Annotated in this window: 155 protein-coding genes (1 of these 155 only partly in view); 84 read left to right on the plus strand and 71 right to left on the minus strand. The window is 66.0% G+C overall.

The window, feature by feature from the left end; all coding sequences use genetic code 11:
* Positions 1–867, plus strand: the 3' portion of a protein-coding gene (locus ACQR1H_RS27485; protein ID WP_315803527.1) for a tetratricopeptide repeat protein. The gene continues 3 nt to the left of window position 1, outside the view; the window shows 867 of its 870 coding nt (coding positions 4–870); the start codon falls outside the window, past its left edge; the stop codon is at positions 865–867.
* A 115-nt stretch (positions 868–982) separates the two neighbouring features.
* Here the strand turns inward: ACQR1H_RS27485 and ACQR1H_RS27490 are convergent, their stop codons facing one another.
* Genes ACQR1H_RS27490 through cpaB form a run of 4 tightly spaced genes read right to left on the minus strand, consistent with a single transcriptional unit; the run spans position 983 to position 5,321 of the window.
* Positions 983–2,251, minus strand: a complete 1,269-nt coding sequence (locus ACQR1H_RS27490) for an AAA family ATPase (RefSeq protein ID WP_316238906.1) — start codon at positions 2,249–2,251, stop codon at positions 983–985.
* On the minus strand, positions 2,248–2,985 hold the full coding sequence (locus ACQR1H_RS27495; RefSeq protein WP_434895901.1) for a CpaD family pilus assembly protein: 738 nt from the start codon (positions 2,983–2,985) through the stop codon (positions 2,248–2,250). Before ACQR1H_RS27495 ends, ACQR1H_RS27490 begins: the two co-directional genes overlap by 4 nt.
* Positions 2,986–3,018: 33 nt before the next feature.
* Complete coding sequence (locus tag ACQR1H_RS27500) at positions 3,019–4,488, minus strand: type II and III secretion system protein family protein (RefSeq protein ID WP_315803524.1); 1,470 nt, start codon at positions 4,486–4,488, stop codon at positions 3,019–3,021.
* 17 nt (positions 4,489–4,505) lie between these two features.
* Positions 4,506–5,321: a Flp pilus assembly protein CpaB gene (gene cpaB, locus ACQR1H_RS27505; RefSeq protein ID WP_315712864.1), complete on the minus strand. Its 816-nt coding sequence runs from the start codon at positions 5,319–5,321 to the stop codon at positions 4,506–4,508.
* A 721-nt stretch (positions 5,322–6,042) separates the two neighbouring features.
* Here cpaB and ACQR1H_RS27510 point away from each other — a divergent pair.
* The 4 genes from ACQR1H_RS27510 (at position 6,043) to ACQR1H_RS27525 (ending at position 9,022) form a co-directional block, all read left to right on the plus strand.
* Positions 6,043–6,735, plus strand: coding sequence for a PilZ domain-containing protein (locus ACQR1H_RS27510; protein ID WP_434895900.1), 693 nt, complete (start codon positions 6,043–6,045; stop codon positions 6,733–6,735).
* Positions 6,736–6,911: 176 nt separating this feature from the next.
* The gene (locus ACQR1H_RS27515; protein ID WP_434847301.1) at positions 6,912–7,067 is read left to right on the plus strand and encodes a hypothetical protein; all 156 of its coding nucleotides are present in this window, start codon (positions 6,912–6,914) and stop codon (positions 7,065–7,067) included.
* A 219-nt stretch (positions 7,068–7,286) separates the two neighbouring features.
* Positions 7,287–8,216 carry an aspartyl/asparaginyl beta-hydroxylase domain-containing protein gene (locus ACQR1H_RS27520; RefSeq protein ID WP_434895899.1) on the plus strand — a complete coding sequence of 310 codons (930 nt, stop codon included), beginning with the start codon at positions 7,287–7,289 and terminating at the stop codon, positions 8,214–8,216.
* 203 nt (positions 8,217–8,419) lie between these two features.
* Complete coding sequence (locus tag ACQR1H_RS27525) at positions 8,420–9,022, plus strand: hypothetical protein (protein WP_434895898.1); 603 nt, start codon at positions 8,420–8,422, stop codon at positions 9,020–9,022.
* Between the two features lie 933 nt (positions 9,023–9,955).
* On the opposite strand, the gene ACQR1H_RS27530 is transcribed toward ACQR1H_RS27525, so the two are convergent.
* The 3 genes from ACQR1H_RS27530 to galE all read right to left on the minus strand — a co-directional run bounded on the left by ACQR1H_RS27530 (position 9,956) and on the right by galE (position 13,623).
* The gene (locus tag ACQR1H_RS27530) at positions 9,956–10,657 is read right to left on the minus strand and encodes a fumarylacetoacetate hydrolase family protein (RefSeq protein WP_434908473.1); all 702 of its coding nucleotides are present in this window, start codon (positions 10,655–10,657) and stop codon (positions 9,956–9,958) included.
* A 44-nt stretch (positions 10,658–10,701) separates the two neighbouring features.
* Entirely contained in the window at positions 10,702–12,507 is a 1,806-nt protein-coding gene (locus tag ACQR1H_RS27535) for an ABC transporter ATP-binding protein (RefSeq protein WP_434847298.1), read from the minus strand.
* Positions 12,508–12,609: 102 nt separating this feature from the next.
* Positions 12,610–13,623 (minus strand): UDP-glucose 4-epimerase GalE, encoded by a 1,014-nt coding sequence (galE, locus tag ACQR1H_RS27540; RefSeq protein ID WP_434908474.1) that lies wholly within the window; start codon positions 13,621–13,623, stop codon positions 12,610–12,612.
* Positions 13,624–13,753: 130 nt separating this feature from the next.
* On the opposite strand from galE, the gene ACQR1H_RS27545 reads away from it, so the two are divergent.
* Positions 13,754–14,800 carry a glycosyltransferase family 4 protein gene (locus ACQR1H_RS27545; RefSeq protein ID WP_434908475.1) on the plus strand — a complete coding sequence of 349 codons (1,047 nt, stop codon included), beginning with the start codon at positions 13,754–13,756 and terminating at the stop codon, positions 14,798–14,800.
* Here ACQR1H_RS27545 and ACQR1H_RS27550 read toward each other — a convergent pair.
* Genes ACQR1H_RS27550 through waaF form a run of 3 tightly spaced genes read right to left on the minus strand, consistent with a single transcriptional unit; the run spans position 14,782 to position 17,025 of the window.
* Entirely contained in the window at positions 14,782–15,309 is a 528-nt protein-coding gene (locus ACQR1H_RS27550) for a D-glycero-alpha-D-manno-heptose-1,7-bisphosphate 7-phosphatase (RefSeq protein WP_434908476.1), read from the minus strand. The two genes, ACQR1H_RS27545 and ACQR1H_RS27550, sit on opposite strands and share 19 nt — an antisense overlap.
* Positions 15,310–15,903, minus strand: a complete 594-nt coding sequence (locus ACQR1H_RS27555) for a D-sedoheptulose 7-phosphate isomerase (RefSeq protein ID WP_434908477.1) — start codon at positions 15,901–15,903, stop codon at positions 15,310–15,312.
* Between the two features lie 57 nt (positions 15,904–15,960).
* A complete protein-coding gene (waaF, locus tag ACQR1H_RS27560; RefSeq protein ID WP_434908478.1) occupies positions 15,961–17,025 on the minus strand; it encodes a lipopolysaccharide heptosyltransferase II in 1,065 nt (354 codons plus the stop codon).
* Positions 17,026–17,173: 148 nt separating this feature from the next.
* Here waaF and rfaD point away from each other — a divergent pair, with 148 nt between their 5' ends.
* The 4 genes from rfaD to ACQR1H_RS27580 are packed head-to-tail and all read left to right on the plus strand — an operon-like array spanning position 17,174 to position 22,855.
* Positions 17,174–18,154: an ADP-glyceromanno-heptose 6-epimerase gene (rfaD, locus tag ACQR1H_RS27565; RefSeq protein WP_434872570.1), complete on the plus strand. Its 981-nt coding sequence runs from the start codon at positions 17,174–17,176 to the stop codon at positions 18,152–18,154.
* 38 nt (positions 18,155–18,192) lie between these two features.
* Positions 18,193–19,665, plus strand: a complete 1,473-nt coding sequence (gene rfaE1 / locus ACQR1H_RS27570) for a D-glycero-beta-D-manno-heptose-7-phosphate kinase (protein WP_434872569.1) — start codon at positions 18,193–18,195, stop codon at positions 19,663–19,665.
* Complete coding sequence (locus tag ACQR1H_RS27575; RefSeq protein ID WP_434872568.1) at positions 19,662–20,945, plus strand: O-antigen ligase family protein; 1,284 nt, start codon at positions 19,662–19,664, stop codon at positions 20,943–20,945. The genes rfaE1 and ACQR1H_RS27575 overlap by 4 nt, the downstream gene beginning before the upstream one ends.
* Positions 20,942–22,855: a polysaccharide biosynthesis protein gene (locus tag ACQR1H_RS27580; protein WP_434872567.1), complete on the plus strand. Its 1,914-nt coding sequence runs from the start codon at positions 20,942–20,944 to the stop codon at positions 22,853–22,855. Before ACQR1H_RS27575 ends, ACQR1H_RS27580 begins: the two co-directional genes overlap by 4 nt.
* A 4-nt stretch (positions 22,856–22,859) precedes the next feature.
* Here the strand turns inward: ACQR1H_RS27580 and ACQR1H_RS27585 are convergent, their stop codons facing one another.
* From ACQR1H_RS27585 to ACQR1H_RS27640, 12 genes are all read right to left on the minus strand, one after another.
* Positions 22,860–23,861 (minus strand): glycosyl transferase, encoded by a 1,002-nt coding sequence (locus ACQR1H_RS27585; protein WP_434872566.1) that lies wholly within the window; start codon positions 23,859–23,861, stop codon positions 22,860–22,862.
* The gene (locus tag ACQR1H_RS27590; protein WP_434872565.1) at positions 23,858–25,015 is read right to left on the minus strand and encodes a glycosyltransferase family 4 protein; all 1,158 of its coding nucleotides are present in this window, start codon (positions 25,013–25,015) and stop codon (positions 23,858–23,860) included. The genes ACQR1H_RS27585 and ACQR1H_RS27590 overlap by 4 nt, the downstream gene beginning before the upstream one ends.
* A gap of 144 nt (positions 25,016–25,159) precedes the next feature.
* Positions 25,160–28,939 (minus strand): S8 family serine peptidase, encoded by a 3,780-nt coding sequence (locus ACQR1H_RS27595; RefSeq protein WP_434908479.1) that lies wholly within the window; start codon positions 28,937–28,939, stop codon positions 25,160–25,162.
* 401 nt (positions 28,940–29,340) lie between these two features.
* Entirely contained in the window at positions 29,341–32,232 is a 2,892-nt protein-coding gene (locus tag ACQR1H_RS27600) for an NF038122 family metalloprotease (protein WP_434908480.1), read from the minus strand.
* Positions 32,233–32,423: 191 nt separating this feature from the next.
* Positions 32,424–34,526 carry a TIGR04372 family glycosyltransferase gene (locus tag ACQR1H_RS27605; protein WP_434872562.1) on the minus strand — a complete coding sequence of 701 codons (2,103 nt, stop codon included), beginning with the start codon at positions 34,524–34,526 and terminating at the stop codon, positions 32,424–32,426.
* Positions 34,523–35,590 carry a glycosyltransferase family 2 protein gene (locus ACQR1H_RS27610; protein WP_434872561.1) on the minus strand — a complete coding sequence of 356 codons (1,068 nt, stop codon included), beginning with the start codon at positions 35,588–35,590 and terminating at the stop codon, positions 34,523–34,525. Before ACQR1H_RS27610 ends, ACQR1H_RS27605 begins: the two co-directional genes overlap by 4 nt.
* Positions 35,591–35,633: 43 nt before the next feature.
* Positions 35,634–36,383: an ABC transporter ATP-binding protein gene (locus tag ACQR1H_RS27615; RefSeq protein WP_315805277.1), complete on the minus strand. Its 750-nt coding sequence runs from the start codon at positions 36,381–36,383 to the stop codon at positions 35,634–35,636.
* Positions 36,384–36,416: 33 nt separating this feature from the next.
* Positions 36,417–37,259 (minus strand): ABC transporter permease, encoded by an 843-nt coding sequence (locus ACQR1H_RS27620; protein WP_315805278.1) that lies wholly within the window; start codon positions 37,257–37,259, stop codon positions 36,417–36,419.
* A 148-nt stretch (positions 37,260–37,407) separates the two neighbouring features.
* Complete coding sequence (locus tag ACQR1H_RS27625; protein WP_315805279.1) at positions 37,408–38,673, minus strand: class I SAM-dependent methyltransferase; 1,266 nt, start codon at positions 38,671–38,673, stop codon at positions 37,408–37,410.
* 69 nt (positions 38,674–38,742) lie between these two features.
* Positions 38,743–39,483, minus strand: coding sequence for an SDR family NAD(P)-dependent oxidoreductase (locus tag ACQR1H_RS27630; protein WP_316183373.1), 741 nt, complete (start codon positions 39,481–39,483; stop codon positions 38,743–38,745).
* Positions 39,480–40,016, minus strand: coding sequence for a WbuC family cupin fold metalloprotein (locus tag ACQR1H_RS27635; protein ID WP_315805281.1), 537 nt, complete (start codon positions 40,014–40,016; stop codon positions 39,480–39,482). Before ACQR1H_RS27635 ends, ACQR1H_RS27630 begins: the two co-directional genes overlap by 4 nt.
* Positions 40,013–41,218 carry a class I SAM-dependent methyltransferase gene (locus ACQR1H_RS27640; RefSeq protein ID WP_315805282.1) on the minus strand — a complete coding sequence of 402 codons (1,206 nt, stop codon included), beginning with the start codon at positions 41,216–41,218 and terminating at the stop codon, positions 40,013–40,015. The genes ACQR1H_RS27635 and ACQR1H_RS27640 overlap by 4 nt, the downstream gene beginning before the upstream one ends.
* Before the next feature lie 397 nt (positions 41,219–41,615).
* Between ACQR1H_RS27640 and ACQR1H_RS27645 the strand changes: the two genes are divergently transcribed.
* Positions 41,616–41,885: a hypothetical protein gene (locus ACQR1H_RS27645; RefSeq protein WP_315805361.1), complete on the plus strand. Its 270-nt coding sequence runs from the start codon at positions 41,616–41,618 to the stop codon at positions 41,883–41,885.
* A 147-nt stretch (positions 41,886–42,032) separates the two neighbouring features.
* Complete coding sequence (locus ACQR1H_RS27650) at positions 42,033–44,123, plus strand: TIGR04372 family glycosyltransferase (RefSeq protein ID WP_434872558.1); 2,091 nt, start codon at positions 42,033–42,035, stop codon at positions 44,121–44,123.
* Positions 44,124–44,210: 87 nt separating this feature from the next.
* On the opposite strand, the gene ACQR1H_RS27655 is transcribed toward ACQR1H_RS27650, so the two are convergent.
* Positions 44,211–46,199, minus strand: a complete 1,989-nt coding sequence (locus tag ACQR1H_RS27655; RefSeq protein ID WP_434908481.1) for a TIGR04372 family glycosyltransferase — start codon at positions 46,197–46,199, stop codon at positions 44,211–44,213.
* Between the two features lie 484 nt (positions 46,200–46,683).
* On the opposite strand from ACQR1H_RS27655, the gene ACQR1H_RS27660 reads away from it, so the two are divergent.
* From ACQR1H_RS27660 to ACQR1H_RS27675, 4 genes are read left to right on the plus strand one after another with little or no spacing between them, the layout of a single operon-like run.
* Positions 46,684–48,876, plus strand: coding sequence for a TIGR04372 family glycosyltransferase (locus ACQR1H_RS27660; RefSeq protein ID WP_434908482.1), 2,193 nt, complete (start codon positions 46,684–46,686; stop codon positions 48,874–48,876).
* Positions 48,877–48,890: 14 nt separating this feature from the next.
* Positions 48,891–50,855, plus strand: a complete 1,965-nt coding sequence (locus ACQR1H_RS27665) for an acyltransferase family protein (RefSeq protein WP_434908483.1) — start codon at positions 48,891–48,893, stop codon at positions 50,853–50,855.
* A gap of 24 nt (positions 50,856–50,879) precedes the next feature.
* Positions 50,880–51,962, plus strand: a complete 1,083-nt coding sequence (locus tag ACQR1H_RS27670) for a hypothetical protein (RefSeq protein WP_434908484.1) — start codon at positions 50,880–50,882, stop codon at positions 51,960–51,962.
* Positions 51,940–53,919 carry an acyltransferase family protein gene (locus tag ACQR1H_RS27675; RefSeq protein ID WP_434899556.1) on the plus strand — a complete coding sequence of 660 codons (1,980 nt, stop codon included), beginning with the start codon at positions 51,940–51,942 and terminating at the stop codon, positions 53,917–53,919. Before ACQR1H_RS27670 ends, ACQR1H_RS27675 begins: the two co-directional genes overlap by 23 nt.
* A gap of 6 nt (positions 53,920–53,925) precedes the next feature.
* Here the strand turns inward: ACQR1H_RS27675 and ACQR1H_RS27680 are convergent, their stop codons facing one another.
* The 18 genes from ACQR1H_RS27680 to ACQR1H_RS27765 all read right to left on the minus strand — a co-directional run bounded on the left by ACQR1H_RS27680 (position 53,926) and on the right by ACQR1H_RS27765 (position 73,394).
* The gene (locus ACQR1H_RS27680; protein ID WP_434908485.1) at positions 53,926–54,906 is read right to left on the minus strand and encodes a TylF/MycF/NovP-related O-methyltransferase; all 981 of its coding nucleotides are present in this window, start codon (positions 54,904–54,906) and stop codon (positions 53,926–53,928) included.
* 327 nt (positions 54,907–55,233) lie between these two features.
* Positions 55,234–56,208 carry a hypothetical protein gene (locus ACQR1H_RS27685; protein WP_315805290.1) on the minus strand — a complete coding sequence of 325 codons (975 nt, stop codon included), beginning with the start codon at positions 56,206–56,208 and terminating at the stop codon, positions 55,234–55,236.
* A 7-nt stretch (positions 56,209–56,215) separates the two neighbouring features.
* Positions 56,216–57,109, minus strand: coding sequence for a hypothetical protein (locus tag ACQR1H_RS27690; RefSeq protein WP_315805291.1), 894 nt, complete (start codon positions 57,107–57,109; stop codon positions 56,216–56,218).
* A 44-nt stretch (positions 57,110–57,153) separates the two neighbouring features.
* Positions 57,154–58,242 carry a GSCFA domain-containing protein gene (locus ACQR1H_RS27695; protein WP_315805292.1) on the minus strand — a complete coding sequence of 363 codons (1,089 nt, stop codon included), beginning with the start codon at positions 58,240–58,242 and terminating at the stop codon, positions 57,154–57,156.
* A gap of 57 nt (positions 58,243–58,299) precedes the next feature.
* A complete protein-coding gene (locus tag ACQR1H_RS27700) occupies positions 58,300–59,244 on the minus strand; it encodes a TylF/MycF/NovP-related O-methyltransferase (protein ID WP_316183384.1) in 945 nt (314 codons plus the stop codon).
* A 681-nt stretch (positions 59,245–59,925) separates the two neighbouring features.
* Positions 59,926–60,588 (minus strand): class I SAM-dependent methyltransferase, encoded by a 663-nt coding sequence (locus ACQR1H_RS27705; RefSeq protein WP_315805294.1) that lies wholly within the window; start codon positions 60,586–60,588, stop codon positions 59,926–59,928.
* Between the two features lie 27 nt (positions 60,589–60,615).
* Entirely contained in the window at positions 60,616–61,659 is a 1,044-nt protein-coding gene (locus ACQR1H_RS27710) for a phosphotransferase (protein WP_434872549.1), read from the minus strand.
* Positions 61,646–62,263, minus strand: a complete 618-nt coding sequence (locus ACQR1H_RS27715; RefSeq protein WP_315805296.1) for a hypothetical protein — start codon at positions 62,261–62,263, stop codon at positions 61,646–61,648. The genes ACQR1H_RS27710 and ACQR1H_RS27715 overlap by 14 nt, the downstream gene beginning before the upstream one ends.
* Before the next feature lie 24 nt (positions 62,264–62,287).
* Positions 62,288–63,325, minus strand: coding sequence for a zinc-binding dehydrogenase (locus tag ACQR1H_RS27720; RefSeq protein ID WP_316238881.1), 1,038 nt, complete (start codon positions 63,323–63,325; stop codon positions 62,288–62,290).
* A gap of 8 nt (positions 63,326–63,333) precedes the next feature.
* The gene (locus ACQR1H_RS27725) at positions 63,334–64,257 is read right to left on the minus strand and encodes a transketolase family protein (RefSeq protein WP_316238880.1); all 924 of its coding nucleotides are present in this window, start codon (positions 64,255–64,257) and stop codon (positions 63,334–63,336) included.
* On the minus strand, positions 64,254–65,102 hold the full coding sequence (locus ACQR1H_RS27730; RefSeq protein WP_316183388.1) for a transketolase: 849 nt from the start codon (positions 65,100–65,102) through the stop codon (positions 64,254–64,256). The genes ACQR1H_RS27725 and ACQR1H_RS27730 overlap by 4 nt, the downstream gene beginning before the upstream one ends.
* Before the next feature lie 66 nt (positions 65,103–65,168).
* Positions 65,169–66,167 carry an NAD-dependent epimerase/dehydratase family protein gene (locus ACQR1H_RS27735; RefSeq protein WP_316238879.1) on the minus strand — a complete coding sequence of 333 codons (999 nt, stop codon included), beginning with the start codon at positions 66,165–66,167 and terminating at the stop codon, positions 65,169–65,171.
* A 12-nt stretch (positions 66,168–66,179) separates the two neighbouring features.
* Positions 66,180–66,788, minus strand: coding sequence for an SIS domain-containing protein (locus ACQR1H_RS27740; RefSeq protein ID WP_316183390.1), 609 nt, complete (start codon positions 66,786–66,788; stop codon positions 66,180–66,182).
* Complete coding sequence (locus tag ACQR1H_RS27745; RefSeq protein ID WP_257170486.1) at positions 66,785–67,723, minus strand: NAD-dependent epimerase/dehydratase family protein; 939 nt, start codon at positions 67,721–67,723, stop codon at positions 66,785–66,787. Before ACQR1H_RS27745 ends, ACQR1H_RS27740 begins: the two co-directional genes overlap by 4 nt.
* A gap of 108 nt (positions 67,724–67,831) precedes the next feature.
* Positions 67,832–68,554, minus strand: coding sequence for a nucleotidyltransferase family protein (locus ACQR1H_RS27750; RefSeq protein ID WP_316238878.1), 723 nt, complete (start codon positions 68,552–68,554; stop codon positions 67,832–67,834).
* A 9-nt stretch (positions 68,555–68,563) separates the two neighbouring features.
* Positions 68,564–70,051: a PfkB family carbohydrate kinase gene (locus ACQR1H_RS27755; RefSeq protein ID WP_410051472.1), complete on the minus strand. Its 1,488-nt coding sequence runs from the start codon at positions 70,049–70,051 to the stop codon at positions 68,564–68,566.
* A 484-nt stretch (positions 70,052–70,535) separates the two neighbouring features.
* On the minus strand, positions 70,536–71,672 hold the full coding sequence (locus tag ACQR1H_RS27760; RefSeq protein WP_434883409.1) for a hypothetical protein: 1,137 nt from the start codon (positions 71,670–71,672) through the stop codon (positions 70,536–70,538).
* A gap of 219 nt (positions 71,673–71,891) precedes the next feature.
* Positions 71,892–73,394, minus strand: coding sequence for an MBOAT family O-acyltransferase (locus ACQR1H_RS27765; RefSeq protein ID WP_434908486.1), 1,503 nt, complete (start codon positions 73,392–73,394; stop codon positions 71,892–71,894).
* 452 nt (positions 73,395–73,846) lie between these two features.
* Here ACQR1H_RS27765 and ACQR1H_RS27770 point away from each other — a divergent pair, with 452 nt between their 5' ends.
* From ACQR1H_RS27770 to asnB, 3 genes are all read left to right on the plus strand, one after another.
* A complete protein-coding gene (locus ACQR1H_RS27770; protein WP_434908487.1) occupies positions 73,847–74,908 on the plus strand; it encodes a hypothetical protein in 1,062 nt (353 codons plus the stop codon).
* Positions 74,909–75,331: 423 nt separating this feature from the next.
* Positions 75,332–77,290, plus strand: a complete 1,959-nt coding sequence (locus ACQR1H_RS27775; RefSeq protein ID WP_434908488.1) for a TIGR04372 family glycosyltransferase — start codon at positions 75,332–75,334, stop codon at positions 77,288–77,290.
* A 38-nt stretch (positions 77,291–77,328) separates the two neighbouring features.
* Positions 77,329–79,299 (plus strand): asparagine synthase (glutamine-hydrolyzing), encoded by a 1,971-nt coding sequence (gene asnB / locus ACQR1H_RS27780; RefSeq protein WP_434908489.1) that lies wholly within the window; start codon positions 77,329–77,331, stop codon positions 79,297–79,299.
* A 102-nt stretch (positions 79,300–79,401) separates the two neighbouring features.
* Here the strand turns inward: asnB and ACQR1H_RS27785 are convergent, their stop codons facing one another.
* Positions 79,402–80,364, minus strand: coding sequence for a lysylphosphatidylglycerol synthase transmembrane domain-containing protein (locus ACQR1H_RS27785; protein ID WP_434908490.1), 963 nt, complete (start codon positions 80,362–80,364; stop codon positions 79,402–79,404).
* Between the two features lie 188 nt (positions 80,365–80,552).
* On the opposite strand from ACQR1H_RS27785, the gene ACQR1H_RS27790 reads away from it, so the two are divergent.
* The 5 genes from ACQR1H_RS27790 to ACQR1H_RS27810 all read left to right on the plus strand — a co-directional run bounded on the left by ACQR1H_RS27790 (position 80,553) and on the right by ACQR1H_RS27810 (position 88,857).
* Entirely contained in the window at positions 80,553–81,836 is a 1,284-nt protein-coding gene (locus ACQR1H_RS27790) for a nucleotide sugar dehydrogenase (RefSeq protein ID WP_434891981.1), read from the plus strand.
* A gap of 10 nt (positions 81,837–81,846) precedes the next feature.
* Positions 81,847–82,863, plus strand: coding sequence for an NAD-dependent epimerase (locus tag ACQR1H_RS27795; protein WP_434908491.1), 1,017 nt, complete (start codon positions 81,847–81,849; stop codon positions 82,861–82,863).
* Positions 82,864–82,875: 12 nt separating this feature from the next.
* Complete coding sequence (locus ACQR1H_RS27800) at positions 82,876–84,288, plus strand: mannose-1-phosphate guanylyltransferase/mannose-6-phosphate isomerase (RefSeq protein ID WP_316218705.1); 1,413 nt, start codon at positions 82,876–82,878, stop codon at positions 84,286–84,288.
* Between the two features lie 69 nt (positions 84,289–84,357).
* Positions 84,358–86,580, plus strand: coding sequence for a tetratricopeptide repeat protein (locus ACQR1H_RS27805; RefSeq protein WP_434889112.1), 2,223 nt, complete (start codon positions 84,358–84,360; stop codon positions 86,578–86,580).
* 57 nt (positions 86,581–86,637) lie between these two features.
* Positions 86,638–88,857 carry a tetratricopeptide repeat protein gene (locus tag ACQR1H_RS27810; protein WP_434908492.1) on the plus strand — a complete coding sequence of 740 codons (2,220 nt, stop codon included), beginning with the start codon at positions 86,638–86,640 and terminating at the stop codon, positions 88,855–88,857.
* 9 nt (positions 88,858–88,866) lie between these two features.
* Here the strand turns inward: ACQR1H_RS27810 and ACQR1H_RS27815 are convergent, their stop codons facing one another.
* A complete protein-coding gene (locus ACQR1H_RS27815; protein ID WP_434908493.1) occupies positions 88,867–89,577 on the minus strand; it encodes a DUF1223 domain-containing protein in 711 nt (236 codons plus the stop codon).
* 360 nt (positions 89,578–89,937) lie between these two features.
* Between ACQR1H_RS27815 and ACQR1H_RS27820 the strand changes: the two genes are divergently transcribed.
* From ACQR1H_RS27820 to ACQR1H_RS27845, 6 genes are all read left to right on the plus strand, one after another.
* Complete coding sequence (locus tag ACQR1H_RS27820) at positions 89,938–90,948, plus strand: Gfo/Idh/MocA family protein (RefSeq protein ID WP_316183697.1); 1,011 nt, start codon at positions 89,938–89,940, stop codon at positions 90,946–90,948.
* A gap of 55 nt (positions 90,949–91,003) precedes the next feature.
* The gene (locus tag ACQR1H_RS27825; protein ID WP_434908494.1) at positions 91,004–92,152 is read left to right on the plus strand and encodes a DegT/DnrJ/EryC1/StrS family aminotransferase; all 1,149 of its coding nucleotides are present in this window, start codon (positions 91,004–91,006) and stop codon (positions 92,150–92,152) included.
* A gap of 1,717 nt (positions 92,153–93,869) precedes the next feature.
* Entirely contained in the window at positions 93,870–95,399 is a 1,530-nt protein-coding gene (gene murJ, locus ACQR1H_RS27830) for a murein biosynthesis integral membrane protein MurJ (RefSeq protein ID WP_434908495.1), read from the plus strand.
* 149 nt (positions 95,400–95,548) lie between these two features.
* Complete coding sequence (locus ACQR1H_RS27835) at positions 95,549–97,858, plus strand: xanthine dehydrogenase family protein molybdopterin-binding subunit (RefSeq protein WP_434908496.1); 2,310 nt, start codon at positions 95,549–95,551, stop codon at positions 97,856–97,858.
* A 130-nt stretch (positions 97,859–97,988) separates the two neighbouring features.
* Positions 97,989–98,438 (plus strand): c-type cytochrome, encoded by a 450-nt coding sequence (locus ACQR1H_RS27840; RefSeq protein ID WP_315805319.1) that lies wholly within the window; start codon positions 97,989–97,991, stop codon positions 98,436–98,438.
* Positions 98,439–98,586: 148 nt separating this feature from the next.
* Positions 98,587–99,507, plus strand: coding sequence for a c-type cytochrome (locus ACQR1H_RS27845; protein WP_434908497.1), 921 nt, complete (start codon positions 98,587–98,589; stop codon positions 99,505–99,507).
* Positions 99,508–99,534: 27 nt separating this feature from the next.
* Here the strand turns inward: ACQR1H_RS27845 and ACQR1H_RS27850 are convergent, their stop codons facing one another.
* Positions 99,535–100,695, minus strand: coding sequence for an ABC transporter substrate-binding protein (locus ACQR1H_RS27850; RefSeq protein WP_315805321.1), 1,161 nt, complete (start codon positions 100,693–100,695; stop codon positions 99,535–99,537).
* Between the two features lie 238 nt (positions 100,696–100,933).
* Here ACQR1H_RS27850 and ACQR1H_RS27855 point away from each other — a divergent pair, with 238 nt between their 5' ends.
* The gene (locus tag ACQR1H_RS27855) at positions 100,934–103,456 is read left to right on the plus strand and encodes a bifunctional diguanylate cyclase/phosphodiesterase (RefSeq protein WP_315805322.1); all 2,523 of its coding nucleotides are present in this window, start codon (positions 100,934–100,936) and stop codon (positions 103,454–103,456) included.
* Here ACQR1H_RS27855 and ACQR1H_RS27860 read toward each other — a convergent pair.
* Both ACQR1H_RS27860 and ACQR1H_RS27865 read right to left on the minus strand, forming a co-directional pair.
* A complete protein-coding gene (locus ACQR1H_RS27860; RefSeq protein ID WP_434908527.1) occupies positions 103,410–104,474 on the minus strand; it encodes a helix-turn-helix domain-containing protein in 1,065 nt (354 codons plus the stop codon). The genes ACQR1H_RS27855 and ACQR1H_RS27860 overlap by 47 nt on opposite strands.
* A gap of 368 nt (positions 104,475–104,842) precedes the next feature.
* A complete protein-coding gene (locus ACQR1H_RS27865) occupies positions 104,843–105,088 on the minus strand; it encodes an Lrp/AsnC ligand binding domain-containing protein (protein WP_315805323.1) in 246 nt (81 codons plus the stop codon).
* Positions 105,089–105,209: 121 nt separating this feature from the next.
* On the opposite strand from ACQR1H_RS27865, the gene thiD reads away from it, so the two are divergent.
* Positions 105,210–106,010, plus strand: coding sequence for a bifunctional hydroxymethylpyrimidine kinase/phosphomethylpyrimidine kinase (gene thiD, locus ACQR1H_RS27870; RefSeq protein WP_434908498.1), 801 nt, complete (start codon positions 105,210–105,212; stop codon positions 106,008–106,010).
* 114 nt (positions 106,011–106,124) lie between these two features.
* Positions 106,125–106,580 (plus strand): nuclear transport factor 2 family protein, encoded by a 456-nt coding sequence (locus tag ACQR1H_RS27875; RefSeq protein ID WP_410053194.1) that lies wholly within the window; start codon positions 106,125–106,127, stop codon positions 106,578–106,580.
* Positions 106,581–106,613: 33 nt separating this feature from the next.
* Here ACQR1H_RS27875 and ACQR1H_RS27880 read toward each other — a convergent pair whose 3' ends face one another.
* A complete protein-coding gene (locus ACQR1H_RS27880; RefSeq protein ID WP_434908499.1) occupies positions 106,614–107,663 on the minus strand; it encodes an AraC family transcriptional regulator in 1,050 nt (349 codons plus the stop codon).
* A gap of 139 nt (positions 107,664–107,802) precedes the next feature.
* On the opposite strand from ACQR1H_RS27880, the gene ACQR1H_RS27885 reads away from it, so the two are divergent.
* The 9 genes from ACQR1H_RS27885 to ACQR1H_RS27925 are packed head-to-tail and all read left to right on the plus strand — an operon-like array spanning position 107,803 to position 115,479.
* The gene (locus ACQR1H_RS27885) at positions 107,803–108,627 is read left to right on the plus strand and encodes an alpha/beta fold hydrolase (protein ID WP_315805327.1); all 825 of its coding nucleotides are present in this window, start codon (positions 107,803–107,805) and stop codon (positions 108,625–108,627) included.
* A 15-nt stretch (positions 108,628–108,642) separates the two neighbouring features.
* Positions 108,643–109,155 carry a hypothetical protein gene (locus ACQR1H_RS27890; RefSeq protein WP_315805328.1) on the plus strand — a complete coding sequence of 171 codons (513 nt, stop codon included), beginning with the start codon at positions 108,643–108,645 and terminating at the stop codon, positions 109,153–109,155.
* Between the two features lie 27 nt (positions 109,156–109,182).
* Complete coding sequence (locus ACQR1H_RS27895) at positions 109,183–109,827, plus strand: hydrolase (protein ID WP_315712755.1); 645 nt, start codon at positions 109,183–109,185, stop codon at positions 109,825–109,827.
* A gap of 14 nt (positions 109,828–109,841) precedes the next feature.
* Complete coding sequence (locus tag ACQR1H_RS27900; protein WP_315805329.1) at positions 109,842–110,129, plus strand: XapX domain-containing protein; 288 nt, start codon at positions 109,842–109,844, stop codon at positions 110,127–110,129.
* Positions 110,126–112,003, plus strand: a complete 1,878-nt coding sequence (locus ACQR1H_RS27905) for an amidohydrolase (protein ID WP_315805330.1) — start codon at positions 110,126–110,128, stop codon at positions 112,001–112,003. Before ACQR1H_RS27900 ends, ACQR1H_RS27905 begins: the two co-directional genes overlap by 4 nt.
* Entirely contained in the window at positions 112,003–112,428 is a 426-nt protein-coding gene (locus tag ACQR1H_RS27910; RefSeq protein WP_315805331.1) for a DoxX family protein, read from the plus strand. Before ACQR1H_RS27905 ends, ACQR1H_RS27910 begins: the two co-directional genes overlap by 1 nt.
* Positions 112,429–112,455: 27 nt before the next feature.
* Positions 112,456–113,346, plus strand: a complete 891-nt coding sequence (locus ACQR1H_RS27915) for a glyoxalase (protein ID WP_316239298.1) — start codon at positions 112,456–112,458, stop codon at positions 113,344–113,346.
* A 41-nt stretch (positions 113,347–113,387) separates the two neighbouring features.
* A complete protein-coding gene (locus ACQR1H_RS27920) occupies positions 113,388–114,767 on the plus strand; it encodes an alginate export family protein (RefSeq protein ID WP_434908528.1) in 1,380 nt (459 codons plus the stop codon).
* 19 nt (positions 114,768–114,786) lie between these two features.
* Positions 114,787–115,479: a YoaK family protein gene (locus tag ACQR1H_RS27925; protein ID WP_434908500.1), complete on the plus strand. Its 693-nt coding sequence runs from the start codon at positions 114,787–114,789 to the stop codon at positions 115,477–115,479.
* A gap of 8 nt (positions 115,480–115,487) precedes the next feature.
* Here the strand turns inward: ACQR1H_RS27925 and ACQR1H_RS27930 are convergent, their stop codons facing one another.
* Positions 115,488–118,829: a CHAT domain-containing protein gene (locus ACQR1H_RS27930; protein ID WP_434908501.1), complete on the minus strand. Its 3,342-nt coding sequence runs from the start codon at positions 118,827–118,829 to the stop codon at positions 115,488–115,490.
* Between the two features lie 314 nt (positions 118,830–119,143).
* Between ACQR1H_RS27930 and ACQR1H_RS27935 the strand changes: the two genes are divergently transcribed.
* Both ACQR1H_RS27935 and ACQR1H_RS27940 read left to right on the plus strand, forming a co-directional pair.
* Positions 119,144–120,409 (plus strand): HlyD family secretion protein, encoded by a 1,266-nt coding sequence (locus ACQR1H_RS27935; protein ID WP_434908502.1) that lies wholly within the window; start codon positions 119,144–119,146, stop codon positions 120,407–120,409.
* A 12-nt stretch (positions 120,410–120,421) separates the two neighbouring features.
* Positions 120,422–122,002, plus strand: coding sequence for a DHA2 family efflux MFS transporter permease subunit (locus ACQR1H_RS27940; protein WP_434908503.1), 1,581 nt, complete (start codon positions 120,422–120,424; stop codon positions 122,000–122,002).
* Between the two features lie 144 nt (positions 122,003–122,146).
* Here the strand turns inward: ACQR1H_RS27940 and ACQR1H_RS27945 are convergent, their stop codons facing one another.
* Genes ACQR1H_RS27945 through ACQR1H_RS27960 form a run of 4 tightly spaced genes read right to left on the minus strand, consistent with a single transcriptional unit; the run spans position 122,147 to position 126,836 of the window.
* A complete protein-coding gene (locus ACQR1H_RS27945; RefSeq protein WP_316182953.1) occupies positions 122,147–122,998 on the minus strand; it encodes a fumarylacetoacetate hydrolase family protein in 852 nt (283 codons plus the stop codon).
* 9 nt (positions 122,999–123,007) lie between these two features.
* Entirely contained in the window at positions 123,008–124,330 is a 1,323-nt protein-coding gene (locus tag ACQR1H_RS27950) for an MFS transporter (protein WP_434908504.1), read from the minus strand.
* Between the two features lie 33 nt (positions 124,331–124,363).
* Positions 124,364–125,917, minus strand: a complete 1,554-nt coding sequence (locus tag ACQR1H_RS27955; RefSeq protein WP_434908505.1) for a bifunctional 3-(3-hydroxy-phenyl)propionate/3-hydroxycinnamic acid hydroxylase — start codon at positions 125,915–125,917, stop codon at positions 124,364–124,366.
* 25 nt (positions 125,918–125,942) lie between these two features.
* The gene (locus ACQR1H_RS27960) at positions 125,943–126,836 is read right to left on the minus strand and encodes a VOC family protein (RefSeq protein ID WP_434908506.1); all 894 of its coding nucleotides are present in this window, start codon (positions 126,834–126,836) and stop codon (positions 125,943–125,945) included.
* A gap of 174 nt (positions 126,837–127,010) precedes the next feature.
* Here ACQR1H_RS27960 and ACQR1H_RS27965 point away from each other — a divergent pair, with 174 nt between their 5' ends.
* On the plus strand, positions 127,011–127,727 hold the full coding sequence (locus ACQR1H_RS27965; protein ID WP_315805341.1) for a GntR family transcriptional regulator: 717 nt from the start codon (positions 127,011–127,013) through the stop codon (positions 127,725–127,727).
* 2 nt (positions 127,728–127,729) lie between these two features.
* Here the strand turns inward: ACQR1H_RS27965 and ACQR1H_RS27970 are convergent, their stop codons facing one another.
* Positions 127,730–128,386 carry a TetR/AcrR family transcriptional regulator gene (locus ACQR1H_RS27970; RefSeq protein WP_315805365.1) on the minus strand — a complete coding sequence of 219 codons (657 nt, stop codon included), beginning with the start codon at positions 128,384–128,386 and terminating at the stop codon, positions 127,730–127,732.
* A 207-nt stretch (positions 128,387–128,593) separates the two neighbouring features.
* Here ACQR1H_RS27970 and ACQR1H_RS27975 point away from each other — a divergent pair, with 207 nt between their 5' ends.
* Positions 128,594–129,022, plus strand: coding sequence for a CHRD domain-containing protein (locus ACQR1H_RS27975; protein ID WP_434908507.1), 429 nt, complete (start codon positions 128,594–128,596; stop codon positions 129,020–129,022).
* A 30-nt stretch (positions 129,023–129,052) separates the two neighbouring features.
* Here ACQR1H_RS27975 and ACQR1H_RS27980 read toward each other — a convergent pair whose 3' ends face one another.
* The 5 genes from ACQR1H_RS27980 to ACQR1H_RS28000 all read right to left on the minus strand — a co-directional run bounded on the left by ACQR1H_RS27980 (position 129,053) and on the right by ACQR1H_RS28000 (position 134,334).
* Positions 129,053–130,627, minus strand: a complete 1,575-nt coding sequence (locus tag ACQR1H_RS27980) for an EAL domain-containing protein (RefSeq protein WP_434908508.1) — start codon at positions 130,625–130,627, stop codon at positions 129,053–129,055.
* Positions 130,628–130,788: 161 nt separating this feature from the next.
* Entirely contained in the window at positions 130,789–131,976 is a 1,188-nt protein-coding gene (locus ACQR1H_RS27985) for an MFS transporter (RefSeq protein ID WP_434887745.1), read from the minus strand.
* Positions 131,977–132,019: 43 nt separating this feature from the next.
* Complete coding sequence (locus ACQR1H_RS27990) at positions 132,020–133,384, minus strand: NAD(P)-binding domain-containing protein (RefSeq protein WP_434908509.1); 1,365 nt, start codon at positions 133,382–133,384, stop codon at positions 132,020–132,022.
* A gap of 47 nt (positions 133,385–133,431) precedes the next feature.
* Positions 133,432–133,749 (minus strand): ArsR/SmtB family transcription factor, encoded by a 318-nt coding sequence (locus tag ACQR1H_RS27995; RefSeq protein WP_315805346.1) that lies wholly within the window; start codon positions 133,747–133,749, stop codon positions 133,432–133,434.
* A gap of 105 nt (positions 133,750–133,854) precedes the next feature.
* Positions 133,855–134,334: a hypothetical protein gene (locus ACQR1H_RS28000; protein ID WP_434908510.1), complete on the minus strand. Its 480-nt coding sequence runs from the start codon at positions 134,332–134,334 to the stop codon at positions 133,855–133,857.
* 77 nt (positions 134,335–134,411) lie between these two features.
* On the opposite strand from ACQR1H_RS28000, the gene ACQR1H_RS28005 reads away from it, so the two are divergent.
* The 4 genes from ACQR1H_RS28005 to arsB all read left to right on the plus strand — a co-directional run bounded on the left by ACQR1H_RS28005 (position 134,412) and on the right by arsB (position 137,066).
* Positions 134,412–135,059, plus strand: coding sequence for a Crp/Fnr family transcriptional regulator (locus tag ACQR1H_RS28005; RefSeq protein ID WP_434908511.1), 648 nt, complete (start codon positions 134,412–134,414; stop codon positions 135,057–135,059).
* 91 nt (positions 135,060–135,150) lie between these two features.
* Positions 135,151–135,513: an ArsR/SmtB family transcription factor gene (locus tag ACQR1H_RS28010; protein ID WP_316182963.1), complete on the plus strand. Its 363-nt coding sequence runs from the start codon at positions 135,151–135,153 to the stop codon at positions 135,511–135,513.
* Positions 135,506–136,033 carry an arsenate reductase ArsC gene (locus tag ACQR1H_RS28015; RefSeq protein ID WP_434908512.1) on the plus strand — a complete coding sequence of 176 codons (528 nt, stop codon included), beginning with the start codon at positions 135,506–135,508 and terminating at the stop codon, positions 136,031–136,033. The genes ACQR1H_RS28010 and ACQR1H_RS28015 overlap by 8 nt, the downstream gene beginning before the upstream one ends.
* A 4-nt stretch (positions 136,034–136,037) precedes the next feature.
* Positions 136,038–137,066 carry an ACR3 family arsenite efflux transporter gene (gene arsB / locus ACQR1H_RS28020; RefSeq protein ID WP_315805351.1) on the plus strand — a complete coding sequence of 343 codons (1,029 nt, stop codon included), beginning with the start codon at positions 136,038–136,040 and terminating at the stop codon, positions 137,064–137,066.
* 35 nt (positions 137,067–137,101) lie between these two features.
* On the opposite strand, the gene ACQR1H_RS28025 is transcribed toward arsB, so the two are convergent.
* Positions 137,102–137,347: a hypothetical protein gene (locus tag ACQR1H_RS28025; protein WP_434908513.1), complete on the minus strand. Its 246-nt coding sequence runs from the start codon at positions 137,345–137,347 to the stop codon at positions 137,102–137,104.
* A 346-nt stretch (positions 137,348–137,693) separates the two neighbouring features.
* On the opposite strand from ACQR1H_RS28025, the gene ACQR1H_RS28030 reads away from it, so the two are divergent.
* From ACQR1H_RS28030 to ACQR1H_RS28090, 13 genes are all read left to right on the plus strand, one after another.
* Positions 137,694–137,999, plus strand: a complete 306-nt coding sequence (locus ACQR1H_RS28030) for a PepSY domain-containing protein (protein WP_315805353.1) — start codon at positions 137,694–137,696, stop codon at positions 137,997–137,999.
* Positions 138,000–138,665 (plus strand): response regulator transcription factor, encoded by a 666-nt coding sequence (locus ACQR1H_RS28035; protein ID WP_315805354.1) that lies wholly within the window; start codon positions 138,000–138,002, stop codon positions 138,663–138,665.
* Positions 138,662–140,080 (plus strand): sensor histidine kinase, encoded by a 1,419-nt coding sequence (locus ACQR1H_RS28040; RefSeq protein WP_434908514.1) that lies wholly within the window; start codon positions 138,662–138,664, stop codon positions 140,078–140,080. The genes ACQR1H_RS28035 and ACQR1H_RS28040 overlap by 4 nt, the downstream gene beginning before the upstream one ends.
* A 109-nt stretch (positions 140,081–140,189) precedes the next feature.
* Positions 140,190–140,738, plus strand: a complete 549-nt coding sequence (locus tag ACQR1H_RS28045) for a cytochrome b (protein WP_316182968.1) — start codon at positions 140,190–140,192, stop codon at positions 140,736–140,738.
* 60 nt (positions 140,739–140,798) lie between these two features.
* Complete coding sequence (locus ACQR1H_RS28050) at positions 140,799–141,494, plus strand: VIT1/CCC1 transporter family protein (RefSeq protein ID WP_315805357.1); 696 nt, start codon at positions 140,799–140,801, stop codon at positions 141,492–141,494.
* 385 nt (positions 141,495–141,879) lie between these two features.
* Positions 141,880–142,491 carry a hypothetical protein gene (locus ACQR1H_RS28055; protein WP_434908515.1) on the plus strand — a complete coding sequence of 204 codons (612 nt, stop codon included), beginning with the start codon at positions 141,880–141,882 and terminating at the stop codon, positions 142,489–142,491.
* 171 nt (positions 142,492–142,662) lie between these two features.
* Positions 142,663–142,911, plus strand: coding sequence for a DUF3551 domain-containing protein (locus ACQR1H_RS28060; protein ID WP_434908516.1), 249 nt, complete (start codon positions 142,663–142,665; stop codon positions 142,909–142,911).
* Between the two features lie 2,532 nt (positions 142,912–145,443).
* On the plus strand, positions 145,444–145,719 hold the full coding sequence (locus tag ACQR1H_RS28065; RefSeq protein ID WP_316182970.1) for a DUF3606 domain-containing protein: 276 nt from the start codon (positions 145,444–145,446) through the stop codon (positions 145,717–145,719).
* Between the two features lie 67 nt (positions 145,720–145,786).
* Entirely contained in the window at positions 145,787–148,021 is a 2,235-nt protein-coding gene (gene glgX / locus ACQR1H_RS28070) for a glycogen debranching protein GlgX (protein ID WP_434908517.1), read from the plus strand.
* A 96-nt stretch (positions 148,022–148,117) separates the two neighbouring features.
* Positions 148,118–149,191: a tartrate dehydrogenase gene (locus tag ACQR1H_RS28075; RefSeq protein ID WP_434908518.1), complete on the plus strand. Its 1,074-nt coding sequence runs from the start codon at positions 148,118–148,120 to the stop codon at positions 149,189–149,191.
* 171 nt (positions 149,192–149,362) lie between these two features.
* Entirely contained in the window at positions 149,363–150,781 is a 1,419-nt protein-coding gene (pyk, locus tag ACQR1H_RS28080) for a pyruvate kinase (protein ID WP_316239278.1), read from the plus strand.
* 192 nt (positions 150,782–150,973) lie between these two features.
* On the plus strand, positions 150,974–151,786 hold the full coding sequence (locus ACQR1H_RS28085) for a UDP-2,3-diacylglucosamine diphosphatase (RefSeq protein ID WP_315804339.1): 813 nt from the start codon (positions 150,974–150,976) through the stop codon (positions 151,784–151,786).
* Positions 151,787–151,833: 47 nt separating this feature from the next.
* The gene (locus ACQR1H_RS28090) at positions 151,834–152,823 is read left to right on the plus strand and encodes a threonine ammonia-lyase (protein WP_316216873.1); all 990 of its coding nucleotides are present in this window, start codon (positions 151,834–151,836) and stop codon (positions 152,821–152,823) included.
* 10 nt (positions 152,824–152,833) lie between these two features.
* On the opposite strand, the gene ACQR1H_RS28095 is transcribed toward ACQR1H_RS28090, so the two are convergent.
* Both ACQR1H_RS28095 and ACQR1H_RS28100 read right to left on the minus strand, forming a co-directional pair.
* Positions 152,834–154,552, minus strand: a complete 1,719-nt coding sequence (locus ACQR1H_RS28095; RefSeq protein WP_434908519.1) for a caspase family protein — start codon at positions 154,550–154,552, stop codon at positions 152,834–152,836.
* A 153-nt stretch (positions 154,553–154,705) separates the two neighbouring features.
* Positions 154,706–156,325 (minus strand): hypothetical protein, encoded by a 1,620-nt coding sequence (locus ACQR1H_RS28100; RefSeq protein WP_316182976.1) that lies wholly within the window; start codon positions 156,323–156,325, stop codon positions 154,706–154,708.
* A 75-nt stretch (positions 156,326–156,400) separates the two neighbouring features.
* Here ACQR1H_RS28100 and ACQR1H_RS28105 point away from each other — a divergent pair, with 75 nt between their 5' ends.
* Entirely contained in the window at positions 156,401–157,588 is a 1,188-nt protein-coding gene (locus ACQR1H_RS28105) for an MFS transporter (RefSeq protein WP_315804335.1), read from the plus strand.
* Here ACQR1H_RS28105 and dgcA read toward each other — a convergent pair.
* The gene (gene dgcA / locus ACQR1H_RS28110; protein ID WP_316239272.1) at positions 157,570–158,565 is read right to left on the minus strand and encodes an N-acetyl-D-Glu racemase DgcA; all 996 of its coding nucleotides are present in this window, start codon (positions 158,563–158,565) and stop codon (positions 157,570–157,572) included. The two genes, ACQR1H_RS28105 and dgcA, sit on opposite strands and share 19 nt — an antisense overlap.
* Positions 158,566–158,723: 158 nt before the next feature.
* On the opposite strand from dgcA, the gene ACQR1H_RS28115 reads away from it, so the two are divergent.
* From ACQR1H_RS28115 to ACQR1H_RS28125, 3 genes are all read left to right on the plus strand, one after another.
* Positions 158,724–159,857: an ABC transporter permease gene (locus ACQR1H_RS28115; protein WP_316216886.1), complete on the plus strand. Its 1,134-nt coding sequence runs from the start codon at positions 158,724–158,726 to the stop codon at positions 159,855–159,857.
* 6 nt (positions 159,858–159,863) lie between these two features.
* Positions 159,864–160,634, plus strand: a complete 771-nt coding sequence (locus tag ACQR1H_RS28120) for an ABC transporter ATP-binding protein (RefSeq protein ID WP_315804333.1) — start codon at positions 159,864–159,866, stop codon at positions 160,632–160,634.
* A 151-nt stretch (positions 160,635–160,785) separates the two neighbouring features.
* Positions 160,786–161,658, plus strand: a complete 873-nt coding sequence (locus ACQR1H_RS28125) for an MlaD family protein (RefSeq protein ID WP_315804332.1) — start codon at positions 160,786–160,788, stop codon at positions 161,656–161,658.
* 309 nt (positions 161,659–161,967) lie between these two features.
* Here ACQR1H_RS28125 and ACQR1H_RS28130 read toward each other — a convergent pair whose 3' ends face one another.
* A complete protein-coding gene (locus ACQR1H_RS28130; RefSeq protein WP_434908520.1) occupies positions 161,968–167,580 on the minus strand; it encodes a methyl-accepting chemotaxis protein in 5,613 nt (1,870 codons plus the stop codon).
* 414 nt (positions 167,581–167,994) lie between these two features.
* Here ACQR1H_RS28130 and ACQR1H_RS28135 point away from each other — a divergent pair, with 414 nt between their 5' ends.
* Together ACQR1H_RS28135 and ACQR1H_RS28140 are read left to right on the plus strand one after the other, a co-directional pair.
* A complete protein-coding gene (locus ACQR1H_RS28135) occupies positions 167,995–168,339 on the plus strand; it encodes an Hpt domain-containing protein (RefSeq protein ID WP_315804330.1) in 345 nt (114 codons plus the stop codon).
* Between the two features lie 83 nt (positions 168,340–168,422).
* Positions 168,423–168,743, plus strand: a complete 321-nt coding sequence (locus ACQR1H_RS28140) for a 2Fe-2S iron-sulfur cluster-binding protein (protein WP_315707114.1) — start codon at positions 168,423–168,425, stop codon at positions 168,741–168,743.
* 50 nt (positions 168,744–168,793) lie between these two features.
* Here the strand turns inward: ACQR1H_RS28140 and ACQR1H_RS28145 are convergent, their stop codons facing one another.
* Positions 168,794–169,258, minus strand: a complete 465-nt coding sequence (locus ACQR1H_RS28145) for an acyl-CoA thioesterase (RefSeq protein WP_434883449.1) — start codon at positions 169,256–169,258, stop codon at positions 168,794–168,796.
* Between the two features lie 172 nt (positions 169,259–169,430).
* Here ACQR1H_RS28145 and ACQR1H_RS28150 point away from each other — a divergent pair, with 172 nt between their 5' ends.
* From ACQR1H_RS28150 to ACQR1H_RS28160, 3 genes are all read left to right on the plus strand, one after another.
* The gene (locus ACQR1H_RS28150; protein ID WP_315804328.1) at positions 169,431–170,459 is read left to right on the plus strand and encodes an NAD(P)/FAD-dependent oxidoreductase; all 1,029 of its coding nucleotides are present in this window, start codon (positions 169,431–169,433) and stop codon (positions 170,457–170,459) included.
* Between the two features lie 171 nt (positions 170,460–170,630).
* A complete protein-coding gene (locus ACQR1H_RS28155) occupies positions 170,631–171,239 on the plus strand; it encodes a DUF2147 domain-containing protein (protein ID WP_315804353.1) in 609 nt (202 codons plus the stop codon).
* A gap of 74 nt (positions 171,240–171,313) precedes the next feature.
* Complete coding sequence (locus ACQR1H_RS28160) at positions 171,314–171,694, plus strand: DUF3551 domain-containing protein (protein WP_434848205.1); 381 nt, start codon at positions 171,314–171,316, stop codon at positions 171,692–171,694.
* A 188-nt stretch (positions 171,695–171,882) separates the two neighbouring features.
* On the opposite strand, the gene ACQR1H_RS28165 is transcribed toward ACQR1H_RS28160, so the two are convergent.
* Together ACQR1H_RS28165 and ACQR1H_RS28170 are read right to left on the minus strand one after the other, a co-directional pair.
* Entirely contained in the window at positions 171,883–173,832 is a 1,950-nt protein-coding gene (locus tag ACQR1H_RS28165; RefSeq protein ID WP_434896312.1) for a hypothetical protein, read from the minus strand.
* Positions 173,833–173,935: 103 nt separating this feature from the next.
* Positions 173,936–175,027 (minus strand): lysylphosphatidylglycerol synthase transmembrane domain-containing protein, encoded by a 1,092-nt coding sequence (locus tag ACQR1H_RS28170; protein WP_315804325.1) that lies wholly within the window; start codon positions 175,025–175,027, stop codon positions 173,936–173,938.
* A gap of 388 nt (positions 175,028–175,415) precedes the next feature.
* Between ACQR1H_RS28170 and ACQR1H_RS28175 the strand changes: the two genes are divergently transcribed.
* Entirely contained in the window at positions 175,416–175,922 is a 507-nt protein-coding gene (locus ACQR1H_RS28175) for a ferritin-like domain-containing protein (RefSeq protein WP_434908521.1), read from the plus strand.
* Positions 175,923–175,994: 72 nt separating this feature from the next.
* On the opposite strand, the gene ACQR1H_RS28180 is transcribed toward ACQR1H_RS28175, so the two are convergent.
* On the minus strand, positions 175,995–176,429 hold the full coding sequence (locus ACQR1H_RS28180; RefSeq protein ID WP_315712681.1) for a hypothetical protein: 435 nt from the start codon (positions 176,427–176,429) through the stop codon (positions 175,995–175,997).
* 48 nt (positions 176,430–176,477) lie between these two features.
* On the opposite strand from ACQR1H_RS28180, the gene ACQR1H_RS28185 reads away from it, so the two are divergent.
* Together ACQR1H_RS28185 and ACQR1H_RS28190 are read left to right on the plus strand one after the other, a co-directional pair.
* Positions 176,478–177,068 (plus strand): hypothetical protein, encoded by a 591-nt coding sequence (locus ACQR1H_RS28185; RefSeq protein ID WP_315804352.1) that lies wholly within the window; start codon positions 176,478–176,480, stop codon positions 177,066–177,068.
* Between the two features lie 89 nt (positions 177,069–177,157).
* On the plus strand, positions 177,158–177,745 hold the full coding sequence (locus ACQR1H_RS28190) for a YdcF family protein (protein WP_315804323.1): 588 nt from the start codon (positions 177,158–177,160) through the stop codon (positions 177,743–177,745).
* Positions 177,746–177,886: 141 nt separating this feature from the next.
* Here ACQR1H_RS28190 and ACQR1H_RS28195 read toward each other — a convergent pair whose 3' ends face one another.
* From ACQR1H_RS28195 to ACQR1H_RS28210, 4 genes are all read right to left on the minus strand, one after another.
* Positions 177,887–179,122, minus strand: a complete 1,236-nt coding sequence (locus tag ACQR1H_RS28195) for a radical SAM protein (protein WP_315804322.1) — start codon at positions 179,120–179,122, stop codon at positions 177,887–177,889.
* Positions 179,123–179,196: 74 nt separating this feature from the next.
* Complete coding sequence (locus ACQR1H_RS28200; protein WP_434908522.1) at positions 179,197–179,334, minus strand: hypothetical protein; 138 nt, start codon at positions 179,332–179,334, stop codon at positions 179,197–179,199.
* Positions 179,335–179,820: 486 nt separating this feature from the next.
* A complete protein-coding gene (locus tag ACQR1H_RS28205; RefSeq protein WP_284420907.1) occupies positions 179,821–180,246 on the minus strand; it encodes a universal stress protein in 426 nt (141 codons plus the stop codon).
* A gap of 51 nt (positions 180,247–180,297) precedes the next feature.
* Positions 180,298–180,840, minus strand: a complete 543-nt coding sequence (locus tag ACQR1H_RS28210) for a SixA phosphatase family protein (protein ID WP_315804320.1) — start codon at positions 180,838–180,840, stop codon at positions 180,298–180,300.
* A 105-nt stretch (positions 180,841–180,945) separates the two neighbouring features.
* Here ACQR1H_RS28210 and ACQR1H_RS28215 point away from each other — a divergent pair, with 105 nt between their 5' ends.
* From ACQR1H_RS28215 to ACQR1H_RS28255, 9 genes are all read left to right on the plus strand, one after another.
* Positions 180,946–182,376 (plus strand): NAD(P)/FAD-dependent oxidoreductase, encoded by a 1,431-nt coding sequence (locus ACQR1H_RS28215; RefSeq protein ID WP_315804319.1) that lies wholly within the window; start codon positions 180,946–180,948, stop codon positions 182,374–182,376.
* A 97-nt stretch (positions 182,377–182,473) separates the two neighbouring features.
* Entirely contained in the window at positions 182,474–182,977 is a 504-nt protein-coding gene (msrB, locus tag ACQR1H_RS28220) for a peptide-methionine (R)-S-oxide reductase MsrB (protein ID WP_434908523.1), read from the plus strand.
* Between the two features lie 296 nt (positions 182,978–183,273).
* On the plus strand, positions 183,274–185,079 hold the full coding sequence (locus ACQR1H_RS28225) for a flagellar hook-basal body complex protein (RefSeq protein WP_316182988.1): 1,806 nt from the start codon (positions 183,274–183,276) through the stop codon (positions 185,077–185,079).
* A 44-nt stretch (positions 185,080–185,123) separates the two neighbouring features.
* On the plus strand, positions 185,124–186,986 hold the full coding sequence (gene flgK / locus ACQR1H_RS28230; protein WP_316182989.1) for a flagellar hook-associated protein FlgK: 1,863 nt from the start codon (positions 185,124–185,126) through the stop codon (positions 186,984–186,986).
* Positions 186,987–187,001: 15 nt separating this feature from the next.
* The gene (locus tag ACQR1H_RS28235) at positions 187,002–188,873 is read left to right on the plus strand and encodes a flagellar protein (RefSeq protein WP_434881033.1); all 1,872 of its coding nucleotides are present in this window, start codon (positions 187,002–187,004) and stop codon (positions 188,871–188,873) included.
* 94 nt (positions 188,874–188,967) lie between these two features.
* On the plus strand, positions 188,968–189,774 hold the full coding sequence (locus ACQR1H_RS28240; protein ID WP_315804314.1) for a hypothetical protein: 807 nt from the start codon (positions 188,968–188,970) through the stop codon (positions 189,772–189,774).
* A gap of 11 nt (positions 189,775–189,785) precedes the next feature.
* Entirely contained in the window at positions 189,786–191,414 is a 1,629-nt protein-coding gene (locus ACQR1H_RS28245; protein WP_434908524.1) for a hypothetical protein, read from the plus strand.
* Between the two features lie 52 nt (positions 191,415–191,466).
* Entirely contained in the window at positions 191,467–192,657 is a 1,191-nt protein-coding gene (locus ACQR1H_RS28250) for an ATP-grasp domain-containing protein (RefSeq protein ID WP_315804351.1), read from the plus strand.
* 68 nt (positions 192,658–192,725) lie between these two features.
* Positions 192,726–194,162: a pyridoxal phosphate-dependent decarboxylase family protein gene (locus ACQR1H_RS28255; RefSeq protein WP_316239310.1), complete on the plus strand. Its 1,437-nt coding sequence runs from the start codon at positions 192,726–192,728 to the stop codon at positions 194,160–194,162.
* Positions 194,163–194,645 lie beyond the last annotated feature (483 nt).

Here is a 194,645-nt window from a genome sequence, read left to right on the forward strand (position 1 = left end):
CGTACGCGGCCCCTCCGCTCTCTCCCTCTGCTCCGGCCGGCCGCGTTCGCGCTGTCGTTCACGGCCGTGCTGCTCGGTCTCGGCGCCTGCCAGACCACCGATCTCAGCGAGGTCACGGGGGCCCTGGGCGGCAATCCCGAAAAGAGCCGCGCTGCCGCCGCCGACCCGCGCGCCGAGATCGACCAGCTTCGCGAGCGCTTCCGCGCCAGTCCCGACGATCCCGAGGTGGCGCTGCGCTATGGCAGCGCCCTGCGCGCCACCGGCCAGCGCTCGCAGGCCGTCGCCGTGCTGGAGCAGGCGAGCATCGCAAGCCCCGGCAACAGGACGCTGCTTGCGGCCTATGGCCGTGCGCTCGCCGACAACGGCAATTTCCAGCAGGCGTTCGACGTGCTCAGCCGCGCGCATTCGCCCGAGGATCCCGACTGGCGCATCCTGTCGGCGCAGGGCGCCACGCTCGACCAGATGGGGCGCAACGAGGAGGCCCGGCAATACTACATGACGGCGCTGAAGATCGCCCCTGACGACCCGTCCGTGCTGTCCAATCTCGGTCTCTCCTACGCGCTCACGAACGAGCTGCCGAAGGCCGAGGAGCAGTTGCGCAAGGCGAGCGCGCATCCCGATGCCAGCCCGCGGGTCAGGACCAACCTCGCCGTCATCGTCGGGCTGGAGGGCCGGATGAGCGAGGCCGAGAGCATCGCGCGATCAGGACTGCCGCCGGAGCAGGCCAGCGCCAGCGTCGCCTATGTCAAGCGCATCCTGGAGCGCCGCAAGATCGCGCAGCGCGAGCTGTCGCCGCGCCGTGACCGTCCGGTGGCCGGCGAGCCCGACAAGGCGCTGGCGCGGGCGCTCAGCCGGTCCGACGACTAAGGAAAGCCGGTTTTCCCTCGCGACAAACGCCGAAGGCGTTTGCGCGGAGATCATGCTCAAATAGAGAGATGAGATCATGATGCGATTCCGTGGCATCGCATCATGATCTCAGGCGCTATTTCGCGCCGAGCAGCTTTGCGATCGGCGCCAGCAGCGAGCTGCGCTGCGGCTTGTGGTCGATCCGCCCGGTCAGCCGGTTGGCGATGTCCTGGAACAGTTTTGGCGTGCGGCTCAGCGCCGCGATCTCCGCGATCATCTGGCCGTTGTTGGCGGCGGTGCCGAACAGCTTGCAGTCGAACGGGATGATCGCGACCGGCTCGGCCTCGACGGTCTTGGCGAAGCGCTTCAGGTCGATCTCCGGCCGCTTGGGCATGCCGACCTGGTTCAGGCAGTACAGCGGCGGCCGGTCGTTGGGACGCGAGGCCTTGAGCACGCCGAGCAGGTTCTTGGCGTTGCGCAGGTTCGCCAGATCGGGCTCGGCGACCACGAGGATGTCGTCGGCATTGATCAGCGCGTGCCGCGTCCAGGCCGACCATTGGTGCGGCACGTCGAGCACGATGCATTGCTGGGTCATGCGCAGGGTGTCGAAGATGGCGTCGAACGCGTCGGCGCCGAAATCATAGACGCGGTCGAGGGTCGCGGGGGCGGCGAGCAGGTTGAGATTTTCGGTGCATTTGGCGAGCAGGCGCTCCATCAGCGCCGTATCCGGCCTGTCGGGCTGGAACACGGCGTTGGCGATGCCCTGCAGCGGATCCTGGTTGTAGTCCAGTCCCGCGGTGCCGAACGCCATGTCGAGATCGATGACGACGGAATCCAGCGTCAGGTCGCGCGCCATGCTCCAGGCGACGTTGTGGGCGACGGTGGAGGCGCCGACGCCGCCCTTGGCGCCGACCACGGCGATGATGCGGCCGGTGATCACGGCCTCCGAGGCCGAGAACAGGCTGCAGACCGAGCGGATGACGTCGATGGTCTCGACCGGGCCGATCACGTAGTCGTTGACGCCGCGCCGGACCAGCTCGCGATAGGCGACGCCGTCGGCCGGGCTGCCGATCAGCACCACGCGGGTGCCCGGATCGCAGACGCTGGCGAGATCGTCGAGGCCGCCGAGAATGTCGCCGCCGGGCCTGGTCTCGATCACGATGACGTTCGGCGTCGGCTGCGAATGATAGGTCTCGATGGCGCGCGCCATGCCGCCCGCCTTGATCGTGATGTGCGCCTTGCCGAGCCGGCGGTCCTGGCTGGCGGCGAGGATCGCGGACGAGGTCTGGTCGGTTTCGCAGAACGCCTGCACCGAGACGCGCGGCACCGGCGCGATGTGGTCGTCGAGCACGGGGCCGCTGGGGGCGGCCGGCTCGTCCTGGCTTTGACGGGACGCGTTGATCATTTGCCTGTATCGCTGAGCTTGGCCTTCTCGGACTCCGGATACGCCACCGCGGTCGACTCGCCCTTGCGGTACTTCTCGAACAAAGCGGAGCGGCGCGGCGTATAGGCGGCCATCTCCGAGCGTGGCTGCTCGAGATCGGCCGGGTTGTCGATCATCGCGGCGAGGTTGCGCTGCGTGGCGCAGCCGAAATTCTGATAGTGCTGGTTGCTGCTGTAGCCGCGATTGTCGAGGTTCGGCCCGAGGTCGTCCGGCCACAGCCCGCAGGGGCCGGCGACGGCGGCGATCTTCGGATAGCTCAGCCGGATGACGGCGAGCTGCCGCGGATCATCGGGCATGGTGTTGCGCAGGGTGATCGCGTGCCCGGGAACGCCGCCGGCGGTCAGCACGGCGCGGATCTCGCGATAGGCGTCGGCCGCGGCGCGCGCGTTCGACGTGCCCGTCGGCACCTCCGCCATGATTCCGCCTGTGCCTTCGCGCAGCCATGAGCGCGCAAGCCCCGCGACGTCGACGCGCTGCTGGTAGGTCAGGCCGCCGCGGCCGCTGCCGACGAAGACGACGGTCGACTGCCGGCCTTCCTCGATCGCGATCGGATGGCGAATCCTGTAGTCGTCCGGGATCGTCGCGACGACCTCACCGGTGGTGGCGTTGCAGGCGCCGAGCGTGAGCGCCAGCCCCGCGATGGCGCCGATCCGGCGCAGCGTGCGTCCGCCGTCTCGTGTGGATGTTGCCGACATGATCGTTCCCCCGTGCCCCGTCGTCCCGCAACCTCAGTCGATGATGAAGCCGAAGCCGGCCGGCTGCCCCGTGGCCGCGTCGACCTTGGCGGCGATGCCGTACAGCCGGTTCATGCGGCCGAGCAGCGCCGACTCCGAGTCGGTGGCCGGCGCAAAGCCGTCGTCCGGACGCGACAGCTCCTTCTGGGCGACGGCGCGCACCACATAGGGCGTCACCATCACCATCAGCTCGGTCTCGTTGTTGACGTAGTCCTGGCTGCGGAATAGCTGGCCGAGCACCGGCAGCTGATTGAGCCCGGGCAGGCCGTTGATCGCCTGCTTGGTCTGGTTCTGGATCAGGCCGGCCATCGCCATCGATCCGCCGGAAGGAATCTCGACCGTGGTCTCGGCGCGGCGGGTGCGGATGGCGGGGATCGTCACCGACGAGGTCGAGGCCGAGGTCAGCGCGTAGGACACCGTGATCGCATTGTCGTTCGACAGCTCCGACACCTCCGTCATCACCCGCAGGCTGATGCGGCCTTCGCCGAGCACGACGGGCGTGAAGTTGAGCGAGATGCCGAACTTCTTGTAGGTGATCGACGTGCTGCACACCCGCGTGGTCGGGTCGCAGGAATAGCCGCCGGGAATCGGGAATTCACCGCCCGCGATGAAGGTCGCGGATTCGCCGGAGATCGCGGTCAGGTTGGGCTCGGCCAGCGTCTTGACGACACCGGCCGTCTCCATCGCGCGCAGCGTCGCCGACACCGACGACAAGCCGCCGCCGGTGGCGGACAGGCCGTTGGTCCCAACCAGCGACTTGCCATAGGCGGTGAACGGGTTGGTGTTGTTGAAGTTCACCACCGCGGTGCCGTAGTTCAGGCTGGCGCTCAGATCGATGCCGAGCTGCTTGACGATCTCGCGCCGGACCTCCGACACGTTGACCTTCAGCATCACCTGGTCGCGGCCGCGCACGACGATCGAGTTGACCACCTTGTCGGCGCCGCCGACCAGCCGTGCGGCGATTTCGCCGGCCTGCTGCGCCTCGACTGGGCTCGACACCGATCCGGTCAAGATCACGCCCTCGCCGACGCCGTCGATCTTCACGCCGGGAATGCTCTGGCTCAGCGCTTGGCGCACGCCGTTGAGGTCGCGCTTGATCGCGATGTCGTAGGCCGCGACCTGCTGTCCCTCGCCGTCGAAGAACACCACGTTGGTCTGGCCGACCGCCGCGCCGATGATGTAGGCGCGCCGGGCCGAACGGACGACGGCGTTGGCGACCTTGGGATCGGCGACCAGCACGTCCTTGACGTCCTGCGGGAAGTCGACGACGACGGACTTGCCGATGCCGAGCGAAAGAAAGCGCATCTTCGACGAGCCGACCGACACCACGGGTGTCTCCAGCCTGTCGTCAGCCGCCTTCACCGGCGTCAGCGCCGGATTGAGCGCAAGCCCGATCACGGCCGATGTCGATAGCGCGCGGACGACCCACGTCCCGAACGTTGCGCGTTGATGCCCACCCATCATCTTCCACGTCCTTTCGATCACTTCTGCGCCGTGAGCGAGCTCGTGATCCCATAGCGAATGATCTCGATGGCGCTGCCCCGTCGCGCCATCTGCTGCTGCTGTTGCTGTGCCTCGGTCTTGTTGCCGTCGGCTGCGTTCACGTCAGCGATGCTGCGCAGCGCCAGCGCCAGCGAGCCGGCTTGGCGCGCGCGCGCCAGGGTCTCGGCCTGCTCGGGCCTGAGCTCGAGCGTCACCGTCTTGCCGACGACGGTGTTCTGGCCTTCCTTCTCCTTCGGCGCCTGGTCGATCGCGAGCACGCGGACGTTGGAGAGAATGATCTCGGAGCTGACGAAGTCGGCGGCGCCGGGCTTGTCAGGATTCTTGTCGCGCTTCGACAGGATGACGTCGACGCGGTCGTTCGGCAGGATGAAGCCGCCGGCGCCGGTCTCGGGCGAGATCTCGGTGGAGATCGCGCGCATGCCCGCGGGCAGGATCGCCGCCATGAAGCCGGAGCCGTCCGCCTTCACCAGCTTCTGCTCGCGGATCGGCTCGCCGATCACGAACGGCGAGCGGGCGATGGTGCCGACCAGCTGATTGGCCGCCTCGGGACGGTCGCCGCGCCGGATGAAGATGTTGCTCGCGGCCTCCGGCCATGTCTGCCAGATCAGGTCGCCGGGCTTGATCGCCTGTCCGAGTCCGATGTCGGTCTTGGCGACCAGCACCTCGACCGTCGGCAACTGCACGACCGGCGCCACCGGCGCCTGCCGCTGGCCGTCGGAATTGCTGACCAGATAGGCCGCAACGCCGCCCGCGCCGAGAGCGATGGTTAACACCACGATGCGTGCGGTCATCATACGCGTGACTACTCTGTTACTCATACACCGGGAGCAAACACGCTGACGACTGACAGCCGTTCTCCCTCACTAACGACTAAGCGCCAATGGTATAAGCAGACTTGAACGCGGCGGGCCGCGGCACCCGCATCAAGCAACGATTGCGCAAGTGGTGAACAGGTTGTTAGCGTGCAAATAGTGAAACGCCGCGAATGTGTTAGCTATTTGCGCACGGCGCGCCTGCACGCATCCGTCGGCTCGCGCGCGACAGAATGAGATCATGAGTTGCAGCCGCGCCTCAGTGCGAATCTCGTTAAGCTGAATCGTTTGCTAACAACACGAGCTTAGGAACGTCGACCCCGCCGACGAGGTTGTGCCGTCGCGCGAGGCAGCGCGGATCGGCCGATCACGACTTGCCCCTGCGCCACGCGAAACATCCGCGCTGAACTCTCCATGGGGGCGACGATGCCGACACTGCATGCCATGCTGCACCGTAATCAGACGGGGTCGCATCTTCAGAAAGCCGAAACGGGTTGGACATACGATTCCGTTGAGCGGGATTTCCGTCTCGACATTCAGATTTCCTCAACAATTTGCGCGCACGGTCCGGGCACGGCGGTCATGCCCAATTCGATTTAGTACGACCTAAAATGCACGCAGAAATTGTAACCAGCGCATCGTGCCGCGGCGGGGGCCGCGCCGTCATCGTCGGGGATATCCTGGGTTGGAGGGGAGACGCGCAATGTCGGTTGCTCGATTCCTGAAGCAGCGCGCGGTCAGGATTCAGACGGTCGGGTCCTACACGCTGCCGAACTGGTATTCCCCGGAAGGACGGCTGCGCTCCTTCGCCTGCCGCACCACGCGGGTGTCGCCGTTTCGCGCGCTGCTCGAGGTGCCCGTCGTCGGCAAGGTCGGCGATCGCCTGACCTCGTATTTCCGTGACTTCGGCAAGTTCGAAGGCGAGATCAGCGACACCGTGCATGGCGGCTTCCTGCTCGAGCTGGAGATGACGCGGGCCGAGCGCGCCAAGCTCGCCGAGAAGCTGGTTTGGCTGGAGAAGAAGCAGAAGGATCCGTCGATCCGCGATTCCCGCCGCGACGCGCGCTTCGTGCCGAACTCGCCGCATTCGGCGCTGACGCTCGCCGACGGCAGCATCATCCCGTGCTTCGTGATCGATGCCTCGATGTCGGGCGCCGCAGTCTCCGCGGAGATCCAGCCGGAGATCGGCACGCCGCTGGCGGTGGGCAGTTGCATCGGCCGCGTCATCCGTCATTTCCCCGACGGCTTCGCCGTCCGCTTCGTCGACCAGTTGCCGGGCGCCAACGAGCTCGAGCGGCGGGTCATCACGCCGCCGGTGCGCCCGATGCGGCGGACGCTCGTGGCCCACGGCGATGACCGCCTGATCGGGGCGCCCGAGGACTTCTTCCTGGTGTGACGGCGGCGCTCCTGCGGTGCCCGATGGCGGCCGCTCCGGCCTGCGCGGTTTCGCGTATGGAGCGGCGGCAGGAATCGCGGCATGGGAACGGGTCGGCGTCTGCACGGTTAACGCGATGTTAATCGGCATCGTGACAGCCTGCGCGTGCCGGGTGCATTGCCAGGAGGACCAGTCCCATGGAGGCCCAGAAGACCGCGGTGGATGCCATCGTCGTCCTGACCGGCTGCGACCGCGACGCGGTCGCCGCCTTTGTCCGGCGCATCTATCTCGCCGGCGTCCGCGATCCCAAGCGGCTGACCTTCAAGGGCCTGCAGGAGCTGACGCGGGTCTAGCGCGATCGCGAGCCGGGGCCGGCGGCTGTTGCAACGGGGCCACGGCGCAGAACTTTCAACCCGGATGTCCGCCTGCAACCGACGTGCGAATGATGCGGCGCGCCGCACTTGCGGCTAAATTGGGGCTCTAGCGGCTGGCATCAGAGCACCATTTCGATCGCCAAAAAGGCGACATATCTGCGCAACACGCTCAGAGCGGCCGGATCATGGGTACCGGACATGCTCAGACAGCTCTTCGCGCCTCAGCTCATCGGCCTCTACATCCTGATCGGGGCCACCATCTACGTCCACTTCCGCGGCAAGCAGCGGCTGCGCTTCGCCCGGCAGCTCGGCGACCACTCGACCTATCTCGCCCCTTACAATGTGCTGATGTATGCCGGCTCGGCCGTGCCGAACACGCCGGTCATCCCGGTGGAGCAGTTTCCAGAGCTCGCGAGGCTCACCGACAACTGGCAGGAGATCCGCGAGGAGGCCGTGCGCCTGTTCGACGAGGGCTTCATCCGCGCCGCCGCCGCCAACAACGACTGGGGCTTCTACTCGTTCTTTAAGAGCGGCTGGAAGCGCTTCTATCTGAAATGGTACGACGACTTCCTGCCGTCGGCGCGCACGCTGTGCCCGAAGACGGTGGAGCTGCTCGACTCCATCCCGAACGTCCACGGCGCGATGTTCGCGATGCTGCCGCCCGGCGGCAAGCTCGGCGCCCACCGTGATCCCTTCGCCGGCTCGCTGCGCTATCATCTGGGGCTCGTCACGCCGAACTCCGACAAGTGCCGCATCCTGGTCGACGGCGTGCCCTGCGTCTGGCGCGACGGCGAGGCCTTCATGTTCGACGAGACCTTCATCCACAGCGCCGAGAATGCCACCGACGTCAACCGCATCATCCTGTTCTGCGACGTCGAGCGCCCGATGAAATACGACGCCATGACCGCCATCAACCGCTGGGTCAGCCACCACATCGTCAAGGCCTCCGCCACCCAGAACGTCGAGGGCGAGCATGTCGGCGTGCTCAACAAGGTGTTCGGCAAGCTGTATGAGTTTCACCTGGCGACGCGCAAGGTGAAGGCGTGGAACCGGACGGTGTACTACGCGGCGAAGTACACGCTGACGGTGGCCATCGTCGGCGCGATCGTGGTGTCGGCGTTTCGGTGAGGGGGGAAGGTAGGGCGGATTAGCGAAGCGTAATCCGTCGTTCTACGCCATGAAACGCGGCGGATTACGCCTTCGGCTAATCCGCCCTACGCTTGCTGCGGGAGGCGTCTATTCGTAGATTTTGGCCTGCAGGCCTCCAGCGGAGGAAATTCTGAGCAGCCGGCTCAAGCCGGCCATCGGACAGCAAGGCGGGGGGAATTCTCTTGAAGGACAAACCCATCACTGCCGACGAACTGTTGAAACGGTTGCACGCGGACTCCGTTTGGCTGGCCGAAGAGCGGGAGCGCGAGCGCGCTTTTGCCCAAAGACAGGCAGAGCATTCGCTGGTGGAAGCGCCGCTGGTCGCAGACCTGAGATCAGCCGGCATCCCTGTGTCGTCGGTCTGGGATCTCGTCAACGATCGACGGCGTTGGCCGCAGTCCTTTCCGATCCTGCTCGCGCATCTGGACCGTCCTTATCCCGATGCGATCTGCGACGGTATTGCCCGCGCGCTGGCCGATCCGGAGCTGCGCTTCGCTTGGCATATCCTTGCTGATCACTACGCGAAGGCCGCTAGGGGAAGTCGGACCGAGCAGGGGCTTGCTGTCGCGTTGGCCAACAGCGCCGATGATGAGGTGATGCCGGAGCTGATCGCCCTCGTCCGCAATGCGAGCTTCGGCGGTAGCAGAGGCCTTTTGCTGGATGCGTTGACGCGCTCACGGCTGTCGCTAGTTGACGAAGCCCTGCACGAGTTTCTGCAGGTTCCAACCCTGGCGAAAGAGGCGCGGCGGATAATTAAGGTCAGACGGAGCCGTCGACAGCGATAGCAATCTTCGTTTCGCTTGGGAGCGGCGCGCAAGAGGCGATTGTCCGTTGTCCATGCCGTTTATTCCGCAATCTTGGCGTGCTTCTTTTCGACCCGTCGGGCAAATCACCTGTCAATCCCAGAACGCTGTCAAGATATTCGGAAAAACATAAATCGCTTGGCCGTGCCCCCAAATCAGCATTATGGTCCGCCCCATCCCGCTGCACGGTATGGGGACGGTTCGCGGTCGTCACGGACGTTGGCAGCGGGGAGCGGTGGACGCGGGGCGGCGGCGTGCGATGAGCACGGACGAACGTTTTCCTCGCGGACGGTGAAGGCGTGTGGTTCTGACACTCCGACGCTAGTGTCCAGCGTAATGCGCGAAAGCGCATTGCGCGACATGGTGGCCAGAAAGCCCGGTGCACCAGGAAGAGCGCGCTATAGCCTGTTAAAACCATCGCGCGGGGAGGGCCGGGTGTGTTCGGCCAGACCTGTGGTACCTGCCGCCTGCATTTTTTTCGCAGGCGGGCCACGGGCGCGGCCAGCGCCCGGCCTTCCCTGCGCCCTCCATCTGGAGAGGGCGGGAGTTGGAGCATCACTCGGGCGCGGGATGCGTCGCGAGGCCGTCGATGCTCGCCCCGGATCGACGCGATGCTGTTTGAGAATGTGGAGATGATAATGCTTGCGCGGCGTGGTGCGCCGCTACGAGTACGTGGGGCTGCCGCGACGATGGACCGGGGCAGTTTGTGACTCCGTCATGGCCGGGCTTGTCCCGGCCATGACGATGTGGAAAGAGGCGAGCGCAGCACGCCGATCGTCAGTTCGGATTGCCCGCCGCGAGGGGACTGGGCCGCCAGAGCGGCGGGCGTGTTCGTGCTCTCGGCGACTTGCCCCATGAAAAAGGCCGCGTCTGGCGCGGCCTTCTTGGAGCTCGAAGCTTGGAGGCGTTGGCGGCTTACTTGGCCGCCGGCCCGATGCTCACCTTCAGCGTGCCGACGCCGTCGACGCCGCATTCGATCTTATCGCCCGGGACGATTGCCGCGACGCCGGCGGGGGTGCCGGTCATGATGATGTCGCCGGCGGCGAGTTCGACCTGCTGGGACAGCTTCCAGATGATCTCCGGCACGTTCCAGATCAGCTCGGAGAGGTCGCCGGTCTGCCGCTCGGTGCCGTTGACCGACAGCCAGATCTTGCCCTTGGCGGGGTGGCCGATCTTGGCCGCGGGCACCACGGCGGAGCAAGGCGCGGAATGGTCGAAGGATTTGCCGACCTCCCAGGGGCGCTGCATCTTGCGCGAGGCGAGCTGCAGGTCGCGGCGGGTGAGGTCGATGCCGACGGCGTAGCCGTAGACGTGGTCGAGCGCCTTGTCGGTCGAAATGTTCAGGCCGCCGCTCTTCATCGCGACCACCAGTTCGACCTCGTGATGCATGTCCTGGGTCAGCGGCGGATAGGGGATGACGGCGCCTTCGGGCGCCAGCATGTCGGCGTGCTTGGCGAAGAAGAACGGCGGGTCGCGCTCATCATTGCCCATCTCGCGGATGTGCTCGAGATAGTTGCGGCCGACGCACCAGATGCGGCGGACCGGGAAGACACCGGCTTCGCCGACGACAGGAAGAGAAGGCTGCGGAAAGGCCGGGATGACGGTGGAGGCGCTCATGAAAGGTCTCGATGCGGTGAAATGGGCTTTTCAGGATGTCGCGGTCACGAAGTCGCGGTCATGGGGATGACGTTCGGCCCCATGTCGCGCTGTTGCAGGCGGAAGAACGAAGCATAGCGGCCGCCACGGCGCAACAGATCGTCATGCCGGCCGCGCTCGACGATTTCGCCGGCCTCGACGACGAGGATGGCGTCGGCGTTCATGATGGTGTGCAGCCGATGCGCGATGACGATGGTGGTGCGGTTCTGGCAGAGATGCTCGATCGCCTCCTGCACCTGGCGCTCGGATTCGGAATCCAGCGCCGCGGTGGCCTCGTCGAGCAGGATGATCGGCGCGTTGCGGATCAGCGCGCGGGCGACCGCGATGCGCTGGCGCTGGCCGCCGGACAGCTGCGTGCCGTGCTCGCCGACCGGCGTGTCGTAGCCGAGCGGGAAGCCCATGATGAAATCGTGCGCGCAGGCCGCCTTCGCCGCCTCGATGATCTCGGCCTCGGTGGCGCCGGGCTTGCCGAAGGCGATGTTGGCGCGGATCGAGTCGCGGAACAGATAGACGTCCTGGCCGACATAGGCGGCCTGCGCGCGCAGGGAGCGCCGCGACACCTGCGCGATCGACTGGCCGTCGATCAGGATGTCGCCCGCGGTCGCCTCGTAGAACCGCAGCAGCAGCGCCAGCACCGTCGACTTGCCGCCGCCGGACGGGCCGACCAGCGCGGTGACCTTGCCGGGCTCGGCGACAAAACTCATGCGGTTGAGCACCGTCTCGTTGCCGCGATAGGCGAAGGAGACGTCGCGCAGCTCGATCTTGGCGTCGCTGAGCTTCAGCGCCGGCTTGTCGTCGTCGGGCCGCTCGCTGGCCGGGCTGTCGACCACCTCGAGCAGCATGCGAGCGCCGACGAGCTGGCTGTTGAGGTCGATGTTCAGCCGCGCCAGCCGCTTCGCCGGCTCGGTCGCCATCAGGAAGGCGATCATGAACGAGAAGAACTGGCCCGGCGTGGCGTTGAGCGCGACCACCGAGTAGCCGGCATACATCAGGCAGCCGGCGACGGCGAAGCCGCCGAGCATCTCCATCAGCGGGTTGGAGCGGTTGGAGACGCGAGCCATCTTGTTGGCGTTGCGCTCGACCACGGCGATGTTCTCGTCGATCCGCGCGCGCATCGTGTCCTCGAGCGTGAACGCCTTGACGGTGCGGATGCCCTGCAGCGATTCCTGCATCGTCTCGAGGATGTCGGCGGTGCCGGTGAACTGGTTGTAGGCGAGGCCCTTGATGCGCTTGACCAGCTTGCGCAGCACCAGCATCGCCGGCGGCACCACGAGCAGGCCGAGCAGCGACATCCAGGGATCCTGCATGACCATCACGCCGATCATGGCGATCAGGGTCACGAGATCGCGCCCGATGGCGTTGATCAGCATGTTGAGGATGTCGGTGATCGACTTGGCGCCGGACGTGAGCCGCGCCAGGAACTCCGACGAATGGCGCTCGGAGAAGAAGCCGACACTCTCGTTCATCAGCTTGGCGAACAGCTGCCGCTGATTGTTGGCGAGGATGGCGTTGGAGATCTTCGACAGGATGACGGCGTAGCCGTAGGTGGTCACGCCCTTGACGAACAGCAGCAGCACCGTGACGCCGGAGAGCACGACGATGCCCGGGATGCTCTTCTCGACATAGGCCTTGTTGATGACCTGGCCGAGAACGTAGGTCGCCGCGGCGCTCGCTCCGGCCGCCACCGCCATCAGCGCGAAGGCGGTGAGATAGCGCCGCCAGTAGACGATGCCCTGTTCCATCACCAGGCGGCGGATCAGGATCGCGGCGCCATAGGGATCGTCAGTGATCTTCTTCGGAAATTCGGCCATTCTGGTCCCTGGCCGCCGAGGCAAATCGCTGGGCGGCCAAGTGTGCTTGCCCGCTCGGGGCGGCTTTTTCAAGCCCCCCGGCCTCCGGCTAAGTGCTTGATTCTAGGCCGAGGCCCGCTGCAGCGCGCCGCTGTGGCGTTCCAGGAACAGTTTCTCCTCCCAGGCCAGCGCGTGGGCGGCGATCGTCTCCAGATCGTCATAGGTCGGGGTCCAGTCGAGCAGCGCCTTCAAACGGCTGGTGTCGGCGACCATGCTCATGATGTCGCCGGGGCGGCGGGGCGCGTATTGGACGGGAATGGCGCGGCCGGAAACGCGCCGGACGGCCTCGATGGTCTCGAGCACGGAATAGCCGCGGCCGTACCCGCAATTCAGCGTGACCGAGCCGCCGCCGGTGCGCAGATAGGCCAGCGCGGAGCGGTGCACCTGGGCGAGATCGCAGACATGGATGAAATCGCGGATGCAGGTGCCGTCGGGGGTCGGATAGTCGGTGCCGAAGACGTCGATCTTGGCGCGCTGTCCGGTGGCGACCTCCATCGCGATCTTCATCAGATGCGTCGCGCCGACGGTCGCAAGCCCGCTGCGTCCGAACGGATCGGCGCCGGCGACGTTGAAGTAGCGCAGCACCACGTAGTTGAGGTCATGCGCCGACGCCACGTCGTGCAGGATGATCTCGGCCATCAGCTTCGAGGTGCCGTAGGGCGAGGTCGGGCGGGTCGGCGCGCTCTCGGGCACCGGAACCTCGTCCGGATTGCCGTAGACCGCGGCGGTCGAGGAGAACACGAAGCGGCTGACGCCGCGCGCGACTGCCGCATTCAACAGGCTGCGCGTGGTCATGGTGTTGTTGCGGTAGTAGAGCAGCGGATCGCGCACCGATTCCGGCACCACGACCGAGCCCGCCAGATGGATGATGCTGTCGACGCCGTGCTGGCTGATGACGCCGTCCACGAGATTTTCGTCGCCGGCATCGCCGATGAACAGCGGCACGCCGTCGGGCACGAAGGCGGAAAAGCCGGTCGAGAGGTTGTCGATCACCACGACGCTTTCGCCGGCTTCCGCCAGCGCGAGCACCATGTGGCTGCCGATATAGCCGGCACCGCCGGTCACGAGCACGGTCATTGTTTGACGCGATCCCTGTTTGTTTTGCGGCAGACTAACGCCCGCGAAATGAAGGACCTGTTGCGTGCATAGCGAACTGGCGGCGATGCTTAATGTTGCGTATAGGGAACCGCTGCAATTGGAGTGAGTAGTGCAAGCCGAGCCTGTTTCTGCCGCCGATCTCGACGTCATCGTGCCCAACCTGCACCGGCGCTATTCCGGCGTGACCGCGACCAACCGGATGGTGGCGCCGAAGCTGGCGCAGCGCGTGCGCGCGGCATGGCTCGGCTCCTACGCGCCGGAGGGGATTGCGCGGATCGGAGCGGCCGATCTGTTCAAGCTGTGGGGCCGGCGGCGGCCGCTGATCTGGCACGCGCGCCGCAACGACGAGATGATCGTCGGCGTGTTGTTGCGGGCGCTGGGCTGGCCGTTGAAGCTGGTGTTCACCTCGGCCGCGCAGCGCCATCACAGCTGGATCACGCGCTGGCTGATCCGCCGCATGGACGCGATCATCGCCACCAGCGACATCTCGGCGTCCTATCTGAAGCGCGAGGCGACGGTGGTGACGCATGGCGTCGACACGGAGATCTACGCGCCGCCGGCGGATCGCGCGGCGGCCTTCGCCGAGAGCGGCTTGCCGGGCAGATACGCCATCGGCTGCTTCGGCCGCGTCCGCGCACAGAAGGGCAGCGACGTGTTCGTCGCCGCGATGTGTCGGCTGCTGCCGCGTTTTCCGGATTTTTCCGCGGTGCTGGTCGGCGCCGTGACGCCCGAGCAGATGCCGTTCGCGAGCGAGTTGAAGAAGCAGATCGCCGCCGCCGGCCTGGAGCAGCGCATCGTCATCACCGGCGAGCTCGACATCGCCGACGTGCAGCGCTGGTACCAGCGCCTGACGATCTACGCCTTCACCTCGCGCAACGAAGGTTTTGGCCTGACCTTGATCGAGGCGATGGCGGCAGGCGCAGCGCTGGTCGCAGCGCGCGCCGGCGCGGCGGAGATCGTGGTGGAGGAGGGCGTCACCGGCGTGCTGGTGCCGCCGGGCGATGTCGATGCGCTGGTCGCGGCGCTGGAGCCGCTCATGCAGGATCCGGCGGCGGCGCGGGAGATGGGCGAGCGGGCGCGGCAGCGCGTAGTGGAGAGGTTCAGCCTCGAGGCCGAGGCCGAGAAGATCGCTGCAGTCTATCGCGGACTGGTCTGAGCGATGATGTCGGCGACGAACGCATCGAGGTCGCCGCCGGCGAACAGGAAGCCGGGCAGGCCCGCGGCTTCCGCTGCCGCGATATCGGAGGCACGGTCGCCGATCACGAAGCTGCCCTCGCGCCGGATCGGCCAATGCTGCATCAGGTCGAGGATCATGCCCGGCGCTGGCTTGCGCCAGGGATGCTCGCGCAGATATTGCTCGACGGACCCTTCGGTATGGTAGGGGCAGTAGCGGATGTCGTCGATGACAGCCCCCTGCGCCGCGAGCTCGGCCCGCATCCAGTCGTGCAGGCTGAGCACGTCGTCCTCCGAGAACAGCCCGCGCGCCACGCCGGACTGGTTGGTGAACAGGAAGACGTGATAGCCGGAGTCGTTGAGCCGCCGGATCGCATTGGCCACATTCGGCATCCAGCGGATCCGATCGGGCGAGCCGATGTAATTGTCGTCGTGATTGATGACGCCGTCGCGGTCGAGAAACGCCGCCGGCTTGAGCTGATCGGTCGTCATCTAGCCCTCGTCCTGCATCAGCGCCGCTTCGATCACCTCGCAGATGCCATGCGCGGTGGCGAGGTGGATCTGCTGGATCAGGGGCGTGTCGTCGCTCGGCGCCACCAGCAGCTCGTCACACAGTTCGCCCATCGCCAGCCCCTTGGCGCCGGTGAAGCCGATCGTGCCCAGCCCGCGCTCGCGCGCCTTGCGCAGCGCGTTGAGGATGCTCGGCGACCGCCCGGAGGTCGAGATCGCCAGCAGCACGTCGCCCGGTATACCGAGCCCTTCGACCTGGCGGGCGAAGACTTGGTCGAAGCCGTAGTCGTTGCCGATCGCGGTCAGCGCCGAGGTGTCGGTGGTCAGCGCGATCGCGGCATAAGCCGGCCGCTCCTGCTTGTAGCGGCCGACGATCTCGGCGGCGATGTGCTGCGCATCCGCCGCGCTGCCGCCGTTGCCGACGATAAGCAGCTTGTGGCCGCCGCGCAGCGCAGCGATGATCGTCGCAGCGATCCGCCCGGCGCAGGCGAGCATCGCGGCATCGTCGGCCGCGCTCTCCATGGCGGCGCGGGAGCGGGCGAGATGGCTGGCAATCGGGTCGGGGGCGCGGGTCACGGTGGCGGCTCGGATTACGTCAGGGCCGGTGTATGGGGCGCGGTGCCGCTTCGCAAGCTAGGGCGCGACCGGTATCGCCGCGTCGGCAAGGACCCGCTGGGCAATGGCGGCGACCTCGGTCGCCGGAATGTCGCGCATGCAGCGGTGGTCGTTCATCCTGCAGACTGGCCGGTGGCAGGGCTGGCATGGGAGCTGGGTCCTGGTCTGGACCGTCGCCGCGAGGCCGTTCAGCGGCGCCCAATGGTACGGGCTGGTCGGGCCGAAGATGCCCATCGTCGGCGTCCCCAGCGCCGCGGCGATGTGCATGAGCCCCGAATCATTGGAGATGGCGACGCCGGCCGCGGCCATGGCCAGGATGCCGTTGCGTAGGTCGGTTCCGGTCAGGTCCCGGACGGCAGGGCCGCCGGTGGCGACGATCTCGGCGGCCAGCGCCTTCTCGCCTGGGCCGCCGACCACCCAGACGTCGAGGCCGGCCTCGCGCAGCAGCCGGGCCGCCTCGCCGTAAAAAGGCCAGCGCTTGGCGGCACCCACCGACCCCGGGGCCAGTGCTACGGCCGGGCGGTTCCCCAGGCCATGGGCCTCGCGCCAGCGTGCGACGTCGTCCCGAGGCACCCGCAGCTGCGGGACGGGCCATTCCGGCGGCAGCGGCGCCCGGTCGGGCAGCGCCAGCGCGGCATTCTTGTCGATGAAGCGGGGGAGCGCTTTCTCGCCCCAGCGCCAGCGGTTGAGAAGGCCGAAGCGGACCTCGCCGACGAAGCCCACGCGCTCGGGGATGCCGGCGAGCGCGGGCGCCAGCGCCGATTTCCAGGTCCGCGGCATCACCAGGGCGGTCCGATAGTGGCGTTCGCGCAACATCGCAGCGAGCTGCCATTGCCGGCCGAGCGCCAACCGGCTGCGCGGCAGGTCCCAGACGATGCCGGAGCGGACGCCGGGCATGTAATCCACCAGCGGGGCGCAGAGCGAGGTCACCAGCAGGTCGACCGGCCGGTTCGGCCAGCGCTCCTTGAGCACCCGCACCACGGTATGGCCGCGCACGAAATCGCCGATCCACATATAGGGAATGATCAGGATCGGGCTGGTGTCCGCGGTGTCCACCTCGACCTTGGTCGAATTCGAATTCATTCTTTGTCTGCCTGGCTCAGGCGCGCTGGTAGCCGCTCGGCCGCCGCACGTAAAGTGGGCCGAGCGGGCCGTCACCAAAGCGCTTACACTTTGCCGTCGCATGCGCTACGCGAGGGCCGGGGTTTTCGGGATCAGGACGGGTTGCTGAATGTTGCTGGTGACCGGCGGCGCCGGGTTTATCGGATCGAATCTGGTTGCGGCGCTGAACGATGCGGGCCGCACCGATGTCGTCGTCTGCGACACGCTCGGCAGCGAGGGCAAGTGGCGCAACCTCGCCAAGCGGCAACTGGCGGACGTCGTGCCGCCATCCGATCTGGACGCCTGGCTGAAGGGTCGCAGGCTCGAGGCCGTCCTGCACATGGGCGCGATCTCCGCGACCACGGTGGTCGACGGCGACCTGGTGATGGAGCGCAACTTCCGCAGTTCGCTGCGGCTGCTCGATTGGTGTACGGCGAACACCACGCCGTTCATCTACGCCTCGTCGGCGGCGACCTATGGCGACGGCGCGCAGGGCTTCGTCGATGATCCGTCGCTCACCGCGCTGAGGACGCTGCGGCCGATGAATCTCTACGGCTGGAGCAAGCATCTGTTCGACATGGCGGTCGCTGCGCGCGCCGAGCGCGGCGAGCGGCTGCCGCCGCAATATGCCGGGTTGAAGTTCTTCAACGTGTTCGGTCCCAACGAGTACCACAAGGGATCGATGATGAGCGTGCTGACCCGACGCTTCGACGACATCAAGGCCGGGCACACCTTGCAGCTGTTCAAGTCGCACCGCGAAGGCATCGCCGATGGCGACCAGCGCCGCGACTTCATCCATGTCGACGACGTCGTTCGCGTGATGCTGTGGCTGTTGGCTTCTCCCTCCGTGTCGGGCCTGTTCAACGTCGGCACGGGCCGGGCGCGCAGCTTCAAGGACATGATGCTCGCGGCCTATGCCACGCTCGGTGCGACGCCGCGGATCGAGTACATCGACATGCCCGAAGCGATTCGCGGCAGCTACCAGTACTTCACCCAGAGCAACGTCGACCGGCTGGTGGCCGCCGGCTACAACGGCGGCTTCACGTCGCTCGAGGATGCGGTCGCCGGTTATGTCCGAGATTATCTCGATTCCTCCGACCGCTTCCGCTAGACGATCTGGTTCCGACCATTGCACCGAGACTGCCGCTGATGTTCGACTTTGACGATCTCTCGCAAGCGATCGCCCGCCAGACGGTGCTGTGCATCGGCGACCTCATGCTGGACGAGTTCGTCTATGGCGAGGTGTCGCGCATATCCCCCGAGGCGCCTGCGCCGGTGATCGCGGTCCAGCGCAGCGAGATCAATATCGGCGGCGCCGGCAACGTCGCGCGCAACATCGCCGCGCTCGGTGCCCGCTGCATCTTCGTCGGCCTTGTCGGGCAGGATGCGGCTGGCGACCAGCTCGAGGCCGAGCTCGCCAGGGAGGCTGGCATCGAGAGCGTGCTGGTGCGCGATCCTTCGCGCCCGACGACGCGCAAGGTGCGCTTCGTCTCCGAACATTTCTCCACCCACATGCTCCGTGCCGACTGGGAGCGCGCCGCACCGGCGGCCGGCGAGATCGAGCAGAAGCTGATCGAGGCCATCCTGCCGCTGATCGCGCGGGCCGACATCGTGCTGCTGTCGGACTACGCCAAGGGCGTGCTGACGGCGCGCGTGCTGCGCAACGTCATCGACGCGACGCGCAAGGCCGGCAAGCGCGTCATCGTCGATCCCAAGAGCGCCAATCTCGCGATCTATCGCGGCGCGAGCGTGCTGACGCCGAACCGCAAGGAGTTTTCGGAAGCGACCCGCAGCCGGGCCGAGACCGATCACGAGATCGCCGCGGCCGCGCAGGATGCGATCTATCTCGCCGACTGCGAGGCGATCCTGGTGACGCAGAGCGAGCGCGGCATGACGCTGGTCCCGCGCGAGGGCGATCCGATTCACGTGCCGGCCTATCCCGTGAAGGTGCGCGACGTCTCCGGCGCCGGCGACACGGTCGTCGCCGTGCTTGCCGCGACGCTCGCGGCGGGCGCCGCCTGGGAGGATTCGTTGCGGATGGCGAGCGCCGCGGCGGCTGTGGCCGTCAGCAAGCAGGGCACCGCCAGCGTGACGTCGGCCGAACTGCGCCGAAAGATCCTGCCGCATGCCTATCGCGCGGCCGAGGAGAAGATCATCGAGAGCGACGACGAACTCGCCGCCCGTGTCGAGGGATGGCGGGGAGAGGGCCTGCGCGTCGGCTTCACCAACGGCTGCTTCGACATTCTGCATCCCGGCCACGTCAAGGTGCTGACCGCGGCGCGCGCCGCCTGCGACCGTCTCGTGGTCGGTCTGAACAGCGATGCTTCCGTCAAGCGGCTGAAGGGCGAGAGCCGTCCCGTGCAGGACGAGCGCGCGCGCGCCGAGGTGCTGGCCGCGCTCGAGGCGGTGGATCTCGTCGCCATCTTCGCGGAGGACACGCCGCTGCGCCTGATCGAGCTGGTCCGGCCGAGCGTCCTGGTCAAGGGCGGCGACTACACGCGCGAGCAGGTGGTGGGGCACGAGGTCGTCGAGGCCGGCGGCGGTGAGGTGATCCTGATCGACATCCTGAAAGGGCACAGCACGACCGCACTCGTCGATCGCGCCCGGAGCGAGGCGCGATGACGACGCTGGCAGGTCATCCCGGCCCGGCGCTGCTGGCGCGCCGCTGGCGCGATCCGGCGGCGTGGCGGACGACGGTCGATGTCGTGGCGATTCTGCTGGCCGCCTCGCTGCCGTGGTCGACCTCGCTGGTGTCGATCCTGGGCGTCGTCATGCTGATCACGATGCTGCCGTTTCTCGACGTCGAACGTCTGCTGCAGGTCCTGAAGCGGCCGATCGCGCTGGCGCCGATCGCGCTGTTCCTGCTGGCGCTGGTCGGAACGCTGTGGTCGGACGTGGCGTGGGGCGCGCGGTTCTACGCGGTGGGACCCGCGGCGAAGCTCCTGGTGCTGCCGGCGCTGCTCTATCATTTCCAGCGGTCGGAGCGCGGGCTGTGGGTTTTCACCGCGTTTCTCGCCTCCTGCGTGCTGATGGTCGCGATGTCGACCGCGGTCGCGTTCAATCCGGCGCTTGCGCTCAAGGCCAACGCCGATCGCGGCATCTTCGTGAAGAACTACATCGACCAGGGCCAGGAGTTCTCGCTCTGCGCCGTGGCGCTGGCCTATCCGATCGCCCAATTGCTGCGTGCTCGCCGCTTCGTGCCGGCGGGCCTGCTCACCGCGATCATGGTCGCGTTCCTCGCCAACATGATCTTCATCGTGGTGTCGCGCACCGCGCTGGTGACGATCCCGATCCTGCTCGCGGTGTTCGGGCTGATCCACTTGAAATGGCGCGCCAACCTGCTGATCGCGGCCGTTACCCTTGCGCTGGGCCTCGCGGCATGGACCGTGTCCCCGCAATTGCAGGGCAAGGTGGCGACGTTCACGAGCCAATATCAGGACTACAGGAACGATCGCGCCGTGACGTCGATCGGCGAGCGGCTCGAATTCTGGCGCAAGTCGTTGCGGTTCCTGGCCGACGCGCCGCTGATCGGACACGGCTCGGGCTCGACGCGTCACCTGTTCGAGCTGGCCGCGAGCGGGTCGCGCGACCTCTCATCGAGCCAGGTGGTCGGCAACCCGCACAACCAGACGCTCTACGTCGCGGTCCAATGGGGCGCGCTGGGGATCGTGATTCTCTACGCGATGTGGGCGGCGCATCTCCTGCTGTTCCGCGGTGACGGGCTCGTGGCCTGGATCGGGCTGCTCGTGGTCGTGCAGAACATCTTCACCTCGCTGTTCAACTCCCACATCTTCGATTTCCATGAGGGTTGGATGTATGTCATCGGCGTCGGCGTGGCCGGCGGAATGGTGCTGCAATCGCGGACGTCTGCTGACACGGTGCAAGGGACGCTCGAACCATGACGCGTCCGTCTCAACTGACCTATCGGAATATGCTGATTGCCGCGCATGACCTCCTGGTCAGCGTCGTCGCGCTGTTCGCCGCGTTCTACATCCGCTTCGAGGGCGCCAGCACCTTCTGGGAGCGGGTGCCGCTGCTCTTTCAGATCCTGCCATATTTCATCGCCTTCAGCTTCGTCGTCTTCTACTTCTCGAACCTGCTGACGACGAAATGGCGGTTCATCTCGTTGCCGGACGCGCTGAACATCGTCCGCGTCGCGACGGTGTTGACGCTGGCGCTGCTGGTGCTCGACTACATCATCGTTGCGCCCAACGTCCGCGGCACGTTCTTCTTCGGCAAGCTCACGATCATTCTCTATTGGTTCCTTGAGATCTTTGCGCTGAGCGCGCTGCGGTTCGCCTATCGCTATTTCCGCTACACGCGGGTCCGGCGGCACGCGCGGTCCGAGGACGCGGCGCCCGCGCTCCTGATCGGCCGTGCGGCCGACGCCGAGGTCGTCCTGCGCGGCATCGAGAGCGGCGCGGTCAAGCGGATCTGGCCGATCGGCATTCTCTCGCCGTCGGCCGCCGACCGCGGCCAATTGATCCGCGGCGTGCCGGTGCTGGGTGGCATCGACGACGTCGAGGATGTCGCGGCCGACTTTGCCCGGCGGGACCGGCCGATCGCGCGCGCCCTGATGATGCCGACGGCGTTCGATCCGGACTGCCATCCGGAGACCTTCCTGATGCGGGCGCGCCGGTTGCGCTTGATCGTGAGCCGCCTGCCGTCGCTGGAGAGCGGCGATGCGCCACGGCTCGCGCCGGTCGCGGTCGAGGACCTCCTGCTGCGGCCGAGTGAGAAGATCGATTACGGCCGGCTGGAAGCGCTGGTGCGTGGCAAAGCCGTCGTGGTGACCGGCGGCGGAGGCTCGATCGGCGCCGAGATCTGCCAGCGCGTCGTGGCATTCGGCGCGGCGCGGCTGCTCATTCTGGAGAATTCCGAGCCGGCGCTCTACGCGATCACCGAGGTGCTCGCGGCCGATCCCGAGGCTGCCGTCGCCGTCGAGGGGCGCATCGCCGACATCCGCGATCGCGACCGGGTGTTCGCGCTGATCGGCGATTTCAAGCCGGATCTGGTCTTCCATGCCGCCGCCTTGAAGCACGTGCCGATCCTCGAGCGCGACTGGAGCGAGGGCGTCAAGACCAACATCTTCGGCTCGATCAACGTCGCCGATGCCGCGGTGGCCTCGGGCGCCGAGGCGATGGTGATGATCTCGACCGACAAGGCGATCGAGCCGGTGTCGATGCTCGGTCTCACCAAGCGTTTCGCCGAAATGTACTGCCAGGCGCTGGACCGCCAGCTCGCCGACCGGCCGGCGGGACGGCCGCCGATGCGGCTGATCTCGGTGCGGTTCGGCAACGTGCTGGCGTCGAACGGCTCGGTGGTGCCGAAGTTCAAGGCGCAGATCGAGGCGGGCGGTCCCGTCACGGTGACCCACCCGGACATGGTGCGCTACTTCATGACCATTCGCGAGGCCTGCGATCTGGTGATCACAGCAGCCTCGCATGCGCTGGCGCCGCAGCGTCCGGATGTCTCGGTCTACGTGCTCAACATGGGCCAGCCGGTTCGCATCGTCGAGCTCGCCGAGCGCATGATCCGCCTGTCGGGCCTGCAGCCAGGGTACGACGTCGAGATCGTGTTCACGGGCATCCGGCCGGGCGAGCGCCTGAACGAAATCCTGTTTGCGAGCGAGGAGCCGCCGGTCGAGATCGGCGTCGCCGGCATCATGGCCGCCAACCCGAACGAGCCGCCGATGCCGACGCTGAAGGCCTGGATCGCGGCGCTCGATCAGGCGATCGCGCGCAATGATCCGGTGACGATCAAATCGGTGCTGAAGGATGCGGTGCCGGAATTCGGCTCGAGCGCGGCCTGAGTCTTCAATGGCGCCGCCGCGAGAAGCGGCTCAGCACCCAGGTGACGGCGCCGAGCCCGAAGACGAGCAGGATGGCGTCGACCGTCATGGAACGCTGCGCGACCGAGATGGCTGCGAGGGTCGCAAGCACGACATTGAGGATGAACACCTCGCTGACGACGCGCGAGACGGTGAAGCCGTTATCGGTGGCCTGTTGATAGAAATGCGTGCGGTGCGCCGCCCAGAACGGCTCGCGCCGCGCCATCCGCCGCAACAGGGTGAAGGTGGCGTCGATCAGATAATACAGCGGCAGCAGCAGCGCCGCGGCGATGGAGCCCTGCCAGGCCAGATGGAGCAGGCCCCAGCCGAGCAGCAGCCCGATCGGCAGGCTGCCGACATCGCCGAGAAAGACCTTTGCGACGGGACGGTTGAAGGGCGCAAAGCCGAGCATGGCGCCACCCAGCGCCGCAGCAATGGCGGTCGCCGGCCAGGGCAGTTCACCGGAGAGGCCGAACAGGACGAGCGTCGCCGTGATCGGCACCGCCTCAGCCACGGTCATCAAATCGAGCCCGTCCATGAAGTTGACGAGGTTGACGAACCACAGGCCCGCGATCAGCAGCAGCGTGCGCTCGATCGCCAGCGGGATCGGAAACAGCCTGAGATCGTCAGGCGCGGTGAATACGACGAGGCCAACGGCCAATCCCTGCAGGATCAAGCGCGGCAGCACCGGGATCGGCCTGATGTCGTCGACCAGGCCGACCAGCGCCAGCATCGGCACCGCGATGAACAGCATCAGCAGCGGTGCAAAGCCCATCGCGGAGGCAAAGGCGCCGCCGACCACGAGCGTTGCGCCGACCACGGCTATGCCGGCGCCCTGCGGCGTGGGGATATTGTGCGACGAGCGCGCGTTGGGCCGCGCCAGTGCGTAGCGCTGCAGCACCGGGCGCAGCAGCACGATCAGCACACCGCACATCGCGGCCGCGAGCACGGCGATGGCGGCGAGGACTCCGGTGGGATGGGCGATCATCCGCGCGCGTCCGGCGCCGCGGTGAGGCGGTCATAGAGCGCCACCACCGAGCGGCCGATGGTCCTGGCCGAGAGCTTGTCCTCGACCAGTTGACGGGCCGCCGTGCCGTAGCGCGCGCGCAACTCCGGCGATGTCGCCAGTTGCGCCATGGCCTGCGCCAGCGCGGCCGCGTCCTCGACCGGCACCGAGAGCCCGGTCTGGCCATGGATCGCGATCTCGCGGCAGCCCGGCGCATCGGTGGAGATCAGCGGCCGGCCACAGGCGGCAGCCTCCAGCAGGCTCACCGGAAGACCTTCGCGATGCGATGGCAGCACGGCGATGTGGCAGCGCCGCCAGAGCTCGGTGATGTCCTTGATCTGGCCGAGCAGGGTGATGCCGGGTTCGTTCCGCCAGGCCTCGACCTCCTCGGCCGAGACTGAGGCGGGATTGGCCGGATCGGGGGAGCCGGCGATCAGCAACTGGTCGCTGCGGCCCTGCTGGCGCAGCATGCGATGGGCAGTGATCAGGGCGCGCACGCCCTTGTCGGTGAGCAGCCGTCCTGCAAAACCGAAGGTGATCGGCCCGTCCGGTTCCGGCAGCGGCTGGAAGCGGTCGGTGTCGACGCCTGACCCCGGGATCAGCGTGATCTTGTCGCCGCGGACGCCCATGGCTTGAAGTGCTTCGCGATCGTCCGGATTCTGCACCAGCACGCAGCTCGGTGTCCGGTTCATGAGCCGCGGCAGCAGCCACAGCAGGCTCTGCTTGAGCAGGCGCGAGCGCCAGCTCGCCGAGGTGAAGACATAGCCGAGCCCGGTCATGGCGTTGACGACGGGCGTGGTGCGTCCGAGCGTGGCGAGCGAGCCGAGCACGCTCGATTGCAGCCCGGAATGATGCACCACGTCAGGCCTGATCGCAGCCTCGACGGCGCGGATCGCGCGGATCGTGGGCAGGGCTGATGACGGCGACAGCCCGCCGCGCCGGAACGGGATTGGATGCACCACGAAGCGCTCGGCGGTGATCGCGGCGGCGCCGGCGTTGACGTTGGTCGCGACATGCACCTCGTAGCCGGCCTCGCGCGCCGCGCGCGCCATCGGCAGGCGATGCATCAGGAAGGCGTAGTCCTCGTTGGCCACGTACAGCAGGCGGCGCGGCGAAGCGGAGCGGGGCAGGGACATCGAACTCACGGTCTTGGGCGGTCGAAGCGCCGTATAGGCCAAGAGCGGCCCTCGCGCGAGCCGTTATCTGTCCTGCGACGGGCGGAAAACCGCCCGTCGGTGCTGACGACGATGAGGGGCGGCCCTCTGAATGCCGCCCCGGTCTCAGACCAGATGAAAGCTCGACAGGTGGGACAGCAGCTCGGCCGCCGAAACGTGCTGGATGGTGATGGTGTCGAGTGCCGCATCGGTGATGACGGCGTTGCCCGCCGCGTCGTCATGGATGGCGGCCTGCAGTGCGGACTGCTCCGCGAAGATGCTCTGGCTGAACACGATCTGGTCGGTGCCGGGATTGAAGTCAGAGACCGTCACCTGACCGAAATGCTCGGCGAACACGAAGGTCTCATGTCCCTGCAGCGACACCGATGAGGACGCCGCGCCGGAGATCGAGGTCCCGGAGATCAGCGTGCCGCCCTGGCCGTCGGCTGCGAAGTGAAAGCTGTCCTGCGACAATGGGCCGACGAAGTGCAGCGACGCGCTGTTGGACCCGTCGCTCAGCGACAGCAGCCCGCTGGTCTCGTCGAAATGCATCTGAAGCGACGTGAAGGCGATGCTCTTGAGATCGATCTGAGCGGCCGTGCCGCCGAATCCGATGAGATTGCCGCTGAAGGAAGGCGCGGCGAGGACAAGGTCGGCCGCGCTCGACGTCGTGGCCGCCTCTGTGCTCGCCGTCACCGAGCCGATGGTCGGGATCCCGATCGTGCCGTCGCCATTCAGGTCCTGATGGAAGCTGGTCTCGAGGGCTTCAAGGGACGACGAGCTGCCGGAAACGGCGCCGATCGCGTTGCCGGTATAGTTGCCGCTGCTATCGGTGTTCCAGACCGTGTAGAGGTCGGTGCCGGCCATCTTCCAGGCAACCTGATAGCCGCTGCCAGAGGCTTCCGCAGCGATCGCCGCCCAGCCGCTGAGCTGGCCGGCAACGACGACGTTGCCGCCGAACATCACCTGCGTTGCGGTCCCCCCCGACACCGGCGCCATCAGATAGGTCGTGCCCGACAGCGACAGGCTGGTCGACCCGAGCGCTTCGATCACGCTGCCGCTGGGTGTCACGCTTGGGGCGCCGATGGTGCCGTCGCCGTTCAGATCCTGGTGGAAGCTGGGCTCCAGCGCTTCCAGGGATGCGGAGCTTCCCGCAACCGCGCCGATCACGTTGCCGGTATAGTTGCCGCTGCTGTCCACGTTCCAGACGGTGTAGAGATCGGCGCCGGCCATCTTCCAGGCGATCTCATAGCCGCTGCCGGACGTCTCCGCGGCGATGGGCGCCCAGCCGTCGAACTGACCGACGGTCACGATGCTGCCGCCGAACATGATCTGCGGACCGGTGCCGCCGGCGACAGGATTGAGGAAATAGCTCGACCCGGCCAGCACCAGGCTGGTCGAACCCGCGGCCTCGATGACCGTGCTCGGAATGCCGATCGTGCCGTCGCCGTTCAGGTCCTGGTGGAAGTTCGGCTCCAGCGCCTCGAGCGCGCTGCTGGCCCCATTGACTGCGCCGATGGCGTTGCCCGTGTAGTTGCCGCTGCTGTCGACGTTCCAGACGGTGTAGAGATCGCTGCCCGCCATCTTCCAGGCGATCTGATAGCCGCTGCCGACGGCTTCGGCCGCGATCGGTGCCCATCCGCCGAGCTGCCCGGGGCTGACGGTGCTGCCGTTGAAGCTGACCTGCGGGCCCGTCCCGCCTGCGACCGGATTGAGGAAATAGCCGTTGCCGGATTGGACCAGGCTCGTGGCCCCCGCGGCCTCGATGACGGTGCTGACGACGCCGATCGTGCCGTCGCCGTTCAGGTCCTGATGGAACGACGTCTCAAATGTCTCGAAAGCGGACGAGCTTCCGGAGACGGCGCCGATCGCGTTGCCGGTGTAGTTGCCGCTGCTGTCGACGTTCCAGACGGTGTAGAGATCCTGCCCCTGAAACTTCCAGGCGACTTCGTAGCTGCCGCCTCCGTTGGCCTCGACGCCGATCGGCATCCAGTTGCTCAGCTGGTGAACGACGACGTTGGCGCCGTTGAACCGCAGCGCCACCGATGTGCTGGCACCGATGGTGTTGAGATCGTAGATGACACCGACCTGGGCGAGGCTGATCGATCCGAGCGCCTCGACGATGGTGTTGGCGAAATAGGGGGCCGATCCGACCGCGGGATTGATCTGGGCGAGACCCGCGCCGGCGACCGCCGGATTGGCCATCGGCACCGCGGTCTGCTGCAGGATCTCCGAGACGTCGGCGTAGCTCAGCGTCGAATTGGCCGTCAGGATCAAGGCCGCGATCGCGGCAACGCTGGGGGCGGCTGCGGAGGTGCCGTAGAAGTCGGTCATTCCCGTGACGGTCGTCGAGATGTTGTCGATGCCGGAGACCACGACCGGGCTGAGCTGGAGCGGCGTCGCAAGGCGCGTGCCGTCGTTGGCGAACAGGATCTCGGTCCCGGCGCCGGACGATGAAAAGCTTTCCGAGACCGGTGTCGCGCCAAAGGCCGGCGTGTTGGCGGCATTGACGGCTCCGACGGTGATCACCCCCGGCGTCATCGCGTGACCGAAGACCGTCCCGACATTGGCGCCGCTGATGGAGACCGGGAGGCCGTTGCCTGCCAAAATCTCCTTGATCGTGGAAGGAGGAGTAAATCCCGTGTTGGCGATCACGATCTGGTAGGTGCCCGAGACCGAGAAATGCAAACCAACCCACGGATTCAGCGAATTGTTCGCAACGTATCCGAGGAACTGTCCATTCTGAAACACGTCGACCGCGAGATGTGACGTGTCTTGACCCCAAGCCTGGTCCCATTGCACGAGCAGGTTCGCGCCCGCGGTCACGGTGATCGTCTGCGCGATGCTGCCGCCGAAGCTCAGTGCATTGCCATCGAAATACTTTCCGCCGATGCTGCCCGAGGTCGAGGTCCAGGACGTCTGATAGGCCGAGCTGCCGTTGTTGCCGGCCGACGTCACATAGGTCACGCCCATGGCCTGAACGGTCTGAATGGCCTGGGCGACAATGCCGTTCTGGAAGAATGGCTCGTCCGAATAGCTCACATCGTCGACGATGACCTTGCAGCCGGCATTGGCGAGCGCGATGATGCCGTCGGCAAAATCCTGCTCGCTCTGGAACGCGGTGTAGAAGGCGAGACTGGCGTCAGGCGCGATATCGTGGATGACCTGCATCATCGCACGGCCTTCGTCCGTCCCGCCCGATGGCATGTCCTTGAGGATCTGAATCTTGGAGGCCGAGGGCAAGGCTCCGCTGGCTTCGTCCGCTGCGGCGCCGCCGAGATTGTTGAAGCTGCTGGAGAGGACGCCGATCTTGATGCCGGCTCCCGTCACGCCCGTGGAGTTGCCGCCGAGCGCCTGAACGACCTGGGCGCTGGTCGCGCCTTGTGCACTGACCGCCGAGGCGATGGCTTCCGTCACCGCGTCCTGAAGCGAGGGCGCGGGCTCTCCGCTCGGTCCGGCGTGCGCCGTCGCTGGCTTTCCGAGGCTGCCGAACGACCATGTCTGCAGCGATGCGCCGGCGCCTGACCACATCTCGACGCTGATCGAGAGGACGAATCCGCTCGCGCTGGCACTCTGCCCGGCATGCGCTGGTTCGACGGAGCTGTCCGCAATCGGTGTGGCCGGATGGAGGGACGTCTCCTGGGTGACTTGCCAGGTCGAGCCGGCCACCACCGTCCGAGCCGTTGGCTCGGCCGCCCCCTGGGCCTGCGCGCTCACGTCGAAGAGTTGTGTGACCACCGTTGCCTCGGCGTCGCCATGCGCGAGGAGGCTGGGCGTCTCGCTCGGAGCATCAGCGCTTGGCGCCGGGGCTGCAGGATCGATCAGCTCGGCCGGGCCATGCTGGACCTGCGCGATGGTGGGGGCCGGCTTGGCTTCGTCTGCGGCGTCCGCAGCAGGCTGCTGCACATGCAACTCGTGACGTTGGCCAGCAGCAGGATCGAAAATGAGGGACTGGGCGGCTTCACGCCAGCGGTCAGGAATGTCTTCGGTACGGCCGGATTCGTCGAGCATGCATGCAACGATGGTGATCCTGTCCTCGAGGCCGACAGGCGGGATGGAATTGAAGCATCGGGCAGTGATGCCCCCCGATCTTGTATAAAATGGTACCGAAGAATGGCGGCTCCGGCCATACGTCATTGTTCGATCTGTTCGATCGAATTCAACTATTGATTGTGTCCGGGGAGGCGGCTATTGCCGCGGGCCCAAGTCAGCCTTCGCAGGGGCAACTCCGGACGGGGGCAGAGATCGGAGCGGGCACAGCAGGGATTTGCTCCCCGCGAGCCCGCCCCGAAGATTAAGGGCGCCGATCAGACCAGGTGGAAACTGGACAAATGGGTCAGCAGGTCCGCCGTCGTGACGTGCTCGACGGTGATGGTGTCGTGCGCGGCATCGGTGATCACGGCGTTGCCGGCCGCATCGTCGTGAATCGACGCCAACAGCGCCGCCTGATTCGCGAAAAGCTCGTGGCTGATGACGATCGTGTCGCTGCCCAGATGGAAGTCGGCGACGCTGACCTGGCCGAAATGCTCGGCGAAGACGAAGGTGTCGTGTCCTGCCAGGGAGACGGCTTGCGGAGCGGGGCCGCTCGCCGGACCCGCGGCCGCCGAGATCATCGTGCCGCCCTGGCCGTCATCGGTGAAACGGAAGCTGTCCTGCGACAGCGGTCCGAGGAAATGCAACGAGGTGCTGCTCGCGCCGTCGCTGAGCGACAGCAGCCCGCTGCTGTCGTCGAAATGCGCCTGCAGCGAATGAAAGGCGATGCTGCTGAGGTCGATCTGATCGCCGTTGCCGCCGAACCCGATCAGGGAGCCGCCGAAGCTGCCGGACACCGTCAGGACCACGTCCGGGCCACCGGCCAGCGTCAGGGCTTGCGTGCCCGCTGCGACGTGAGCGGGCACACCGATGGTGCCGTCGCCGTTCAGATCCTGATGAAAGCTTGTCTCCAGCGTCTCCAGCACTGCCGAGCCGCCCGGAACGGCGCCGATTGCATTGCTGACGTAAGCACCGCTGCTGTCGGTATTCCAGACCGTGTAGAGGTCGACGCCAGCCATTTTCCAGGCGACCAGGTAGCCGCCGCCGGAGCTCTCCGCGCCGATCGGGTTCCAGCCGCCGAGCTGGCCCACGGTGACGACGCTGCCGCCGAACGCGATCTGCGGCCCGGTGCCGCCGCCGACCGGATTGAGGAAGTAGGTCGAACCGGATTGCACCAGGCTCGTCGATCCCAGCGCTTCGATCACGGCCGAGGGGATGCCGATCGTGCCGTCGCCGTTCAGATCCTGATGGAGGTTGGTCTCCAGCGCTTCCAGACCGCTGTTGGTGCCGTTGACGGCGCCGATCGCGTTGCTTGTATAGGCGCCGCTGCTGTCGGTATTCCAGACCGTGTAGAGGTCCGCGCCCGTCATCTTCCAGGCGATCTGATAGCCGCCACCGACGGTGTCCGCCGCAATCGGCATCCAGCCGCCGAGCTGACCGACGACGAGGACAGAGCCGCCGAACTTGACCTGGGGACCTGTGCCGCCGCCGACCGGGTTCAGGTAGTAGCTGGATCCGGACTGGACGAGGCTGGTCGATCCCAGGGCTTCGATGACCGTGGTCGGAATGCCGATCGTGCCGTCGCCGTTCAGGTCCTGGTGGAGGTTGGTCTCGAGCGCTTCGAGTCCGCTGTCCGTCCCGCTGACCGCGCCGATCGCGTTGCCCGTATAGGCGCCGCTGCCGTCGGTGTTCCAGACCGTGTAGAGATTGGCGCCGGCCATCTTCCAGGCGATCTGATAGCCGCTGCCGACGACGTCGGCCGCGATCGGAGTCCAGCCGCCGAGCTGGCCGACCACCAGGTTGGCGCCGCCGAACTTGACTTGCGGGCCCGTGCCGCCGCCTACGGGATTGAGGAAATAGCCGTTGCCGGCCTGGACGAGACTGGTCGATCCCACGGCCTCGATGACCGTTGTCGGGATGCCGATCATGCCGTCGCCGTTCAAGTCCTCGTGGAAGGACGTCTCGAACGCCTCGAATGCGGCCGTGCCTCCCGAGACGCCGCCGATGGCGTTGCCGGTGTAGTTGCCGCTGCTGTCGACGTTCCACACCGTGTAGAGGTCCGCGCCCGTCATCTTCCAGGCGACCTGATAGCCGCCGCCGTTGGCCTCGCCCGCGATCGGGGTCCAGCCGCCCAATTGTCCGGGCTGGACGACGCTGCCGCCGAACTTGATCTGCGGCCCCGTGCCGCCGCCGACCGGATTGAGGAAATAGCTTAGTCCGAGCTGGACCAGGCTGGTCGATCCCAGCGCCTCGATCGTCACCGGCGTTGCGGAAACGAGATGGAAGCCGAGCGCGTCCATCTGCTTGAGGTCCACGGCCGTCAGCGTCTGCAGCGTGCTGTAGGTGTAGAACTCGTTGAACGGATCGTTGCCGCCCTGCACGCCGCTGTTCAGGAAGTCGCTGGGGTCCGAGGATTGGCCGTAATCGGCGAGCTTGGTATAGCCGCCATCGAGGGAGAAATAGGCGGTCCCCGCCGTAGCGCCGCCGGTCATCAGCCGCACGCCGGGGCTGGAGAAGCGGAACAGATCGAAGACGTCGGGCTGCGGTCCGTAGGGCACGCGGCCGAAGGCGTGCGTCAGCTCGTGCAGCGCCACGCCGACCAGCAGGTTCGAATTGATGTCGGTGGCGAAGGTCGCGCTGCCGTCGTCGGTGGTCGCATCGTTGGCGCCGAGCCCGCCCCACAGCTTGAGCTGCGAATTCCACACCGCGACGTAGGACTGTCCCTGGATGCTGGATCCCGCCGGCAGGGCATTGAAGGTGGTGTCGCCTGGGCTGGCATAGTTGATCAGGTTGGACCTGACGCTCGAATAGCCCATCCACTGGCCGCCGTCAGGACCGGCTGCCGCGCCGCCGCCGACGCCGCTATAGTCGATCTTGATGTTGACGGTGATGCGGTCCGAGATCATCGAGGTGAGGATCGCGGCGGCCTGCTGAATGCCGGCGCGAAAGCTCGCCGGTGCATTCATCGCCGCCGTGTCGAACAGCAGATTGATCGTCAGTCCGCCGGCGCTCACCGAGGTGACCGCGCCAATCCCGCCGAAGTCGCCCTGCGCAAGCTGCGCCTCGACCGCCTCGTCGGGCAGCTCCACGGGATTCGACGGCGGGGGTACCCCCGCGTCGTATGGAGGTGAAGTCGTGACCGACTGTAAGTTGGATGCTCCAGGCATTGCCTCAGTTCCGGCTCATCGCGTGAGGGCGCATGGCTCGACCGTATCGACACGCTGCCGAGTCGAATCGTGACCGTCCCAAGTTACAGGGCAACGATCTTGCTCGGAGGTTAATGGGCGTTCCGAAGCCCCGGAAAACGACCGGCGATGGCTGTCGCGGGCGTTCATCGAACCGAGGTTCGCTTACGCGTTCAATCCAGCAGCTCAGGCAGGCGGTCCAGGAACGCAGGGACCGGTAGCGCAGCACCAAAATTGTAGGGGTTGCCGCTGAGCGCGGCGCGATAGCGATCGAGCTGCGGCCCGCCCTCACGCAGGGGCCGGCCGATCCCGTCCAGGCAATCGAGCTTGTAGCGGACGGCTGCCGTGATGTCCTGCGCGGTATTCGGGTGAATTTCGAGCCCGTGGCGCGCCAGCACGGCGGTGTCGATCAGCAGTGCCTGCAGCGGCTGGCGATAGGTCTCGCGCAGCGAGAGGTAGCGCCGCGCGCGCCGGTCATAGACCGGGCGCACGGTGAAGTCGGTGCGCTCATGCCAGAACTGGCAGTCGTTGGAGATGCAGTTGACGAGCAGCATCGGCGTTCCCAGCGCCTGCACGGCGGTGGTCAGGCCCGATGTCGTGCCGACGAACAGGCGGGCGGCAGCGCAAAGATAGAGGTCCATCTCCGCCGACTTGATGTCGCTGTGGGCGTAGTCGAAGACGCCTGCCATGCCGCGCAGCGGCGTCATGCTGCGATCGCCGAGCCTGACCACGGCGCCGCCGCGTGCGGTGATCGCGGCGATGGCGTCGAGGTAGTCGCCGACATTGGCGGAGCGATGCTGGCGCGTGGTGCCGGGTCCGTCGCCGTGATAGCCGCCTTCGCGGATGTGCATCGCGACGAACCAGTCGGCGGTGACACCGGCGGCACGCAGCCTGGCAGCCCCGGCTTCCATCAGCTCCGGCGGGATCTTCACGATCGGCTGCCGCTGCTGTTCGGCCCATGCGACCTGCGCGCGCGACGCCGCGTGAGCCCATGGCTCGGCGATGCCGTCCTTGCCCCGGACGGCGATGAACTGGTCGCCGACCAGCCGCTGATAGGGCAGCAGATCGTCGACGAGAGCGGGGTCTTCGATGATCGTGACGTGCTGATCGAACAGCCTGAGGAACGGCTGGTTGACCACCTTGCTCGCCGGGGCAAGCAGCACGTAGTTGGCGCGCGGCAGCATGCCGAGCGCGGCCATGCGCAAATGGCAGTCGATGAAGCCGACGTGGCCGATCAGCGTCACCCATTCGTAGCCGAGCAGCCGGACCGGGAGCGCGGGATCGAAGATGCTGCTGACGCCGGCAATGCGCGCGATCAGCGCGTCGGGAATCGACCATTTCGCCGCCAAGGAATCCTGGTGGTCGAGCGCGGCCTGATAGCTGCGGAACGTGTCGTCGTAGCGGCCCTGGTGATAGAAGTTCTCGCCGAGCTGGATCAGATTGTCGTAGATCAGCAGCTCGCCGGCATGCTCCAGCTCCCAGGCGCTCGGCGTATAGGTCGATGGATCGTAGCCGCCGGCATAGTTCTGGTGCGCCATCACCGAGCGGGGATCGCGCGCGACCGACGCCTTGAAGCACGCGGCGGCCTGGACGTGGTCGCCGGCCAGGGCATGGACGGCGCCGAGCTTGCGCAGCGCGTTGCCGTCGCCCGAGGCCGCGGCCGCCGTCAGGAAATGCGCCGCGACCGGAAGATTGCCGCGATACATGTGGGCGACGCCGACCGCGAAATTGATCGCGAAGCTGTCGATCGTTTCCGGCCGCGGCACCTCGCGCACGATCCGGTCATAGGCGCTGCACAGCGCCAGCGTCGTGAAATAGGCCTGCGCGCCCACACCGGCTCTCGCGCGTACATTGCCGCGGAAGATCAGGTTCAAGAGCCGCACCGCACGCAACGCACTCGGCTTGCGGCTTGCAGCGAGGTGAACCTGCGCTGCCGCGGCCAGCGTGGTCGAGGCCGTCAGCGCCAGCAAACGGCCGAGCCGCGATCCCTTTGCCAATTGCCGGTCCATCAGCAGGAGCAGCGCCGCACCGGCCGGCGCGACGATGAGCCTGCTGTCGACGATGTTCGCGGCGCGGGTGGTCAGCGGCAGCAATTGCCGGCGCCGCGCACTCAGGAACGCATAGAGGCGAAACGCGGATGCCGTCAGCCACGTCCGCGGCGACCAGCGCGGCGTCTGCGGCGACGGTTGCTCGGCCGGCACGGCGCGAGTCGGCGCAGGAACAGCCTTGGCGCCGAGGCGGCGACGGAGAGAGCCGAAGGGGGCGCGGGCCGTCATGCCGCGCGATAGCCGGAGGTGGCGGACAAGATCGCGCGCCGGGCGGCGGTCTGGGCAAGCAGGCGCGTCAGCGACATCGGCCGAGTCCGGAGCGTGACCCAGGCCAGCGCGGCCAGGCGGCCGACGGCCCCGAAGCTCAGCATCACCCGAAGCAGGTGCGTGTCGAGCGCGTTGCCATCCAGCAAGGCGGATACGCGCGCAGCCTTGGCCGACGGCATCGTTTCACCGCCGAGCACCATCCGCGCCGCGCCGAAGCGATTGCGCCGGGCGAATAGATCGCCATAGCCTTCGGGGAACAACTTGCTCTGCGCAATCAGCGCGCCGATGTCGGCGAGCTTGGCGTTGAGCGAAGCCGGATCGGTCGCCGTCGCCGTCGAATAGTTCTGGCCGTGGATGCGCCAGTAGCCGAGCGCCTCGGCGATGAAGCAGCAGCCATAGGTCAAGGCCAGCCGCCGGGCGAGAAAGGCATCGGAGAACGAGCCGAGCTTGACGTCGAATCCGCCGAGCGCCTGCAAGGCGGTCAGGCGATAGAGCGAGGTGGTGCCGGAAAAGTAGTTGTCGCCAAAGCGCAGCGCCTCGCGAAGGTCGGCCGGCGCCAGCATCGCCGAGGTCGACGCGGGCAGCATTGCCGGCCGCAGCATCCGTCTTGCGGACGGCCCCCGAGGGCCGATGATCTCGCAGCAGGCGAAGACCAGACCGGCTTCGGGGTGGCTGGCCGCCTGTGCCATCGCCTTTTCGAGATAGGTCGGATGCAGCGCGTCGTCGGCCCCGAGAAAGCCGATCCATTCGGTGTCCGCGATCGCCAGCGCCTCGTTCTGACCGCGCACGACGCCCTGGTTGGTCTCGTGGCGGATCAGGCGCCAGTTCGGCCGGTCCGCCACGAAGCGCGAAATGACCGCGATGCTGTCATCGGTCGAGCAGTCGTCGATGATGAGGACGCGGTCTGGGGCGCGGGTCTGGCTGGCGATGCTGCCGAGCGACTCGGGCAGGTAGCGGGCATGGTTGAAGTTCGGGACGACCAGCGTGACGGTCGGCAAGGTTGCTGGGCGGGTCGTCGTAGTCATGGCTCAGCGAACGTCATGGCACATCATCCCCGATGCCTGTCTCTCACGGCTTCGGGAGTTCCTTGACAACGTCGTCCAGGGCGCCGAAGGCCCTCACGCGGCCGCCATCAAGATAGAGCCCGAGATTGCAGGTGTCGCGCAGCAGGCCGTGATCATGCGAGGCGAGCACGACGATTCCCGAGCGGTTCGTGATCTCCTGCAGCCGGCCGTGGGTCTTCTTGCGGAACTGCGCGTCACCGACCGCGATCCACTCGTCCATCAGGATGATGTCGCCGTGAATCGAGGCGGCGATCGAGAACACCAGGCGCAGCAGCATGCCGGAGGAATAGGTCCGGATCGGCAGCTCCAGATAGTCGCCGAGCTCGGCGAATTCGGCGATCTCCGGCACGCGCTGCTCGATCTCCTCGGGCGAGAGCCCGAGGATGAGGCCGCGGGTGCGGATGTTCTCGTAGCCCGAAGCCTCTTCGTCCATGCCGAGACCGATGTCGAACATCGGAACGTTCCGCCCCACGGTCCGCAGCGATCCGCTCGTCGGCTCGTAGATGCCGGCGAGCACGCGGATCAGCGTGGTCTTGCCGGCGCCGTTGTGGCCGAGCAGGCCGAGCCGGTCGCCCTGCTTCAGGGTGAAGCTGATGTCATCGAGCGCCTGGACGAACTGGAACGAGCCGTCGCTCTTCGAGACCCGGCCGCCGACGCGTGAGGCCGCCTTGATCGCCAGATGCCGGAATGATCGTGCGTTCGGGGGTGCGACGGGAAATTCGATACCGATTTGCTTGGCTTCAATGAGAGTCATTCGAGGCGGATCCAGAGGTCTCCGGCCATGATGTCAGGCCCAATACACGACGCGCGACCGATAGCGCGTGTAGATATAGATCATGGCCGCGGTCAGGACCGCGACCGATCCAATGGCGCCGGCCCAGGTCGCAAGGCCGGGAACGTCGCCCATCAGCGGACCACGCGTGACCGCCAGCAGATAGGCGATCGGATTGAGCGTGACGATCAACTCGCCGCCGCGGATGCTCGACGGCTCCCAGATGATCGGAGAGATGAAGAACAGGAGCTGCAGCACCGCCGCCATGACGGGCGGCACGTCGCGATAGCGCACGCAGATCATCGAGACGATCACCGAGGCGCTGACGACGAAGACGTAGACGATCATCAGGCCGAGGATGGCGAGCACCATTCCGAATCCGACCGACCATGGATAGACGAGCCAGATGAACGGGATCACCGCGATGTTGTGCAGGAAGATGATCAGGTTGCGCTGAACCATGCGCATGACATGGATCAGGATCGGCATGTCGACGGCCTTGATCATGCCGCCTGCATTGATCATCGTGTAGCAGGCTTCGCTGAGCGAGGACGAGATGAAGCTCCAGATGGTCATGCTGACCATGAAGTGGGGCAGGTAGGTCTTCATGTCGGCGCCGAGGAAGCGGCCGGCCACCGTGCCCATGATCAGTGCGGTGATCGCATTGGTGGCCGTGATCCACCACGGGCCCAGCATGGTGCGGCGGTATTTCGATCGGATGTCACCGGCCGCGAGCGCACGCCAGGTGACGTGACGGGTGATGAACGGCGCGATGTCCTCGCGGCAGCGCGCCCAGGAGATGCGGCGCCGATCCGCAACCACGAACCGCTCGACCTGTCCATCGGTCAGGGTGGTCATCCTTCTACCTCGCGAGAGCCGTAAGTATTTGGCTTACCAGCCGAAAGCGGCTGGACGTCCGTCACGCCCGGGGGCCAATCGCCGGGGCTTGCTGGACCATGTTACGCGGGCACTGTCAACCGGTCAGCTTGAGGCCGCCGCCGCGGGCTCAGATCGCGACCGAGCCCGAGGCGTCGACGATCCGCGGCTCCGGCAGCGGCACCAGGAAGCGGCCGCCGGCGTCCAGGTAAGCCTGGTTGCGCTTCAGGATCGGCTCCGCATAGATCCAGGCGAGAATCACGACGATGTCGGGCTTGCGCGTCGCGAGCTCGCTGGACGGCAGCACAGGGATGTGGGCGCCCGGGCTGAAGCGGCCGTGCTTGAGCTGGTTGTCGTCGACGATGAACTTGATCCGGCTCTCCAGCTCGAAATGGTAGAGCAGGGTGGTGGTGGTGGTCGAGGCGCCGTAGGCCGCGACCAGCTTGCCCGCGGCGATGGCCTGGTCGAGCGTGGCGAGCACCCGGCGCTTGCAGTTTTCGATGGCGACGAACCAGTCGCGGTAGATCTGCGGCTTGGTCACCCCGCGCCGCTCCTCCTCGGCGATCAGTTTCGACAGCTCCGCCGAGCGCGGCCGCTTGCCGGTCGATTTCGGCTGCGCAAAAGCTCGGATCGAGCCGCCCTTGGTGCCGGTGCGTTCGACGTGGAACAGCGTCATGTCGTGCCGGTTCAGGAAGGTCTCGAGCGGGATCAGCGCGTGATGCGAGACGTGCTCATGGTAGATCGTGTCGAACACCATGTTGTCGATCATGTCGACGATGTAGGAGACCTCGAACACAAAGGCGCCGTCGTCGGCGAGCAGCAGACGGATGCCCTTCACGACGTCGGACATGTTGTCGATATGCGCGAACACGTTGTTGGCGCAGAACAGCTTGGCCTCGCCCTGTTCAGCCTTGATGCGGGCCGCCAGCGCGCTGGTGAAGAAATCCGGGATCGTCGGCACGCCTTCCTTGGTGGCGGTCGCCGCGATGTCGCGGGCTGGGTCGATGCCCTGCACGCGCATGCCCTCGTTCTTGAATGCCTTGAGCAGCGAGCCGTCGTTGCTGCCCATCTCGGCGACCAGACTGCCCTTGGGGATGCCGAGCGAGGACACCACCGATTGCGCATAGCGCTTGAAGTGCTCGACGAGGCCGAGCGAGACCGAGGTGCGATAGGTGTAGTCGCGAAACAGGATGTCGGGATCGACGACGTCGAGATTCTGCAGATGGCCGCAGTCGAGGCAGAGATAGCAGTCGAGCGGGTAGAGATCCTGCTTCTCGCTCAGCCGGTCGGCCGTCACGAATGCGTCGCCGATCGCCGAAGGCCTGATCGGCAGCACGTGATCGAGCGAGGTCGAGCCGCACAGGCGGCAATCGGTCTTGTGCTTGACGTGCTGCATGAGGTGTCGATCCTGGGTTGGCGATCCCGCAGGCGGGATGGTCGGCCGAAGAGGAATTTGCGGCGGGTTTTACAGGCCGGCGAAGCTCTTGGCGACCTCTTCTTGCCAGACTGTGGACACTCCGCCATCCAGGAACAGGCTCTGCCCGTTGATGAACGACGCGCGCGGGCTGCAGAGGAAGTCGAGGGCGTCGGCGCATTCCTCGGCCGTCCCGAGCCGGCCCAGCGGGACCAGCTTCCGGTAGGTCTCCATCAGCTTCTCGTTCTGTTCATAGAAGATGCGCGATTCGCGCTTCAGGTAGGTCAGCGGCATGATCGCGTTCACGCGGATGCCGCGCCGGCCGAGCGTTGCGGCGTAATGCCGGACCATCGCATTGAGGCCGCCCTTCACGGCGTGGTAGCCGACCGGCTGCGAACTGCCGACGAATTCGGCGTAGACCGAGCTGACCACGCCGATGGCGCGGTCGCCATCGCCAGCAAAATGGCCGGAAAAGCCCTCGATCAGGTCGCGCGAGGCGGTCAGGCCGACCTGGATCTCGCCGGCCCAGGGATCGCCCTGGCCGCGAAAGCGCTGGCTCAGGACGAGGTAGCGGACCGGGCCGGAGGCCTCGGCGATCTCGCGCCAGAGCCCGGCAAAGCTCTCGCTGCGCTCGAGATCGGCGGAAAAATGCTTCAGGCCGGGCTGATCGGGAAAATCGGCCGGGCGCTGCCGTGACACGACGCTGACGGCGCAGCCGCGCGCCAGGAAGCGTTCGACGACCACGCGGCCGAGGCCGCGGGTGCCGCCGACCACGACCGCATGGTCGGTCATGCCGCGACGCCTTGCCGTGCGGCGACACGCCGGACGAGATCAGCCTGGTAGGCTGCGGCCTTGGCGGTGTCGCTGTCCTCGGGCGCGAAGTCGGCGAACACGCTGGCGCCGGGGCGGAACGGGCCGTTGGTGATCTCGTGCACGATCAGGAGGTCGCTGCGGATGATCAGGGTGTGGAAGAACGCGTTCGACATCCGGTAGTAGAACGGCCGCGCACCGCCCGGCGGCCCCAGTTCGACGACACGCTCGATCTGGCCGTCGTCGTCGAACACCACGATATCGACCTCGCCCTCGATGATGTGGAAGGCCTCGCTCTTGCCCGGGTGCTTGTGCGGACGGATGTAGGAGCTGGAATCGATCGCGATGATCATTTCATGCAGGCTGTCATCGCCGTCCGGATGGGCGTTGATGCGGGCCCGCCGCTTCGGGCTGGCCTTCACCGCGGCTTTCAGGGTGTTGATCTCGGCAGCGCCCACCGATGAAATGGGGCCCTCGGCCAGGAAGACCTCGGGGGATTTCTGGACGAGCGTCATGCGTGATCCCTCATGATCGAATTGTCGAGCGCGGCGTAGATCGAGCGGAATTCCACGCCCCTGGCGGCGAGCGGCGCGAGCTTTTCACGCACCTTGCCCTCGATATGCGGCGCGATCGCAAACAGGCACAGCCTGATCCGTTCGTCATCCAGCAGCCGCTCGGAGCCTACCACAGGTGTACGGAAGCCGGGCGGCAAAAAGCCGGCCTTGTCGGCATCATCGTCGACGGCCACCGCGATCAGGTCGGCCAGGCCGAAGGCGTTGACGAACATGATGGCGTGATGGCCGATGCCGAACAGCGCGATCCGGTCGCGGTCGGGACCGGCCAGGGCCGTCAGCCTGCTGCGCAGTCGCGCGCGGGCGGGGGCGAAATTGTCACGATAGGCCTGGAACAGGCTGGAAGGTCCGCGGGGATCCACCGGAGGGGCGGGAATATCGGCCGGGGTGAGGACGGCGACCAGGGCATCTTCCAGGGCGCCCGGATAGCGAAGCAGGGTCAGAACGCGATAGCCGCTCACTTCAGCGAGACGCCGCAGCGTGTCCTCGACGAAATAGCAGCTGTGCTCCTCCCACAGGAAGCAGTAGTCGCGCGCCGCGAGGAACTTGCTGCTGTCGGGGACCTCGATCAGCAGCAGGCCATCGGGAGAAAGCAGAACCTTGAGCGCTTGCAGCGCCTGCACGGGCTCCGGCGTGTGCTCGAGGATGTAGCGGCACGATACAATATCGAACGTGCCAAGCTGCGCCGCTTCGGCGGCCAGCCGTTCGGCGTGGAGGCTGGCCTGCCAGGTTTCCAGATAAGGATAGCGCCCCGGAGCGCTGGCGACGCCAAGCGCGAGGGCGCTCGCGGTGAGCCCGCGGGCCTGCAACCTGCCCAGCAGAGGACCCTCGAACGGACCGGTGCCGAGGGCGGTGCCGGCCCGCGGCTTCAACGACAGCAGCTCTCCGACCAGGGCGTCGAGATGGCCTTCCGGCTCCCGGTAGCGGATCCATGGCACCTCGGGAACAAGCGCCTCGGCCGGTGGAAGCTCGCGGAGCTGGACGAGCTGACAAGTGTCGCACGCGACGACGTCGAGGGTTACCCGAAGCTGGACACGGGTCTCGCGCGCGAACCGGTTGCAGACCGGGAGCTCACCAAGCGGGAGCGCCTGCGTGGAGATCGGCTGACCGCACAATCGGCAGCCGGATAGTGGTCCGGTGGACATGGCTCGGCTGGATCGCTCGATCAATGGGCACGCTCGGGCTCGCCGCTGTGTCCAGCGCGCCGGCCGCTATGGATGTTGCCATCTGGAGGCAACCTCAATAGCAGTGTAATCGGGAACATGACAACGTAAAATGTTCGTCCGGCACGGACCCTGGAACTCGCGTCCATTGTGATGTTTCGCGCTGCTGTTGTTCTTTGAGCGCTCGCATCTCCCTGTCGGTTCAACGGGCGAATCAGTGTCAAGAACGTCAGCAGATTTTTGTTCTGCCGCAACGGGGATTGCGCGACTGGGCAGTCTTCCAGCGGAGATGCTACAGACGATGATCAGGGGCTTTGGCTGCTATTGTTCGGCCATATGAGATCTAACGTTGGTAAGAGGGGGCGCCTGCGTGAAGGATATGGTTCTCGTTTTAAGATCGATCTTGCGCACCGTCTGCGTGAGCACGGTCCTCTTCTGTGTTCTTCTTGCGGTCGGCGCAGGGTTCCTCAACGCCTTGCTTGCGGGATTTGTGGCTTTCGTATTCATCTCGCTGGGAATCGGCCGGCTCGCGCTCGAGCGGCTGGCTCTGTGGTCGACAATTCTGCTGATTGTCGACAGGGCAGGGCTGCTGCCGATCGCCGAGTGGGTTCATGGGATCATCATACTCATTGGTCGTGGGTTGGCTTGACAGCCCGATCGGCATGCGGCGTGTATTGCTGAAGCCAATTCGAGACAGGCGACAATCGGCATAGCCTTCTCCTGGTCTGCCGCAGGGCGGTCTGGATGTTCGAGAACGGGGGCTGGCCGTGAGCCGGAGATGGAGTTGGGGTAGCCGATGCAGCGCTTCAAGGAGCCGCTAGTTCTGCAGAGCCCTGTGCGCAGACGCGGACTCCTTGAGCTGTTCGACGCACTGGAGACTCTGCCGGCCGAAACGGCGCGTTGGAGAGAGCGGTCTCTGCTGGCGCCGCAGCGATGGGCGCGCATCCTGATTGTCGGCACTGCCAGGCTGCTGAGCCTGCTGCCGCCGCGGCTGGCGTTCCTGATCCTCGCCTTCTTCGAGATCGGAGAACTTCGCGACCGCCGCCTGCTGCAAAGGGCCTATCAGGCCCACTGCGCGTCTCTGCTGGCGAAGGACCCTGACCTGCGGTTTTCGGGATTGCTCAGACGAAGCTTTCCGATGCTGTCAGCGGAACTGCTGCTTCGGATCGGGGCCGATTGGGAAGCCTATGATCTGGTCCTCCAGCATCAGCTCGCAGCCCGCTCGCCGGAACTGGCACACATGATGGTTCGCGCGCTCTTCGAGCTCGGGGAGTTCGACAAGGCCTATCGGCTGGCCTCGCAGCTGGATCTGAGGGCAAGGTCGGAATCGGAGATACATCTCACCTTTCTCAAGAGCATGCTCGAGATCATGGTCGACAACGAGGCCCGCGCGGTCGAATGCATGTCGGAGGCATGCCGTGGTATTCCCGACTACATGCGTCCTCACCAGAACATGGCGTCGCGGCCGGCGCGGAACTATCATCCCAACCCTCTTGATTTCGCCTGCGGCGCCGCGGGCAGGCTGTTCGATCTCTGCAACTTCACCGGCCAGCGCGTGACTCATGTCGGCTCTGGCGACATCGGCATCGGTCTGTTCACGAGAGCGCTCGCGGCGCAGTCGGAGCTGCTCGGCAGGGCGGCGCCGGCCATATCGGCGGAGGCCAGCCACCTGTTGCGCAGGTTGGGAATTCCCCTGGAGCAATTGCGGGTCCTTCCCGAGGAATGGACGACCCAGATTGGTCACCTCGGCATGCTGGACATCCTGTTCCGAATGCGCGACCTGGGGTGGTGGTCGGGAAGACCGCTGATCGTCGTCCGACCGAATTGCGTGGCCAACAAGGCGTTTCTTCGGCTGTTCGAAAGGTTCGCCGATATCGTCGTGATCGGCGAGACCGTCTCTCACGCGCTCGGCGAAGAGCTGCTGTCGCTGCAGCGCTGGTACGGCATGAACTTCAATGTGTTTCGGCTGCCGAACGGTGACGTCGTGCCGTGGCAGGAAGCCGGGGCGCTTGCCATGCTGCAGTGGGAGCGGGATGGCCGCGGGCATCCCTTGCGCGACCAGTATGACCGGATCTACGAGGCGGCGCCGAAGGTGCAGGACGACTATCGGCGGATGCGCGAATCCTGGGGCATGAAGCCGGACGACTGGTACGTGTGCCTGCACACCCGCGACGGTTCTCACTATTCCGAGGTCGACGGGACCGGCCAGACCCATCGCAATGCGCCGATCGAGACCTACCTCGATGCCATCCACGCGATCACCCGCAGGGGAGGCTGGGTGATCAAGCTCGGTGGCCCGAATTCACCCGGACTTCCACCGCTCGACCGTGCAATCGATTATGCGCAGAGCAAGTTCAGATCCGAACTGATGGATATCTGCCTCATCCGGAATGCCAGAGCCTTCATCGGCACGACGTCAGGGTTGACGAATGTCGCGATCAGCTTCGGCATTCCGTGCGCTCTCGTGAACTGCATCACCACGGATCCGCAATTGTGGAACAGCGCTGTCCGGTTTGCGCTGAAGCCGGTGCGTCTCGCCGACGGCAGGATGCTGACCCAGACGCAGCTCACCTCGTCCCCCTGGCGCTGGCGCCTGTTCGACGCCTGCGTTCTCAGCCGCAACGGAGCGCAGCCGTCGAACAACACGTCAGACGAAATTCTCGCGGTCGTCGAAGAGGTCGTCGATCTCGCTTGCGGACGTGCGGCCAACACCGCCTCGCAGCAACTCCTGTCGCTCTGGAGGGAGCAGCTTGTGCTGCCTCACTATTACGGCGGCGGCACGATCAGTGCCCACTATCTCGCGAAGTACGAAAGCGCATTCCTGGTGCCTGGAGCGGCCCCGGCGGCGAGGAGCCTTCCCGAGGTCGCTGTGGCGCGACAACGTTAGTCTGGCAGCGCGGCCAAACTGTTCGCGGCCTGCGTCGTCAGGCGCGCGCCTGGTCCGGGCGGCATCGCTTGATGCATCGCGCTGTCCTCACGGTTCTCTCAGCAGGTCTTGAGCGTATTTCTCGAGGAAATATTTGCTCGGCCGCGAACTGCCGAAGAAGCCCGGCACCTGGACGTGACGCTCCCATTTGCCGTCCACGCCGGGGGCGGGGCCTTTCCGCCGGGGATCGGAGATTTCGAGCACCTCGCGCACGGTTTCCAGGATTTCGTCCGAGCTGCTCTCGCTCACGACGAGTTTGGCACGCGCCATGGATTCATGGGTCGGGTAAGCCCAGCGATACTCCTCCGAGGTCCATTCGCTCAGCGAAAGCATCTGGCCGTCCGCCCTGTGCACCGGCTTGAGCGCAAAGCGGGTGTCCGTCGACCACAGCAGGCCGATCGAACTCAATGCATTTACCATCGCAGTCGGGATGCCGAAGCTGCTTGCCACATAGGCGAAGCCGGAGGTCGTGCCGATGAACATGCGGGCACGGCGCATCAAGTGAATGTCCATCTCCGGAAACGCATCGTCGCTGCGGGCGTAGTCCACCACGCGTTCCATTTGCGGGAACGGCGGCACTTTGCGACCGCCCATCCGGACAACCCATCCGCCGCATTCGGTGATGTGGCGGACCGCATCGAGATAGCTCGCGAGCGACGCGTTGCGGATGGATTCGCCGACGCCTTCGGTATCATTCCGGGTCTGGGCATCCCGCACGTGCAGGCAGACGAACCAGTCGCCGTCCGCCATCCCCCACCTGCGCCGGTAGTCCTGGTGCGTCTGCTCGACGCGGTTGTCGGCAAGCAGGCGGCGGTCGTAGATGTCGCGCAGCGGAAAGCTTCGCTGCCGGCTTTCCCACTGCTTGAGCGCGAGTGAGCCCGCATCGTTCCAGTACACCGCACGTCCGTCCTCGAAGCGGAAGGCCTGGTGGGAGTCGCCAATGAACGGGGTGAGGCTGGCGAGTTCGTGCCAGACTCCGGCGGTGACGTTCTCGCCCAGGGTGAGCGTCGGACAGATCTCGGAGAACAGCGACAGGAACGGCTTGTTGGCGATCCGGTCCTTGTAGGCCAGGAGCACCGGCTGGCCCTGCCACCACCCCATTTCGCGCATCATCAGATGAACGTTGAGATGGCCGTTATGGCCGATCAACGCGCTCCAGTCCGGAGAAAGCAGCCTGACGTCCGACAGATCCGTGTCGAGCTTCTTGAGAAGGGCCTTGAGCTCGGCGCTGGGCGCGGGAAGATGACGGCGCAACCGCTTCTGTGTCTCCGTCAGCTTGGTGTAGACCTGCGGGACATGGAAGCCCTCGCCGCTGTGATATGTCGTCAGCAGGAGGTGGCGATAGGCGTAGAACAGGTTGATCTCCGACAGCACCTTGCGCTGCGGATGGTCGGCGGGGAAGCGCTCCCAGTATTGGCCGCGCTCCTCGCGTGCGACGAGGATATCGTCGTGCCGCGGGAGACCGAGCTGAGTGACGAGGGTCTCGATCAGCTCCTTGTCGCAGAAGAAGTCGGGAACGTAGCGGTCGAGCGGTGCTTCGAACAGCTCGGGTTCGCCATCCCTGCGCGCATCGTATTGCCGTCCTTCGAAGGACGTCTGCTCGAAGCGGAAGTTCCGGTGCTCCAGCATGATCTTGATCAGCTCGGCAAACCGGCGCAGGTCCTGCGGGCGAAGCGCGGTCCAATTGATGGTGTGAGCCTGCGCCAGCAGCTCCATGAAGTAGCCGGACGTCAGCTTTTTCGTCAGCTTGCCGAGCGCCTCCATGAACTCGTCATCGACCCGCTCCCAGTCGATTTTGGGAAACAGCTCCAGAACGCGCTTCTCCTTCTCGCACATGAGAAGGAACAGGATCAGCTCGTTGCAGTACTGACCCGAGTGGCCGCGGGTCAGCACCCATTGCATCTCCTTTTCGATGTCGGGACCGCAGAAATAGCGAAATTGCCGGTCAAACTCGTTCCGATGTGCATAGCGGTGAAAGACGAGCGCCACCATGAAGGCCTGTTTGAAGGTCAACAGGGCGAAGATCAGGTCTTTCAACGATTCCGCCCGTTCCTGCCCGGCTGCATTCAGAAACCAGCCGATCGCCCTCGCAGCGCGGCCGGCGAGGTTCGACTTCAACGATTGTACCAGACTGCGTTGACGTGGCGCGGAATGCCCGGCTGGATTTGAGTGGACGGACTCGAAGAGCATTTCCAAGGCCCCGTAAAGATATCGAAGATTTCACCGGCGCAGCACTTCTGCGGCCCGACTGTCCGGCATTGAACCGGGCCTGCCAGCGTTCCAGACCAGACAGGGATTGCGCCCAGGCGTGGCAGGAGCATAGAGCGCGAGTCGGTCGGCCGCCAGTCCAAGCGTTCGCGGCCTGTCAGGGGGAGGAGACTTGAACGGACCGCTGCCCTCAGGGATGGCAGGCAGCTCTCGGACGGGGCGTCCAGGCGGCTGTTGGGCTCGCGAGAGCGGGGCAGGGCTCCTGGGGTGTCGGCAAGTCCGGCGGCAGTGCTTCGCTCGATTGAACCAAGGCGTGCCGGCCTGTTCCGCCCGATTCGGGTTGATCGGGTCGGGCCTTCACAGTAATCGTTGCGGGCTGTTTCCGAGGTTGCGCCGGAGGTGCCGTTTGCCGCTCGACACCATTTCGACCGAGGGCGGGCCCGTCGGCAGCGCTCCGGTCCGCGACCTGACTCGCGCGGAACGTAAATTCGGCCGATATTATCCTCTGTTGCGCCTTCTCGCGCGGCTCCCGGGCCGGCATTTTCTGCGCAATCTGGCATTCACGGTGCTGCCCTTCAGGGCGAGATTTTTGCTGACGGTACAATTCCGCCATTTCTTCCAGCATCCGGGCCTGGACCGCCACTTCGTCTTTTTCTGCGGTCCCTTCCTGGGCAGGCACCTGCCCTGGATCTTCAACAGCTCCGTTTGGCAGCGCTACCCGAGCGAGGTTGCATTTTATCTTCTACTCGCGGGGCACCGGAAGGAAGCGCTCCCGCTGTTTCGCCGGTTGACGTGGGACGGGGAGCGCCCGATCGCCGAGCTCGCCTTGCAAGGAACGGGCGTCGTCGGTGACGGCTACTCGATGGATATGCTGACGCAGATCCATTTTCTTGACTGGCAGCATGTTGCCGAGGGGTCGAAGGCGATGCGGACCTTCGTCCGGATGATGTTGGAGCATCGCAACTTTCAATATGAGGAACGGGCTTTTCGCGGGCGTGTCGAGTTCGATCACGTGCCGAGGGACGTTTCGGCCGAACAATTCATTCCTTATTTCTTCCGCGACCGCGAGGTGATCGTCCGCCTGATGCAGGAACTTGGTCTCGTCGATTCGACGGGCGTCCTTCGTAAGCTGGACGAGTCCGGGCAGTACTGGGAAAGCCTTCCAAGCTATCTGCCTGATCGCACGGTCTGTCTCGACATCTACCTGTTCTATGCCTATCGCGAACTCCTGCTCAGGACTTACCACAACGGGGAAGGAGACAAGGTCCCTGTCGTGTACAGCCGCGGTCTGGACACGCAGCGTCGCCTTCGCCGTCAGCTTCCGAGGCCGTCCGCCGAGCTGAAGCGCGTGCTCGACGGGGTCGGTATCGAGCTCGGCGATGTCAGATTGCTGTCACCCGATTGGAGCGCGCTGATCGGCCACAATGGGCATCTGAACGTGCACCTGATGATGCGGAGCATGGGCTGGTGGAAGGGACAGCCGGTCCTGCTCGCCTACAAGGACCGGATCGCCAACAAGCCGTTCCTGTCGCTGTTCTCGGACATCTGTCCGACGCTCACCCTGGGCGAGAACGTCAGCGCCGGCGTCTGGCACGAGCTTGCCAGCCTGACGCCTTTCCTCGGTGACTCGCATCAGGCCTTCCAGTTCGAGGACGGCCGGACGATGTATTGGAACGATGCCGGCGCGATGGCTCTCCAGCAGTGGGAGCGCGACGGCAGGGGTTTTCCGTTGCGCGACATCTATGACGCGCGCATTCAGGCGGACGACAGGACCGAGCTGCTGTACCAGTCGCTGCGCCGGAAATGGGGGCTTGCGCCCGGCGATTGGTTCGTCTGCCTGCACATGCGCGACGCCGAGGCGCGCGGCGAGACTCTCGGCACGGGCGAGTCGATCCGCAGTGCCACGATCGGCAACTATCTCGACACCGTTCGTTACGTCACCCAGCAGGGCGGCTGGGTGATCCGGATGGGCGGACGCAAGGCGCCGCCGCTGCCGGACATGCCGCGCGTGATCGACTACGCACGAAGCGAGGATCAGGTGGCGGAGATGGACATCCACCTGATGCGCCGCGCGCGCATGTTCATCGGCACGACGTCGGGCTTCGCCTATGTCGCCACCAGCTTCGGCATTCCGACCGCCATGGTCAATGCCCTGAGCTCGGTCGGCCTGTTATGGTCGAAGGATACGCGCTTCTCGCTCAAGCCCGTGCATACGCGCGAGGGGCGCATGCTGTCGTTGAGCGATGTCACCTCCGAGACGTGGCGCTGGACGTTCCCGACCTATGAGACCGTCAAGGCCGCCGGCCTCACGGTCGGCGAGAGCTCCGCCGACGAGATCCTGGAGACCACCCGGGAGGTGCTGGATCTGTCGTCCGGGGCGCCCGTCATTCCCCCGGTCGACGATGCCTGGGAAAAATGTGTGAACATCCAGGGATTCTTCGGCAATTCACGGCCGTCCCGCTATTTCCTGGACAAATATGCGGCGTCTCTGCTCGATCGCTCCTGAAACGAAACGGTCCGATGAACTTCGCCCAACCGAACATGTCCCTGGAAGAAGCCCGCGCCACGCCGCTCGGCTACCGTGCCGACATCGACGGCCTGCGCGCCGTCGCCGTGCTGCCGGTTCTCTTCTACCACGCGTTTCCCGCGGCCGTCCCCGGCGGCTTCTACGGCGTCGACATCTTCTTCGTCATTTCCGGTTATCTGATCACCGGGATCATCCACAAGCAGATGCTGTCGAACAGGTTCAGCATCGCCGATTTCTACGCCCGCCGGATCCGCCGCATCTTTCCGGCGCTGATCACGGTGGTGCTGGTCACCTTCCTGATCGCCTGGTTCTTCCTGCCGCCGCGCGAGCTGAAATCGCTCGGCACCAACATCGCCGGCGGTGCGGTCTTCATCCAGAACTTCGTCCTGCTCGGGCAGGTCGGCTACTTCGACCTCGCCGCCGACAAGAAGCCGCTGCTGCATCTGTGGTCGCTGGCGATCGAGGAGCAATACTACATCGTCTGGCCGCTGCTGCTGATGCTGATCGGCTCATGGCGGCGCAGGAGCCTCGCGATCACGGTCGCGCTGGCGGCGGCGTCGTTCGTTGCCTGCCTCATCGTGCAGCCGCGCGCGCCGGAGTATGCGTTCTATCTGCCGGTGACACGGGCATGGGAATTGCTGGTCGGCTCGGGACTGGCGCTCTGGGTCAATGGGCGCAGCGCGGAGGCCGGTCCGCGGCCGCTGATCGATGTCCCGCTCGTCCGCGAGCTCGTCGCGCTGGCCGCGATGCTCGCGATCGTGTTCGCCTTCTGGCGCTACGGCCGGCTCACGCCGCATCCGGGCGTTCACACGTTGCTGCCGGTGCTGGGCGCGGCCGCCCTGATCGCGACCAGCGGCACGCTGGTGCATCGTTATGTGCTGTCGTCGACACCGGCCGTCTTCGTCGGCCTGATCAGCTATCCGCTCTATCTCTGGCACTACCCGCTGATGGCCTATGCGCGCATCCAGTTCATCGATGCGGTGCCGGTGTGGGTCATGCTCGCGATCATCGTGGCCAGCATGGTGCTGGCCTGGGCCACCTACCGCTTCATCGAGCGGCCGATCCGTTTCGGCCGGCGCCTGGTGCCGCTCAAGGTCGGCGGACTCGTCGGCGGCATGGTCGCGCTCGGCATCGTCGGCGTGGTGGCCGACCGCACCAATGGCATGCCGGCGCGCATTCCCGCCGAGCTTCGCGGCTTCATGCTGGACGGGAGCGAGACGGCCCGCTTCTGGCGGTCCGACAAATGCCTGCTGAAGCCCGATCAGAGCGCGTCCGAATTCTCACCAGACTGCGCGGGCACCGGCCGCCATCCGCTCATCCTGGTCTGGGGCGATTCCTATGCGGCCTCGCTCTATCCGGGACTTGCTCATTTCGGTGCCGAGCGGGGATTCGAGGTCGCGGAATACACCGCCTCGGCCTGTCCGCCGCTGCTCGGTTTCGTCCATCCGGAACGGCGGTTCTGCAAGGGCGCGAACGACTTCGTCATCCAGAAGGTCGCCGAGCTGAAGCCGGATCTGGTCCTGCTCTATTCGACCTGGAGCTATGGTCCGGACGACCTGCGCAACGGGCTGGACAGAACGGTCGCCGCATTGAAGGAGCTCAACGTCCCGAAGATCGTCTTGCTCGGGCCGCCGGCGACCTGGCTTGGCGAAAGCCTGCCGGCGAATGTGCTCGATTATTATTTCCGGACGCATTCGCTGCTGCCGGCGCGCACCAAATTCCGCTCAAACGACAACTGGACGCGGGCGCTCGATGAGTTCCTTGAGGCGCAGGCGCAGCGCGTAGGGATCCAGTACATCTCGGCGCGCCGCATGATGTGCAATGATGACGGCTGTCTCGCCCGGATCGGCGCAGACGGATCGAACCTGACCGCGTATGACAGCGGCCATTTGACCTATCCCGGCTCCCTCTTCATTGCCAAACAGGCGCTTGAGGTGTTGCCTGGCTTCGACAAATAGTCGCGTCGTTCGCCCGTGGTCGCCATGGATCGTCGGACAGAGCAGACCGGTTGGGCCGGGCATGAGGCCGGGGACGGCCTCGGCCGGGCAGGACGCCGCTATCTCGGCTGCCTGCTCGGACTGACGGCGGCGATGCTGGGTGGCCTCGGCGTCTGGCTCGCCGCGCAGGGAGGCGACCATTTCAGCGCGATCAGCAGGCCGGGTGATCGGTCATGGTACCGCAATTTCGGTGGCGACAGGGTCACCGAGATCCAGGACCAGGATCTGTTCTACCATGGCATCGGCCGGTCGATCGACAATGCCCGCCAGGCCGACGTCATCATCCTCGGCTCATCCCTGGTGTCGTTTGCGCTCGACGAGACCGTCATGCGCGAGCGCCTCGAGCAGCCCTACGGCCTGAAGTTCTACAACATGGCGTTCGTCGGCGTTGCCAGCGGCGAGTTCGCACGGCAGATCGCGCTGAAGTATCACCTCCATCCGCGCCTGTGGATCTTGAACGCCGACGATGGCGGCGGCGGCGGCAACTTCTTCCACCGCAATTTGACTCGTGCGTTCGGCGCCGACGTCCGTCCGATCCCGAGCACGAAGCTCAGCCGCTACGGCGCGACCTACGAGATCATCCGGCGCAATCTGCGCTGGCGCTTCGAGGACGTGACCCGGCCATGGCGCCAGGCGATCACCGGCCCGCGATCCGGACCGCTGCCGCGCTTCGACCGCGATGACCGCACCGGCGCCGCCGACATGAGCACGTTTCCGCGCTTTCTCGCCGACGGCAATCCGGGCGTGAAGATGACGCGCGATCCCGACTGTCACACCACCCCCGACGTGATCGCCAATGCGCGTGACTTCGTGCAGTCGCTCGGCGCGCCCGTGGTTCTGACCTTCGTTCCGAATTTTCACGGCTGCCTGACCCAGGTTCGTGAGATTGCGGATGCGATCGGCGTCGAGACGGCGACGCCGGCGCGGACCGACTATTCGAGCTGGGATGGCGGGGGTCATCTCGACGCCAGGGGCGCGGCCGATTTCACCCGCGACCTCGTTGGCGCTCTGGAAAGGACGCGAGCGTTTCAGGGAATGCGTGAGAATGGCGATCATCGAAAGCCTTGACCCTGCGGCCGCAGCGGATCGCCACGAGCGGCCGATCAGCCGGGCGCACGCGCTGCTCTATCGTCCCGACATCGACGGCCTGCGCGCGGTCGCCGTCATCGCCGTGCTCGTCTTTCACGCCTTCCCGCGGCTGCTGCCCGGCGGTTTCGCGGGCGTCGACGTGTTCTTCGTGATCTCGGGCTATCTGATCACGGGCATCATCGACCGGCAGTGCGCGGACAAGAGCTTCAGCTTCGCGACTTTCTACGCCCGCCGCATCCTCCGGATCTTCCCGGCTCTCATCACCGTCGTGCTGGCGACGTTCGCGATCGCCTGGTTCATATTCCCGGTCGCCGAGATGGAAGCGCTCGGATCCAACATCAAGGGCGCCGCCGCCTTCATCGAGAACTTCATGCTGCACGAGCAGATCGTGGGCTATTTCGATCCCGGCGCGGAGCGTCTCCCGCTGCTGCACCTGTGGTCGCTCGGCATCGAGGAGCAGTACTACATCGTCTGGCCCGCAATGTTCGTGCTGATTGCCCGATGGCCATCGCAGAAGGCGGCCATCGTGGCCGCGCTCGGGCTCGGATCCCTCGCGGTCTGTCTGTCGACCCCCGCAAGGGAGGCTGCGTGGGCCTTCTATTCGCCGACCACGCGCGGCTGGGAGCTGCTGGCAGGCTCGCTCCTGGCGGTGTGGCTGCGCCGGCGGGCCGATCGTCCGATCGGTGCGGCGACCAGCAACATTCTCGCGGCTGTCGGCGTGGCGGGCCTCGCCGTCGCCTTCTTCGCGTTCGGCGCCACCTCGCCCTGGCCCGGCATTCGCGCCACCATCCCCGTCCTGGCGACCATGGCCCTGATTGCGGCCGGCGACACGCCGGTTCAGCGGGTGTTGGCGTGGCCCGCGCTGGTGTTCGTCGGCCTGATCAGCTACCCGCTCTATCTCTGGCACTTCCCGCTGATCGCCTTCACCAAGCTGCAGTTCGGCGGAGCGGTTCCGGCGTGGATCCTGCTCGCGGTGCTCGGGCTGAGCACCGTGCTGGCCTTCCTCACCTATCGCTTCATCGAGCTGCCGATCAGGTTCGGAGCCGCGCCCGTCGCGTGGCGGGTGGGGCCGTTGCTGGCGGCGATGGCAGCCCTGGTCCCGATCGGTGTCGCGGCGACAAGCACGCGCGGCCTGCCGGTCCGGTTCGCGCCGGAGATCAGGGGCTTCATGCTCTCGGGCTCCGAGACCTCCTCGCACTGGCGCCGTGGCCGCTGCCTGCTGCTACTGCAGCCGGCCTCCGCGTTCGGCGCCGACTGCGCCGGGCAGGGGCGCCGGCCGCTGCTGCTGATCTGGGGCGATTCCTACGGCGCGGCGCTGTATCCGGGGCTGCTGCATCTCTCGACAGAGCGCGGCTATGACGTCGCGCAATATACGGCCTCCGCCTGTCCGCCGCTGATCGGCTATACCTTGGAGGCCCGCCCGTTCTGCAAGAGCATCAACGACGACGTCGTGCTGCGGATCGGCCGTCTCCGGCCCGACGTCGTCATCCTCGACGCGACCTGGGGCCACGCCGAGGCCGTGCTGCGCGAGGATCTGCCGCGCACGGTCGCGCAGCTCAGGGCCAACGGCATTGCGAAGATCGTGCTGATGGGACCGCCGCCGAGCTGGCAGGGCGTCGGCCTGTCGCACAACGTGCTCGACTACTACCGGCAGACCGGAACCGTGTTGCCGGAGCGGACGCTGTTCCGCTCCAATGACGAATGGACGCGCGGCCGCGACGCGCTGTTTCGCGAGCTGACGCGTCAGCTCGATATCGAATTCATCTCCGTCCGCGACGTGTTCTGCAACGACGAAGGCTGTCTCAGCCGCATCGGCCCCGGCGGCTCGCAACTGACGGCTTTCGATCCCGGGCACCTCACGGTGCCCGCCTCGATCTTCTTGGCGCGCCACGCCATCGACGACCTCCTGGGGCCTGCCCGGCAGCCGCCGCGGTAAGCAGGATCAAACCGGATCGGCCGGGATGCCGCGATAGGCGTGGATGATGAAGCGGGTGCCGCCGACCGAATAGTCGCCGCCGTTGGACGCCTCGATCGCGAACATCTCGACCAGCTCCTTCCAGGCCTGCCGTTCGCCCGTGGTCGGAATGGCGCGATTGGCATTCCAGTCGTCGAAGCAGATGACGGCGCCGGTCGAGATCATGCCGCGCTCGAACAGCGGGACGAGCGCATCCATGGTCGACTGGTAGAGGTCGCCGTCGAAATGGATCATCGCGAACCGCGTCTCGGGCGGCAGCGTCTTCACGGTGTCGGCGAACCAGCCTTCGTAGAGTTGAAAGCGGTGCGGCGGAATGATCTTGCCGATCAGCGCGCTCAGCTGTGGCGCGGCCAGCACCTTGCAGCCGCCCTTGGCCCACGCGCCGGAGATGACGTGCGGCGCGCCCTGGTCGACCGGCGAGGTGATCTCGGGAAGGCCCTCGAAGCTGTCGAACAGGCGCAGGATGCGGAACGGGTTTTCCCCGGACGCGCTCTTGCCGAGCGGCTGGCGCTGCAGGTCGAACACCATCGAGGTGGCGATCGCGCGGGCGCTGAAGCCGCCCATCGTGCCGAATTCGGCGATGTCGCCGTTCACATGGGCGCTGTTGATGTACTGGACGCACAGCGTGAGCGTCTTGGCGATCTCCTGTGCCGGCAGGATCAGCACGTCGGCATAGCTGTAATAGGCGCCGGGCGAGGGAAGCTGCCGCGCGCTGTATTTCTCCAGCGCGATGTCCTGGATGATGCGTCCGTCATCGACCGTGTCGACGGACGGGGCTGCGATCGCCACGGCCGGAAGCCTGTCCTGCACGCTGGCGATGCTGCTGCCGTTTCCATAGGGCCAGGGCAGCGGCGGCTGGAACAGGATCGCTCGTTTGACCGAGCGCATCCAGTACAGCACGTCCGGCGGCAGCGAGGTGGCGAGCGCATTCTTCAACGGTTGCAGCATTCAAATCTCCAACGCGGCGCTGTTCGATGACCGCAAAACGACCTTGAGGGATGGCGCAGACATGGCGCTGCGCCGAAGAGAAGAGAGGTGTTCGCCTGGCAACGCCAGGCAAGCGGCGTCATGCCGGGACGGGATTGCGCGCTCGGTGACGGCGGCGTCTCCGCATGCACCGGCCGCAACGGGATGAACATCCGAAATCTCCGAGCGATCCCGCGCATGGCCATCCAGAGGTCGACATCGGCGGTGAGCGCGCCGTCGCGCGCAAGCCCACCTGCTGCCTCCTGGCTTAGCCGTCCTCCATCCCTGGTGCAAGCGGGCGGCCATGCGTCAATAGAGGTTGGCAGCGCGGCGTCCATCGGCCAGCGCGTCGTGGACGTCCGCGGGCCGCTCCTTCGGCGGCTTGACGAAGAACGGGTCCGCCGGCCAGTGGTTCATGCCGGCGACCATGATCGTCATCTCCTCGTCGGGCATGCGCGGCATGAAGACCAGATCGATCGCGGAGCGCGTCTTGTGCGACGGCGGGCTGCCGCGATGCATGAGGCGGGTTGCATCGAACACCAGCAGATCGCCGGTCTTGCCCAGAACCGTGTGCTCCCGGTAATTGGCGTCGCGATACTGGAACGGACCGGTCTGCTCGTCGACATCGCAGAGATAGAGCACGCCGCGAATGACGCCGGCGGGACAGTGGTCGCTGTGCCATTCCTGGGGGCCGACGCCCTCGGTCACATGCGGCTTCGAGCGCACCAGCCGGACGTTGGCGACCTTGGCAGGACAGCCGAGCACGCCGCGGAAGAACGAGTCGAAATCGCCGCCGCTGAACAGCTGATGCAGATAGTCGACGAGGGCGGCCGACGGCATCCCGGTCTGCAGATCCTGCGTGTAGGAAGCGACACTGTTGCCGGCCCAGTCCCACGCCGAGTGGCGATTGCTGACGTCGCGGTCGAAGCTCTCGGTTTCCCGGAACATGGCCGCCTTTTCCGGATTCGTGCCGATCACCGTGACGCCGTTCTGCTGGAAGGCGACGATCTTGTCGGCGAGCTGGCTCGGCGTCTTGTGCGGATCGAACTTCGGCGCATGGGCCGTGCACAGCGGTGGAGCGCTGTTCGCGGCCGGCACGAGCGTCAGCCGGCGCGGCTGCGCCGTGCCGTTCTTGTCTGCTGGGGCTGCGTCAGGACTGAGATGCCCGTTCAGGCGGTCGAACGTGTCGGCCCGGACCAGGCGGTAGCCGAGAGCGCTGAGCGCCTGGTTGACGCCGCCCTTGAGCCGCTGCTTGGCAGTGCTGATCATCGGTCCCAAGGCCATGCTGTCCTCATGCTGCGTTCGGCTTGGTGGGCTGGAACGGATCCAGCCCGCACGCCATTCGATAATACAGTTCGTAACGCGGATGATTGGCCACGAGGCCGCGGCTGTCGATCGCGTGATCGATCAGCGACTCCAGCAGGAGGCGGGCGCCCTTGGGCGGCAGATGCACCCCGTCGAAATCGAACTCCGGACGCAACAGATCGCCGTCCGTCAGGTCTGACCAGCGGTCGACCATGAACAGGTTCACCGAGCGCACCTTCTGCGCCAGCTTCCAGTTGAACGCCTGGACCAGCTTGGTGCGCACCGACACCGGGCAATCGTAGCTCTGCAGCTCGCGGATGCGCGCCTCCTGCCGGGTTGGAGGAACCACGCTCTGGACGTAGACGCGCTTGAAGCCGGCCTTGGCCAGTTGATCGAGCCCGGCGACGAACGGTCCGAGCCGCGCCTCGATCGCTTCGTCGATGAGATCCCAAGGCACCAGCGGCTTGTCGAGCAGCGGCAACGTCGTCGCGAACGGCGGAACGAAGTCGTAGGTGTCCTTGAGCAGTTGCAGGAGCGGACCGCGAACGTCGATCTCGCCGACGGTGATCATGATCAGCGGCGGCCGCACGGCCTGGCCGACCGCCTTGGCAATGGCGAAGTCGGTCTCGTCCATCGACAGGTGCGTCGCGCGGCCGTTGCGCACCAGGCCTTCGTATTCGAGGAAGGCGATGAAGTCGGGATGAAACTCGCCGGTGGCCGGATCGTAGAACTCCCGCGCCGTGGCGCCGGGGATGTACTTGGTGCGGGCCATCACCCAGGCGCCGGTCCATCGTTCCCGGAACACCATGTTCCGGTACGGCAGCGAATGGCTGTCTCCGACGATATAGACCGGCAGAACCGTCTCGAGTTCGGTGTCCACGCTGATACGTCCCCTTACATCACAGCCTCGGCTGCCGCTCGTCCTCAGTTGCTCCGGCGCGCGGCCAGTGCGCGGTAGAACTCGTCCTCGTCGCAGATGATTTGCGGCGCCGCGGCCGGAGCAGTCGGCCGCCTCGCTGTGCCGTCGCCGGCGGATCGCACCTCTGAGCCGGCGTCCTCTGCGGTGAACTGCGCGAAGAACAGCTTCATCGCGCGCGCGACGCCGTCGGCCGTGACCGAGCGCGCATCGTCGGCGAAATACCTCCCCGCGTTCTTCGGATTGGTGATGATCTCGTAGGACGCGTAGTAATGCACGTTGTCGTAGCGCCGGACCATCTCCTCCGCGGCGACGCGCAGCACGCTCTTGGAATAGGTCGTGGCCTGCAACACGTGGCGCGGCTCCATGGTGGCCGCGAGCGGGACCGGCGAAACCGTCAGGATGATCTGCAGGCGCGGATTGGCGGCCGACATCAGGTTGATCGCCTCGGCAAGATAGCCGGTGGTCTCGATGACAGAGAGATTGTGGAACGCGTATTTGGCGTCGTCGAAGTCGCCGGCGCTGCCGCAGCCCGGACAGGTCGGATACACCGTGCCGTCCAGCTTCGAGACCCAGCACTCGGTGAGGCCAAGCGTGAAGATGAAGACGTCGGTGGTTTCGATGAGCTTCCGGACCGCCTGCAAATGCCGCTTCAGATCGGCCTCGGCCTCGACCATCGAGACGTAGCCGCGCGGCGTGATGCGGGGGCGCAGCAGATCGAACACCCAGCCGTCGCGGTCGGTCCAGAACTGATCCGCTGGCCGGAAAGCGCCGAAGGCGCGCTGCACCAGTTGCAGCAGTTGCAGGGTGCTGTAGACGTTGCCGTAACGCGCGGAGAACAGGCCGTAGCCGAAGCGCTCCTCCTGCTCGGGCGTCAGATGCGGCGGTGCCGGCTCGGTGACGTAGTAATTGTAGCCGCGCTCCTTCAGGGCGCGCGAGATGTGCTGTGCGAAACAGCTGCCAGCCGAGGCGACGCGCTGATCTGGACCGAAGCGGAGCCGCGCGGTCAGATGCGGATCGAGATCGGATGGGCTGCGCTCGGCGACGGCCTGGCGCCAGAAGCTGCTCGCGGGCAGCGTGGTGTAGGGACAATTCATGCACTCACCCTCTGACCGCATGGGGCCGCGACGCAACGAAAGCGAAGCGCATGCTGCTCAGGCCCTCGGCTTCATTCCGAGATAGGAATGAATGATGAACTTGGTGCCCTGGATCGAGTAGTCGCCGGAATGGCTGGCGACGATGTTGAAGCGGCTGACGAGGTCGGCCCAGGCCTTGCGCTCGCCGGCCTCGGGGTCGGCCTCGTTGCAGTTCCAGTCGTCGAAGCAGAGCACGGCGCCCTTCGAGATCAGGCCGCGTTCGAAGCACGGCACCAGCGCGTCCATGGTCGACGAATACAGGTCGCCGTCGAAATGGATCAGCGCAAAGCGCGTATCGTCCGGGAGCAGCTTCACCGTGTCGGCGAACCAGCCCTCATAGATCTCGACCCGGCTCGGCGGAATGATCGCCTCGACCATGGTCCGAAGATCCGCGGCGCTGAGAATCCGGCAGCCGCCCTTCGACCAGGTGCCCGATTTCACGTGCTGCGACTCGAGGTCGACCTGCGCGGTGATCTCCGGCAGGCCCTCGAAGCTGTCGAACAGGCGCAGCTTGCGCAGCGGCTGGTTCGGCTGATAGCGCGGGTCGAACACCATCGCGTTCGCCAGGGTGCGCGCGGTGAAGCCGCCCATGGTGCCGAATTCGGCGATGTCGCCTTTGACGTCGGCGCTGTTGATGTACATCGTGCTCAAGGTCAGCGTCCGCGCGATCTCCTTGGCGGGCAGGATCAGGACGTCGTCGACGTCGAAGAACAAATACGGCGCGCTGATCTTGTGGGCGTCGAGCCGCTCCAGGGCTTCGGTCTGCCGCGTCCGCGGCTCCGACGGTGCTTCGACGACCGGCGCGGGGGCCGGTTGAGGCGCCGGTTCGGGCTGCGGCTCCGCAGCGGCCTGCGGCCGTTCGGGGGGCGGCTGCCCCATCAGCGCGCGCTTGATCGATCGCAGCTTGAACAGCGTCTGGGGGGGCAGGCCTTCGGCAATCGCCACCTTCAATGACTTCGTCATGACAGCCCCGTTCCCCGCCGCTCGCGATGTTCGCCGCCAATTTATAAATACATTTTGCAAAGATCGCAAAAGCGGCATGCGGGCTCTGCACTCGTTTTGCGTGGGTGTCGGCCGGCGAGGCGGCGCTGGTGGCCGAACTGGTCCTGCGTGCGCGTACACGACGAATTGGCCCGCATCTTCAGGTGCATCACCCCTGTCCAGTCCCGCCAGGAAAAATATTCTTCTTTCGTTTTATCGGAAAATATGGTTCTCTCTCGTCATCCCGCCTCATGCAGAGGGACGTACGCGTCGTCACGATACGTGGAGGTGGGCTGCGATGGACGTGAGGGCTGCGCCAGACGAGCGCTGGCCGGCGCGGACGGCGAAGTCGTGTGGTCCTGGCCTCTCGACGCTGAGGTCTGCGCAACGTGCCTTAAGGCGCGTTGTCGCAAATGGGGGCAAGAAAGCCGATCCCCAGGGAGAGCACGAAGGACACCGTTAAAACCAGTCGCGCGGGGAAGGCCGGGATGTCCCAGCCGAACCTGTGGTACCTGCCGCCTGCATTTTCTTTCGCAGGCGGGCCATGGGGGCGGCAGGCTCCCGGCCTTCCTCGCGCCCTCTCATGTCGAAAGGGCGACGATCAGATCACAGCTCGGGCGCCGATGCGTCGCGAGAGCGCCTGTCGACGCTCTCAGCTCACACTCATTCGAAGAAGATGAATTCGTGGTCGCCGGTGTAGCCGGAGCGCTTGAATTCGAAGGCCCATTCCTCAGGAGTGTGGAAGATGCGGCAGGTGAGCTGCCAGTACATCAGGTTCACCTTCTCGCGCTCGTTGCGGTAGCCCTCGACGCAGAGATATTTGGCGCCGCGGCTGACGCGCTCCATCTCGCGGAGCGCCGCATCGAGATCGTAGTTGTAGAGGTTGTGCAGCGTGTTGATCGAGATGACGAGATCGAAATACTTGTCCGGGTAGGGCAGCTTGGCGGCAGAGCCGACCTGGCAGAACTGCTTGACGCTCTCCATCGTGTGCTCGACGCCGTAGGATGAGATGTCGATGCCGGCGACCTCGAGATCCGGGATGGCCTCGCGGAAATCGTGCAGGATGAAACCCTTGCCGGAGCCGACGTCGAGCACGCGCATGCCCGGCTTGATGCCGTACGTCTCGATCATGGCGTCGGCGACCTTGCGCCAGCGGCCGTCATATTTGTAGCCGCCATAGCCGGTCTCGCGGCTGCCGTCCCAGTAGTCGTAGTCGAACTTGATCGCCATCTCCGCGACATCGGCCTTGTCGCGCTGGGTGACGCGCGCGAGATAGTCGCGCTTGGTCGATTTGTGGACGAGACTGACGAACTCGCGATAGGCCATGAATATCTCCGGGCGTGTGAGTGTCGGTTAATCGGATGTGGCGCCGATCAGGCTGAGCTGTGCCTCGGCCTTGGCGAGCTGCGCAGCGCAGCGCTGCGCCCAGGCGCCGGTGTCGGCGAAGGCGCGACGCGTGGCGCCGAGCGGCAAGAAGTCGTTCAGGATGATGCAGGTCCATTTGACCTGGTAGGCGTCGATCAGCAACCGGCAGCGCGCCACGCTGGCGGCGTCGAGCCCGAGGCCGTCCGTCAGCCGGTCGATGAAATGCTCGTGCACCGGCAGCGGCACCGGCACTTCAGGCTGGCAGAAGAAATCGGAGACCAGCTTGGCCGGGTCGTCGCGGCCGGCATATTCGAAGTCGAGGAAGGTGAGCTTGTCCTGGTCGTCGATCAGCGCGTTGTGGAAGCCGAAATCGGAGGGCGACAGGCAGACCTGATCGGCGGGGATGGCGGCCTCGAAGGCGAGCCCTTCGGCCGCCGCTCCGCGCAGAATGGTTGCCTTCACCTCGGCCCAGGCCGGCTGCAGCCGCGCCGCCACGAATGCCCGGGCGTCGGCGACATGCGGCACCTCGGCATCGAGCGTGGCCAGTCGCGCCACCCGGCGCTCGACGGTGGCGAGGTGCTCGGCGAGGGAGAAGCAGGCTTCCGATCCTGGCGCCAGCGCGGGGCGGGGCGGGGCGTTCACCGCGAGCACGAAGTCGATCGCGGCATCGACATGGGCGGGCGCGAGCTCTGCCGCGGTCAGCTTGCGGCCTGCGACGAAGCTGTAGAGGCCCGCCTGCTCGGCGCGGTCGCAGGCCAAGGGCTCCGGCACGACGCGGACGCCGTGGGACCAGGCATGGCTGATGAAGCTCCACTCGGCGCCCAGCCGGTCGCGGGTGTCGCGGGCGTCGGTGAAGTAGCGCTTGAGGACCAGCGGGCCCTCGGCGGTGTCCAGACGATAGACCTGGTTGTTGCGGCCGCCGGCGAGCCGGGTCAGCGCCGTCGGGCTCGCTCTGCCGGCCTGCGCGGTGAGGCGCTGCGCCAGCGCCAGCAGGGCGGCATCACGATCCGCGCCGGCGTCAGTGGGGGTCACGGACGACATCCGCCGCGATCTCGGCCCAGGAGACTCGGCGCTCGTACGGCACGGCCTTGGCCGCGAACTGGTTCTCCGGATCGAACAGCACCTTGCGCATGCCCTCGGGAAATCCGGTCATGGCCAGGATCTCCGGCAGGTCGTCGACGAACAGCTCGCAGGCCAGCGCATGGGCCCGGGCGACCTTCTCGTCCTTGGTCAGCTCGAAGAACACCCGGTCAGGCGCGATCTGTCCGGGCGCTTCGCCCATCAGGCCGCGATCGGTCAGGAAGCCGCGCGCGGCGGCATGCATGTCGTGCTTGGGCCCGAGAATGGGGTGCTTCGTCTTATGACTGACGATGAACAGGTCATGGCCGGCGGCGCGGGCCGCCGTGACAAACGCGGCGAAGCCGGGGTAGGGCGACACCAGGTCCATGCGGGCGCCGTAGACATAGCCCTGCAGCTCGGTGAAGTCGTCCTTGCGCCCGCTGCCGTTGAGATGGTCGCGGACGCTGTTCTTGTCGCGGCCGAGATCGGCCGGGATCAGGCCGCGCTCGAGGGCCGCCGCATGAAACACGCCGTCATAGCAGGCGATCGTGTTGTCGAAGTCGATCCCGATCCGCATGGCTTGGACTTAAATGGCCTGGACTTAACGCAAGGACATGTCGATCAGCGGACGGCCGACCTTGCCGGCGGCGAGATCGGCCAGCGCCTGGTCGGCCTGGGCGAGGCTGTAGGGCTTCGACAATAGGTCCCGCACCGGGAAGCGGCCGGAGCTCAGCAGCCGCCCATAGCGTCCGTAATCGCGATCGGGCACGCTGTCGCCGCCCCAGGTGCCGAGCAGGCTCTTACCCTGGTTGAACACGCCCGGATTCAGCGTCAGCGCCGCGCCATGCTTGGCATTGCCGATCACGACCGCGCGGCCGCCCTGCTGGCGGGTGGCGTTGACGGCCTGATCCATGACGCCCGGAATGCCGGAGGATTCGACCGCGAGATCAACGCCCTGCGGCACGATCTTCTTGATCTCGGCCAGCACGTCGGAAGCCGCGTCGATCACATGCGTGGCGCCGTAGATCTGGGCGAGCGCGCGGCGGGTCGGGTTGGGGTCGATGCCGATCACCGGCATCGCTCCGGCGAGGGCGGCGGCCATCAGCGCGTTCAGGCCGATGCCGCCGGTGCCGAACACGGCGACCGCATCGCCCGGCTGCACCTTCAGCACGTTGTAGACCGCGCCCATGCCGGTCGGCGCGGCGCAGCCGAGCAGCACCGCGACATCCATCGGCAGGTCCGGCGGCAGCAGGGTCAGGCGGTTCTCGCTCACGACCGAGTGGCGTTGGAAGGTGGTGACGCCGCCGGCGTTGACCTTCTTGCCGTCCCAGTCATAGACGGCGCCGCCGGCCTCGATGCCGCTGCCCTTGATCCAGGACAGCACGACCTTGTCGCCGACCTTGACCTTGGTGACGGCGCTGCCGGCCTCGATCACGGTGCCGGTGCCCTCATGGCCGAGGCAATGCGGCACCCATTTGTCCTCGCCCTTGTCGCCGCGCCACTCCATCACCTGCGTGCCGCAGGCGCCGGAATAGGCGATCTCGACCAGCACCTGGCCCGGCTTGAGGGCGGGGGTCTCGATCTCGGCCAGCACGAGCGGTTGGCCGGTCTGGACCAGCAGGGCAGCTTGGGTCTTCATGTGATGTCTCAGCTCAAGGCGTGGATGATTTTGTCCGCGATCTGGTGGCCGGTCAGGCCGAGCACCTCGCGGGCATATTCCTGTTCACCGGATTTCTTGAAGAACGCATCCGGCGTCCCGAAGCGCAGGAACTTCTTCGCCTGCGTCTCGCTGTCGACGAGCCACTCAGAGACGGCGGCGCCGAAGCCGCCGATCAGCGAATGCTCCTCGATGGTCGCGACCAGCTTGAAGCGGCTGAAGGCCTGCTTGAGCTTGTCCTCATCCAGCGGCTTCACGGTGTGGAAGCTGACGACCTCGGCGGAGATGCCCTTCTCCTTCAACTTGTGTGCGGCTTCAACGGCTTCCGGAAGCATGTTGCCGGTCGAGAGCAGGCAGACATCGCTGCCTTCCTCGATCGTGATCGCCTTGCCGATCTTGAAGTCAGCGATGGGGCCCTTGTGAACGACCGGCTCACCCTTCTTGCCCATGCGGATGTAGACCGGGCGGTCCTGCTGCATCGCCGCGCGCAAGGCGCCGCGCACCTCGAAGGCATCGCCCGGGCAGATCACGACCATGTTCGGGATCGAGCGCAGGAACGAGATGTCCTCGCAGGCATGGTGGGTCGGACCGAGGCCGGAATAGGCGAGGCCGGCGCCGACCGCGACGATCGTCACCGGAGCCTCGTGATAGCAGACGTCCGTGCGGATCTGCTCCAGGCAGCGCGTCGTCACGAACGGGGTGATGGTGTAGGCGACCGGGCGCAGGCCGTTCATCGCCATGCCGGCGGCGACGCCCATCATGTTGGCCTCGGCCACGCCGCAGTTGAAGAAGCGGCTCGGATGCTTGTCCTTGAACTTGTCGAACAGGCGGTTGCCGATGTCGCCCGACAGCATGACGACGCGGCTGTCCTCGTTGCCGAGCTTGGTCAGTTCGTCCGCGAACGCGTTTCTCATGACAGGCCGAGCTCCTTGAACGACTTGACGACTTCCTCAGCGGTGGGGGCGCGGTAATGCCAGTTGTTGTCGTCCTCCATGAACGACACGCCCTTGCCCTTCACGGTGTGGGCGATCAGCGCCACCGGCTTGCCCGAGCCGTTCGGGATGTTCTGCATGGCTTCCGCCAGCGCGCCGACGTCATGGCCGTCGATCTCGTGCGCGTCCCAGCCGAACGCGGCCCATTTGTCGCGCAGCGGCGCCAGCATCAGCGTCTCGTTGGAGCGCGCGGTCGCCTGCCACTTGTTGTAGTCGACGACGACGCAGACGTTCTCCAGCTTCTGGGCGGCGGCGAACATCGCGGCCTCCCACACCGAGCCCTCGTTGTTCTCGCCGTCGGAGAGCAGGGCGAACACGCGGTAGGTCTCACCCTTGATGCGGCCGGCCAGCGCCATGCCGCAGCCGAGCGGCAGGCCGTGGCCGAGCGAGCCGGTGGCGGCCTCGACGCCGGGCAGCAGGTTCGCCGGCGGATGCTCGGCGAGCCGGCCGCCGTCCTGACAATAGGTGTCCAGTTCCTCGATCGGGAAGTAGCCCTTCATGGCGAGCGTCGCGAACAGCGCCGCGGCGGCGTGGCCCTTCGACAGGATAAAGCGATCGCGCAGCGGATCGGTCGGGTTCTTGGGGTCGATGTTCAGGACGTGCCAATAGGCCGCCGTCATCGCATCGGCGCAGGACAACGACGAGGCGAGATGCGCGGCCTGCGCCTTGTGCGACATCTCGATGATCTTGCCGCGCAGCTTCGCCGCCTGCGCCTTCAGGGCGGCCACGTCGGGCTTGGCCGCGGTGTTCCGGACTGCCACGTTCATCGTGCTCTCCAGTCGCGCCTCCCGGGGAGACGCAGGGCGCGCTTCCCTAGGGAAGCGCTGGGTCGATCAGGGTTTATGCTCATACTTGGTCGGCAGCTTGGCCATGACATCCTCGAAGCGTCGCGCCCAGGCGATGACGTCGTCGATGCCCTGCTCCAGCGAGTAGGTGTCGCGCCAGCCGAGCTCGGTGCGCAGCTTGAAGCTGTCGAGCGTGTAGGCGGTATCCTTGCCGGGCCGCTCGGGGCCGATCTCGACGCAGTCCTCGAAGTTCTTGCCAAGCCGGGCGAGGATCATCTCGACCAGCGTGCGGATCGACACCAGCTCGTAGCCGGAGATGTGATAGGTCTCGCCAAGCTTGCCGCTGCGGCCGATCTTGACCGTCGCGTCCGACACGTCGGTCATGTGGATGAAGACGCGGACCGACTTTCCGCCGCCGTCGAGCCGCAGCTTCTGCCCGGTCATCGCGGCGACGATGGTGCGCGGCACGATGCGGTAGAGCTGCTGGCCCGGGCCGTAGACATTGGCCGCGCGGGTGAAGACCACGGGGAACTGGTAGTTGGCGAAATAGGTCCGCAGGCTCATGTCGCCGGCGGCGCGCGACACCGCATAGGGCGTCGACGGGTTGAACGGCGCGTCCTCTCGCACCCAGCCCTCGGTCGAGCCATAGACCTCCGGCGTCGTGACATGAACGTAGCGATCGAGGCCGTCATAGTTGCGCAGGATGTCGTGCAGGCGGACGGCGGAGACGACGTTGGTCATCATCCAGTGGTCCGGGTACAGCCAGCTCTCGCCGACCATGCTCTGCGCCGCGAAGTTCACGACATGGGTCGGCCGCTCGGCCACCAGCAGCGCCTTCAGCGCATCGAGATCGTGGTTGAGGTCGACGCGCTTGAACCGCACGTTGCCTGGGCGCTTCTGCCATTTGTAGGGCAAAAACGCATCATGCGGCTCGTCCGAGCGGCTGGTCGCGATCACGTCGTGACCGGCGGCAGCCAGGAAGTCGACGAAGGTTGCGCCCGAAAAGGAGTTCGAGCCGAGGATCAGGTACTTTTCGTTCGCAGCCATCGTCCTTGCCCGTCAGACCTCGCGCGTCGTGATGATGTCGCCGCGCTGGGCGTACAGCCACTGCATGATCATGTGGCCGATCACCATCTGCGCGTCCTCGGCGATCTGCATGTCGTCGACCGCGAAATGGATCGGCACGTCGGCCAGCGCCTTGGCCTTGCCGCCGGTGAAGCCGAGTACGGCATAGCTGGTCATGCCGAGCTTCTTGCCCTCTTCGAGCGCCTTCAGGATGTTCGGCGAGTTGCCGGAGCCGGAGAAGGTGATCAGCACGTCGCCCTTGCGTGCGAGCACCGCGAGCTGCAGCGAGAACACCTGGTCATAGCCTTCGTCGTTGGCGAGGCAGGTGATCACCGACGGGTTCGACGACAGCGAGTGCACGCGCAGGCCGGAGCCGGGCGTCTTCGACAGCGCGTAGAGGAAGTCGTTGGCGAGATGGTTGGCGTTGCCGCCGCTGCCGCCATTGCCGCAGAAGAACACCTGGCGGCCGGTCTGCCAGCAGTCGCGCAGATCGTAGGCGAGCTTCTCGACGGGGGACCAGTCGAAATCCTTCAGCACGGTGCTGAAGCGGCTGGTGTAGTCGGCGAACAGGCTGCCGGGGGTCTTGAAGGCCAGGACGTTCATTTCACGACCTCCTTCTCCATCCATTTCAGATTGTACCAGCGGTCCTCGTTCTTGAGCTGGCCTTGCGAGTACATGCCGATGATTTCCTTGATCGCGTCCTCCACCGTCTTCTTCGGGCGGAAGCCGGTCGCCAGCAGGCGATCGGAGTTGACGCGATAGCTGCGCGGATCGTTCGAGGGCGTCACGATGACCTCGGCCGGCACGTGCTTGGTGACCAGATTGGCGATGTCGAGGATCGAGATGTTCTCGAAGCCGGCATTGTAGACACCGGTGTGCTCAGGATGATCGAGCAGGAACAGATAAAGATCGGTGATGTCGTCGATATGAATGTTCGGGCGGGTCTGGTCGCCGCCGAACACCGTGATGCGGCCGTTCATCAGCGCCTGCATCGTCAGCATGTTGACGGAAACGTCGAGCCGCTGGCGCGGGGAGTAGCCGCACACGGTGGCGGGACGCACGATCTGCACCACCATGTCGTCCTTGTAGGACAGCACGATGCGCTCGCCGCACATCTTGGTCTTGTTGTACTCCGAGATCGGCAGCAGCTCGAGATCCTCGGTGACCTGCTCCTCTTCCTTGACGCCGTAGACGCTGCCGGAGGACGCGTAGATGAAGCGCTTGATGCCGTGGCGGTAGGCGCGATCGGCGAGCTGCATCGTGGCGAGGCAGGAGATCTCCCAGGTCAGCTTGGGATCGAGATCACCGCAGGGATCATTGGCGACGCTGGAGAGATGAATGATGGCATCGACGCCGGTGAGGTCGATGGCGTCGGGATTGCGCACGTCGCCCTGGACGACGGTGAGATCCGGATGCGGATCGAGGAAGTTGCCGAACCACATGATGTCGAATGCGACGACCTTGTGGCCGGCCTTCAGGAGCTTCGGCACGAGCACGCTGCCCTTGTAGCCGCACGCTCCGGTCACGAATATCTTCATCTGAGCAATCCCCGTGGCTCGCCTGTCGTGTCGCCGGCTGGCGCGTCGCGCGCACCTTTATACAAATTGGCGGGGGAAGGCGACCAGCCCAGCAGCGAAAATCGCCCGTCAAGCGTCCCCGCCACGGCGCGGTTCGTGATTAAACTCCAAATGGGCCCGGCGCAAGCTTTCCGGGTTACCGATATCCCGATGATAACCGCTGGTTTCCACGCACAAAATGCGTCCCAAATAGTTGGGGATGATTTCGGTGGAGAGATCGACGATCGGCTTTCCCAGCGCGGCGATGTCGGCGATGACGGCGGGATCGAAGACGTAGACCGCGCCATTGGCGAGGTTCCCAGGCGGATTTTTGACCTTCTCGTGGAAGGCGATCACCCTGTGCTGAGCATCCAGCTCGAGAATCCCGCACGAGCTCGGATCGTCGGTCCGGAACGCGAGCATCGTCATGATGCAGCCGTCAGGGCGGTTGCGATGGGCGGCGAGCAGCCCTGCGACGTCGAAATCGGTCAGATTGTCGGCGTGGGCCACGAGGAACGGCTGGTCGCCGAACCAGGTGCGGTTCGCAAGCACGGTGCCGCCGGTCCCGAGCAGTTCATCTTCGTGAACGAGATCGATCCGGTCGCGCCAGCGCGACTGCGCCACGTGCGCGCGGACCTGCTCGGCGAGCCAGTGCGTGTTCAGCAACGCCCGCTCGATGCCGCCTTCGAAGACGAGGTCGAGCCAATAGTCCAGCAGGGGTCGGTCGTGCACACGCACCAGGCATTTCGGCGTCGTATTGGTCAGCGGGCGCAGCCGGCTTCCGATCCCCGCCGCGAGCAGGAGGGCACGCATGTCGACATCCTACTCCTGGCTGAATCCGGTCTCGTCGATTTCCCGCACCAGCTCCGCCGTCGTCAACGGCAGGTTGCCGACGCGGGAAACCTGGAGCGCGGCCGCCAGCGATCCGAGATAGGAGGCCTGCCAGATATCGGCGCCCGCGCGCAGGCCCATCGAGCAGGCCATGAAGAAGCTGTCGCCGGCGCCGGAGACGTCCTTCGGCGACGGATTGAACGCCGGCAGGCGGTCGGAGGTGAAGATGCCCTCGGCCATCGTATTGATCAGCGCGCCCTCAGCGCCGAGCGTGATCACGAGGTTCTTGGTGCGGGCCCGTTCGACCAGGCGCTCGCTGATGACGGCGAGACCGGAAATGAAGTCGTTCAGCGCGACGCGGGCCTCGCGCTCGGTCGGCGTCAGCAGGGTCATGCCCTTGAAGCGCGAGACGTCGCCGGTCTGCGAGGACACCTGGCTGTCGGCCGCCATCATCACGCCCTGGGCGCGGGCGCGATCGGCGATCGCGTCGACCAGATCCTGCGGCAGGCAGCCGTAGTTGAAGCAGGAGAACAGCAGCAGATCGCAGGTCTTCAAGGCGCGCTCGACCGAGGTCAGCATCTGCCGCTGCAGGTCGGCGTCGGAAGCGTGCTGGCGCAGATGGTTGACGCGCAACAGCGTCTTGTTGAGCGCGCGAAAACGCTGCTTGCGCGTGGTCGGCCGGCTCTGGTCGGTGAAGGCGTTGAAGTTCACGCCATGCTGTTCCAGCGTGTTGCGGGCGAACCGCGCCGCTTCATCGTCGCCGACAAGGGTGAAGAACTTCACGTCTGCGCCGAGGCCATGCGCATGGGCCGCAACCGCGCCAGCGCCGCCGACGAAGGTACGGGTCATCAGCGGCGTCACGACGATGGTCGGATCTTCCTGGGACATGCCGACCGCATCGCAAGTGACATATTCGTCGACGATCAGGTCGCCGATAACGGCGACTCGCATGCCGGAGAGCTTGCGGAGCAGGTCCTTCAGATTCCCGATCTCGAAGCCGTGGCGCCTTGGAAATTCCTGCGGCTTGCGGACCGTGGAGATGTCGATGTTGGCGTCGCGTTCCAGCAGCGACAGCGACGCAAAGCGCAATTCACCGGACGAGAAGATCAGCCGTCCGCCATAGGCGTCCACGGCCTCCTGCTCTGGATTGGCGCGATCCTCGAACTCCTTGCCCTTGACGACAACGGTCGGCTTCAGATGCGCGATGAAGTCGGACGCCGACGTTTCCAAGCGCACGACATGGTGCACAAAGGCGATGGAACGCACATTTTCGAGGCGCATGTCCTGCGCCAGGGTCACGCCTGGCGTCGAATCGGGATTGACGCCCACGACCAGCACGTCGGCCTGCTCGGCGGCGAACTTCAAAAGCCGTAAATGTCCGGGGTGCACGACGTTGAAATTGCCGGACACGAACGCAATCGTCTGCCCGGAGTCACAGGAGGCGCGAACCGTCTGACAGGCCAGATCCATCTCACTCATATCGATCACCTGATCCAAGGAATTCGCCTCCGGCTCGATCGGGCTGAGGTCGGACAATCGGCCACCGTGTCATTCGCCGGCCGAGCGACTCCGATGCAAAGCGTCGCTGTCGCCCGGCACATCTGCACCGCGAATCCCGTTCCGATCTGCATCTTTCATGCTCGACATTGATTTCGTTGCGAAAAAAACAAGCGCGGTCCCGCGATCGGAGCGATGGAGGGGCCGGCGGCCGATCATTTCCGGTGGTCTCTTTATCAGGTGTGCGCAGCAGCACAAACAGTCCTGTTAGCTTACGGTTGTGTGGTCGCGTCGGAACGCGGCTTCCGGAGAGCTCATCGTCCTTTCACGGCGATGCTCAGCGCCTGTGCTGGCGAATCAGGCGGAGGATGGATCCGAGGACGCTCCAACGAGAGACGGGCAGCGGCGCGCTGGTGGGCGGGCTCCGCGGAAAAGCCTCGGAGACGCAAGTCTCTCGCAGCATGCCTCAGTGATAGAGATCGAACTGTTCGCCCTGTCCCTTTTCGAGATCGGCTGCCAAGGCGCTGCGGTCGATCCGCGGAAACAGCTTGCTGAACTCGGGCCGGTTCAGCAGGGCGAGGTAGGTCTTGAGCATGCCCCTTTCCGAGGGATGCGCAGGATCGAAGAAGTTGCCGGAATCGCGCGATATCTCGGTGCGGCTCATATCGAAGAACTGGATCCCAAGCTGCGCAAATCTTTCGGCGGTCTGTGGACTCCTGATCTCGCGCCAGAGTCCGGAATAGGGCCAATAGGCCTCATCGGTGTCGAGAAAGGCGCCAGCGCTTTCCAGGAACGGATATTGGATCGCAACCACCGAGAACCCGCGCTCGCGGGAAAGCCTGGACAGTCGTTCGATCTCGCCAAATTCGCGTTCGCTGAGATGAGGGGCGCCCGGAAACGAGGAGGTGACGTATTGAGCGCCGCGCGCCAAGGTTTCGGCCGCTGCATTTCGATAGGGCGGTGCGACCATGACGGAACCATCCTTGCGGAAGCCGAACTTGCCGCGGATTGCCTCCGTGCCGACGAGCCTGTTGTTGTCAACGGGCTCGAGTTGCGGCGTCATCATGGCCGAACGGATCGCATCGAGATCGCCGTGATTCCGCATGACGAAGTCCGCGACGTCGTGCAGCTTCCGCCGATGCGAATCGATGCCTTGGGCGAAGTCCATCGTGCGCTCTTTCCGCCAGACGTCAGCGAGGAAGTCGCCAAACAGGAAGTAGTCCAGCGCCACGACGACCACGCGCGGCTTCGCCACCGTGGTCGCTCGATCGACGAAATCCACAACGTGCGTGAGAGGCCAGGCCGTCAGGCACGCATTGTAGGCCACGTAGGGACGGAACATCTGCTCACGCGCCTGACCGCAGCGCGAGCTTCCCACCAGCAGAACCTCGGGTTGGACCTGTTTGATTCGTTCGAGCTTGTAGGGAGCGTAGTCCTTGAAGGTGCCGAGCCAGACCATCCGTTCGGTGCGCGATTGCTCGGCTGCGAGCACCGAGAGCGGGACGGTCGCGCCCAATCGCCAGCCGACCCATTCGAATACAGCCAGCAGCGGCAGGAAGACGATGGCGAACAGCGCCACTATGATCGCAAGATACCGCGCCAAAGTTCGAGCCCGCCTTGGTGATTGTGCTTCGGGATTAAGCGAGTAATCCGCGTCGTGCTGGAAGTTGATTGCGCCAGAATCAGGCTAATGGCTGGGCGTGACCGCTGCAAGCGGATGATGCGCCGCCGGCACGCCGCCCGCCCGGACAGCCTCGGCGAGAACATATCCGCCTGTCGGTGGGGAGGGTCCGAGGCCCGTCGCTTGCCATCTGCTGCGCATTCAGAATTGGAAGTAGAGGAACTGGGAGGTGTCTCCGGCAATGATGTTCATCAGAACCGCCGCCACGAGCGCAATCGAAGTTCCGATGGCCCACGGCAGGGACGGCCGCCACTTCAGGTTCAGAATGCTCCAGGGACGAGGGTTGTGGTAGGTTTCCAGCCCGACTTTCCAGCGCTCGAACATCGTGTTCACGTTGGGCAGCGTGAAACAGGCGACATAGCCTGCCAGGATCGCGATCATGAGGCGCGGATCGACGAGGTTCGTTGCCGTGATCTTCTCCGGGTTGGACAGGGCGAGCATTCCCTTGATGAGCCTGACCGCGGCATTCGGATTGTCGGCCCGGAAGAAAACCCATGCCAGAACCACGACGAACTGTGTCAACAATAGCGCCGCCACCGTATACCAGGCGGTCGCCGACAGGCGGGTGAGGCCCGGTCGCTGCGCGACGAATTTGCTCCAGCGATGATTGACGATCAGAAACAGCCCGTGCAGCGCGCCCCAGATGATGAAGGTGAAACCCGCGCCATGCCAGAGACCGCCGAGCAGCATGGTGGCGAAGAGGTTGGCGTTTCTCCGGTGCTCGCCGTAGCGGTTGCCGCCAAGCGGGATGTAGAGATAGTCGCGCAGGAAGCGCGACAGTGAGATATGCCAACGGCGCCAGAATTCGACGATGCTCAGCGACTTGTAGGGGGAATCGAAGTTGAAAGGCAGCCGGATCCCGAACATGATCGAAATGCCGATCGCCATGTCGGAGTAGCCCGAGAAATCGAAATAGATCTGCAGCGAGTAGGCGAGCGCGCCGCCCCAGGCGTCCATCAGGTGAAGGTGGCTCGAATTGGCGGCCTGGAACACGGGATTCGCGATCAGGCCGAACCCGTCCGCGATGAACGACTTCTTGAAAAGTCCAATGGTCAGAATCGTGAGGCCGACCGCGACCTTCTCGATGGAAATCCGTCGGCTCTCCTCCGAGCCGAATTGCGGCATCATCTCGCGGTGATGCAGGATCGGACCCGCGACCAGATGCGGGAAATACGTGACGAACAGGCCGTATTTCACAAAGCTTCGTTCATCGGAATACCCGCCATAGACGTCGGCGAGGTAGGCGATCTGAGTGAAGGTGAAGAACGAAATGCCGAGCGGGAGAACGATCGCGAGCGAGGGGTGCTTCGACGCGGTGATCGCATTGAGGATCTGGATGCCGAAATTCGTATATTTGTAGAACGCGAGCGCGGCCAGGTTGAGCGTGACGGCAGCTGAAAACAGGCCGGTGCGGAGCTTGCCGGTCTGTCCGGCAATCAGCAGACCCATCGTATAATTGAAGACGATGGAGATTATGATGATCGGGACGAAGTGAATGTCCCAATAGCTGTAGAAGGTGAGCGACGCCGCGCCGAGCCAGCTGAGGCGCACGACGGGAGCGGCGAAAAAGCGAGCCAGCAGAAAATAGCCGACCAGGGTCACCGGCAGGAACAGGAACAGAAACTCAAACTGCGTGAAGAGCATAACAAGTTTCTTGATGTTGCTGCATATTGCGCTGCTTTATCAATGATTGAGGGCGCTGCCAAGTTGGGCGCACCTCTCGCGATGCGAATTTCGGGGGATGTCGCTCCCTGACGACAGCGACGTGGGACCAGCCTCTCGACTGGGGCGGACACTTTTCGATCAATGATTCTTCTGCTATGGCAGCTCAACTCGACCAACGACGCCAATCCAATGATGCCATGATGGGGTTTCGCGCAATCACTCTAGCCGATGACCGCCGCGGCCAAGAAACCCCTCGATGGACCATGCCGATGACATCTCGATAGGTCTGCGCTCTCGCGCGCAAAGCAAGCTGGGGAGGAGTGGAAAGCCCTCTGTTCCACCGGCTGACGTCGTGTCTAGACTCTCGTTGTCGGAGCCGAAGCAGCTGCCACGACACCCACCGAGACAACCTATCGAGCGGGAATTGCGTCATGTCGACAGTCGGCCGGTCTGCACCGGAAAAGTCAGCTGAACCGGGCGGATTCGGGCGCTATCTCATCGCAGTCGGAATTGTCGGCGTGGCGGCCGCGCTCGCGTTTTCGCTCGGTCTGTCGCTCTTTTCGTCGGACGTGTGGACGTTGCGTGATGGGCTGCTGCAGATTCCACGGGAAGTCGACACCAACTGGTATCGTGATTTCGGCGGCCGCAGCATTCCGCAGATCCAGGACCAGGATATCTTCTACAGCAATCTGGGAGGATCGGTCGAAGCCGCAAAGCAGGCCGATCTCGTCTTTCTCGGCCCGTCCTTCGTCAGCTATGCGGTAGACCGGCAGACGCTCGCGCAATCACCGGTGCTCGGTCGATTGGGGATCTACAACATGGCCTTCGTGGGCATTCGCGGCGGGGAGTTCTCGCGGCTCGTGATCCAGCGCTGGAAAATCCGTCCGCGTCTGTGGGTCATCAATGCCGACGATCAGTTCGTGCACTTTTTCAGCAACGATCTCAGCGTCACTCTTGGTCCGCAGAAGCAGCCCATCGCCGCCGTCCAGCGCAACCGAATGCGGGGGTACCTGACGGTGGTGGGCCGCAATCTGCACTGGCGCATCGAGGACCTCGTTGCGGCCTATCAGAACGGCCATTTTTCGCCCACCGGCCTCTATCGCAACATCACGGACGGCGACATGGGGTTGGATGCCAATCCGGGCTATGTCGCCGCGGGCAACAAGCCGATGCTATCGGCCCGTGATCCGGACTGTCATACGACCCCCGCGATTGTCGACTATGCGAAGAGATTTCTCCACGAGGTGGGCGGAGAGGTCGTGCTCACACTGGTCCCGCACAGCCAGTCCTGCGTCCAGCAGGCGGCAGAGCTGGCGAAGGAATTGAACATCGAACTGATCGCGCCGCCATTCGATGACCTGACGACGATCGACGGCGGCGGCCATTTGGACAGGCACGGCGCGCAAGTCTTTACGAGCTATCTCGCTCGCGAGATCGTCAAGACGGCGGCTTTCAAACGGGCATTTCCAGTCGGAACTGGCGACGGCAAATGATGCCGATGTTGCTGAATTCCAGCCAAGGAGCCGCCGGCTCCACGCGGGTTCGTCCGACACGCTTCGTCCGAGCCATCGAGGACCCTCGCTCAAGGTGGGGCTCCCCGAGACTAATCGCCACCGGGGCTTAGAATTCTGAATTCCCATTTCGTCCAGTTTTGCTTGCGTTCATCCCCATGTTCGGCTTGGAAAATTCCCGGCACCTCTGTTATAGCTGCGATCCAATCGGCTCAATCCTTGGTTGGCATTTGCGGCGGCGATGTCTGCACGGGGAATTCTCGCATTGGACCCGGCGAGCGTACTGTCCTCATCCCGAGACGTGATCCTTGGCGCGCAGGCGACTTGAACGGCCGGTCGTCCAGGCTCCGCCTTGATCCGAACGCGCGGAATCCGGGATTTCAAGGTTGTGTGGAACTTGGTCGTATGAAACTGCAAAAGCAAAGGCCGATGCGCGGCGGCCGCCGACGGATTGTCTACCAGGTCTTCGTCATAGTCGGAGCGACCCTCAACCTGCTGCCGCGACGCGCGGTGTTCCTTGGTCTGGTCATCGCTTTCGCCGCGAGACTTCCACTCCGGCGGCGCCTGGCTCAGGCGTATTTTCCCTATGTGACGTCGCATCTTGCAGCTCGGCCGGAGTTTCGTTTTTCGACGGCTCTCAGCCGATATTTCCCCGGCCCTTCGATTCAAGCCCTGAGCAGCATCGGCGCCTATCGCGAGGCGGCCGGGACTGTCGGCCGCGAAACCTTGGCGTTCGATGATGCGGAGACCAGATACGCGCTGGTTCGATCCTTGTTCGAGCTGGGCGAGTTTTCGGAAGCGCGCGATGCCGCGGCGGGAGCGAAGCCCGAACAGCTCGAAGCGATGGTCGATCTCGCCTTCTACAAGGCCATGGTCGACGTGATCGGAGGGGATGACGCGGCGGCGCTCGACGCCATGTTCTGGGCGTGTCGGAGCAGCCTGCATTTTCTCCGTCCCCACCAGAACATCGCGGCTCGGAATTCACCGTATTATGTCCCGAACAGCCTCGACTTCCTCTGCGGCGCTCGAGGCCGGCTGTTCGACCTGTGCAACTTCACGGGCCAGCGTGTGATGCATGTCGGTCGCGGCGAGACTGCAATTCGGTTGTACGAGCGCGCCTTGGATGCGCAGCAGGAACTGCGGGCATCGCCGCCACCCCTTTCTGATGAGTTGAAGCGTCTGCTCGACCGGCTCGGCGTCACCTTCGATACGTTGCGGCTCGTTCCTGAGGAATGGGCGACGCAGATCGGCCATCTGGGCATGCTCGACATTCTGTTTCGGATGCGAGCGCTGGGCTGGTGGTCAGGCGAAGCCGTGATCGTCGTCCGTCCCGATAGCATCGCCAACGCGGTCTTCTTCAAGCTGTTTGAAAGTTTCGGCAAGGTCGTGGTGATCGGCGAAACGGTATCGGAGCGACTGGGTGAGGAACTGCTGTCCTTGCAGCGATGGTGCGGGTTGAACTTCAACGCCTTCAGGCTGCCGGATGGGCGGGTCGTTCCCTGGCAAGATGCGGGTGCGATCGCCATCGAGCAATGGGAGCGCGAAGGAAGAGGGCATCCGTTGCGTGATGCCTACGATCGGAGCGAGGCGGCAGCGGCAACGGCTCGCTTCGACGCGTTCCGTTCCAGGTACGGCATGAAGCCCGACGACTGGTATGTGTGCCTGCACACCCGGGACGCGGCGCATTATTTCGAGTTCATGGGCACAGGGCAGACCCATCGCAACGCGCCGATCGAAACGTCGTTGGACGCCATTCGCCTGATCACCGCCCGTGGCGGATGGGTCATCAAGCTCGGTGGTCCGAACTCGCCGAGGCTTCCGCCGATGGCGCGCACGATCGATTACGCGCTCGGCGAATTCAGATCGGAGCCGATGGACATCCACCTGATCCGCCACGCCCACGCCTTCATCGGGACGACGTCCGGGTTGACGAATGTCGCTGTCAGTTTCGGCATTCCCTGTGCGATCGTGAATGCGATCACGACCGACGCCCAGCTGTGGAACAGCAACGTCCGTTTTGCCCTCAAGCCCGTCAGACTGGCAGACGGTACCGTACTGACGCAGCACCAACTGACAACGTCGCCCTGGCGTTGGCGCGTGTTCGACGCGGCCGTGCTGGGCCGGAGCGGTGCGCATCCGGAGACCAACTCGGCGGACGACATCCGCCACACGGCGGACGAGGTCCTGGCCGTCGCCGACGGTCGGTTGGCCGAATTCGAAGCTGGTCACGATGGCGCGCGGCTGTTGTCGCGCTGGAGGCGCGCGCTGGAGCTGCCCTATTACTACGGCACCAGCCGTCCGAGCCTCGGTTTCCTGGCCAATCATGAGACGGAGTTGCTGCACGACACCGGTGAGGGTCACTGAGCCATGCAGAGGGGGAACGAAGCGGCGGAGATGACACCATGTGCGGCATAGCCGGCCTGTTTCGCCCCGGCGGAGCCGACGAGGCCCAACTGGCCGGGATCGTCGAACGGATGACGGCGGCGCTGGCGCATCGCGGCCCCGATGCGTCCGGCAGTTGGATCAGTGCTGCGAGGGGAGTTGCCTTCGGACATCGCCGTCTGGCGATCCTCGATCTCTCCGAGGCCGGGGCGCAGCCAATGCACGGTGCCTGCGGACGCTACACCGTCACCTTCAACGGCGAGATCTACAACCATCTCGATGTCCGTGCCGAGCTGGAGGCCGCCGGCGCCGCACCGAATTGGCGCGGTCATTCCGACACCGAAACGCTGCTCGCCGCGATCAGCCGATGGGGCGTTGAGCCGGCGCTTCAGCGCCTGATCGGCATGTTCGTCGTCGGGCTCTGGGACGCCGAGACTCGGCAATTGATCCTGGCGCGCGACCGCTTCGGCGAGAAGCCGCTGTTCTACGGCTGGAGCGGCGCCGATCTGGTGTTCGGCTCCGAGCTCAAGGCGCTGGCGGCGCATCCGTCCTGGGCGCCGTCGCTCGACCGCGCGGCGCTCACGGCGTTCATGCGCTATTCCTACGTGCCTGCGCCCGCCACGATCTGGACCGGCATCCGCAAGCTGCCCCCGGCGTCGTTCGTGCGCTTCTCCGCGGATGTGGCTCCCGACAGTTGGCCCGCGCCGCAACCCTATTGGTCGCTGCGCGATCGCGTTGTCGCCGCCCAGGGCGATCGCATTGCCGACGAGCGCGAGGCCGTCGATCGGCTGGAGCAGTTGCTGTCGGTCGCCGTGAAGCGGCAGTGCCTGTCGGACGTGCCGCTCGGCGCGTTCCTGTCCGGTGGCGTCGATTCATCGACCATCGTGGCCTTGATGCAGGCGCAGTCGGGCCAGCCGGTCCGCACCTTCAGCATCGGTTTTGCCGAGGGCGGCTACAACGAGGCCCAGGATGCCCGCAGGGTCGCCCTGCATCTCGGTACCGATCATACCGAGCTGTATGTCGATGCGCGGACCGCGATGGACGTGGTACCGAAGCTGCCGCGGATCTATGACGAGCCGTTCGCCGACTCCTCGCAGATCCCGACGCATCTGGTCGCTCAGCTCGCGCGCCGGCACGTGACCGTCGCATTGTCAGGTGACGCGGGCGACGAGCTGTTCGGCGGCTACAACAGGCATGTCTGGGGCGGCACGCTGCAGGCGCGCCTGGGCCGTGTGCCGATGCCGCTGCGGCGCGCGATCGGTGTCGTGCTCGGCGCGATTGCTCCGGAGCCGGCCGATACGGTCCTCAGGGCGCTGCAGCCGCTGTTGCCGGCTCGACTGAAGGTTCGGCATGCCGGTGATCAGGTCGCCAAGCTCGGCCGCGTCATTGCCGCCGACGGCTTTGATGGCCTCTACCGGGCGCTGTGCTCGGTCGATCAGGATCCGGCCGGGACGGTGGTGGGCGGCACGGAGCGGGAGAGTTGGGCGGGGAACGAGATGCGGCAGCTTGCGGCGAAGCTCGATCCGCTCGACCGCATGACCCTGGCGGACTCCCTCAGCTATCTCAGCGACGACATCCTGCAGAAGGTCGATCGCGCGGCGATGGCCGTGGCGCTGGAGACGCGCGTGCCGTTTCTCGACAAGGACGTCGTCGAGTTCTCGGCCAACGTGCCTTCCGGCATGAAGGTGCGGGACGGCCGCGGCAAATGGCTGCTGCGGCAGGTGCTGTATCGCCACGTGCCGGCGGAGATGATCGATCGGCCGAAGACCGGCTTCAGCATTCCGCTCGACGCGTGGCTGCGTGGGCCGTTGAAATCCTGGGCATCGGACCTGCTGTCGCCGGAGCGGCTGAGGCGGCAGGGTCTGTTCGATCCGGTGCGGGTGACGCGCATGTTCGACGAGCACGTCAGCCGCAGCCACAATCATTCCTATTGGCTTTGGAACGTGCTGATGGCGCAGGCCTGGCACGACGAATGGGCGCGCGCCGCTTAGAGCATGATCCGGAAAAGTGGAAACCGGTTTTCCGAAAAGATCATGCTCAAACAAAGAGATGAGATCATGATGCGATTCCGTGGAATCGCATCATGATCCAGGTCAGTCTTCGACCGTAGCGGGAACCGCGAGGCGGCCGGCGCCCTTTTCGGCGCTGAGGATCCACACCAGCCCACCCATGCCGCCGACGATGAAGTAGACCGCGCCGAACAGGATCGAGACGACGGTGCCGTCGGCCGGCGCCAGGCCGGCATAGCCGAACGCGACCATCATCGTCGCCTCGCGCACGCCCCAGCCTGCGATCGAGATCGGCAGCATCGTGATCAGCATGATCGGCGGGGTCAGAACGAACAGTTGTTCGAACGCGGCGGGCGCCGCGATGGAGCGCACGGCGCACCAGGCGATGACGACCGCCAGCACATGGATCGACAGCGACAGCACGGCGATCTTCGCAGCGGTGCCTGGGCCGAAGATCACCTTGTTCGCGATCACCGAGCAGGCATAGACGTGCCGCGTCGGCCACCACGCCTTCATCCATTTGGCCGGCAGATAGCCGATGGTGAGGAAGCCGACGCCGGCGGCCAGCGCCGCCGCGTCGACCAGCACCAGGGCCAGCCGCCCGTGCTCGTCGGCGATCATGCCATAGCTCCACGGCAGGCTCGCGACGATGATCAGTGCCAGCGCAATGAAGCCGACGGCGCGGTCGGTCAGGATCGAGTAGCTGGCTGCGCGCCAGCCGGCGCCGGTGCGCCCGATCAGCCACAGACGCACGGCGTCGCCGCCGATCGAGGACGGCAGGGTCTGATTGAAGAAGGCGCCGATCATGTTGTAGCGGAACGCCTGCATGTCCGTCAGCGGCGCGCCGCACAGCGCCGAGATCTCGCGCCACCGCAGGGCACCGATGAAGATCTGCACCAGCGTGATGGCCACCGCCAGTCCGATCCAGCCGATGTTGATCTGGCTGAGCCGCTCACGGATCGCCGCAAAGTTGATCCCGCGCAGAGCGAGATACAGCAGAGCCAGCGACACCACGATCCGGAGGAGAAGAATCAAAAACGCACGCATGCCAGGCTGGCTTCGCTCTTGGTTGAAACGCTCCAAGCCGAGTGCGATACGCGCAACTCCCGTCCTGGCAAGGCTGGACCCCGGGTCCAGGGAGAGCCGTAGCCGCCCCTTGCGGTCCTGATGCCCCGGTGGCTAAACAGTCGCAGGGGTGGCGTCAATGGCCTCCGAAACGACCGGAATATCAATTTATGTCTCATGGCCGGAAGATTGCGGTGATAGGCCTTGGCTATGTCGGCCTGCCGGTCGCGGCTGCGTTCGCGCGGGCAGGCTGCCCGGCGATCGGGTTCGATATCGATGCGGTCCGGGTCGCGGATCTGAAGGACGCAAGGGACCGGACCTGCGAGGTCGATGCGGCCGATCTGCGCCGGCCGGGCCTGCGCTTCACCAGCGAGCCGGATGATATCGCGACTGCCGATTTTTTCATCGTCACCGTTCCGACCCCGATCGACAACGCAAGGCGGCCCGATCTCGGCGCCATGCTGGCCGCGACGCGCACGGTGGGAGCCGTTCTGAAGCGCGGCGACATCGTCGTCTACGAGTCGACCGTATACCCGGGCGCCGTCGAGGAAGACTGCGTCCCGCTGCTGGAGAGCAGCTCGGGGCTGAAGGCGGGGACGGATTTCAACGTCGGCTATTCGCCGGAGCGCATCAATCCCGGTGACAAGACGCATCGCTTCGAGACCATCACCAAGGTGGTCTCGGCACAGAATCCGCAGACGCTCGCGATCGTCGCCGCCGTCTACGGCTCGGTCGTCACCGCTGGCATCCATCGCGCGCCCTCGATCAAGGTCGCCGAGGCGGCCAAGGTGATCGAGAACACCCAGCGCGACCTCAACATCGCGTTCATGAACGAGCTGTCGCTGATCTTCCAGGCACTGGAGATCGATACCGGTGACGTGCTCGCCGCCGCCGCCACCAAGTGGAACTTCCTGCCGTTCACGCCCGGCCTCGTCGGCGGTCACTGCATCGGCGTCGATCCCTACTACCTCACCTACCGCGCCGAGAAGGCGGGCTATCATCCCGAGGTCATTCTGGCGGGCCGCCGCATCAACGACGAGATGGGCCGGCGCATCGCGCGCGAATGCATCCGCGGCTTGCTGCGGCGGAAGGGCCGGGGTGGCCTCGTCACCATTCTCGGCATGACGTTCAAGGAGAACGTGCCGGACATCCGCAATTCGCGCGTGATCGACATCATCAGCGAATTGCAGTCGTTCGGCGTCGAGGTGCAGGTCGCCGATCCACTGGCCGATGCTGCGGCCGTGCATGAGGAGTACGGCATCGGCCTGACGGCGATCGAGGCGCTGCGTCCGGCCGACGCGGTCGTGCTGGCCGTGTCGCACGATCGATATCTCGCCGGAGGCTGGCCTCTCGTACAGGGCCTGCTGCGCGAGGAGAGCGGCCTCGTGCTCGACGTGAAGATGAAGCTCGACCGCGCGAGCAAACCCGCCGCCATCGAACTGTGGCGACCCTGACGGAGCGACCATGGCTGATCATCCCATCCTCGTGACCGGCGCCGCCGGGTTCATCGGATTTCACCTGTCGCAGCGGTTGCTCGCCGACGGACGCCAGGTGATCGGCATCGACAACGTCAACGCCTACTACGATCCGAAGCTGAAGGAAGCGCGTCTCGACATTCTCAAGAGGCAGCCCGGCTTCACCTTCCACAAGCTCGATCTGGTCGACCGCGCCGGCATCAAGGCGTTGTTCGCTCAGCATCGCTTTCCAGCCGTGGTGCATCTCGCCGCCCAGGCCGGCGTGCGCTACTCGCTGGAAAATCCGCACGCCTATGTCGACGCCAATCTCGAAGGCTTCATCAACGTCCTCGAAGGCTGCCGCCATCATGGCTGCGAGCATCTGCTGTTCGCCTCGTCCTCATCGGTCTATGGCGCCAACACCAAGCTGCCGTTCTCGGTCAGGGACAATGTTGATCATCCGATCAGCCTCTATGCGGCGAGCAAGAAGGCCAACGAGCTGATGGCGCATTCCTACAGCCATCTGTACCGGCTGCCGGCGACCGGTCTGCGCTTCTTCACGGTCTACGGTCCCTGGGGCCGGCCCGACATGGCCATGTTCATCTTCGCCAAGGCCATCCTCGCCGGACAGCCGGTCAAGCTGTTCAATCATGGCCGCATGCGGCGTGATTTTACCTATGTCGACGACATCGTGCAGGCCATCGTCCGCCTGCTCGGCCGGCCGCCACAGGGAAACCCGGATTGGGACGGAAACAGGCCCGATCCGTCGAGCAGCCGGGCGCCATGGCGGATTTACAATATCGGCAACAATCATCCCGAACAGCTGATGGACGTGATAACGCTGCTGGAGAAGGAGTTCGGGCGGCCAGCCATCAGGGAGATGCTGCCGATGCAGCCCGGCGACGTCGAGGCGACCTACGCGGATGTCAGCGACCTCGAGCGCGACATCGGCTTCCGGCCGGCGACCTCGATCGCCGACGGCATTGGGCGTTTTGCAAAATGGTACCGCGCGTATCACGGGATTTGACGGATTGATTTCATGACCGGACGCATCATTCCTCTCATCATGTGCGGTGGCGCCGGAACCCGGCTGTGGCCGGCCTCGCGCGAGGTCAGGCCGAAGCAGTTCCTGCCGCTGTTCGGCGCCCGTTCCACCTTCCAGGATACGCTGCTGCGCGTCTCCGATGCCGATCTGTTCGAGCGGCCGATCATCATCACCAACTTGGCCTATCGCTTCATGGTGCTGGAGCAACTGGCCGAGATCGGCATCGAGGCCGACGTCCTGCTGGAGCCGATGCGACGCGATTCAGGCCCGGCGATCGCCGCCGGAGCCGCCTTTGCCCAGTCGCGCCATCAGGATGCTGTCGTGCTGGCGCTCGCGGCCGATCACGTCGTTCGTGACACCCCCGCTTTTCTCGCGGCGTGCCGCCAGGGGCTCGCTGCCGCCGAGGCCGGCCGCATCGTCACCTTCGGCGTCAATCCGGAGCGCGCGGCCACAGAATACGGCTACATCAGTCCTGGCGCGCCGGTATCCGGGGAGGTGCGGGCGGTCGCGAAATTCGTCGAGAAGCCGGACCAGCCGACCGCGGAGCGCTACATTCGCGAGGGCTATCTCTGGAACAGCGGCAACTTCATGTTCCGCGCGTCGGTCCTGCTCGACGAATACCGCAAGTTCGATGCCGACAGCGTGCAGACGGTCACCAACTCCGTTGCCAAGGCCGGCCGCGACCTCAGCTTCATCATCCTCGACTCCGACGCCTTCGCCGCGGCCAAGCCGATCTCGATCGACTATGCCGTGATGGAGAAGACCGAGCGTGCGGCCGTGGCCCCGGTGTCGTGCGGCTGGTCCGACGTCGGCTCCTGGCATGCGGTCTGGGAATTGTCCGACAAGGACGGGCAGGGCAACGCCGCGCGCGGCACCGCCGTGTTCGAGGATTCCCGCAATTGCAACGTCGTCACCGACAAGGCGCTGGTCGCGCTCGAAGGCGTCGACGATCTCGTCGTGGTGGCGGCGCAGGATGCCGTGCTGGTGTCGCGCCAGCGCGATGCCAACGGCTTGAAGCGGCTGGTCGCCAAGCTCAAGACCGTCGCGCCGGAGGTCACCGAGGCGCACATCAAGGTGCACCGGCCCTGGGGCAGCTATCAGTCGGTCGACAATGGCGAGCGCCACCAGGTCAAGCGCATCATCGTCAAGCCCGGCCAGCGGCTGTCGCTGCAGAAGCACTATCACCGGTCCGAGCACTGGATCGTGGTGCGCGGCGCGGCGCGGGTCACGGTGAACGAGACCGTTCAGACCGTGCATGAGAACGAATCGATCTACATCCCGATGGGCGCGGTGCACCGGCTGGAGAACCCGGGCAAGATCCTCTTGGAGCTGATCGAGGTCCAGACCGGGTCCTATCTCGGCGAGGACGACATCATCCGCATCGAGGACGATTACCGCCGCGAGTAGGGCGGGGTCTCGCCGCGAATCACGCGAGCCGTGCTAGACAGCCCCGGAGTCGTCCGCCGGAGAGCTTCCTTGCAAAGCACGATCGGATCGCGTGCGTTCCAGAACGCGCGCCTGCAGAAGAAGAACCGCAAGCAGGCCGACGGCCTGCTGCCGAAGGCCGTCGAGGCCTACCGGGCTGGCCGGCATGCCGATGCCCAGGCCATCTGCGGTCAGGCGCTGGCCCTCGTGCCCGATCATTTCGACGCTCTTCACCTTCTCGGCGCCTCCGCGCTCGACAGCGGCCGGCTCGACCTCGCCGAGCAGGCCCTGACCCGCGCCGTCGCGGTGGAGCCGCGCAATGCCGAAGCCCTTGCCAATCTCGGCCTCGCGCTGTTCAGCATGAAGCGCTACGAGGAGGCGCGCGCGGTGCAGGAGCGCGCCGTCGCGCTCAAGCCCAGTTTCGCCACGGCGCTGACGAGCCTCGGCAACACCCTGATGAACATGCAGCTGTTCGCGCAGGCGATCGAGGTGCACGACCGCGCCATCGCGCTGAAGCCCGACTTCGCCGACGCCTACTGCAATCGCGGCATGGCGCAACTGCTCCTGCTGCGCAACGAGGAGGCCAGACAGAGTTTCGACCGCGCCCTGGCGCTGGCGCCGCGGCACATGCAGGCGACCTTCGGCAAGGGATTGGTCAGCGTCAATCTGCGGCACCTCGAGCAGGCACTCGCCGCCTTCAACGCCGCGCTCGCCATGAAGCCGGGGACGGCGGCCGTCATCGCGCAGCGTGGCCGGCTCTATGTGCAGATGGGACGGTTCGCCGAGGCCGAGGCCGATTTCGATGCCGCGCTGGCGATCGACCCCGGGCTCGAAGCGGCGCTGCTCGGCAAGGCGCATGTCTGCGTGCTCACCGAGCGGATCGCGCCAGCGATGCTGGCCTGCAAGCGGGTGCTGGAGCAGAATCCGGCGTCGGAAGTCGCGCTGATCTGGCTCGGCACGTGCCTCGCGAAGCAGGGCGACACGGCCGGCGCCATCCAGCACTTCGATCGCGCCCTCGAGATCAAGCCGGATTTCGAGGATGCGATCATGAAGAAGATCTTCGCGCTCGATTTCTATCCCGGCGCCGACGTCGCCCTGCATCAGGCCGTCCGCCGCGAATGGTGGGAGCGGATCGGCGCGCATATCCCGCAGCGCCAGCTTGCCGCCATCGACCGCGATCCGGATCGCCGCATCACGGTCGGCTACGTGTCGTCCGACTTCCGCAGCCATTCGGCCGCGCTGACCTTCCTTCCGGTGCTGCGCCATCACGACCACGCGGCGTTCAAGGTCATCTGCTACTCGTGCTCGCCGCTGGTCGATTCCGTCACCGAGCAGTGCAAGGCTGCGGCCGATGGCTGGATCGAGGCATCTCAGTTGTCCGACGATGAACTCGCCGATCGCATCCAGGCCGATCAGGTCGACATTCTCGTCGACCTCTCCGGTCATTCGGCCGGCAACCGGCTCACCGTGTTCGCCCGCAAGCCCGCGCCGATCCAGGTCACCGCGTGGGGCAATGCGACCGGCACCGGCCTGCCCACCATGGACTACTTCTTCGCCGATCCGGTGACGGTGCCGGCGGCGGTACGGCCGCTGTTCGCCGAGCAGGTCTACGATCTGCCGGCACTGATCACCACGGATCCTCTGCCGGACGCGCAGCCGACACCGCTGCCGATGTTGCGCAACGGCTACGTCACCTTCGGTGTCTTCAACCGCGTCGACAAGATCTCCGACGAGGTGCTGACGGTGTGGTCGGCGCTGCTCCGGACGCTGCCGGACGCCCGCGTCGTGATCAAGAACGGCGCGCTTGAGGATGCATTCCTGCGCGACACGCTGATCGCCCGCTTCGCCGCGCACGGCGTCGGCGAGAGCCGCCTTACGTGTCTGGGCGCGTCGATGCGCCATGAGCACATCGCAGCGTTCGCCAACATCGACATCTCGCTCGATCCGTTCCCGCAGAATGGCGGCGTCAGCACCTGGGAATCGCTGCAGGCCGGCGTGCCCGTGGTTGCCAAGCTCGGCAGCAGCGCGGCGTCGCGGGCCGGCGGCGCGATCGTCAAGGCGGTCGGGCTCGACGACTGGGTGGCCGAGGACGACGAGGGCTACATCGCGATCGCCGTGCGACACGCGGCCCAGCCGGCCGAGCTGGCTCGGCTCCGCGCCGAGCTGCCGGCGCGGGTGGCCAACTCCGCTGCCGGCAATGTCGAGACCTACACGCGCAAGGTCGAGGAAGGCTATCGCCAGTTCTGGCGCCGCTATTGTGCCGCCGGCGGCTGAGCGCCGTCCGCAGTACGCCTGTTCTGTCGATCTACGCGTCACTCCGGAGGCCGTCTTTTGGCAAGCGACGTCGGTTCCCGCGCGTTTCAGAATGCGAGGCTGCAGAAGAAGCATCGCAAGCAGGCCGATGCGCTGATGCAACAGGCCGTCGCCGCTTATCGCGGCGGCCGTCGCGCCGAGGCGCAGGCGGTCTGCGGCCAGATCCTGGCGCTGCTGCCCGATCATTTCGATGCGCTGCATCTGCTCGGCGTGACGGCGCTCGACGGCGGACAAATGGAGATGGCCGAGCAGGCGCTCATCAAGGCTGTCGAGATCGAGCCGCGGAATGCCGAGGCGCTCTCCAATCTCGGCCTTGCGCTGTTCAACCGCAAGCGGTTCGAGGAGGCGCGCAAATGCCAGGAGCGGGCGATTGCGCTGAAGCCGAACCTGCTCGTGGCGATCACCGGCCTCGGCAACACGCTGATGCGGCTGGGGCGGCCGGAGGAGGCGATCGCCGCGCATGACCGGGCGATCGCGCTCAAGCCGGACTATGCCGACGCCTATTGCAATCGCGGCATGGCGCTGCTTCCGCTCGCCCGCAATGCGGAGGCCAATGCGAGCTTCGATCGCGCATTGTCGCTCAACCCGCGCCACATGGAGGCGATGTTCGGCAAGGGCCTCGCCAGCATCAATCTGCGCCATTCCGACGAGGCGCTCGCGGCGTTCGACGCCGCGCTTGCAATCAAGTCCAATGCCGCGCAGGTGCTGGCACAGCGCGGCCGCCTGCACCAGCAGGCCGGACGGTTCGAGCGGGCCATGGCCGACTTCAAGGCCGCCCTGGCGCTCGATCCATGGCAGGACGTGGCGTTGCTGGGCTTCGCGCAGCTCAGCGCCATCAAGGACAATATCGCGCCGGCGATGGACGCGTGCCGCAAGGTGCTGGAGCTCAATCCGGCCTCCGAGGTCGCCTGGACCTGGCTCGGCGAATGCTTCTGCAAGCAGGGCGATCTCGCAACGGCCTTGCAGCACTTCGAGCGTGCGCTCGAGATCAAGCCGGATTTCGGTGATGCGATCACTGCCAAGATCTTCCTGCTCGACTTCATGCCGGACACCGACTTCGCTCAGCACCAGGCGGCGCGCCGGGAATGGTGGACCAGGATCGGCAGCAAGATCGTGCGCCGGCCGCCGCCGGTCCGCGACCGCGATCCGGAGCGGCGGCTGACCATCGGCTACGTCTCCTCCGATTTCAGGAATCACTCGGCTGCGCTGGTGTTCCTGCCCGTCCTGCGCCACCACGACCATCAGGCGTTCAAGGTCGTCTGCTACTCCTGCTCGCCGCTGCAGGATGGCATGACCGAGCGCTGCCGTTCCGCCGCCGACCTCTGGGTCGACGCCTGGCAGATGTCCGATGAGGAACTGAGCGATCGCATCGAGGCTGATCAGGTCGATATCCTCGTCGACGTCTCCGGCCATTCCGCCGGCAACCGGCTGCCGGTGTTCGCGCGCAAGCCGGCGCCGGTGCAGGTCACCGCGTGGGGCAGCGGCACCGGAACGGGGCTTCCGACCATCGACTACTTCTTCGCCGATCCGGTGACCGTGCCCGAGGCCGCGCGTCCTCTGTTTGCCGAGCAGGTCTACGACCTGCCGGCCGTCATCACCACCGATCCCTTGCCGGGATGGCAGCCGACGCCGCTGCCGATGCTGCGCAACGGCTACGTTACGTTCGGCGTCTTCAACCGCATCGACAAGATCTCCGAGCCCGCGCTCGCGCTGTGGTCGCGGCTGATGGGCGCGCTGCCGGACTCGCGGATCGTCATCAAGAACGGTGCGCTCGATGAGCCCTTGCTGCGCGATGGGCTCGTGGCCCGGTTCGTGGCGCACGGCATCGCCGAGGGGCGCATCACCTGCCTCGGCCTGTCGACGCGCGATCAGCACATCGCGCAGTTCGCCGCGATCGACATGTCGCTCGATCCGTTCCCGCAGAATGGCGGCGTCAGCACCTGGGAGTCGTTGCAGGCCGGCGTGCCCGTCGTCGCCAGGCTCGGCCACGGCGCCGCGGCGCGGGCGGCGGCCGCCATCAACACGGCGGTCGGGCTCGCAGAGTTCGTGGCGGAGGACGATGACGGCTATATCGCCATCGCTCTCAGATTCGCAGCGCAGCCCGCGGAACTGGCGAAGCTGCGCGCGGAGCTGCCGGCGATGGTCGCCGGCTCCGCGGCGGGCGACGTCGAGACCTACACGCGCAAGGTGGAGGAGGGCTACCGCCGGTTCTGGCGCCACCACTGCGCCTCCTCCTGACCTCGGCCGCTACAGCCGCGCGGCGCCGACGATGCGCCCATCCGCCGCTTCGAGCAGCACCGCGACATCCTCGCCCTCGGGCATCGGCTCGGTCAGGCGCAGCGCGCTGCCGCTCCAATCTGCCAGCGGGCGCACCGAGCGCACCACGTTCAGCTCCTCCAGCGTGCGGCCGCCATTCTCGCCGCGGCGGATCGACGTTTCATGCCGATGATCGAAGCCGACCAGGAGCAGACGTCCGCGTCCTTCACCGCCGCCGACCTCGACCATGAGCTTGTCGCCATTGCGTGCGAGCTTGAGCCGCGCCGCCGTCGCGCTCGCGCCTCTGGCGCGATCGATCGCGGGTCCGACCTCGGCCCGGTTGGAGCCGACATGGCTCGTCGTGCCGTCGACGACGATCTCCGGCGTGTAGGAGCCGTCGCCGAAGCGGCTGCCGTAGCGGGCCTGACGATCGGTGGCGGCCGGCAGCGAGAACGGGTCCTTCCAGCCCAGCCGGTCCCAATAGGTGACGTGAAAGGCGAGCGGCAGCACGTCGCGGCGCTGCCGCACCATTTCGTTCAGATAGGCATTTGCAGGCGGGCAGGAGGAGCAGCCCTGCGAGGTGAACAGCTCGATGACGACGGGCCGATCCGTTGCGGCGGCCGATGGCGACCACGGGGCAAGCGATGCGAGCAGCACGGCGAAGGCGGAGGCGTGGCGGAACGAGGCGAGGCTGAGGGGCATGGGTGTTCTCCCGCGTTGTGACGTGATCTCCTTCGCTGGCGGGAGCCATTGCGTTACCTCCTGCCGCGGCCAACACGCAGGCGTGAAGACGCATCCACCGTTACTTTCGCGACCTGTCGTGACGCGTGAGCAGGGCGCCCGCCACACCTGAAGCGCATCGCGCACGCCATTCAAAAGACAGCGTTTTTCGTCCGTGCCGGATGTAACTTTCTGAATCAAATCGTGTCCTGAAAAGGCTTTCCGCATTCGCCTCGCTTCGAGCGGCATGCTAGGAGAGCTTCGACCGGTGATTTGCAGTTCGTTAACCGTTGCGGCCAATCCGTGACGTCGCAAGCCGGGGGCATTGATGGGGTCGATGACATGAGTTCCAAGGGGGCGGGCCACAAGGCCGAGCTGAGGCAGGCGCTGCGCGTCGGCGTGATCGGAGCCGGCGTGATGGGCAGCAATCATGCCCGCGTGCTCGCCGGACTGCCCGACGTGCATCTGGTCGGCGTGGTCGATCCGCTGCCCGCGCATCGCAGCCGCGTCACCGAGCTTGCGAACTGCCCGACCTTCGAGAGCCTCGACCAGCTCGTCGCGGAGGGCGTCGACGCCGTGACCATTGCGGCGCCGACGCATCTGCATCATGAGCTTGCGCTGGCCTGCATCGCGCGCAAGGTTCACCTGATGGTCGAGAAGCCGATCGCCTCGACGGTGGACGAGGGCAGGGAGATCGTCTCGGCCGCGCATCGCGCCGGCGTCACCCTGATGATCGGCCATGTCGAGCGCTTCAATCCGGCGGTGGCCGCGATCAAGAAGGCGATCGCCGGCGAGGACATCCTGTCGATCGCGATCACCCGCGTCGGCCCGTTCCCGCCGCGCATGTCCAATGTCGGCGTCGTCATCGATCTCGCCGTGCACGACATCGATCTCATCCGGTGGTTCACCGAATCCGACATCATCGAGGTGCAGCCGCAACTGTCGAGCGCGGTGGCCGAGCGCGAGGACATCGCGCTCTTGCAATTCCGCACCGCCTCCGGCGTGCTCGCCCACATCAACACCAACTGGCTTACGCCGTTCAAGGCGCGAAACGTGACGGTGGCGACGCGCGGCAAGTACATCATGGGCGATCTGCTCACCCGTCAGGTCACCGAGTGCTTCGGCTTCAAGCCGGACGGCAGCTACTCGATGCGTCATCTCCCGGTCGGCCATGACGAGCCGCTGCGCGCCGAGCTGATCGCCTTCCTGCATGCGGTGCGCTCGGGCACGGCGCCGGCCGTCACCGGCGACGAGGGCGTCGCGAGTCTGGCGATCGCCACGCAGTGCCTGGAGACGTCGAGCCATCGTCCGGCCGAGGCGGCTGCCACCAAGCGGCGCGCCGTGGCCGGCTAGCCGCCCAGGCCTCCGCTTCACCCTCATTTCCGTTTCCGAACCTTTGTCAGAGCTCATGAACCAGCACCTGCGTCATCAGCCCATTCCGTTCATCGACACCGCCGCGCAGCGCCAGCGGCTCGGCAAGTCGCTCGACGACGCCGTCGCCCGCGTGCTCGCGCATTGCCAGTTCCTCGGCGGCCCCGAAATCATTCAGCTCGAGGCCGAGCTGGCGGCGTATTGTGGCGCCAAATACGCGGTGAGCTGCTCCAGCGGCACCGACGCGCTGCTGATGGTGCTGATGGCCCAAGGCATCGGCCCCGGCGACGCGGTGCTGTGCCCGTCCTTCACGTTCTGCGCGACCGGCGAAGCGGTGGCGCTGACCGGCGCCACGCCGGTGTTCGTCGACGTGCTGGAGGACACCTTCAACATCGATCCGGCCTCGCTCCGGCGCGGCATCGCCACCGCCAAGCGGCTCGGCCTCAAGCCGAAGGCCGTGATCCCGGTCGATCTGTTCGGCCAGGCCGCCGACCATGATGCAGTGGCCGCCATCGCCGCGGACGAGGGACTGTTCGTGCTCGACGACGCCGCGCAGGGCTTTGGCGCCAGCTACAAGGGCCGCCGCATTGGCACCCTCGGGCTCGCGACGGCGACCAGTTTCTATCCGGCCAAGCCGCTCGGCTGCTTCGGCGACGGCGGCGCCATCCTCACCGACGATGCCGGCCTCCTGGAGCGCCTGCGCAGCGTGCGCGCCCATGGCGGCGGCAGCGACAAATACGACAACGTCCGCCTCGGCCTCACCGCGCGGCTCGATACGATCCAGGCGGCGGTGCTGCTCGAGAAGCTCAAGATCTTCGACGACGAGATCGCCGCGCGCAATGTCGTCGCCGAGCGCTATACGGCGGCGCTGGCCGACGTCGTGAAGGTGCCTCGCCTGGTCGACGGCTGCACCTCGGTCTGGGCGCAATACACCATCCGCCTGGCCAAGGGCGTCGATCGCGACACCTTCGCCGCCGCGTTGAAGGCGCAGGGCATTCCGACCGCGATCTATTATCCGAAGTCGATGCACCAGCAGACCGCCTACCGCATCTTCCCGAGCGCCGACGGCGGCCTGCCGGTCAGCGAGCAACTCTCCAGCGACGTCATCAGCCTGCCGATGCACGCGTATCTCGACGAAGCGACGCAAGGGCGCATCATCGACGTCGTGCGCGGCGCACTGGCCTGAGGTCTTACGCATCGTCGCGCATCTCCGCTGGCGGCCCGACCGGCCGCAGCGTGTATGAATGATCTGTCCCACCGGCAGCTCCAACAAACACTGTCGTCCCGGCGAACGCCGGGACCCATACCGCGTGATGTCTGGAAGGGGCAGGCGGCCCGTTCCGCGCGCCCCATCGGCTGCACGGCGTATGGATCCCGGATCGGCGCCCGCCGCCGCTTCGCGTCGGCAGGCTTGTCCGGGACGACAGCGGAGTGCGTGGTGCGCCTCCCCGCCAGCGTCGCAAGTGCCGACGTGCGACCGGCATGCTCACTGTCATTGCGAGCGAAGCGAAGCAATCCAGGGCTGCGCGTGCGGTCCTGGATTGCTTCGTCGCTTCGCTCCTCGCAATGACGGTGGTGAGACATGTGTTCACCTTCTCGCGGCGCATCTGGCGTCCGAGCTTTGCTGTTCGTCATGCCCTCCCGAAAAGAGGGCACGGGGAATGCCGGGCGCTGGCCGCACCCATGGCCCGCCTGCGAAAAAAATGCAGGCGGCAGGAACCACAGGTTCAGCCGAGACATCCCGGCATTCCCCGCGCGATGGTTGGAACGGCTGCTCCGCGTTCTCCCCGGTGCTCCGGGCTTTTTGGCCACCGTGCGCGCAATGCGCTTTCGCGCATTACGCGGGGCATCAGCGTCGGGATGCCAGGACCACGCGACTTGACCGTGCGCATCGACGTTGTTCGTCGGCGTGGCGAACCACGCTGCAACATCGACACGCCCACCGCATCCCGCCTCAACGTCCGTGACGACCGCGAAGCGCCCCTCTGATCGAGACGGGACGGCGACATACAATCATGTTTTCGGAGAAAAAGAAAGAGGAATATTTTCCAGAAACGGACTGGTTAGAGGGATGCGCTTGAAGCGGCTCGCGAAATTAGTCGAGAGTGCGACTCTTGCGGAATAGGCTTGTCCATGGGGGCTCGTTCAATGAACTCTCGTGGAACACAGAATGAATGGCCACTGCAGCGAGTTCCATCCGAGTCGACGATAGTCCTACCGAATCCAAGCCAATAGTAGCCAAAAGCGTCGATTTCACTCACCACACATGACTGGCCAATAAAGGCGCGCATTTCCGCCTGCTCGCTCGCGGGCAGGTCATGCAGCAGCCAATCAGGTAGGCCACGCAGTCTCACACGGTCCCCAACCTGAATGTCACTCGACACCTTGGCAACCTCCCGAGCGCATAGGGCGGATCAGCGCAGCGTAGTCCGCCATCATGTCACATTTGATGTTGCGCACCAAAATGCGTGAGTTGGTCTCGTCTGCATACCGTAATCAACGATCTGCGCAAAGGCGCGGCATTCGTTGAGTGTTCGCATCGGGCGCGGCGGATTGCCCGTCGCTCGTTCGTCCTACGCGCTGCCAATGAGTTAGTCCGTCGTGCCCGGGCTTGTCCCGGGCATCCACGTCGTTCCGAAGGCGCCCGACGACGTGGATGGCAAGGACAGGCCCGGCCATGACGACGTGGCAGCAGACGGACGCAATACGTGGAGGCAGTCGCCCCGCCGCAAGCGGGGAGAGGTTTCCCGGGCGGCGCGGCGAAAAGCCCGAGACGATGTGTGCCGGCTCGGCTCGCAAGTGGGGGAGGGGGCCGCGCGCCCAGTCGCCACACTTTGGCCGTAAGCAGAAGGAGGCCACGTTCCCCGCTTCAAACTCGCCCCCCAATGCTCTAGAAGCCCCCCATGCTCGGACGTATCTTCACCGTCGGCGGCTATACGCTGCTGTCGCGGCTCACCGGCTTTGCCCGCGATATCATGCTGGCGGCGATCCTCGGCGCCGGGCCGGTCGCCGACGCGTTCTTCATTGCGTTCCGGCTGCCGAACCATTTCCGGGCGATCTTCGCCGAGGGGGCGTTCAACGCGGCGTTCGTGCCGGCCTATGCGCATGTGCATGGCGAGAAGGGGCCGGCACAGGCCAGCCTCTTCGCCGACCGCATCTTCACGCTGCTGCTGGCCTCGCAGGTCGTGCTGCTGATTCTCGCCTGGGTGTTCATGCCGCAGGCGATGACCATTCTGGCGCCGGGCTTCACCGACGATCCCGGGCAGCGCGAGCTTGCGATCACGCTGACGCGAATCACCTTTCCGTATCTGCTGCTGATCACGCTGGTGACGCTCTATGGCGGCATGCTCAACGTGATGCAGCGGTTTGCGAGCGCCGCGGCGGCGTCGATCTTCCTCAACCTCGCCATGATGGCGACCCTGGCGCTGGCGGCGTTCTTCCCCGGTGTCGGTCACGCCGCGGCCTGGGGCGTGCTGATCTCGGGGTTCCTGCAATATTTCCTGCTCGCCGGCGATCTCGCCCGCCACGGCGGGCTGCCGCGCTTTGCGCCGCTCAAGCTCGACGACGACATCCGCGCGTTCTTCAAGGCGCTGGGACCGGCGACGCTGGGCTCGATGGGCACGCAGGTCGCGATGTTCGCCGACACCATCATCGCGACGTTCCTCCCCGCCGGCGCGATCTCGGCACTGTATTATGCCGACCGCCTCAACCAGTTGCCGATCGGCGTGATCGGCATCGCCATCGGCACCGTGCTGCTGCCGGAGATGTCACGGCGGCTCACGGCGAACGATCACGACGGCGCCATGGAGCAGCAGCGCCGGGCGTTCGAGTTCACGCTGCTGTTCTCGGTGCCGTTCGTCGCCGCCTTCCTCGCCGTCCCCGACGTGATCACCCGCGCGATGTTCGCGCGCGGCGCCTTCACCAAGGGCGACGCCGCCGCGGCCGGGGCGACGCTCGCCGCCTATGCCGTGGGCCTGATCCCGTTCGTGATGATTCGCAGCGCGGTCTCGACCTTCTACGCGCGCAAGGACACCGCGACGCCGGTGAAGGCCTCGCTGACGGGGCTGACCGCCAACGTCGTGCTGAAGGTGCTGCTGATGGGCTCGCTCGCCCAGGTCGGACTCGCGCTGGCGACGGCCGTCGGCGCCTGGATCAATCTGCTGCTGGTGCTCGGCTTCGCCGTGCACAAAGGCTATCTGCACTTCGATCGGCGGCTCACCTCGTCGCTGCTGAAGTTCGCCGGGACCGGCGTGGTGCTCGCGGCGGCGTTGTGGGCAACGGCCCTGGTGGCATCGACCCGGCTCGCGTCGCTCGGCCGCATGCAGGACGAAGCCGTTCTCGGCCTGCTGATCATCGTCGGCGCCGTCATCTACGTGGGCGCCATCCTCGTGCTGTTCGGTCCGCGCTGGCTGAAGGCCCTCGTGCGGCGCTGACGTTTGCGCTGCAACATCGCGTGCTGGCATGCCTGCCGAGAGTTGACCGCGCGTGTTCGGGGAGCGGCCATATGGCGTTTGCGCGAGGGCGTGATCCGCTGCAATATGCCGGCCAATCGTCGCGACAATGCAGTGGGAAGTGAAACCAGATGGCAGCTCCAATCAAGTTCGGCGTCGGACAAAGCGTTCTCCGGAAAGAGGATGACGCGCTGATTCGCGGCAAGGGCCGCTACACCGATGATCTCGCGCCATCCGCTGCCCTGCATGCCCTGGTGCTGCGCTCGCCGCATGCCCATGCCAAATTCACCATTGATGTCACCCAGGCGCGGCTGTTGCCGGGCGTGGCGCTGATCCTGACCGCCGAGGACACCGCCGAGCTCGGCGGGCTGCCGTGCCTGTTCAATCTCGAGACCGATCCGTTCACCGCGCCGCCTTATCCGATCCTCGCCAAGGACGAGGTGCGCCACGTCGGCGATGCCATAGCCTTCGTCGTCGCCGACACGCTCGACCACGCGCGCGATGCGCTGGAGGCGATCAAGGTCGAGTGGACGACGCTCCCGGCCGTGACCGGCGTCGTGAATGCGATCAAGGCGGATGCGCCGCAGGTGTGGGCCGAGCACAAGGGCAACGTGCTGTTCGACGTTGCGATCGGCGACAAGGCGGCGGTCGAGGCGGCGTTCGCGAAGGCGCATGCGGTCGCCGAGATCCGCATCGTCAATCCGCGCGTGGTGGCGAGCTTCATGGAGACCCGCGCCGCGGTCTGCGACTACGACACCAAGCGCGACCATCTGACCCTGACGGCCGGCAGCCAGGGCAGCCACCGCCTGCGCGACATCCTCTGCCAGAACGTGCTGAAGATCCCGACCGAGAAGATGCGGGTGATCTGCCCCGACGTCGGCGGCGGCTTCGGCACAAAACTGTTTCCCTACCGGGAATACGCGCTGGTCGCGGTCGCCGCGCAGCGACTGCGCAAGTCGGTGCGCTGGGCCGCCGACCGCTCCGAGCATTTCATGGGCGATGCGCAGGGCCGCGACAACGTCACCACGGCGAAGATGGCGCTGGCCGAGGACGGCAAGTTCCTCGCGATGGACGTCGACCTGATGGGCGACATGGGCGCCTATCTGTCGACCTTCGCGCCCTATATCCCGCATGGCGGCGCCGGCATGCTGCCGGGCCTCTACGACATCCAGGCCTTCCACTGCCGCGTGCGCACGATCTTCACCCACACCGTGCCGGTCGACGCCTATCGCGGCGCGGGCCGCCCCGAGGCGGCTTATGTGATCGAGCGCCTGGTAGATGCCTGCGCGCGCAAGCTCGACATGTCCGTCGATGCGATCAGGCGCAAGAACTTCATTCCGCCGCGCGCGTTGCCCTACAAGACCGCGACCGGCAAGGTCTATGATTCCGGCGATTTCAACGCGCATCTCAAGCGCGCCATGGAGATCGCCGAGTGGAAGGAGTTTTCGAAGCGCGCCAAGGCCGCCAAGAAGCACGGTCTCATTCGCGGCATCGGGCTCGCGAGCTATGTCGAGGTCTGCGGCACCATGGGCGAGGAGACCGCCAATGTGCGGCTCGACCCCAACGGTGACGTCACCATCCTGATCGGCACGCAGTCGAGCGGGCAGGGCCACCAGACCGCCTACGCCCAGATCGTCGCCGAGCAGTTCGGCCTGGCGCCGGAGCGCGTGCACATCCATCAGGGCGACACGGCCGAGATCGCGACCGGCCTCGGCACCGGCGGCTCGGCCTCGATCCCCTCCGGCGGCGTCAGCGTGCAGCGCGCCACCCATGAGCTCGGCGACAAGCTCAAGCAGATCGCGGCCGAAGCGCTCGAAGCCGGTCTCGGCGATCTCGAGATCGCCGACGGCGTGATCCGCGTCGCCGGCACCGACCGCGCGATCTCGTTTGCCGACCTCGCCAAGCGTCCCGGCGTCGATCCTGACAAGCTCAAGGGCAGCGCCACCTTCGCCAGCGCCGACGGCACCTATCCGAACGGCACCCACGTGGCCGAGGTCGAGATCGACCCGGCGACCGGCATCATCAGGATCGTCAACTACGTCATCGTCGACGATTTCGGCGTGACGCTGAATCCGCTGCTGCTGGCCGGCCAGGTGCATGGCGGTGCGGTGCAGGGCATCGGCCAGGCGCTGATGGAGCAGGTGGTCTACAGCAACTCCGACGCCCAGCTCGTCACCGGCAGCTTCATGGACTACGCGCTGCCGCGCGCCGCCGACGCGCCGTCCTTTACCTTCGAGACCCACAACGTGCCCTGCAAGACCAATCCGATGGGCGTCAAGGGCGCCGGCGAAGCGGGGGCGATCGGCTCCTGTCCGGCCGTCGTCAATGCGATCGTCGAAGCCCTCTGGCGTGAGTACAAGATCGATCACATCGACATGCCGGCGACCCCGGAGCGCGTCTGGATCGCGATCCGGGAGCAGCATCGCCGTCATAGTCTCTGAGTACTCTCCCTCCGGATCTCCTCCGATATCCGCCTCAATTCCGGAATAATCCGCCGGCTGAGGGGTTGACCAACCGAGCGACCCCGTCCGGGTGGGCTGGACGGGATTGTGACAACAAAGGAGCGAATTGATGAAGCGGACTGTCGTGGCTGTCGCAGCTTTGCTGCTAGGGGCCGGCGCCGTGATGGCACAGCAGGATCTGGTCAAGCATAGCCAGGACACGATGAAGGCCAACGCCAAGAACCTCGGCGGTGTCCTGATCGCGATGGTCAAGGGCGAGAAGCCGTATGACCAGGCCGCCGTCAATGCCGCTCTGGCCCAGCTCGAGGACACCGCCAAGAAGCTGCCGACGATGTATCCGGCGAGCCTGAAGGGCGCCAAGTTCGAAGGCGACTACGGTCCGTCGCCGAAGATCTGGGAAGACCAGGCCGGCTTCAAGGCCAAGATCGACAGCTTCGCGAAGGTCGTCACCGAGGCCAAGGCGAAGATCAAGGATCTCGACAGTCTGAAGGCGACCGCGCCGGGCATCGGCAAGGAATGTGGCGGTTGCCACGAGACCTTCCGTCTCAAGAACAGTTGATCTGACCTGCCATCCACGGGGGCGGACGCGACATTGCGTCCGCCCCCGTTTGTTTGCGCCGTGCGGGCGTCCTGACGTATCACGGCGCCGCCGAGCTCCGGTAATGATCGCCGGGCCGACGATCTCCTCCTGCTGTGACGGAGCCACCATGCTACGCCGCCTCCTGCTTGCTCTCTGCGTGCTCGGCGCCGCCGGCCTGACGGTGTTCTGGTGGTTGACCCAGCCGTCGACGATCACGCTCGCAGCGGCGACGCGCGCGCCGGATCTCGCCAACGGGCAGGAGATGTTCAACATCGGTGGCTGCGCGTCCTGTCACGCCGTGCCGAACCAGCCGGACCGGCTGAAGCTCGGCGGCGGCCTGCCGCTGAGCTCGCCGTTCGGGACGTTCTATGCGCCCAACATCTCGCCCGATCCCACTGACGGTATCGGGCGCTGGAGCGAGGCCGAGTTCGTCAATGCAGTGGTGAGGGGCGTGTCGCCGGGCGGCAGCCACTACTACCCGGCGTTTCCCTATCCCTCCTACGCGGCTGCGAAGATCGACGACGTCCGCGATCTCTTCGCCTACATGAAGACGCTGCCGCCGGTTGCGGGCGCCTCGCGCGCGCACGACATGCCATTTCCGTTCAACATCCGTCGCACCGTCGGGGTCTGGAAGCTGCTGTTCTTCGACGGCAAGCCCTTTGCCGCCAACGCCTCGCGCCCGGCGGAGTGGAATCGCGGCGCCTATCTGGTCAGCACCTTCGGCCATTGCGCCGAGTGCCACAGCCCGCGCAATGCGCTCGGCGGCATCGTCTCGGCGCAGCGGCTGGCGGGTGGGCCAGAGCCGGAAGGTCAGGGCTTCGTGCCGAACATCACCCAGAAGGGCCTGTCCGACTGGAGCGAGAGCGACATCAGCTATTTCCTCGAGACCGGACAACTGCCCGACGGCGACAACGTCGGCGGCTCGATGGCGCGGGTGATCCGCAACACCTCGCAGCTCTCGCCCGAGGATCGCAAGGCGATGGCGGTCTATCTGAAATGGCTGCCGCCGGTGGAAGGCCCGCCGAAGCCGAAGAAGCCGGCAAGCTGATCAGTTCGGCGGGCGCGCGCGCTCAGGTCAGATCGGCTTGAAGCTGCCGTCGCTCTGGATCACCGTCAGCGACACCGGCGGTGGATTCTCCTTGCGCGCGTTGCCGAAGCTGACCACCAGCCCGCCAATGTCGAACTGGCCGACCTCGTTGATGATGCGGAGCAGCTCGGCGCGGGTCGGGTTCGGCCCGGTCATCGCCAGGGCGCGCGCCACCAGTCGGCCGGTGATGTAGCCCTCGAGGCCGATGAAGTCCGGCGTCTGGCTCGGATCGAGCGTCTTCATCGCGGCCTGATAGTCGGCGACGATGCGGAGGTCGGTGTCCCACGGAAACGGCACCACCTCGGAGACGACGACGCCGCGGCCTTCCGGGCCGAGCTCCTTGGCGAGCGCGTTGCCGCCGACGAAGGAGACCGCCGTAAAGGTCGGATTGAAGCCGCTGCGATGCGCCATCTTGATGAACTCGGCGCACGGGCCGTAGGTGCCGACCAGGATCACCGCTTCAGGCTCCGCGCGCCGAATGACCTTGAGCGCCGCGCCGACAGCGCGCGTGTTGCGCTCGAACGTGCCTTCGGCCGCGAGCTCGAGGCCGCGGCGATCGAGATGCGTCTTCACGCCGGCCAGTACGTCGCGGCCGAACGCGTCATCCTGATAGAAGATCGCGATGCGGGTCAGGTGAAGCTCTTCGGTGAGATACTTGATCGAGGCTTCCGCCTCCGCCGCGTAGCTCGCGCGGATGTTGACGATGTTCTGGAATTCAGGCGTCCGCAGGAATTCGGCGCCGGAGATCGGCCCGATGAAGGGGACGTCGTTGGAGGCCGCGATCGGCGCAGTGGCCATCGCGGTCGGCGTGCCGACGGCGCCGATCAGCGCGAACACCTTGTCCTCGTAGATCAGCTTGATGGTCTCGACGACCGAGCGATCGGGGTCGTAGCCGTCGTTGCGGCTCAACAACTTGAGCCTGCGTCCGTAGACGCCGCCCTTGGCGTTGAGCTCGTTGAAGGCCGCCAGCAGTCCCTGGCGCGCCGCCTGGCCCAGCGCGGCCGACGGGCCTTCCAGCGCCGCCACCTGGCCGAACATGATGGTGTCGTTGGTGACGCCGAGCTCGTCGGCGCGCGCAGACCCCAGCGGGAGCACGCCGGCGATCAAGATGAGAATGAAGGAGATCCGAAGGCTTGAAAACCAGTTCATTGCGATCTTCGATGCACGGGGTACACTTGATGACAACTCAGTCTAGGCGTGTTGAATGAAGACCTCGCTAAAGACGTAGCCCGCGCTTGATCGCGTTTTGGGCGGCCCTCAACAGTCAGCCGTTAACCAAGCCCCGGTTTCTGGTACGCCACAACGGATCATCTTTGACCGTCCTTAACTTACCGCGGCCAGCATCGGCCGCATCGTGGTGAGGGGCAGCCGTTTGGCGGGGGCCATATTGCAGGTTGAAGAGTACAGCGCACCGACGCTGCAGGAAAAGGATGATGCTCGCAGCGGTAGCGGGCGCGAGAGGCTGCGCGCGTCGTTATCGCGATACCGCCTTTATCGCCCTGCGATCATCGCGGCATGCGTCGGCGTCGTGCTGTCGGTGGTCGGGACGGTTGCCGTGGGACGCTGGGAGAACCGGCTGGCGCGCACCGATTTCGAAGGCTTGGCCGAAGCCCAGGCGATCCTGGTCCAGAACGGCGTCAACGAATATGTCAGCCGGCTGACCGCGCTGCGCACCCGCTTCGAATCCGCCAACGACGACATTACGCGCAGCGAGTACCAGACCTTCAGCGCGCGCCTGTTCGAGTCGCATCGCGGCATGCTGCGGCTGGCGTGGCTGCCGCGGATCAAGCGCAAGGAGCGCGGCGAATACGAGGCGGCGGCGATCACCGACGGCGTTCCCGCGTTTCGCATCAAGTCCTATCCCGACGGCACCGTCGCGCCGGAGAGCGACGAATACTATCCGGTCTACTTCTCCACCGAGGCGAAGACCTCGCCGGTCTATGGTCTCGACTATTGGAGCATTCCCGACCATCGCGCCGTGCTGGAGCAGTCGCGCGACTACGACGTGATCGGCGCGTTGCGCACGCGTCAGAACCTGATCAATCAGAACGAGCGCAATAACGCCGTGATGATCGGCATCCCCGTCTACGCCAAGGGGACGTCGCGCACGACGGTCGCCGACCGCCGGCGCAATCTCTCTGGCTTCATCATCGGCGTGTTCGACCTGCCGACGCTGTTGCAGTCGGTGCGCGCGAACAATCCCAACAGCCCGGCGCTCGCGATCAACCTGCTGCCGCCCGAGCGCGTGATCAATGCCTCCGGCGTGGACCCGCAGCGCTGGCCCGCGGACCCCAGCATCTGGTCGACGACCTTGCGCATCGGCGATGCCGACTGGGTGTTCCAGGCGGCGCCCGCCGGTGGCAGCCTGATGGCGAGCCACAATCGCGCGCTGGCGCTGTATGCGGCCGGCATGGCGACGACGATCTTCCTTGCCGTGTATCTCGCGCTGTCGAGCCGCAACGCCCTGCAGCTCGCCCTCGCCAATCGCCGCGTGCTCGAGCTGGCGCAGACCGACGCGCTGACCGGCCTTGCGAACCGCGCCTTCTTCCTCGAGGAAATGGAGCGCATCAACGACGAGAAGAGCGGCCGCTTCACCGTCTTCCTGCTCGACCTCGACCGCTTCAAGAACGTCAACGATTCGCTCGGCCATGGCGCCGGCGACGAGCTGCTGGTGCAGGTCGCACAGCGGCTGAGATCGCAGTTGCGCGACGAGGACGTGCTGGCCCGGCTCGGCGGCGACGAGTTCGCCCTGATCCAGGCCGGCGCCTCCGACCAGCGCGCCGCCGCGATCGAGCTCGCGCAGCGCATCACCCGGCTGATCGCGGAGCCGTACCAGCTCGGCGGACAGCGCGTCGAGATCGGCACCAGCATCGGCATCTCGCTCGCGCCCCAGCACGGCCGCGATCAGGAGCACCTGCTCAAGAAGGCCGACCTCGCGCTCTACCGCTCGAAATCGGCCGGCCGCAGCTGCTACACGCTCTATGACGATGCGATGTCGGCCGAGCTCGAGGCGCGCAACACGCTCGAGGGCGATCTGCGTGACGCCATCGCGCAGTGCCAGTTCGAGGTGCACTATCAGCCGTTCTACGACGCCGAGACGCGCGAGCGGTGCGGCGTCGAGGCGCTGGTGCGCTGGCGCCATCCGGTCAAGGGGCTGGTGCCGCCGGACAAGTTTATCCCGCTTGCGGAGTCGACCGGCCTGATCGTGCCGCTCGGCGAATGGATCATCGGGCGCGCCTGCGACGACGCCACCGCATGGCCCGACGACGTCAAGATCGCCGTCAATCTGTCGCCGGTCCAGTTCAAGCAGGCCGAGCTGTTCGACGTGATCCAGTCGGCGCTCGCGCGGTCGGGCCTCGATCCGAAGCGTCTCGAGATCGAGATCACGGAGTCGGTGCTGCTGGAGCGCGCGGCCGAGAACGAGAGCTTCATCGATCGGCTGAAGGGCCTCGGCATCTCTCTGGCGCTCGACGATTTCGGCACCGGCTATTCGTCGCTGCGTTCGTTGACGGCGTTCCCGTTCAACAAGATCAAGATCGACAAGTCCTTCGTCGCCAATCTGAGCGTGCGCGACGAAAGTGCCGCCGTGATCTCATCGGTCGTGACGCTGGCGCGGGGGCTCGGCATCCAGATCACCGCCGAAGGCGTCGAGACCGAAGAGCAGCTGGTGCAACTGCGCTCGCTCGGCGTCAACTTCGCGCAAGGTTATCTGCTGGGCCGGCCGATGCCGGTTGAGCAGCTCGAGCAGCATCTGGAGATCGCCCGCGCTGCATCCGAGGCCGACGAGCCGCAGCCGGCCGAAGACGCATCCGAGGACGACGCATCCGAGGACGACGATCCGCGCTCGGCGGCCGTCGTCGCGCTCATTCCCCGGTCCGGGGCGCTGCTATCCCTCGCATCCAACGGCTGAGCGGCGAGGCGGCTTCGGCATCTGCGTCGACCGGCAGGCGTGTCAGGCCCAGCATGGCGGCCTCGCGCGCGGCGCTCGGCGTGATGCCGTAGGCGGTCTTGAACAGCCGCGTGAAATGGGCATCGGTGCCGAGCTGCCAGCGCCGCGCCACCTCGCTGATGCGCTGTGTCCGCGACCCGGTCCCGGCGAGATCGAAGAACGCGCGATGCAGGCGGCGGCTGCGGATGTAGTCGGCGATGCCGCCGATCGGCGCGAACAGGCGATAGAGCGACGCGCGCGACATCCCGAAATGCAGCGCCACCGCGTCGGCGCTGAGCTCGGGGCTCGACAGCTGCGCCTCGATGTATTGGCGGATGCGGAGCAGCGAAGCATCCGGCGTCGCGCTGCGGTCGGCATCGCGGCGTTCGAGCTCGCCGCGCAGGCAGGCCGAGATCAGCGCGATCGTGCCCTCGACCGCGGCCTGGCACTCGTCGAAACTCATGCGCGGCGCACAGTCGAGCAGTGCGCCGAAATGCCGCGCAAGCAGCGGCGCCAGCGCGCCGCTGCGCGGCAGCAACAGGCCGTGCAGGTCGTCGACCTGCAGCAGGCGCGCATCGAACATCGGACGGGGAACGACCAAGGTAATGTTCTCGAACGGCGTCGCGCGCGTTTCGAGTGTCTGGGCGAGATCGAGCACGCAGAGGTCGCCGGCCTCGACCCGGATCGGCGCGGCCGCCGCGACCCCCTCATAGCTGCCGCTCACGTAGAGCTGCAGGATGATGTGGTCGACGCCGCTGCGGGCAATGGTCTCGGCCGATCGGCGGAACCGCTGGCCGCTCGCCCGGGCCGATCCGAGCAGCACGGAGCCCAGCGCGTAGGACAGCACGTCCGCCCTGAACGGAGCGGCCTCGCCGGCCGCGAGTTCGTCGACCTCGAAGAACGTCGAAGTGGCCTCGCGCCACGCCGCGATGTTCGCCTCGGTGTCCATCTGCTCGGCGCAAAAGCCGTAGCTCGGCAGCAGGGACGAAACGGCTTTGATCTCACTCTTCACACGGCGCCGCAGTCATTCTTGAGTTTTCGTCTCAACCTCTTGATCGACCGTATCGGATCGGTTGCTCGCCTTGACCGGGTGCTCCGCGCACCCGCTATAGAACGCCTATCGCCAAGTTGCCGAAAGGGAAAGCCGGGCCGTTCGACGGTCCCCCATTGCCCCTCACGATCGAAAGGTCCGGCTTTCCGGCCCACTGGCGCGAATTGGCGGACAACGGTCTCCGGCCGCCACCGTCTTTCATGACGAAACCATGCTTGACCCATTTTCAGGACCTCGGCGCCCGTCGGTCACGACGGGCGCCTTTGTCGTGGGGCAGGCGACCGACGGGCAGGCACCGGGTCAGGATGAGCGCGTCGCTAGGTGGCGCCGAAGGCCTTGAACGTGATGATGGTGTGGGTGTCCTGAATGCCGGGCAGGACCTGGACCTTCTCGTTCACGAAGTGGCCGATGTCGGTGTCATTGTCGACGTAGAACTTCACCAGCAGGTCGTAATTTCCCGCCGTCGAGTAGATCTCGGAGGCGATCTCGGCTTCCGCCAGCGCATTGGCGACCGTGTAGGACTGGCCGAGCTTGCACTTGATCTGGACGAAGAAGGGAACCATTGCGGGCTGTCTCCGGAAGGCATCTTTCGCCTCAATATAGCGTTTTCCGGCGAAGTCGATACGCTTTCTCCGGCGACCGGGCCTGCTTGCCGGGCGCGGCCGGCCCGCGCTAGGAAGGGGCATGAGCACCCCCGTCGCACTCACCATCGCCGGTTCGGATTCCTCCGGGGGAGCCGGTATCCAGGCCGACCTCAAGACCTTCGCGGCGCTCGGCGTCTACGGCGCCTCGGTGCTGACGGCGCTGACCGCCCAGAACACCAGGGGCGTGACCGGGGTGCACCTGGTGCCGCCCGATTTCGTCACGGCGCAGATTGATGCGGTGTTCGATGACCTCGACGTCGGCGCGGTCAAGATCGGCATGGTGGCGCGAGCGCCGATCGCTGACGCCATCGCGGCAAGCCTTGCGCGCTGGCGGCCGCGGCATGTCGTGCTCGATCCCGTGATGGTCGCGACCTCGGGCGCGCGGCTGTTGCCGGAGGATGCGATCGACGCGCTGCGCCGCCGGCTGATCCCCCAGGCGACGCTGATCACGCCGAACCTGCCCGAGGCGGCCGCGCTGCTCGACGAGCCGGTCGCTGATACGGACGAGGCGATCGCGGCGCAAGGCCGCCGGCTGCTCGCGCTCGGCTGTCCGGCCGTACTGATCAAGGGCGGTCACGGGCAGGGCGCCGACAGCACCGATTACCTGATCACATCAGCGACCAGCATCCCGTTGCCGTCGCCGCGCATCGACACGAAGAACACCCACGGCACGGGCTGTTCGCTGTCGTCGGCCGTGGCCGCAGGGCTGGCGAAGGGGGAGGGCCTCGAGGCGGCCGTGCGCAACGCCAAGGCCTTCATCTCCGGCGCGATCGCGGCGGCCGATCGCTTCACGGTCGGACACGGCCACGGCCCGGTGCATCATCTCCACCGCTATTATTGAGGTCACACATCTTTGAGGTCACTTCCCGTGGCAACTCAGCTTAGCTGGCGGCAGCCGAAATAGCTGGGGCGGACAACGGCTGCATCATGCCTGCGCTCCGGAGGAGATGACGGAATGATGACGCGTTTCGCGGCGGTGGCTGCGGTGCTGTTCGCCACGGTGGCGACACCGGTGCTGGCCCAGCGGGCCTATTCCGCCCAGGAGGAACGCAACAAGGCGATCGTGCTCGACTTCTATGAGCAGGGCCTCAATCGCAAGGATTTCGAGGCGGCGTCGAAATATCTCGGCACCTACATCCAGCACAATCCGAATGCCGAGGATGGCCCTGAGGGATTTCGCAAGTTCATCGAATTTCTGAAGGCCAAGTTTCCACAGTCGCACAGCAGGATCACGCAGGTGCATGTCGACGGCGACTTCGTCGTGCTGCGCGTTCACGCCATCCGCGAGCCCGGCACCCGCGGCAACGCCATCGTCGACATCTTCCGTCTCAAGGACGGCAAGATCGAGGAGCACTGGGATTCGGTTCAGCCCATTCCCGAGCAGTCGGCCAATCCCAATGGGATGTTCTGAAGAACGCGTCTGAAGGCCTCTCCCGCCGGCGGATCATGGTCCGCGCGCGAGCGCGATTTCCCGACGCACGCCCCTCATCACGCGCGAGCGGTATTCGCCTGGCGATTCGCCGAACCAACGATTTGACGCGCGGAAGAAGGTGCTCTGGTCGGCATAGCCGAGCAGATAGCCGATGTCGGTGAGCGTCATGCGGAAATCGGAGAGATGGCGCTGGGCCAGCTCGCGCCTGACATCGTCGACGAGGTCGCTGAAGGAGAGGCCTTCATCGGCGAGCCGGCGCTGGAAGGTGCGGTCGCTCAAGCCGAGCTCGGCTGCGATGGCCGAGCGCAGCGGGCTGCCGTCGGGCAGCAGCCTGGCGATCGCGGCGCGGGCGCGATGCGCGGTGTCGGCCTTGACCAGGCGCTCCAGCGCCTCGTCGGCGATCCGATCGTGGATTGCCGAAAGCTCGGGCGCCGAGGTCGTCAGCTTGCAGGCGAGATCCTGATCCGACACCAGGAAGCCGTTGAACGGCGCATCGAATTCGAGCGGGGATTGGAACGCCCTGTTGTAGCACGCGATCGACAGCGGCACCGCATGCGAGAAACGCGTCGCGAGCGGCGTCAGCGGACGATCCAGCATCCACCGGCATAGATTGAGCAGATTGACGACGCCGTAGTCATAACGCTGCCGCGGAATCGGGCATTCACCGCCGAACACGTCGGTTCGTATCCAGCGACCGCCATGACCCGGCTCGAGCGTGATGGTCACCGCGTCGCTCACCAGGCACATGTAGCGGATCAGGCGCATCAGCCCGGCGAGAAGAGTGGGGCTCGACATCATGGCGTAGCCGGCGACGCCATAGTTGTCAGGTCGCGGCGCATCGAGCTTTGCCAGCCCGATGTCCGGATTGCCCGAACGCTCGGCCGCCAGCACCCACAACCGGCTCAATGCCTCGGTCGGCCAGCGGCGGTCGCAATCGTCGAGATCGTCGATCGACAGACCGACCTCGGCGAACAGCGCGGCGGCATCCAGACCTTGCTCGTTCAGCGTCGTCGCAACGCCGCGCATCCAGGACGACGATGTGGTTCGAATCTGCTGAGCCATCCCTTGGCCTTCTGGAGCCAGTGCTTTGGCATCCTCGGGTCATTGTGCAGATGCACATGAGACTGCATAGCACCTGATATTGGCGATCGCGATACCAAAATCGGTGGTGCGACCGCATGGCTGGCGCGCAGGAGAAATCATGCCCGTTCTGAAAACCAATGACGGCACAGAGATTTACTACAAGGATTGGGGCTCCGGCCAGCCGATCGTGTTCAGCCATGGCTGGCCGCTGTCAGCCGATGATTGGGATGCGCAGATGCTGTTCTTCCTCAATCACGGCTTTCGCGTCATCGCCCACGATCGCCGCGGCCATGGCCGCTCGGCCCAGGTCGCCGACGGTCACGACATGGACCACTATGCCGACGATCTCGCGGCACTGACCGCACATCTCGATCTCAACAGCGCGATCCATGTCGGCCATTCGACCGGCGGCGGTGAGGTCGTGCACTACCTCGCGCGCCATGGCGAGAGCCGCGCGGCCAAGGCTGCGATCATCGCCGCGGTGCCGCCGCTGATGGTGCAGACCGCGGCGAATCCGGGCGGACTGCCGAAATCCGTGTTCGACGACTTCCAGACCCAGGTCGCCACGCGCCGCGCGGAATTCTATCGCGACGTCGCCGCTGGGCCGTTCTACGGCTACAACAAGCCTGGCGCCAAGCCGTCCGAGGCCGTGATCCAGAACTGGTGGCGCCAGGGCATGATGGGCAGCGCCAAGGCGCATTACGACGGCGTCGTCGCCTTCTCGCAGACCGACTTCACCGAGGATCTCAAGACGATCACCTTGCCGGTGCTGGTCATGCACAGCGAGGACGACCAGATCGTGCCCTACGCGGATTCCGCGCCGCTGTCGGCCAGGCTGCTGAAGAACGGCGTGCTGAAGACCTACAAGGGCTTTCCGCACGGCATGCCGACCACGGAAGCCGAGACCATCAACGCCGATCTGCTGTCCTTCATCAAGAGCTGATCAGGGGAGGCTTGCATGACCTGGGGAATTCCGACGGCCCTGTTTCTTCAGATCCACGTGGTGCTGAGCCTGATTGGAATCGCGACCGGGCTCGTGACGCTCGCCGGCATGCTGGCAGGCCGCCATCTGGCGGCCTGGGCGGCGCTGTTCCTGGTGACGACCTTCCTCACCGGCGTGACCGGCTTTCCGCTGCCGCCGTTCGGTCTCGACCCGCCGCGCATGATCGGCATCATCCTGCTCGCGCTGCTGATTGCGGCCAGCGCCGCTCTCTATGCGTTCGGGCTGTCGGGATGGTGGCGACGGGTCTATGTCGTCACCGCGCTGCTCTCGCTCTATCTCAACGTCTTCGTCGCGATCGTGCAGTCGTTCCAGAAGATCGGCGTGCTCAATGCGCTGGCGCCGACGCAGAGCGAGCCGCCGTTCGCGGCAGCTCAGCTCGTCACGCTCGCTCTGTTCATTGCTTTCGGTGTCTTCTCGTGGCGGCGTTTCGCACCCACCGCGCTGGCGCCGCGAGCTTCGCTCACCTGATCCGTTCGGTCTTTCAAGGAGAACCTCGTGTCCAAGCTCGAAATGCTGACCCCGCAGAACTGCGCCGTGGCGCTGATCGACTATCAGCCCGCGATGTATCAGGGCGTGCAGTCGCATGATCGCCTCGGCGTGTTCAACAACATCCAGATCGTCGCCAAGGCGGCCAAGCTGTTCAAGATTCCGACGGTGCTCACCACGGTCGCCAAGGACTCGTTCTCCGGTCCCTTCATGCCGGAAGTGACCGAGCTGTTTCCGGAGCACGACATCGTCGACCGCACGGCGATGAACTCCTGGCTCGATGCCGGCTTCCGCAAGCAGGTCGCCGCCACCGGCCGCAAGAAGTTCATCATCGCGGGACTCTGGACCGAGGCCTGTGTGCTGTTCCCGACGCTCGACATGCTGCGCGAAGGCTATGAGATCTATATCCCGGCCGATGCCTGCGGCGACCTGTCGCTCGAAGCGCACAACCGGGCGATGGATCGCGCGGTGCAGGCCGGCGCGGTGCCGATCACCTCGTGCCAGTTCGCCTTCGAGCTGCAGCAGGACTGGGCACGGGCCGAGACCTATGACGGCATGATGGAGATCCTGAAGGCGCATTCGCCCTACGGCATCCAGATCCGCTTCTCGAAATGGGCGCTCGGCGAGCACGCCTCGGAAGGCGGCGCAAAGTAGCCCTGGGACGAACGATGAAGATCTATCTGTTCTCGCTCGGGGCAGGGCTTTTGGTCGGCGTGATCTACAGCCTGCTTCAGGTCCGCTCGCCGGCGCCGCCATTGGTGGCGCTGGTCGGCCTGCTCGGCATTCTCGTCGGAGAGCAGGTGATCCCCGTGGGCAGGCAGCTCCTGAACGGCACCACGCTTGCTGCCGCGTGGCAGAAGGCGGCCTGCGCCACGCACATCTTCGGCCTGCTGCCCGGCCATCACGGACGGGCAGACACAACCATCGCTCCGGCGCGGGACGAGAAGACCTCATGACCGATCATCCCGACCTCATCCTGCATCGCGGCCTGTTCACGACGCTCGATCGCTCCAATCCCGCGGCGAGCGCGGTCGCGATCAAGGACGGCGTGTTCACCGCGGTCGGCCACGAGCAGGACGTGATGAAGCTCGCCGGCCCCCGGACGAAGGTCATCGATCTCAAGGGCCGTCGCGTGCTGCCTGGCCTGATCGACAATCACCTGCACATCATCCGCGGCGGGCTCAACTTCAACATGGAGCTGCGCTGGGACGGTGTGCGCTCGCTCGCGGACGCGATGGCGATGCTCAAGGCCCAGGTCGCCATCACGCCGCCGCCGCAATGGGTGCGCGTGGTCGGCGGCTTCACCGAGCATCAGTTCGCCGAGAAGCGGCTGCCGACCATCGACGAACTCAACGCCGTCGCGCCTGACACCCCGGTGTTCCTGCTGCATCTCTATGATCGTGCGATTCTCAACGGCGCCGCGCTGCGCGCCGTCGGCTACGACAAGCACACGCCGCAACCGCCCGGCGGCGAGATCGCGCGTGATGCCGAGGGCAATCCGACCGGTCTGCTGCTCGCCAAGCCGAACGCCGCCATACTCTATGCGACGCTCGCCAAGGGACCGAAACTGCCGTTTGACTATCAGCTCAATTCCACCCGGCACTTCATGCGCGAATTGAACCGCCTCGGCGTCACCGGCGCGATCGACGCGGGCGGCGGCTTCCAGAACTATCCGGACGACTATGCCGTGATCCAGAAGCTGGCCGATGACGGCCAGCTCACGATCCGGCTCGCCTACAATCTGTTCACGCAGAAGCCAAAGGGCGAGAAGGACGATTTCCTGCGCTGGACGCAGAGCTCGACCTACAAGCAGGGCAACGACTATTTCCGCCACAACGGCGCCGGCGAGATGCTGGTGTTCTCGGCCGCCGATTTCGAGGATTTTCGCGTACCGCGGCCGGACATGCCGGCCGAGATGGAAGGCGAGCTCGAAGAGGTGGTGCGCATTCTCGTCCAGAACAAATGGCCGTGGCGGCTGCACGCCACCTATGACGAGACCATCTCGCGCGCGCTCGACGTATTCGAGAAGGTCAACCAGGATACGCCGCTCGAGGGTCTCAACTGGTTCTTCGATCATGCCGAAACGATCTCGGACCAGTCGATCGACCGCATCGCCGCGCTCGGCGGCGGCATCGCCGTGCAGCACCGCATGGCCTATCAGGGCGAGTACTTCGTCGAGCGCTACGGCTTTGGCGCGGCCGAGGCGACGCCGCCGGTGAAGAAGATCCTCGACAAGGGCGTCAAGGTCTCCGCCGGCACCGATGCGACCCGCGTCGCCTCCTATAACCCCTGGGTGTCGCTGTCGTGGCTGGTGACCGGCCGCACCGTCGGCGGGCTGCGGCTGTACCCGCAGCGCAACTGCCTCGATCGCGAGACCGCGCTGCGGATGTGGACCGAGAACGTCACCTGGTTCTCCAATGAAGAGGGCCGCAAGGGCCGCATCGAGGTCGGCCAGTTCGCCGATCTGATTGTGCCGGACCGCGACTTCTTCTCGTGTCCCGAGGCCGAGATCGCCGACATCACCAGCGATCTCACCATGGTCGGCGGCCGCGTCGTCTATGCGGCGTCAGATTTCAAGATGCTGGACGACTCCGCGCCGCCGCCGGCGATGCCGGACTGGTCGCCGGTGCGCCGCTTCGGCGGTTACGGCGCGTGGCTCGCGAAGGATGAGACCGGCGCGGTGCGTGCCCAGGCGATGCAGATGTGCGGCTGCGCCAATGCCTGCGGCGTCCACGGCCACGACCATGCACGGTCCTGGTCGAGCCAGTTGCCGATCGCCGACCTCAAGAGCTTCTGGGGCGCGCTCGGCTGCGCCTGCTGGGCGGTGTGATGGCCGTGATCCCGGACACGCCGCGGCCGGTCGCAGCGGTGCTCGCCTGGCCGTGGCTCTGGCCCGCGGCGCGGCTCGCGCTCGTCTCGGCCTATGTGATCGGCGGCGTCCAGAAGCTGATGGATTTTCCCGGTGCCGTCGCCGAGCAGGCCCATTTCGGCCTGCAGCCGGCGGCGCTGTGGGCGGTCGCTGCAATCGCCGTCGAGCTGATCGGCTCGCTGCTCGTCGTGGTCAACCGCTTCGCCTGGCTCGGCGCCGGTGCGCTCGGCGTGCTCACCTTCGTCGCCATGCTCACCGCCAACGACTTCTGGCACATGGAGGGCCATGACCGCTTCATGGCGCTCAATTCCTTCTTCGAGCATCTCGGCCTGATCGCCGGTCTCGTGCTCGTCTCCATCATGTCCTGGCGCGCGCGCCGCGCCTGATCCGGTCTCCATTTGTCTGAGGTTGTCATGATCCGCTCCCGTCATCTGCTCGGCGTACTCGTTGCCACCGCCTTGTTCGGCGCTCCCGCATTCGCCAAGGACACCGCGCGGCTCGTGGGCGTCGGCGCGCAATACGACACGACGCATGTCTATGTCGCGCCCGACGACGTCGAGAAGTTCGTCACGAGCTTCCTCGCCACCTTCGGCGGCCAGAGCACCAAGCAGGTCGTCGCGACGGTGACGCCGACGCCGAGCAGCACGACCTCGCAGCTGCTGCAGACGCCGGTCGGCACGGTGTCGCTGTTCGGCTTCAAGACTCCGATCCCGTATCCGTTCGGCGCAGAGCGCACCGGCTATCTCGTCACCGACATGGACGCCGCCATCAAGGCCGCCAGGGCCGCCGGCGCCGACGTCGTCGTCTCGCCGTTTCCCGATCCGATCGGCCGCGATGCCGTGATCCAGTGGCCGGGCGGCGTCAACATGCAGCTCTACTGGCACACGACCAAGCCGTCCTACGCCGCGTTCGAGAAGGTTCCGGAGAACCGCGTCTATGTCTCGGCCGATCGCGCCGAGGCGTTTACCCGCGCCTTCCTGCGGTTCTCAAAGGGCAAGGTGATCTCCGACGAGGCCAAGGCGCCGGGCGTCGAGATCGGCCGGCCCAACGACCGCTACCGGCGCATCCGCATCGAGTCGGTGTTCGGCCGCATGACCGTGCTCGTCACCGATGGCCATCTGCCATATCCGTTCGGCCGCGAGATGACCGGCTACGAGGTCGCCGACCTCAAGGCCACGCTCGACAAGGCCAAGGCTTCGGGCGCGACCGTGCTGGTCGAGCCGTTCACGGCGGACAAGCGCGAGCAGGCGGTGGTGCAGTTTCCCGGCGGCTATGTCGCGGAGATACATGCGCTGGTAAAGTAGCCCGATGGGGGACGGTGGTGCGGATCATTCAGGCATTGGCGATGACGGCGGCGGCCGTCGCATTGGTCGCTGCGTCCTGCGGCGCTGGCGCTGCCGAGGATGCTCCCGGGCGTCCCACGATCCGCACCAACCGTTGGCAGGAGGACTGGTCGGTGCTGGCCGATCCGGCGCTGCGCACCGCGCCGTTCGATCCGATCAAGTACGTCCCGCTGCAAGCGGGTGTGCCGCAGAGCTATGTCTCGTTCGGCATGACCCTGCGTGAGCGCTTCGAGAGCCTGGACGCGGCGAGCTTCGGCATCGGCGGCGCCAAGCCCGATCAGCACGTCCTGCAGCGGCTGCAGATCCATGCCGACGCGCATTTCGACGAGCATTGGCAGGCCTTCGTCCAGCTCGAGGACGCGAGAGCCTTCGGCAAGGCCAACATCACGTCGGTCGACCAGAACCCGCTCGATCTCCGGCTCGCCTTCCTCGCTTATGTCAATGCGACGGAGAAGGGCACGTTCAAGGCCCGGGTCGGGCGGCAGGATTTCGACTTCGACCTGCAGCGCTTCGTCTCCTCGCGCGACGGGCCGAACGTGCGCCAGTCCTTCGACGCGCTGTGGGCCGACTGGGAGAGCGGCCCGTGGCGCTTCATCGGCTTCGTCAGCCAGCCGGTGCAATACAAGCTGGTGCGCCCGTTCGACGACACGTCGAACGGATCGTTCCTCTTCCACACCTTCCGCGTCGAGCGCCAGGTGTTCGGCACCAACGAGCTGTCGTCGTATTATTCCTACTATCAGCGTGACGATGCGCGCTTCCTCGATGCCGCAGGCCTCGAGCAGCGCCACGTGCTGGACATCCGCTTCGCCGGCAAGCTCGCCGGCTTCGACTGGGATCTCGAGGCGATGGGGCAGGCGGGTTCGGTCGGGGCGACGCAGATCCGCGCCTGGGGCGCCGGCGCGCGCGCCGGCTACACCTTCGCCGACGTCGCCTGGCAGCCGCGCATCGGCCTTCAGCTCGACGGCGCCTCCGGCGACCGCCATCCCGGTGACGGCAAAATCGAGACCTTCAATCCGCTGTTCCCGAACGGCTACTACTTCACGCTGGCCGGCTTCACCGGCTACACCAACCTGATTCACCTCAAACCGTCGCTGACGGTGAAGCCCATGACAGATCTCTCATTCATGGCCGCGATCGGCCTGCAATGGCGCGCGACCAATGCGGACGCGATCTACGTCCAGCCCAATGTCGCGGTCGCCGGCACCGCGGGGCAGGGCAGCTCGTGGTCCGGCGCCTATGCGCAGCTGCGCGCTGACTATCGCTTCAACGCCAACCTCACAGGCGCGTTGGAAGCCGTGCACTATGAGATCGGCGACACGCTGCGCCGCGCCGGCGGCCACGACAGCAACTACATCGGCATCGAGCTGAAATACGCGCTCTGAACAACGAAAGCAGGACCACATGTCGCAATTCGAGTCCCGCAACGTGGTGCCGCTGCTGCTCAGCGTCAATGCCGGCTATGTCGACACTGCCGGCTTCCTGGCGCTGCAGGGCCTGTTCACCGCGCACGTCACCGGCAACTTCGTGACGTTCGGTGCGGCGCTGGCACTGGGCACCTCGGGCGCGACCGCCAAGCTGCTGGCGCTCCCGGTATTCTGCTTGGTCGTGATCGCGACGCGGCTGGCCGGCACGTTGCTGTCGCGGCGGTGGTCGCGCGCGTTCGAGGTCCTGATCGGCGTCAAGCTGGTGCTGCTCGTCCTTGGCGCCGTGCTCGCCATCCATTTCGGCCCGTTCCATGACGGCGACAGCCGCGAGGCGATCATCACCGGCATGGTGCTGGTCGCGGCCATGGCGATCCAGAACGCGGTGCACCGGATCCATCTGCCGAGCTCGCCGCCGTCGACCCTGATGACCGGCACCACGACGCAGGTGATGATCGACCTCGCCGACAGGATCTATGTCGGCGACAAAGGCCAGGCGCCGCCGCCGGCGCGGCTGATGCAGATGGCGATCAACGTGCTCGCCTTTGCGCTCGGCTGCGGCGCCGCGGCGCTGCTGTTCATGCGTCTGGGAGGCTGGTGTTTCGTCGTGCCGCCGGTCGTCGCCGCGCTGGCGCTCGGCGTGCGCCTCGCCGGGCCTGAGCCGGCGCGCTGAGGACGCCGTCAGGTGCCTGTGCCGAGGGCCGGCTGGACGGTCGGCGCGGGCGCCGTCGGCGGCAGCCGTGGCAGCGACGGCGCAACCTGGGTGTCGCCGTCGCAGTGGACAGCGTAGAGCAGTCCGAGCGGGTTGCCGTGCTCGCGGAGGAATTCCCGGCGCAGGCTGAGGAAGGTCTCTCCCAGCGGCACGCCGTCGAGAAAGCTTTCGAAGAAGCGCTTCGCCCAGGCCGTGGCGAAGATCGCCGGGGTCTTGCATTCCGTTCCAACCACGCCGCGCGCGCCCTTGGCCATGAAATACGGCACGAAGCCGTCGTAGAACGCCGGCGACAATTCGGCCGACTCGCAGGCGTTGATGAAGACGAGGGGGTTGCCGGGAAGCAGCTTGCTGGTCGGGGCGTCCAGGCTGAGCTCGCCCAGCGTGATGCCGGCATCGGTCAGCACCAGGCTGGAGCTGTCGGGACCGCCGGGGTCGTCGAGGCCGGTCGCCCGGGCGTGACAATAGAGGTAGAGGATCTGGTCGTTGGTGGTCTCGTCGGCCAGCGCCTTGACCAGCTCCTTGCTGGTCGTGCGCGACACGATGTGGACGTTGCGGCGTGCCGCCTTTTCCGCGAGCCAGAACCGCTGCTGCTGGGCGACGAGGTCGGCGCCCATCTGCCGGTCGATGTTGTCGTTGACGTTCAGGCTGATGCTGAGCTCGGGCTTGTCGCTCGGGATCAGGCAGTCGGAGATGCGCGGCGTGTTCTGCATCGGGATCTGCTCGATCACGTGGCGCATGCCGATGAAATTGTCCCAGTCGAGCTGTGCGCCGGCCGAGGCATCGCCGACATAGAGCAGGCCCCACGGCACCGTGGTCGCCTCCGCCACGATCTGCAGCTTCAGCCGCCTGGAGCGGTCGCTGGTCAGCTTGCGCAGGAAGTCGCCGATGTCCTTGGAATCCTGCGCCGCGGCGGGCCCGAAGAACAGCTTCTGGAACAGCGCCGATCCCGCCCGCGCCATGATCTTCAGGGCGGCGTCGCGGTCGGCATCGGCGATGTCGATCCCGCTCTGGAAGACGAAGCTGCCGGCCGCGTTCTGATGGGTCACGACCTTCATGAGCTCCTGGCGCACGATCTCGATCGATTTGGCCAGGTAGTCCGACAGCAACGGCAGCCGGGCGCGGACCGTGACGGGCTTCCAGACGAGACAGTCGTAGCCGCCCGCGATCGGCATGATCGACAGGCCGACATCGCGCGGATTGAGCACGCTGGCGGAGGAGTAGGGCCGGCCATGCGCGCCCTCGACGCGGGGCGAGGGCGCCGCGCCGACATCGATGACGAGGTCCATCTGCTGGACGAAATTGCCGTCCTTGTGGACCGTCGCCCGCAGCGCCGACGGGCCGAACTTCTTCGGCGACAGATCGAACCGCGCCTTGTTGCGCGACTTGCCGGTGCGCGGCAGGCGCAGCGGGCGGCTCTTGTCGGAAAGCTCGAAATCGTCGCTGTCGAGCTGGATGGTCAAAGTGACATCGGAGGTTCCTTCCGGGAACAGCTGCTCGTCGGCAAGCGGCACCGACGAGACGCCGCTCTGCTGGATGTCGACGTCGAAAGCGAACGTGTACCACTGGCCCGGCTTCAACGGCGCATCGAGATCCTCGAAGCCGGCATTGATCCAGCGCTGCTCGCCGGGCGGATAGGCTTTGCGGTTGTCGAGCGGGGGCGGCTGCGGAACGGTCGGCGGCGGCGCCCATTGCGGATATGGCAACTGAACCTGCTGCTGCTCTTCCTGCTGCCGTTGCTGCTGCTGATGCTGACTCTGCTCCCGCTGCTGCTGCTCGCGTTGCTGCCGCTGGCCCGGCTCGACCTGCTGCTGCTGTTCCTGCCGCTGAACCTGTTGCACCTGCTCCGAAGTCCGCTCGAACGTTCGCTGCCGCCAGAGTTGCTGATCGTATCGCTGTTGATCGAAGTGGCGGATGTCGTCGCTGAGCAGCCCGCCGCCGATGCTGCCGGGTTGCGGCCTGACGGCCGCGGGCGCGGCCAGGATCGCGGCCCAGAAGGCGTGAGCCACCTCGGGGTGGGCGATGTCGCTGTGGGCGCCGGCCGCGCCGCCGCCGTTCCGGATGATCCGGCTCGCCTCGATGTTGTAGACCCGGCCGCTGCCGAAACCGTAGCTGAAGCCGACATCCTGGATCGGCATGTCGACGGTCGCCACAGGCTGGGTGCCGCGGACGCCGAAGCTGCCGATGGCGCCGTACAGCGGATAGTCGGTATCGAGCAGATATTGCTGCTTCAGCCGCGCTCCGAGCGGGTAGAACCATCCGTTCGCCCGGTCGTAGCTCGAGCGGGTGGTCACGAATGCGCCGCGCACGAGCCCCTTCAGCAGCGTGCGCCGGAAATAGCCCTGCGCTGGCGCGGCCTGCGGAATGCTCTCGGCATAGCACCACAGCGACAGTGCACCCTGGACCAGGAACATCGTCTCGACCGGACGCGGCAGCGCGCGGCCGTCGGGCGTGCCGGCGACGGCCGCCGACACGACGATGCAGCCGAAGCTGTGGCCCATCAGGTGCACCCGGGCCGCCGGCGCCGCCTGCTGCAGCTTGACGAGGACATCATGGGCGCCGGCCTCGCCGAACTGGCGCGCGCGATCCTTCATCTTCCAGAACGACAGGATGCGGAGCGGCGCCAGCAGCGCCTCGCGCAGGTCGTCGCCGAGGCCGAGCGTGCCTGGGGTCGCATCGGCAGGCAGGCTCCGTGCCTCGTTCACGATCACGGACGGATCGAACCGGTCCTGCTCGGCGCCGGGGCGTCCGCTTACATCGCCCATCGCAAGGCCGGACGCAGCGAACAGCCTGAGATAGGCATCGCGCATCGAGTCCGGCAACGTGGCCGCCGGCGCAATGCGCGCCTGCTCGAGGATCGAGCGAATGTCGGCGCGCGCCGCCGGGGTGTCGGCGATGCGGGCCGCATAGCGTTCCACCTCCGCCTCGAGCGATGCCGTCGGCGTGTCGGCCGACAGCAACCCGCCGCCGCCCGACGGCAATGTCTCGTCTCCGAACGGCAGGCTCGGCCAGTGCAGTCCGATGATGACGGGCGCAAAGCCAGGACGCTGCCGCGCGGCGGCGAGCCGATCCGCGTCGAGCGCCGCCATGGCGGCGAGCCAGCGGTCATACTGCTCGATCGCCGCAGGGACGTCGCCCATCCAGCCATGGCTGAGCAGGATGATATCGCTGACCGCCGCGCCCAGCGCATGGAGGCGGTTCACCACCATCTCGCTCGCGAGCGAACCGTCGGCCTCTCGCCGCTCCTGCCCCGTCGCATCGAAGGCGATGAGCACATATTGCAGGTCTGAGCCTGGCACCTGACGGACGGGCATGCGTGCCTCGCAATAGGATCACGTCGGCATCTTCCGCGGTAGTCGGTTGCCGACCCTAACAATTTCTTATTATGCGTGTGTTGTATTTAGCCGCGTTGATCGAGTCAACGCGATGACGTGAGACTGCAACCGCGGCTGCGTCACGCAGTTGACCTTGCTCACGGCGGTTCGCGGTGGAGGCGCAGGAGAACGCGCGTCGGCGACCTCCAATGACGAAAAGTTTAGCTGGCCGCATCGCGGTGCGCCATTGCGTCCCACATGCATCGCGCCCAACTGTAGAAACGAAACGGTTCCGTTCTTTTCAAGGAGACGTGATGACACAGCAAGCTCTGTCATCGGCTGAGGTTCCATCTGCGGCCAACGACGATCCGGTGGTCTCCGCGCGCGATCGTGCCGTGCGGCAATGGCGCGGGGATGCCTCTGGCGACACTCCGCAGCAGATCGAGGCCAAGGCGCCGGCTGCGGAGCCCGGTCCATCGCCGACGGAGCAGGGGCAGCGCCAGGAGGGGGCCCGGAGGAGCCTGATCCGGCGGCATCCGCTTGGGGCAGCGCTGGGTCTCGTGCTGCTGCTCGCCGTCGGCGCCGGCGGCTACGTCTACTACGATGCGGCCGGTCACTATGAGACCACCGACGACGCCTTCATCGCGGCCCGCCAGTTCTCCATTGCGCCGAAAGTCTCCGGCTATATCACCGCCGTCCCCGTCACCGACAATCAGCACGTCAAGGCCGGCGACGTGATCGCGCGCATCGACGATCGCGACTACAAGACCGCGTTGGCCCAGGCCGATGCGCAGGTGAAGTCGGCGCAGGCGGCGATCCGCAACATCGATGCGCAGATCGAGGTGCAGCAGGCGCAGATCACCGCGGGCCAGGCCCAGGTCGAGCAGGCCCAGGCCGGGCTGACCTTCGCCGAGCAGCAGGCCAAGCGCTATCAGGACCTCGCCCGCACCGGCTCGGGCACGGTGCAGAGCGAGCAGCAATACACATCGCAGCTCCAGCAGCAGAAGGCGGCGCTGACCTCGGCGCAGGCCAATCTGCAGGTGGCGCAGCGGCAACTGGAGTCCTTGAAGGCGCAGCGCGAGAGCGCCGATGCCAATCTCGCCCAGGCGCAGGCGCAGCGCGACCAGGCGCAGCTCAATCTGTCCTACACCACCATCACCGCGGCGCAGCCCGGCCGCGTTGTCAATCTCAGTGCCGCCGACGGCCAGTTCGCGGCACAAGGCACGGCGCTTTCGATGTTCGTGCCCGATGACGTCTGGGTGACCGCCAATTTCAAGGAAACCCAGCTCGACGAGATGCGTCCAGGCCAGCCCGTGACCCTGGAGATCGACGCCTATCCGGAGCGCGAGATCCGCGGCCATGTCGCCAGCGTGCAGTCCGGCTCGGGCCCGGCCTTCTCGCTGCTGCCGCCGCAGAATGCGACCGGCAACTACGTCAAGATCGTGCAGCGCGTGCCGGTCAAGATCGACATGGATGATCCGCCGACGGACGTCGCGCTCGGTCCCGGCATGTCGGTGGTGCCGACCGTGCGCGTCGATGCCAGGCCGTCGCTCTATGAGCGGCTGAAGGCCGTGCTGTGAGGGAGGTCCGCCATGCGTGAGGCTGCCGCTCTCTCCGCGCCGCGCGCCGGCAGTCCGTGGATCATCGCGGTGCTGGTCGCGCTCGCGACCTTCATGGAGGTGCTCGACACCACCATCGCCAACGTCGCGCTGCCCTATATCGCCGGCGGCATGGGCGTGAGCCAGGACGAATCCTCCTGGGTGGTGACGACCTATCTCGTCTCGAACGCGATCATCCTGACGGCGTCGAGCTATCTCGCCAAGCGCCTGGGCCGCAAGACCTTCTTCATCATGTGCCTCGGCCTGTTCACCTTGAGCTCGGTGCTGTGCGGCTTCGCCTGGAATCTGCAGGTGCTGCTGCTGTTCCGGATCATGCAGGGCCTGGGCGGCGGCGGCATGGTGCCGGTCGCGCAATCGATCCTCGCCGACTCCTTCCCGCCGGAAAAGCGCGGCCAGGCCTTCGCGCTGTTCGGCGTCGCCGTCGTGGTCGCGCCCGTCGTCGGCCCGACGCTCGGCGGCTATCTCTCCGACAACGTCTCCTGGCACTGGTGCTTCCTGATCAACGGCCCCGTCGGCGTCGCCGCGATGCTGCTGATCGGGCTGATCCTCAAGGAGCCTGAAGCTGTCACTGAAGAGCGGCGCAAGCAGGCGCACGGCTTCGACGTCGTCGGATTCATGCTGGTCGCGACCTTCCTCGGCGCGCTCGAACTGATGCTGGACCGTGGCCTGGAGGACGACTGGTTCGACTCGCGCTTCATCTTGGTGACCGCCGCGGTCTGCGTTGCGGCCTTCATCGCCATGATCCCGTGGGAGATGAACCAGAAAAACCCGACGGTCGACGTCCGCATGCTGGCGTCGCGCCAGTTCGGCGCCAGCTTCCTGGTGATGCTGGCGACCGGCGCGATCCTGCTCGGCACCACGCAGATGCTGCCGCAGATGGTGCAGCAGGATTTCGGCTACACGGCCACCTGGGCGGGCCTCGTGTTGTCGCCGGGCGGCCTCGTCACCATGGCGATGATGTTCGTGGTCGGACGGCTCTCGGGCAAGGTGCAGCCGAAATACATGATCATGACGGGCGCCGCGGTCGTCGCCTTCGCGATGTATGACCTCACCCGGGTCTATGCCAATGTGGACTTCTGGTTCTTCGCCGAATCCCGCATGCTGATCGGAATCGGCCTGCCGCTGATCTTCCTGTCGATCACGACCGCGTCCTACAACGGCATTCCACCCGAGAGGACCGACCAAGCCTCGGCGCTGATCAACGCCGCGCGCAACACCGGCGGGTCGATCGGGGTGTCGCTCGCCGCCAACATCCTGGCGCACCGCGCGCAATTCCACCAGAGCCGGCTGGTCGAGAATGCCATTCCGTCCAACCCGGCCTATCAGGACACGCTGCACCAGGTGACGAACTACTTCACCGCCCATGGCAGCTCGCTGGTCCAGGCGCAGCAGCAGGCGCTCGCCTGGATCGGCCAGACCGTGCAGACGCAGGCGTCGCTGCTCGCCTATGTCGACGTCTACTGGGCGCTGATGCTGATCTCGCTGTCGGCGATTCCGCTGGCCCTGACGCTCCGCAAGGTCAAGCTCGGCGGCGGCCCGGCGATGGCGCATTGAGGAAGCACGGTTGTTCGGCTGTCATTCCGGGGCGATGCGCAAGCATCGAACTATGGTGCGCAGTTGCGCACCCGAGAATCCCGAGATTCCGGGTTCAGCCCTGGCGGGCTGCCCCGGAATGACGGTCAGGAACATCAGGGGCGCTCACACCGCCTCGTCGGCGATGCCATTTCGCAGCAGTCCGATCTTGTCGATCTCGACCTCCACGACATCGCCGGGCTTCATCCACAGCGGCGGTGTGCGGCGGGAGCCGACGCCGCCGGGCGTGCCCGTGGCGATCACGTCGCCCGGCTCGAGCCGGGTGAACGAGGAGCAGTATTCGATCTGGCGCGGGATATCGAAGATCATCTGGCTGATCGTCGCGTCCTGGACCACCTCGCCGTTGAGCCGCGTCTGCAGCCGCAGCGAGCCGAGGTCGTCGATCTCGTCGGGGGTCACAAGCCACGGGCCGAACGCGCCGGTCGCCGGAAAATTCTTGCCCGGCGTGAACTGGTGGGTGTGGCGCTGGAAGTCGCGGACGCTGCCCTCATTGTAGCAGGCATAGCCGGCGATGTGCTTGAAGGCCTCGCTGCGCGGGATGTAGCGGCCCGGCTTGCCGATCACAATGGCGAGCTCGCCCTCGAAATCGAGATCGGTCGAGACGCGCGGGCGGATGATATTCGTGAGATGCCCGGTCTGGCTGTTGGCGAAGCGGCCGAACACCGTGGGGTTCTCGACCTCGGAGCGGCCGGTCTCCTTGCGGTGCGTCTCGTAGTTCAAGCCGATGCAAAGGATCTTGTCCGGGTTCGGGATCACCGGCAGGAAGCTGATGGCCGAGATCGGATGCCGCCTTGCGCCTGAGGCCGCTGCAGCCGCCTCCTTCAGCGCGTCCGCTGCGATCGCCGATTTCAGGTCCGGGAAGCGGTCGCGCAGGACGGCACCGAGATCGGCGACGTCGGTGCCCTCGACGAGTCCCCAGGTCGGCGCATTGTCGATGGTGAAGCTTGCAAATCTCATCCGATGTCCTCAGGTCGAAACCGCCGCTACGGCGGAGGGAGAAGCCGGTTCTTGCGCCGATTTCGCGAAGCGCGCGATGGTGCGCTCCGGGAAGATCAGCGCGAAGGCCGAGATGGCGCCGACGATCAGCACGCCGGCGGTGAAGGTCATGGCGTGGGCGTAGCCGAGCGGCGCGTTGCCGCCGGCCTCGCCGACGATCCAGCCGGTGAGCGCATTCGACACCAGCGCGGAGGCCGCGTTGCCGGAATAGATCACGACGATCAGCCGGCCGCGCTGGATTGCCGGCGCCACGGCGCCGAGCGCGACGGGGCCGAAGATCGTGGTGAGACTCGGCGCCGCGAAGGCGATCGCGATGCAGGCGAGCTGCAGCGGCCCCGAGGTGACGATGCTCAGGAGCAGCGCGCAGCCGGCGGCGAGCAGCGCGAGACCGGAGGCGTGGCCGAGGCAGGCACGCAGGCTGAAGCCTCTGCGCTGCAGAACCTGCGTCAGCCAGGAGCCGCCGAGCAGCAGCGGCGACTGGAACAGGTAGATCCCCGAGATGATCCAGCCGACATCGACCTGCTTGTAGCCGAGCCCGAGCTGCAGATAGGGCGGCAGCCAGGTCGCGGACATGCCGACGATCCAGTACGACGCGGTCGACATGATGATGACGCCGATCACGGTCGGATCGGCCCACAGCACGCGCGCCGGCAACGCCTTGTCCTTCGCCGCCGAAGCCTCCGGCGCATGGGCGGAGTAGGGTCCTTCGCCACCGACGAAGAACCAGCCGAGCATCCAGGCGAGCCCGAGCAGGCCGCAGAACAGGAAGCCGGTGCGCCAGCCATGGCTCACGATGACATAGGTCAGGATCGGACCGCCGGCCAACAGACCGACGCTGATGCCCTGCAGCACCACGGCGCTCGGCACGCTGCGGCGGTCGGCGGGAAACCAGTTGTAGCAGGCGTGCAGCGCGGTCGGCAGTCCCGGGCCTTCGCCGGCGCCGAGAATGATGCGGCAGATCACCAGCACGGCGATCGAGCCGGAGAAGAAGATCGGGATCTGCGTCGCCGACCAGACGGCGGCCATGATCAGGAGCAGCCATTTCACCGGGAAGCGGCCGACGACGAACATGCCGACCGCCATGCCCGACAGCGAGAACAGCAGGAAGAAGCTGCTGCCGATCAGCCCGAACTCCTTCGGGCTCAAGCCAAGCTCCTTCATCATCGGCACGGCCGAGAGGCCGAATACCAGCTTGTCGAAGAAGTTCAGCGTCTGGAACAGGAACAGCATGATGAGGACGGCGATCGCGCGTCCTCCCACGCTGGGTCTGGCGGTGTCCGATGATGTGGTCATGGCGTTTCCCCGTTTGACATTCTCTTGTTTTGATTAGTGCAGTCGTTGGTTCAGCTCGCTCAGCAGCGCGGCGAGCTCCGGCGCGTCCGTCGCGACGCCGTAGACATAATGATCGGGGCGCACCAGCGCGGCGCTGCAGCCGTGGCGCTCGAACCAGCGTGCGACGACGGCGCTCTCCTCGTGCAAGCCGTGACCGCCGATGGCGATCACACTGATCCCGGCGTCGCGGGTCGCAGCGTCGATCGAGCTCGAGTTCAGCGCGCCCCGCCCGTCGAGGACGAGCCGCCATCCGGTGCCGGCGATGGTATCGAGCAGCGCTCGCCCACCACCGTCGCCGACGATCCAAGGCTGCGGAAACAGCGTGCCATTGGCCGCGTTTGCCCTGGTCGCGAGCAGTCCCTGCGTCAGCGGCGGCACGATCTCCTGCCGGGTGATGGTGCGCGGCGCGCCGCCGCCTTCGGCAAGGATACGCGCATCGCGTGCCGCTGCGGCCGCGGGATCCTGCTCGCAGATGACGCGGCCGATCGCCTTGATGCGCGTGGTCAGCTCGCGCACATGCGTGCTGCGCTCGCTCTCATAGCTGTCGAGCAGGGCCGTGGTCGATTGGCCGCGCAACACGCGCGCGAGCTTCCAGCACAGATTGGCGGCGTCGCGCAGGCCCTGGCACATGCCCTGGCCGATGAAGGGCGGTTGTTGATGCGCGGCATCGCCGGCGAGCAGGACACGACCCTGGCGCCAGCGGTGCGCGACCAGCGCATGGAAGCGGTAGCTCGCCGCGCGCCACAGTGTGGCGTCCTTGGGCCCGAGCCAGCGGGACAGCAACTGCCAGACCTGCTCCGGCTGCTCCATCGCGTGGCGGTCTTCCCCCGGCCGCAGCATGATCTCGAAGCGGCGATGGTTCCCGGGACCGATGATGTAGGTGGTCGGACGCGCGGGATCGCAGAATTGCGCCGCGGTGGCCGGGAGCTTGCCGGCGCTGCCAGCATTCACGAGAAGATCGACCACCAGCCATGGCTCGTCGAAGTCGAGATCATCGAAGCTGATGCCGAGCTGCTGGCGCACGGTGCTGGAGGCGCCGTCACAGGCGATCACGTAGTCGGCGGTGACCTGATGCGTCGTGCCGTCCGCCCGCTGCAGCACGACGGTCGCCGCCGTTGCATCCTGCCGGATCGCGACGAGGCTCGTGCCCAGCTCGACCGTCACCGACGGACAGGCGCAAACGCGATCGCGCATCATCTGTTCGACCGGCGGCTGCGTGAACACCATGCTCGGCGTGTAGCCGAGCGGGTAGGGCGGGCCGACCATGTCGATGCGGCGGATCAACTGCCCTCGTGCGCCGAAATGCTCGGACGCCGGGAACGGCGCGACATGGCGGCTGACCTGTTCGGCGATACCGAGATTGTCGAACAGCCGCATGATCTCGTGATCGAGCGCGATCGCGCGCGGCTTGTCGTAGATCTCGACAGCGCGATCGATCGCGAGCGTTTTGATGCCCTGCATGCCGAGCAGGCTCGCGGCGATGGCGCCGGTCGGACCGAAGCCGATGACGGCAACCTCGAAATGCTTGTGATCGGACGTGGCGGACATGGAAACTCTGGAGTTGGACAACGAGTCAGGCGGCGTAGCCGACCGCGAGCTGCGCGGCCTTGACGTGCTCGGCCTTGGGCGGCGCGATGCCCCATTGGTCGGTGCGGCCGGGCGGCCAGACCCAATGCTCCGGCCCACGCACGACGTAGTCGTCGTCGACCTGCAGCACCTCGGCGGTGTATTCGATCACGGTCCCGACGGGATCGATGAAGTAGGCGAAGACATTGTCGCCGGGGCCGTGGCGGCCGACGCCCCAGGCGATCGGATGACCGGCATCGATCATGCGGCCCGCGCCGCGCATCACGCCTTCCCAGGTCGGCATCAGGAAGGCGACGTGGTTGAGGCCGTTCACCTTGGCGGCGGCGATCACCACCGCATGGTGATCGGAGTTGCAGCGGACGAACGCCATCGCCGCGGAGCGATCGGTCAGCTTGAAGCCGAGCGCCTTCTCGTAGAACGCAGCCGTGCGATTGACGTCGGTGCTGTTGAGATTGACGTGGGCGAGCCGCTCGGGGAGCTCGGGCCGCGGTGGCTTGGCGTCGTGCCTGAGGTCGTCATGAACGAAGCGCAGCACGCCGCCTTCGGGGCCGCGCAGGCTCATGATCACGCCGCCGTCGGGACCGGGGTTCGGCGCTGGCGCTGCGATCAGCGTCGCGCCTTCATGGATGGCGTTGCGGCTGACGGCATCGAAATCACTGGACTCGGCGAGGCGGAAAGTCACCGCCTTCAACTCGGTACGCTCGCTCTGGTGCAGCGCTACGACATGATGATCGCTGCCGGTCGCACGGAGATAGACGATGCCGCGGGCCTCCGCGACGCGCTCCAGCCCCCAGGTCTGTCGATAGAACGCTTCCGAACGCGCGAGATCTGGCGTGCCCAGATCGACGCTGCGCAGAGCCGCGACCGGAAACCGGGTCATGAGCGTGTCCTCCTGCGCGATGCCCGGGTGAGGACGCGCGACGTTTCTATCCCTGGCCGGCAGAACCGGCTCGTCCTTTTTATTACATAAAAAATAGGAATCAATAAGAATTTATAAATTTTATGTTCTGTAGCCTCGCTCTATACATGTCGTCTGATTCAGAGGAGATCGGGCGTGGATGCGGTTTTGGAGGCCGAGGGGCAGGGCCCGTCGACGCAGGCGAGTCATGTGTATGACCGGCTGCGCGAGGACCTGCTGTCCGGCCGGCTGGCGCCGTCGCGCAAGCTGCAGATGCGGTTTTTGACCGAGACCTATCAGACCGGGCAGACACCGCTGCGCGAGGCGCTCAACCGCCTCACTGCCGACGGACTGGTCGAGGTGCGCGAGCAGCGCGGCTTCTACGTCAAGGACATCAGCCGCGCCGAGCTCGCCGAGCTGACCAAGACCCGCTGCTGGGTCGAGGCGCTGGCGCTGCGCGAGTCGATGGCGGCGGCGACGCCTGATTGGGAGGAGCAACTGGTGCTGGCGCAGCATCGGCTCAGCCGCGCGCCGCGCTCGCTCAGCGCGACCACGTTCGAGGACAATCCGGAGTGGGAGAGGCTGCACCGGATCTATCATCGGGTCCTGATCTCGAACTGCGGCTCGCAGTCGCTGATCGCGTTCTGCGGCCAGCTTGCCGACCAGCTCTATCGCTACCGCCGGCTGTCGATCCGCAAGGCGTTTCCGTCACGCCCCGTCGGCGACGAGCACGCCGACATCGTGAACGCCGTGCTTGACGCCGACACCGAACGCGCGGTTGCGCTGCTCACGGCGCACTATCAGCGCACCGCCGACGTGATCCTGCAGGACGAGACGATCTTTCCGGAGCTGCGCAAGGACAAGCAGATTTAGGATCACGTCGTCGCGGCGAGGAAGAAGTCGACGCGCTTCTCGACATGCGCCTGGGCTTCCTTCTTCAGGGTGCGCATGTCCTCGCCGAGCAGGCTGCGGATCAGCACGGCGAACACGACGAGATCGAGGAAGATCCGTGCGCTGTCCTCGATGCGATCGGCCGAGAACGCGCCCTTGCCGGCAAGGCCTTCGGCGCGCGCGAGCTCGCCGATCGCATGGCTCACATTGCAGGTGGCGCGCTTGCGCGCGGTGTCCTGGATCTCGAGCGTCAGCTCGGGAAACCGCGGATTTTCCGCAATCGCGGTCCGCATCAGGCCGATCGTGTCTTCGACGAAGGCGCGCTCGATCAGGGTGAGTCCGAGGCTGATCAGCCGGGCGCGGAAGGTGCGGCCCTGCGGCACCAGGTTCTCATATTGGGTGTTGCGCGCGGCATGGCGGGCGATCACGGCCGCGAACAGCGCGGCCTTGCTGGGAAATCGCGCGTAGATGGTCGGCTTGCCGGCACGCGCGGTCTGCGCGATCTCGTCGACGCTCGCGCCCTCGAAGCCGTTTGCGAGGAACACCGTCTTTGCCGCATCGAGAATGCGCTCCTCGACCTCGCCGGCACGTTCGAGCGGAGGCCGCCCCACCTTGCCGCGCGCCGTCTTGGAAGCAACCATTCGATCCGCCATGGCTTTCTTTCTTTCGAGGCTTTCTTTCGCGGCCTTTGTGTTCCCGTCCTGTTTGGCACAGGGGTCCGGATTGTTCAATCAACGCGGCCGGGGGCCGCTGCTCATGCCTGGGGCGTTAACGCGTTCCACGGAATATCGGCTTGCCCGTGGGGTCTCGAACACTGAGACTGCACAAAACGATTTAGGAGGAAAACCATGGGACGGACATTCGTTCATTTGTCGTTGCTCGCGGTCGCCTGCGTCGCGGCCGCGCCGCTTGCGCGCGCTGAAACCGTCATCTTGAAGTCCGAGCTCAAGGCCGCCAACGAGGTGCCGCCGAACGCGTCCACCGCGTCGGGCGCGGCCGAAGCGAGCTTCGACACCGCCACCAGGACGCTGAGCTGGAAGGTCACCTATTCGGGCCTCACCGGGCCGGCAATGGGGGCGCATTTCCACGGTCCCAGCGAGCCCGGCAAGAATGCCGGCATCGTGCTGCCGTTCAAGAGCCCGGAGACCCCGATTACCGGTTCGGCCGTCATCACGGACGCTCAGGCGGCCGACCTGCTGGCCGGCAAATGGTACGCCAACGTCCACACCCAGGCGAACCCAGGCGGCGAGATTCGCGGACAGATGACCCGGCAGTGAGGCGCGTGCCCGACGCGCGCGGGCTCGCCGTCACGCGGCCAGTTCCGGTTCGCCGGCCTGGCCGGGAACGGCCGAGGCCCGGCGCACGTCGAGGAACTGCTTGAAGCGCCCGAGCGACAGCGGCGGCGCAACCAGATAGCCCTGGCCTTCCTCGACGCCGCAGGCGATCAGCGCATCGACCTGCTCCTGATGCTCGATGCCCTCGGCGACCACGGACATGTCGAGCTCGCGCGCCAGCGCCACCAGCATCTGCACCACCACAATGGCGGACTGGTCGCGGGTGATCGCGTCGACGAAGAACTTGTCGATCTTCAGGATGCGCGCGCCGAGCCGCTGGATATAGGACAGGCCGCTATGGCCGATGCCGACGTCGTCGAGTGCGACGCGGAAGCCGAGCTCGCTGAGCTCCTTCACGACATCAGTCGCCTTGGCGAGATCGGCGAGCTCCTCGCGCTCGGTGACCTCGAGCACGACCTGGCGGGTGGAGACCGATGACGACGCGACCGTCTTGCGCAGATCGTCGATGAAGCGGTCGCCGAGCAGGTGGCGCGGGGTGACGTTGACGGACAGCTTGAACAGCTTGTCCTGCTTCATCTCCGGCTGCAGCTCGCGCAAGGCGGTCTTGAGGAGCTGCCAGGTCAGTCTCTCGATGCGGCCGGAGCTCTCGGCGAGCGGGATGAAGCTCATCGGCGGGATCAGCCGGCCGTCCGGCTTCTCCCAGCGCGCCAGGATCTCGCAGCCGACGATGTCGCCGGTCTTCAGTCGGAAGGTCGGCTGCACATAGGGCTTGAACTCGTTGGCCGCGAGCGCGCGGTCGAGCTCGGCGACCGGGTCCACCGGCCGGCTGAGGTAGCTCGCCAGCAGCAGGCCGAACATGCCGCCCAGCGTGCCGGCGGCGAGCATCGTCAGGAGATAAGCGAGGTCGCCGCGCGCGCTCAGGCTCTGCGGCCGCACATGGATCGTGGCCTGCAGCGGATAGCGGTCGGACACGGTGGTGAACGCGACGGTCTGCGCCGGCGATCTGGCGGATGCGTCGGGATGATAGCCGGCCACCTGCTCGCCATCGGGCAAAGTCAGGGTGACGTTGCTCTCGGCGCGCAGGCCGACCGGCATCACGTCCAGCAGATTGCCGTCGATGCGCAGGATCGCCGCCAGCGACCGTTGCGGGTCGATGTCGCGCATCACGCCGAACGCGGCGCCGGTGAACTGCTCGACGCGGAACAGCCGCAGCTCGCCGTCGGCGGACTTGAACATCTCGTCGCGCCGCGCCCAGCCATTGTCGAATTCCAGTGTTTCGGAATAGGCCGCGCACTTGACCGCGCCGTCGCGATCGACGGTGCGGATGTCCTTGATGATGGTGCCTTGATAGACGTGAAGGCGCAGCGACTGCAGCGCGACGGCGCTGCAGTCCATCGGTCCTTTCGCGATCAGACGGTTCAGGATCGATCCGGCCGAGTCGATCGCGGCCTCGGAACGGCGCAGCGCCAGCTTGCTGAGCTCGCTGAGCTGCCGCGCGGTCTGGTTGCCGATCAGCGCGGTCACGGCGAGATCGGCGCCGGCCAGGAAGATCCCGACGCAGGCGACCACCGCCGCGACACGAAGCATGTGTTTACGTTGCAATGCCATCGTGTCGTGAACGCCCCCGTATGACCACGGGTATCCTTCAATCCAACCTTCAACTTTCCGTATATGCGCCCCAGGATGCCCGTCCGCAGCGGCACGGTGGGCCGTGAGCGCAGGAAGCTGGTTAATGAAAGGCTACCGGCTCAGGCCGCCTTGTCGGTGGTGTCGAGCGGCATCGCCGTCTCGGCGCGCTCGGCCGGCAGCAGCATCAGGGCGGCGAGCGCCGACAGGCTCAGGCTCGCCGACACGATCAGCACGCCGCGGCCGAGCCCGTCGATGAGCAGGCCGAACAGCAGCGGCGCGAAGGCCTGGCAGATCCGCGACGGCGCCCCGATCAGGCCGAGCCGGTAGGCGTAGTTGACGGGGCCGAAGATCGCGAGTGGCAGCGTGCCGCGAGCAATGGTCAGGATGCCGTTGCCGGAGCCGTGCAGCAGCGCGAAGGCCGCCGCCGCGCCGCCGCCGAACAGCCCGATTGTCACGGCGCCGATCGGATGGGTGATACAGGCGAGCCGCGCCGAGGCGAGCGGATGGAAGCGGCTGAGGAAGCCGGCCTCGAACACGCGCGCAGCGACCTGCGCCGGCCCGATCATCATGCCCGCGAACAGCGCCTGTGCAGGGGTTGCGCCGAAGGCCTGCATCAGCCGCGGCAGATGCACCGCCATCGCCGCGGTCACGGTCCAGGCCGCCGCCATCGCGAACGCGATCAGGATCATGGGACGATCGAGCGGAATGTTCGGCTTGCCCGTCGGCATCTCGCCGGGCGCCATCGCGGTGGCACGCGGCAGCGACAGATTGAGCGGCAGGCCGATCACGAGATGTGCGATCGCCCAGGCAAAGCAGGTCTCGCGCCAGCCGATGGTGGCGAGCCCCCAGGTGCTCAGCGGCCAGCCGACGGTGGAGGCAAAGCCCGCGATCAGGGTGATGCCGGTGATCGCGCCGCGCGCATCCTTGCCATAGATGCGACCGAGCGCGCCGAACGCGGCATCATAGAGGCCGAGCCCCATGCCGACGCCGAGCCACAGCCACGCCAGCGCCATCACCCACAGCGAATGCGACAGGCCGAGCAGCGCGAGCCCGATCGCCAGCACGATGTTGGAGGCGCACAGCACCTGGCGGCCGCCGACGCGGTCGATCTGGCGGCCGATGCGCGGACCCAACAGGCCGGAGATGATCAGCGAGGCGGAGAAGGCGGCGAAGAACCAGTTGTTGGACAGGCCGAGATCCCTCGCGATCGGGTCGGCGAGGATGGCGGGCAGATAGTAGCTCGATCCCCAGGCCAGCGTCTGGGCGGTGCCGAGAGCGATGACCACGCCCAGCCGTCTTGCCTGCATTCCCGTCGACCTCTCCTCAGTTCTGGGTCACGAAGTCTCGGCGTCATGAGCAGCCGCAGCCGCTGCGGCCAGCCAGCTTGGCTTTGGCGTCATCGGCACAGCAACTGTCTACGCCCGATGGCGCCGGTCCGCCACAGCAGCCGGGCAGGGCTGCAATGCTCTCCACTCCGCCGCGGGTGCAGACGCCGGTCTCCGGCAGCTTCAACTCGACACGATGCGCGGCGGCCTTGTCGCCGGCGATGTCGGCGGTGATCGAACGGACCTGCTCATAGCCCGTCATCATCAGGAAGTTCGGCGCGCGGCCATAGCTCTTCATGCCGGCGAGATAGAGCCCGGGCTCGTCGGCCTGCGCCAGCTCGCGCGCGCCATGCGGCCGGACCGTGCCGCAGGAATGCTCGTTCGGATCGATCAGGGGCGCGAGCGCCACAGGCGCCTCGATCGCGGGATCGAGCCGCAGGCGCAGCTCCGCCAGCAGCGACAGATCGGGGCGGAAGCCGGTGGCGACGATCAGCTCGTCGGCGGTGACGTGGCGGTCACCCGCGGCGGCGATCCGCAGCCGGCCGTCCGCATCGGTGATCCCCGTGACGCCGAAGCCGGGCTCGAGCCGGATGCGGCCCGAACGCACCAGCGCGGCAAAGGCCAGGCCGAGCTCGCCGCGCGCGGCGAGCTGGTCGGCGCTGCCGCCGCCGAATGCCTTCGCGGGATCGTCGCCGCGCAGCAGCCAGATCGCCCGCGTGCCCGGCGCGACCTCGGCCAATGCGGCCAGATCGATCAAGGTGCCGATCGCCGAGTGGCCGGCGCCGAGCACCGCGACCGTCTTGCCGGCATAGCGGCTGCGCTGCGCGCCGCGGACGTCCGGCATCGCGTAGGCGATGCGCGCCGCATGCGCGGCTTCGCCGAGCGCGGGCAGCCCGCTATGGCCGGCAGGATTGGGCGAGAACCAGGCGCCGGAGACATCGATGACGGCGTCGGCGTGCAGCGCCGCCTCGCCCTTGCCGTTGTGGGCGCGAATCTCGAACGGCGCATCGGCGCGTCCCTTCGACTTCGCCTTGTCGAAGCCGGCGCGGCCGATCGCGGTGACGCGATGCGAGGTTCTGATGACGTCGCGCAGCGCGGTGCGCGTTGCAAGCGGCGCGAGATAGGATTCGATCAGCTCGCGCCCTGTCGGATAGGCCTCGGGCTCGGGCGAAGTCCATCCCGTCGCCGCCAGCAGCCGCGCCGCCGCGCTGTCGATGTTGTACTTCCACGGCGAGAACAGCTGGACGTGCTGCCACTGCCGCACCGCATGCGCGGCTTCTGGACCTGCTTCCAGCACGACCGGGGTCAGGCCGCGCGCCAGCGCGTGGGCGGCGGCCGCCAGCCCGACCGGGCCGGCGCCGATGATCGCAACCGTCTTGGCATCCATCACGCTATTCCTCCCATATTTCTAGAATCATCGAATTATTTGTCAAATGATCAGGCGGCCGGCCTCTCGGTGCCGCAGCCTTGCTCCTCAGCGCAACACTCGGAGACGAGGAAGCCGAGCAGGGAGCGCATCACGTCGTATTCGGCGTGACAGACCAGCGTGGTGCCCTCGCGCTGCTGCGAGATCAGCCCGACCGCGACCAGCGTCTTGACGTGGTGCGACAGCGTCGAGGCCGGGATCTTCAGCCGCTCCTGCAATCGGCCGACCGGCATCCCGGCATGCCCGGCGCGCACCAGCGCGCGGTAGATCTTCAGGCGCGTGGTGTTGCCGAGGGCTTCCAGGCGGGCAGCGGCGTCATCGAGCTTCATGACAACCAGGATGGGGCAGGCGGCGTGCCGAAGTCAAACGATATTTCTAGAATATTGGAAATAACGCGCCGCGGTGCATCGCCGGCGGGAGGCGCGTCCGGCGCGCTATCGCAGCCGGTAGCCGGCATGGCAGCCCACGCAGGCCGCCATCGTCTCGCCGAGCGCCTTCAGCGCCGGCTTGAGGTCGCCGGTCACGCCCGCATTCTGCGCTTCGATGGCGAAGCGGCTCGCCGCCTTGTGCATGGTGGTGCCGGCCTCCTGCATGCCCTGGGGCATGAACCCGGCCACCTCGGCGGCGCCGTGCAGCCGCAGCGAGCTCATGCCGAGGCGCTGCTCGGCGATCTGGCCGGCCTTGTCCGGCTCGCCCGCCGCGAGCGCGTCGTTGATCTGCTGCAGCGCCAGCAGATGGTCGCGCATGTTGGCAAGCGTATGCTCGGCGAGGTCGGGCGGAAACGCCACCCGCTCGCGCGGGTCCGGCGGAAGCGCCCCATGGCTGGCGCGGTCGTGATGGCCGTGGTGCTGCGCCGTCGCGATGCCGGCGGATGCGACAAGGGCTAGCGCAACGGCGGCGAGACGCAGGCGCATGAGGACCTCCATTTGAGCGAACGCGGTGAGGTCTTTCCTAGACCGCGCAGCCGGGCGGCGCATATGATCCTGATCATATGCCGAGAACCGACCATCTGCCGCCCGAAGGTACGCACCCGCTGGACTGGCGTGCCCTTGCACGGCTGTCGCCGTTGCTTGCCGCGCTGCCGGAGGCGGCGCGGTTGCAGACCCGGCGCATCCAGGTGCCGCGCCAGGGCACGGTGTTCTGCCGGGGGGATCGGCCGCAGGCGATGTTCTTCGTGCTGACCGGCGAGGTGAGGCTGGTGCGCCGCTCGCGCGCCGGCGACGACATCGTCCTGCAGCGGGCCCGCCGCGGCTTTCTCGCAGAGGCCAGCCTCGACCAGTCGACGTATCATTGCGACGCCGTCGCGGCGCAGGATTCGGCGCTGCTGGCGATCGACCGCAAGGCCTTCGCCGAGGCGCTGCGCCGTCCCGAGATCGGGGACCGATGGTGCGATCATCTCGCCCGCGAGTTGCGCAAGGTCCGGGCGCAGTCGGAGCGGCTCAGCCTGAAGACGGCGCGCGAGCGGATCGTGCATTTCATCGAGACCGAAGGGGAGGGCGGCGAGGTCGAGCTCGGCCGGTCGAAGAAGGACTGGGCCGGCGAGCTCGGCGTCACCCATGAAGCGCTCTATCGCGCGCTGGCGCGCATGGAGCAGCACGGCGAACTCATCGTCGACGGCACCCGCCTGCGCTTGCGATGAGCCTTCCAGTCTGCGGAGCCTCTCGCTCCGTCGTGCATTCCTGGTGCGGCCGGCCTTGACGTTTGCTGGTTATATCGATAATTCTGGATATATGGAAAACGAACAAGCCGTTCTGGCCTTGGCGGCGCTGGCGCAGCCGACGCGCCTGCAGGCCTTCCGCACGCTGGTGCAGCACGAGCCCGACGGGCTGCCTGCGGGCGAGCTCGCGCGTCTGCTGGAAGTGCCGCAGAACACGCTCTCGGCGCACCTCTCCGTGCTGGCGCGCGCCGGCCTCGTCAGCTCGATCAGGCACAGCCGCTCGATCGTCTACCGGGCCGATCTCACGCAGTTTCGCGAGGTCGCGCTGTTTCTGCTGCAGGATTGCTGCGGCGGCCGGCCGGAGGTCTGCGCACCCGTCATCGCAAGTCTCACCCCGTGCTGTGCGCCGAAGCGCAAGGAGAAGAGCCGTGTCTGACCGCATCTACAATGTCTTGTTCCTCTGCACCGGAAATTCGGCGCGCTCGGTGCTCGCCGAGTCGATCCTGCGCAAGGACGGCGCGGGCCGCTTCCACGCCTTTTCCGCCGGCAGCACGCCGAAGGGCGCAGTGCATCCGTTGGCACTCGAGACGCTCGCGCGCATGGACTATCCGACCGACGATCTGCGCTCGAAGAGCTGGAGCGAGTTCGCCGCCGCCGGCGCGCCGGTGATGGATTTCGTCTTCACCGTCTGCGACAACGCCGCCGGCGAGGCGTGCCCGATCTGGCCGGGGCAGCCGATGACCGCGCATTGGGGCATCGAGGATCCGGCGGCGGCCGCAGGCACGGAGCTGGAGAAGCTCGCGGCGTTCACGACCGCCTTCCGCTATCTGAAGAACCGGATCGACGCCTTCATCAATCTGCCGCTCGGCCGCATCGATTCGATGTCGCTCGGCACGCGGCTGCGCGAGATCGGGACGGGCGAGGGCGCAACGTCGTTCCGCTCCGACGTGGCCTGATCCGATGACGATCTTCGAGCGCTATCTGACGGTCTGGGTCCTGCTCTGCATCGTCGTCGGTATCGGTCTCGGCCATCTGATGCCGGGGCTGTTCGCGGCTGTCGCGTCGGCGGAGGTGGCGCGGGTCAATCTGCCGGTCGCGGCCCTGATCTGGCTGATGATCATCCCGATGCTGCTGAAGATCGATTTCGCCGCGCTCGGCAACGTGAAGGAGCATTGGCGGGGCATCGGCGTCACCCTGATCGTCAATTGGGCGATCAAGCCGTTTTCGATGGCTCTGCTCGGCAGCATCTTCATCGGCCACGTGTTCGCGCCGATGCTTCCCGCAGGCCAGTTGTCGTCCTACGTGGCGGGTCTGATCCTGCTGGCGGCGGCGCCGTGCACGGCGATGGTGTTCGTCTGGTCGAATCTGTGCGACGGCGAGCCGCACTACACGCTGAGCCAGGTCGCGCTCAACGACGTCATCATGGTGTTCCTGTTTGCGCCGCTGGTGGGCCTGCTGCTCGGCGTCGCCTCGATCTCGGTGCCCTGGACCACCCTGCTGCTGTCGGTGCTGCTCTATATCGTCGTGCCGGTCATCGTCTCGCAACTCTGGCGCCGTGCGTTGCTGCGTAGCACGGACGGGGCGTTGGAGCGCGCCTTGCGGGTGCTGCAACCGGTCTCGCTCGTGGCGCTGCTCGGGACGCTCGTGCTGCTGTTCGGCTTCCAGGGCGAGCAGATCCTGAAGCAGCCGGTCGTCATCGCGATCCTGGCCGTGCCGATCCTGATCCAGGTCTATCTGAACGCGGGGATCGCCTATTGGCTGAGCCGCCGGCTCGGCGTGGCCTGGTGCGTCGCGGCTCCGGCCGCCTTGATCGGCGCCAGCAATTTCTTCGAGCTGGCGGTTGCCGCCGCGATCAGCCTGTTCGGGCTCGACTCGGGGGCTGCGCTCGCGACCGTCGTCGGGGTTCTCGTCGAAGTCCCCGTGATGCTCTCGGTCGTGCGCATCGTCAGGGCGACGCGTCGCTGGTACGAAGCAGGCCTGCCGGCCTAGCCTTGGTCCGTGCCTTGGTCAGAAGCCGGTTCGCCTCACCGCCGCGGCTCGTCCTGATCGTCGTCGTCGCCTTCGCGGTCCCGGCGCGCGGGCTCGTAGCTCAGCAGCTGGCTGTCGGCCCGCGCATGCAGCGCCGCGAGATGCGCATAGGCCGCCAGGGTGCCGTCATCGGCACGGGCCACCGGCACCAGCGTGGGTGTCGTCTCCCGGCCGGCTTGTGACATCCCCAGGAGGCCGCCCAGCCCCGCCAGCACGGCTGCCAATGTCATCGTCTTACGCATTCTCGTCTCCGAACTCACCGCGCCCCCGGCTCGCTCCGTCCGGGCGGGATCATGTCGCAACGAGGCTGACGGCATCCTGTCAGGTTGAGTCAGCGAGACGTCAGCTTGTCTCGGGCAGGATGCCGATCCCTTGCGAGTTTCCACCCGCGCATCGGCCTGAGCGCAATTCCGACATCGGAAGTTCAAACTAAAATCCGCACCAGCTCCTTAGCATCTGCGAACGCTCCGCAAGTCGACCCCCGCAATTCGAACCCAGTGGCGCGCGCGCAACGAATGACGACGAGCTTTGAAGATCAGAGCGTCAGGCCCCGGGAAGATCATGCATTTGCCTCAAATCGGACGGTTCATGCGCATCACGGCATTTGCGATGCTGATCTCGACGGCGGCGTCCGCGGCGACGGTGGCGCGCGAGGACGATCGCGAGCGCCGTGATGCCGTGCGTCGCGCGGTGGAGGCGGGCGACGTCCTGCCGCTGTCGCAGATCCTGCCGAGATTGCGCGGCCGGATCGCCGGCGACGTGATGGGAATCGATGTCGACCGCCAGCGTGGCCGCTGGCGGTATGAGTTTCGGGTGATCGGCCGTGATGGCCGCGTGCGCGAGGTCTATGTCGATGCGCGCAGCGGCGAGATCGAGCGGATCGAGGAAAAATAGATGCGTGTGCTGCTGGTCGAGGACGATCCGCGGCTGTCGTCCGACCTGGCGCGGACGCTGCAGGCGGCGGGCTATCTGGTCGAAACGTCCGACAACGGCGAGCAGGCCTGGTTTCTCGGCGACACGGAGGATTATGGCGCCGTGATCCTCGATCTCGGCCTCCCCGGCATGGACGGCCTGTCGGTGCTGAAGCGCTGGCGCGGCGCGGCGCGGCATATGCCGGTGCTGATCCTGACGGCGCGCGCGAGCTGGGCCGAGCGGGTCGACGGCATCGATGCCGGCGCCGACGATTATCTGCCGAAGCCGTTTCGCAACGAGGAGCTGCTGGCGCGGCTGCGCGCGATCATCAGGCGCTCCGCCGGCCATGCCGCTCCGGTGCTTTCGTCGGGCGACCTGATGCTCGACGAGCGCCAGATGAAGGTCAGCCTGTCCGGCGTGCCGGTGACGCTGTCGCAGCTCGAATACCGGCTGATCGCCTATCTGCTGCGGCAGAGCGGCCGCGTCGTGCCGCAGCATGAGCTGGAGGAGAACGTCTACGGTCTCGGCCACGAGCACGACTCCAACGCGCTCGAGGTGCTGATCCGGCGCGTGCGCAAGAAGCTCGGCGCCGACATCATCGAGACCCGCCGCGGCTTCGGCTACATGATCCCGGAGACGACGGAATGAGGCTCGGCTCGCTGCGGCTGCGGCTGGTGGCGGCGGGCACCATCGCGCTGCTGGTCGCGCTCGGCGTCGCCGGCTTCGGCATGGTCGTGCTGTTCAAGCGCCACGTCGCGCGCACGCTCGCCTCCGATCTCGACATCCACCTGCGCCAATTGCTGAACGGCCTCGAGGTCGATGCGGAAGGGCGCATCGTGGTGGCGCGGCCGCCGGCCGATCCGCGCTTCGTGGTCCCGCTGTCGGGGCTGTACTGGCAGATCTCGGACGATCATGGCCAGTTGCTGCGCTCGCGCTCGCTGTGGGACACCATCCTGCCGCTGCCGATCGACGAGCCCGGACCGAGCGACGTGCATCAGCATGAGCTCGCCGGGCCGGATGGCGAACACGTGCTGGTCGCCGAGCGCGGCATCCTGATGAATCCGGAAAGCCAGACCCGCGTGCGCGCGGCCGTGGCCTACGACCTCGACGGCGCCACCAGCGCGGTGCGGACCTTCGCCAAGGATCTCTCGATCGCGCTCGCCGTGCTGGCCGTCATCCTCGCCGTCGGCACCTCGGTTCAGGTCACGCTCGGCCTGCGTCCGCTCGGCGTGCTGCGCCGTGGCGTCGCCGAGATCCGCAGCGGCCGGCGCCAGCATCTTCCCGTGGACGTGCCGACCGAGGTGGCGCCGCTGGTCGAGGAGGTCAACGCGCTGCTCGATGCGCAGAGCCGCGAGATCATGCGCTCGCGCAGCCGTGCGGCCGATCTCGCCCACGGCTTCAAGACGCCGCTCGCCGCACTCGCGGCCGACGCCGCGCGCTTGAAGGAGCTCGGCCAGATCGAGCTGGCGCGCAATGTCGAGGATGTCGCCGAGGCGATGAGCCGGCAGGTCGATCGCGAGCTGGCGCTGGCGCGGCTGCGCGGCAAGGCTCGCGGCGGGCCGGAGGCCGCAACCGAGCTGGCGCCGCTGGTGAATGCGCTGCTCGGGACGCTCGGCCGCACGCCGGCGGCCGCCCATGTCAGCTTCGATGGCGAGGTGCCTCCAAGCCTGCGCGTCGGCATGGACCGCACGGATCTCGCCGAGGTGCTCGGCAATCTCCTGGAGAACGCCGCGCGTCATGCGGCGAGCACGGTTCGCATCGTCGCCAGTGCGACCCCTCTGATCGTCACTGTCGAGGACGACGGTCCGGGCATTCCGGACGCGAAGATCGGCCGCGTGCTCGAGCGCGGCGGCCGCCTCGATGAGCAGGGGCCGGGCAGCGGGCTGGGGCTCGCGATCGTGCAGGACGTGCTCGAAGCCTATGGCTGGCGGCTGCACATCGGACGTTCCCAGCTCGGCGGCGCCAGGATCACGATCGCGCCGGCCATCGTCTCGGCGCTCCGCTGGTCGCAGCCCGCGACGTCGCAGGCCACCCCGGCGCCGTCCATTCTGACAGCAGGCTGACATCCCGCGTCAGCGGCGCGACGCCCCCGGTCGGCTATTTCCTCCGGTCCTACCACCCCCGCGCTCCGGCCTGCCGGCAGCGGGGCCCAATGGCCGAAGGAAGCTGATCATGCGTATTCGAAACTCCGCCAAGACGTATGGCTCCGTCGCGATCGCACTGCACTGGATCGTCGCCGTGCTGGTGCCGGCGGCCTGGATTTCAGGCCATCTCGGCGACGTGCTGCCACGTCCCGCTCATGACATGGGCCTGTTCATGCACGTCTCGCTCGGGCTGTCGATGCTCGGCTTCGCGCTGGCGCGCCTGGCCTGGCGCCTGGCCGATCCGCCGCCGGTGCCTGAAGCGACCAAATTCGGCGCGTGGACCGTTCATGTCGGCGAGATCACGCATCTGCTGATCTACGGCATCATGTTCGCCATTCCGGTGCTTGGCATCGTCACCCAGTTTGCCCGCGGCTACGGCTTGCCGGTGTTCGGCCTGTTCGAGATCGCCTCACCCTGGATCGGCGACCGCGGCTTCGCCCACGACATGAAGGAGATGCACGAGGCGCTGGCCAATGGCCTGATGATCCTGATCGGCCTGCACGCAGGCGCCGCCTTGCTGCACCATTACTGGCTGCACGATCGCACCCTGCGGCGGATGGTGCCGGGACTGCGGTGATCGCGCCTGTCATCCGGGCCTGCTAGAAGGTCTCCGTCGAACACGCCATCGGAGGCCGCCATGCCGGCAACGCCGCACATCGAAAAGCACTTCACCGCGTCGGAGGTCGTCCGCGACGTCGTCATCGGCATGGCCGACGGCCTCACCGTGCCGTTCGCCCTCGCCGCCGGTCTTTCGGCGGCGGTCGCCAGGACCGACGTGATCGTCACGGCCGGCCTCGCCGAGGTCGTCGCCGGCGCGATCGCGATGGGGCTCGGCGGCTATCTCGCCGCCCGCTCCGACGCCGAGCATTATGCCGCCGAGGAGAAGCGGGAGCACGACGAGATCGAGAAGCTCCGCGGTCGCGAGGTCGAGGAGGTCGCGGCGATCTTTCGCGGCTATGGTCTCGAAGGCCAGGCCTTGACCACCGTGGTCGACGCCATCGCGTCCGATCGCAAGCGGTGGGTCGACTTCATGATGCGCTTCGAGCTCGGCCTCGAACGCCCGGATCCGAAGCGCGCGCCGGTCAGCGCGGTGACCATCGGCGGCTCCTACGTGATCGGCGGCTTGATCCCGCTGATCCCCTACATGCTGGCAGCCGACATCTCGTCCGCGCTCCGCATCTCCGTGATCGCCACCGGCATCGCGCTCCTGATCTTCGGCGCCATCAAGGGCCACTTCACCGGCGTCAACAAGATCAAGTCGGCGCTTCAGACCGCCCTCGTCGGCGGCCTCGCCGCCGGCGCCGCGTTCTGGCTGGCGCATCTGTTCGGGTGAGGTGGAGCGGGATTGCGGTCTAGGCCGTTCGGACGAAGGTCACCGGGCCGGTCATGATCCCGTCACCCGAGCTGTAGGGTGGGCAAAGAGGCGTACGCGGCAACGCCGCGTCGCATCGGGCCCACCGCGCGTTTCGAGCGGTGGCGATGGTGGTCACGCGCCGCCCTTGGCGTCGCTTTGCCCACCCTACGGCAGCGTTGTCTGTGACAAAGAGCTTTAGGCTCGCCGAGTTCGAGACTGTTGGTGCTCTGCGGATCTGGACGTCCTGACGACGGCGTTGGGTTGAGACCATGCGTCAGCCTTGAACCAGCATAGCTCACCTCTAGGCCAGAATCTGACGTTCCATCCAATTGGCCGTTGCGGGGAGTTATGGTAGTCGGTTTGGGTGAGCAAGACCCTGACCCCGACCAAAGCAAGAGACCTCGCGATCCGCCTCGCATCTGCTCGCCCTGACGAAGCGCTAAGCGTCGCAAGGGGGATAGAAGCACCTTGGTTCAGATGTCAGGCGTTATCTCACGTCGCACGCCATTGGCCCGATGAAAGGTATAGCCGCCTCCTTGAAGAGGCGATTCTGGCAGCCGACTGTCAGGAGGATATTTTCAATCGTGTAGCCGTCTCGGCATGGCCGATCAGGGCATACCTCGAGCGCGGCAACCTGCCACCCGCCAAAGAACTTCTCACAAAGTATGTCGCTGCCTCCAGCGCCATTGAAAACATGGGGAGTCGTTCAGAGGCGCTGTTTTCCATATTTCAAGCGTCAAAGCCCTTCGACACCGGGTTATGGCGCCCTGTATTTTGGGCTTTGGTGGCAGCAGCGGAGCCTGCTCTTTCCTGGCGTCAGCTTAGAAACCTGAGGGACGCCGTCGCAATGGTTGCCTCCGATCACGATGAATTGGTGCATCAGGTATTTGAGAAGCTTTCTGAACCGAAAAATCTTTCGACCGTGAGACGCTACCTCGGCCAACATACCAGGCAGCAGCCGCGCTCCTATTTCTGACTCATGAGCCGCCGAAGCTAGCTGCGATCGCCTGCTTTCCGTGGAGCAAGAGAGGGTCACCTGACGACGCGGATACCGAAACCCGCCGCGCCTGCGGATCAAGCGCGCGTGGACGTGGCCGCGCCGGCAGACCCTTTCGGATTGGTCAGCCTCATGTCATGATGGCTGATGATGCGCGCGCTTCTCCTCATGACTTCGATCATCGTGCTTGCAACCGCTCCAGCCGCGGCCCAGCGGTTCGATGGCAATGATCCGGTGTGCCTCCAGACATGGGAGTGGGGCGGGTCCAGCACGATCGCGTGCCAGTACAGGTCGTGGGAGGCGTGCAGAGCGGGGGCCGCGGGCCTTTCGGCCATGTGCTTGCCGAACCCCTATGCCCAACGCCCGTCTGAGCCAAGCCGGCGTCGGCCTCCCCGGTAGGCGCTGATTGCGGTCTGACAAGACCCCAAGCTCAACGGAGCAGCCATCGTCGGCGCCGACCAAAAGGTCCGAGATGGGCCAGAAGCCGACATAACCCATGATCCGGACGCTGAGTTGGTTGGCCATGCGGAGGAGAGCGAAAGGAATTTAGTCTCCCGGCATGCACCGCTTTTCGACACAGCTTTGCATTTTTCGCATTGCATCGCATGCATCTCTGGAGGTGCTGTAGAGACCAGGTAAGTCGGTGTATGCGCCGGTGCAGGCGCCTCTATCGGGCACTACTGCGCAGTTTCGTTTCCCCGCATTTTGCCCGGTACCTAGAGCGGCACAGACCTTATACTGGTCAGCCGATGCGTACGCTGGGATCAATAGGCACGCGGAGATTACCGCAAACAAGAGTTTGTTGGACAACTTCGTTCCCCCTAAAATGGTTTACCCATCGGGTAAGCCACGGGCTCAACAACCTCTCGCCCCGTGACTATCAACGCATGCAGTGCTTTGCCTAGCTCCTTGGCAGGCACCGTCTCTACTGTTCCATGCGACGCCCCCAATTCCGTATCCATTCGGGCAGGGCTGATTAGGGTCGGGCTTTAAAACACAATCGTGAGCTTTCGCAGACATGTTCATACAGAACGTCCACGTGGGCCCCTCTGCAAACAGCAAACGCTGGGAATAATTCAATTCCCGGCCGAAAGACGGCAAAACGTTTGTTAAGGTGAGAAATAAAACAGCGGGAACTCTCATCATTTTTTGGTATCCTTTGGAAGACGATTCAGAAAGTAGTCGTGATGAGTAGTTTAAGGTCCGATGCAGAAGAGTAAGTTTTGTAAATATTTGAAGCACGTGGCGTAATCGTTCAAAGGTTGACGTCGCCGATCGAAGGACGTCGATTTCTGCTGGATAAGCGGCGCGCGTAGTCGACTTAATTGCACGTGCAGCCTTCTCCTTTGGGGTTACAGTAACCGCAACTCATTCCAAAACAACACTCGTTGCTGTCGGTGCATGTCTGCCCACGGGTCTTGCTACAAGCCCACTGTAACTTCTTCTTTGCGAAGGACTGAGGAGCGTTGGTCCGCGTGATGACGATTGAAGACGAACTAAATGAGGAGGTTTGTATTGACAGATTTAGCTCGCCCGCCCGCAATGCTGACAGCCCAATGCCTGTAGTCATCGCTACCAGCGTCAAACCCATAATCGCTAGGCCCGCAATCTTCACAAATCCAATAGGCTGTCTCATTGTGTTATGTCCACTCGGCCCACATCAAAAACCGCAGCACTCCGAGATTTGGCGGCCGGATGTTATCCTTGTGATCCTTCAATTAAAAGGCGAAAGTGTTGCCGCGCTAAGAGCTGTTGCAGCGCAAACATCAAGGGATGACATCGGAGCACTGCTCTTCGTGCCAAAAGCCTGCACTTCCTCTCTGCGAGTGCTTCCACGCGGCAATCCTGGAGCCGCGAAACGCGCGCCGCAGCTTCGTGTTGCTCCCGAACGAAGAAGCTAATAATGCCGCTTGTCGAGGCGGACCTCGGCAAACTGCTCGCTCTGGTTCGGCCGGGTGCAAGCGCGGCGCGCGCTGGCAGTGCGCTGAAGAGGTCGCCTACTCTTGCCATCGGAACGCGAATGAGTTGGGCGGGACGTTCCGGCCTCGGTGCCCCGCTCTCATTTGATCGCGTTCACGGCGCCTAGCGCTTGCGTTCCGGGGCCGTGCTCCACTGCTCGGCGCGTTCGGCTACCAAAGGTAAGGTGGAGGTGGCTTCGTTCCCACTGACTTCAGCTTCGGGTCAAAACCGGACGGGGCTTTGTCGCTCGTATGGGTGCTGACGTCCTGCATCAAAATCCTTCTTGAAGCACGGCGCAAATCGGATGCTCGGGGTCAACTCCGGTCGCGGGCTCCCGCTGCTCCTTCGGCCGACCGGTGCAAGGGCAGTTGGACCGGCCACCCCGTCGAACGCGTGCGAGAAGGCGCCCGTCGTCGACCCAAAATTTCTATTTCGCGTTTCCAGAAAATATGCTAGACCATCGCCGTCCCGTGCTCCTCGAGAGGGGCGCTTCGCGATCGTCACGGAACGTTGGGCGCGGGATGCGGTGGCTGCAGGATGCCGCAGCGCGGGGTGACCCGCGCGGACGAACGGCAGCTTGCGGACGCGAAGTCGTGTGGTCCTGGCGCCGCGACGCTGGCGCCAAGCCGTCGGGCGATGATCCCGAGGGCGACGGTGGCTCACAAGCCGGACACCGGGGAGATCGCGTATAAGCGTGAAAACCATCGCGCGGGGAATGCCGGGATGTCTCGGCTGAACCTGTGGTGACTGCCGCCTGCTTTTTTTCTGCAGGCGGGCCATGGGGGCGGCCAGCTCCCGGCATTCCCTGCGCCCTCTGCCTGATCAGGGGGCAACATCGATGACATCCCTCGGGCGCATGGCGCCGCGAGGTCGGTGACGCACGTCTTCAGGCGACACCCGGAGGGGAGGGAGCCCCGTCGCGGGAACCAATTTCCGCAGCCAAGGTTAGCTGGCATGCAGGAGACCCCCCACATGCGCCGTCCGAAAATTCAGCCGTCCCGCAACAAGCTCGACATGGCCGATCAGGCCCAGGTCCGCGTGGTGACCAAGCGGCTGAAGATGTCGCCCGGCGAGTTGGCCGAGATGGTCGAGCGCATCGGCAACTCCATCGCGGCCATCACCAAGGAAGTCGCGCAGCAGCGGGCCGCGAAGGCTTCGGCGCCGGAAGGAGCCGTCATCGCCTCGGTGACGGTGACCGAGACCAAGGCGGAAGTGATCATGCCGGACGAGACGCCGGCGGCAACCTAGCAAGCGGCGGCGCGGATCATCGAGACGCCCGGCAATCGGTCCGGGCATTGGACGAAGGGGGCAAAGGATGGACCAACGCACCGATCACGGTGACGCCCTGACGCAGGCGGCGTTCAACCTGCGCAAGGCCAAGATCAGCGAAGGCCGTCCGTTTCCGCTCGGCGCGACCTGGGACGGTCTCGGCGTCAATTTTGCGATCTTTTCCGCGCATGCGACCAAGGTCGAGCTGTGCCTGTTCGACGACACCGGCGAGACCGAACTCGAGCGCATCGAGCTGCCGGAATACACCGACGAGGTGTGGCACGGCTATCTGCCGACCGCCCGTCCCGGCACGGTGTACGGCTATCGCGTGCACGGACCCTACGAGCCCGACGCCGGCCACCGCTTCAATCCGAACAAGCTCGTCATCGATCCCTATGCCAAGCAGCTCGTCGGCAACCTGCGCTGGGGCCCGGAGCTGTTCGGCTACCAGCTCGATCATGCCGACAAGGATCTGTCGTTCGACGATCGTGACAGTGCGCCCCTGATGCTGAAATGCCGGGTCATCGATCCCGCCTTCACCTGGGGCACCTCACGCAAGCCGGAGATTCCGTGGGAGCGGACGATCTTCTACGAGATGCACGTCAAGGGCTTCACCAAGCTGCATCCGCTGGTGCCCGAGGCCGATCGCGGCACTTTCGCCGGCCTCGCGCATCAGGATATTCCGGCCTATCTGCGCTCCCTCGGCATCACCTCTGCCGAGCTGTTGCCGATCCATGCCTTCATCGACGACAGCTATCTGGTCGAGAAGGGCCTGCGCAACTACTGGGGCTACAATTCGATCGGCTTCTTCGCGCCGGAGCCGCGTTATCTCAAGACGCCCTTCGCGACCGAATTCAAGACCATGGTCAACCAGTTCCACGCCAACGGCATCGAGGTCATCCTCGACGTGGTCTACAACCACACCGCCGAAGGCAACGAGCTCGGGCCGACCCTGTCGTTCAAGGGCATCGACAATGCCAGCTACTACCGGCTGATGCCGGACCAGAAGCGCTACTACATCAACGACACCGGCACCGGCAACACCGTGAACCTGTCGCACCAGCGCGTGCTGCAGCTCGTCGCGGACTCACTTCGCTATTGGGCGACGGAGATGCGGGTCGACGGCTTCCGCTTCGATCTCGCCACCATCCTGGCGCGCGAGCCCTACGGCTTCGACGAAGGCGGCAGCTTCCTCGACGCCTGCCGGCAGGATCCGGTGCTGTCCAGCGTCAAGCTGATCGCCGAGCCCTGGGACATCGGTCCGGGCGGCTATCAGGTCGGCCAGTTTCCGCCGGGCTGGGCGGAGTGGAACGACAAGTTCCGCGACACCGCGCGCGCGTTCTGGAAGGGCGACGGCGGCACGCTGGCCGATTTCGCCAAGCGCATCTCGGGCTCGGGCGATCTGTTCAACAAGCGCGGCCGAAGGCCCTGGGCGAGCGTGAACTTCATCACCGCCCATGACGGCTTCAATCTCAACGACCTCGTCTCCTACAACGAGAAGCACAACGAGGCGAATGGCGAGGACAATCGCGACGGCCACAGCAACAATCATTCCTGGAATTGCGGCGTCGAAGGGCCGACCGAAGACCCCGAGATCACGGCGTTACGCGAGCGCCAAAAGCGCAATCTCCTGGCCACGATGCTGCTGTCGCACGGCACGCCGATGCTGCTGGCGGGCGACGAGTTCGGCCATACCCAGAACGGCAGCAACAATGCCTATGCGCAGGACAACGAGACCACCTGGCTCGACTGGATGGGCATCACGCCGCAGGGCAGGGCGCTGCGCGAGTTCACGCGCAAGCTGATCGCGATGCGCAAGGCCTTCCCGATCCTCTATCGCAGCCGCTTCCTGGTCGGCTCGCACAATGAGGAGCTCGACGTCAAGGATGTGACCTGGCTCGATCCCTCCGGCGAGGAGATGACGACCGAGCAGTGGACTGATGATCATGCGCGCTGTTTCGGCATGCTGCTCGACGGCCGCGCCCAGGAGACCGGCGTCAAGCGGCGCGGCTCGGATGCGACCCTGCTGCTGGTCTACAACGCCCATTACGACGTCGTGAACTTCACATTGCCCTCCGTTCCCGAGGGGCATAACTGGCTGGCGCTGATCGATACCAACCAGCCGGATGCACAGCCGCAGTCGTTTCCGTTCGGCCACGTCTACGCGGTGACCGGGCGATCGCTGCTGGCCCTCGGCCTGTCCTCGGAGCAGCAGCCGATGCGCAGCCTGCGCCACGGCCTCGGCGCGCTGCTGGACATCGCGGAGGCGCCGCTGGGGTAGGGCGGCGACACAGCCCGGCGCCGGCTTGTCGTTCGCGGGATGTCGTGCAAAAGCTGTCCGGGTGAAACGCCCGGACAGAGGTCAAGAAAAGCTCAAATGCGCACCCATTCCATCGCCGCCATTCCCGCCGACGGCATCGGCCCCGAGGTCATCTCCGAAGGCGTCCGCGTGCTCGAGGCACTCGCCAAGCGCGCGGGCGACATCAGCTTCAACGTCAAGACCTTCGACTGGGGCTCGGACTACTACAGGAAGCACGGCGTGATGATGCCGGCCGACGGCCTCGCTGAACTCAAGACGTTCGATGCGATCTATTTCGGCGCGGTCGGCGCGCCCGACGTGCCCGATCACATCACGCTGTGGGGTCTGCGGCTGCCGATCTGCCAGGGGTTTGATCAGTACGCCAATGTGCGCCCGACCAAGATCCTGCCCGGCGTGGCCTCGCCGCTGCGCAATGTCGGCGTCGGCGATCTCGACTGGGTGATCGTGCGCGAGAATTCCGAGGGCGAATATGCCGGCATGGGCGGCCGCGCGCATCGCGGCCTGCCGGAGGAGGTGGGCACCGAGGTCGCGATCTTCACCCGCGTCGGCGTCGTCAGAATCATGCGCTACGCGTTCAAGCTGGCGCAGTCGCGGCCGCGCAAGTTCCTCACCGTCGTCACCAAGTCGAACGCTCAGCGCCATGGCATGGTGATGTGGGACGAGATCGCCGCCGAGGTCGCGCGCGAATTCCCCGACGTGAGCTGGGACAAGATGCTGGTCGATGCGATGACCGTGCGCATGACCCTGCAGCCGAAGAGTCTCGACACCATCGTCGCGACCAACCTTCACGCCGACATCCTCTCCGATCTCGCCGGCGCGCTCGCCGGCAGCCTCGGCGTCGCGCCGACCGGCAACATCGATCCGGAGCGGCGCTTCCCGTCGATGTTCGAGCCGATCCACGGCTCGGCGTTCGACATCACCGGCAAGGGCATCGCCAATCCGGTGGCGACGTTCTGGACCGGCGTGCAGATGCTCGAGCATCTCGGCGAGAGGGACGCGGCCGTGCGATTGATGGCGGCCGTGGAAAAGGTGTGTGCAGCCGGCATCCTGACGCCCGACGTGGGCGGCAAGGCGACGACCAAGGAGGTGACCGACGCCGTCATCGACGCGATCCACGGCTCCAACGTCTGAGGCGTGCCACTCTCTTGCACAGTTTCGGCGTGTTCCGCGTCGCGCTTGCAATGGACGCTGCGGGGCGTATATCAGCGCTTCCGCTGCGTCAGCGCATGCTAATCACATGCATGTCATGGTGACGCGAGACACGGACTTAAGTGGCCTGGGCTTCAGGAGAAAGGACACATCATGCGTCGTCACCGTCGAGCCAAGATCGTCGCGACTGTCGGTCCCGCGAGCAATTCTCCGGAGATGCTGAAAGCGCTGTTCCTCGCCGGTGTAGACACATTTCGTCTCAATTTCAGTCACGGCACGCAGGCCGATCACGCCAGGGTCCATGCCGCGGTCCGCGCCCTCGAGAAGGAGGTGCAGCGGCCAATCGGCATCTTGATGGATCTGCAGGGTCCGAAGATTCGTGTCGGCACGCTGCGCGACAAGAAGATCCAGGTCGAAGCCGGCGAGACGATTCGGTTTGTCCTCAACGGCACCGAGGGCGACAAGACGTCGATTCCGTTGCCGCATCCGGAGATCTTTGCGGCGGTCGCGCCCGGTCACGATCTTCTGATCGATGACGGCCGCGTGCGGGTGCGCGTCATGGGCCTCGGCGACGACTGGATCGAAGCCAAGGTGATCGTCGGCGGCGCGATCTCCAATCACAAGGGCGTCAATCTGCCGGGCACGATTCTGGAGCTGTCGCCGCTGACGGCCAAGGACCGCTCCGATCTTGCCTTTGGGCTCGACCTCGGCGTCGACTGGGTGGCGCTGTCGTTCGTGCAGAAGCCGTCCGACGTGCTGGAGGCGAGGGGCCTGATCAATGGCCGCGCCGGCATCATGTCCAAGATCGAGAAGCCGGCGGCGCTGGAGCGCATCGACGACATCATCCAGCTGTCGGACGCGATCATGGTCGCGCGCGGCGATCTCGGCGTCGAGATTCCCAACGAGGACGTGCCGGGCAAGCAGAAGGAGCTGGTGCGCGCCTGCCGGCTCGCGGTGAAGCCGGTGATCGTCGCGACGCAGATGCTGGATTCGATGGTCGCGACGCCGACGCCGACCCGCGCCGAGGTCTCCGACGTCGCGACCGCGATCTATGACGGCGCCGACGCGGTGATGCTGTCGGCGGAATCGGCCAGCGGGCAATACCCGCGCGAGGCGGTCGCGATGATGGACAGCATCATCAAGGCAACCGAGGGCCACAAGATGTACCGCTCCATCGTCGAGGCGACGCAGCCGGGCGAGGAGCAGACCGCACCGCATGCGGTGGCGACCGCCGCGGCCGACCTGGCGTCGGCGATCCACGCCAGGGCGATCGTGGCCTATACGTCGAGCGGAACTTCGGCCTCCCGCGTTGCGCGGAAGCGGCCGAGCCTGCCGATTCTGGCGATCACACCGAACGAGGACACCTCGCGGCGCATGTGCCTGTTGTGGGGCGCGCACAGCGTGCTGTCGCAGGACGTGCAGAACTACGAGGAAATGGTCGAGCGCGCGACCTTCTTTGCCATGCAGGAGGAGTTCGCGGAAGCCGGCGACCTGCTCGTCGTCGTCGCCGGCATCCCGTTCGCGCAGGCCGGCACCACCAACAATCTGCGCGTCGTCACTATGCCGAGATAGGAGGCCGATTTTCCCTGTTCGCGCCGCCCGCCTGTCGCCTGATTGTCGCACCGCGCTGGTATCGCGGGGCAGTGACGAAGGGCGTCGCGAGTCGTCGCACGAGCGGTGTCCGGTCGCGGTCCGGCGGGATGGGTTCTGCCGGTGCGGCCGTTCGTCATCGCAGTGTCATCAGGGGCTGTTAGGTGGGCGCGCATGGGACTTGAGACTGCTGGTGAAGAAAGCCCGGCTCGGCGCTTTCGGACGTTGTTCATCTCGGACGTTCATCTCGGAGCCCGCGGCTCGCAGGCCAATCTCCTGGTCGATTTCCTGCGGCACCATGATGCCGATACGATCTATCTGGTCGGCGACATCATCGACGGCTGGGCGCTCAAATCGAGCTGGCATTGGCCGCAGTCGCATAACGACCTGGTGCAGAAGATGCTGCGCAAGGCGCGCAAGGGCGCCAAGGTCGTTTACGTCCCCGGCAATCACGACGAGTTCCTGCGCGGCTACTACGGCACGCATTTCGGCGGCATCGACGTCGTCGAGAACATCGTGCACACCGGCACCGACGGCAAACGCTATCTCGTCATTCACGGCGACATTTTCGATCTGGTCGTGCAGAACGCGCGCTGGCTCGCCCATCTCGGCGACAAGGCCTATGATTTTGCGATCCAGATGAACCGGCTGGTCAACTTCTTCCGCCGCATGTTCGGCGTGCCCTATTGGTCGCTGTCGCAATGGGCCAAGCAGAAGGTCAAGAACGCGGTGAACTATATCGGCGCGTTCGAGACGGCACTGGCCTCCGAGGCGCGCCGGCATGGCGCTGACGGCGTGATCTGCGGCCACATCCATTGCGCCGTCATCCGCGACCAGGACGGCATCCGCTACATGAATTGCGGCGACTGGGTCGAAAGCTGCACGGCGCTGGTCGAGCACGAGGACGGCCGCTTCGAGATCCTCACCTGGACCGATCCGCAGCGGCAGCCGGCGCCGGTTCCGCAGCTGGCCGCCCGCGCCGCCTGACACCGGCTCCCTTGCCTCTCGGCAATCGGGCGCGGTAAAATCGGGGCATGACAGCTCATTCCCCGATCCTGCCCGTGACCGCCGCCGACATCGATGCGGCGGCACGCGTCCTTGCGCCCGTGGCCGTGCGGACCCCGCTGCTGCCGGCTCCCGTGCTCAGCGAGCGCTTCAAAGCGAACGTTTTCGTGAAGCCGGAGGTGCTGCAGCGGACCGGCTCGTTCAAGTTCCGCGGCGCCTACAACAAGCTGGCGTCGATCCCGCAAGCAGCGCGCGGCAACGGCGTCGTCGCATTCTCCTCCGGCAATCATGCGCAGGGCGTCGCCCATGCCGCCACATTGCTGGGCATGGACGCCACGATCGTGATGCCCTCGGATGCGCCGGCGGCCAAGCGCGAGCGCACCAAGGCGTTCGGCGCCGACGTCGTGCTCTATGATCGCGACCGCGAGGACCGCGAAGCGATCGCGCGCGACATCGCTGCAAAGCGCGGCTCGACGGTGGTGCCGCCCTATGACGATCCCTTCGTCATCGCAGGGCAGGGCACCGTCGGCCGCGAGATCGCCGACGACCTTGCTGCGCTCGGCCTGTCGCCGGATCTGGTGATTGTGCCTGCTTCCGGCGGCGGGCTGCTTGCCGGCGTCTCGACCGCGGTGAAGGCGCAGTTTCCGAGCACCCGGATGGTCGTGGCTGAGCCCAAGGGCTTCGACGACCATGCGCGCTCGCTGCGGGCCGGCCACCGCGAGGCCCACGATGCAAAGGGCCGAACCATCTGCGACGCGCTGATGGCGGCGATTCCCGGCGAGATCACCTTCGCGATCAACAGCCAACTTCTGTCGGCTGCGGTCGAGGCCTCGGATGAGGAGGTGGGGCGGGCGGTCGGCTTTGCCTTCCGGGAGCTGAAGCTCGTGGTCGAGCCCGGCGGGTCGGTCGGGCTCGCGGCATTGCTGGCCGGCCGGCTGGACGCGGCGGGCAAGACTGTGGTGATCGTGCTCTCCGGCGGCAATGTCGACGCTGAGCTCTACGCCCGGCTGATTGCCTGACGATCAAGCCTCAGCGAAAGCCGAGGCCGCCTCTTGCCGATCCTCCACCACCCATCCGCAGTCCGGACTGCGCGACGTGCGGCGCGCCCCGCGTCAGGCCGCCCTGCATCCCGCCTTGACCCCGCGCCATCGACGGATGCGACGCGTTGATGTTCGGCTTGAACGGTCCGGAATTGCCGGGGAAGGGACGCCGGACCTCGCGGGTGTCGAATGGCCGACCAGGACTGCGCTTCAGTGGGTCGCGCTGGATTTTCGTAGTCACGGGCGGATTTGCCGGCGGCATGATCCTGTCGCGCAATTTCGTCTGAGAGATCGGCCCGGGATCGACGACCTTGTTGGGAATCGCGTTGTTGACGGCATTGCCTTTCGTGACGACCGTGGGCGGCAGCGGCCCGCGCGGCGGCATGGTGGTGGTCGGCAGCTTCGGCTGCGGGATCTGGGCGCCCGGATTGAACGGTCGCGCGATCGGCGCCAGTTGCGGTGGCATGATGAGGCGGCTCGGTTGCAGCACGGGGATGGGCCGCGGCTGTCCCTGCAGCCGCAGCGCGACCGGCGCATATGGACTGTCGGCATAGGATTCACGGAAGCTCCGATAGGCGGCCGGCGAATTCGCCAGTACGGCCTCGTGCCACGCCGCGGCCTGCACGAGGCCGGCGAGCAGGGCGCGGATGCGGTCGGCGAGCGGATCGCGCGGATACATCGCGATGAACTCGCGATAATATTGCGGACGGTTCTCCGACAGCACGTAGTCATAGGCCTGCCGCACGGACCGGCTGGGCAGGTTGGCCGCCATCTGGATCACCGGCGCATTCTCGGCAGGGCGCGCGGCCGCGACCAGCGTATCCCCGAAGAAGGTGAAATCGCCGGTGAGCGAAGAGCTTTCCCACGGCGTCTGCCGGCCGTCGGTGGTCTGGTTGACCTGCAGACGGATGCGCTTGAACAATTGCTCGATCGGCAGGTTCGGCTGTCGCGCGAGGTTGAGGAAGGCCTGCGCATAAGGGCTGTGCTCGCCGCGGCCGTCGAGCGCCTCCGCGCCGGGCGAGGTCGAGTATCCGAGGATGGAGCCGTTCGGCGCGTCGACGATGGCAAGTCCGCGTCCGGCATCGTTGATGGCAGGGAATGGATTGTTGCGGCAGGCGTCCAGTACGACGATCCGCATGCGGCTCGGGATGGCGTCGAGCGTCGCCATCAGATCCACCAGCCGGATGGTCCCCGTCGTCAGGTCGGAGGGCGCCGAGATGCGGGCATCGATCGGGATCAGATAGTTCTCGCCCGCGAGCTGAACCCCATGGCCGGCGTAGTAGACCATTGCCACGGTATTCGGGCCGTGTGCTGCCACCCGGCTCGAAAAATCCTCCACGACCTTGAGCATCTCGTTCTGCGTCAGGTCGGTCGCCGTGATCACCTCGAAGCCGGCCGAGTTCAACAGCTTGGCAACAGCATGGGCGTCGTTGTCCGGGTTCTCCAGCGGCGGCGCGTTCTGATAGCTCGCATTGCCGATCACGAGCGCGACGCGTGGCTCGGCTCCTTGAGGGATCGCGGCGAGCGTGTTGCTCTCCCTTGCCGGTGAGGGAGCTGCCAGCGCGCGCGGTGGCGTGTGAAGGGTGTCGAGCTCACTGCCGGCGGCGAACGCCGAGCCCGGGCCGACCCAGGCCATCAGGCCCAGCAGCGCGGACATGAGCAGGGATTTCCAGGCGGACGTTACAGCGCGAAATTTCGGAACGGACACGGCGTTCTCCTCAAGCATGCGCAAAGCGAATGGCTTGAGAAGCAGGCTACGCAGATCACGCAGTGGCGTACGTGATCCGCGTCACCCATCAACGCGGCACCCTTGGTGCTCAGTGATCGAGGTTCAACAGGAGGTGGCCGAGATGCTCTCGGCCTACGAGAAGAATGCGATCTTCTCAGGCTGGGTCATGCGACGGATCGGTGCCAGCGAGTCATTGGCGGGCGCCTGTGGCCGCTGCAGAAGGCCGTTCGACAGGAGTGTCGATCCCAGCGACGGCTCGTAGGCAGGCTTGGGCATCGCGGATGCGCTGGTGCTGTGAGCCGCGGCAGCGGTCGGGCGGACCTGCTGGCTCGGCGCAACGTCGGCCTGCGGGGCCGCTGCGGGAGATTGAGCTGCGACCGCAGCCGCCACGGCGGCCAGGGTCTCGATGGTGATCGCCTCCGGAAGCGGTGGCGATACGGGCGCGCTGGGGATTGGCGCCGGGACTGGAGGCGATGCCATGCGCGGGGCCGCCGTGGGCGGGGCCGGCATCGGAGGGGCAGACATCGACGGGGCAGACACCGGCGGGGCAGACACCGGCGGGGCAGGCATCGTGGGCGCAGCCGGAGCCGGCGCCGCCGTGGCAACCGGGGCTTCTGCCGTGGTCAGCACGAGATCCGGCTCCGACGGCGCTGTCTCGCTGAAGCTCGCGACGATGTCGTCGTCGACCGAGGTCGGCTCCTCAATGTCGAAGCCGAGCGTCCTGACCCGGCTGAACTCCTCGTCGTCGATCGGGTCGAGGACACCCATCTCCGCCGCGACCAATTCCAGAATAGCTTCGTCTTCGGCTTCTGCGGCGGCGGCGTCATCCAGGGCCGCCGCGGCGTGCTGCTCGATCTCGAGCAGGGCTTCGTCCACCGACGGCTCCGTCGCAGCTTCCGGGGGCTGCACCACTGCCGCAGTTTCGGCGTCAACGATCCTGGCGTCGACTGCTGCGGCCGCCACGATCACAGCGTCATCAGCCGAGGAGGTCTCAACCACTTCCATCGCGGCCACCGCCGCAACGAGCGGAATGGCGATCTCGAGCGCTGCCTGGGACGCCTCGCTCTGTTCCGGTGCAGGCTCCGGCTCCGAGACCACCATCTCGGCGGACGGACTTGATGCGACATCAGGCGCTGGCGAAGCGGCGGCCTCGGCCGCCGGACTGATCTCGTCGGCCGCAGGCGGAACGCTCGCTTTCTCCGCCTCGAGCTCCTTCAGCCGCGTCTTGATGATCTCGAACGCCGCAAGCAGCGCGACCTTGGGGTCGGCGCTCGCAAGCTGATCGCAGGCGGCCTCGATCGATGTCACCTGCGAATCGATCAGGTCACAGATCCGGGAATCGGCGCCGATCTCGCGCCAGCGCCAGGAAATCTCCTTGATGATTCGGATGCCCTTGCGCACCGGCGCCAGGTTCTGCTCGAGGGCCATGCGGTCGACCGCAGAGGCGGCGGCCAATGCGGCGTCTTCGACCGTGGCGCGGATCGCGGCGAGCGCTTCGGGCAGCGCCTTGCTGTCCGCCTGCTCGAATTCCTGCTGCTGCTGACGCTGCGAGGCAAGAGCGTGCTCGATGCGGGCGACGGCGTCGAGCACCATGCTGGTGTCAGCATTGCGGTTGCGCTTGGCATATTCACCGAGGAACCAGCGGCCTCGGGACGTCTCCATGAAGGCGTCGCGGATCGCCTCGTAATCGGCCTCGTTCGGCTGAGCCGCACGGGCGGATATCGGCGAGAGGGCGAAGACTTCATCGACCATGGCAAACCTATCGCGCACATTGCTGCGCGTTGGCATAACGATCACCATGATATTGATCGAATCGCAATTGAATTGATGCCACTGTCCCGACAAATCTCCACCACATCGCCGGTATTGTCGCGCCGATTCGCGGACAGGTTGGGGCTGTTCTATGGCGCGGTGTTCATGCTGTCGGGCACGCATCTGCCGTTCTTTCCCGTATGGCTACGGGCGATCGGGCTGGATGCCGCATGGATTGGCGTCATCATTGCGGTTCCCGCCGTAACCCGCTTCACCGTCCTGCCGCTGATCACTGCGGTCGCCGAGCGCCGGCAGGCCCTGCGCACCGCGATGGGGCTGGCCACCTTCGCAACGGCATCGGGCTTTGTGGTTCTTGCCTTCCAGCGCGAACCCTGGCTGGTATTCCTGGTCTACGTGGCGACCTGCTGCCTATGGACACCCGTTGTCCCGCTGACGGACGCCTATGCGCTTCGTGGCGTGATGAGCTATGGCCTGAACTACGGTCGCCTGCGGCTGTGGGGATCGGCGGCCTTCATCGCTGGAACGCTGCTGTGCGGCGGGCTGGCCGATCTCGCGCCGTCGTCCGAGCTGATCTGGATCATCGTCTCGGTTGCGCTGTGCGGTGCGGCAAGCAGCCTGCTGCTGCAGGCGCTGCCGCCCTTGCCGCAAGGCGCCGGCCCGTCCCGGGACGGCCGCAGTCTGCTGGGCAATCCGAGCTTCCTCTGCATCATCGCAGCTTCGGCGCTGATTCAGGCCAGCCATGCGGCCTACTACACGTTCTCCGCCATCGAGTGGAAGGCGCAGGGCTTCAGCGGGCTGACCATCGCTTGGCTCTGGACCATGGGCGTGCTCGCCGAGATCGTCGTGTTTGCCCTGTCGCCACGGTTCACGCTGGCGCCCGCCAGCCTGGTCATGATCGGTGCGATGGCGGCCGTGCTGCGCTGGAGCCTCACGGCGCAGGAGCCGCATGCGGCGGGGCTCGCGGCGGTCCAGATCAGCCATGGCTTCACTTTCGGGCTGACGCTGGTCGGAACCATGGGGCTGCTGGTGCGCCAGGTGCCGGCGCATCTGACCGCGCGCGGGCAGGGCTATTATGCCGCCGCCAGCGGCGTGGTCGGCTCGGCGGCGTCGGCCCTCTCGGGGCCGGTCTATGCGGCCTATGGCCCCGGCGTCTACTACGTGATGGCTGCGATGGCCGGAGCGGGCGGCGCGCTGATGTGGCTCGCGCGCCGCGGCGTCTCGCTTCAGCCCCACAACGCCTGATCGGGCGGATAGACCAGGCTGTCCTCGTAGTGCAGGCCGTGCTCGCAATCCTCGGCGAGCAGCAGCGGTCCGTCCAGATCGACGAAACGGGCGAACGGCGTCAGCAGCATGGCCGGCGCCATCGACAGCGACGTCGCCACCATGCAGCCGACCATGATGTCGAAGCCGAGCGCGCGCGCGGCATCGGCCATGGCAAGCGCCTCGGTGAGTCCTCCGGTCTTGTCGAGCTTGATGTTGACGGCGTCGTAGCGCCCACGCAGCGCGTCCAGCGAGCTGCGGTCGTGCACGCTCTCGTCGGCGCAGACGGCGAGCGGGCGCGCGATCCTTCCGAGCGCTTCGTCGTTGCCTGCGGGCAGCGGCTGCTCGACCAGCGTGACGCCGGCGGCGGCGCAGGCTGCGAGATTGGATTCCAGGACGGCCTCGGTCCAGGCCTCGTTGGCGTCGACGATCAGTTGTGACTGCGGCGCCGCGGCTCGCACGGCTGCAATCCGCGCCGGATCGCCGTCGCCGCCGAGCTTGATCTTGAGCAGCGGGCGGTGCGCGGCCTTGGCCGCAGCTTTGGCCATCACATCGGGGGTCCCGAGCGAAATCGTGTAGGCCGTGACGCACGGCGCCGGTGCGCGGCGTCCGAGCAGGTCCCAGATGCGCCGGCCGTTTCGTTTGGCTTCGAGGTCGAGCAGCGCGCAATCGAGCGCATTGCGCGCCGCGCCCGGCGGCATCGCCGTCTGCAGGGCGTTGCGGTCGAGACCAGAGGCGATCGCATCGCGCATCGCGAGCAGGGCGCTCAGCGCCGCATCGGGCGTTTCGCCATAACGCGGATAGGGCACGCATTCGCCGTGGCCAACCATCGTCCCGTGTCGCAGCTCCGCGATCACTGTCACGGCTTCGGTCTTGACGCCGCGGCTGATCGTGAAGCTGCCGGCGATCGGCCAGTGGCCGATCCGGGCGTCCAGTATTGGAAAACCGTTGGAAGTCATTTGAAAGTCTGGCGCTTTGTGAACCGGAATGAGGCGCTTGGGACTTGCGCGATGTGACCGACTATGGCTGTTGATAGTGGTCTCCGGCAAGGTGGTAGCGACGCGGTGGGATTTTTCTCGTCAAGGAGCGGACGTCCAAGGCTCCGAGGATGGCCGTCGTGAAGGGCGGCCCTGATCTGCAGCGCAGCGGCGATGGCAACGCGCTGTCGCTGCGCGCGACCGGCGCCTGGACTGCGCCCTTTGCGCCGTCGCTCGAACGGCTCGTCGCCGATGCCGAAAAGCTCGCCGGCAAGAAGATCGATGTCTCCATCGACGTCTCCCAGGTGTCCAAGCTCGACACGTTCGGCGCCTGGCTGATCGAGCGGCTGCGCCGCAGCTTCACGACCGGAACCGTCGAGGTCCGGATCGATGGGCTCTCTGCGAACTACGCCAGCCTGGTCGACGAGGTTCGCCGCGTCAGCACCGCGCCCAATGGCGACGCGACGATGGTGACCATCACCGGCATGCTCGGCCAGATCGGTCTCAGTGTCGCCGGCATCTTCGGCACGGTCGCCGCACTCGTCGACATGCTCGGCGCCGTGATCGTCGCCAGCGGCCGGGTCCTCATTCATCCCCGCAGCTTCCGACTGACCTCGACCATTCATCATCTCGAGCAGGTGTGCTGGCGTGCGGTGCCGATCATCGTGCTGATCACCTTCCTGATCGGCTGCATCATCGCTCAGCAGGGCATCTTCCATTTCCGAAGGTTCGGCGCCGACATCTTCGTCGTCGACATGCTCGGCGTGCTGGTGCTGCGCGAGATCGGCGTGCTGCTTGTGGCGATCATGATCGCCGGCCGGTCGGGCAGCGCCTACACGGCCGAGCTCGGCTCGATGAAGATGCGCGAGGAGATCGACGCGCTGCGCACCATGGGCTTCGATCCGATCGAGGTCCTGATCCTGCCGCGCATGCTGGCGCTGGTGATCGCGCTGCCGATCCTGGCCTTCCTCGGCGACATCGCCGCGCTCTATGGCGGCGGGCTGGTGGCCTGGTTTTATGGCGGCGTCGATCCCGAGGCCTTCCTGCTGCGCCTGCGCGATGCGATCTCGATCGATCATTTCAAGGTTGGCCTGCTCAAGGCGCCGGTGATGGCTGCCGTGATCGGGATCGTCGCCTGCGTCGAAGGACTGGCCGTGCAGGGCAGCGCCGAGTCGCTGGGGCGCCACACCACTTCGTCGGTGGTGAAGGGCATCTTCTTCGTCATCGTGATGGACGGCGTGTTCGCGATCTTCTTCGCCGCGGTCGGGATGTGAGCTGAGATGGTGCAGCAGGTCTCCGATCCCATCATCCGCGTGCGTGACGTCACCGTGCAGTTCGGCAAGACGCGCGTGCTCGACGGGCTCGACCTCGACGTCAAGCGCGGCGAGATCCTGGGCTTCGTCGGTCCCTCTGGCGCGGGCAAGTCGGTGCTGACGCGCACCATCATCGGCCTGGTGCCGAAGCTGTCGGGCAACATCGAGGTGTTCGGCGTCGATCTCGACGCCGCCGATCGTGCCGGCCGCCGCGCCGTCGAGCGGCGCTGGGGCGTGCTGTTCCAACAGGGCGCGTTGTTCTCCTCGCTCACGGTGCGGCAGAACATCCAGTTCCCGGTCCGGGAGTATCTCAAGGTCTCGCAGCGTCTGCTCGACGAGATCATGATCGCAAAGCTCGTGATGGTCGGATTGCGGCCCGATGTTGCTGATCGTTTCCCGAGCGAGCTGTCGGGGGGCATGATCAAGCGGGTCGCGCTGGCACGCGCGCTCGCGCTCGATCCGGAACTGGTGTTCCTCGATGAGCCGACCTCGGGACTCGACCCGATCGGCGCCGGCGATTTCGACGAGCTCGTCCGGACCCTGCAGCGCACTTTGGGACTGACGGTTTTCATGGTAACCCATGATCTCGACAGCCTGTATACGGCGTGCGACCGCATCGCCGTGCTGGGCGACGGCAAGATTATCGCCGCGGGATCGATGGCCGACATGCAGGCCTCGGAACATCCGTGGCTCCGACAGTATTTCCACGGCAAGCGTGCCCGAGCCGTGATGGGGTAGCGCGACGCGCCCCAGGGACGATTTTTGTGAGCGGGAGTGGGGACTGCCGCGACAAAGTTGATGGGGTGGGTGCCGCTGTCCGGCGCCAACCGACAGTGCGCGGAAGCGGGGGCTGGATGACCGCCGTGACGTGCCGGTACCGGAGTTGGTAATGGAAACGCGGGCGAATTACGTCCTGATCGGGTCGTTCACGCTGGCAGTGATTGCCGCGGCGATCGGGTTTGTCCTCTGGTTTCAGAGCCTGCACACGACCAAGCAGCGCAGCCCGCTGCGGGTCGTGTTCGAGGGGCCGGCCGCGGGTCTGCGCAACGGCGGCAGCGTCAACTTCAATGGTATCCGGGTCGGCGAGGTCATTTCGGTCAAGCTCGACAATCCGCGCCGCGTCGTGGCGCTGGCGATGGTCGAGAACAACGCGCCGATCCGCAAGGACACCCTGGTCGGGCTCGAGTTCCAGGGCCTGACCGGCGTCGCCGCGATCTCGCTGAAGGGCGGCGAGGAGGCTGCGCCGCCGCCGCCGCTCGACGAGGATGGCGTGCCGGTGCTGCGTGCCGATCCGACCCGGCTGCAGGACGTGACCGAAGCGATCCGCGCCACCTTGCAGAACATCAACAAGGTCGTCGCCGACAACCAGGACGCCGTAAAGAACTCAATCAAGAATCTCGAGGTGTTCACCCAGTCGCTGGCCCGTAATTCCGAGCGCATCGATGGCGTCATGAGCCGGGTCGACGGCATCATGGGCAAGGCCGATACCCTGATGCTCGGTCTCAACACGCTGGCCGGCGGCAAGGATGGCGGCGAGCTGTTCCTGACGGTGAAGTCGATCCGCGAGCTCGCCGAGGATCTGGACAAGCGCTCCGGCGCGCTGATGGCCGATGGACGGCGTACGCTGTCCGACATCAGCCGCGCCGTGAACAATTTCGACCGCAATCCGACCCGGGTCCTGTTCGGGGCCAGCAACTCCAGCCCGAGCAACGCCCAGGCCTCGCAGCCGGCGCCCGCGCCCTCCGCCAGCGGACGGCGGTGAGGCCTTGGCGAATAGCGAACGGGGAATAGCGAATAGGGTGCGTGAGCTCTCCTGCCGCGCGCCGCTGGTGGCTCCTTGGTCGGTGCGTCGTCGTCTCGTCTGACGGACCGTGACGTCCGAGTCCTGGGCGACCTCGACTGCAGGATGCGCCACCCAGCGCCAGGCCTTCCTGTCCGGTTGAGCGGAAGCGGGGCGGGAACGAGCGAAGCCGGAAAAAGCGTTGCTGGACCTGCAAAAGCAAAACGGAGGCCTCGCGGCCTCCGTTTGTTTTTCGATCGTTGGTCGGCTACTCGCCATTCGCCCCCTTCGTCACGCCAGCCTTCCGGCGGCGTGGGCGAGCAGGGTGTAGACCAGCCCGGTCTCCGAGGTGAGCTGGGCACGCAGCGCCTGCGGATTGCGGTCGTCGCGGGCGACCTCGTCGAGCAGTCGCTCGAACTCGGTGATGTAGCGGTCCACCGTCTGCTTGAAGGTGCGGTCGGCGCGGTACTTGCGGGCGACCTCGTCGAATGCCTTCTGGCCGGCCGGGGTGTAGAGACGCTTGGAGAACGCCTTGGTCTCGCCGCGCTGGTAGCGGTCCCACATCTCTGCCGCGAGATTGCGGTCCATCAGCCGGGCGATGTCGAGCGACAGCGACTCCAGTGGATTGCCCGACTGCTGCGCCGGACCGCGGCCACGCGGAGGCTGCGGCTGGCCGGCGGTGCTGTTGTCGGCCCGGTTGAGCAGGTCGGACAGCCAGTTGTCGCTGCGCTGATCGGCGACCGGACCCATCGGCGGCGCTTCGACCCGGCGTGGCTGCGGCGGCGGGGCCGGCGGCTGCATGCCGAGATCCGGCGGCGGCAGGTTGGCGACGCTGGTCGCAGCCGGCTCGCGCAGGCGCATGTCGGGCCGGCCGCCGACGGCTGCGGCGACGATCGGCTCTTCCTGACGGATCACGGCGGCGGGCGCGGCGACCGCGGCGGGGCGCGACGCGCTGACCACGTCGAGGCCGCGGCCATGATGGGCGACGATCCGGTTGAGCTCGGCCAGCGCCTCGATCTGGTCGACGATGACCTTGCGCATCTGCGCCGTGCTCTCGGCGGCCTCCTGCGGCATCTCCAGCACGCCGCGGCGCAGCTCGTTGCGCGTCGCCTCGAGCTCGCGATGCATCTCGGCGGTCATCTGCTTCATGCTCGACACCAGCGTGGCGAACTTCTCGGCCGACTGCTTGAACATCGCATCGGCTTCCTGCGTGCTCTGCTGGTAGATCTCCTGCATCTGCGACGTGGTGAGGCGGCGCTCCTCCTCGGCGTTGGTGCGGATGGCTTCGAACTGGCGGCTGAGCGCGGTGGAGCCGGCACCCGCCGTTTCCGCCACGACGCGGGCGATGTCGCGGGCGCGCTCCTCGGCGGCCGCCAAGGACTCGTCGAGCAGGGTGGTGAAGCGGGTCAGACGCTGGTCGAGATCGGCCGTGCGCAGATCGATGGTGGTGACCAGCGATTCCAGCGTGGTCTTGCGATCCGAGATCGAGACGGTCGCATCGCGGTTGCTCTGCTCGACGATCGCCGCCGCCTCGATCAGCGCCTTGCCATGCGCGTCGAACTGGCTGGACAGCGAGTTGAGATCCTCCAGCGCCCGCGACGTCTTGGAGTTGAACACGTTGAGCTGGTCCTCGAGCGTCTGCGTCGCGGTGCCGTTGCGCGCGGTGACGTCGTTCATCGCGGTGACGAAGTCGGCCACCCGGGTGACCAGCGCCCGCTCCAGCGAGTTGAGGTTGTCGTGGGCGCCGGTCAGGACCTCCTGCAGCAGGATGTTGCCCTCGCGCAGACGTTCGAACAGGGCAACCGTGTCGGTGCGCAGGATCTTGCTCGTCTCCTGCATCTCGGTGACCGCGGCCACCGAGACCTGGCGCGACTGCTCGATCGCCGCGCGCGAGGCCTGCTCCAGCTCCTTGAGCGACTTGGTGATCGCGGTGGTCGCAAGCTCGCCCGCCGAGGTGATGGTGCGGGCGACCTCGGAGCCGTTGCCATTGACGCTCTGGGCGAAGTTCTGGCCGCGCACCTCGATCGCCTTCAGCGCGTCGGTGGTGACGCGATCGATCTCGATCGTGAGCTGGTTGGTCTTCGAGTTGAGCGCCTCGACCAGGGTGCCGCGCTTGCCGTCGAGCATCTGCGACAGCCGCTCGCTCTGCTGCTGCACATAGGTGACGATCTCGTCGGTCTTGCCGGTCATGGCCGAGCCGAACGAGTTGCCGGCGGCGAGCACCGAGCGCTCGATCTCGGTCGAGGTCGACTTGACCCGCGTGGAGACCTCGTTGGAGGCGGCGACGAGCGCGCTCTGCGCATTGAGCGCGCTGCTCTGGATCGCGTCGGTGGTGTTCGCCGCGACGGAATTGATGACGCGCTCGATCTCCGACGACATCGCCTTGAGCTGGCCCGCGGTGTCGGTGGAGGTGGCCGTCAGCAGGTTCTGCGCCTCGCGCGCGCCGCCGACGATCACCGCGACCGTCTCGGTCGTGGTCGTCGTCAGCACCGCCTGGGCTTCGCGTGCGCTGCCGACCAGGGTGGCCGCGGTGTCGGCCGACGTGGCGGTCAGCGACATCTGCGCCTGGCGCGCGCTGTTGAGGATCGAGGTCGCGGTATCGGCGCCGACGGACGACAGCGTCCGCTCGACGTCGACGGCCAGCGACTTGACGTGCTCGGTTGCTTCCGTCGAGGCGGTGACGAGCTTCGACTGGACGTCGCGGGCGCTGTCGACGATCGCCGCGGCCGTGCTGGTCCCGACCGCCGCGAGCGTGCGCTCGACGTCGGCCGCCAGCGACTTGACGTGATTGGCCGCTTCGGACGAAGCGCTGATCAGCGTGTTCTGCGCTTCCCGGGCGCCGCCGGTGATCGTTTCCGCGGTGGTCGTCCCCGCGATCGACAGCGAGCGCTGGACGTCGACGGTCAGCGCCTTGACCTGTTCGGCCGCTTCGCTCGATGCCGTGAGCAGGGCATGCTGGGCATCGCGAGCGCCCGCCGTGATGGCTTCGGCGGTTTCCGTCCCGGCACTGGTCAGCGAGCGCTGCACGTCGGCTGCGAGCGACTTCACGTGGTCGGCCGCGTTGGAGGAGGCGGACACCAGCGTGTTCTGGACCTCGCGCGCACCGGCGAGGATCGAGGCTGCCGTGGCCGAGCCGGCGGCCGTCAGCGCCTGCTCGACGTCGACGGCGAGCGACTTGACGTGGGTGGCGGCATCGGAGGAGGCGGACACCAGCGTGTTCTGGGCCTCGCGCGCACCGGCGAGGATCGAGGCTGCGGTGGTCGAGCCTGCCGCCGTGAGCGTACGCTCGACGTCGGCCGACAGCGACTTGATCTGCTCGGCGGTCTCGCCGGAGGCCGCGACCAGCGCGGCCTGGGCCTCGCGCGCACTGGTCAGCACGGCTTCGGCCGCGCCGCTGCCTGCGTTCGACAGGGAGCGCTCGACCTCGGCGGACGTGTTCTTCAGCTGCGAGCCGACGTCGGTCGAGACGTTGAGCAGCGCCTGCTGTGCCGAGCGGGCCCCGGTCTGGATGGTCTCGCTGGTGTTGACCACGAGGTTGGTCAGCGCCCGCTCCGCATCTTCCACATGCGACTTGATGCTGGCGGACAGCAGCTCGGCGCGGGTCATCAGTTCGTCGCTCGCCTGGCGGCCGCTGCTCTCGATGCGGCCGGCCACGGCCTCGACGCGCGAGCCGAGCAGGTCTTCGAACTGCGAGACGCGCTGGTCGATGTCCTTGGCGATCGAGCCGACGCGGGTCTCGATGCCCTGATGGATGTCCTGGAAGCGTGCGGTGACGGCTTCGGTCAGCTCGTAGCTGCGGCCGTCGATGATGTTCGACAGGCTGTGGATGCGCTGATCGATCGCTTCGAGCGCCTTGTCGGTGCCGTCGGTCAGCGAGGAGGTGAGAATGTTGAGGCGGGAATCGATCGACTGGATCGCCTGCGCCGAACCGTCGGTCAGCGAGGTCGTCAGAACGGTGAGCCGGGAGTCGATCGCGTGCAGCACCTGTGCCGCGCCGTCGGTCAGCGAATTCGACAGCGTGCCGAGACGGCCCTCGATCGTCGACGTGACGGAGGTCGCGCGGGTGTCGAAGTTCTCCTCGAGCGACTTGAGGCGGCCCTCGACGCTATCGTCGAAGGTCTTGATCTTTGCATCGAGCGAGGTGTCGAGGGTGGTGATGCGGGCCTGCAGATTGGTCTCGAACTGGTTCAGCCGCTGGTCCAGCGTCGCCGTGATCTCGCCGCTGTTGGACGACAGCCGCGTATCGAACGTGTCGACATAGGACTTGAGATTGTCAGAGATTTCCTGGGTCCGCTGGCCCATGCGCTCGACGATCTCGCCGCCATAGGTCTTCACCGTGCGGTCGAACTCGGTGATGTGCCGGGTGATCAGCGCGCCCAGCGTCGAGCTGTCGCGCGCGAAGCGCTCAGCGAGCTCGGTGCCCTGGTTCTTGACCAGTTCGTCGAAGGCACTGATCTGGATCGACAGCGTGTCGTGGGTGCTCTCGGTCTGGCTGACGACCTTGGCGACCAGCGAATTGACGGTCGCATCGAGCGACTCGCTTGCTTTCTCGCCCGACGTGACGATGTGGCCGGACATGCGCTGGCTCGCCTCGTCGATCTTGGTGACGAGATCGCCGCTGCGCAGCTCGAGCTCCAGCAGGAGGGACTCGCCGGATGCCTTGAGCTGGTCGTGGAGCTGCTCGGTGCGCACCGAAATGCCGTCGACGATGGCCGCCGTGCGCTGCTCGAACTCGCCGGTGATGCGGTCGATGCGCTCGTTGAGCATCTCGTGGACTCGGTCCGACAGGTCGGCGAACTCGTCGTGGACGTGGCCGGTCTTGAAATTGAGGCTGGTGGTGAGCCGCTCCGAGGCGTCGAGCACGGCGCGGGTGGTCTCGGCGCTGGCCTCTTCGAGCCGGTCGAGCAGATCGCCACCGCGCTCGCCGAGCGCGAGGATCATGTTGTCGCCGGCGTTGCCGAGCGCGGCCGTGATGTGGGCGCCGCGCTCTTCCAGCGCGCCGGTGATGCTCTTGGCGACCTCGTCGACCCGCGAGGCGATGGCGTCCGAGATCAGCGCGATGTCGTGGCGAAGGTCGATCTGGACGCCCGAGATGGCGCTGCGGACCTGCTCGGCCTGGCCGACGAGGTTGTCGCGCTGGTGGGCGATGTCCTGCAGCAGGGCGCGGATGCGGACCTCGTTGTCGCTGTAGGCGCGCTCGAGGGCCGCGACCTCGTTGGCGACCAGCATCTCGAGCTCGCCCGCGCGCGCGATCGCGCGCTCGACGCCGTCGCCCATCGCCGCGACCTCGCGGCGGATGGCCTGGCCGACGGTCACGATCGAATCGCTGACGGCGCCCTCCGGCTCGGAGAAGCGGATCGCCACCTGCGCCATCGACTGCGCGATCATGCGCAGCTCCTGGCCGCGCCAGGCGAGGCTCGCGAGGAAATAGAACAGCAGAACGGGTGCGAAGAACACCGCGGCGAGGCCGGCGAGCACCAGCACGCCGCCGCTCTGGCCGATCAAGGCCTGCAAGGCGGGCAGGAAACCGATGGTCAGCAGCACGCAGCCGACGATCCAGATGCCTGCAAAGGCGGTTGCCAGCGTGTAGACGCCGCGCGACGGGCGGCCCTTCTGGATCGCCTGCAGCAACTGGCCGATGGTTTCGCGGTCGTCATTGGCCGGACGGCGCGCGGCGAGCGGCGGCGGCTCGATCTCGTCAAGGCTGCTGCGATCGATGCCCGGACGGGAGTCGAACGAATCCAGGCTCGACACGCCGTTCGGCATGACCGGCGGGGCTCCGTCAGCGTGGACCGAGCTCTGCGAGTCCGTGGGCGCGGACGAATCGCTGATGTTCAAAGCCTCCTGAATGGCGGACAGCGCAACTTCAGTCGGGTCTTTGACCTTTTTCGGAGTGTTCGCCATGTTGAGTCCGAGCCCTCGTCTTAATTTCGATCCGGCGAGCCGCGTACGAGTGCCCTCTCGCAACGCTCGAACCGGACGTCATCCCTCGCAGGCACCAGGGGTGGCAAATTCCGCCAGGTGACCCACTCCATCCGGGCATCATCCTATTGGCTGTGCCTGTTGAAAGAAATGGCCGTGGTTAAGAGATTCTTAATCATCGTTAACAGCAGCCGCCGTTAACACTTTAGAAGTTCTGCGAATTCCCGTTTCTGCCGCGATTGGGGCAGAGCCGGGCCCAAATCGCGGCAAACCCGCGGCAATTGGGCCGGTAACAATGCATTAACCATTGTCGTGCTTGGCTTACCACAGGCGCGCGCGGCGCGCCCGCCGGACCGGATTGCCGCCATGATTCCCGACCTTTCACGGATCGAATGGATGCCCTCGCCCCCGCTGGTTCCCGATGACGGGCCGATCAGCCTGGACCTGCTGCGCCGGATGACGCTCGGCGACAGCGCGCTCGAGCGCGAGGTGCTCGCCATGTTCTCCAGCCAGGCCGTCCGCCTGCTGGAGCGGTTGCAGGTGATGCCCGAGGATGCCGCCACCGTCGCCCACACGCTGAAGGGCTCGGCCCGCGCCGTCGGCGCGCTCGACGTTGCCGATGCGGCGGAAGGGCTCGAAGCGGCGCTGCGGGCGGGCGATCCGGCCGATGCGCTGGCCTGGCTCGGCACGGCGATCGCGCAGGCCCGCGCGGCGATTTCGGAGATGCTCGGCGCGGCCTGAGCGGCCGGCGGCAGCACTAGCGCGGAGCGGAGCGGTCCGTTATAGGACAGCCCGACCTCATTTCCTGCGCAGCACGAGCACACATGGCCAAGATCACCTTTGTCGACCATACCGGCGAATCCCGAACCGTTGAGATCGAGAACGGCGCGACCGTGATGGAAGCGGCGATCCGCAATGCCATTCCCGGCATCGAGGCCGAATGTGGCGGCGCCTGCGCCTGCGCGACCTGCCATGTCTATGTCGACGAAGCCTGGCGCGAGAAGGTCGGCCCGCCGACCCCGATGGAAGAGGACATGCTCGATTTCGGCTACGATGTCCGGCCGAATTCCCGTCTTTCCTGCCAGATCAAGGTCTCCGACGAGCTCGACGGCCTCGTCGTCTCCACCCCCGAGCGTCAGGCCTGACCGTTCGCCTCGCGCCCTCGTCGCCGCGCCTCCGATGATCGCCGCCAGGCCTATGCCGGCGGCGCGATCGTCACGCCGCGGCGGACCCAGGGCTGGAGCGCAGCAATGAGATTCGGCGTCAGCGGCGCCGGCTTGCGCGTCACTTCGTCGATCAGGACCATGACCGCGGTGGCCGACGCCACGCAGCGCCCGTCCGAGAATACGACCTGCTCTGATGTCACCGACGTGCGCCCCAGCCTCACGACCCCCAGTCCCAGCTCGATTGTGCCCGGCCAGCGCAGCTCGGCCCGGAAATGCATGTCGAGTCGCACCATGATCCAGGCCAGCCCCTCTTGGCCGAGGCCGTGCCGCGGGTCCTTCATCAGGGTCACCCGGCCGGTCTCGAAATAGGTCGCGTAGACTGCGTTGTTAACGTGCTGGTTGGGGTCGAGGTCGCCGAAGCGGACATTGTCCGTGAGGCGGTAGGGAAAGTCCTCCAGGCGTGGCGCGTGGTCGCGACGGGCCGTCTCTGTCACCGATTGATCTCCATCATTCATGTCCCCTTCAAACCCGGCTAAGCCCGCCGCTGCAAGCCGCGCGAGCGGAGGGCGGCTTTTGTGCCTTCCCTGCGACCAGCCCGTTGGCTACAAATTCGGAACCGCCATCTGCCGCCCTCCGTCGAGCGGCGCCTCCAACGAGAAGAGCGACATGAGCGAAGCGATCAAGACCGATGTGCTGATCATTGGCGCGGGCCCTTGCGGACTGTTTGCCGTTTTTGAACTGGGGCTGCTCGACATCAAGGCGCATCTGATCGACATCCTCGATAAGGTCGGCGGCCAATGCGCCGAGCTGTATCCGGAGAAGCCGATCTACGACATTCCCGGCGTGCCGATGGTGACGGGGCAGGGCCTCACCGATCAATTGATGGAGCAGATCAAGCCGTTCAGTCCGACCTTCCATCTCGGCGAGATGGTCGAGAAGGTCGAGAAGATCGGCGATCCCGGTTTTCGCGTCACCACCGATGCCGGCAAGGTGTTCGAGTGCAAGGTCGTGGTGATCGCCGCCGGCGGCGGCTCGTTCCAGCCCAAGCGTCCGCCGGTGCCGGGCATCGAGGCCTACGAAGGCACCTCGGTATTTTATGCCGTGCGCAAGATGGAGCAGTTCCGCGACAAGCATGTCGTCATCGTCGGCGGCGGCGATTCCGCGCTCGACTGGACGCTCAATCTGCATCCCCTTGCCAAGCGCATCACGCTCGTCCATCGCCGCGACGACTTCCGTGCCGCGCCGCACAGCGTCGAGCAGATGCGCGCGCTGGTCGCGAGCGGCAAGATGGATCTGCGCATCGGTCAGGTGACCGCGCTCGAAGGTGCGAACGGTCAGCTTTCCGCGGCCACCATCAAGGGCAACGACAATGCGGTCGAGACCGTGCCGTGCGAGATGATGCTGCCGTTCTTCGGCCTGACGATGAAGCTCGGCCCGGTCGCCGAGTGGGGCCTCGCGCTCGAGCACAATCTCATTCCGGTCGAGACGTCGGCGTTCGAGACCTCGGTGCCCGGCATCTTCGCGATCGGCGACATCAATACCTATCCCGGCAAGATCAAGCTGATCCTGTGCGGCTTCCACGAGGGCGCGCTGATGGCGCAGAAGGCGCACCGCTACGTGTATCCGGAGAAGCGGCTGGTGTTCCAGTACACGACGTCGTCGTCGAGCCTGCAGAAGAAGCTCGGCGTCAACTAATTCGTTCGCACAGTGGAACCCGGCACCGCCGGACCAACTCAAATGTGAAGAAATGTTTCCTGCGCGTGCCGGTTTCACCGGCGCGCCAGACCTGTTATGGGCTGGAAGGATGCACGAAACGGCCGTACTATGCGGCCATTCATTTTGTGACTTGGTCAAGGTGAGATGATGATGCGCAATGCGTTTCCCCGACTTCGGCTGGTGCCTGGTGTGACGAAGCTCGCGATCGGCGCGCTCGTTGTTGCCGGTGCTCTGCTGACGCGGCCTGCGCTCGCGGCTGAGCCGACCGCGGCCGGTCTGTGGCAGAAGGTGGAGGATGGCAGGCCCGTCGGCTGGTTTCTCTTCATCGACCACGACGGCGTGTTCGAGGGCGTGATCGCCAAGACGTTTCCGCGTCCCGGCGACAATCCGAACGAGGTCTGTTCGAAGTGCAGCGATGACCGCAAGAATGCGCCGGTGCTCGGCATCTCCTTCGTGCGTGACATGAAGCGCGAGGGGCTGAAATACGAAGGCGGCAACGTGCTCAACCCGCGCGACGGCAACATCTGGAAGGCCAACATGCGGGTCACTCCGGATGGGCAGTCGCTGATCCTGCACGGCTATCTCGGCATCTCGCTGTTCGGCAAGGACGAGACCTGGACCCGCCTGCCGGACAGCAACATGGCGCAGATCGATCCGGCGATCCTCGCCAAATATCTGCCCTCGCAAGCGACGACGGCAACAGGCCCTGCCACCAAGCAGGCGCCGCCGATGATGAAGAAGCCGGCTGCAATCAAGTAGACGGCTTCCGAACTACGACCGTCGCTCCGGGCCGACAAGGGAGCGCCATCTCGGACACCGCGTCGGCGAAGAGCTTGATCCAGATCAAGCGCGTGGTCGACGACAAGGTCTCCATGATCATCCGAGCGTTGCTTGCCGGTGGTTGTGCGGGCCATTGGCCGCAGCGGTCGGAATTCGACGAGGGAGCGATGCTGATGCTGCGTTGGATAATCGCGGGGAGCGCGGCCATCTCCATGATCCCGATCGCCGCTGCTCAAACCCATGATTCCAATTATCCTGTCTGCCTACAAAAGTGGGAATGGGGTGGTAGCACCTCTTTCGAATGCACCTATACATCCTGGGATCAGTGTCGAAGGGCAGGCTGGGGTCTCGCGGCCATGTGCGTGAACAACCCATATTGGGCACAACGACAATCAGGATCGCTTGGCGGTGGTCGCCGCCGACTTGCGCGCTGAGCGTTGGGACGTCGAGGGGGCGGCCCAGCTCTCCGTCCGCTCCCAACTCACCATGAGGCTCGGAGATCTTGCTGCCACACGGCCATTGTCCCTGAGCGCCCGCTCACGGAGGGGCCTCCCGAAAGACGCTGTGCGGAGCGGAGCGCTGCAGGCCGTTCTTCTTCTGCGATCTCTGCCCGAATGGCCGACTACTGCCTCACCACGCCCGCGGGCGGCAGCGGCTGGCTGGTGACGTTGGGCTCGGCCGCATCGAGGTTGAGCACTTGCGCCGCAGCCGGAAAGGCGGCGTCGGCCATCGCGGCATGGCCCTCCGCCGTCGGATGCACGGCGCCGCCATAGACCGCGGACAGCACGCCCCAGCTCGCATCGTGGATGTCGGAGGGCTGCATCGCCGCCGGCAGCCCTTGCGGATAGGTCATCGCCGAGAAGTAGCTGTCGTTGGCGTCGCGGATCCAGCGCGCGCGCGGCAGATAGGGGCGATACTCGCTGGCGCCGCGGCCGCACAGCAGCGGCTCGTTGGCGGCGCTGACGATGTTCGGATCGAAGCTGGCGCCGTCGGCCGAAAAGCATTCGCGGTCGAACGGCGGATCCTGCGGCGAGCGGGCGCAGAAGCCGTGATCGGCAAACGCGGCCTGATGCGCATCGACGAAGGTCATGCGGTCGGCCTGCGGGTCGCGGCACAGGACTCCCGCGGTGCATTGTGCCAGCCCGCGCAGTGACGGCAGGAACTCGTTCTCGACGAAGCCCGCGACCTTGGCGAGCCGCTGCGGATTGGCATTGAACGACGGGTGGACCTCGAAGCCGGCCGGACCACCCGGGCAGGGCGTGCCCGGGCCGCTCAGCGCCGGGTTGCCGTAGGATGTGTAGATGACGTGCGAGAGGTCGCCGACCAGCGGCTTCAGCGCCTCGCGCAGCTTGGCAAAACCCTGCGGCAGGTCGCGCGCCAGCTCGCTGCGCGATTCCTCGACCGAGCCGATCACGCCGGAGCGCTTGAACAGCGTGCGCTCGGTGGGCGTATCGACGATGACGTCGGCGACGAGGCCGGAGAAGTTGATGTCGTTGGCGCCGATCGACAGCAGAATCAGATCGAGCTTGCGGTCCGGCTGGCGGCGCTTGGCCGCGGTCAGCGCCTCGCGCAGCTCGCCGAGCTGGCCGTTGACGCCGCCGGCGCAAGTGGCCGCAGAGCGGCCCGGCGTGCATTCGCGCGCGCGCTGACTGCCGAACAGGCCGTCGGCGATGGTCGCGCCGGTGCAGGCAAGCGGCAGGTAGGTGACCGCGACATGCGGATAGCGCACGGCGAGCGCCAGCGCCGTCCGTGTCTGGTAGCTGTAGAGCGAGCGGTGGCAGGCGGCGTTGAGCCAGACCGCGCTGTGCTTCTGCCAGTTCTGCAGCGTGTCCGGCGCCTCGCAGGCGCGGCCGCCTTTGAAGCCGGCGCGGCTCGGCCGATAATATTGCGCGGTCGGACCGCCGAGATAGGAGCGGAAGCAGAAGCCTTCGTCGGCGAGCGCGATCGGGCGGTCCGGATTGCCCTCGCCGGAGGCGATGCTGTCGCCGAGGCCGGCGATCAGGACGTCGCGGACCTGGATTCCGGTAGAGACCTGCAGCGTCCCTTCCGGGCTGGCGACATCGACGGATGCCACGGTCTGCCGGCCGTAGCGGACGCGCAGGTTGACCGGCTCGGCGCAGTCGAATGTCGAGGTCTGCGGCCCGTCGCCGTCGTCGAACGACCACGCGCAGGTGGCGCCGACCGGAACCGGGCCGGTCAGGCGCACGGTGACCGGGTGGTCGATCGGCGTGAGATAGCTTTCCTTGACGTTGTCGCGCGTGCATGGCTCGTTGATGCGACCGGCGAGGTCGATGCAGAGCCGGTTGACGACGTTGCGGGCCCAGCCGCGGCCGTCGCTCTGCACCGCCAACGCCTGCTCGGCGGCGAGGATGGAGCGGTCGCGCGTGCTCTCGGTATGCAGCAGGAAGTCGCGCTCCTCCCGGAAGAGACGGAAGCGGTTGCGCACCTCCCAGCTGATCTGCAGCGGCGGTGCCGTGCCGAACTGCGCGGCGGCCTCGGTGGCGGCGAGAGGGGCAAGCAGGCCGGCCAGGACGCAGGCGGCGAGCAACGGACGATGGGGCATTCGGGTCATGCGCAAGGATTCACGTCAGCGATGGGGCGGAAATAAGAGGATCGCACGCGACTTCAACCGGCCGAGGGGCGAGCCGCTGCGTCGTCCGCGAGAGAATTGATGCTCAGCGCTGGGAGTGCCGCTTGATGCGCTGGGGAACCGCAGCATGCGCCGTGGTCGCGGCGCGCTTGGCGGCGATCTCGTCCGACACCGCGCCCTGCAGCCGGCGCCGCTCCTGCCACGGCTTGACCACATTCAGCCAGAGTTCCCTGATGCCCATGATGGAGATCGCCGTCGCGAACGGGATCACGAAATACAGCACGCGGAAAACGAGCAGGGTGGCCAGCAACTGCTCGCGGCCGAACTGCGGCAGCGCCACCAGCATCGCGGCATCGAACACGCCGATGCTGCCGGGGGCATGGCTGGCAAAGCCGAGCAGGGTAGCGAGGATGAACACCACCGACAGCGACAGGAAATCGATCGGCGGAGCGGCGGGGACGAGGAGGTACATCGCCAGCGCGCAGAAGCCGAGGTCGACCACTCCGATCAGGATCTGCACGAGCGTGAGCTGCGCCGAGGGCAGCACCACCTTCCAACCGTTCTGGCCGAGCTGGCGCCGGTTCTTGCCGGCGGTCAGCCATCCGAGATAGGCGAAGATCGCCCCGAGGATGCCGATCGCGATCAACTGGTTCACCGCCGGGGGCAACTGGTCCATCGCGGTGGCGGCGGCCGGATGCAAGGTCATGCCGATACCGAGCACGAACAGATTGCCGAGCCAGAAGGTCAGGCCCGATAGGAAGCAGATCTTGGCGACGTCGATCGCGGACAGGCCGTAGTCGGAGTAGATCCGGAACCGGATGGCGCCGCCGGTGAACACGGTGGCGCCGATGTTGTGGCCGATCGAATAGCTGGTGAAGGCGCTCATCGCCGCGATGCGATAGGGCACGTGTTTCTTGCCAATCGTTCGCAGCGCAAAATAGTCATAGAAGGTCAGCGTGCAGAACGCGCCGACCACACACAAGGCCGCGAGCGCGATGTGACCGGGCGGGATTTCGGTGAGCGCGGTCAGGATGACGCCGGCGTCGACGCCCTTCAGCGTGCGCACGAGCGTCGTGATCGCGAAGGCGATGATCGCAAGGCTCGCTGCAATCCCCAGCCGCTTCCAGCCGATCCATTTCTTGAAGCCACGCCCAAGCGTGGTCAGCAGGCGCTGCATTCATCCTCCCGGCGGGGCGGTACTAGATCTTGGAAAAGAGGCGAAACCATTGATCGATGGGGCGGGCAATTCGTGACAGCCTGTTTCTTATGCTAAAATGCGCGGCTTGTGCAGTCCTTGACACAGGTCAGCTCCGACCCATGCGGCGCAGGTCTGTCACACTCCGGTCACATGGCTGGCCGCCCGTCCGCCTCAGTTCGGTCCAACTGGTTACCCGCGGGTTTCACGGGCAAACCTGGTCCTCCGCGCCCGGTTCCGGACGGCAGGCTCGGTGACACAGGAACGACCGCCGCTGCCGCCGGTTAGCGCCCGCGAGCACAGCGAACATGGCGACCACCGGTCGGGGGCGGGACCTGCCATGTTCCCGAACCAGGAGGACGTGAAGCAAATGGGATTGTTCACAAAGGACATCAAGACGATGAACGATCTGTTCGTTCATCAGCTGCAGGACATCTATTACGCCGAAAACCAGCTCGTCAAAGCGCTGCCCAAGATGGCGGAGAGGGCGACGGATCAGAAGCTCAAGCAGGGTTTTCTTGCCCATCTCGACGAAACCAGGACGCATGTGAAGCGGCTCGAGCAGGTGTTCGAGATGCATGGCATCGCGCCCAAGGCAGTCGACTGCCCGGCGATCGACGGCATCATCGAAGAGGCGGAGGAGGTCGCCGGCGAGGTCGCGGACAAGACCGTGCTCGACGCCGCCCTGATCAATGCCGGCCAAGCGGCCGAGCACTATGAGATCACCCGCTATGGCAGCCTGATCGCCTGGGCCAAGCAGCTCGGCCGCAGCGACTGCGCCGCCGTGCTGCAGAAGACGCTCGACGAGGAGAAGGCGACCGACATGAAGCTGACCAAGCTCGCCGAGACGAGCGTCAACCTGCGCGCCGCGAGCTGACGCTCGATCGTTGATGAGGCAAAACGCCGCGCGGGTCGCCCGCGCGGCGTCGGCGTGTGCGGATCGCGCCGGTCAGGTCTTGCGCAGCGCGAAGTTGGCGCCGCAGAACGCCATCAGGGCGCCGAGGCAGAGCGCGGCCAGGCCTGCCAGTACGCCCGAGGCCGACGGCACGGGGCTCGGACCGGAGATCGCCTGGCCGATGCCGGCCAGCATCAGGACGCCGACCACGACCAGGAAGTTGCGCATCCGCTGCGGGATCTCGCCCGACACCGCGCTGTGCATGATGTTGGCGATGAAGTAGCCCGAGGAGAACCCGACGGTGGCGATCAGCCACCATGCGATCGCCGATCCCGCCGGCATGAAGGCGCCGCTCTCGGTCTGCCACAGGCCGCCGAGATCGAGCCCGTAGCGGGCGCCGAGCATGTGCACCGCCAGCGCCAGCAGCACGCCGGCGGCCATCGCCCCGGCCAGGATCAAATGGCGCGGAAAATAGATCGTTTCGCTCATGCTCCGCTTGTAGGATAAGGCGCGTGCCACACGCAACAGGACCGATCCATTTCCGAGCGCACCACCACGGCCGGCGATGATACGATCCGCTACGCCTACAAGGCGTCGCTGATCGGGGCCGCGCACCAGTTCGAACTGACGGAGCAGGGCCTGTCGTGGCGGTTCGCCGGCCGTACCGGCCTGTGGCCTTACGCCGAGATCGCCGCGATCCGGCTGTCCTACCGACCGGTGTCGATGCAGGCGAAGCGTTTTCGGGCCGACGTCACCCATCGCGACGGCCGCCGCCTCGGCATCATCTCCGTCTCTTGGCAGACGGCTGCCCTGATGGCGCCGCAGAGCGAGGCCTATCGCGCCTTCATTCTCGGGTTGCATGCGCGGCTCGCCGTCAGCGGCAGCAACGCGCGGCTGACCGCGGGCCTCGGCCGCTTCACCTACGGCGCGGCGCTCGCCGCGATCGCGCTGCTCGCCGTCGCGATGGCCGGGCTTCTGGTGCGTGCGCTCGTCATCGCCGAATGGTCGGGCGCGTTGTTCCTGATCGGCTTCGCCGCGCTGTTCGCCTGGTATGTCGGCGGCTTCATCACCCGCAACAGGCCGCGCAGCTACACGTTCACGGACATTCCGGCCGCGCTGCTGCCGTGATCACGCAATCGCATCGCCGGTCACCGAATGTGATCGTGCAGATTTGGCGCACCATGCCAGACTGAGCGAGTCGCTTTCGGAGTGGGACGATGCAGGATCGCGCGCTGCGCAGGCCGGATGACGCCGAGATCGCCGCGATCAACGCGCGGCATTTCGCCGACACGCCGCTGCGGCCGGCCGATCTGCTGTTCGTGTTCGGCACCCGCGTCGACGAGGAGCTGCGTGCCGAGACGGCGGCGAAGCTATGGCAGCAGGGCTACTTCCGCCACGCCATCGTCAGCGGCGGGATCACGCCGGGCGCGGATGTTTCGGAGTGTACGCTGATCAAGGCTGCCATGGTGAGGCACGGCATTCCGGCCGAGCGCATCCTCGAAGAGCACCACGCCACGAACACCGGCGAGAACGTCGTGCTCGCGCTGCCGGTGATCGACGCCGCGCTCGGCCTCGCCAATGTCGGCAGCGTGATCTGCCTCGGCAACAGCTGGACCGCGCGACGCTACGCGATGACCCTGCAGCGGCACTGGCCCGAGGTGGAGAAGATGCTGCTGACGGTCGACGGCTTCGGCATCCCGCGCCATCTCTGGCACACCCACCCCGAATTCCGCCGCCGCGTGCTCGACGAATGGGACAAGATAGCGTCGTACAAGGCGAGGGGATTTATTGCGGAGTGGCCGTGACGTTCGAGGCTCCGTGTAAGACATGCGGGCTCGCAGGAATGGCGGGCAACGCGGCTGCAAAGCGCGGTCTTCTCTCCCCGCTTGTGTGAGTTGGAGTGGGGGCCTCAAGGGCACCAAACTCGCGACGTTCAGGGAAAACTTTCAGTTGGCGACAATTTCTTGGATATAGTCCGCTGGGTAGCCATTCTCGACGAGCAGATTGCATGCGTTCTGAAAGAAAAACAAATAGCTCTCACAATAAACAGAGGGATTGTTAAAGCCATTCTCTCTTGAAAAACGGTTCTCGATATCACCCCCCTTACAAATCCGTCTCCACCTGCACGGTTGGCATTTGGCGGAAAGTGACCTAGTCGCACATTCAATTTCATCAAATATTCCGTTCATCAAAAAATCCCGAAGTGAGGTATCACGAACATCGCATTGCGGAGTGTTACGGTACCATGGGAGAGCGGGGATATAAGAATCGGAGACGCTGGCGATCCCGTCACTGTGAATAATTAGAACTTGCCTTGTCCATTTCTTCTTTGTCAAAAAAATGCGCTGCTTGTTTGGGGGCACTGGAATATCTTCTTCGCGGACCCGGAGTTTCCGCAGGAAATCCGAGATAAAGCGAACTTCGACGCCTGGGTTATCTTCCGTCATCCATGCTTCAAAAAGCCGAAACAGCGATTCTCCATACTTGCGAGGCGTCTCTTCGCTGCCGATAAAACCATCGTCAAAGTTGCGATCAGGAAGAAGAAAACTCATCCGACGCACACCTAGCCCACGCAAGTAACGGTAGACTTCGGTATAGTCATTTCGACAATCTATGACAGAAATTGTAGATGGGCTAATATCATTCGGTAAGCAGTCTTTCGCTGCCTTCACTAATTCTTTGAGATTCTGCTCTGTCCTTTCAAAAGTAGACCTTCCTTGGTGGTCGAGTCGATAGCGGTCATGCGCTGTGCGTCCACCGTCAATACTGACTCCGACGTTTACCCGGTGCTTGGATAGAATAGACAGCCATTTGTCCGTTAGAATGGTGCCATTTGTCTGGACGCCGAAATGTACGTCCACCGTTTGCCCGAGCCGTTCCTTGAACACACAACAGATTGAGTCAAACTTTTCGGGATTGAGCATCATCGGCTCGCCGCCGTGAAAGGAAATCAAGATCTCCTTGATCTTCAACTCTCGGCAGCCAGCTACAAGCCAGTTGGCTACACAGGCAGCTGAATCGATGCTGACTACTGGAGGGCGTTGTAGTGGAGTCTTATCCCCCATATTGAAGTAGTAGCAATATGTGCAGTTAATGTTGCATCGCTCCACAACTTTGAAGACAATGTGAAGCCGATCTACTGTCAAATGCTGAGTTTGTACCAAGGCTCGTCCGAGAGCCATTAGGTTGGAGCCTTTGGTGAACTTTGATGGTAGTCACCCGATGTCTGGGAATGGAACCCCCCGTCGGACTGCCATTAACCACCGTTGCCTTGAGCGTAGTCCTCGTTAACAGGAATGGACACCCCGCCACGACCAACCGTGAGAAGGCCATCAATGATCCCCTGGCCGATCAGTTTACGAGCGCGTTCCAATTTCTCTTTAGCATCGGACATGCCGGTCTCCCCCGTTCACCCTCATAAGTTTTGATGTGTGAGATACTCAACTATAATGAGATAGTCGGAGTCAACTGAGATTCGCCGGATGACTCCCGAGCCGGCGTTAATGCTCGCGGTTTTCAGGGGGAGATAGGCGTGACGTTTGGACTTCGGGCAGCCCGGACAGTAGTTGGGGCTGATCTGGCCATTTGCATCGAGTAATGTCGCAGTTGGATTACCCTCGACGGCTCGAGCGGGCTGCTGCTCTGCTACGTGGGCTAAGCCCGGAAAGCGAGTTTTCAGAGAATCTCAACCAAGCTGAAGGGCTCGACTAGATTGGCTCATCCAGGCCTCATGGTTCGCGGCGCCCCGCAGGACGGTGCCCTCACCGAGACGGTCTCAGAATCCTGAAGTTCGGCCAAAATTCAGTCATCTTCCCGAGGGGCGCGTCGGCGGCGTGTGTCTCGAAGGACGGCCAAGTGCTCGCCTCCACAGAGAAGCAATTCACGGCCTCACCACCAGCACCGAGCACTTCGCGTAGCGCACCACATGCCCGGCGTTGCTGCCGAGGAAGTAGGTCCGCATCGCCGGGCGGTGCGAGGTCATTACGATCAGGTCGGCCTTGACCTTGGCTGCCTCCTCGAGGATCTCGTGATAGATGCCGCCCTGGCGCACCGTATAGCTGATGCGCTCCGCCGGGATGCCGGATTCGCGCGCCACGATCGACAGCGCTTCCTCGGCGGTCTCGCGCTGCTGCGCGTCGAAATCGGCCGGGACGTATTCGGCGAGCATCACCGGCGTCATCGGCATGACGTTGAGCAGATGCACCGTGCCGCTCCAGGTCTGTGCCAACGTGGCCGCGGTGGCGATGGCGGGCTTGGCGAGGTCGGTGTCGGCCAGATCGATCGGCACCAGAATCGAGTTGAACATCGAAGGTCCTCCTCTGTCCGCCGGGATTACGCGCCGGACCGGACCTGCCTGTCAATCGACCGAGCCATGCTTGAGCAGCTTGGGCGTGACGAATCTCAGGAGACGGCCGCGGGTGAAGCTGACGTCGCCCCAATCGTCGGTGTCGAAATCGAGCACCGCCAAACCCGCGGTCGGCATGTTGCGCATCAGCTCGTGGCGGGCCTCTGAATCGCCCCCGCCGGTCAGCGCCAGCGCGAGCTCGTGCATTCCGGGATTGTGCCCGACGAGCAGGAGCTGCTTCGGATCGTGCACTGCCGCGAGGCGGATGTGATGCAGCATCTGCATCGGCTCGGCGCCGTAGAGCCCGGGAACGGTCTCGACCTGCGGGGCCGGGACACGGTCCTTCATCGCCGCAAGCGCGAGGTCCCAGGTCTGCTGTGCCCGGACCGCGGTCGAGACCAGCACCAGCTCCGGCACCGGCGGGTGGCTGGCGATGAAATCGCCGATCATGGCGGCATCCTGGTGCCCGCGCTCGTCGAGACGGCGGTCCTGGTCGCGGCCGGTCGGCGCGTCAGTCTCGGTCTTGGCGTGGCGCAGCAGCATCAATCGGCGCATGGAATTCCGTCTCGAATCGTTCAGGCTGGGTCCGGCTGTACCACGTCTCTTTGTCGCCATTAAAAGCGTCATGACGTCCGGCGCAGGGTTCGCTAAGAAAACGCCATGAGCGAGACTTCCACAAGCGTGAACGATGACGCGGATGCCGCAGGTGCACACGGCCGCACCAGGCTGAATTTCGACCTCGACGTTGACGTCTGCGTGGTCGGGGCGGGATTGGCCGGCTTGACGGTGGCATTGTGCGCGGCCCGGCAGGGGGCGAGCGTCGCGGTGCTGGAAGGCCGCCAGGTCGGGTGGAACGCATCCGGCCACATGATCGGCACGGTGATGCCTGGGTTCGACCTGCCGCTGCCGGATCTGATCGAGCGCGTCGGGCTCGCGCATGCCCGGGCGCTATGGGCGTTGTCCTGGTCCGGTGCCGAGTTCATCCGCGCCCAGGCCACCGAGGCAGCGATGCCGGGCATCGGGCTCAGCGAGGGCGCGCTCGAAGTCTCCAATGTCGACGCCGGCGACGCCTTGATCCGCCGCCTGCAGATGCTGCACGAGGATTTCGACACCGAGGTCGAGGGCTGGCAGGTCGAGCGCGTCAGGACCGAGCTCAAGACCGACCGCTACTTCCACGGCGTCCATTATCCCAAGGCGTTCCAGCTCGACGGCCGCAGGTACGTTCACGCGCTGGCGCGGCTCGCGCACAAGGCCGGGGCGCGGATCTTCGAGGACACGCCGGTGGTCAGCATCGATGCGTCGGGCGTGCGCAAGCGCATCGTGACGCCGTCGGCGCGGATGCGCGCCTCGCACATCGTGCTGGCCGGCAACATCCATCTCGGCGCGCCGCTGCAGAAGCTGTCCGATACGCTGCTGCCGGTGTGGCGCTATGGCGGCGTCACCGCGCCGCTCGGCGAGCGCCTCGCCGAGGCGATTTCCTTCCAGGGATCGGTCAGCGACACCGACGGCATCGATCATTTCCGTATCGTCGACGGTGACCGGCTGATGTGGGCGAGCCCGGAGACGACCTGGGACGCGCGGCCCAGCGGATTTGCCGCGGCGCTGCAGCGCCGGATCCGGACGGTGTTTCCGCAGCTCGGCCGGGTCGAGATCGCCGACACCTTCGGCGGCGTCACCGGCCAGACCGTGCACGGCATGCCGCAGATCGGCCAGCTCCGCAAAGGCCTGTGGGTCGCGAGCGGCTTCGGCCGGCAGGGGCTCAACACTTCGGCGATGGCCGGACAGCTGATCGCCCAGGCGATCCTCGCCGGCGACGATCGCTGGAAGCTGTTCTCGCCGTTCGAACTGGTCTGGGCCGGCGGCGTCAGCGGCCGGGTTGCCGGGCATGTCGTCAATCTCTGGGTCCGCGGCCGCTCCGCCGCGGCCGGGACGCTGGCGCGACACCGCGAGCGCGTGCGTGCGCAGGAGCGCATGCGCGAGATCCGGGCGGCCGAAGCGCGGCGCCGGGCGGCCGAGCGGCCCGGCTCGCGGCTGCCGCTGCGGCCGCAGCCATCCGATCTGAACCGCCATCCCGACGCCGGGGAGGGCTGACACCTCGCAAGAAAGTGAGCCGCCGCGCCCGCGCCTGACGTAACTTCGCGGGATCCCATCCGTAGATCCGGTAACCCATCGCCGTACGGAGACCGCCATGATCGACCGCCGCCTGATGTTGACCACCGCCGCCGGACTGTTCGGCTTCGCCGCCCTGCGCTTGCTCGGCGGTTCCGCGCCGGCCCGCGCCGCCGAGAAGTTCGAGGTCGAGAAAACCGAGGCCGAGTGGCGCGCGCAACTGACGCCGCAGCAATACGAGATCCTGCGCGAGGAGGGCACCGAGCGGCCCTGGACCAGCCCGCTGCTGAACGAGCATCGCAAGGGTACCTTCGCCTGCGCCGGCTGCGACCTGCCGCTGTTCTCCTCCGACACCAAGTTCGACAGCGGCACCGGCTGGCCGAGCTTCTTCAAGCCGCTCGACAATGCCGTGGCGACCCGCCAGGACAAGACCTACGGCATGGTCCGCACCGAGGTGCATTGCCGCCGCTGCGGCGGCCATCTCGGCCACGTGTTCGACGATGGCCCCAAGCCGACCGGCCTGCGCTACTGCATGGACGGGCTGTCGCTCACGTTCCACCCGGCAAATCCGTCGTCGACCTGACGGGAATCTGCGCCCGGATATTCCGGCTCGTCCGTTCAAGGCTCAGATGGGGGTCTTGAGGACGCGCCGGTAGCCGTGACGAGCGGCCGTGCCGGAGCGCGATTTGGCGTGTCCGGCCCGGCAAGAACTGCCGGCTCGGCAATTGTTCACCAGTTTTGACGCTGGTTTTTTGACGTTGTTGTTTTTCAACCCGCTGATTTCACAGTATTTTCGCATCTGGCACAGCGATTGCGACAGCTCTCCACGAAACGCGGTGCGGGCCGACCTGTCACCGGCATCACAGTGGAGAGATTGGTATGGGTATCTTCGACGCGATGAATACTTCGGTGAGCGGTCTGTCCGCTCAATCATTCGCGCTGCAGAACATTTCCGGTAACATCGCGAACGCGTCGACCGTCGGCTACAAGGGCATCGGCACCAGCTTCGAAGACCTCATCCCCAACGCGACCAACCCGACGCGCCAGAATGCCGGCGGCGTCACCGCCTTCGCCAAGGCCACCATCACCACCCAGGGCACCGTCTCGACGTCCTCGGTCGCCACCAACATGGCGATCAACGGCGACGGCTTCTTCAACGTGCAGAAGGCCTCCTCGGTCGTCGACAACGTGCCGGTCTTCACTGGCGTCACCAACTACACCCGGCGCGGCGACTTCCAGCTCAACGCCAACGGCAACCTGATCAACGGCGCCGGCTATTACCTGATGGGCGTCGCGGTCGATCCGAAGACCGGCAACGCCACCGGCAACGTGCCGACCGTGCTGCAATTCGCCAACAATTTCGTGCCGGCGCAGGCGACCACCGCAATCCAGTACGCCGCCAACCTGCCGACGCAGCCGAAGACCGCCGCGAGCGGCAATGCCGCGACCGGCACCCTGGTCGCGGCCGGCGGCCTCAACTCGGCCGACCTCTCCAACGTGCCGCTGCCGGTGGGCACCAACTTCTACGCCGACTCCACCGTCACCGGCGGTACGGCGGTCAACAAGAACGCGGCGAACATCACCACGTCGACGCTGCTGTCGGGTGGTGCGGCCACCGATTCGATCACGAGCAACTTTGCCACCGGCGACACGATCACCATGACCGGCAGCGCGGGCGACGTCATCACCTTCACTTTCGTCGCCTCCGGCGCCTCGGGCACCCAGATCAATGTCGGCGACTCCGTCGGCACGCTGATGGCGAAGATCGCGGCCGTCACCGGCGTGACGCCGACCATCACTGCCGGCAAGATCACGCTGCATTCCGGCAGCGGCGAGGACTGGACCATGAGCAGCGCGTCCCCGGGTTTCACCGCGCTCGGCCTCACGTCACCGGTGGCACTGACGCGCACGGCGAGTCCCGGCACCGGCATCGTGATCGGCAACGATCTCACCAACTTCAACAACGAGACGATCTCTGGCGGCGCGGTCACGGCCTACAACTCGTCGGGCACGCCGGTGAACGTGCAGTTGCGCTGGGGCAAGGTCGACAGCGCGACGCTCGGCACCGGCCACAAGGACACCTGGAACCTGTTCTACCAGACCGACTCGAACGCGACCGGCTCGACCGTGGCGTGGCAGAACGTCGGCACCAACTTCCAGTTCGCCTCCGACGGCTCGCTGGTGTCGCCGACGACCTCCAACATCTCCATCCCCAACGTCGTGGTCGACGGCACCACGCTCGGTACCGTCAGCCTCAACATCTCCTCGGGCGCGCTGACGCAATATGCGAGCACGATCGGCTCTGCGACCATCAACCAGATCAATCAGAACGGCTTCGCCGCCGGTCAGTTGCAGTCGGTCGCCGTCAACAACAGCGGCGTCGTCACTGGCACCTTCTCCAACGGCCAGACCATCAACCTGGCGCAGGTGACGCTGTCGCACTTCAACGGCACCAATTACCTGAAGGCGCTCGACGGCGGCGCCTATGAGGCGACCGATCAGTCCGGCCAGGCCATCATCGGCGCGACCGGCAAGATCTCGGGCGGCTCGCTGGAAGGCTCGAACACCGACATCGCCGACGAGTTCACCAAGCTGATCGTGACCCAGCAGGCCTATTCGGCCAACACCAAGGTGATCACGACGGCCAATTCGATGGTGCAGGATCTTCTGAACGTGCTGCGCTGATCGCGCTGAGACGTGGCAGTTGAATTGACATAAGGCTACCGCACATGGGTTTGAGTTCTGCCCTCGCCACCGCGATGTCCGGCCTGCGTTCGACGCAGGCCGCGCTCTCGATCATCTCGTCGAACGTCGCCAACGCGAACACCCCCGGCTACGTCGCGCAGAACCCGAACCAGATCGAGGTCGCCAGCGGCGGCTTCGGCTCGACGGTGACGACGACCGGCGTCAACCGTCAGCTCGATCTGTTCGTCCAGAACCAGCTCCGCACCGAGACCTCGGGCGGGACCTACGCCAATCAGATGGCCAACATCCTGAGCCAGCTGCAGACCGTGTACGGTACGCCCGGCGGCAGCGGCACGCTCGAGACGGCGCTGAACAATTTCACCACGGCGCTGCAGTCGCTGTCGAACAATCCGAGCAACCAGTCGGCGCAATCGGTGGCGCTGTCGGCGGCGCAGGGCGTGGCGCTGCAGCTCAACGCGACCACCAAGGGCATCCAGACCCTGCGCAGCAATGTCGAGCAGGACATCGGCAATTCGGTCACGCAGGCCAACGCGGCGATCAAGCAGATTGCGACGCTCAACACGCAGCTGCAGGGCCTCGACAGCTCGGACCCGCTGGCGGCGACCCTGCAGGATCAGCGCGACAACGCGATCAACACGCTCGCCAAATATGTCGATATCCGCGTCGTGTCCGACCCGACCAACGGCACGAGCATATTCACCAATTCGGGCATCCAGCTGGTCGGCGCGGGCCTCAGCTCGGAGTTCACCTTCTCTTCGCCGGGGACGCTCGACGCCACCTCGCTCTACAACAGCGATCCGACCAAGACCGGCGTCGGCCAGCTCAACATCAAGCTGTCGAACGGCGTGTCGCTCGACGTCGTGTCGAACAATCTCCTGAACTCGGGCCAGATCGCAGCCGACCTCAAGCTGCGCGACCAGACCCTGGTGCAGGCCCAGACCCAGGTCGACCAGCTCGCGGCGACGATGGCTTCGGCACTGTCCGACAAGACCACGGCGGGCACCGCGGTGACCGGTCCGCCGGCCGGCTTTGACGTCTCGACATCAGGGCTGCTGGCGGGCAACACCATCAACCTGACCTACACGGACTCGAGCAACGTCCAGCGTCAGATCAAGGTCGTCAACGTCAACGATCCCGCTGCGCTGCCGCTGCAGAATGCGACCGGGGCCAACCCGTCCTATGTCGGCGTCGACTTCTCGCTCGGCATGGCCTCGGTGGTGTCGCAGCTCAACAGCGCGCTCGGGTCGGCGCATCTGCAGTTCTCCAATCCCTCCGGCAGCACGCTGCGGATCACCGACGACGGCACCAGCCAGGCGACCGTCAAGGCGGCCTCGGCCACCACCACGACGCAGACGCTTGCGAGCGGCAATGCGCAGCTCCCGGTGTTCACCGACGGCGGCGCGCTCTACACCGGCGCGATCACCTCGACCGGCTCGCAGATGACGGGGCTCGCCGGGCGGCTCAACGTCAACCCGGCATTGCTGAACGATCCGACCAAGCTGTCGACCTATTCGACCTCGCCGCAGACCGCGGCCGGCGACTCGACGCGGCCGGACTTCCTGTTCGCGCAGCTCACCTCGGCGACCTTCAGCTACTCGCCGACCACCGGCCTCGGCTCGGCGGCGCAGCCGTTCCAGGGCACGGTGTCCGGCTATCTGCAGCAATTCGTCAGCCAGCAGGGCAGTGCGTCGACGTTGGCGACCCAGCTCAGCCAGGGCCAGGCCGTCGTGGTCAGCACGCTGAAGGAGAAGTTCCAGGGCACCGCGGGGGTCAACATGGACAGCGAGATGTCCAACCTGATCCAGGTCCAGAACACCTATGCGGCAAACGCCCATATCATGTCGGTCGTGCAAAGCATGATGCAGAGCCTGCTCCAGGCGTTTTAGTGAGGCGCGTGTAAGATGACGATCAGCAGTGTCAATTACGGAAGCTCTCTGCTCGGCCTGTCCGTGCGGAACATCACGAGCCAGCTCGCGGACCTTTCCACGCAGCTCTCGAGCGGCGTCAAGGCGAACAACTACGCCGGCATGGGGCCCGACGAGGGGTTCGCGATCGCGGCGCGGGCGCAGCTGTCGAACATCTCGGCCTTCACGCTGACGATGACCCACGTCAATACCGTGATCGGCGCGGTCAATACCTCGCTGCAGTCGCTGTCCAAGATTCATGACCAGGTCCAGAGCGGCGCCTCGGCGACGCCGCAGAACCTGACCAGCACCGGCCAGACCACGGGACAATTGACGGCGCTGTCCAACCTGTCGGCAATCACCGGCATCCTCAACACGCAGGTCGGCGACCGCTACATCTTCTCCGGCAGCGCGACCGACCGGCCGGCGATCGCATCGGCCGACGACATCCTGAACGGCACCACAACGCAGGCCGGGCTGAAGCAGGTCATCGCCGAGCGGCAGCAGGCGGATCTCGGGCTCAACGGTCTCGGGCGTCTCAACCTGTCGGCGTCGGCCACCATGCCGATCACGCTGGCGGAGGACGTCGCCGGCTCGCCGTTCGGCTTCAAGCTGAGCGGGGTGACCTCGTCGCTGACCAACGCCACGGTGACCGGACCGTCCGGCTCGCCCGCGGGCATCTCGGTCGATCTCACCGCCGGCAATCCGAATGCGGGCGACCAGATCAGCTTCACCTTCAAGCTGCCCGACGGCACCTCGGAATCGATCAAGCTGACGGCGTCCACCACGACGCCGGCGCCGACCAATACGTTCGCCATCGGTGCCACGCCCGCGGCCACCTCCGCCAATCTCAACGCGGCGCTCAACACGGCGCTGTCGACGCTGGCCAACACCTCGCTGACCGCCGCCTCGGCGGTCGTCGCCGGTGACAACTTCTTCAACACGGCGAGCTCCGTGTCGGGCACCGTGGTCAACAACAAGCTCGCAACGCCGGCTCCGATCACCGGAGCGACGCTGCTGTCGGGCGGTGCGGGCTCCGACTCGATCGCGACCAGCTTTGCAACCGGCGACACCATCACCGTCAACGGACAGACGCTGACCTTCGTCGCCTCCGGCGCCAACGGCAACAACCAGATCAATGTCGGCGACAGCGTGCAGACGCTGCTGTCGAAGATCGATACGCTCAGCGGCACGTCGACGCCGTCGACGGTCAGCGGCGGCGTGATCACCTTGCGCACCGACGACGCCGCCAGCTTCTCGGTGTCGAGCTCGAACGCGGGTGCGTTCGGGGCGCTCGGCTTCTCCGGCACCGTGACGGCGCCGACGCCGCCGTTGCGCGTCTCCGGCTCGCCGCTGGGGTCGGCGACCAGCCTCGTCAACGGTTCGGCCAACACCGTCGCCTGGTACACCGGCAACAGCGGTCCCGGCTCGGCGCGGTCGAGCGCGACCATCCGGATCGACACGGCGCAGAGCATTCAGTTCGGCGCCCAGGGCAACGAGTTTGCGATCCGCAACCTCGTGCAGCAGACCGCGGTCTATGCCGCCGTCAACACGCCGCCGGCGGGTGCGAATGCCCCGCAGCAGATCGGCGCGCTCAGCCAGCGCATCGCCGCCAACCTGACGCCGCAGCTCGGCCAGCAGGCGATCTCGGACATCCAGACCGAGTTTGCCAACGCCCAGACCACGATGAAGGACGCCACGGCGCGCCAGACCCAGGCCAAGGCGGCAATGCAGGCCATGGTCGACCAGACCGAGGGCATCTCGCAGCAGGAGGTGGCGAGCCAGATCCTGCAGCTCCAGACCAACCTCCAGGCGTCCTACCAGACGACGGCGATGCTCGCCCAGCTGACGCTGGTGAAATATCTGTAGCGCCCCGGGGGACGGCGGTTAGGTTTTCGTTAACCACGTCTCTTTAGCTTTTGTTCAGATCTGGGGCGAGAGCCTCTTTGTCTGGAGGCGGAACGTGAGTGACGGAACCGACGAGCGCATTCATCTGGTGGTCGCGACACCATGCTTCGGCGGCCAGGTGTCGAGCATCTATGCGAGCTCGATCTTCGCCCTGCAGCGCGAGTTGCGCGCCACCTCCAACGTCGGCCTCACCGTCCACATGCGCGACGGTGATGCGCTGATCACCCGGGCGAGGGCCAATCTCGTCACCCTGTTCCTCAATGATCCCACAGCAACCCATCTGCTGTTCGTCGATGCCGACATCGGCTTTACGCCCAGGCAGGTCTTCCGGCTGATCGAGTCCGGCGGCGACATGGTCGCCGGTGTCTATCCGGTCAAGAAGGTCAACTGGAGCAAGGCGCGCCGCGCCATCAACGACAACCGGATGGACGTGCCGGCGGCGTCGCTCGACTACGTGCTGGAGATCGACAATCCGGACCACGTCGCGGTGGTCAACGGCTTTACCCGCGTGCGCTATGCCGGCACCGGCTTCCTGATGATCCGCCGCCGCGTCATCGAGGCGATGATCGCGCATCCGGCCTACGCGCCGCTGCAGTTCTTCCGCGAGCATTCGCAGGATGCGCTGGCCGGCAGCCCGAACCGCTTCGCGCTGTTCGAATGCATGATCGATCCGGCGACCGGCACCTATCTCAGCGAGGATTTCGCGTTCTGCAGACGATGGACCGATCTCGGCGGCGAGATCTGGGCCGATCTCGACAGCCGGCTCGATCACGTCGGTCCGTCCGTCTTCCATGGCAATGTCGCCTCGCAATTCGCCTCGGCGGTGGCGGTTCCGACCGCTGCTGCGGCTGACGCAGCCTGACGATCCGTACCATGACCCCGGCGGCAACCCGGTCGCAGATCTTCCAGCCATCCCGCATCGACCGGCGCGAGCAGGGCGTCGCGGCCGGACTGCGTGATCTGTTTGCCCTGCTCGGCGATCTCCTGATCGATGGCGGCGACGCCCGCTTGGCGCTCGATCGCCCCTGGGGCCGCAACGTCTATGGCTGCGGGCCGTCGCCCGAACCCGATGTGCTGTGCTTCGCATCGAGCACGGCGTCGCCGATTTCGGAACGCGCCTATGCGCGCGTCGAGCTGGCGCGCGAGCAACTGATGCATGCGGCGATCTCGCTCGGCCTCGACGCCGCGCTCGACCGGCGCACCGAGGAGATGCGCTGCGAACTGCGCGGACATCTCGGCCTTGCCGACGACATCGACATCGTGTTCTCGCCGTCCGGCACCGACTCGCAACTGCATGCGCTGGCGCTGGTGCGGGCGATGCTCGGCGAGAGCGTCACGAGCATCGTCGTCGGCAGCGACCAGACCGGAAGCGGCACTGCCGCGAGCGCCCGGGGACACCATTTCAGCACGCGGACGGCGAACGGCCTGGCGGTGCGGACGAACACGCCGATCGAGGGGCTCTCGGGCGACGCCGTGTCGCTGCCGCTGCTCGACGGCGCATCGATGCAGCCGCGCGGCGATATCGATGCCGAGGTGCTCGACAGCGTCGAGGCGCTGGCGCGGAAGGGCCGTAGCGTCCTGCTGCAGGTCATGGAGTCCTCCAAGCTCGGCTGGCGCGCGCCGGACATGGCCTGCCTGGACGAGGTGGCGCGGCGCTGGCCGGGGCGCGTGCAGGTCGTCGTCGATGCCTGCCAGATGCGGCTCGGCACGGCGCGGCTGCGCGCCCATCTCGATCGCGGCCATCTGGTGCTCGTCACGGGCGCGAAGTTCTTCGGCGGACCCGCCTTCAGCGGCGCCCTGCTGGTGCCCGCGGCCGCAGCGGCTGCGCTGCGCTGCGGACATCCGATCGCGCCCGGCCTGTTCGACTATGTCAATCGCAGCGATTGGCCGCTCGCCTGGACGGATCTGCGCGCGCGCACGGCGCCGCGCGCCAATATCGGCCAATGGCTGCGCTGGGAAGCCGCGCTGGCGGAGATCGCCGCATATCACGCCGTGCCCGAGCCGTTCCGTCGGATGGCGATCCGGCAGCTCGGCGAGTCCATCGAAAGCCTGCTGATGCTGTCGCCGGCGCTGCGTCCGATCGCCGCCCGCGCGCCTGCGCAGGATGCGAGCGATGGCGAGTTCGGCTTTCCCACCATCTTCCCGTTCGCGCTCCAGCGTGACGGCGGCCCGCTCGGCCTCGGTGAGACGCAGGCGGTATATCGCGCGCTGCAGCGCGATCTCGGCAGCCGCTTCACCGGTCGAGCGGCCGAGGTTGCCGCGCGCCAGTGCCTGATCGGCCAGCCGGTGCGGATCGAACGCGCGGGCGAGGCGCCGACGGCCGCGCTGCGGCTGTGCATCGGGGCGCGCCAGGTGACGGACGCATGGTGTGACGACGTCACCGCCGCCCGGGTCAATCTCGAATCCGACATCGACCGCGTCGCCGACATCGTTGCCAAAACAGAGCTGCTCGTATCGGATCTGAGCAGCCAGGATCTCAGGGACATCTGCAATGCCGACTGATTTGCTCGCGCTGGCCGACGCCACCGGCGCAGGATGTGCCGACCGGGTCGGCATGGCCAAGCTCGCCAAGGCCGCCTTCGACGGCCAGGACCTGAAACCGTTGTGGGCCGCCTTGCTCGCCAAGCTGCTCGACGGCCGCGCGGAGCCGGGCGAGGGGCTCGACCTGGCGCTGATCGCGCAGCTCATCGGCGAGAAATCGTCCGGGCTTGCAATCCAGCACGACGTGCTGCAGTCGCAGCAGCTCTATCGCGTGCGCTGCAAGAGCGAGACGCCGCGCCTGCGCGTGCTCGCGCTCGCTGCGGCCACCGACATGGGCAGCAACACGCCGATCGAGTTCCTGCTCGAGGATACCGACTTCGAGCTGCTGCTGCTCTACGTCGTTCCAGGCGCGAACCTGCTGGCACCGCTGCCGGCCCATGACGTCGCCATCGTCATCGCCTCCGATTCCGAGGATTGCCAGCACGCGCTGCGCGAGATCGATGCTGTCGCGGCGCGCTGGCCGCGTCCGCTGCTCAATCCGCCGGAGCGGATCTGGCATCTCGACCGCGACAAGCTGCATGCGCTGCTGGCCTGCATCGACGGACTCACCATTCCGGCGACCATCCCCGTCGACCGCGAGCGCCTGATCGAGATCGCCGACGAGCGCGAATGGATCACCGACGTCGACCACTCGCTCGCCTTCCCGGTCATCGTGCGGCCGCGCGGCTCGCATGCCGGCGTCGGCCTCGAGAAGATCGACGAGCCGCTCGAACTGTCGCTCTATCTCGACGAGCGCGACGAGCAGGAGTTCTTCGTCTCGCGCTTCGTCGACTATGCCAGCGAGGACGGCCAGTTCCGCAAGTACCGCATCGTGTTCGTCGACGGCACGGCCTACGCCTGCCACATGGCGATCGCGCGGCGCTGGGACATCTGGTACCTCAACGCCAACATGGCCGGCAGCGAGAGCAAGCGCCTCGAAGAGGCGACCTTCATGCAGACCTTCGACATCGGCTTCGGCCGCCGTCATCGCAGCGTGCTCGATGCGATCGCCGCGCGCGTCGGCCTCGACTATTTCATCATCGATTGCGCCGAGACCAGGGACGGCGCGCTGCTGGTGTTCGAGGCCGACAATACGGCCGTCGTCCACAACATGGATTCGCCGGAGATATTCCCCTACAAGCCGCCGCAGATGCAGAAGATCTTCGCGGCCTTCGCGGCCATGATCGAGAAGCGCGCCGCGTCTCGGGCGGAGCAGGCGGCGTGACCGCCGGGCTGCGCATCGATCCCGCGTCGCGGACGGCGGAGACGCTCGATCCGCAACATTGGGACCAGATGCGCGCGCTCGGTCATCGCATGCTCGACGACATGATCGACTATGTCGCCGATATCCGCGACCGGCCGGTGTGGCAGCCGATGTCGCCGGCGACACGGCAGAGCTTCCGCAGCGCGCTGCCGCATGCGCCGACCGATCTCGCCGAGGTCTATCGCGATTTCAGCGAGCTCGTCGTTCCCTACGCGACCGGCAACGTGCATCCCGGATTCATGGGCTGGGTGCACGGCGGCGGCACCGTGGTCGGCATGCTTGCCGAGATGCTGGCTGCCGGACTGAACGCCAATCTCGGCGGCCGCGACCATGCGCCGATCGAGATCGAGCGGCAGGTCGTCGACTGGACGCGCCAGTTGTTCGGCTTTCCGGTATGCGCCAGCGGCATCTTCGTCACCGGCACCTCGATGGCGAACCTGATGGCGGTGCTGGTGGCGCGCCGCGCCGAGCTCGGCGCGTCGGTTCGCTCGGCGGGTCTCGGTGAGGAGGGGCGGCGCTTGCGCGCCTACACGTCGAAGGCGGCGCATGGCTGCATCGCCAAGGCGATGGACATCTGCGGACTGGGCAGCGACGCGCTCGGCTGCATCGCGGTGGATGCCGCACATCGCGTCGACGTCGGCGAGCTGCGGACCGCGATCGCGCGCGATCGCGCCGCGGGCCTGCATCCGTTTCTCGTCGTCGCCTCCGCTGGCACCGTCGATATCGGCGCCATCGACGACCTCGCGGCTGTTGCCGAGCTCTGCCGTGCCGAGGGGCTCTGGTTTCACGTCGACGGCGCCTTCGGTGCGCTCGCGATGCTGTCAGCGGAGCTCGCACCGAAGCTCGCCGGCATCGAGCTGGCGGATTCGATTGCGCTGGATTTTCACAAATGGGGGCAGGTGCCCTACGATGCGGGCTTCCTGCTGGTGCGCGATGGCACCAAGCATCGTGACGCCTTCGCCTCGCCGGCCGCCTATCTGCGCCGGGAAACCCGCGGTCTCGCGGCGGGCGCCGAATGGCCCTGCGATCTCGGTCCTGATCTGTCGCGCGGCTTCCGGGCGCTGAAGACCTGGTTCACGCTGAGAACGTTCGGCACGGACGCGCTCGGTGCCGTGATCGCGCGAAGCTGCGAGCTCGCGCGCCATCTGGAGTCGCGGGTGCGCGCCGAGCCCGAGCTCGAGCTGCTGGCGCCGGTCAATCTCAACATCGTCTGCTTCCGCTATCGCGCAGACGATGCCGATGCGCTCAACGGCGAGATCGTCGCCGACATCCACGAATCCGGCCTCGCCGCACCGTCGACCACGATGCTCGACGGACGGCTGGCGATCCGTGCCGCGATCGTCAATCATCGCACCGGGACGAGCGACATCGACCGGCTGATTGCGGCGGTCCTCATGTTCGGCCGCCAGCGCGCGGCCGGTCTCACGCCGTTGATCGAGATCGAAGCTCCGCCGCTGGCGCTCTGATCGCAAACCGCATCTAGGCGTCGTCCGCTGGTCGATGACGACCGCCGACGGAATGTAGCCGCGCGTGTCGAAACCTTTCCAAAGGTGGTTGACGCGTTGTGAATGACGGGTGCGTTTGTTGAATCAATGAGCCTTTTCAAGGGGCGTTCTTGCGTGATGACGCGGCAATGAGCCGCGCCGATGCGCCTGTTCTGCTGATTGAGGCGGCTGCGCCCCGCAACCCTTCAGCGTTTGTTAGCCACTGCCATTCACCGTGACGCCCGTCGTCCGGGTCGCTCAAGTCGACCTGGGCTTCACCCTGATCTCGAAGGGATCGGGGCTTATTTCACACCAGAAGGGTATGAAAATGTCAGGTATCGTCCTCTCGGCGTCGGTACGCCAGAATCTGCTATCGCTTCAGTCGACAGCTCAGCTCCTCGCCACCACCCAGAACAATCTCTCCACGGGCAAGAAGGTCAACTCGGCGCTCGACAATCCGACCAA

Source organism: Bradyrhizobium sp. HKCCYLRH2015, assembly GCF_051168215.1.
Taxonomy (GTDB): domain Bacteria; phylum Pseudomonadota; class Alphaproteobacteria; order Rhizobiales; family Xanthobacteraceae; genus Bradyrhizobium.

Bases quoted from the DNA above. Each gene is read 5' to 3' on its own strand.
- ACQR1H_RS27490 (WP_316238906.1), bottom strand. From the start codon at position 2,251: ATGATCAACGCGTCCCGTCAAAGCCAGGACGAGCCGGCCGCCCCCAGC.
- ACQR1H_RS27495 (WP_434895901.1), bottom strand. From the start codon at position 2,985: ATGTCGGCAACATCCACACGAGACGGCGGACGCACGCTGCGCCGGATC.
- ACQR1H_RS27500 (WP_315803524.1), bottom strand. From the start codon at position 4,488: ATGATGGGTGGGCATCAACGCGCAACGTTCGGGACGTGGGTCGTCCGC.
- cpaB (WP_315712864.1), bottom strand. From the start codon at position 5,321: ATGATGACCGCACGCATCGTGGTGTTAACCATCGCTCTCGGCGCGGGC.
- ACQR1H_RS27510 (WP_434895900.1), top strand. From the start codon at position 6,043: ATGTCGGTTGCTCGATTCCTGAAGCAGCGCGCGGTCAGGATTCAGACG.
- ACQR1H_RS27515 (WP_434847301.1), top strand. From the start codon at position 6,912: ATGGAGGCCCAGAAGACCGCGGTGGATGCCATCGTCGTCCTGACCGGC.
- ACQR1H_RS27520 (WP_434895899.1), top strand. From the start codon at position 7,287: ATGCTCAGACAGCTCTTCGCGCCTCAGCTCATCGGCCTCTACATCCTG.
- ACQR1H_RS27530 (WP_434908473.1), bottom strand. From the start codon at position 10,657: ATGAGCGCCTCCACCGTCATCCCGGCCTTTCCGCAGCCTTCTCTTCCT.
- ACQR1H_RS27535 (WP_434847298.1), bottom strand. From the start codon at position 12,507: ATGGCCGAATTTCCGAAGAAGATCACTGACGATCCCTATGGCGCCGCG.
- galE (WP_434908474.1), bottom strand. From the start codon at position 13,623: ATGACCGTGCTCGTGACCGGCGGTGCCGGCTATATCGGCAGCCACATG.
- ACQR1H_RS27550 (WP_434908476.1), bottom strand. From the start codon at position 15,309: ATGACGACCGATCAGCTCAAGCCGGCGGCGTTTCTCGACCGCGACGGC.
- waaF (WP_434908478.1), bottom strand. From the start codon at position 17,025: ATGAATTCGAATTCGACCAAGGTCGAGGTGGACACCGCGGACACCAGC.
- rfaD (WP_434872570.1), top strand. From the start codon at position 17,174: ATGTTGCTGGTGACCGGCGGCGCCGGGTTTATCGGATCGAATCTGGTT.
- rfaE1 (WP_434872569.1), top strand. From the start codon at position 18,193: ATGTTCGACTTTGACGATCTCTCGCAAGCGATCGCCCGCCAGACGGTG.
- ACQR1H_RS27575 (WP_434872568.1), top strand. From the start codon at position 19,662: ATGACGACGCTGGCAGGTCATCCCGGCCCGGCGCTGCTGGCGCGCCGC.
- ACQR1H_RS27580 (WP_434872567.1), top strand. From the start codon at position 20,942: ATGACGCGTCCGTCTCAACTGACCTATCGGAATATGCTGATTGCCGCG.
- ACQR1H_RS27585 (WP_434872566.1), bottom strand. From the start codon at position 23,861: ATGATCGCCCATCCCACCGGAGTCCTCGCCGCCATCGCCGTGCTCGCG.
- ACQR1H_RS27590 (WP_434872565.1), bottom strand. From the start codon at position 25,015: ATGTCCCTGCCCCGCTCCGCTTCGCCGCGCCGCCTGCTGTACGTGGCC.
- ACQR1H_RS27600 (WP_434908480.1), bottom strand. From the start codon at position 32,232: ATGCCTGGAGCATCCAACTTACAGTCGGTCACGACTTCACCTCCATAC.
- ACQR1H_RS27605 (WP_434872562.1), bottom strand. From the start codon at position 34,526: ATGACGGCCCGCGCCCCCTTCGGCTCTCTCCGTCGCCGCCTCGGCGCC.
- ACQR1H_RS27610 (WP_434872561.1), bottom strand. From the start codon at position 35,590: ATGACTACGACGACCCGCCCAGCAACCTTGCCGACCGTCACGCTGGTC.
- ACQR1H_RS27615 (WP_315805277.1), bottom strand. From the start codon at position 36,383: ATGACTCTCATTGAAGCCAAGCAAATCGGTATCGAATTTCCCGTCGCA.
- ACQR1H_RS27620 (WP_315805278.1), bottom strand. From the start codon at position 37,259: ATGACCACCCTGACCGATGGACAGGTCGAGCGGTTCGTGGTTGCGGAT.
- ACQR1H_RS27625 (WP_315805279.1), bottom strand. From the start codon at position 38,673: ATGCAGCACGTCAAGCACAAGACCGATTGCCGCCTGTGCGGCTCGACC.
- ACQR1H_RS27630 (WP_316183373.1), bottom strand. From the start codon at position 39,483: ATGACCGACCATGCGGTCGTGGTCGGCGGCACCCGCGGCCTCGGCCGC.
- ACQR1H_RS27635 (WP_315805281.1), bottom strand. From the start codon at position 40,016: ATGACGCTCGTCCAGAAATCCCCCGAGGTCTTCCTGGCCGAGGGCCCC.
- ACQR1H_RS27640 (WP_315805282.1), bottom strand. From the start codon at position 41,218: ATGTCCACCGGACCACTATCCGGCTGCCGATTGTGCGGTCAGCCGATC.
- ACQR1H_RS27645 (WP_315805361.1), top strand. From the start codon at position 41,616: ATGGTTCTCGTTTTAAGATCGATCTTGCGCACCGTCTGCGTGAGCACG.
- ACQR1H_RS27650 (WP_434872558.1), top strand. From the start codon at position 42,033: ATGCAGCGCTTCAAGGAGCCGCTAGTTCTGCAGAGCCCTGTGCGCAGA.
- ACQR1H_RS27665 (WP_434908483.1), top strand. From the start codon at position 48,891: ATGAACTTCGCCCAACCGAACATGTCCCTGGAAGAAGCCCGCGCCACG.
- ACQR1H_RS27670 (WP_434908484.1), top strand. From the start codon at position 50,880: ATGGATCGTCGGACAGAGCAGACCGGTTGGGCCGGGCATGAGGCCGGG.
- ACQR1H_RS27675 (WP_434899556.1), top strand. From the start codon at position 51,940: ATGGCGATCATCGAAAGCCTTGACCCTGCGGCCGCAGCGGATCGCCAC.
- ACQR1H_RS27680 (WP_434908485.1), bottom strand. From the start codon at position 54,906: ATGCTGCAACCGTTGAAGAATGCGCTCGCCACCTCGCTGCCGCCGGAC.
- ACQR1H_RS27685 (WP_315805290.1), bottom strand. From the start codon at position 56,208: ATGGCCTTGGGACCGATGATCAGCACTGCCAAGCAGCGGCTCAAGGGC.
- ACQR1H_RS27695 (WP_315805292.1), bottom strand. From the start codon at position 58,242: ATGAATTGTCCCTACACCACGCTGCCCGCGAGCAGCTTCTGGCGCCAG.
- ACQR1H_RS27700 (WP_316183384.1), bottom strand. From the start codon at position 59,244: ATGACGAAGTCATTGAAGGTGGCGATTGCCGAAGGCCTGCCCCCCCAG.
- ACQR1H_RS27705 (WP_315805294.1), bottom strand. From the start codon at position 60,588: ATGGCCTATCGCGAGTTCGTCAGTCTCGTCCACAAATCGACCAAGCGC.
- ACQR1H_RS27715 (WP_315805296.1), bottom strand. From the start codon at position 62,263: ATGCGGATCGGGATCGACTTCGACAACACGATCGCCTGCTATGACGGC.
- ACQR1H_RS27720 (WP_316238881.1), bottom strand. From the start codon at position 63,325: ATGAAGACCCAAGCTGCCCTGCTGGTCCAGACCGGCCAACCGCTCGTG.
- ACQR1H_RS27725 (WP_316238880.1), bottom strand. From the start codon at position 64,257: ATGAGAAACGCGTTCGCGGACGAACTGACCAAGCTCGGCAACGAGGAC.
- ACQR1H_RS27730 (WP_316183388.1), bottom strand. From the start codon at position 65,102: ATGAACGTGGCAGTCCGGAACACCGCGGCCAAGCCCGACGTGGCCGCC.
- ACQR1H_RS27735 (WP_316238879.1), bottom strand. From the start codon at position 66,167: ATGGCTGCGAACGAAAAGTACCTGATCCTCGGCTCGAACTCCTTTTCG.
- ACQR1H_RS27740 (WP_316183390.1), bottom strand. From the start codon at position 66,788: ATGAACGTCCTGGCCTTCAAGACCCCCGGCAGCCTGTTCGCCGACTAC.
- ACQR1H_RS27745 (WP_257170486.1), bottom strand. From the start codon at position 67,723: ATGAAGATATTCGTGACCGGAGCGTGCGGCTACAAGGGCAGCGTGCTC.
- ACQR1H_RS27750 (WP_316238878.1), bottom strand. From the start codon at position 68,554: ATGCGTGCCCTCCTGCTCGCGGCGGGGATCGGAAGCCGGCTGCGCCCG.
- ACQR1H_RS27755 (WP_410051472.1), bottom strand. From the start codon at position 70,051: ATGAGTGAGATGGATCTGGCCTGTCAGACGGTTCGCGCCTCCTGTGAC.
- ACQR1H_RS27765 (WP_434908486.1), bottom strand. From the start codon at position 73,394: ATGCTCTTCACGCAGTTTGAGTTTCTGTTCCTGTTCCTGCCGGTGACC.
- ACQR1H_RS27770 (WP_434908487.1), top strand. From the start codon at position 73,847: ATGTCGACAGTCGGCCGGTCTGCACCGGAAAAGTCAGCTGAACCGGGC.
- ACQR1H_RS27775 (WP_434908488.1), top strand. From the start codon at position 75,332: ATGAAACTGCAAAAGCAAAGGCCGATGCGCGGCGGCCGCCGACGGATT.
- asnB (WP_434908489.1), top strand. From the start codon at position 77,329: ATGTGCGGCATAGCCGGCCTGTTTCGCCCCGGCGGAGCCGACGAGGCC.
- ACQR1H_RS27785 (WP_434908490.1), bottom strand. From the start codon at position 80,364: ATGCGTGCGTTTTTGATTCTTCTCCTCCGGATCGTGGTGTCGCTGGCT.
- ACQR1H_RS27790 (WP_434891981.1), top strand. From the start codon at position 80,553: ATGTCTCATGGCCGGAAGATTGCGGTGATAGGCCTTGGCTATGTCGGC.
- ACQR1H_RS27795 (WP_434908491.1), top strand. From the start codon at position 81,847: ATGGCTGATCATCCCATCCTCGTGACCGGCGCCGCCGGGTTCATCGGA.
- ACQR1H_RS27800 (WP_316218705.1), top strand. From the start codon at position 82,876: ATGACCGGACGCATCATTCCTCTCATCATGTGCGGTGGCGCCGGAACC.
- ACQR1H_RS27815 (WP_434908493.1), bottom strand. From the start codon at position 89,577: ATGCCCCTCAGCCTCGCCTCGTTCCGCCACGCCTCCGCCTTCGCCGTG.
- ACQR1H_RS27820 (WP_316183697.1), top strand. From the start codon at position 89,938: ATGAGTTCCAAGGGGGCGGGCCACAAGGCCGAGCTGAGGCAGGCGCTG.
- ACQR1H_RS27825 (WP_434908494.1), top strand. From the start codon at position 91,004: ATGAACCAGCACCTGCGTCATCAGCCCATTCCGTTCATCGACACCGCC.
- murJ (WP_434908495.1), top strand. From the start codon at position 93,870: ATGCTCGGACGTATCTTCACCGTCGGCGGCTATACGCTGCTGTCGCGG.
- ACQR1H_RS27835 (WP_434908496.1), top strand. From the start codon at position 95,549: ATGGCAGCTCCAATCAAGTTCGGCGTCGGACAAAGCGTTCTCCGGAAA.
- ACQR1H_RS27840 (WP_315805319.1), top strand. From the start codon at position 97,989: ATGAAGCGGACTGTCGTGGCTGTCGCAGCTTTGCTGCTAGGGGCCGGC.
- ACQR1H_RS27845 (WP_434908497.1), top strand. From the start codon at position 98,587: ATGCTACGCCGCCTCCTGCTTGCTCTCTGCGTGCTCGGCGCCGCCGGC.
- ACQR1H_RS27850 (WP_315805321.1), bottom strand. From the start codon at position 100,695: ATGAACTGGTTTTCAAGCCTTCGGATCTCCTTCATTCTCATCTTGATC.
- ACQR1H_RS27865 (WP_315805323.1), bottom strand. From the start codon at position 105,088: ATGGTTCCCTTCTTCGTCCAGATCAAGTGCAAGCTCGGCCAGTCCTAC.
- thiD (WP_434908498.1), top strand. From the start codon at position 105,210: ATGAGCACCCCCGTCGCACTCACCATCGCCGGTTCGGATTCCTCCGGG.
- ACQR1H_RS27875 (WP_410053194.1), top strand. From the start codon at position 106,125: ATGATGACGCGTTTCGCGGCGGTGGCTGCGGTGCTGTTCGCCACGGTG.
- ACQR1H_RS27880 (WP_434908499.1), bottom strand. From the start codon at position 107,663: ATGGCTCAGCAGATTCGAACCACATCGTCGTCCTGGATGCGCGGCGTT.
- ACQR1H_RS27885 (WP_315805327.1), top strand. From the start codon at position 107,803: ATGCCCGTTCTGAAAACCAATGACGGCACAGAGATTTACTACAAGGAT.
- ACQR1H_RS27890 (WP_315805328.1), top strand. From the start codon at position 108,643: ATGACCTGGGGAATTCCGACGGCCCTGTTTCTTCAGATCCACGTGGTG.
- ACQR1H_RS27900 (WP_315805329.1), top strand. From the start codon at position 109,842: ATGAAGATCTATCTGTTCTCGCTCGGGGCAGGGCTTTTGGTCGGCGTG.
- ACQR1H_RS27905 (WP_315805330.1), top strand. From the start codon at position 110,126: ATGACCGATCATCCCGACCTCATCCTGCATCGCGGCCTGTTCACGACG.
- ACQR1H_RS27910 (WP_315805331.1), top strand. From the start codon at position 112,003: ATGGCCGTGATCCCGGACACGCCGCGGCCGGTCGCAGCGGTGCTCGCC.
- ACQR1H_RS27915 (WP_316239298.1), top strand. From the start codon at position 112,456: ATGATCCGCTCCCGTCATCTGCTCGGCGTACTCGTTGCCACCGCCTTG.
- ACQR1H_RS27920 (WP_434908528.1), top strand. From the start codon at position 113,388: ATGACGGCGGCGGCCGTCGCATTGGTCGCTGCGTCCTGCGGCGCTGGC.
- ACQR1H_RS27925 (WP_434908500.1), top strand. From the start codon at position 114,787: ATGTCGCAATTCGAGTCCCGCAACGTGGTGCCGCTGCTGCTCAGCGTC.
- ACQR1H_RS27930 (WP_434908501.1), bottom strand. From the start codon at position 118,829: ATGCCCGTCCGTCAGGTGCCAGGCTCAGACCTGCAATATGTGCTCATC.
- ACQR1H_RS27935 (WP_434908502.1), top strand. From the start codon at position 119,144: ATGACACAGCAAGCTCTGTCATCGGCTGAGGTTCCATCTGCGGCCAAC.
- ACQR1H_RS27940 (WP_434908503.1), top strand. From the start codon at position 120,422: ATGCGTGAGGCTGCCGCTCTCTCCGCGCCGCGCGCCGGCAGTCCGTGG.
- ACQR1H_RS27945 (WP_316182953.1), bottom strand. From the start codon at position 122,998: ATGAGATTTGCAAGCTTCACCATCGACAATGCGCCGACCTGGGGACTC.
- ACQR1H_RS27950 (WP_434908504.1), bottom strand. From the start codon at position 124,330: ATGACCACATCATCGGACACCGCCAGACCCAGCGTGGGAGGACGCGCG.
- ACQR1H_RS27955 (WP_434908505.1), bottom strand. From the start codon at position 125,917: ATGTCCGCCACGTCCGATCACAAGCATTTCGAGGTTGCCGTCATCGGC.
- ACQR1H_RS27960 (WP_434908506.1), bottom strand. From the start codon at position 126,836: ATGACCCGGTTTCCGGTCGCGGCTCTGCGCAGCGTCGATCTGGGCACG.
- ACQR1H_RS27970 (WP_315805365.1), bottom strand. From the start codon at position 128,386: ATGGTTGCTTCCAAGACGGCGCGCGGCAAGGTGGGGCGGCCTCCGCTC.
- ACQR1H_RS27975 (WP_434908507.1), top strand. From the start codon at position 128,594: ATGGGACGGACATTCGTTCATTTGTCGTTGCTCGCGGTCGCCTGCGTC.
- ACQR1H_RS27980 (WP_434908508.1), bottom strand. From the start codon at position 130,627: ATGCTTCGTGTCGCGGCGGTGGTCGCCTGCGTCGGGATCTTCCTGGCC.
- ACQR1H_RS27985 (WP_434887745.1), bottom strand. From the start codon at position 131,976: ATGCAGGCAAGACGGCTGGGCGTGGTCATCGCTCTCGGCACCGCCCAG.
- ACQR1H_RS27995 (WP_315805346.1), bottom strand. From the start codon at position 133,749: ATGAAGCTCGATGACGCCGCTGCCCGCCTGGAAGCCCTCGGCAACACC.
- ACQR1H_RS28000 (WP_434908510.1), bottom strand. From the start codon at position 134,334: ATGCGCCTGCGTCTCGCCGCCGTTGCGCTAGCCCTTGTCGCATCCGCC.
- ACQR1H_RS28005 (WP_434908511.1), top strand. From the start codon at position 134,412: ATGCCGAGAACCGACCATCTGCCGCCCGAAGGTACGCACCCGCTGGAC.
- ACQR1H_RS28010 (WP_316182963.1), top strand. From the start codon at position 135,151: ATGGAAAACGAACAAGCCGTTCTGGCCTTGGCGGCGCTGGCGCAGCCG.
- arsB (WP_315805351.1), top strand. From the start codon at position 136,038: ATGACGATCTTCGAGCGCTATCTGACGGTCTGGGTCCTGCTCTGCATC.
- ACQR1H_RS28025 (WP_434908513.1), bottom strand. From the start codon at position 137,347: ATGCGTAAGACGATGACATTGGCAGCCGTGCTGGCGGGGCTGGGCGGC.
- ACQR1H_RS28030 (WP_315805353.1), top strand. From the start codon at position 137,694: ATGCGCATCACGGCATTTGCGATGCTGATCTCGACGGCGGCGTCCGCG.
- ACQR1H_RS28035 (WP_315805354.1), top strand. From the start codon at position 138,000: ATGCGTGTGCTGCTGGTCGAGGACGATCCGCGGCTGTCGTCCGACCTG.
- ACQR1H_RS28040 (WP_434908514.1), top strand. From the start codon at position 138,662: ATGAGGCTCGGCTCGCTGCGGCTGCGGCTGGTGGCGGCGGGCACCATC.
- ACQR1H_RS28045 (WP_316182968.1), top strand. From the start codon at position 140,190: ATGCGTATTCGAAACTCCGCCAAGACGTATGGCTCCGTCGCGATCGCA.
- ACQR1H_RS28050 (WP_315805357.1), top strand. From the start codon at position 140,799: ATGCCGGCAACGCCGCACATCGAAAAGCACTTCACCGCGTCGGAGGTC.
- ACQR1H_RS28060 (WP_434908516.1), top strand. From the start codon at position 142,663: ATGCGCGCGCTTCTCCTCATGACTTCGATCATCGTGCTTGCAACCGCT.
- ACQR1H_RS28065 (WP_316182970.1), top strand. From the start codon at position 145,444: ATGCGCCGTCCGAAAATTCAGCCGTCCCGCAACAAGCTCGACATGGCC.
- glgX (WP_434908517.1), top strand. From the start codon at position 145,787: ATGGACCAACGCACCGATCACGGTGACGCCCTGACGCAGGCGGCGTTC.
- ACQR1H_RS28075 (WP_434908518.1), top strand. From the start codon at position 148,118: ATGCGCACCCATTCCATCGCCGCCATTCCCGCCGACGGCATCGGCCCC.
- pyk (WP_316239278.1), top strand. From the start codon at position 149,363: ATGCGTCGTCACCGTCGAGCCAAGATCGTCGCGACTGTCGGTCCCGCG.
- ACQR1H_RS28085 (WP_315804339.1), top strand. From the start codon at position 150,974: ATGGGACTTGAGACTGCTGGTGAAGAAAGCCCGGCTCGGCGCTTTCGG.
- ACQR1H_RS28090 (WP_316216873.1), top strand. From the start codon at position 151,834: ATGACAGCTCATTCCCCGATCCTGCCCGTGACCGCCGCCGACATCGAT.
- ACQR1H_RS28100 (WP_316182976.1), bottom strand. From the start codon at position 156,325: ATGGTCGATGAAGTCTTCGCCCTCTCGCCGATATCCGCCCGTGCGGCT.
- ACQR1H_RS28105 (WP_315804335.1), top strand. From the start codon at position 156,401: ATGCCACTGTCCCGACAAATCTCCACCACATCGCCGGTATTGTCGCGC.
- dgcA (WP_316239272.1), bottom strand. From the start codon at position 158,565: ATGACTTCCAACGGTTTTCCAATACTGGACGCCCGGATCGGCCACTGG.
- ACQR1H_RS28120 (WP_315804333.1), top strand. From the start codon at position 159,864: ATGGTGCAGCAGGTCTCCGATCCCATCATCCGCGTGCGTGACGTCACC.
- ACQR1H_RS28125 (WP_315804332.1), top strand. From the start codon at position 160,786: ATGGAAACGCGGGCGAATTACGTCCTGATCGGGTCGTTCACGCTGGCA.
- ACQR1H_RS28130 (WP_434908520.1), bottom strand. From the start codon at position 167,580: ATGGCGAACACTCCGAAAAAGGTCAAAGACCCGACTGAAGTTGCGCTG.
- ACQR1H_RS28135 (WP_315804330.1), top strand. From the start codon at position 167,995: ATGCCCTCGCCCCCGCTGGTTCCCGATGACGGGCCGATCAGCCTGGAC.
- ACQR1H_RS28140 (WP_315707114.1), top strand. From the start codon at position 168,423: ATGGCCAAGATCACCTTTGTCGACCATACCGGCGAATCCCGAACCGTT.
- ACQR1H_RS28150 (WP_315804328.1), top strand. From the start codon at position 169,431: ATGAGCGAAGCGATCAAGACCGATGTGCTGATCATTGGCGCGGGCCCT.
- ACQR1H_RS28155 (WP_315804353.1), top strand. From the start codon at position 170,631: ATGCGCAATGCGTTTCCCCGACTTCGGCTGGTGCCTGGTGTGACGAAG.
- ACQR1H_RS28165 (WP_434896312.1), bottom strand. From the start codon at position 173,832: ATGACCCGAATGCCCCATCGTCCGTTGCTCGCCGCCTGCGTCCTGGCC.
- ACQR1H_RS28170 (WP_315804325.1), bottom strand. From the start codon at position 175,027: ATGCAGCGCCTGCTGACCACGCTTGGGCGTGGCTTCAAGAAATGGATC.
- ACQR1H_RS28175 (WP_434908521.1), top strand. From the start codon at position 175,416: ATGGGATTGTTCACAAAGGACATCAAGACGATGAACGATCTGTTCGTT.
- ACQR1H_RS28180 (WP_315712681.1), bottom strand. From the start codon at position 176,429: ATGAGCGAAACGATCTATTTTCCGCGCCATTTGATCCTGGCCGGGGCG.
- ACQR1H_RS28190 (WP_315804323.1), top strand. From the start codon at position 177,158: ATGCAGGATCGCGCGCTGCGCAGGCCGGATGACGCCGAGATCGCCGCG.
- ACQR1H_RS28195 (WP_315804322.1), bottom strand. From the start codon at position 179,122: ATGGCTCTCGGACGAGCCTTGGTACAAACTCAGCATTTGACAGTAGAT.
- ACQR1H_RS28200 (WP_434908522.1), bottom strand. From the start codon at position 179,334: ATGTCCGATGCTAAAGAGAAATTGGAACGCGCTCGTAAACTGATCGGC.
- ACQR1H_RS28205 (WP_284420907.1), bottom strand. From the start codon at position 180,246: ATGTTCAACTCGATTCTGGTGCCGATCGATCTGGCCGACACCGACCTC.
- ACQR1H_RS28210 (WP_315804320.1), bottom strand. From the start codon at position 180,840: ATGCGCCGATTGATGCTGCTGCGCCACGCCAAGACCGAGACTGACGCG.
- ACQR1H_RS28215 (WP_315804319.1), top strand. From the start codon at position 180,946: ATGAGCGAGACTTCCACAAGCGTGAACGATGACGCGGATGCCGCAGGT.
- msrB (WP_434908523.1), top strand. From the start codon at position 182,474: ATGATCGACCGCCGCCTGATGTTGACCACCGCCGCCGGACTGTTCGGC.
- ACQR1H_RS28225 (WP_316182988.1), top strand. From the start codon at position 183,274: ATGGGTATCTTCGACGCGATGAATACTTCGGTGAGCGGTCTGTCCGCT.
- flgK (WP_316182989.1), top strand. From the start codon at position 185,124: ATGGGTTTGAGTTCTGCCCTCGCCACCGCGATGTCCGGCCTGCGTTCG.
- ACQR1H_RS28235 (WP_434881033.1), top strand. From the start codon at position 187,002: ATGACGATCAGCAGTGTCAATTACGGAAGCTCTCTGCTCGGCCTGTCC.
- ACQR1H_RS28245 (WP_434908524.1), top strand. From the start codon at position 189,786: ATGACCCCGGCGGCAACCCGGTCGCAGATCTTCCAGCCATCCCGCATC.
- ACQR1H_RS28250 (WP_315804351.1), top strand. From the start codon at position 191,467: ATGGCCAAGCTCGCCAAGGCCGCCTTCGACGGCCAGGACCTGAAACCG.
- ACQR1H_RS28255 (WP_316239310.1), top strand. From the start codon at position 192,726: ATGCGCGCGCTCGGTCATCGCATGCTCGACGACATGATCGACTATGTC.